At 37.6% G+C, this 195,890-nt stretch carries 211 protein-coding genes, 1 tRNA gene and 3 pseudogenes; 78 read left to right on the top strand and 137 right to left on the bottom strand.

Features of this window, described 5'->3' with window-relative positions:
- The 4 genes from OCV67_RS13720 to OCV67_RS07105 all read right to left on the bottom strand — a co-directional run.
- Positions 1–84 (bottom strand): dockerin type I domain-containing protein (locus OCV67_RS13720; RefSeq protein WP_394802687.1); only part of this gene is annotated, 84 nt, incomplete at its 3' end.
- The gene (locus OCV67_RS07115; RefSeq protein ID WP_262644406.1) at positions 71–691 is read right to left on the bottom strand and encodes a phage tail tape measure protein; all 621 of its coding nucleotides are present in this window, start codon (positions 689–691) and stop codon (positions 71–73) included. The genes OCV67_RS07115 and OCV67_RS13720, both read right to left, overlap by 14 nt.
- Positions 692–791: 100 nt before the next feature.
- On the bottom strand, positions 792–1,403 hold the full coding sequence (locus OCV67_RS07110; protein ID WP_262644405.1) for a phage tail tape measure protein: 612 nt from the start codon (positions 1,401–1,403) through the stop codon (positions 792–794).
- The gene (locus OCV67_RS07105) at positions 1,390–1,587 is read right to left on the bottom strand and encodes a hypothetical protein (RefSeq protein WP_147643289.1); all 198 of its coding nucleotides are present in this window, start codon (positions 1,585–1,587) and stop codon (positions 1,390–1,392) included. The genes OCV67_RS07110 and OCV67_RS07105 overlap by 14 nt, the downstream gene beginning before the upstream one ends.
- Positions 1,588–1,719: 132 nt before the next feature.
- On the opposite strand from OCV67_RS07105, the gene OCV67_RS07100 reads away from it, so the two are divergent.
- The 5 genes from OCV67_RS07100 to OCV67_RS07080 all read left to right on the top strand — a co-directional run bounded on the left by OCV67_RS07100 (position 1,720) and on the right by OCV67_RS07080 (position 5,494).
- Positions 1,720–2,682 (top strand): amidoligase family protein, encoded by a 963-nt coding sequence (locus OCV67_RS07100; RefSeq protein ID WP_147643288.1) that lies wholly within the window; start codon positions 1,720–1,722, stop codon positions 2,680–2,682.
- A complete protein-coding gene (locus OCV67_RS07095; RefSeq protein ID WP_147643287.1) occupies positions 2,628–2,852 on the top strand; it encodes a hypothetical protein in 225 nt (74 codons plus the stop codon). Before OCV67_RS07100 ends, OCV67_RS07095 begins: the two co-directional genes overlap by 55 nt.
- Before the next feature lie 24 nt (positions 2,853–2,876).
- The gene (locus OCV67_RS07090) at positions 2,877–3,401 is read left to right on the top strand and encodes a DUF2935 domain-containing protein (RefSeq protein WP_178085036.1); all 525 of its coding nucleotides are present in this window, start codon (positions 2,877–2,879) and stop codon (positions 3,399–3,401) included.
- A gap of 203 nt (positions 3,402–3,604) precedes the next feature.
- Positions 3,605–4,243 carry a dockerin type I repeat-containing protein gene (locus OCV67_RS07085; protein ID WP_147643285.1) on the top strand — a complete coding sequence of 213 codons (639 nt, stop codon included), beginning with the start codon at positions 3,605–3,607 and terminating at the stop codon, positions 4,241–4,243.
- A 225-nt stretch (positions 4,244–4,468) separates the two neighbouring features.
- A complete protein-coding gene (locus OCV67_RS07080; RefSeq protein ID WP_147643284.1) occupies positions 4,469–5,494 on the top strand; it encodes an NAD(P)H-dependent amine dehydrogenase family protein in 1,026 nt (341 codons plus the stop codon).
- Between the two features lie 100 nt (positions 5,495–5,594).
- On the opposite strand, the gene OCV67_RS07075 is transcribed toward OCV67_RS07080, so the two are convergent.
- From OCV67_RS07075 to OCV67_RS07050, 6 genes are all read right to left on the bottom strand, one after another.
- Positions 5,595–6,230, bottom strand: a complete 636-nt coding sequence (locus OCV67_RS07075) for a nucleotidyltransferase domain-containing protein (RefSeq protein ID WP_262644402.1) — start codon at positions 6,228–6,230, stop codon at positions 5,595–5,597.
- A gap of 103 nt (positions 6,231–6,333) precedes the next feature.
- Positions 6,334–6,407: transfer RNA gene (locus OCV67_RS07070), tRNA-Gly, on the bottom strand.
- A 225-nt stretch (positions 6,408–6,632) separates the two neighbouring features.
- Positions 6,633–9,275 (bottom strand): bifunctional acetaldehyde-CoA/alcohol dehydrogenase, encoded by a 2,643-nt coding sequence (adhE, locus tag OCV67_RS07065; protein ID WP_147643282.1) that lies wholly within the window; start codon positions 9,273–9,275, stop codon positions 6,633–6,635.
- 197 nt (positions 9,276–9,472) lie between these two features.
- Complete coding sequence (locus OCV67_RS07060; RefSeq protein ID WP_147643281.1) at positions 9,473–9,925, bottom strand: C-GCAxxG-C-C family protein; 453 nt, start codon at positions 9,923–9,925, stop codon at positions 9,473–9,475.
- A 32-nt stretch (positions 9,926–9,957) separates the two neighbouring features.
- Entirely contained in the window at positions 9,958–10,581 is a 624-nt protein-coding gene (locus OCV67_RS07055; protein ID WP_147643280.1) for a response regulator, read from the bottom strand.
- On the bottom strand, positions 10,578–11,663 hold the full coding sequence (locus OCV67_RS07050; protein WP_147643279.1) for a sensor histidine kinase: 1,086 nt from the start codon (positions 11,661–11,663) through the stop codon (positions 10,578–10,580). The genes OCV67_RS07055 and OCV67_RS07050 overlap by 4 nt, the downstream gene beginning before the upstream one ends.
- A gap of 167 nt (positions 11,664–11,830) precedes the next feature.
- Between OCV67_RS07050 and OCV67_RS07045 the strand changes: the two genes are divergently transcribed.
- From OCV67_RS07045 to OCV67_RS07030, 4 genes are all read left to right on the top strand, one after another.
- Positions 11,831–12,781 (top strand): ABC transporter ATP-binding protein, encoded by a 951-nt coding sequence (locus OCV67_RS07045; protein ID WP_147643278.1) that lies wholly within the window; start codon positions 11,831–11,833, stop codon positions 12,779–12,781.
- A 1-nt stretch (position 12,782) separates the two neighbouring features.
- Complete coding sequence (locus OCV67_RS07040) at positions 12,783–13,913, top strand: ABC transporter permease (RefSeq protein WP_147643277.1); 1,131 nt, start codon at positions 12,783–12,785, stop codon at positions 13,911–13,913.
- Positions 13,900–15,060 carry an ABC transporter permease gene (locus OCV67_RS07035; protein ID WP_147643276.1) on the top strand — a complete coding sequence of 387 codons (1,161 nt, stop codon included), beginning with the start codon at positions 13,900–13,902 and terminating at the stop codon, positions 15,058–15,060. Before OCV67_RS07040 ends, OCV67_RS07035 begins: the two co-directional genes overlap by 14 nt.
- A 559-nt stretch (positions 15,061–15,619) precedes the next feature.
- Positions 15,620–16,798, top strand: a complete 1,179-nt coding sequence (locus tag OCV67_RS07030) for a dockerin type I repeat-containing protein (RefSeq protein WP_147643275.1) — start codon at positions 15,620–15,622, stop codon at positions 16,796–16,798.
- Between the two features lie 60 nt (positions 16,799–16,858).
- Here the strand turns inward: OCV67_RS07030 and OCV67_RS07025 are convergent, their stop codons facing one another.
- From OCV67_RS07025 to OCV67_RS06980, 10 genes are all read right to left on the bottom strand, one after another.
- Entirely contained in the window at positions 16,859–17,407 is a 549-nt protein-coding gene (locus tag OCV67_RS07025) for an IbrB-like domain-containing protein (protein ID WP_147643274.1), read from the bottom strand.
- A complete protein-coding gene (locus tag OCV67_RS07020) occupies positions 17,408–18,727 on the bottom strand; it encodes a phosphoadenosine phosphosulfate reductase (RefSeq protein ID WP_147643273.1) in 1,320 nt (439 codons plus the stop codon).
- Positions 18,728–18,864: 137 nt separating this feature from the next.
- Positions 18,865–20,379 (bottom strand): 2,3-bisphosphoglycerate-independent phosphoglycerate mutase, encoded by a 1,515-nt coding sequence (gene gpmI / locus OCV67_RS07015; protein WP_147643272.1) that lies wholly within the window; start codon positions 20,377–20,379, stop codon positions 18,865–18,867.
- A gap of 22 nt (positions 20,380–20,401) precedes the next feature.
- Positions 20,402–20,740, bottom strand: coding sequence for a short-chain dehydrogenase (locus OCV67_RS07010; protein ID WP_147643271.1), 339 nt, complete (start codon positions 20,738–20,740; stop codon positions 20,402–20,404).
- Between the two features lie 28 nt (positions 20,741–20,768).
- Positions 20,769–21,041 (bottom strand): hypothetical protein, encoded by a 273-nt coding sequence (locus OCV67_RS07005; protein ID WP_147643270.1) that lies wholly within the window; start codon positions 21,039–21,041, stop codon positions 20,769–20,771.
- Complete coding sequence (gene tpiA, locus OCV67_RS07000; protein WP_147643269.1) at positions 21,031–21,807, bottom strand: triose-phosphate isomerase; 777 nt, start codon at positions 21,805–21,807, stop codon at positions 21,031–21,033. Before tpiA ends, OCV67_RS07005 begins: the two co-directional genes overlap by 11 nt.
- Positions 21,808–21,884: 77 nt before the next feature.
- Positions 21,885–23,105 carry a phosphoglycerate kinase gene (locus OCV67_RS06995; protein WP_147643268.1) on the bottom strand — a complete coding sequence of 407 codons (1,221 nt, stop codon included), beginning with the start codon at positions 23,103–23,105 and terminating at the stop codon, positions 21,885–21,887.
- A 121-nt stretch (positions 23,106–23,226) separates the two neighbouring features.
- Entirely contained in the window at positions 23,227–24,099 is an 873-nt protein-coding gene (locus OCV67_RS06990) for a DegV family protein (RefSeq protein ID WP_147643267.1), read from the bottom strand.
- Between the two features lie 3 nt (positions 24,100–24,102).
- On the bottom strand, positions 24,103–24,609 hold the full coding sequence (locus tag OCV67_RS06985; protein ID WP_147643266.1) for a tRNA (cytidine(34)-2'-O)-methyltransferase: 507 nt from the start codon (positions 24,607–24,609) through the stop codon (positions 24,103–24,105).
- A 121-nt stretch (positions 24,610–24,730) separates the two neighbouring features.
- The gene (locus tag OCV67_RS06980; RefSeq protein ID WP_147643265.1) at positions 24,731–25,585 is read right to left on the bottom strand and encodes a dockerin type I repeat-containing protein; all 855 of its coding nucleotides are present in this window, start codon (positions 25,583–25,585) and stop codon (positions 24,731–24,733) included.
- A 174-nt stretch (positions 25,586–25,759) separates the two neighbouring features.
- Between OCV67_RS06980 and OCV67_RS06975 the strand changes: the two genes are divergently transcribed.
- Genes OCV67_RS06975 through OCV67_RS06965 form a run of 3 tightly spaced genes read left to right on the top strand, consistent with a single transcriptional unit; the run spans position 25,760 to position 26,679 of the window.
- Positions 25,760–25,933, top strand: coding sequence for a hypothetical protein (locus tag OCV67_RS06975; RefSeq protein WP_178085035.1), 174 nt, complete (start codon positions 25,760–25,762; stop codon positions 25,931–25,933).
- A 30-nt stretch (positions 25,934–25,963) separates the two neighbouring features.
- Positions 25,964–26,314 carry a sulfite exporter TauE/SafE family protein gene (locus OCV67_RS06970; protein ID WP_147643264.1) on the top strand — a complete coding sequence of 117 codons (351 nt, stop codon included), beginning with the start codon at positions 25,964–25,966 and terminating at the stop codon, positions 26,312–26,314.
- A complete protein-coding gene (locus OCV67_RS06965; RefSeq protein ID WP_147643263.1) occupies positions 26,311–26,679 on the top strand; it encodes a sulfite exporter TauE/SafE family protein in 369 nt (122 codons plus the stop codon). The genes OCV67_RS06970 and OCV67_RS06965 overlap by 4 nt, the downstream gene beginning before the upstream one ends.
- Before the next feature lie 2 nt (positions 26,680–26,681).
- On the opposite strand, the gene ruvX is transcribed toward OCV67_RS06965, so the two are convergent.
- The 15 genes from ruvX to trmB form a co-directional block, all read right to left on the bottom strand.
- The gene (gene ruvX / locus OCV67_RS06960; protein ID WP_147643262.1) at positions 26,682–27,119 is read right to left on the bottom strand and encodes a Holliday junction resolvase RuvX; all 438 of its coding nucleotides are present in this window, start codon (positions 27,117–27,119) and stop codon (positions 26,682–26,684) included.
- 10 nt (positions 27,120–27,129) lie between these two features.
- A complete protein-coding gene (locus OCV67_RS06955) occupies positions 27,130–28,041 on the bottom strand; it encodes a dihydroorotate dehydrogenase (protein ID WP_147643261.1) in 912 nt (303 codons plus the stop codon).
- The gene (locus OCV67_RS06950; protein ID WP_147643260.1) at positions 28,041–28,811 is read right to left on the bottom strand and encodes a dihydroorotate dehydrogenase electron transfer subunit; all 771 of its coding nucleotides are present in this window, start codon (positions 28,809–28,811) and stop codon (positions 28,041–28,043) included. The genes OCV67_RS06955 and OCV67_RS06950 overlap by 1 nt, the downstream gene beginning before the upstream one ends.
- Positions 28,812–28,834: 23 nt before the next feature.
- Positions 28,835–29,431, bottom strand: a complete 597-nt coding sequence (locus tag OCV67_RS06945) for a type 1 glutamine amidotransferase family protein (RefSeq protein ID WP_147643259.1) — start codon at positions 29,429–29,431, stop codon at positions 28,835–28,837.
- Between the two features lie 80 nt (positions 29,432–29,511).
- Entirely contained in the window at positions 29,512–29,886 is a 375-nt protein-coding gene (locus OCV67_RS06940) for a DUF3795 domain-containing protein (RefSeq protein WP_147643258.1), read from the bottom strand.
- A gap of 35 nt (positions 29,887–29,921) precedes the next feature.
- Entirely contained in the window at positions 29,922–30,428 is a 507-nt protein-coding gene (locus OCV67_RS06935; RefSeq protein ID WP_147643257.1) for a GNAT family N-acetyltransferase, read from the bottom strand.
- A 3-nt stretch (positions 30,429–30,431) separates the two neighbouring features.
- Positions 30,432–30,764 (bottom strand): TfoX/Sxy family protein, encoded by a 333-nt coding sequence (locus tag OCV67_RS06930; RefSeq protein WP_147643256.1) that lies wholly within the window; start codon positions 30,762–30,764, stop codon positions 30,432–30,434.
- Positions 30,765–30,786: 22 nt separating this feature from the next.
- Complete coding sequence (locus OCV67_RS06925) at positions 30,787–31,296, bottom strand: GNAT family N-acetyltransferase (protein WP_147643255.1); 510 nt, start codon at positions 31,294–31,296, stop codon at positions 30,787–30,789.
- Positions 31,297–31,384: 88 nt separating this feature from the next.
- Positions 31,385–34,579 (bottom strand): carbamoyl-phosphate synthase large subunit, encoded by a 3,195-nt coding sequence (gene carB, locus OCV67_RS06920; RefSeq protein WP_147643254.1) that lies wholly within the window; start codon positions 34,577–34,579, stop codon positions 31,385–31,387.
- A 1-nt stretch (position 34,580) separates the two neighbouring features.
- Positions 34,581–35,687 (bottom strand): carbamoyl phosphate synthase small subunit, encoded by a 1,107-nt coding sequence (locus OCV67_RS06915; protein ID WP_147643253.1) that lies wholly within the window; start codon positions 35,685–35,687, stop codon positions 34,581–34,583.
- 39 nt (positions 35,688–35,726) lie between these two features.
- Positions 35,727–36,653, bottom strand: a complete 927-nt coding sequence (gene pyrF / locus OCV67_RS06910) for an orotidine-5'-phosphate decarboxylase (RefSeq protein WP_147643252.1) — start codon at positions 36,651–36,653, stop codon at positions 35,727–35,729.
- 20 nt (positions 36,654–36,673) lie between these two features.
- Positions 36,674–37,942, bottom strand: coding sequence for a dihydroorotase (locus tag OCV67_RS06905; RefSeq protein WP_147643251.1), 1,269 nt, complete (start codon positions 37,940–37,942; stop codon positions 36,674–36,676).
- Positions 37,939–38,484 carry a bifunctional pyr operon transcriptional regulator/uracil phosphoribosyltransferase PyrR gene (gene pyrR / locus OCV67_RS06900; protein WP_147643250.1) on the bottom strand — a complete coding sequence of 182 codons (546 nt, stop codon included), beginning with the start codon at positions 38,482–38,484 and terminating at the stop codon, positions 37,939–37,941. The genes OCV67_RS06905 and pyrR overlap by 4 nt, the downstream gene beginning before the upstream one ends.
- 187 nt (positions 38,485–38,671) lie before the next feature.
- A complete protein-coding gene (locus OCV67_RS06895; RefSeq protein ID WP_147643249.1) occupies positions 38,672–41,098 on the bottom strand; it encodes a family 16 glycoside hydrolase in 2,427 nt (808 codons plus the stop codon).
- A gap of 18 nt (positions 41,099–41,116) precedes the next feature.
- Positions 41,117–41,776: a tRNA (guanosine(46)-N7)-methyltransferase TrmB gene (trmB, locus tag OCV67_RS06890; RefSeq protein ID WP_147643248.1), complete on the bottom strand. Its 660-nt coding sequence runs from the start codon at positions 41,774–41,776 to the stop codon at positions 41,117–41,119.
- A gap of 160 nt (positions 41,777–41,936) precedes the next feature.
- On the opposite strand from trmB, the gene OCV67_RS06885 reads away from it, so the two are divergent.
- The 5 genes from OCV67_RS06885 to OCV67_RS06865 all read left to right on the top strand — a co-directional run bounded on the left by OCV67_RS06885 (position 41,937) and on the right by OCV67_RS06865 (position 45,708).
- Entirely contained in the window at positions 41,937–42,770 is an 834-nt protein-coding gene (locus OCV67_RS06885; RefSeq protein WP_394802685.1) for an alpha/beta hydrolase, read from the top strand.
- Between the two features lie 98 nt (positions 42,771–42,868).
- Complete coding sequence (locus tag OCV67_RS06880) at positions 42,869–43,696, top strand: sulfide/dihydroorotate dehydrogenase-like FAD/NAD-binding protein (protein ID WP_147643246.1); 828 nt, start codon at positions 42,869–42,871, stop codon at positions 43,694–43,696.
- A 19-nt stretch (positions 43,697–43,715) separates the two neighbouring features.
- Positions 43,716–45,101 (top strand): NADPH-dependent glutamate synthase, encoded by a 1,386-nt coding sequence (gene gltA, locus OCV67_RS06875; protein WP_147643245.1) that lies wholly within the window; start codon positions 43,716–43,718, stop codon positions 45,099–45,101.
- Between the two features lie 12 nt (positions 45,102–45,113).
- Positions 45,114–45,518 carry a preprotein translocase subunit YajC gene (gene yajC, locus OCV67_RS06870; RefSeq protein ID WP_262644397.1) on the top strand — a complete coding sequence of 135 codons (405 nt, stop codon included), beginning with the start codon at positions 45,114–45,116 and terminating at the stop codon, positions 45,516–45,518.
- A gap of 67 nt (positions 45,519–45,585) precedes the next feature.
- Positions 45,586–45,708: a hypothetical protein gene (locus tag OCV67_RS06865; RefSeq protein WP_262644396.1), complete on the top strand. Its 123-nt coding sequence runs from the start codon at positions 45,586–45,588 to the stop codon at positions 45,706–45,708.
- 37 nt (positions 45,709–45,745) lie between these two features.
- On the opposite strand, the gene OCV67_RS06860 is transcribed toward OCV67_RS06865, so the two are convergent.
- The 21 genes from OCV67_RS06860 to OCV67_RS06760 form a co-directional block, all read right to left on the bottom strand.
- A complete protein-coding gene (locus OCV67_RS06860; protein WP_147643244.1) occupies positions 45,746–46,345 on the bottom strand; it encodes a cytidylate kinase-like family protein in 600 nt (199 codons plus the stop codon).
- A gap of 14 nt (positions 46,346–46,359) precedes the next feature.
- A complete protein-coding gene (locus OCV67_RS06855; RefSeq protein WP_147643243.1) occupies positions 46,360–48,150 on the bottom strand; it encodes an ABC transporter ATP-binding protein in 1,791 nt (596 codons plus the stop codon).
- Positions 48,140–49,909: an ABC transporter ATP-binding protein gene (locus OCV67_RS06850; protein ID WP_147643242.1), complete on the bottom strand. Its 1,770-nt coding sequence runs from the start codon at positions 49,907–49,909 to the stop codon at positions 48,140–48,142. The genes OCV67_RS06855 and OCV67_RS06850 overlap by 11 nt, the downstream gene beginning before the upstream one ends.
- A gap of 91 nt (positions 49,910–50,000) precedes the next feature.
- Positions 50,001–50,435 (bottom strand): MarR family winged helix-turn-helix transcriptional regulator, encoded by a 435-nt coding sequence (locus OCV67_RS06845; protein WP_262644394.1) that lies wholly within the window; start codon positions 50,433–50,435, stop codon positions 50,001–50,003.
- Between the two features lie 192 nt (positions 50,436–50,627).
- Positions 50,628–51,167 carry a stage V sporulation T C-terminal domain-containing protein gene (locus OCV67_RS06840; protein WP_147643241.1) on the bottom strand — a complete coding sequence of 180 codons (540 nt, stop codon included), beginning with the start codon at positions 51,165–51,167 and terminating at the stop codon, positions 50,628–50,630.
- 192 nt (positions 51,168–51,359) lie between these two features.
- Positions 51,360–51,449 (bottom strand): stage V sporulation protein SpoVM, encoded by a 90-nt coding sequence (spoVM, locus tag OCV67_RS06835; protein WP_147643240.1) that lies wholly within the window; start codon positions 51,447–51,449, stop codon positions 51,360–51,362.
- Between the two features lie 45 nt (positions 51,450–51,494).
- Positions 51,495–52,136: a thiamine diphosphokinase gene (locus tag OCV67_RS06830; protein ID WP_147643239.1), complete on the bottom strand. Its 642-nt coding sequence runs from the start codon at positions 52,134–52,136 to the stop codon at positions 51,495–51,497.
- A gap of 3 nt (positions 52,137–52,139) precedes the next feature.
- Complete coding sequence (gene rsgA, locus OCV67_RS06825; RefSeq protein WP_147643238.1) at positions 52,140–53,003, bottom strand: ribosome small subunit-dependent GTPase A; 864 nt, start codon at positions 53,001–53,003, stop codon at positions 52,140–52,142.
- A gap of 1 nt (position 53,004) precedes the next feature.
- Positions 53,005–55,167, bottom strand: a complete 2,163-nt coding sequence (pknB, locus tag OCV67_RS06820; RefSeq protein WP_147643237.1) for a Stk1 family PASTA domain-containing Ser/Thr kinase — start codon at positions 55,165–55,167, stop codon at positions 53,005–53,007.
- Between the two features lie 25 nt (positions 55,168–55,192).
- Positions 55,193–55,918, bottom strand: coding sequence for a Stp1/IreP family PP2C-type Ser/Thr phosphatase (locus OCV67_RS06815; RefSeq protein WP_147643236.1), 726 nt, complete (start codon positions 55,916–55,918; stop codon positions 55,193–55,195).
- Positions 55,919–55,938: 20 nt separating this feature from the next.
- On the bottom strand, positions 55,939–56,973 hold the full coding sequence (gene rlmN / locus OCV67_RS06810; protein WP_147643235.1) for a 23S rRNA (adenine(2503)-C(2))-methyltransferase RlmN: 1,035 nt from the start codon (positions 56,971–56,973) through the stop codon (positions 55,939–55,941).
- 2 nt (positions 56,974–56,975) lie between these two features.
- Positions 56,976–58,280 carry a 16S rRNA (cytosine(967)-C(5))-methyltransferase RsmB gene (gene rsmB / locus OCV67_RS06805; protein WP_147643234.1) on the bottom strand — a complete coding sequence of 435 codons (1,305 nt, stop codon included), beginning with the start codon at positions 58,278–58,280 and terminating at the stop codon, positions 56,976–56,978.
- Positions 58,280–58,978: a zinc metallopeptidase gene (locus OCV67_RS06800; RefSeq protein WP_147643233.1), complete on the bottom strand. Its 699-nt coding sequence runs from the start codon at positions 58,976–58,978 to the stop codon at positions 58,280–58,282. The genes rsmB and OCV67_RS06800 overlap by 1 nt, the downstream gene beginning before the upstream one ends.
- A gap of 14 nt (positions 58,979–58,992) precedes the next feature.
- The gene (gene fmt, locus OCV67_RS06795) at positions 58,993–59,916 is read right to left on the bottom strand and encodes a methionyl-tRNA formyltransferase (protein ID WP_178085034.1); all 924 of its coding nucleotides are present in this window, start codon (positions 59,914–59,916) and stop codon (positions 58,993–58,995) included.
- Positions 59,917–60,381: a peptide deformylase gene (gene def, locus OCV67_RS06790; RefSeq protein WP_147643232.1), complete on the bottom strand. Its 465-nt coding sequence runs from the start codon at positions 60,379–60,381 to the stop codon at positions 59,917–59,919.
- An 18-nt stretch (positions 60,382–60,399) separates the two neighbouring features.
- Positions 60,400–62,847: a replication restart helicase PriA gene (priA, locus tag OCV67_RS06785; RefSeq protein WP_147643231.1), complete on the bottom strand. Its 2,448-nt coding sequence runs from the start codon at positions 62,845–62,847 to the stop codon at positions 60,400–60,402.
- Between the two features lie 22 nt (positions 62,848–62,869).
- On the bottom strand, positions 62,870–63,085 hold the full coding sequence (rpoZ, locus tag OCV67_RS06780; protein WP_147643230.1) for a DNA-directed RNA polymerase subunit omega: 216 nt from the start codon (positions 63,083–63,085) through the stop codon (positions 62,870–62,872).
- Complete coding sequence (gene gmk / locus OCV67_RS06775) at positions 63,078–63,683, bottom strand: guanylate kinase (protein WP_147643229.1); 606 nt, start codon at positions 63,681–63,683, stop codon at positions 63,078–63,080. Before gmk ends, rpoZ begins: the two co-directional genes overlap by 8 nt.
- Entirely contained in the window at positions 63,676–63,930 is a 255-nt protein-coding gene (gene remA / locus OCV67_RS06770; protein ID WP_147643228.1) for an extracellular matrix/biofilm regulator RemA, read from the bottom strand. Before remA ends, gmk begins: the two co-directional genes overlap by 8 nt.
- A 10-nt stretch (positions 63,931–63,940) precedes the next feature.
- On the bottom strand, positions 63,941–64,819 hold the full coding sequence (locus OCV67_RS06765) for a YicC/YloC family endoribonuclease (protein ID WP_147643227.1): 879 nt from the start codon (positions 64,817–64,819) through the stop codon (positions 63,941–63,943).
- Between the two features lie 165 nt (positions 64,820–64,984).
- Positions 64,985–67,852: a glycoside hydrolase family 48 protein gene (locus OCV67_RS06760; protein WP_178085033.1), complete on the bottom strand. Its 2,868-nt coding sequence runs from the start codon at positions 67,850–67,852 to the stop codon at positions 64,985–64,987.
- 569 nt (positions 67,853–68,421) lie between these two features.
- Here OCV67_RS06760 and OCV67_RS06755 point away from each other — a divergent pair.
- From OCV67_RS06755 to OCV67_RS06740, 4 genes are read left to right on the top strand one after another with little or no spacing between them, the layout of a single operon-like run.
- Positions 68,422–69,444: an ABC transporter ATP-binding protein gene (locus tag OCV67_RS06755; protein ID WP_147643226.1), complete on the top strand. Its 1,023-nt coding sequence runs from the start codon at positions 68,422–68,424 to the stop codon at positions 69,442–69,444.
- A gap of 1 nt (position 69,445) precedes the next feature.
- A complete protein-coding gene (locus OCV67_RS06750; protein WP_147643225.1) occupies positions 69,446–70,177 on the top strand; it encodes an ABC transporter permease in 732 nt (243 codons plus the stop codon).
- Between the two features lie 5 nt (positions 70,178–70,182).
- Positions 70,183–71,667 (top strand): GldG family protein, encoded by a 1,485-nt coding sequence (locus OCV67_RS06745; RefSeq protein ID WP_147643224.1) that lies wholly within the window; start codon positions 70,183–70,185, stop codon positions 71,665–71,667.
- Entirely contained in the window at positions 71,667–73,046 is a 1,380-nt protein-coding gene (locus OCV67_RS06740; protein WP_147643223.1) for a DUF4340 domain-containing protein, read from the top strand. Before OCV67_RS06745 ends, OCV67_RS06740 begins: the two co-directional genes overlap by 1 nt.
- A gap of 43 nt (positions 73,047–73,089) precedes the next feature.
- Here the strand turns inward: OCV67_RS06740 and OCV67_RS06735 are convergent, their stop codons facing one another.
- On the bottom strand, positions 73,090–73,809 hold the full coding sequence (locus OCV67_RS06735; protein WP_147643222.1) for a M23 family metallopeptidase: 720 nt from the start codon (positions 73,807–73,809) through the stop codon (positions 73,090–73,092).
- A gap of 149 nt (positions 73,810–73,958) precedes the next feature.
- On the opposite strand from OCV67_RS06735, the gene OCV67_RS06730 reads away from it, so the two are divergent.
- Positions 73,959–75,668: an ABC transporter ATP-binding protein gene (locus tag OCV67_RS06730; RefSeq protein WP_147643221.1), complete on the top strand. Its 1,710-nt coding sequence runs from the start codon at positions 73,959–73,961 to the stop codon at positions 75,666–75,668.
- Positions 75,669–75,684: 16 nt separating this feature from the next.
- The gene (locus tag OCV67_RS06725; RefSeq protein ID WP_147643220.1) at positions 75,685–77,430 is read left to right on the top strand and encodes an ABC transporter ATP-binding protein; all 1,746 of its coding nucleotides are present in this window, start codon (positions 75,685–75,687) and stop codon (positions 77,428–77,430) included.
- Positions 77,431–77,516: 86 nt separating this feature from the next.
- Here the strand turns inward: OCV67_RS06725 and OCV67_RS06720 are convergent, their stop codons facing one another.
- Positions 77,517–77,762 carry a hypothetical protein gene (locus tag OCV67_RS06720; protein WP_147643219.1) on the bottom strand — a complete coding sequence of 82 codons (246 nt, stop codon included), beginning with the start codon at positions 77,760–77,762 and terminating at the stop codon, positions 77,517–77,519.
- 111 nt (positions 77,763–77,873) lie between these two features.
- Here OCV67_RS06720 and OCV67_RS06715 point away from each other — a divergent pair, with 111 nt between their 5' ends.
- The 3 genes from OCV67_RS06715 to OCV67_RS06705 all read left to right on the top strand — a co-directional run bounded on the left by OCV67_RS06715 (position 77,874) and on the right by OCV67_RS06705 (position 81,647).
- Positions 77,874–78,116 (top strand): helix-turn-helix transcriptional regulator, encoded by a 243-nt coding sequence (locus OCV67_RS06715; protein ID WP_147643218.1) that lies wholly within the window; start codon positions 77,874–77,876, stop codon positions 78,114–78,116.
- Between the two features lie 105 nt (positions 78,117–78,221).
- On the top strand, positions 78,222–79,262 hold the full coding sequence (locus OCV67_RS06710) for a tetratricopeptide repeat protein (protein WP_147643217.1): 1,041 nt from the start codon (positions 78,222–78,224) through the stop codon (positions 79,260–79,262).
- 135 nt (positions 79,263–79,397) lie between these two features.
- A complete protein-coding gene (locus OCV67_RS06705) occupies positions 79,398–81,647 on the top strand; it encodes a glycosyl hydrolase (RefSeq protein ID WP_147643216.1) in 2,250 nt (749 codons plus the stop codon).
- 98 nt (positions 81,648–81,745) lie between these two features.
- On the opposite strand, the gene rplQ is transcribed toward OCV67_RS06705, so the two are convergent.
- From rplQ to OCV67_RS06520, 37 genes are all read right to left on the bottom strand, one after another.
- Positions 81,746–82,087: a 50S ribosomal protein L17 gene (gene rplQ, locus OCV67_RS06700; protein WP_147643215.1), complete on the bottom strand. Its 342-nt coding sequence runs from the start codon at positions 82,085–82,087 to the stop codon at positions 81,746–81,748.
- A 59-nt stretch (positions 82,088–82,146) separates the two neighbouring features.
- The gene (locus tag OCV67_RS06695; protein WP_147643214.1) at positions 82,147–83,103 is read right to left on the bottom strand and encodes a DNA-directed RNA polymerase subunit alpha; all 957 of its coding nucleotides are present in this window, start codon (positions 83,101–83,103) and stop codon (positions 82,147–82,149) included.
- A gap of 66 nt (positions 83,104–83,169) precedes the next feature.
- Positions 83,170–83,766, bottom strand: coding sequence for a 30S ribosomal protein S4 (rpsD, locus tag OCV67_RS06690; RefSeq protein ID WP_147643213.1), 597 nt, complete (start codon positions 83,764–83,766; stop codon positions 83,170–83,172).
- A 21-nt stretch (positions 83,767–83,787) separates the two neighbouring features.
- On the bottom strand, positions 83,788–84,189 hold the full coding sequence (rpsK, locus tag OCV67_RS06685; RefSeq protein WP_147643212.1) for a 30S ribosomal protein S11: 402 nt from the start codon (positions 84,187–84,189) through the stop codon (positions 83,788–83,790).
- Between the two features lie 14 nt (positions 84,190–84,203).
- The gene (rpsM, locus tag OCV67_RS06680; protein WP_147643211.1) at positions 84,204–84,572 is read right to left on the bottom strand and encodes a 30S ribosomal protein S13; all 369 of its coding nucleotides are present in this window, start codon (positions 84,570–84,572) and stop codon (positions 84,204–84,206) included.
- Positions 84,573–84,611: 39 nt separating this feature from the next.
- The gene (gene rpmJ / locus OCV67_RS06675; protein ID WP_000868342.1) at positions 84,612–84,725 is read right to left on the bottom strand and encodes a 50S ribosomal protein L36; all 114 of its coding nucleotides are present in this window, start codon (positions 84,723–84,725) and stop codon (positions 84,612–84,614) included.
- 66 nt (positions 84,726–84,791) lie between these two features.
- Positions 84,792–85,010, bottom strand: a complete 219-nt coding sequence (gene infA, locus OCV67_RS06670; protein WP_147643210.1) for a translation initiation factor IF-1 — start codon at positions 85,008–85,010, stop codon at positions 84,792–84,794.
- A gap of 2 nt (positions 85,011–85,012) precedes the next feature.
- Positions 85,013–85,279, bottom strand: a complete 267-nt coding sequence (locus OCV67_RS06665) for a KOW domain-containing RNA-binding protein (protein ID WP_147643209.1) — start codon at positions 85,277–85,279, stop codon at positions 85,013–85,015.
- 11 nt (positions 85,280–85,290) lie between these two features.
- Positions 85,291–86,040: a type I methionyl aminopeptidase gene (gene map, locus OCV67_RS06660; RefSeq protein ID WP_147643208.1), complete on the bottom strand. Its 750-nt coding sequence runs from the start codon at positions 86,038–86,040 to the stop codon at positions 85,291–85,293.
- Between the two features lies 1 nt (position 86,041).
- Positions 86,042–86,674: an adenylate kinase gene (locus OCV67_RS06655; RefSeq protein ID WP_147643207.1), complete on the bottom strand. Its 633-nt coding sequence runs from the start codon at positions 86,672–86,674 to the stop codon at positions 86,042–86,044.
- A gap of 11 nt (positions 86,675–86,685) precedes the next feature.
- Positions 86,686–88,005, bottom strand: coding sequence for a preprotein translocase subunit SecY (secY, locus tag OCV67_RS06650; protein WP_147643206.1), 1,320 nt, complete (start codon positions 88,003–88,005; stop codon positions 86,686–86,688).
- Position 88,006: 1 nt separating this feature from the next.
- A complete protein-coding gene (rplO, locus tag OCV67_RS06645; protein ID WP_147643205.1) occupies positions 88,007–88,447 on the bottom strand; it encodes a 50S ribosomal protein L15 in 441 nt (146 codons plus the stop codon).
- A 19-nt stretch (positions 88,448–88,466) separates the two neighbouring features.
- Positions 88,467–88,643, bottom strand: a complete 177-nt coding sequence (gene rpmD, locus OCV67_RS06640) for a 50S ribosomal protein L30 (protein ID WP_147643204.1) — start codon at positions 88,641–88,643, stop codon at positions 88,467–88,469.
- Between the two features lie 13 nt (positions 88,644–88,656).
- Positions 88,657–89,157 carry a 30S ribosomal protein S5 gene (gene rpsE / locus OCV67_RS06635; RefSeq protein ID WP_147643203.1) on the bottom strand — a complete coding sequence of 167 codons (501 nt, stop codon included), beginning with the start codon at positions 89,155–89,157 and terminating at the stop codon, positions 88,657–88,659.
- 16 nt (positions 89,158–89,173) lie between these two features.
- Complete coding sequence (gene rplR, locus OCV67_RS06630; RefSeq protein ID WP_147643202.1) at positions 89,174–89,533, bottom strand: 50S ribosomal protein L18; 360 nt, start codon at positions 89,531–89,533, stop codon at positions 89,174–89,176.
- Between the two features lie 18 nt (positions 89,534–89,551).
- Complete coding sequence (gene rplF, locus OCV67_RS06625) at positions 89,552–90,097, bottom strand: 50S ribosomal protein L6 (RefSeq protein WP_147643201.1); 546 nt, start codon at positions 90,095–90,097, stop codon at positions 89,552–89,554.
- Positions 90,098–90,110: 13 nt separating this feature from the next.
- Complete coding sequence (rpsH, locus tag OCV67_RS06620) at positions 90,111–90,509, bottom strand: 30S ribosomal protein S8 (protein ID WP_147643200.1); 399 nt, start codon at positions 90,507–90,509, stop codon at positions 90,111–90,113.
- Positions 90,510–90,531: 22 nt separating this feature from the next.
- Entirely contained in the window at positions 90,532–90,717 is a 186-nt protein-coding gene (locus OCV67_RS06615; RefSeq protein WP_147643199.1) for a type Z 30S ribosomal protein S14, read from the bottom strand.
- 19 nt (positions 90,718–90,736) lie between these two features.
- Complete coding sequence (gene rplE, locus OCV67_RS06610; RefSeq protein WP_147643198.1) at positions 90,737–91,276, bottom strand: 50S ribosomal protein L5; 540 nt, start codon at positions 91,274–91,276, stop codon at positions 90,737–90,739.
- Positions 91,277–91,292: 16 nt separating this feature from the next.
- Complete coding sequence (gene rplX / locus OCV67_RS06605; RefSeq protein ID WP_147643197.1) at positions 91,293–91,658, bottom strand: 50S ribosomal protein L24; 366 nt, start codon at positions 91,656–91,658, stop codon at positions 91,293–91,295.
- A 13-nt stretch (positions 91,659–91,671) separates the two neighbouring features.
- Positions 91,672–92,040 (bottom strand): 50S ribosomal protein L14, encoded by a 369-nt coding sequence (gene rplN / locus OCV67_RS06600; RefSeq protein ID WP_147643196.1) that lies wholly within the window; start codon positions 92,038–92,040, stop codon positions 91,672–91,674.
- Between the two features lie 60 nt (positions 92,041–92,100).
- On the bottom strand, positions 92,101–92,358 hold the full coding sequence (gene rpsQ / locus OCV67_RS06595; RefSeq protein WP_147643195.1) for a 30S ribosomal protein S17: 258 nt from the start codon (positions 92,356–92,358) through the stop codon (positions 92,101–92,103).
- An 18-nt stretch (positions 92,359–92,376) separates the two neighbouring features.
- Positions 92,377–92,583, bottom strand: a complete 207-nt coding sequence (rpmC, locus tag OCV67_RS06590) for a 50S ribosomal protein L29 (RefSeq protein WP_147643194.1) — start codon at positions 92,581–92,583, stop codon at positions 92,377–92,379.
- Positions 92,583–93,008, bottom strand: coding sequence for a 50S ribosomal protein L16 (gene rplP / locus OCV67_RS06585; protein ID WP_147643193.1), 426 nt, complete (start codon positions 93,006–93,008; stop codon positions 92,583–92,585). Before rplP ends, rpmC begins: the two co-directional genes overlap by 1 nt.
- Positions 93,008–93,757 (bottom strand): 30S ribosomal protein S3, encoded by a 750-nt coding sequence (gene rpsC / locus OCV67_RS06580; RefSeq protein ID WP_147643192.1) that lies wholly within the window; start codon positions 93,755–93,757, stop codon positions 93,008–93,010. Before rpsC ends, rplP begins: the two co-directional genes overlap by 1 nt.
- A gap of 18 nt (positions 93,758–93,775) precedes the next feature.
- Positions 93,776–94,111, bottom strand: a complete 336-nt coding sequence (gene rplV / locus OCV67_RS06575) for a 50S ribosomal protein L22 (protein ID WP_147643191.1) — start codon at positions 94,109–94,111, stop codon at positions 93,776–93,778.
- A 17-nt stretch (positions 94,112–94,128) separates the two neighbouring features.
- Positions 94,129–94,413, bottom strand: a complete 285-nt coding sequence (gene rpsS, locus OCV67_RS06570) for a 30S ribosomal protein S19 (protein ID WP_147643190.1) — start codon at positions 94,411–94,413, stop codon at positions 94,129–94,131.
- A gap of 21 nt (positions 94,414–94,434) precedes the next feature.
- Complete coding sequence (gene rplB / locus OCV67_RS06565; RefSeq protein WP_147643189.1) at positions 94,435–95,268, bottom strand: 50S ribosomal protein L2; 834 nt, start codon at positions 95,266–95,268, stop codon at positions 94,435–94,437.
- A 69-nt stretch (positions 95,269–95,337) separates the two neighbouring features.
- The gene (gene rplW, locus OCV67_RS06560; protein ID WP_147643188.1) at positions 95,338–95,649 is read right to left on the bottom strand and encodes a 50S ribosomal protein L23; all 312 of its coding nucleotides are present in this window, start codon (positions 95,647–95,649) and stop codon (positions 95,338–95,340) included.
- Complete coding sequence (rplD, locus tag OCV67_RS06555; RefSeq protein ID WP_147643187.1) at positions 95,649–96,272, bottom strand: 50S ribosomal protein L4; 624 nt, start codon at positions 96,270–96,272, stop codon at positions 95,649–95,651. Before rplD ends, rplW begins: the two co-directional genes overlap by 1 nt.
- 17 nt (positions 96,273–96,289) lie before the next feature.
- Positions 96,290–96,922, bottom strand: a complete 633-nt coding sequence (gene rplC / locus OCV67_RS06550; RefSeq protein ID WP_147643186.1) for a 50S ribosomal protein L3 — start codon at positions 96,920–96,922, stop codon at positions 96,290–96,292.
- A gap of 117 nt (positions 96,923–97,039) precedes the next feature.
- Entirely contained in the window at positions 97,040–97,354 is a 315-nt protein-coding gene (rpsJ, locus tag OCV67_RS06545; protein ID WP_147643185.1) for a 30S ribosomal protein S10, read from the bottom strand.
- Positions 97,355–97,729: 375 nt separating this feature from the next.
- Positions 97,730–99,031, bottom strand: coding sequence for a M23 family metallopeptidase (locus OCV67_RS06540; protein ID WP_178085032.1), 1,302 nt, complete (start codon positions 99,029–99,031; stop codon positions 97,730–97,732).
- 175 nt (positions 99,032–99,206) lie between these two features.
- Positions 99,207–99,689 (bottom strand): S-ribosylhomocysteine lyase, encoded by a 483-nt coding sequence (locus OCV67_RS06535; RefSeq protein ID WP_147643183.1) that lies wholly within the window; start codon positions 99,687–99,689, stop codon positions 99,207–99,209.
- 2 nt (positions 99,690–99,691) lie between these two features.
- Positions 99,692–100,540 (bottom strand): RluA family pseudouridine synthase, encoded by an 849-nt coding sequence (locus tag OCV67_RS06530; protein WP_178085031.1) that lies wholly within the window; start codon positions 100,538–100,540, stop codon positions 99,692–99,694.
- 1 nt (position 100,541) lies between these two features.
- Positions 100,542–101,306: a hypothetical protein gene (locus OCV67_RS06525; protein WP_147643181.1), complete on the bottom strand. Its 765-nt coding sequence runs from the start codon at positions 101,304–101,306 to the stop codon at positions 100,542–100,544.
- A gap of 60 nt (positions 101,307–101,366) precedes the next feature.
- Positions 101,367–101,993, bottom strand: coding sequence for a histidine phosphatase family protein (locus OCV67_RS06520; RefSeq protein ID WP_147643180.1), 627 nt, complete (start codon positions 101,991–101,993; stop codon positions 101,367–101,369).
- Positions 101,994–102,236: 243 nt separating this feature from the next.
- Here OCV67_RS06520 and OCV67_RS06515 point away from each other — a divergent pair, with 243 nt between their 5' ends.
- The 11 genes from OCV67_RS06515 to OCV67_RS06465 are packed head-to-tail and all read left to right on the top strand — an operon-like array spanning position 102,237 to position 110,361.
- Positions 102,237–102,854, top strand: a complete 618-nt coding sequence (locus tag OCV67_RS06515; RefSeq protein ID WP_147643179.1) for a helix-turn-helix domain-containing protein — start codon at positions 102,237–102,239, stop codon at positions 102,852–102,854.
- A 56-nt stretch (positions 102,855–102,910) separates the two neighbouring features.
- Positions 102,911–103,921, top strand: coding sequence for an FAD:protein FMN transferase (locus tag OCV67_RS06510; protein WP_147643178.1), 1,011 nt, complete (start codon positions 102,911–102,913; stop codon positions 103,919–103,921).
- Positions 103,896–104,267, top strand: coding sequence for a NusG domain II-containing protein (locus tag OCV67_RS06505; RefSeq protein WP_147643177.1), 372 nt, complete (start codon positions 103,896–103,898; stop codon positions 104,265–104,267). The genes OCV67_RS06510 and OCV67_RS06505 overlap by 26 nt, the downstream gene beginning before the upstream one ends.
- 5 nt (positions 104,268–104,272) lie before the next feature.
- The gene (locus OCV67_RS06500) at positions 104,273–104,761 is read left to right on the top strand and encodes a Gx transporter family protein (RefSeq protein WP_178085030.1); all 489 of its coding nucleotides are present in this window, start codon (positions 104,273–104,275) and stop codon (positions 104,759–104,761) included.
- A gap of 10 nt (positions 104,762–104,771) precedes the next feature.
- Positions 104,772–106,049 (top strand): electron transport complex subunit RsxC, encoded by a 1,278-nt coding sequence (gene rsxC, locus OCV67_RS06495; RefSeq protein ID WP_147643175.1) that lies wholly within the window; start codon positions 104,772–104,774, stop codon positions 106,047–106,049.
- Between the two features lie 16 nt (positions 106,050–106,065).
- Positions 106,066–106,998, top strand: coding sequence for an RnfABCDGE type electron transport complex subunit D (locus OCV67_RS06490; RefSeq protein ID WP_147643174.1), 933 nt, complete (start codon positions 106,066–106,068; stop codon positions 106,996–106,998).
- A complete protein-coding gene (locus tag OCV67_RS06485; RefSeq protein WP_147643173.1) occupies positions 106,995–107,516 on the top strand; it encodes an FMN-binding protein in 522 nt (173 codons plus the stop codon). The genes OCV67_RS06490 and OCV67_RS06485 overlap by 4 nt, the downstream gene beginning before the upstream one ends.
- Complete coding sequence (locus OCV67_RS06480; RefSeq protein WP_147643172.1) at positions 107,509–108,162, top strand: RnfABCDGE type electron transport complex subunit E; 654 nt, start codon at positions 107,509–107,511, stop codon at positions 108,160–108,162. Before OCV67_RS06485 ends, OCV67_RS06480 begins: the two co-directional genes overlap by 8 nt.
- Positions 108,162–108,740 carry an electron transport complex protein RnfA gene (locus OCV67_RS06475; RefSeq protein WP_147643171.1) on the top strand — a complete coding sequence of 193 codons (579 nt, stop codon included), beginning with the start codon at positions 108,162–108,164 and terminating at the stop codon, positions 108,738–108,740. Before OCV67_RS06480 ends, OCV67_RS06475 begins: the two co-directional genes overlap by 1 nt.
- Positions 108,741–108,758: 18 nt before the next feature.
- Complete coding sequence (locus OCV67_RS06470) at positions 108,759–109,553, top strand: RnfABCDGE type electron transport complex subunit B (protein ID WP_147643170.1); 795 nt, start codon at positions 108,759–108,761, stop codon at positions 109,551–109,553.
- Between the two features lie 4 nt (positions 109,554–109,557).
- Positions 109,558–110,361 (top strand): hypothetical protein, encoded by an 804-nt coding sequence (locus OCV67_RS06465; RefSeq protein ID WP_147643169.1) that lies wholly within the window; start codon positions 109,558–109,560, stop codon positions 110,359–110,361.
- Between the two features lie 54 nt (positions 110,362–110,415).
- On the opposite strand, the gene OCV67_RS06460 is transcribed toward OCV67_RS06465, so the two are convergent.
- The 4 genes from OCV67_RS06460 to OCV67_RS06445 form a co-directional block, all read right to left on the bottom strand.
- The gene (locus OCV67_RS06460) at positions 110,416–112,974 is read right to left on the bottom strand and encodes a hypothetical protein (protein WP_147643168.1); all 2,559 of its coding nucleotides are present in this window, start codon (positions 112,972–112,974) and stop codon (positions 110,416–110,418) included.
- Positions 112,940–113,875 carry an ABC transporter ATP-binding protein gene (locus OCV67_RS06455; protein ID WP_147643167.1) on the bottom strand — a complete coding sequence of 312 codons (936 nt, stop codon included), beginning with the start codon at positions 113,873–113,875 and terminating at the stop codon, positions 112,940–112,942. Before OCV67_RS06455 ends, OCV67_RS06460 begins: the two co-directional genes overlap by 35 nt.
- Positions 113,872–114,225, bottom strand: a complete 354-nt coding sequence (locus OCV67_RS06450; RefSeq protein WP_147643166.1) for a GntR family transcriptional regulator — start codon at positions 114,223–114,225, stop codon at positions 113,872–113,874. The genes OCV67_RS06455 and OCV67_RS06450 overlap by 4 nt, the downstream gene beginning before the upstream one ends.
- Positions 114,226–114,330: 105 nt before the next feature.
- On the bottom strand, positions 114,331–115,131 hold the full coding sequence (locus OCV67_RS06445) for a NisI/SpaI family lantibiotic immunity lipoprotein (RefSeq protein ID WP_147643165.1): 801 nt from the start codon (positions 115,129–115,131) through the stop codon (positions 114,331–114,333).
- A gap of 176 nt (positions 115,132–115,307) precedes the next feature.
- On the opposite strand from OCV67_RS06445, the pseudogene OCV67_RS06440 reads away from it, so the two are divergent.
- Both OCV67_RS06440 and OCV67_RS06435 read left to right on the top strand, forming a co-directional pair.
- A pseudogene (locus OCV67_RS06440) lies at positions 115,308–115,700 on the top strand (RNA polymerase sigma factor); the annotation flags it as partial.
- 77 nt (positions 115,701–115,777) lie between these two features.
- Complete coding sequence (locus OCV67_RS06435) at positions 115,778–116,887, top strand: DUF4179 domain-containing protein (protein ID WP_147643164.1); 1,110 nt, start codon at positions 115,778–115,780, stop codon at positions 116,885–116,887.
- Positions 116,888–116,940: 53 nt separating this feature from the next.
- Here OCV67_RS06435 and pdxT read toward each other — a convergent pair whose 3' ends face one another.
- Both pdxT and pdxS read right to left on the bottom strand, forming a co-directional pair.
- The gene (pdxT, locus tag OCV67_RS06430) at positions 116,941–117,510 is read right to left on the bottom strand and encodes a pyridoxal 5'-phosphate synthase glutaminase subunit PdxT (RefSeq protein WP_147643163.1); all 570 of its coding nucleotides are present in this window, start codon (positions 117,508–117,510) and stop codon (positions 116,941–116,943) included.
- Positions 117,510–118,385, bottom strand: a complete 876-nt coding sequence (gene pdxS, locus OCV67_RS06425) for a pyridoxal 5'-phosphate synthase lyase subunit PdxS (RefSeq protein WP_147643162.1) — start codon at positions 118,383–118,385, stop codon at positions 117,510–117,512. Before pdxS ends, pdxT begins: the two co-directional genes overlap by 1 nt.
- 135 nt (positions 118,386–118,520) lie before the next feature.
- On the opposite strand from pdxS, the gene pdxR reads away from it, so the two are divergent.
- Complete coding sequence (pdxR, locus tag OCV67_RS06420; protein ID WP_147643161.1) at positions 118,521–119,915, top strand: MocR-like pyridoxine biosynthesis transcription factor PdxR; 1,395 nt, start codon at positions 118,521–118,523, stop codon at positions 119,913–119,915.
- Between the two features lie 9 nt (positions 119,916–119,924).
- On the opposite strand, the gene OCV67_RS13645 is transcribed toward pdxR, so the two are convergent.
- Positions 119,925–120,281: a helix-turn-helix domain-containing protein gene (locus OCV67_RS13645; protein ID WP_147643160.1), complete on the bottom strand. Its 357-nt coding sequence runs from the start codon at positions 120,279–120,281 to the stop codon at positions 119,925–119,927.
- Between the two features lie 414 nt (positions 120,282–120,695).
- Here OCV67_RS13645 and aroF point away from each other — a divergent pair, with 414 nt between their 5' ends.
- The 3 genes from aroF (at position 120,696) to OCV67_RS06400 (ending at position 122,937) form a co-directional block, all read left to right on the top strand.
- On the top strand, positions 120,696–121,703 hold the full coding sequence (gene aroF, locus OCV67_RS06410) for a 3-deoxy-7-phosphoheptulonate synthase (RefSeq protein WP_147643159.1): 1,008 nt from the start codon (positions 120,696–120,698) through the stop codon (positions 121,701–121,703).
- A gap of 12 nt (positions 121,704–121,715) precedes the next feature.
- Entirely contained in the window at positions 121,716–122,570 is an 855-nt protein-coding gene (locus OCV67_RS06405; RefSeq protein ID WP_147643158.1) for a prephenate dehydrogenase, read from the top strand.
- Positions 122,571–122,631: 61 nt separating this feature from the next.
- Positions 122,632–122,937, top strand: coding sequence for a Dabb family protein (locus OCV67_RS06400; RefSeq protein WP_147643157.1), 306 nt, complete (start codon positions 122,632–122,634; stop codon positions 122,935–122,937).
- A 30-nt stretch (positions 122,938–122,967) separates the two neighbouring features.
- Here OCV67_RS06400 and aspS read toward each other — a convergent pair whose 3' ends face one another.
- From aspS to gatC, 4 genes and pseudogenes are all read right to left on the bottom strand, one after another.
- Positions 122,968–124,281, bottom strand: a complete 1,314-nt coding sequence (gene aspS, locus OCV67_RS06395) for an aspartate--tRNA(Asn) ligase (protein ID WP_147643293.1) — start codon at positions 124,279–124,281, stop codon at positions 122,968–122,970.
- A gap of 132 nt (positions 124,282–124,413) precedes the next feature.
- A pseudogene (gene gatB / locus OCV67_RS06390) lies at positions 124,414–125,838 on the bottom strand (Asp-tRNA(Asn)/Glu-tRNA(Gln) amidotransferase subunit GatB); the annotation flags it as partial.
- 15 nt (positions 125,839–125,853) lie between these two features.
- On the bottom strand, positions 125,854–127,308 hold the full coding sequence (gene gatA, locus OCV67_RS06385) for an Asp-tRNA(Asn)/Glu-tRNA(Gln) amidotransferase subunit GatA (protein WP_147643156.1): 1,455 nt from the start codon (positions 127,306–127,308) through the stop codon (positions 125,854–125,856).
- Between the two features lie 20 nt (positions 127,309–127,328).
- Entirely contained in the window at positions 127,329–127,607 is a 279-nt protein-coding gene (gene gatC / locus OCV67_RS06380) for an Asp-tRNA(Asn)/Glu-tRNA(Gln) amidotransferase subunit GatC (protein WP_147643155.1), read from the bottom strand.
- Positions 127,608–127,827: 220 nt separating this feature from the next.
- Between gatC and dapF the strand changes: the two genes are divergently transcribed.
- The 9 genes from dapF to OCV67_RS06335 all read left to right on the top strand — a co-directional run bounded on the left by dapF (position 127,828) and on the right by OCV67_RS06335 (position 139,747).
- The gene (gene dapF / locus OCV67_RS06375; RefSeq protein WP_147643154.1) at positions 127,828–128,676 is read left to right on the top strand and encodes a diaminopimelate epimerase; all 849 of its coding nucleotides are present in this window, start codon (positions 127,828–127,830) and stop codon (positions 128,674–128,676) included.
- 18 nt (positions 128,677–128,694) lie between these two features.
- Positions 128,695–129,882, top strand: coding sequence for an LL-diaminopimelate aminotransferase (locus tag OCV67_RS06370; RefSeq protein ID WP_147643153.1), 1,188 nt, complete (start codon positions 128,695–128,697; stop codon positions 129,880–129,882).
- Between the two features lie 139 nt (positions 129,883–130,021).
- A complete protein-coding gene (locus tag OCV67_RS06365) occupies positions 130,022–130,216 on the top strand; it encodes a hypothetical protein (protein ID WP_147643152.1) in 195 nt (64 codons plus the stop codon).
- A gap of 124 nt (positions 130,217–130,340) precedes the next feature.
- A complete protein-coding gene (locus OCV67_RS06360; protein WP_147643151.1) occupies positions 130,341–130,847 on the top strand; it encodes an RNA polymerase sigma factor in 507 nt (168 codons plus the stop codon).
- Complete coding sequence (locus OCV67_RS06355) at positions 130,813–131,844, top strand: hypothetical protein (protein WP_147643150.1); 1,032 nt, start codon at positions 130,813–130,815, stop codon at positions 131,842–131,844. The genes OCV67_RS06360 and OCV67_RS06355 overlap by 35 nt, the downstream gene beginning before the upstream one ends.
- Before the next feature lie 165 nt (positions 131,845–132,009).
- Positions 132,010–132,930, top strand: a complete 921-nt coding sequence (locus OCV67_RS06350) for an RICIN domain-containing protein (RefSeq protein ID WP_147643149.1) — start codon at positions 132,010–132,012, stop codon at positions 132,928–132,930.
- Positions 132,931–133,050: 120 nt separating this feature from the next.
- On the top strand, positions 133,051–136,644 hold the full coding sequence (locus tag OCV67_RS06345; RefSeq protein WP_147643148.1) for a S8 family serine peptidase: 3,594 nt from the start codon (positions 133,051–133,053) through the stop codon (positions 136,642–136,644).
- A gap of 269 nt (positions 136,645–136,913) precedes the next feature.
- Positions 136,914–137,300, top strand: a complete 387-nt coding sequence (gene tagD / locus OCV67_RS06340) for a glycerol-3-phosphate cytidylyltransferase (RefSeq protein ID WP_147643147.1) — start codon at positions 136,914–136,916, stop codon at positions 137,298–137,300.
- A gap of 44 nt (positions 137,301–137,344) precedes the next feature.
- The gene (locus OCV67_RS06335) at positions 137,345–139,747 is read left to right on the top strand and encodes a CDP-glycerol glycerophosphotransferase family protein (RefSeq protein WP_147643146.1); all 2,403 of its coding nucleotides are present in this window, start codon (positions 137,345–137,347) and stop codon (positions 139,745–139,747) included.
- A gap of 33 nt (positions 139,748–139,780) precedes the next feature.
- Here OCV67_RS06335 and OCV67_RS06330 read toward each other — a convergent pair whose 3' ends face one another.
- Genes OCV67_RS06330 through OCV67_RS06320 form a run of 3 tightly spaced genes read right to left on the bottom strand, consistent with a single transcriptional unit; the run spans position 139,781 to position 140,700 of the window.
- Positions 139,781–140,287: a M23 family metallopeptidase gene (locus tag OCV67_RS06330; RefSeq protein WP_178085029.1), complete on the bottom strand. Its 507-nt coding sequence runs from the start codon at positions 140,285–140,287 to the stop codon at positions 139,781–139,783.
- 15 nt (positions 140,288–140,302) lie between these two features.
- Entirely contained in the window at positions 140,303–140,485 is a 183-nt protein-coding gene (locus tag OCV67_RS06325) for a hypothetical protein (protein ID WP_147643144.1), read from the bottom strand.
- Positions 140,485–140,700 carry a hypothetical protein gene (locus tag OCV67_RS06320; protein WP_147643143.1) on the bottom strand — a complete coding sequence of 72 codons (216 nt, stop codon included), beginning with the start codon at positions 140,698–140,700 and terminating at the stop codon, positions 140,485–140,487. Before OCV67_RS06320 ends, OCV67_RS06325 begins: the two co-directional genes overlap by 1 nt.
- A 221-nt stretch (positions 140,701–140,921) precedes the next feature.
- Between OCV67_RS06320 and OCV67_RS06315 the strand changes: the two genes are divergently transcribed.
- Positions 140,922–141,572: a LexA family protein gene (locus tag OCV67_RS06315; protein ID WP_147643142.1), complete on the top strand. Its 651-nt coding sequence runs from the start codon at positions 140,922–140,924 to the stop codon at positions 141,570–141,572.
- A gap of 55 nt (positions 141,573–141,627) precedes the next feature.
- Here OCV67_RS06315 and OCV67_RS06310 read toward each other — a convergent pair whose 3' ends face one another.
- Entirely contained in the window at positions 141,628–141,804 is a 177-nt protein-coding gene (locus tag OCV67_RS06310; protein WP_147643141.1) for a YdeI/OmpD-associated family protein, read from the bottom strand.
- A 47-nt stretch (positions 141,805–141,851) separates the two neighbouring features.
- Positions 141,852–143,207: a GH1 family beta-glucosidase gene (locus OCV67_RS06305; protein WP_147643140.1), complete on the bottom strand. Its 1,356-nt coding sequence runs from the start codon at positions 143,205–143,207 to the stop codon at positions 141,852–141,854.
- Positions 143,208–143,468: 261 nt separating this feature from the next.
- On the opposite strand from OCV67_RS06305, the gene OCV67_RS06300 reads away from it, so the two are divergent.
- The 7 genes from OCV67_RS06300 to OCV67_RS06270 all read left to right on the top strand — a co-directional run bounded on the left by OCV67_RS06300 (position 143,469) and on the right by OCV67_RS06270 (position 154,734).
- On the top strand, positions 143,469–146,396 hold the full coding sequence (locus tag OCV67_RS06300; RefSeq protein WP_147643139.1) for an acyl-CoA dehydratase activase-related protein: 2,928 nt from the start codon (positions 143,469–143,471) through the stop codon (positions 146,394–146,396).
- A 16-nt stretch (positions 146,397–146,412) separates the two neighbouring features.
- Positions 146,413–147,633 (top strand): 2-hydroxyacyl-CoA dehydratase, encoded by a 1,221-nt coding sequence (locus tag OCV67_RS06295; protein ID WP_147643138.1) that lies wholly within the window; start codon positions 146,413–146,415, stop codon positions 147,631–147,633.
- Between the two features lie 305 nt (positions 147,634–147,938).
- Positions 147,939–148,199: a hypothetical protein gene (locus OCV67_RS06290; protein ID WP_147643137.1), complete on the top strand. Its 261-nt coding sequence runs from the start codon at positions 147,939–147,941 to the stop codon at positions 148,197–148,199.
- Between the two features lie 140 nt (positions 148,200–148,339).
- Complete coding sequence (gene rlmB / locus OCV67_RS06285) at positions 148,340–149,074, top strand: 23S rRNA (guanosine(2251)-2'-O)-methyltransferase RlmB (RefSeq protein WP_147643136.1); 735 nt, start codon at positions 148,340–148,342, stop codon at positions 149,072–149,074.
- 16 nt (positions 149,075–149,090) lie between these two features.
- Positions 149,091–151,616: an HAD family hydrolase gene (locus OCV67_RS06280; RefSeq protein WP_147643135.1), complete on the top strand. Its 2,526-nt coding sequence runs from the start codon at positions 149,091–149,093 to the stop codon at positions 151,614–151,616.
- A gap of 304 nt (positions 151,617–151,920) precedes the next feature.
- Complete coding sequence (locus tag OCV67_RS06275) at positions 151,921–153,969, top strand: elongation factor G (protein WP_147643134.1); 2,049 nt, start codon at positions 151,921–151,923, stop codon at positions 153,967–153,969.
- A 96-nt stretch (positions 153,970–154,065) separates the two neighbouring features.
- Positions 154,066–154,734, top strand: a complete 669-nt coding sequence (locus OCV67_RS06270) for a YczE/YyaS/YitT family protein (RefSeq protein ID WP_262644381.1) — start codon at positions 154,066–154,068, stop codon at positions 154,732–154,734.
- Positions 154,735–154,771: 37 nt separating this feature from the next.
- Here OCV67_RS06270 and OCV67_RS06265 read toward each other — a convergent pair whose 3' ends face one another.
- The 13 genes from OCV67_RS06265 to OCV67_RS06205 all read right to left on the bottom strand — a co-directional run bounded on the left by OCV67_RS06265 (position 154,772) and on the right by OCV67_RS06205 (position 164,190).
- Entirely contained in the window at positions 154,772–156,070 is a 1,299-nt protein-coding gene (locus OCV67_RS06265) for a CdaR family protein (RefSeq protein ID WP_147643133.1), read from the bottom strand.
- Entirely contained in the window at positions 156,067–156,948 is an 882-nt protein-coding gene (cdaA, locus tag OCV67_RS06260) for a diadenylate cyclase CdaA (protein WP_147643132.1), read from the bottom strand. Before cdaA ends, OCV67_RS06265 begins: the two co-directional genes overlap by 4 nt.
- Before the next feature lie 110 nt (positions 156,949–157,058).
- Positions 157,059–158,186, bottom strand: a complete 1,128-nt coding sequence (locus tag OCV67_RS06255) for an aminotransferase class V-fold PLP-dependent enzyme (protein WP_147643131.1) — start codon at positions 158,184–158,186, stop codon at positions 157,059–157,061.
- Positions 158,183–158,443, bottom strand: coding sequence for a hypothetical protein (locus tag OCV67_RS06250; protein ID WP_147643130.1), 261 nt, complete (start codon positions 158,441–158,443; stop codon positions 158,183–158,185). Before OCV67_RS06250 ends, OCV67_RS06255 begins: the two co-directional genes overlap by 4 nt.
- Before the next feature lie 108 nt (positions 158,444–158,551).
- Entirely contained in the window at positions 158,552–159,037 is a 486-nt protein-coding gene (gene ispF, locus OCV67_RS06245; protein WP_147643129.1) for a 2-C-methyl-D-erythritol 2,4-cyclodiphosphate synthase, read from the bottom strand.
- 5 nt (positions 159,038–159,042) lie between these two features.
- Positions 159,043–159,720: a 2-C-methyl-D-erythritol 4-phosphate cytidylyltransferase gene (gene ispD, locus OCV67_RS06240; protein ID WP_147643128.1), complete on the bottom strand. Its 678-nt coding sequence runs from the start codon at positions 159,718–159,720 to the stop codon at positions 159,043–159,045.
- 75 nt (positions 159,721–159,795) lie between these two features.
- Positions 159,796–160,332 carry a DUF6985 domain-containing protein gene (locus OCV67_RS06235; protein WP_147643127.1) on the bottom strand — a complete coding sequence of 179 codons (537 nt, stop codon included), beginning with the start codon at positions 160,330–160,332 and terminating at the stop codon, positions 159,796–159,798.
- Positions 160,333–160,413: 81 nt separating this feature from the next.
- Complete coding sequence (locus tag OCV67_RS06230) at positions 160,414–160,791, bottom strand: DUF6483 family protein (RefSeq protein WP_147643126.1); 378 nt, start codon at positions 160,789–160,791, stop codon at positions 160,414–160,416.
- Between the two features lie 158 nt (positions 160,792–160,949).
- Positions 160,950–161,480 (bottom strand): 2-oxoacid:acceptor oxidoreductase family protein, encoded by a 531-nt coding sequence (locus tag OCV67_RS06225; RefSeq protein WP_147643125.1) that lies wholly within the window; start codon positions 161,478–161,480, stop codon positions 160,950–160,952.
- Positions 161,477–162,232, bottom strand: coding sequence for a thiamine pyrophosphate-dependent enzyme (locus tag OCV67_RS06220; RefSeq protein ID WP_147643124.1), 756 nt, complete (start codon positions 162,230–162,232; stop codon positions 161,477–161,479). The genes OCV67_RS06225 and OCV67_RS06220 overlap by 4 nt, the downstream gene beginning before the upstream one ends.
- On the bottom strand, positions 162,232–163,272 hold the full coding sequence (locus tag OCV67_RS06215; protein ID WP_147643291.1) for a 3-methyl-2-oxobutanoate dehydrogenase subunit VorB: 1,041 nt from the start codon (positions 163,270–163,272) through the stop codon (positions 162,232–162,234). The genes OCV67_RS06220 and OCV67_RS06215 overlap by 1 nt, the downstream gene beginning before the upstream one ends.
- A 29-nt stretch (positions 163,273–163,301) precedes the next feature.
- On the bottom strand, positions 163,302–163,517 hold the full coding sequence (locus OCV67_RS06210) for a 4Fe-4S dicluster domain-containing protein (RefSeq protein ID WP_147643123.1): 216 nt from the start codon (positions 163,515–163,517) through the stop codon (positions 163,302–163,304).
- A 19-nt stretch (positions 163,518–163,536) separates the two neighbouring features.
- Complete coding sequence (locus tag OCV67_RS06205; protein ID WP_147643122.1) at positions 163,537–164,190, bottom strand: P-loop NTPase; 654 nt, start codon at positions 164,188–164,190, stop codon at positions 163,537–163,539.
- 251 nt (positions 164,191–164,441) lie between these two features.
- On the opposite strand from OCV67_RS06205, the gene OCV67_RS06200 reads away from it, so the two are divergent.
- The 9 genes from OCV67_RS06200 (at position 164,442) to trpS (ending at position 174,303) form a co-directional block, all read left to right on the top strand.
- Complete coding sequence (locus OCV67_RS06200; RefSeq protein WP_147643121.1) at positions 164,442–166,379, top strand: aconitate hydratase; 1,938 nt, start codon at positions 164,442–164,444, stop codon at positions 166,377–166,379.
- A 224-nt stretch (positions 166,380–166,603) separates the two neighbouring features.
- A complete protein-coding gene (locus tag OCV67_RS06195; RefSeq protein ID WP_147643120.1) occupies positions 166,604–167,374 on the top strand; it encodes a TraX family protein in 771 nt (256 codons plus the stop codon).
- 12 nt (positions 167,375–167,386) lie between these two features.
- Positions 167,387–167,875, top strand: a complete 489-nt coding sequence (locus tag OCV67_RS06190) for a DUF6630 family protein (RefSeq protein WP_147643119.1) — start codon at positions 167,387–167,389, stop codon at positions 167,873–167,875.
- A 21-nt stretch (positions 167,876–167,896) separates the two neighbouring features.
- Positions 167,897–169,108 carry an NADP-dependent isocitrate dehydrogenase gene (locus OCV67_RS06185; protein WP_147643118.1) on the top strand — a complete coding sequence of 404 codons (1,212 nt, stop codon included), beginning with the start codon at positions 167,897–167,899 and terminating at the stop codon, positions 169,106–169,108.
- Between the two features lie 142 nt (positions 169,109–169,250).
- The gene (locus OCV67_RS06180) at positions 169,251–169,886 is read left to right on the top strand and encodes a redox-sensing transcriptional repressor Rex (RefSeq protein ID WP_147643117.1); all 636 of its coding nucleotides are present in this window, start codon (positions 169,251–169,253) and stop codon (positions 169,884–169,886) included.
- Positions 169,887–170,125: 239 nt separating this feature from the next.
- A complete protein-coding gene (locus OCV67_RS06175; RefSeq protein ID WP_147643116.1) occupies positions 170,126–170,563 on the top strand; it encodes a helix-turn-helix domain-containing protein in 438 nt (145 codons plus the stop codon).
- 18 nt (positions 170,564–170,581) lie between these two features.
- Entirely contained in the window at positions 170,582–171,637 is a 1,056-nt protein-coding gene (locus OCV67_RS06170) for a zinc ribbon domain-containing protein (RefSeq protein WP_147643115.1), read from the top strand.
- Positions 171,638–171,749: 112 nt separating this feature from the next.
- Entirely contained in the window at positions 171,750–173,132 is a 1,383-nt protein-coding gene (locus OCV67_RS06165) for a Sapep family Mn(2+)-dependent dipeptidase (RefSeq protein WP_262644374.1), read from the top strand.
- Between the two features lie 85 nt (positions 173,133–173,217).
- Positions 173,218–174,303, top strand: a complete 1,086-nt coding sequence (gene trpS / locus OCV67_RS06160; RefSeq protein WP_147643114.1) for a tryptophan--tRNA ligase — start codon at positions 173,218–173,220, stop codon at positions 174,301–174,303.
- Positions 174,304–174,463: 160 nt separating this feature from the next.
- Here the strand turns inward: trpS and OCV67_RS06155 are convergent, their stop codons facing one another.
- Positions 174,464–174,709 (bottom strand): IreB family regulatory phosphoprotein, encoded by a 246-nt coding sequence (locus tag OCV67_RS06155; protein WP_147643113.1) that lies wholly within the window; start codon positions 174,707–174,709, stop codon positions 174,464–174,466.
- A gap of 275 nt (positions 174,710–174,984) precedes the next feature.
- Here OCV67_RS06155 and OCV67_RS06150 point away from each other — a divergent pair, with 275 nt between their 5' ends.
- From OCV67_RS06150 to OCV67_RS06140, 3 genes are read left to right on the top strand one after another with little or no spacing between them, the layout of a single operon-like run.
- Positions 174,985–175,431 carry a MarR family winged helix-turn-helix transcriptional regulator gene (locus OCV67_RS06150; RefSeq protein ID WP_147643112.1) on the top strand — a complete coding sequence of 149 codons (447 nt, stop codon included), beginning with the start codon at positions 174,985–174,987 and terminating at the stop codon, positions 175,429–175,431.
- Positions 175,432–175,479: 48 nt separating this feature from the next.
- Positions 175,480–176,100, top strand: a complete 621-nt coding sequence (locus tag OCV67_RS06145; protein ID WP_147643111.1) for a cytidylate kinase-like family protein — start codon at positions 175,480–175,482, stop codon at positions 176,098–176,100.
- On the top strand, positions 176,097–177,428 hold the full coding sequence (locus tag OCV67_RS06140) for an MATE family efflux transporter (protein WP_147643110.1): 1,332 nt from the start codon (positions 176,097–176,099) through the stop codon (positions 177,426–177,428). The genes OCV67_RS06145 and OCV67_RS06140 overlap by 4 nt, the downstream gene beginning before the upstream one ends.
- A gap of 95 nt (positions 177,429–177,523) precedes the next feature.
- On the opposite strand, the gene OCV67_RS06135 is transcribed toward OCV67_RS06140, so the two are convergent.
- The 3 genes from OCV67_RS06135 to OCV67_RS06125 all read right to left on the bottom strand — a co-directional run bounded on the left by OCV67_RS06135 (position 177,524) and on the right by OCV67_RS06125 (position 179,551).
- A complete protein-coding gene (locus OCV67_RS06135) occupies positions 177,524–177,781 on the bottom strand; it encodes a manganese catalase family protein (RefSeq protein ID WP_262644407.1) in 258 nt (85 codons plus the stop codon).
- Entirely contained in the window at positions 177,769–179,322 is a 1,554-nt protein-coding gene (locus OCV67_RS06130) for a recombinase family protein (RefSeq protein ID WP_147643109.1), read from the bottom strand. The genes OCV67_RS06135 and OCV67_RS06130 overlap by 13 nt, the downstream gene beginning before the upstream one ends.
- Positions 179,323–179,410: 88 nt before the next feature.
- Positions 179,411–179,551 carry a hypothetical protein gene (locus OCV67_RS06125; RefSeq protein WP_178085028.1) on the bottom strand — a complete coding sequence of 47 codons (141 nt, stop codon included), beginning with the start codon at positions 179,549–179,551 and terminating at the stop codon, positions 179,411–179,413.
- A 370-nt stretch (positions 179,552–179,921) separates the two neighbouring features.
- On the opposite strand from OCV67_RS06125, the gene OCV67_RS06120 reads away from it, so the two are divergent.
- The 4 genes from OCV67_RS06120 (at position 179,922) to OCV67_RS06105 (ending at position 183,468) form a co-directional block, all read left to right on the top strand.
- On the top strand, positions 179,922–180,554 hold the full coding sequence (locus OCV67_RS06120) for a replication-relaxation family protein (protein WP_178085027.1): 633 nt from the start codon (positions 179,922–179,924) through the stop codon (positions 180,552–180,554).
- Positions 180,555–180,629: 75 nt separating this feature from the next.
- Positions 180,630–181,037 carry a hypothetical protein gene (locus OCV67_RS06115; RefSeq protein ID WP_147643107.1) on the top strand — a complete coding sequence of 136 codons (408 nt, stop codon included), beginning with the start codon at positions 180,630–180,632 and terminating at the stop codon, positions 181,035–181,037.
- Positions 181,038–181,324: 287 nt separating this feature from the next.
- Entirely contained in the window at positions 181,325–182,566 is a 1,242-nt protein-coding gene (locus OCV67_RS06110) for a type IV secretory system conjugative DNA transfer family protein (RefSeq protein WP_178085026.1), read from the top strand.
- An 11-nt stretch (positions 182,567–182,577) separates the two neighbouring features.
- Positions 182,578–183,468 (top strand): M48 family metalloprotease, encoded by an 891-nt coding sequence (locus OCV67_RS06105; RefSeq protein ID WP_147643105.1) that lies wholly within the window; start codon positions 182,578–182,580, stop codon positions 183,466–183,468.
- Between the two features lie 117 nt (positions 183,469–183,585).
- Here OCV67_RS06105 and OCV67_RS06100 read toward each other — a convergent pair whose 3' ends face one another.
- From OCV67_RS06100 to OCV67_RS06085, 4 genes and pseudogenes are all read right to left on the bottom strand, one after another.
- Positions 183,586–184,068 (bottom strand): hypothetical protein, encoded by a 483-nt coding sequence (locus OCV67_RS06100; RefSeq protein WP_147643104.1) that lies wholly within the window; start codon positions 184,066–184,068, stop codon positions 183,586–183,588.
- A 24-nt stretch (positions 184,069–184,092) separates the two neighbouring features.
- On the bottom strand, positions 184,093–187,227 hold the full coding sequence (locus OCV67_RS06095; RefSeq protein WP_147643103.1) for an RCC1 domain-containing protein: 3,135 nt from the start codon (positions 187,225–187,227) through the stop codon (positions 184,093–184,095).
- Positions 187,228–187,387: 160 nt separating this feature from the next.
- Entirely contained in the window at positions 187,388–188,479 is a 1,092-nt protein-coding gene (locus OCV67_RS06090; protein ID WP_147643102.1) for a tyrosine-type recombinase/integrase, read from the bottom strand.
- A gap of 599 nt (positions 188,480–189,078) precedes the next feature.
- Positions 189,079–189,294: pseudogene (locus tag OCV67_RS06085) on the bottom strand (manganese catalase family protein); the annotation flags it as partial.
- Between the two features lie 265 nt (positions 189,295–189,559).
- On the opposite strand from OCV67_RS06085, the gene OCV67_RS06080 reads away from it, so the two are divergent.
- The gene (locus OCV67_RS06080) at positions 189,560–191,149 is read left to right on the top strand and encodes a DUF3472 domain-containing protein (RefSeq protein ID WP_147643100.1); all 1,590 of its coding nucleotides are present in this window, start codon (positions 189,560–189,562) and stop codon (positions 191,147–191,149) included.
- A gap of 344 nt (positions 191,150–191,493) precedes the next feature.
- Positions 191,494–193,020, top strand: coding sequence for a leucine-rich repeat domain-containing protein (locus OCV67_RS06075; RefSeq protein ID WP_178085025.1), 1,527 nt, complete (start codon positions 191,494–191,496; stop codon positions 193,018–193,020).
- Positions 193,021–193,301: 281 nt separating this feature from the next.
- Here the strand turns inward: OCV67_RS06075 and OCV67_RS06070 are convergent, their stop codons facing one another.
- From OCV67_RS06070 to OCV67_RS06050, 5 genes are all read right to left on the bottom strand, one after another.
- Entirely contained in the window at positions 193,302–193,445 is a 144-nt protein-coding gene (locus OCV67_RS06070) for a hypothetical protein (RefSeq protein ID WP_178085024.1), read from the bottom strand.
- A gap of 17 nt (positions 193,446–193,462) precedes the next feature.
- Complete coding sequence (locus OCV67_RS06065; protein WP_147643098.1) at positions 193,463–193,840, bottom strand: N-acetylmuramoyl-L-alanine amidase; 378 nt, start codon at positions 193,838–193,840, stop codon at positions 193,463–193,465.
- 441 nt (positions 193,841–194,281) lie between these two features.
- Entirely contained in the window at positions 194,282–194,563 is a 282-nt protein-coding gene (locus OCV67_RS06060; RefSeq protein WP_147643097.1) for a hypothetical protein, read from the bottom strand.
- Positions 194,564–194,734 carry a hypothetical protein gene (locus OCV67_RS06055; protein WP_178085023.1) on the bottom strand — a complete coding sequence of 57 codons (171 nt, stop codon included), beginning with the start codon at positions 194,732–194,734 and terminating at the stop codon, positions 194,564–194,566.
- A 10-nt stretch (positions 194,735–194,744) separates the two neighbouring features.
- Positions 194,745–195,821, bottom strand: a complete 1,077-nt coding sequence (locus tag OCV67_RS06050) for a hypothetical protein (RefSeq protein WP_147643096.1) — start codon at positions 195,819–195,821, stop codon at positions 194,745–194,747.
- Between the last annotated feature and the right edge of the window lie 69 nt (positions 195,822–195,890).

Here is a 195,890-nt window from a genome sequence, read left to right as displayed (position 1 = left end):
CCCGTCACTGGAAACATATCGGTTTAAAAGTGCCAAATCTTCCTTCGTTACCATACCGTCAAGATTCATATCAGCACGTGCTATTAGGTCTTGGGTTATGGCACTTCCGTCTATCAGCCATTTTAAGATATTCTTCAGATACTTGACTTGTCTCTTTATGAATCAAATTCAATGGGTCAATAAAATCAAGAACATCTTGAAGTAGTGTCGGAAGATATTCCACAATTAAGTCTATTGTATCTACCACTATTTTAAAGACAGGCTCAGCAAATTTCCAAATATTTTTTATAACAGGTACTAGCTGCTCAATAATAGCTTTTGCTGATTTAAGAACGTCCTTAATTATCGGTAGAACAGATTTACCTATGCTGCTTAATATCGGTGTAAGCTCTTGTGCAAGATATTTTCCAATATCCATAACAACATCAATAGCAGATAAAAGCTTATCCTGCACTGTTGGCAGCCAATCTGTAGCCTTCTCCACAAGATTACGCAGAACCGGAGTAAGCTTATCTGAAATGGCTATTTGTGCGCCTTCCAATGCAGATTTAAAAAGCGTAACATCACCCTCAAGATTGTCTAGTCTGATTTCTGCCATTTTCTCAGACGCGCCCGTACAATTCTTTATAGAATCTGTAAGCTTATCGAAATCTTCATCGCTTGAATTAATCAACGCTAACAGTCCCGACATTCCTTCTTTTCCGGCGATTGCAGAAGCGTACTGGGTTTTCTAGACTTCGTCAAGGTCTGCAAAGCTTATTCGCAAATCAGACAGCGTTTCTCCGAATGATTTAGTTTTTCCGTCTGAATCTGTTAATGAACGGAGCAACATACTTAAATGTTTCTCCCATCATGCCTACATTGATATTTGAATTTGTAGCTGCTTTGGCGAGTACATCAGCAAAATGAGTACTTTCTTCTGCACTCATTCCGAAAGCAGTCATAGCGTCCGTTACAATATCAGAGGTTGCAGCCAAATCTTCACCGGAAGCTGCCGCTAAATTCATTACTCCGGCAAGTCCGTTTGTTATATCAGTGGTTTTCCAACCAGCCATTGCCATATATTCCATAGCTTGTGCTGATTCAGTTGCGGAAAATGCAGTTGTAGCACCCATTTCTTGTGCTTTGGCTCTCAGAATTTCAAATTCCTCGCCTGTTGCTCCTGATATCGCCGCAACAGTCGACATCTGTGAATCAAAGTCCATTCCTGCGCTTATACACGCCTTGCCAAAATCCTTTATTTTATCGACAGCAAATGCGACAACAACCGCTGCTCCTATTTTCTTTAGGACTTTGGACATTCTTGGTTCAGCGTTTCCTACGTTCCCCACAGTTTCATTAATCGCCCTGTTAGCTTCGGAATTATCAACAGCTATTTTACCAAATAGTTTAAATATTTCCATGTTCCGCCTCCTCATAAGGATTGAAATTTGCTAAAGTGCGGCTTGATTCTGCAAGCATTTCAGAAATATCCGGCGTTTCAATTTCCGGCGGTATTACTAAGTCTCTGAATTCTCCCCATGTTTTGCCTGTAGCCTTGTTAAGCCATATCTCCCATACCTTAATCCCTTCAAAATTTCCTGACAAATTACTGCCTCCCAACTAAAAACAACCTGCAAAATCTAATTTGCAAGCTGCAGCAAAAACATGGTGTGGAGGTAGAATGCACAGGCTCGATCATAGCTCCCGCCGAAATGCCTCGGCGAACCGCCCAAAACTTTGCTTATTGCCTTTGCAGCTGCCTCTCTGGTCCGATACGATGTTTATGATAATCAGGACAGGCTATGGAAAATCATGTCTGACGCAAGCATTCATTGTACAACTAAGGACGGTTATCCGGCTTCAAAAAAATATTCTGTGGAACTTGTTACTCCAATTTTGGAGTATGAGGTCATGGCTCTTTTGCAGGAGGTTGTGCGTTCCATTCGGCGAAGCGGAGGTATCTGCAATGAGTCGACAGGAATCCATATTCACATCGATTTTGAACCATATGATGCTCGGACATTGAGGAACTTGGTAAATATTTTTGCCAGTAAAGAGGATATGTTGTATCAGGCTTTACAGGTTGATTCAAATCGTGAAAATACCTATTGCAAAAAGGTTGACAAGCATTTTCTTGAAAAACTTAACAAGATAAAGCCACGGGAAATTCAGACGATAAAACATCTTTGGTATAATGATGACGCTGATTATCACTCACATTACGATCAGTCAAGATATCGTTGCCTCAATTTACACCCAGTCTTTACTGACAATAATATCGAAGTAAGAGCCTTCAACAGCAGATTGAATGCTGGTGTGCTGAGAGCATATATTTCGCTGGTGTTGGCGGTTAGCAATCAGGCGTTGACCCAGAAATCTGCAAGTCCCCGTGTGACTCAGAGCGAGAATACTCGCTATACATTTCGCTGCTGGCTGATTCGCATTGGATTAAACGGACCGGAGTGTAAAAATTGCAGAAAACATCTGCTTTCACATCTTGAAGGCAATATTGCTTGGCTTCACCCCGAATATGTGATTAAGCAGCGAGAACGTCTTAAAGCTGCGCGACAAGCCGCCCGTGAGAAGCGTGTCGAGCCTATGAGGGCGGTTCAGCAGCAATCCGATAACGTACCCGATGAGGTTATTTGCCGAGAGAAAATGAGGACGGTGAGATCGTTGCCTGCGAGGGGTTCAGGATAGAGGTATTTTCTGACGAATCCGAAAATGTAGAGATTGATATTTTCTCCGCTGCGGTTGATTTTGAACTGATGAAAAACAGTATTGATGAAGTTGAGCAGTTCACTAAGGATTATATTGACTGTGAAGAAAAGGAGTATCAGAGAATGATGGACGAATTTAACAGGGATTGATTTTTGAGAATCGGCGGTAATTTAGTGCCGCTGTATTTTTACTTCATTAACCGCAATATTACTGAAAGAGAATTGAATTTAAGCAGTTGCAACTGCCATGAAATTACAAACAGATTTGGTCAGGTAAAGGCTTTGAATCGAATGGCTATCAGGCTGCTTAACGGCTTGATTGCGCTGAAAGAAGAGATTCTTAATAAAGTACTCAGCTATCAGATGTTTACAATGAATTATCTGCTGCTGATTGAGCATATATTACGAGAAGCAAAGCTTTATCATAAGTATGTACAAATGCTTGAAACAGACGGAAAAATCGATATGCAGTCTATGAAAGAGGTTGAATGCTTCTGGAATCAAAGTATGATGGAGCATGCTCTTTTTATACGAGGTCTGCTGGATTCGTCAGAAACTGAGTTAATAAACTCTGCTGATACGTTTGCGGCAGATTATTCAGCTTTGTTAAATAGCTGTCATAATGCACAGATTATTGCAGAAAAAGCAGATTCCTCAACAGTTATATTACTCTCGACGCATCCTGTTGAGTCAATTTGAAGTGAAACATTAAAAGGATTTTCTTCATTATGTTTATAATAATTGTTCACAGATGCCTAAAAAACAAGTAAAAATATACAATATATATTTAAATTTTTGTTAAAAAAATCAATAGAAAAAAATAAAATTATATGGTATTATTTGGTTATAAGTATAAATACAATTTTTTATATTTATAATATTAAAGTATTGGAGTAATTAAAATGAAATCAAAAATGAAAAAAACAATTGCATCACTTTTAACAGCCGCAATAGCAACTATGTCGTTTGGCAGTATGATGACAGCTAATGCAGCATCATATAATAAGACTTTCAGAATTTATTATAGCTTAAAGACTAATAATTCTGGAGTGTCAAAAATGACATCACATCTGGAATATAATTACAATATAGTAGAGGTTAAAAAAGTTATCAAGGGAAATTTAGGGGGATCTCATGGGTTTTCTCAGGATACATATGGAGTAATGGATGTCAGCTACAATAATACGTCTAATATTAATACGCAAGGAACGTTGATGTATGTTTCATTTGATGCGCCAACAAGCGTAAGCAATCTAACTGATTATCTTGAATCATATAAAGTAACCAGTGTGAAAAATACAGCTGGAGCAAGCCTTCCTATATCAACAGTATCTAGAGATATAGTTTTGGTTGGAGATATTAATCAAGATGGAGAAGTAAAAAGTAATGATTTACTTAAATTAAAAGAGCATTTAAGTTCAAATACATTATCAGGAAACGCTTTGAGAGCAGCAGATGCAAACGGAGATTTGAATGTAGATGAAGATGACTATGAACTGTTGAGAAAATATATTCTGAATTTAGAAGATTTTGATAAGTAGTCAAGAATAATTTAATAAATGTATACAAACGACCTTTTGTAAAAAGGTCGTTTTATATTTGTCATGGGCAGTGTAAAAAGCACACTGAACAAGTACAAGGTTTACCATATTGTAAGCGAATGATACGCAGTATTTGGTATATAATAATAGCAAGGTACAGATTTTTCAGTAAAACACTTAGCCGTTGGCTGTGTGGAATTGTTTAAGGAAAGAGGATTATTAATTATGGAAAAAATTAAAGCTATTCAGTATGGATGCGGAAAAATGAGTAAATATACATTGCGATATATGTATGAACATGGAGTTCAGATTGTAGGTGCAATTGATATAGATCCTGAAGTGGTTGGTATGGATATTGGTGATTTTGCAGAGCTTGGTGTAAAAACTGGTGTGATTATCAACAGCAATGCCGACGAAGTTTTGGACAATACTGATGCTGATATCGCAGTTGTTACACTTTTCAGTCTGGTTAGTGACTGCTACGAACATTATGTTAAATGTCTAAGCCGTGGAATCAATGTCATTTCAACCTGCGAGGAAGCTACCTATTGTTGGACAACAGATCCTGTACGTGCTAACACTCTTGACGTAATTGCCAAAGAACATGGCTGTACATTTGTCGGAAGCGGCATGGAAGATACTTTCTGGATAAACATGGTTGGTATGATTGCCGGGAGTTGTAATAGCATCAAAAAAATCGAAGGCGCAGTAAGCTATAATGTTGAGGATTACGGACTGGCTTTAGCAAAGGCTCATGGAGTAGGATTAAACGCAGAAGAATTTGAAAATCAAATTGCACATCCTGAAACTATAGAACCGTGCTATGTATGGAATTCAAACGAAAGCCTTGCTGCAAAGCTTGGACTTACAATTAAAAGTCAGACGCAAAAATGTGTTCCTTATTTTAAGGAAGAAGATGTTTACTCCTCTACAATGCAGCGAATAATTCCTAAGGGAGAGTGTATTGGAATGGCAGCTGTTGTAAAAACTGAAACATTTCAAGGTCCAATAATTGAAACCAGATGTATAGGCAAGGTATACGGTCCTGATGATGGTGATATGTGCGATTGGAAAATAATAGGAGAACCGGATACAGAATTTCATGTAGTCAAACCTGCTACAGTTGAGCATACATGCGCAACTATTGTGAATCGTATTCCAAGCGTTTTAAATGCGCCGTCAGGTTTGGTAACTGTTGATGAATTAAATGAAATTTCGTATTTAGCCTATCCAATAGAATTTTACTGTTGATAAAAGTAATTAGACCCATTCGATAATCAGATAAACTGCGTAAATTTAAACGGCTGTAAGCAATTGGTAGCTTACAGCCGTTTTAATGGATTTTATAAATTTATAAATCTTTAGCTATTAAATTTGCCGACCAGGCAATTAATTTTTGCGATACAAAATCAAGATCATCTGTGGGATTCAACAATAATATTTCTTTATCCTGTAAATTGATATTTTCAAGCAATATTTTTCTTTTATTTATATATTCTTCACATTCAAGATAATACTTTGCTTGAATTACAAAGAAAGCCGATTTAAGCAAAGATTTTAAAATATCGTCGCTTTTTTCATGAATTGCATTATGAACGCACATATGATAAATATTACAAGCGCCTAGCCTGACCGCACGGGAAATATCTTTGTTGGTTATCAGATTTTTTATAAAATTCAAACTGCCATACAGCGCTATGGTATCATGATAAAATTGAAAAAGATCAGATCTGTCCCAATTTTCAAGTTCTTTTTTACCTGAAATAAAACCGCATATCTTTTCACGCATAGGCATTTTGCTTATGATTTCATCGTAACGCTTTATATCGGAATAAATTAATTTATCGAAAATCACAACAACGTCAATATCACTGTTTTCAGTTGCTTCACCTCTTGCGTAACTGCCTTGAATGCCAATGAAAATTATACGTTTCGGGAAACTTTCGTTTATTTTTTTCGTAAAGTCTTGAAGCCAATTTTCCAACATAACTTTTCCTTTCATATAAGTTTATTATTTTAGTATAGGTGTCTCACTGCTTAATTTTATATAAAAACAACGCCGTTTGCAATTTCTTGCAAACGGCGTATTTTGGAGCAGGTGATGGGAATCGAACCCACGTAGCCAGCTTGGAAGGCTGGAATTCTACCATTGAACTACACCTGCATAATATTATTTTTTATAATAAATTATTCCTCAATCAACAATATTAATTATATCACAGTTTTTGATATATGTCAACAGTTTTTTTATCTTTTTTTAATTTTGTTAATATTGTATATTACTTTTAATATAATTAAAATAATTTGTACAGAATCACTGTAAATGAAATTATAATATAATAAAAAGTACGCTTTGAAACTCAAAGCGTACTTAATTATATATAGTAAATTATTTACCGTAGTAAGCGAGCATATAAAGCTTCTTAAGTTCATCGATTCTTGGAAGACGAGGGTTAGCAGTTGTGCACTGGTCATCAAATGCCTTGTATGCCAAGTCATCAAGAGCGTCCTCAAATACCTTAGGTTCAATATATGATCTCTTGTCAATTTCACCGGCTTCTTTAATTGAAAGTGGAATACCAACGTCTGTCATAAGCTTTCTTACAGCGTCTGCCAAAGCCTTAACACCTTCCTGAGCTGTTGCATTCTGCGGAACAAATCCCATCATTTTTGCAATTTCAGCATAACGTTCAGGAGCAATATAGTGATCATATTTTGGCCATGCTGCGAACTTTGTAGGAGTCGGTTCACCATTATACTCAATAACGTGCGGCAGCAGATAAGCATTTGCAAGACCATGAGGAATATGGAATTCACCGCCAAGCTTATGAGCCAATGAGTGGTTAACACCGAGGAATGCGTTTGTAAATGCCATACCTGCGATACAGGAAGCATTATGCATTTTCTCTCTTGCTTCAGGATCAGCCGTAGCATATGATGTAGGCAGATACTTAAACACAAGCTTGATTGCATGAAGTGCAAGAGCGTCTGTATAATCATTTGCAAGAACTGAAACATATGCTTCAATAGCATGTGTTAAAACGTCAAGACCTGTAAATGCTGTAGATGCCTTAGGAACTGTATAAACAAATTCCGGATCAATGATAGCAACATCAGGAGTCAACTCATAGTCAGCAAGAGGATACTTCATATTCTTGCTCTTATCTGAAATAACGGCAAATGAAGTAACTTCTGAACCTGTACCGGAAGTTGTAGGAATTGAAACCATCTTTGCCTTTTTACCCATCTTAGGGAACTTGTAAACTCTCTTACGGATATCCATAAACTTCTGAGCCATACCGATAAAGTCAGCATCCGGATTCTCGTAGAACAGCCACATAGCCTTAGCTGCGTCCATTGCAGAACCGCCGCCGAGAGCAACGATAACGTCAGGCTGGAATGAATTCATCACTTCAACACCCTTACGTACTGTTGTGAGATCAGGATCCGGTTCAACTTCGCTGAAGATTTCAACTGTAGGCTTGTTAGCGTTCTTGTTGAGCTGATATGTTACTCTTTCAACATAACCAAACTGAACCATACCAGGGTCAGCAACGATCATGACTCTGTGCATGTCAGGCATCTTTGCAAGATACTGAACTGAACCCGGTTCAAAATAAATCTTTTCAGGAACCTTAAACCACTGCATATTCAATCTCCTCTTAGCAACTTTCTTTCTGTTAATAAGGTTCTTAACTGTAACGTTTTCTGATACAGAGTTTTTACCGTAAGAACCGCAGCCAAGTGTCAGTGACGGAGCCATTGAATTGTAAACATCACCGATAGCACCAAATGAAGCCGGTGAGTTAACAACGATACGGCTTGCCTTCATTGTTTCTCCGTACTTTTCAATAAGCTCTTCATTTGAAGAATGAATAACAGCTGTATGACCGGCACCGTGCTTTAACATTTCTTCACACATTTCAAATGCATGATCAGTTGTATCAGCCTTAACAACTGCCAGAACAGGTGAAAGCTTTTCAAGTGCCAAAGGATACTTTTCAGCGTTTGTACCGCCTATTTCTACACAGAGAACTTTAGTTTCCTTAGGAATTGTGATACCAGCCTTTTCAGCAATCTGCCATGGATACTGTCCAACAACCCAAGGCTGAACTGCCATCTTTTCAACATTGATAACGACATCCTGAATCTTCTGGATCTCATCAGGCTTTGCAAAGTAGCAGCCATGTTCTTTCATAAAAGCAACTGCTTCATCATAAACTTCTGTATCAATAATAGCAGCCTGTTCTGAAGCACAGATCATACCATTGTCAAATGACTTAGAAAGAATAAGGTCATTAACAGCCTGCTTGATTTTTGCTGATTTTTCAATATAGCATGGTGTATTACCAGGACCAACGCCCAATGCCGGTTTACCTGCTGAATAAGCAGCCTTAACCATTCCCGGACCGCCTGTAGCAAGAATTGTAGAAACGTCAGCGTGATTCATCAGGAAACCTGTAGCTTCAATTGAAGGTGTTTCAATCCACTGTACGCAATTTTCAGGAGCGCCTGCTGCAATAGCAGCATCTCTGATAATCTCAGCAGCTCTTACTGAACATTTCTGAGCATTTGGGTGGAAACCGAAGATGATCGGATTTCTTGTCTTAAGACAGCTGATCGCCTTGAACATTGTTGTAGATGTTGGGTTTGTAACCGGTGTAACACCTGCAACGATACCTACAGGTTCGCCGATTTCAAGGTAGCTTTCGTCTACATTGTCTTCAATAACGCCTACTGTCTTCTCGTACTTGATTGAGTGCCAGATATATTCTGTAGAGAAAATATTCTTTGTTACCTTATCTTCAAAAATACCTCTGCCTGTTTCTTCAACAGCCATCTTAGCCAGTTCCATCTGTGCTGAAAGACCTGCAAGAGCAGCAGCCTTTGTAATATTGTCGATTTGTTCCTGATCAAGCTTCATGTACTCATCCAGAGCAACCTTTGCCTTCTGAACCAGACCGTCAATCATTACCTTAGGATCAACCTGCGGCTGTTCAGCAGTAATCTTTGGTTCTTCTTTCTTAGCCATAATGCATCCTCCTGAAAATATAAAAATTTTATTTGTACTTTCTTATTTGCATTGTTAATTTCTTAACAATGTTATTATATCATATTGTTATTTTTTTGTCAACCTTTTAAAGATATTTTTTATGCCGAAAACTAAGGCATATTTTGACAGCCTTTATTGCAATATGCCAAATTGTTTTATAAAAAAACCAATTTAGTTTATATTGGATTTTCCTGAAAATATTCTTCAAGAATTTCCGCTGCATCCCCTACCAGTTCAACGCACGGACGCTTTTTATAGTATTCTCCCGTTCTTTCCGAAGGAACATAACTGCTGTCATTACCCTCAAGTCCCAGAAGCTGACGGCATACAATATACTTATTTTTTTCCTTGAATTTTTCTGCAAGCTCCTGAATTCTTTTGTAATGCTCTGTTTTACCGGTTCTGTCATCAGGAAGAAAATATCCATATTTAAGTCCTGCTGCCATAAACATTCCGCTTACCGTACCACACACCTCACGCATTCTTCCCATACCTCCGCCGAACGACGAAGATAATTTCATAGCAGTTTCAAAATCCATTCCAAGGTCTTCAGCAAATGCCCCCAGTACCGCCTGTGAACAATTATAGCCTTTTGTAAATAATTCTTTAGCTTTTTCTGATTTACTCATTATTAGTATTCCTCCGTTTATGTCAATATTATTCATTTATTATTGTTATAATAAAAAATCGCAAGCTGAGTACGGTCTCTGAGTTCAAGTTTTTCAAGGATACTGCTTAAATAATTTCTGACTGTCCCTTCACTCAAAAACAATTCAGTTGCAATTTCCTTATTGCTTAATCCTTGAGCAACAAGACTGATTATATCTTTTTCCTTATCATTGATCCCGTATTTTTCATAATCAAAATATGATGTTTTTTTCATAAGAACAGGCAGTTTGTTTATTACCTCGTCTCCGAAAACGGTTTGTCCTTTCATAACAGTTTTCAGTGCTGGGACAATACATTCAAAATTCTGCTTTAAAATATATCCTTTAGTACCGATTTTTAATGCTTTAACAATATATTCGTCATCTGAAAATGTAGTCAGATACAGTATTTTTGCATCACTATGCTTTTCAAGTATTTTTTCTCCTGCTTCAATTCCCGTCATTCCAGACATACGTATATCCATAAGAAGGACATCGGGATCAAACTCGTCATACAGTTTAATTGCCTCCTCACCGCTGCTGCCAATTGCAGCAACCTTTAAGTCTTCAGAAGCCTCCAAAATAGTTTTAAGTGAAAGTGCAACCAAGTTATCATCATCTACAACTACTATATTCATAACATTCTTCCTTGCTTTTGTATTGAAATAAATATTTTAAATTTATTTTTTTCAGAATAGTACTTAAATATACCGCCCAGGCTTTCCGTACGGATTTTCATGTTTTCAAGACCAATTCCATCACTGTAAATAATACCATTGTTATTTGTACCGTTATCCTCGATCACAAGCTGATAAAAAGCCGGTTGTTCACGTATAGTAATAATAACTGAATCACCGTTGCTATATTTAATTATATTTGATATTCCCTCTTTTATAACTCCTATAAAGCAGAACTTTATATTTTTGGGAATATCCTCAGAAAAATCCATATCAAGCTTAACTTTAAAACTATCTTTCAAAGGCTTTGTCAACTCAATAACAGTATTTTTCAAGTCTACAGAATCATCATGAAGATTATGAACACTTTCTCTTATACTTGTCATTGCTTCATTAAGAGTATCCTTAACTTTTTCAAGTTCCGGTCTGAGTTTATCATCCTTATTTGTCACAAGAAGTGCACCCATCTGAAGAAGCGTTCTAGATAGCATATGTCCTACATTATCATGAATTTCTCTTGCTATTCTGTTTCTTTCAGTTAAGACCGCAATTCTTATTTCATGATCTCTTCTTTCACATAAATACCTATTTTTTTCAGTCAGCAGAATATTTACTTCCTCCGACTGGTCTCTCGTTTCAATCAATTTATTTTGTGCCGTTTCAAGCTCAGAGGTACGCTTTTCCAAAAGAAAGCTAACAGCAATAATAGCAAAAATCAATACTATCTGAACATATCCAAACCTTTTTATATTAAAAAGTAATACTGTTCCGGTAAGAATTTCAAAAAATATTTTTCTTTCAGACATTATATCATAAAACATCAAAGGGAGCATACAGCAAAACACAGGATTATAAAAGCAAAGTACGATATATACAAACTGGACCGCAGCAGAAATTCTGCTTCCGATAAAGCATTGACTCATCGAAGATAATGATACTGATATTAAAAATGCAGCAATAGACAGTATAGCGCTTTCGCCATAATCAGTTATTAAGATAATGCATAATACAAGTACTGCAAGCTTATTCGTAATTTTATTCACACTGTCCTCCCCTCTATAATTTTATTTTAACATAAAATTTTCCATATGTCTATATTTCAAAAAAATTCTATATGACAAATGTCATATAAAAAAGTGACTTTTTTCACTTCACATAATATCAATTTTATTTTATAATGTTAGTATAACTTTATGAGGAGGAAATAAAATTGGCAAAAACAGTAGTCAAAATAGAAAACTTGGTTAAAAGATACAAAGAACTTATAGCCCTTGACCATTTTAATCTGGAAATCAAAGAGGGCGAAATTTTCGGTCTGCTGGGACCAAACGGTTCCGGAAAAACAACAACTATCAATTGTCTGTTATCCCTGCTTTCATTTGATAAGGGTACAATAGAAATTTTCGGAGAAAAAATGACTCCTTCCAATTATAAAATAAAAAAACAAATCGGTATTATAATGCAGAACGTAGCAGTTTTCAATGAACTGAATGTTTACGAAAATATTAATTACTTCTGCGGTCTTTACATAACAGATAAAAGTCTGAGAAAGCAATATGTACAGGAAGCAATCGAATTTGCAGGTTTGCAGGACTTTATAAAATTCCATCCGAAAAAACTATCGGGCGGTCTGCTCAGACGACTGAATATAGCCTGTGGCATTGCCCACAAACCAAAGCTTATCATACTTGACGAACCGACCGTTGCAGTCGATCCGCAAAGCAGAAACAAAATACTTGAAGGTATCGCTGAGCTTAACCGAAACGGTGCTACTATTATATATACTTCTCATTACATGGAAGAAGTAGAACAGCTTTGTACTCGAATTGCAATTATGGACAAAGGAAAAAATCTTGCAATAGGTACAAAAGACGAACTGAAAAAAATGATCAAAAATACTGAAACTGTCACAATTGAAGTCCTAGATCTTGAAGACAGAATTATATCTAAGATAAATGATCTTCCTCATGTTTACGAAGTCAGTTATAACGATAATAAATTGATGGTATATTGCAGCGGCGGAAAGCATAACCTCGTGCGTATCCTTGATGTACTGACTCAAAATAATGTTCCTTTCGGAAGAGTATTTTCAGAACTTCCTACTCTTAATGATGTATTTCTTGAAATAACAGGTAAGGAACTTAGAGACAAGGAGGATTAAAATGTTTTTTCATAATTTTAAGTATTCCTTAAAAAATGCATTCAGGCAAAAGGAGTTTTTATTCTGGATCCTTGCATTCCCTATTATTCTTGGAACATTTTTTTATGTTGCCTTTAACAGTATGTATGAAAAGGAATCTATGTTCAATAAAATACCGGTGGCAATCGTTGAAAATACTGAAAATACTGCCTTTAAAGAAGTAATAAAAGAACTGTCTTCCGGAGAAGATGCTATGTTTGATTCTAAATTTACTGATAGCCAAACCGCACTTGATATGCTGAAAACAAATGATATCATCGGAATAATAAACGTGGACAGCGAGCTTTCCCTTACCGTTTCAAATGACGGCATAAAGCAAACTATTATTAAATCATTTCTTGATCAATATCAAATACGTGAATCAATTATAATGGAAACTGTAAATAACAATCCGCAGAATCTTCAATCCGTAGTCGATGCCATGTCACAGGAAATAAACTGCAACGAAAGTCTTTCCCTATCAAATGGAAATATGGATACATACATTCAATACTTTTACAATCTTATAGCAATGGCTGCATTTTTCGGCTCTATTAGCGGATTATATATTGCTATAAATAATCAGGGAAATCTATCTGCAATTGCTGCTAGAAAATGTATTTCACCAACTAACAAGCTTACCTCCATAACAGCCAGCTTACTTGCAAGTTTTGTCGCTCAGGTTATATGCGTCAGCATAGGAATTTCTTATATATTATTTATACTTAAAGTAGATATGGGCGATAAAATACCTATGGTATATTTATCAGGTGCTGTAGGCAGTCTTACCGGAGTTACAATGGGATTCTTTATAGGTTCATTCGGAAGACTAAATCAAAATGTGAAAATGGCAATTTCAATGTCGGTAACAATGCTGTCATGCTTTTTAAGCGGTCTGATGTTCGGAAATATGAAAGCTGTCATTGAACAGAATGCGCCGATTATCAACAAAATAAATCCGGCAGCTCTCATTTCAGATTTATTCTATTGTTTAAATATTTACGATGATTATAAAAGATATACCGAAAAATTCGTTACGCTTCTGATTTTATCCGTAATATTTACAATCGGAGGATTTTTACTGACAAGGAGGAAGAAATATGCAAGTCTTTAAGGCATTTGCAAAAATTGCCGGAAAAAAGAAATTTTCAGCTCTGTTATATATTGGCATCTTTATGATAATTTCAATTTTAATGGCAAATCAATCTGCCAAAGATAATAATTTCAAAGAAACTAAATTAAGCATATGCATAATAGATATGGATAATACCGCTGCAAGCCAAAAACTTGTTGATTACATAAGCTCCAATCACAATATTCAAGATATTGATACTGACAAAGACACTATTCTGGATTCTCTTTACTATCAGAGTACAGACTACGTTCTTACTATAAAAGAGGGATATTCAGACAAAATTTCTGCCGGAGAAGTTGACGATCTGTTTTCTAATTATAAGGTATCCGGAACATATTCAACTGCACTATTTGAATCTCAGTTGGATCAGTATGTTACAAATCTATCATGTTATATCGCAGGCGGATTCAGTATTGACGACGCTATATCAAAAACAGCACAGACAAGCAACAGTGAAATTAAAGTTAAAACCGAAAATTTTTCTGATTCCGGAAGCTTCAACAGTGAATATATATACTATTATTTTCAGTATTTACCATATATATTTATAGCTATAATGATCTCATGCCTATGCCCTGCTCTTCTGACAATAAATAAAAAGGAAATCAGAAGCAGAACAAACTGTTCACCTGTATCTACTACAAAACAAACCTTTCAGATTACCTTGGGAGCTATCATTTATGCAGTTATCATCTGGCTTATTTTCATGATTGCCGCCTTGATACTCTGCGGTAAAATGCTTTTATGCAGAGAAGGTCTGCTTGCAGTTCTCAACAGCTTAGTATTCATGCTTGTTGTTCTTTCAATGACACTGTTGATATCGGTATTAGCTCCCAGTCCTAAAGCTACTGATATGATTGCAAATACTATTGGTCTTGGAATGAGCTTTCTCTGCGGCGTATTTGTTCCCCAGAAATTCTTGGGAGAAGCGGTCATTAATGTGGCTCATTTCCTCCCCGCATACTGGTTTATCAGAGCAAACAACATGCTTGCCGGTATATCAGATGAATTATTCAGCAGTTCAAAGTATTTCTCATATCTTGGCATAGAATTATTATTTGCAGTTGCAATTTTTTCAGTTGTTCTTCTTGTTGCAAAAACTAAAATCAGATCAAGCAGTAACTAGCGAACAGATGATAAACAGTTCCACTGGCAGAACGATAAAAGTCCGGTTTACACCGGACTTTTTTATATATTAATTTTTATATAGAATATTTAGGGTAAAATAACATTGACAAAAACTGGAATCAATGATATAATTTAATAAATTAATCAGTTTATTAAATAATAAGGGGTATATTGGGATGTATATAATAAAACCATATTTTGATTTTTGTCCAATTCAAAATACAAATTATTTTGTAAATGTCAGGTATAAGTTATGCGACATAAATACATATAAAAAGGATTCAATGGAATGCGTATATCAGGAATTCTACAACCACGTTTGTTCAGAAAGCGATAAATGTCCTATTTTTCAACACGCTGAAGCTTTTGTAAAACATCAGTAATATTGATTTTTTAATTTCATATCTTCCGATAATCAGTTTTTAATTACCAAATAAAAACATTAACAAACTTTATTTATTATATTTGTATAACACTGCATATAGACGTATATGCGCAATGGTGATATAATATTTATAAAAAAATTGTTAATTTTTTATGGTGAAATAGGGGATAGTATGGAATTAAATAAAATAATAAAATCCGCTATATCATCTGCATTAGCTTTTTCAATGCTTGGCAGTATATATAACCTTGACTTGATTTCTGTAAATGCAGCGGTGTCAACGATCAAAGGCGACGCCAACGGAGACGGAGTTTTAAGAGCCAGCGACGCAGCATTTATTGCCAAAACATTGGCTGAAGCATCAATTGCAGGTAAAAAAATAAACCTTGAAGATTACCCCAATGCCGATTTTAATGAGGACGGAAAAATCACCGCAGCAGACGCTGCGTCTATTGCAAAATATCTTGCTAACAAATCTTTAGAAAAATGTGAAATTAAATTTCGTTTCGCTGATAAATCCGAAGGAATTTCTTTAAAAATGGGAAATGAAAATTATCTTAATAACATGTCACAACAGGATTTAAATTACCGAATGCAAAAAAATGATACAACACTTGATGAATACAAGGAATACAGTAAAGCTCAGATATTAGAATTTACAGCTGAACAAAAGAAATTAATTTCAGATGCAATTGCCGAAATACAGAAGCAAATAGACAGCAACAGATATAAACTTCCGCTGAATGAAGAATTAATATTTATTAATACAACTGCTGAAGACGAATTAGGTTCCTACGGATATACGCTGCAAAACCAAATTTATCTTTCAAACACATTAGTATCAAAATCCAATTCAAGTCTTCTAAAAAAGATTATTACTCATGAAATCTTCCATTGCCTTACCCGTTCTAATCCCCAATTTAAAAAGGATATGTATAAAATGATTGGATTTTCAGTTGCAGATGAAGAACCAGATTTTCCTCAAAATATAAAAGAAAATATAATTTCAAATCCTGACGTTAAATATGATTCCTACGCAACGTTTACCATAAACGGTAAAAAACGTAATTGTTATATGGTATGGTATTTAACAAAACCCTTTGAAAAAGAAGGCGATGATTTATTAAGCTGGAGTTCAACAGTTCTTATACCAACAGACAACCTTTCAGAAACTTACTCTATAGATGATGCTTCGGATTTCTGGGAAGTTATCGGTAAAAATACGGAATATGTAACTGCCGCTGAAGAATGCATTGCCGATAATTTTGCATTTGCAATTTTATTTGGCAAAAATGGAATAAAATATAATTCCCCTGAAATAATTGCTAATATTATTGAATATATGAAATAATTTGGATTTTAACTTATATAGGCGCACTGTTGTAATAACAGCGTCTAAATTTTTAACCAATTAAAGTAACTCCTTCTCTTTTTCAGACTCCGTATTTTCTTCCGGTACCCAAGCTTGACCGAAATTTATATCCTTAAATAAAGCTGCCAGTCCTGTTATCTGCTTCAGACGCAAAATTTCGTCTTTATCCATTCCAAGATGCTTGGAAATCCATGCGTCAGACCGACCTAAATCATGAAGCTCCCTTACAATATTTCCCATAAGATCAACATCATGAGTTCCTCTTGCCCTGTTATGACGTACAGTACTTGCCATTCTTTGTGCCAAAGGTTTATTAATTACAGAAACCGGAAGCAATCCTTTTTCCCGATCATAAATATCTTTGTGATCCAACATGACCCGATAACGATGAAAACCGTCCACAATAACATACAAATCATCTTTAGAAGAGTAATAACAAACTACCGGCATAGTATAGCCGTCCTCTTTAATACTGTCATACAGAAGTTCTAGTTCAGGGGGTGCAACAGCATTCGGATTATATGTATTCGGTACGATTTTTTCAATGGGTACAGGTTTTACATCATAAACAGGACTAATAAATTCCAATTATAACGCCTCCAAGCTTTTATATTTTCTTTTGATTCTATCAATACGTTCTCTCTGTTTTTTAGTTTCTGCAAATCCCATAGATTTACAGGCATGATCGTTTTTAAGAATGCATACACACATTCGTTTCCAACTGGGAATTTCCTTTGTTGAAAGAATATCATCAGTATGATCAGGAATTTTTCCAATAAATACTATTCTAGATTTTTTGTCATGCGTATAATTTGATACTCCGTTTCTTTTAATTTTATACCCTTTTTCTGTCAGCTCACGAATAGTTTCTTCAGATAATCCGCCGCCGGTTTCGTGCCAGAACTTTATAGATGTTTTAAATTTTTCAACATAATTCTTTCTAAGACGCTTCGGAAGAGTATTTAAAAGAAATTCGGCATATGATCTCCATGTGTGTCCTTCCGGAAGCTTAATGTTTCTATATGCCATAGCGGTAGTTCTGCCATAAATTGAAGTAAAATTTACTCCCTGAACTCGTCCCAAAAGCTTAACCCAAGTATCCGGTTCCAAAGTACGGTATAAATGCAGACTGTCCTTTGCATAATCATTAAACGGTGATGCAACACGCATCTGTTCAGGTTTAAGACCTGCCTTGTAATACAAATCATAAAGAGGATTATATGAATACCCGAATTTATAATTAGCTGTCCAGATATCATTTACGCTCCAATCGTACAATGGCGAAGCGTTCCAGACGTCCTTAAACATTTTAGAGATCCAACAGGTACCGTTATAACCATATTTTTTATTTAAAAATGCACTGTATCGCCGAATTGATTCAGAAGCTCTGATTCCTAAAAGACAAATTGTCTTTCCCCCTCCATGAATTTCTTTGTACCATCTGCCAAATTGCTTAGCCAGACTTTCCTGATGCATTCTATATTTGTAATAATAAAAAGGGTTATTATTTAAATGAATCACATACGGTTTGTCAGGCATAGGTCTGATCCAAATATTTTCTTTGGTATCGTCCCATGGATACCAGTACATTTCATAGCTGCTAAGCGCAGTTCTTGTCGCCATAGGCAAACAGACCCAATATGGTTCAATAAAATCAAGATTTTTTTCAAATGTTTCCTGAACATAACTTGTTGTAACTGCATACTGTGCTTCAAAATCCTGATGAAATACACCGAGCTTTTTTTTAATATTATGAGATTTCATATAATCAAGAACAAGATTTAAGAGGAGTCCGCTGTCTTTTCCGCCGCTAAAAGATACATATATATTTTCAAATTCCTGAAATATATACTCCATTCTGTTTTGAAATGCTTCATATACATTAATATTCAGATAATTTCTTACCATTTCTATCACCTGCCTTGTATACATTATATCAGATAATACGACAAATTTCAAATTTTTTCCATTTTTTCTCCTAAAAATATAAAAAAATTCCATACGAATTAAAAGAATCCGTATGGAAGTTTACTATTATAAAAATATTATTTAATTATAGAAGTTCCGGTCATTTCAGCAGGCTGTTCCAATCCCATGACTTTAAGCATTGTAGGTGCAATATCTGCCAATACTCCGCCTTCACGGAGTTCACAGTCGTAACCCACAACAATAAACGGAACAGGATTTGTTGTATGAGCGGTAAACGGTGAACCGTCAGCTTCATACATTTTATCAGCATTGCCGTGGTCAGCTGTAATAAATGCTGCACCGCCCTTAGCAAGAACAGCTTCAACTGTTCTGCCGACACATTCGTCAACTGCTTCAACAGCAGCTTTAGCGGCGTCAAATACACCGGTATGACCAACCATGTCGCAATTTGCATAATTTAAAATAATAGCGTCATATTTATCGCTGTTAATGGCTTCAACTACGGAATCAGTAACCTCGTAAGCACTCATTTCCGGCTTCATATCAAATGTTTCTACATCTGGAGACTTAATAAGAATTCTGTCCTCGCCGTCAAATGTTTTTTCTTCGCCGCCGTTAAAGAAAAATGTTACATGAGCATATTTCTGAGTTTCAGCAATTCTAAGCTGCGTCTTGCCCATTTTGCTTACATATTCGCCGAATGTCATTTCAAGCGCTTCCGGAGGGAATGCAACTGAAACATTAGGCATTGTAGCGTCATACTGAGCCATACATACAAAGTTTAACGGGAAAAATCCCTTTTTACGTTCAAATCCGCTGAAACCTTCTTCAACAAAAGCTCTTGTGATTTGTCTTGCACGATCAGGACGGAAATTAAAGAAAATAACGCTGTCGTTCTCCCCTACCATACCGTTTTTATCGCATACAGTCGGCAGCATAAATTCATCAGTAACACCATTTGTATATGAATCTTTTATTGCCTGTACTGGACAACAGCCTTCAACACCTTCGCCCAATACCATTGCATTATAAGCCTTTTCAACTCTGTCCCAAGCATTGTCTCTGTCCATAGCATAGAAACGACCCATAACAGTAGCAACCGAGCCAACTCCGATTTCCTTCATCTTATCGCAAGCCTGCTGCATATATTCAGCAGCAGATGACGGCGGAACGTCACGTCCGTCAAGAAACGCATGAACATAAACTTTTTCAATACCGTTTTTCTTTGCCATTTCAAGCAGACCGTAAAGATGCTCCATATGACTATGAACACCACCCGGTGAAAGAAGTCCCATAAGATGGAGAGAAGAATTTTTTTCCTTACAGTTTTCCATAGCTGACTTCAATGCAGGATTTTCAAAGAAATCCCCGTCTTGAATTGATTTAGAAATCTTAACCAACATCTGATAAACTATTCTTCCGGCACCGATGTTTGTATGACCTACTTCAGAGTTGCCCATCTGACCGTCCGGCAGACCAACATCTAGTCCACTGGCGCCGATAAGAGTATGGGGTCCTTGCATATACTTGTCAAGATTCGGTGTATTTGCAGCAGTAATGGCATTGCCGTAATCACTGGCATTGTAACCAAAACCGTCCATAATAATTAATGCAACAGGCTTTTTAGTCATGTAAAATCAATTCCTTTCAAATTTATACACCATAGTGTATAATATTTTTCTGTTCAGCGATTGCTCTGTCAATAAGCGAAATCATCTGATTATATACATGATTATTCTCTTCAATAAATACAGTTCTGAACTGGCTAAGTGATTCAACTGGTATAATTGTCACTCCGTAATAACAAAGAGTTTTACACTTTTCATTCAAACACGGATTAATCATTTTTATACCATAAAGTTTTTCTCCAAGAGGCAAAATATAATCATCATCAATTGAAATACAATTATATTTTTCAGGTTGGTATTTTGAATATTTTTTAATCCGACTGGAAAAATGTTCAATTATTCCAAATTCATGAGTACAGGGCATACTTCTCTCCTTATATATTAGAAAGTATTCACATAAACCATGGACGTATGTTCCAAATGAAAACCTGATTGCCATTATTAAAGTATTCATCATGATCTACAACTTTTTCAATAACATATCCAAGTCCTGTATAAATAACCGAACCTCCATCGTCAACACCAGTTTCCATACAGAAAATCGGTTCATTTTCATGCTTCATGAGAGAAAAATCAATAATGAAAAATGAAATCCAGACAATCAGACCAATTAGTCCAATTGTCTTTAGGATTCCGATTTTTGTGTTTTTATTATCAGCCTTCAACAGCAGCCTGAACAATAGTATTGAAATCAGCTGCCTTAAGTGAAGCTCCTCCGATAAGACCGCCGTCAACGTTAGGCTTAGAAAGAAGTTCAGCGGCATTGCCTGCGTTCATTGAACCGCCGTACTGAATTGTAACTGCATCAGCAGTTGCCTTATCATAAATCTTTGCAAGAGTCGCACGGATAAATCCGCAAACCTCTTCTGCCTGATCAGCTGTAGCAGTCTTGCCTGTACCGATAGCCCATACTGGTTCGTAAGCGATAACAGTTTTCTTAACGTCCTCAGCAGTAACATCATAAAGATCAAGCTTGATCTGACGTGCAATAACTTCTTCTGTAATATTGCATTCACGTTCCCAGAGAAGCTCGCCTACGCAAACGATCGGCTTAAGACCTGCTGCAAGAGCTGCCTTTGTTCTCTTGTTTACTGTTTCATCTGTTTCGCCGAAATACTGTCTTCTTTCAGAGTGACCTATTACAACATATTCAACACCAAGTTCAACCAGCATATCAGCTGAAATTTCGCCAGTAAATGCACCGCTTTTTTCAAAGTGGACATTTTCTGCGCCGATTTTAACATTTGAACCTGCTGTTGTATTGATAGCTGTTTCAAGGTTTGTGAAAGGTACGCATGCGATTACTTCAACCTTACCGTCAGCATTTGCAACCAGTGGCTTAATAGCTTCAAGAAGCTCCTTAGCTTCCGGTCTTGTTTTATTCATTTTCCAGTTACCGGCAATAATTGCCTTTCTTAGTGACTTGTTCATTACTTAACTCCTTATTATTTAAAAGTTTATTTTTACAGTAAAGAGAACAAGGAAAGCCTTGTTCTCCAATTTAAATCTTATTTATCAGCAATAACGTCAACGCCTGGAAGTACCTTACCTTCGAGGTATTCAAGTGAAGCGCCGCCGCCTGTTGAAATATGGCTCATCTTGTCTGCAAAACCAAGCTGCATAACTGCCGCTGCGGAGTCACCACCGCCGATAATTGTTGTAGCGTCTGTTTCAGCAAGAGCCTTAGCTACAGCGATTGTACCCTTAGCAAGTACAGGGTTTTCAAATACGCCCATAGGACCGTTCCATACAACTGTTTTAGCTGTCTTTGCAGCTTCAGCGAACAGTTCCTGAGTTTTAGGACCAATATCAAGTCCCATTTTGTCAGCAGGAATCTTGTCAGAATCTACATATTCTACTGAAATTTCAGCGTCAATCGGATCAGGGAATGAAGCTGTAACAGCTGTATCAACAGGAAGAAGAAGCTTCTTGCCTAAACTATCAGCCTTTGCCATCATTTCCTTACAGTAGTCAACCTTTTCCATATCAACCAGTGAGCTGCCTACTTCATAGCCCTTAGCCTTTAAAAATGTGTAAGCCATACCGCCGCCGATAATAAGTGTATCGCACTTTTCAAGCAGATTTGAAATTACATTGAGCTTATCAGCAACCTTAGCGCCGCCGAGAATTGCAACGAAAGGTCTTTCAGGAACTTCAACCGCATTGCCTAGGTATTTGATTTCCTTCTGCATAAGGTAACCAACAGCTGTTTCCTTAACAAACTTTGTAACGCCTGCTGTTGAAGCGTGAGCTCTGTGAGCTGAACCAAAAGCGTCCATTACAAATACTTCGCCGTCAACTAAGTCAGCAAGTTCCTTAGCAAGGTTTTCGCCGTTCTTAGTTTCGTCTGCACCTCTGAATCTTGTATTTTCAAGAACAACGATCTCGCCGTCCTTCATTTCAGCAACAGCCTTCTTAGCATTATCGCCTACAACTGTATCGTCCTTAGCGAAAATTACATTTGTATCAACAAGTTCTGCAAGACGCTTTGCAGCCGGAGCCAATGAGAATTTATCTTCCGGACCGTTCTTAGGCTTGCCCAGATGTGAACAAAGAACAACCTTTCCGCCGTCGGCAATAAGCTTTTTAATTGTAGGCAGAGCTGCCTGAATTCTGTTATCGTTTGTGATAACACCGTCCTTGAGAGGAACGTTAAAATCAACTCTTACGAGAACCTTTTTACCTTTTACGTTAATGTCGTCAACTGAAACCTTGTTTAAACCTGCCATGTTAAATAAACATCCTTTCATTTAATACAAAATAATGCTGTTATTATTTTAACAACCATTATTTTTATTTTACACTATTTTCCGGTAATTTGCAATAGTTTTTTTGAAAACATATATTTTTTTACTTGTGACCGCCCTTGATTACAAATCCTACCACATTATGTCCTGCATTACATGCTATAGCAGCGCCGATTTCAACCATATATTCCGGAGGATAGCCGAACTTTTCCGTCATTGCCTGTTCCAGAATCTTAGGAAGAGTTTTATCGCTTCCGCTCACTATAAGATAAGGCGTTTGAGGGGTCATATACTGTTCTGCGTCTGCCAGAAGCTTCGGTATGATATTTTTTTCACCTCTGATTTTTTCAACAACAGTTGATACTCCCCCAACAATTTTTATAAGAGGACGCAGTCCCAGAAGTTCTCCTGCAAAAGCCGCCGCTGTTACACGTCCGGATCTTTTTACATATTTCAGCGTCATAGGAACAAAGTGAACCTCTGCCCTATCCAGCCACTCATGAAGATAATCAATAATCTCATCCGACGTAGCGCCTTTCTGCGCTTTAAGCGCTGCCTGCATTACAGGATAACCGTACACGCCCGTATAATTCTTAGAGTCTACAACATGTATCCTCATTTTCGGACCATCTTTGCTCAGTACCTCTTCCTTGAATGTCTGAGCTGCAGAAAGTGCATTATTATATGTTGCAGAACCGGTTGATGAAATTGTAACATGTATTACATCGGTCCAACCCTCGCTGTAAAGCTCCTTATACACTTCAAGGATCTCATACGCCGTAAGCTGTGAGGTTGTAGGCATTTCCTTTGCATTATCCATCATTTTATAAAATTCCGCATTGGAAAAATCTTGTCTCTCCCTATAAGATACGCCATCCACTGTGACCGGAAAACACATAATTTTTATCCCCAGTCTTTTTTCTTCTTCCTTTGGAATATCGCAGGTAGAATCAGTCAAAATTTTAATTTTCTGCATTATTCAGCCTTCTTTCTGCCATCTATATTTTGTCAGCTGACCTTCTCTTGACAAATCGGGAAAATCCCATTGCCTTAAAACTTCATAAACTGCAATTGCAGCCGAATTTGAAAGGTTCAGACTCCTTAAATCACTGCGCATTGGTATTCTTACACATCTTTCCGGATTTTCATAAAGCAGGTCTTCGTTCAGTCCTTTATCTTCACGTCCAAAAATCAGATACGCATCGTCAGGATAATCAACATCACTGTATACATGCTTTCCTTTTGTGGTAAAGTAATAATACTCTCCTTCATTTTGTTCAAAAAAGTCCTTTAAATTTTCATAGTAATATATATCCAGTTTATCCCAGTAGTCCAGACCGGCTCTTTTAAGATGTTTATCAGTAATTTCAAATCCAAAAGGTTTTATAAGATGAAGCTTTGCGCCTGTTACGGCACAGGTTCTCGAAATGTTACCGGTATTCTGAGGAATCTGCGGTTCCACAAGTACAATATTTAGATTTTTCATTTTATGCTCCGTTCATTTATAAATAGCCTATAAATTTTATTATACCAAAAAAGCACATTAATTTCAATATTTATAAATATATTTTTTATGAAAAAACGGACGCTTTTAACGTCCGCTATTTTTATTTTTTAATGCTTTGTTCTGCAAGATATTTTGCAATTGCTGCTGCATCAGCAGCCGTTATTTTCCCGTCCTCATTAAAATCGGCATTGGGGTAATCTTCAAGGTTTATTTTTTTACCTGCAATTGATGCTTCAGCCAATGTTTTGGCAATAAATGCCGCATCGCTTGCACGCAGTTTACCGTCTCCGTTGGCGTCCCCTTTTACCGGTTTTATAGGAACTACAGGCAGTTCGTTTACTGACGTAACAGTAGTTGTTGTTTTTGTTTCTGTATATGTTGTAACTGTCGGAGTCGTTTCCGCAAAATTACCTGTTACTGTAAAACCTCCTCCGAACACTTCATAAATCTCGCTATAATAATTCCCAATTATATTATATTTTATATTATATTCTCCGTCAGTAAGATTTTTATCAACTGAATAAGTTATAAAAGCTTTTGTATCAGTCATGGTAAATTCTGAGGTTGAATTATTGTTTACTGTTTTAAGCGGATTTCCCAAATTATCAACAACCTTTTCACAAGTAACCCCCTCTGGTAACGACACGACTACCGTTGCGCTGTTGTTAATTGAATCCAGTTCCAGCGGAACGACAACTTTTTCTCCGCACTTTACAGTAACATTACCTACCTTCGCTTCTTTATAAATAGCTTTAGATCCCAACAGTATATAAGTATTCGAAACGCTTTTCGAAATTGATGTAATCAATTCCGGCAAAACAGCTTCAGTCAGATTGCTTTCCTTAGCATTTGATTTTTCTTCTGCCGACACGCTTATCAGCTGAACCGAAAACAAGCTGTACAGAATCAGTACAACAGACAATAAGACATTTAAAAATCTTTTTCCAATATTCACCAAAATCCTCCATATTTTTTATTACAGTAATATTATACTATATTATTTATTTTATGTCAATCCATATATTGTTTCGTAAAGTATTTGGAAAAAATTGGTTAAATATATATTGAATTTTACTGTAATACAAGCAAATAATAATTTTGCAAATTAATCTAAGGAGTGAAAATAAAAATGGAAATCAAACCAATGATAAAGGGCGCTGCTGTTGGAATGATGGCAGGTACGGCATTTTATATGGTTGCTAAGTCGCCTGACAGAAAAAAGAAAATGCTAAAAAAAAGTACAGGTAAAGCTATAAAAGCTTTTGGTAGTGCAGTAGACTGCTTTTCGTCAATGATCGGATAAAAATCAGTTTATAAATTTCAGGAGGACGGCGTGGGTAAATTTTATTTTTACATTCTAGGTATCATTACCGGTCTGGCTAACGGTCTGTTCGGATCAGGAGGAGGAATTATTGCAGTTCCTATGCTGAAAAAATCCGGACTCAGTACAAAGGAAGCCCACGCCACTTCTATTGCGCTTACCCTTCCGCTAAGTATTGTCAGCAGTATCTTTTATTACAATATCATCAAGGATATTTTTACAGATACTCTGATAGTTATTGCTGTCGGTCTTGCAGGATCGTTGCTCGGCGGATTTTTTATGAAAAAAATACCGTCTAAATATCTAAAAAAGGCTTTCGGCGTAATATTAATAATTTCGGGAGTAAGATTACTTTGCAAATGAATATATTATTTTATATTTCGGCTTTTTTAACAGGAATTCTTGCGTCTATGGGACTAGGCGGCGGAATGATACTTATCCTTTACATGACGCTCATTGCGGGTATGGAACAACTGACTGCTCAGGGAGTAAATTTGCTTTTTTTCATTCCCATAGCGGCAGCGGCACTTATTATTCATACTAAAAATAAGCTGGTAAAATGGAAAAAAATAGTTCCGGCAATTATCTGCGGCGTTTTGAGCGCAGTTGCCGGAACCTACATTGCCAAAAGCATCGGCAATGATTATCTAACTAAAATATTTGCAGTTTTTGTGCTGATAACAGGCGTTAAAGAATTATTCTCTAAAACTGAAAAGTCAGAAAAATAAAACTAAAGTTCATTAATACTTTTACCGCTGTTTTTACGGTATCCCATATAGCTTTCAAGAATAATTGTCGCCGCAACAGCGTCAACCACAGCCTTGCGTTTTTTCCCTCTTGTATTTGTTACGTTCAGGTAATTGTGTGCCGAAACGGTAGTATTTCTTTCATCCCAAAGTTCAACGGGTTTTCCGGTTAGCTCCTTAAGCTTTTCAGCAAAAAGCTGACATTTTTCGGCACGGTCGCCAAGCGTATTATTCATATTTTTAGGATATCCCACTACTATAATATCAGCTTTATTTTCAACCGCCGTCCGAGCGGTTTTTTTTATGCACTCTTCAAAGTCTCTTTCATTTATAACACAAACAGGAGATGCAAGCATTTCTGATTTGTCACAGCATGCAATACCTGTTCGGGAATCTCCAAAATCAACAGCCATAATTTTCATCTTATATCTCCTACCACGGCTGAACTGAACCGATTATTTCATTAACAGACTTAATATTATTACTGTCAAGGTAATCGTTTATACCGTCTATAATCTTAATAGGAGCATAAGGATCAGTGAAAATAGCAGCTCCTACCTGTACTGCGCTGGCACCTGCCATCATCATTTCAACAGCGTCATTGCCGCTTGAAATACCGCCCATGCCAATAATCGGAATATTAACAGCATTAGCTGTCTGCCAAACCATTCTTACAGCAATTGGCAGTATTGCCGGACCGGACATTCCTCCCATATTGTTTTTTAGTATCGGTCTTTTTGTATTAATATCAATCCTCATTCCCAGAACTGTATTTATCAGTGAAAGAGCGTCTGCTCCCTCGGCTTCAACAGATTTTGCAATTTCTGCAATACTTGTAACATTTGGTGACAGCTTGACAACAAGAGGTTTTTTAGTTGCCTGTCTTACTCGCTTAGTAATACCGGCAGCTCCATCGCATGTCGCTCCAAAAGCCATTCCTCCCTGCTTAACGTTAGGACAAGAAATATTAAGCTCTATCATGTGAACGTCTGTTTCATCAAGTTTTCTTGCAATTTCTACGCACTCATCCGCTGTAGAACCCGCAATATTTGCAAGTATAACTGTATCTTTTGTCATAAGATTAGGAAGTTCTTCCGAAATAAATTTATCAATGCCGGGATTCTGCAAACCCACAGAATTGAGCATACCCGATGGAGTTTCAGCAATTCTCGGAGAAAGATTACCGTTACGCTTTGTTATAGTAGTGCCCTTTGTTGCAATGCCGCCCAGTTTTGAGAGCGGAAAAAGCTCCTCATATTCACGACCGTAACCAAAAACTCCCGATGCAGGAATTACCGGATTTTTAAATTCCACTCCGGCTATTTTAACAGATAAATCAGCCATTACCAGATTACCTCCTTTGCATTAAATACAGGACCGTTTTTACATACATGTGCAAAATGCTCCTCACCGTCTTTTTTGGTTTTACATGCACATACCAGACATGCACCGATTCCGCAGCCCATTCTTTCTTCAAGTGAAACTTCACAGTAAACATTTGTTTGGTCTGCAAGTGAGGCAATATTTTTCAGCATAGGCATAGGACCGCATGCATAAACTGCGTCAATACTTCCCTGTTCAAGAAGTTCTTTAAGAGGTTCTGTAACAAAACCCTTTCTGCCTGTAGTTCCGTCATCAGTGCATAAAATAGTTTCAGCACCTGTCTTTTTGAAATCTTCCTGCAAAATTACAGCTTCCGCACTTCTGAAACCTGAAATTACTGTAGCTTTTTCTCCGTAAATTTTCGCCAAAGGCAGCATAGGAGGAGTACCGATTCCTCCGCCAACAAGCACAACCTTTTTGAAAGACTCGTCTACTGTAAAACCGTGACCAAGAGGTGCAAGCATATCAATAAGACTGCCCTCATTTATTTCAGCAATCTGCTTAGTACCGTCCCCTTTTACAATAAATACTATTCTCAGTGTTCCTTTTTCTTTATCAATATCACAAATCGAAATGGGACGTCTTAAAGTACAGCCCTCCGGCAGAATGTGAACAAACTGTCCGGGAACAGCGACCTGTGCGATTTCAGGGCAAAGGATAACAATACTGAAAATATCCTTTGCCAACGCTTTTTTTTCTAAAACCTGATATTTTCCCTGTGTGTACTTCATATATCTTTCCTTTCATAATAAATTTACATCTTCGGCATAGGCGCATTATAACAACCCAGCTTATGAAAATTATACCATTCAATAATTTTATTTTCTTCTGCGATTTTTAAAGTCAGCATTACTTCTCTTGCAAATTCCAGCGCTGCCGTACCGTTTGCAGTAACAATATTCTTATCGCTTACCGCCTGTTTTTTAATGTACTTTTCTTCTCCTGTATATGCACTGCCTGCCCATTGTTTCAAATCATTCAAGTCATTACTGGTATGATTGACATTGTTTAACACTCCAACAGTTCCTAAAAATGCAGAAGCGTCACAAATACCTGCTAAAATTTTTCCGTTTTCAACGCATTTTTCTACTAACATTTTAACTTGCTGTGCATTTTCATTTCTCCATGTCATTCCGCCAATCAGAATTAAAGCCTCATAGTCTTCGGTAACAGAATGAATATCATAATCAGGTACTGTATGAAAACCGCCTATAGACGTAACAATATCCTTTGTCAATGACACTGTTTTGACTACAAATTTACCTTGTCCTAGCATATATATCGCCGATGACAGATAAGCAGCTTCCCAATCGGCATATTGCTCCAGTATAACAAACATAATTTTTTTCATGAAACTTTGCTCCTTTAACAAATTTAATCAATATGTATTTTGTATATCTTTTTTGGTGTTTATTTTCTGCAAAATTAAATTCAACGCTTTCCTGTTTTGATAAATTCTATTAGTTCTTCCAAATCTGTAAAATTATCATAATCTCCTGTAATCCCTTCACGATGATACACTATCCCCATTTTCTCATTAGATTCAAGGCAATCCAACAAATATTCTTCACCATATCTTTTAATGAACAGTGTAAATGCGTATGGTTTAATTTTTTTCAACAATCCTCTTTTACAGTCCTCATTGCATTCATAACAATGACTTATTTCCTTTTCAATTGAACATTTCCTGTTTTCACACCATTCTTTGTCAGGACATTCTCCCGAATTACAGCCTGTACAATGAGTATTCTCTGCACACAAACAACAAGCAAGTCCGCATCTTGCTATACCAAGTTCTCTTTTCAAAACAATTCACCTCATTGAATCAGATATAAAGAAAATTATCCTTTTACTTTTGAATACATTTTCATATCAATAACTTTTCCGTTTTTAACTGCATTCTTTCTTAAAATACCTTCGCATATAAAACCATTTTTTTCAAGAACCTTACATGAACCAATATTGTATGAAAAAGGTTCAGCATAAATTCTGATAATATCAGTATTTTCAAAAATATAATTACATATCTGAGCAACTGCTTCGGTCATAATTCCTTTTCCCCAGTACGATTCTGCAATATAGTAACCAAGCTCAGCCGTCCTGAAATGAATATTACTTCCCCTAAAAGCACCTACAGTACCTATCACTTTATTATCTGCACAAACAGCAAAAACATAAGTACTGTTTTTATCCGAATCAAGTATAAAACTGATATAATCCTCGGCATCTTTTACAGTATAGGGATAAGAAATACCGTCTCTGAGATTATCAAGTATTTTCTTGTTATTCAAAGCCTTTGACAGCTCTGCTGCATATTCCATGCAAAACGGTTTTATTTCAATTTTCATTTATTACTCCTTAGTTTGTATTTTCTTTTTAACTTTTTTCTCCGGCAGTTCATCATACATAGCTTCAAATAATTTCTTTAAAAATTCCTTGTCATCCAGATTGTCAACCAACAGCATTTCCTTTGCACCCTTATACGGTATTTCATAGGTTACTGTAGGCATAACTGATTTTGCAGATTCCGTAGGCTTGATCAATAATCTGTTATCATAAATTCCGCCTGCAATTTTTCCACGATAATAGATTATATATTCACCCATCATGGCACGATGTGAAATTTCTTCTAATTCGGATAACTGTTCCAATACAAAATTTAAGTATTCCTTGCTTGTAGACATATAAACCTCCTTAAACAATTTATTACTTCTTCACCGAAAAAACATAATGCAGCATGTCCATACCATTATAATGCTTGACAAATTCATCTTTAATTGTCATACCATTTTTCTTAGCTACATTTTGAGAAGTAATATTATTATCACGTATAATCGAATAAACTTCGTCAATATTCAAAACATTAAATGCATATTCCTTACATGCGACTGCTGTTTCCGCTGCATACCCTTGATGCCAAAAAGCCTTTTGAAAAAGATAACCTATTTCAGGAACTTTTTTATTTTTATATTCCTGCATTGTAATTCCACACTGACCAATAATTTCATCAGTATCCTTTAAAATCACAGCCCAAAGTCCAAATCCGTCTTCATTATACCTTTTGAGCTGTTTATCAAGCCATTCCTGCACTTCTTCACAACTAAACGCATGTTCATATGCATACATAACTTCTTTATCCTGTAGAATTTTACAAAGTGCATTGAAATCGGATTGCTCAATTTTCCTCAAATAAGTTCTTTCAGTTTCCAATATCATTATACAACTCCCATAATTTGCACCTTTTAAGTATACTTTTACATGTTCTAATTAAACTTTCAGGCGGAATAAAATTCCGCCCTAAAGTTTATATTTTTGTAATATCAATCATTTCAACATCGTCGATAGATCTGTTTGTCATAAGTACGTTTGCAAGAGCCTTGGCAGTATCAATAGCAGTCAGACTGCAAATCGAACGCTCTACAGATTTACGGCGCATTTTAACACTATCTCTAGCCGGAAGTCTTCCCTTTTCAGATGTAGAAATTACATAGTGAATCTTTCCGCTTTCAAGAAGTGAAAGTACGTTAGGTTCTGTATCTTCAGATATCTTATTTACAAGATTTGTAGCGATCATATTCTTATTAAGTGTGCTTGCCGTACCGCTTGTACCGTAAAGTTCAAAGCCCATCTGAGCAAACTTGTCCGCAACGGCAATAATTTCCTGCTTGTCCGTATCTCTTACTGAAATCAGCACACCGCCCTCTTTCTTGAGGTCATATCCGGCAGCAACAAGACCTTTCAGCAATGCGTCCTCAAATGTTTCCGCAATGCCCAAACATTCGCCTGTAGATTTCATCTCAGGACCAAGCATAGTATCAACGTCCTGTAGCTTTTCAAATGAGAATACCGGAACCTTAACAGCAACATACTTGCTCTTTTTATAAAGTCCGCTTTCGTAACCTTGTTCCTTAAGACTTGATCCCAGCATAATTTTAGTTGCGATATCCACCATAGGAATACCTGTAACCTTACTGATATACGGTACTGTTCTTGAGGAACGCGGATTAACTTCAATTACATATACTTCATTATTATAAACAACATACTGAATATTTACAAGACCGATTACTTTCAGTTCAAAAGCAAGCTTCTTTGTATAGTCAATTATGGTATCTACAATTTCCGGAGATAATGTCTGGGCAGGGTATACTGAAATTGAGTCACCCGAATGAACTCCGGCACGCTCAATATGCTCCATAATTCCCGGAATCAAGAAATCAGTGCCATCACAAATAGCGTCAACTTCAACTTCCTTGCCCATCATATATTTATCAATAAGAACAGGATTTTCAATCATGGTTCTTGTGATAATTCCCATATACTCAACTACATCTTTTTCAGAATGAGCAATGATCATATTCTGTCCGCCGAGAACGTATGAAGGACGGAGCAGTACAGGATATCCAAGCTTTTCTGCAACTTCGACAGCTTCCTCTGTCGTCATGACAGTATATCCTGCCGGACGAGGAATTTCGCACTTTTCAAGTAATTCGTCAAATCTTTCTCTGTCTTCTGCTGCGTCAATACTATCAGCTGAAGTACCGAGTATATTTACACCCATATCCGCAAGATGACGGGTAAGCTTGATAGCCGTCTGACCGCCGAACTGTACAACAACGCCGTAAGGCTGTTCAGTTTCAATAATGGATTCAACGTCCTCTTTTGTAAGCGGATCAAAATACAGTCTGTCTCCGGTATCGAAGTCAGTGGAAACTGTTTCCGGATTGTTGTTGCAGATTACCGCTTCATACCCCTCTTCTTTCAAGGACCATACGCAATGAACGGAACAGTAGTCAAATTCGATACCCTGACCGATTCTGATAGGACCTGAACCGAAAACAATAACCTTTTTCTTTCCAGTATCAGTTCTTTCAATAAACTGCTTTGCTTCATTTTCTTCATCAAAGGTTGAATAGAAGTAAGGTGTTTCAGCCTTAAATTCGCCTGCGCATGTGTCAACCATTTTATAAACGGCTCTCTTTCTTAGAGGACATTTCTGCCCTGACATGCGTTCAATTGTACTGTCAAGATATCCGAACTTCTTAGCAAAAAGATACTTTTCTTCAGTAAGCTCACCATCTGCAAGCCATCTTTCCAGTTCCACCAGATTTTTAAGCTTGTCCAGGAACCATTCGTCAATAAGAGTGATTTCATGCAGCTTTTCAATAGAAACGTCACGCTTTAACAGCTCGTAAACCTGAAATGCTCTTTCATCATCAGCATGAGGGATTTTCTCAAGAAGCTCTTCAGTTGAATAGTCGGCAAACTTCTTCATATTCATTGAATCAACACCAAGCTCAGTTGAACGTACTGCTTTCATCATTGCCTGTTCAAAGCTTGTACCGATTGCCATAACCTCGCCTGTTGCTTTCATCTGAGTACCCAAAGTACGCTTTGCATAAACAAACTTGTCAAATGCCCATTTAGGGAATTTTACTACAACATAGTCAAGCGCTGGTTCAAAGCATGCGTATGTTTTTCCGGTAACCTGATTGATTATTTCATCAAGAGTATAGCCGATAGCAATTCTTGTAGCAACCTTTGCGATCGGATAGCCTGTAGCCTTTGAAGCAAGTGCAGAAGAACGTGAAACTCTCGGATTTACTTCTATAACCGCATATTCCATTGATTCAGGATGCAGTGCAAACTGGCAGTTACAACCGCCCTCAACTTTAAGTTCTGAAATAATATTCAGAGACGCTGTTCTAAGCATCTGATATTCTCTGTCGGAAAGAGTAACGGCAGGCGCAATAACGATACTGTCACCCGTATGCACGCCTACAGGGTCAAAGTTTTCCATAGAGCATACTGTAATAACATTTCCCTTACTGTCTCTGATTACCTCAAACTCAATTTCTTTCCAGCCGCTGATACATTTTTCAATAAGTACCTGAGTGATAGGTGAAAGTCTCAGACCGTTTTTGGAAATATCTCTCAGCTGTTCTTCATTTTCGGCAATACCGCCGCCTGTACCGCCAAGTGTAAACGCAGGACGGACTATTACAGGATAACCGATAACTTTTGCAAAGTCAACGGCATCTTCAATAGTTTCAACAACCTTTGAAGGAATACATGGTTCGCCGATTTTTTCCATTGTATCCTTAAAAGCCTGTCTATCCTCAGCCTTGTGAATTGTCAGAGGATCAGCACCCAAAAGCTTAACATTGTGAGCATCAAGAAATCCTTCTTCTGCAAGCTGCATGGAAAGAGTAAGACCGGTCTGTCCGCCCAATGTAGATAAAACGCTGTCAGGTTTTTCAATTTCAATAATTCTTTTTACTACGTCAAGAGTCAGCGGTTCAATATATATCTTATCCGCCATAGCCTTGTCTGTCATAATTGTAGCAGGATTTGAGTTTATAAGTACAACCTCAAGTCCTTCCTGTTTCAATGCACGGCATGCCTGAGTGCCTGCATAGTCAAATTCGGCAGCCTGTCCGATAACAATCGGGCCGGAACCTATTACAAGTACTTTTTTAATATCCTGTCTTAAAGGCATATCAGTGCATCTCCTTTTTAATCATTTCAATAAATTCATCAAATAAGTAAGCCGTGTCCTGCGGACCGCCGTGAGCTTCCGGATGGAACTGAACTGTAAAAGCATTGATGTTTTTATACCTCATGCCCTCGCATGTCCCGTCGTTTGCATTAATATGTGAAACTTCTCCGATTTCAGGATCCATACTTTCGCCTACTACAGCATAACCATGGTTTTGACTGGTTACAAAAGTTTTTCCCAGAGCCTTGTCGATAACCGGCTGATTTGCACCTCTGTGACCGTATTTCAGCTTTTGTGTTGTTGCTCCATGAGCCAAAGCCATAAGCTGATGTCCCAGACAAATTCCAAAAATCGGAATACCAAGCTGAGCGATTTCTCTGATGTTTTTTATTACCTCAGTGTTTTCAGACGGATCTCCGGGACCATTTGAAAACATTATACCATCCGGAGCAATTTCCTTGATTTGCTCTGCGGTAGTATTAGCCGGTACAACAATAACCTCGCAGCCACGATTTACAAGTTCATTTCTTATGTTTCTCTTGTAACCGAAATCAAAAAGTGCCACTTTGTATTTATGATCTTCACTTCCGTAAGTTCTTGTTTCAGGATTTGTAACGCTTTTTACAGCATCAGTAATTTTATATTCATTTATCTGTTTTAAAAGCTCGTCTTTTTTCTCATATACATTTTCAGTTGTAATAACACCGTTCATAACACCTGCTTCACGAATAATTCTTGTAAGACAGCGTGTATCAATAGAATGAATACCAATAATATTCTGTTCCTTAAGAAATGTATCTATATTACCCTGACAGCGGAAGTTAGACGGAGTATTACACCATTCCCTTACAATATAGCCGCTGACATAAGATCTTGCCGACTCATAATCTCCGTCGTTAACACCGTAATTTCCTATAAGCGGAAATGTCTGCGTAACGATCTGACCGTAATAGCTGGGATCGGTAAGCGTTTCCTGATATCCGGTAAGACTAGTCGTAAAAACGACCTCACCGATAACAGTACCCTCTGCACCGAAGCTGCGGCCTTCAAAAACAGTACCGTCCGCTAAAAGCAGATAAGCCTTTTGACTTTGATTAAATATGGACATCTAATCATTCCTTTCACCGATAAAATTTATTTATATCCATTATTTCAGATTTATATAAGAAGTAATATCCTCTCTCATTCTGATCGCTTCTCTTCTCGCAGCCTTTGCAAAATCCTGTTCCGAACAGTTTTCTTCATTTTTATATGCACACATAACTGCTCTTGAAGAATTTACAATTGCTCCCAGACCGTTTTCATCAAATGCACCTGCTATTCCCTGAGCACCGCCGCCCTGAGCGCCGTAACCAGGTACCAGAAACATTGTATGAGGAAGCCTTTTTCGCAGTTCGGAAAGCTGTTCCGGATAAGTAGCACCCACAACTGCACCGACTGAGGAATAGCCGTATTCACCTATTTGTTCGCTTCCCCACTTCTCGCACATATCGCCCATAACAGCATAAACTGGAATACCGTCAATAAGCTTGTCCTGAAGCTCACCGCTGGACTTATTAGAAGTCTTTACAAGAACAAATATGCCCCTGTCTTTTTCTTTGCAAACCTCCAACAAAGGATTAATACCGTCCGAACCAAGATATCCGTTAACTGTCAGTGCATCCGCACCGAAAGGTTCACATTCTGTGTCACTTATTTTCACACTGCCCAGATGAGCGGCAGTATAAGCCTCCATAGTAGCACCGATATCATTTCGCTTGCCGTCTGTTATAACAAACATACCCTTCAGCTTTGCATAACGGATTGTTTTTTCAAGTGTTTTTATTCCATAGTGACCGTACATTTCATAGTAAGCCGCCTGCGGCTTAATTGCCGGAACAATATCACATATCTCATCAATGATTTTCTGATTAAATTTAAATATAGCCTTGGCCGCAGCTTTAAGGGTAAACCCGTCCTCTTCAAAATACTTATTTTTAATATATTCAGGAACATAGTCAAGCTTAGGATCAAGTCCTACAACAGTAGGATTTTTTGTCTCAATTATTTTTGCTATCAGTCTGTCAAATGACATTTGCAGTACTCCTTTATATTTTATTTTTCAAAATATTTAATTTCTCCGTTTGAAATAGTACCAACCGGCTTACCTTTTAGCGTCATACCTTTAAATGCAGTATTTCTTCCCTTTGATTTAAATTTTTCGGGATCAACAGTCCATTCCTTGTCCAGATCAGCAAGGACAATATTTGCCTTTGCTCCGACTGTTATTGTTTCAATGGGCAGTCCAAGAATTTTACGAGGTTTTACCGACATTAAACCGATCAGCTTTTCAAGATTGATTTTTCCCGTATGATAAAGACCCGTAAGTGTTGCCGCAAGAGAAGTTTCAAGTCCCACAATACCATTTGGAGCTTTAAGAAAATCAGATTTTTCTTCCGGAGAATGAGGAGCGTGGTCCGTTACAATACAGTCGATCGTACCGTCACATATACCCTCTATAATCGCCAGTCTGTCCTCTTCCTCACGAAGCGGAGGATTCATTCTGTAATCAGCGTCCCTTGAAAGAAGTTTTTCATCGGTCAGCATAACATAATGAGGACAGGTTTCACATGTAACCTTAATTCCCTGTTTCTTAGCATTTCTGATAATATCAACACTGCCTTTGGTACTTACATGAGCAATGTGAATTCTGCACCCTGTACTTGCTGCCGTCATGATTTCCCTTGCGGTAATTGAATCTTCAGAACTTCTATCCATTCCTTCGACTCCCAGTGCCTCGGAAATTTTACCTTTATTGATAATTCCCTTACCTATAATCTTCAGATCTTCACAATGGGATATTGTAAGCAATCCGGCGTCTTCTGCGGCTATCATGCCGTTTCGAAGCATTGTCTGACTTTCAACCGGACGACCGTCATCAGAAACTGCAACTGCTCCCGCCGCTTTCAGCATTTTATAATCGCAAAGCTCTTCGCCTTTAAGTCCGGCAGTGATACATCCCACCGGATAAACGCTCACTCCGGAATTTTTCGATTTATTAATAATATAGTCTACCGTCTGCGCACTGTCAACAACAGGCTTTGTATTAGGCATACAAGCCACTCCTGTAAAACCTCCGGCAAGAGCAGCATTACAGCCTGTTACAATATCCTCTTTATAAGTCAGTCCCGGATCTCTGAAGTGAACATGCATATCAAAAAGCGCCGGCATTGCTGTCAGACCGCTGCAATCAATTTCCTTATCACAATCACAGAAAATACTTTCACCAATTTTACGTATGATTCCATCTGAGATAAAAATATCGCAGACTTTATCTGTTCCTATATCAACAGCATGTACATTTTTAAGAAGCAGCGAACTCATTTTATATCTCCTTCCTGTACGGAAAATATCACGACACAGTCAGAACCGTCGATTTCATTTACCGATACCTTTACGCTTTCTTCCCGTGAGGTAGGCAGATTTTTTCCTACATAATCCGGTCTGATCGGAAGCTCTCTGTGTCCTCTGTCCACGAGAACGGCAAGCTGAATTGATTTAGGTCTGCCCCTTTCTATCAGTGCATCTATTGCGGCACGGGTGCTCCTTCCGGTATAAAAAACGTCATCTACTATTACAACATTTTTGTTTTTTACATCAAAGTCAATTTTGGTTCTGTCAAAAGTATCAGCCGGTTTTCTGTCGTCTCTATACGCTGTAATATCCAAAGCGCCGCATGGTATCTTTTCATGTTCCAATTCATATATTTTAGACGCAATCCGCTGAGCAAGTGCAACTCCTCTTGAAAATATACCCACAACGCACAAATCGTCCGTACCCTTATTACGTTCCAAAATTTCATAAGTAATTCTCGCTACAGCACGCTTCATATTGTTTTCATCCATAATAACGGTTTTTCTTTTCAAACGACCACCTCACATATAAAAAACGCTTATCCGTCCCATGACAGATAAGCGTGACAATATACTTATACAAATATACTTTACCTAATTACGCACACCTTGTCAACCTCACGGGATCAACTTAAAGGATTACCGGATATTATTATAACATATATCGAGTCGTTTGTCCAGTTTTTTAAAGAAATATGTCTTATTTTTTGTTTTTTCCTTTTTTCAGCGCTTTTCTTAACAGAATCAGACCCGTTCCTGCCGCAGCCAGACCGGCCCCCATCAAAAGAGTGCTCTTTTTTAATGTTTTTCCGTTCTCAGCTTTTTTTATGCTTGAACCGTTAATTAAAGTTTTAGGCAATATATGATGACCGGATATAAAGGTCTGCGCATTGTTAAATTCTAGCCTGCCGGAAAGCACGATAAGCTTTAGTTTATGACTGGTATTTTCCATATTGCTCCTACTGTAAAAAATCTCCTTTTCTCCGCAGTTACCTATAAAGATACCCGCCGCCATAATTTTATCGTCTATTTCTATTTTAAGTCTAAGATTTTCTGCTTTGCCTGCGAACGCTACACTTTCACCAATAAAATCAAATTCAAAATATGAATTCGGCGTTTCGGTACTGACGCTGGTTCTGTTGTTAAATTCACAACTGTCCATACTGTTCTTCACCCAGCTGCCGGAATACACGAATTCACCGTTTAAGCAATCATGCATAATACTGTATTCAAACGCTCCCAAAACAGGATTTATAACAAGGTTTCTGAACATATTACGGCTGTATCCGCTGCATATACTTACTTTTCCGGAAAGTACAAAAGGAGCTGAAACAACATGCTCGCAGACAAGTACTTTGTTAATACAACACTTTATTCTTCTTCCGCAGGCAGATATCTTTATACTGTTCCACTCATTTGGGATAATATTATCCGCCATACCTTCTTCAAGGATATTATCCATGTATCTGAGCTGCCAGCGGCTGTCGGAATAAATTCTGAGCTGATATCCGCATTCCGCAGTATCGCCTGACATTTGATACCTCAAGCCTGCTCCCGCATAGTTTAAAATATCTTCGTCTGAGAGCTTAACCTCAATTTTTACCGAATAATCAGACCATGAATCATCACCAAGTACCGTAACAGGAAATATTTTATCTCTGTTATCATCAGGCTCAGCGATCTGAATAAGAGTATTTTCTTCCCCGTCAGACAATATTTCAAACCTACCGCATAAATCCAAAGTATAAAGAGGTATATTTTTCCTTGATTTCAGCAATTCATCTCCATAATTAAAACTGTCGAAATAAGGCAGATTCAAAACTGTATTTTCACATTCAGGCTTTCTGACTGTATAAATTCCGTTTACATGCTCCACTGAAAGCGTTGTACAAGTCATAATTGAAAAAGGCTTTACTTCAAGAGTGTAGACAAAGCCGTAATTCTTTTTCACCGGAATAATCTTATCCACTAATCTGAACCAATTTACAGAATAATTGTCACAGCTTTCCGGTCCTTTTGTCTCAACACAGTGAATAAAAGCGTCCGCTTTTTCAATGTTTCTGACGCAAATACTGTATTTCTTCGGTTTATCCGAATTATTTGCAAATACTGCGGAATAATCTCCCTTTTCTGAAACAAAGACCGAATAATCTCCTGCTTCTTCTCCGTTTCCGGAAGATATAACCTTCCAGTTTTTCTCTGCAAAATGAGTAAAGTGTGCCGCACCCCACAAGCCGCAGCCGATACTGAAATATCCCGACCACGGTTTGTCAGCGCTGATAATCCTTCCCCACGGATTTTCACCTTCACACACAGATAAAACAGATTTATATTCATATATTGTACTGCCTGCATTAAAAATTCCGTTAATTCTGCCCGTTACTTCAATCAATGAATTTTCACCGCTAATACCGCTGCCGTCAGCATTAACCGCATATTTCGAAATGCAACATGGAGCAGCTCCTTCTGAGTTCCAAATTTCTTTCTGAAATTTTTTATTAAGCATGATTGTACTGTCGCTCAACACATTTCCGCCGAATATTATATCAGCAGATTTTCTAAGATTTTCGTTTACAGCCATTTCGTCCGAAAAGCTGTCGGATACGGCAATTTTTATACTGCTGAAATCATATTTTGATGTTTTGTCATTTTTTAATCTGCCGCTGAGATATTCTATCCATCCGGAATCTGAACCATTGCCGACGCTGACATAGTCCGCTTTTATACTATAGTTTTGATATACCGTATTAAGAATATTTTTATAAATACTGTATTTTTCTGTATAATCAATTATACCGTTATCAGTAAAAAACAGTTCTATTGAAATATCTGAATTTATATTCAGAGCGTCAGAAGCAATTTCAAAACCAAAGTGTCGGTAACAGTTACTATCTGATGAAATATCACTTAAATCACATTCAATTTTTATATGTGACAGCGCCGCACCGTATTTTTTTCTGAAAAGAAGTTCTATTATTTCCTGATACGACTTTTGATTTTTAAACTTGTAATCTTCCAGAATACGAGAAGATTTACCGTCCAAAACAGCACCCAGACCCCGAAAGCGTCCAAACGAATGACTTATCATGCCGCCGTCTATAACTATTTCTTTATATAAATTATTCATATTTTTCTCCAATTTAATTTATATTTTCTTCGGATTAGCTATAAGAAATTTTATTTTTTTACCCTCATCTGTAAACATTTTTTCATGTTCTGTTATGTAATTCCTATCAGCATATTCACTGTTATGCAGGTCGCAGGTTTTAAATTTTATTTCAAATCCAGCTTGTTCAAAATAGTCAAACGATTCATTAAAAAGCCCGTCGTCATCAGTTTTAAACCAGATTTCACCGTTTAAAAATGTCTTGTATTTCTCAAGCTGTCTGAAATGAGTTAGACGTCTTTTTTTATGCTTAGTCTTAGGCCAAGGATTGCAGAAATTTATATATATCCTGTCAACACAATCCGCTTCGTCAAACACATTATCAATTTGTTCTATATTCTTTATAAAAATCCTTACATTATCCATTTGTATATTTTTTTCTTTATAAGCGTCTTCAAGCTTTCTCTTTGCAAGGACGAGCATTTCATTTTTTATATCGACCGCTATATAATTTATATCCAGATTTGACGGCGCCGCCTGTGAAATAAATCCGCCTTTGCCGCAGCCAAGCTCCAGATATAAGGGAGCGTCATTTTTAAATTCACAGCGCCATTTACCCTTTAATGTTTCCGGTTCATTTATACAAAATCCGCAGGCTTCCAGTTCGGGCTTTGCCCATGGTTTACATCTTATTCTCATTTTTATCTCCATTCTATTAATATTCTTTCATTTTACAATAAATTCTTTTTTATTATAACATAAATTTTTAAAAATATCACTCTGTTTTTTCACTAAATTTATATTGACATATCAAAAAGCAATGTTATAATATAAATAAAAACACAAAGGAATGAATAGCTTGGAAAAAATTTCTTTAAAAATACCTTATGAAAAAGTCGGTTTGAATCCGAAAAATTTTCATCCTGAACTGGAAACAGTAACATTAAAATTTTCGCCGGAAATCGGAATAAGAAAACGTCCGGCTGTTATTATCTGTCCGGGCGGCGGTTATGAATATCTTTCGGACAGAGAAACACTGCCTGTTGCCATGAGATTTGCTTCCCACGGTATTAATGCCTTTATTCTCAGATACAGTATAAACAGTCCGTTTCCTGCAGCTCTGCTTGAACTTGCTTACGCCGTAAAATATGTAAGAGAAAATGCCGAAAAATATGATATTGATCCTGACAAAATACTGTTATGCGGCTTCTCTGCCGGAGGACATCTTACAGCCAGTCTCGGAACTTTATGGAACAGCGAATATCTTCATAGTATAATCGGCAGTACTGAAATGTTCAAACCAAACGGTATGATATTATGCTATCCCGTCATTACAAGCGGTAAATACCGTCATAAAGGTTCAATTGAAAGTATTCTGGGGAAAAATCCCTCGGAAAAAATGCTGGAACTGGTTTCGTTGGAAAAACAGGTCAGCGGCAAAACTCCTAAAACATTTATATGGCACTGTTCTGACGATCAAACCGTACCGGTTGAAAATACTATAAACTTTACTAAAGCGCTCAGTCAATATAAAGTACCATTTGAGTGTCACATCTTCCCATACGGAGGTCACGGACTGGCTCTGGCAGACGAATCAACTGCCAAGCACGAAGGACATATAAATACAGAATGCGCACAATGGACTAAACTTGCTGTAGAATGGATAAAACGGGAATTTATGACTGAAAAATAAAATTCAATTATATTTTTTATAATTTATACTGATACTTGAAAATCTTTTTTAATTATGTTATAATGAAATTTACAAAATTATTTATGGGAGAGATAATAATGTTTAAAATAGTTAACAAGCGTGTGCTTAATCCCTCTGTTGTTTTAATGGACATTCAGGCTCCTTTTATAGCAAAGAAGGCTAAAGCCGGACAGTTTATTATATTCAGAATCGACGAACAAGGAGAAAGAGTCCCTCTTACAATTGCTGATTATGACCGTGAAAACGGCACAATTACGATAATTTTTCAGATTGTCGGAAAATCTACCGAACGTCTTGCAGCACTAAACAAGGGTGATGCACTCCTTGACGTTGCAGGTCCTCTGGGAATACCTACTCATATTGATGAAAATGCAAAGAAAGTCTGCGTAATCGGCGGAGGCGTAGGCTGTGCCATTGCTTATCCTCAGGCAAAGGAGCTTTTTGAAAAAGGCGTTGAAGTTGACGTTATTGCCGGATTCAGAAGCCGTGACATTGTAATTCTTGAAGAAGAATTCAGTAAAAAGTGCAAGGAACTCATAATATGTACAGACGACGGCAGCTATGGAAAAAAAGGCTTCGTAACAGACGCTTTGAAAGAACAGATTGAAGCAGGAAAAAAATATGACGCTGTTATCGCAATAGGTCCTGTACCGATGATGAAATTTGTTTGCGCCGTTACAAAACCTTATGATATCAAAACTATAGTTTCTTTAAATCCTATCATGATAGACGGTACGGGAATGTGCGGCGGCTGCCGTGTAACTGTCGGCGGACAGATCAAATATGCATGCGTTGACGGTCCTGACTTTGACGGTCACCAAGTCGACTTCGATGAACTTATGAAAAGAAATTCTACATACAGAGAGCAGGAACATGACTGCCGCATGATGAACAACATAAAATAAACAGGAGGAAAAAGTTACAATGGCAAATATGGCATTAGAAAAAGTTACTATGCCTGAACAGGATCCGAAAGTCAGAGCAAGAAACTTTGAAGAAGTAACACTTGGATATACTAAAGAAATGGCAATGGAAGAGGCTTCACGCTGCTTAAACTGCAAGCATAAGCCATGCGTTTCAGGATGCCCCGTTGGAGTTAGAATTCCTGAATTTATAGCTGAAGTTGCAAAAGGAGATTTTGAAAAAGCATACGAAGTTATCACATCTACAAATTCCCTTCCTGCCGTATGCGGACGAGTATGCCCTCAGGAAAATCAATGCGAAGGCAAATGCGTAAGAGGCATCAAGGGCGAACCGGTTGCCATCGGACGTCTGGAAAGATTTGTTGCCGATTATATGATGAAAAAAGGAAACAGTACTTCAGCAAAACCTGAATCAAACGGTCATAAGGTAGCTGTCGTAGGCGCAGGTCCTGCCGGACTGACATGTGCAGGCGATCTTGCAAAGCTTGGTTATCAGGTGACTATTTTTGAAGCGTTCCATACTGCCGGCGGCGTTCTTATGTACGGTATTCCGGAATTCAGACTTCCTAAAAATATCGTCCAGAAGGAAATCCAGAAGCTTAAAGAATTAGGCGTTGAAATAATGCAGGATATGGTCATCGGCAAGGTACTGTCCGTAGACGAAATAATGGACATGGGCTATGAAGCAGTATTCATCGGCTCAGGTGCAGGACTTCCCAGATTTATGGGTATTGAAGGCGAATCTCTCATCGGCGTATGCTCGGCAAATGAGTACCTTACAAGAATAAACCTTATGAAAGGTTATCTTGACGAATATGACACTCCAGTTATAAAATCAAAAGCTGTAGCAGTAGTAGGCGGCGGAAACGTTGCTATGGACGCTGCAAGAAGTGCTTTGAGAATGGGTGCGGAACACGTTTATATTGTCTACAGACGTTCCGAAGAGGAAATGCCTGCAAGAAAGGAAGAAGTACACCACGCTAAAGAAGAAGGCGTTGAATTCTTAAACCTCAACAATCCTGTAAAGATTTTCGGCGATGAAAACGGAAGAGTATGCGCAATGGAATGCATTAAAATGGAACTGGGCGAGCCTGACGAAAGCGGCAGAAGAAGTCCTGTTCCTGTTGAAGGTTCAAATTATAACCTTGAGGTGGATACTGTTATTATGTCGATCGGTACTTCCCCTAACCCTCTTATCCGTACAACTACAAACGGTCTTGAAGCAAACAAAAGAGGCTGTCTCGTTGTAAATGAAGACATGCTTACTACTAAAGAAGGCGTTTACGCCGGCGGTGATGCTGTTACTGGTGCTGCAACTGTTATTCTGGCAATGGGTGCCGGAAAAACTGCTGCAAAATCCATTGACGAATATATTAAATCTAAATAACGGAGGTAACAAATGCAGGAAATTCTTAGTGCGGTTCAGCTAATGTCAAATAACCAGTCAACCGGTGGTCAGTTTACTACAATGATCATTTCTATGGTTCTGATTATCGTTGTCTTTTATTTTATTCTTATCAGGCCCCAAAAGAAAAAGGATAAGGAAGCCAAAGCGATGCGTGAAAACATCCAGATAGGCGATGAAATCATGACAATCGGAGGAATTGTCGGTCTTGTAGTGAGAAAAAGCGAAGATACGGTCGTAATCGAAACCGGCGGCGATAAGAGCAAGCTTCGTATAAAAAATTGGGCTGTTCAGGAAAACATTACCCTTACTGAAAAAGCCAATGCAGCAAAAGCGGCAAAAGCCAATGAAATCATGGAAGCACGTCAAAAGAAAAAAGAAAAAAAATCGGATAAATAAAATAAAAATAACCTGTTAAATTACCAAAATTTAACAGGTTATTTTTTATTAAAAGACATTAAAGATTATGACAGAAAAGAAAAAATATGAAACTCCGGAAATGGAAATTATCCTGTTTGAATCGGAAGATATAATTACAACTTCCTCTCTGGATCTACCGGAAATAGATATAGATCAGTATACTGATTAAATGAACAAAAAAGCGGACTTAAAAGTCCGCTTTTGTTTTATTTGCAGCATTCAGCTATTATTTCCGCCGCTTTTTCAATGCCTAAAACACTGCTGTCCAGAATCAGATCATAATTTCTTATTTCATTCCAGTCTTTTCCGCAATTCATTTTAAAATAATTACTTCTTCTCTTATCATATTTTTTCAAAATGCTTTTTACTGAACCTTCTTCCAGTCCGTAAACTTCACAAGCTCTTTTAATTCTAAAATCATGATTTGCATGCACAAATACTTTTAAAACATCATTTCTATCATTTAAAGCATAGGCTGCGCTTCTTCCAACAAATACTGTAGGACCGCATAATGCAAGCTCTCTGATAATATTTATCTCATCTGAATTAAGTTTTTCCGCAGCTGTTGCTCCTCCCATTGTACCGTCTGCCATACTGGATATTTTATAAAGCGAGTACAAAAAACTGCCCGTAGAGCCTTCTTCTAATTCTTCTACATATTCAACTGATAAATTTTCCCTTTCAGCAGCCTTTTCAAGGATTTCACGTCCATAACAGGGAATATTAAGCTTATTCGCAACAAGTTTTCCTATATCTCTTCCGCCGCTGGCAAATTCCCGTTCAATAACAATATAATTAAACCTCATGTCTGCATTCCTCCTTACGAAGCCTTTTCAAACTGACTGTTATAAAGCTCTGCATAAAAACCGCCCTTTTCAAGAAGCTCATTGTGATTGCCGCTCTCAATTATATCGCCGTCTTTCATTACAAGAATAAGATCGGCATTTTTAATCGTGGAAAGTCTGTGCGCAATTACAAATGATGTTTTGCCTTCTGTAAGCTTATCCATAGCTTCCTGAATTTGTATTTCCGTTCTTGTATCAACCGAGCTTGTTGCTTCGTCAAGTATCAGCAGAGGAGCATTTTCAATCATTGCTCTGGCAATGGTTATAAGCTGTTTTTGTCCTGCAGAAAGATTTGCCTTATCATTTAATATTGTATCATATCCCTGAGGCAATGTTCTTATAAAATGATCTATTCCTACCGCTTCGCATGCGCGTACTATTTCCTCGTCGGTTACTCCTTCTTTACTGTATACAATATTTTCTTTTATAGTACCCTCAAACAGCCATGTATCCTGTAAAACCATGCAGAACAAATCATGAACATTCTGACGTGTCATCTTATTTATCGGTACTCCGTCAATTAAAATCTCACCTGAATTCAGTTCATAGAATCTCATAAGCAGATTTACCATTGTTGTTTTGCCTGCGCCTGTAGGACCGACAATTGCAATTTTTTGTCCTGCCTTTGCATGAGCAGAAAAATTATGAATAATTATTTTATTAGGATCATAACCAAATTTAACATTTCTAAATTCAACATCACCCTTAGCTGTTTCTAGTTTTGCAGACTTATGACTTTCATCTTCCATTTCTTCTTCATTAAGAAATTCAAACACTCTTTCTGCGGCTGCGGCAGTTGACTGTAAAGAAGTTGCAGCCTGAGCGATCTGTGAAAGAGGATTAGTGAAAAGTCTGATATAAATCATAAATGCAACTATTACGCCGAAAGTAATATGATCGTGCATAAAAAGCGCCGCACCTACAATACATACGCAAACATAACCAAAATTACCTATAAAGTTCATCAAAGGCATCATCAGTCCAGACATAAACTGAGATTTCCAAGCGCTGTCATAAAGACGGTCATTTATACTTTCAAATTTTTCTTCTGCCTTTTCAACTCCGTTATATACTTTTACAACATTGTGACCGGAATAAATTTCTTCAATATGACCGTTAATCTTACCCAGTTCCGACTGCTGTCTAATAAAATACTTCTGAGATCTTGACATTATCAACATCATTAAAACAAAGCCTATAGCAGTTGCAAGAACAGCAGTAATCGCCATAATCCAGTTTGTTACCAGCATCATAATAAGAGAGCCGATAAACATAGTAACAGCAGAAACAAGAGTCCCCACGCTTTGGTTCATTGTCTGACCTATCATATCAACATCGTTGGTAACACGGCTAAGTACATCGCCTATACTTGTTTTATTGTAATAGTTAAGCGGAACGCTGTTAATTTTATTAGATATTCCTGTTCTCAGACTTTTGCTTACTTTCTGAGTTACCGTCGCCATGATAAATCCCTGGATATAATTAAATATAAAACCGAGAGCATAAAGTACTACTAAGAAAAACGCTATATCTTCAACTGCCTTAATATCAATTCCGGTAACTAATCCGTCTTTTATAAGATCTGTTATATCCTGAAGTTTATTAGGTCCTATAAGTGAAAAAACAGACGCTGTAATTGCAAGCAAAACTGCAACTATAATTGCCGGAAAATATGACTTACAGTAAGATGCAAGCTGTCCCAGCGACTTTTTTAAATCTTTCGGCATTTCACCTGCGCCGGCAGGTCCCCTGCTTTTATTCATCATTTCCCAGTTCCTCCTTTGAAAGCTGTGATAAGGCAATCTGCTGATATACTTCACAGTTTTTCATAAGCTCACTGTGCGTACCTTTGCCGACCATGTTTCCTTTATCCAGTACGATTATACAATCTGCGTCCTTAATCGTACCGATTCTCTGAGCAACTATAAGCGTTGTTGTACCGGCAGTTTCTTTCTTCAGTTCAGATCTTAGAACACGGTCTGTTTTGTAATCAAGAGCAGAAAAAGAGTCGTCAAAAATATATATCTCCGGCTTTCTGCATACTGCACGGGCAATAGCAAGTCTTTGTTTCTGTCCGCCTGAAATATTGCTGCCTCCCTGAGCAATTGCTCCTTCATACTGATTTTCCATCTTTTCAACAAATTCTGTACCCTGCGCTATCTTTATCGCCTGTTTTATATCGTCTGCGCTGTAATTATCTCTTCCGTTATTACCGTAAGCTACATTGCTGCTGACCGTTCCGCTGAACATTACAGCCTTCTGAGGCACATATCCCAGCTTGTTGTTAAGTGATTCAATATCATATTCTTTAACATTTACTCCGTCAACCAACACATTGCCGTCTGTTGCGTCATAAAAACGTGGTATCAGATTAATAAGAGTACTTTTACCGCTGCCTGTAGCACCTATAAATGCAATTGTTTTACCTTTTTCAGCCTTGAAACTTATATCTCTGAGTACGTAATCGGAAGCGTCCGGATATTTAAAGCTGACATTTTTAAATTCAATTGTTCCCTTATCAGATTCAGCTGTTTCTGTTACTGTTCCGTTTAAGATTTTTGGATTTGTACTAAGTACTTCATTGATTCTTCTTGCCGACACAATAGCTCTTGGCAGTATAATAAATATCATAACAAGCATCATAAAAGCCGATACAACCTGCATTGCGTAAGAAGTAAATACTGTCATATCAGCAAACAGTCCAACCTTATCCTCCGGATTCATAGCATCGTTTATAAGATAAGCTCCAACCCAGTAAATCGCCAGAGAAAGTCCGCTCATAATCATATTTATTCCAGGCATCATAATAGCCATAATTCTTGATGTAAAAAGATGTGTTGAAGTCAGCTTGTTATTTTCCTTTTCAAACTTTGCCGACTGATATTCTTCAGCATTATACGCTCTTACAACTCTTATACCTGTAAGATTTTCACGTGTCACACGGTTCAAATCATCAGTAAGCGACTGAATTATCTTAAATTTCGGCAATGCAAAGATAACAGCCACCAAAACTATACACATTAAAACAACAACAGCTCCGCCTGTGACAACAGTCCATTGCCAGCTTTTTCCTAATATTTTTAATATCGCCCATACTGCCAGAATCGGAGCCTTAATAATAACCTGCAATCCCATGGCTATTGCCATCTGAACCTGCGTTATATCATTTGTTGATCTTGTAATGAGACTTGATGTTGAAAAGCTGTTTATTTCCTCCATTGAAAACGACGCTACCTTTGAAAACATCATTGAGCGCAGTCTTTTTGAAACTCCGGCAGCAATTTTAGCTGCAAAAAATCCTACGGCAAATGAAAGAGCTACACTTCCCAGTGCACATGCAAGCATTTTAGCTCCCGATTTCAGTATATCGGACATTTTGCTGCCGTCTGTAATTACAAAAGTTGTAATATCTGACATATAATCCGGAAGTCTGAGATCTAGCCAAACCTGACCGATTACAAAAATAAGACTGCCCAAAATCATAAGCCATTCTTTCTTTTGCAAATACTTGAATACTTTAAGCATTATATCATTCTCCTTTTCTTTTTTAGAATTTGTTCATATAAGTTTTAAATTACAATGCATACTTAACTGAATTTTAGTGAACAATTTCTTATTAATCAAAGTTATGTTTGATTTTCAATATAACCCCTAAAAAACTTTCAATTTCCTCATCTGTGAGATTAGCAAACGCTTTATCGCACATATTTTTAAAATCCTCGTCTATCATTTTTTGAATTTCCAGACTTTTTGACGTCAAAACAAGTTTTTTTAATCTTGCGTCATATTCAACGCTTTCTCTCTTTATAAATTTCTTTCCTTCCATCAGCTTCAGAACCTTTGAAGCTGTCGAGCGTCTGATTGAAAATTCCTTCTCAATATCACGCTGAAATACGTCATGATCTCTATTACGCCAGATATACCCGATAACCCATCCGTTTGTTCCGGTTAGATTGTCAAAATATTTCTTACTGGTAGAAGAATCCATATGACGTTTCAGTAAATTATTAAGTGATATCAATTCCATAAACATTTCTTGATTTCTACTCAAAACATCATCGCCGCCGACCTCCTGTATTTTTGTTAGCTTGCTAATAGTAAGCTTACTAACTATTATAGCAATTTATATTTTGATTGTCAAGTCCCACAATAAAATCTTATATTTTTTATTAATAATCAACAAAAACAGCCTCGGATAAAATTTAACCCAAGGCTATTTTTAATAATATAACACGTAAAATTATTATTCAATTTGCTTTCCAAGAAATTGTGATGCAGCACTGATCAGGCCTTTCTGTAATTCAGAAACTACAGTCGACTTTTCAGATTCCATAAAAGCTACCGCACCAGTCACATCGCCGGAGCTCAAAATAGGCATACATGCCATAGCATACTTGTCAACGCCTTCAGCAGGTGCAAATTTTGAGCTTCCAGTACTGTCAGCAAAATGACTTCTGCGATACTCCATAAGATCCTCCAGTTCCGCCGAAACACGTCGCTCATTAAATTCCTTCTTGGATACGCCCGAAACGGCTACAACATGATCCCTGTCAAAAATTACAACCGGACATGCTGCCAGCTTACACATAATATCTGCAACCTGAGCTGCATTTTCACTCATTTCACTAATAGCAGAATATTTTTTAAATATAACTTCACCGTCATTGCTTGTGTATATTTCCAGAGGATCGCCCTCGCGTATTCTCATAGTACGTCTGATTTCTTTAGGAATAACTACTCTTCCAAGATCGTCAATGCGTCTTACAATACCTGTTGCTTTCATATTTAAAATCTCCTTAATTTTTAATTTGGTAAAACTAGTATTTGTATTTATATGGAGATTATGCAATTATTTTTGTTTTATTTATTCAAATTTCGTATATGTATTTGAGAAACCAGAAGCTTTCAAACTTGGTTTAAACGCAGACTAAAGGACTTTTTCAAAATTGAAAAAGCCCTTTAAATTTTTTTTAAACTACTCTGTTGGTTCTTCTTTTTTAATTTTAAAAATAACTCTAAGTATACCTGATAAAATTTTCGGACTTTTAATAACTACTATTTTCATTGCGTTCCCTCCAAATCAAGTTTATATTCCATTATATTCTTAATTTCAGTTTTGGTTCATATCTTTTGAAAAAATTATCAGTAAAACTCCTTTTTCCAGTGAAACAATACCGGATTTACCCGTAACCTTATTGCTTATACCAAGTGGAAAACTGCTTTTGAGTACCGCATTTTTCAAAGGGTATTTAAATCCTGTAGCTGTTATTCCAGTGCACTCTTCAGTGTATGAAAACATAGAAAAATAATATCCGCTCATACGACTGTATACTTTTACACCCGGTCCCTGCATTGTAACATAACTGCCATCTCCGGCAAGCTCGCCGTATGCGCCGTGTTTTAAAATATATCGGAGGGTCTGAATATTTGCCATGGTATGGTCAAGTCTGCCTCCTATTGCACCGCAGATCACAATATGCTTAAATCCTCTGTTCAACGCAAGCTTTACCGCAAGCATTGTATCGGTATCGTCTTTTTCCTCCGGATGCCTTATGATTTCACAATTTTCAGGAAGTCTGGATTTATAGGTGTCAAAATCACCGATTATTACGTCCGGTTCAATCCCCATTTTCTTAGCCAGTATATATCCTCCGTCAGCACAAATCACATATCTGCTGCTGTCAAATTCAACTCCGGAACATTTTGCTTCAGGCGAACCTGCAAAAATATAGCATTTCTTATATTGTCCCAATTACTACAGCTCCCATTCCTTAATTTGTTTAGCTTCTTCAAACATACGGCAATAACTTTCATGGCGGCTCTCGGGTATCTCTCCCCTACTTACTGCTTCGATTATACGACAACCATTTTCTTTTGTATGAGAACAGTCTCGAAATTTACACTTTCCGTCATATTCTGCAAATTCTCTGAAGCATCCGGCAAGTTCTTCCTTTTTAATAATGTTATACTTATTTGTTTCAAAGGTTGAAAATCCCGGAGTGTCTGCAATATATCCGCCCCATGGCAGCTTATAAAGCTCCGCATGACGGGTAGTATGTTTTCCTCTTCCTAGTTTCTGACTTATTTCTCCCGTAGGAATATTAAAATCTCCGCACACTTCATTGAGCAGCGTTGATTTTCCTGCGCCGCTGTTTCCTGTAAAGGCGCTGATTTTGTCCCTTAAAAGCTGTCTTATCTGTTCTGCCGGATCATCGTTTTCATAATCGATTACATAAACCTGTATTCCCGCTCTTTGATATATATCGAATATATTATCACAGCTTTCAAGATCAATCTTTGTCAGTACTATAACAGGTTCAATATTCTGATACTCAGCAACTGCAATAAATTTATCCAGTATCAGCAGATTCGGCGCTGGCTGCGTTACAGAAGTAACAAAAATAAGCTGATCAAGATTAGCAAGAGGCGGTCTTATAATATGATTTTTTCTGGGAAGTATTCGAGTTATTACTCCGTTTTCAAATTCAGCAATGTCCCCCACACATGGAATGATTCCCTTATTTCTGAAAACTCCCCTTGCCTTACATTCATATACGGTGTCGGAGGACTCTGTAAAATAGAGCCCTCCGATTGATTTTACTATAATACCCTGCTGCATATTATTCCTCAGTCTCTTCCGACGACGAATCGTCCGGCTCATCGGTTGCCGGCTGTACAGCCGGAGGATCTGTAGGTTCAACAGGAGGATCTGTAGGTTCTACGTACAATCCGTCAACCGTCTGGAATGCTCTGTCGATATCTTCATCAATTACCGAGAATGTTCCCTCTTCAAAATTCATACTGTAGCGTCCCAGTTCGCAGGTCAGGTTATTACTCAGGTTTGTAAGAACCATAGTAATCGTCTCATCAGTACCTTTTCCTCTTACAGTTACAAGATTTTCCTTTGAGTAGTCAGCCGAGAGGGTAAAACTTTCATAAATTGCAACTCCATTCTGATAAGCGGTAATAGTAAATCTTCCTGTTGCGTTGCTGGGGAAGTAAAACTTCATTTCAACATCGCCTTCCGGTTCTTTGCCGGTACTTACAGTAAACGTAATTGTAGAATCCGAAGGAACCTTCTCACCCTCCTTGATGCTCTGCTTAAGAATTGTTCCTTCTTCTTCGCCGGAATCCTGTTTTTTAGTCTTTACAGTAAGACCCCATACTCCGCACTGTACCTTTGCGTCCTGAATATTTTGTCCAACAAAGTCCAGCATTTCAATGTCTTCAACTTCTGAACCCTTGCTTACATAAACAAGTATTGTTGAACCCGGCTGTACTTCCTCCATTGCGGAGGGCTCTGTATCGAAAACCAGTTCTTCCTCAACCTCATCGTTAGGCTGATACTGATATTCTACTTCAAGTCCCTGTGCTCTCAGAAGGTCACCGGCAGTAGTGTAATGATAATTTTTAACATTAGGAACCTTAACGGTTTTAGAACCCAAGCTTACCTTGACTTTAACAATTTCGCCTTTTTTAACGCCGTCTCCCTCAGGTATGCTCTGAGAAAAGATCTTATCCTTTTCCAAATCAGACCATTCTGTAGCTTCCACTTGTATATCCAGATTAGGATATGCCTCATGAGCCTGGTTAAAATCCATTCCCACAAGATTAGGCATAGCAAATTCCGAAGAACTTTTCTGACCGTCTCCTGAAAATACTCCCTTTACAAGTGTTGCTATAAAGAATACCGCCACCATTATTACAACAACTGTAACGGCTGAAAGTATCGGAACAAAAAGAGATTTCTTAGCAGGCTTCTCATCTTCTTCAAAATCGGTATAATCCTCATCATAAGTATCTTCATAAATATCATTCTGATCATAAGTATCATCAGGCGGCTGCATGTAATCATTATCGTTATACGTTTCTTCAGGAGCGTCGTTTACAGCTGCAAAATATCTGGTCTGTGCGTCAGTATCCTGACTGCGTGTAATATAACCGAATTTTACATCAGGATCCGCCTTGAAACGGTCAATATCCCTCATCATTTCAACAGCCGTCTGATATCTGTCATCGGGATTTTTTTCCATAGCATGAACGATAATTTCCTCCAACGGAGTAGGAATATCCGGATTAATACGTCTTGGCAGCTCTGCAATATTATGCATATGCATAACTGCAATCGAAACAGGATTATCAGTATCAAAAGGTTTCTGACCTGTCAACATCTCATAAAGCATAACTCCTACGGAGTAAAGATCGCTTTTAGCGTCAGTAACATCTCCCCTTGCCTGTTCCGGACTTATATAGTGAACAGTCCCTATAGCCTGGTCGGTCGCAGTTTTTCCCTCTTCACGGGCAAATTTTGCAATACCGAAATCCATGACCTTAATAGTACCGTCTGTAAACATCATTATATTCTGAGGCTTGATATCCCTGTGTACAATACCTCGTTCATGAGCATGCTGAAGCGCCCTGAGAATCTGTGTTACAAAATGCACAGCGTCCTTCCAGCTTAATACACGCTCATTTTCCATATATTCTTTAAGAGTAATACCGTCAATATACTCCATAACAATAAACTGTATTTTTTCTGAGAATCCCACATCATAAATTTTTACAATATTAGGGTGAGACAAAACTGCTATAGCCTTGGATTCATTACGGAATCTTCTTAAAAATTCTTCATTTTCAGCAAATTCCTTTTTCAAAATCTTAACCGCTATAGTTTTGTTATCTACAATATCAACTGCCTTATAAACGTCCGCCATTCCGCCTTCGCCGATAAGCTCAATAATCTCATAGCGTCCGTCAAGTTTCTTTCCAATGTTCTTATCCATTAAATTCTTCACACTCCTGTTTATATCAGTCTGTTATTACTGCAAGGGTTATGTTATCACGTCCGCCCTTGCTGAGTGCAAGGTCAATAAGCGCACTATTGACTTCCTCTAAAGGAGTCGATTTTATTATTTCAAAAATCTCACTGTCGCTGCAATAGCCTGACAATCCGTCAGAACATAAAAGCAGCGTAAATTTATCCTCACGTTTCATTCGGAAAAAATCCGGTTTTATTATCTTTTCAACGCCGACAGCTTTAGTCAGCATATTTCTTTTAGGATGAGTATGCACCTCGTCAGGCTCTATTTTTCCCTGCATAAGAAGCATATTTACCAATGTATGATCCGAGGTTATCTGATGCAAACCGCTTTCGTCCATATAATACGCTCGGCTGTCGCCCACATTCAATATATAAATATATTTACTGTCTATATAAGCCGCTACGCAAGTAGTACCCATTCCGAAGCTTCTGTAATTCATTCTTGCTGTTGTATATATTACTGAGTTGGCAGCAGATACTGAGGCTGTCATAAGCTGTCTTACTCCTATAGTTTCAAGATAGGGCGAATATCCCGCATCAAAACGGTCAAAAAATTCCTTTATGGCAATACGGCTGGCGTCCTGTCCGGAGCGTTCTCCGCCCATTCCGTCACAGACAACGGCAAGCAAATTACCGTAAAACTCCTCTACCTTTACCATATCCTGATTTTCTTCCCTGACAAGTCCTATATCAGTAGCGCTGACATACTTCAATATTTTTCACCTCTTATTCTTTATTCTGTTCCTGCTGCTTCACGTCTTAACTGACCGCATGCCGCATCAATATCACTGCCCAAAGTTCTGCGAACAGTTGCATTAATGCCCAGATCAGTCAGATATTTCTGAAACTTCAATGCCGATTCACGGCTTGACCTGTAATCTCTTTCCTTTACGGAATTAACCGGTATCAGATTAACATGACAGTTTATTCCCTTTATAAGGTGAGCAAGCTTTTCAGCGTCCTTTTTAAAAGAATTCACATTGTCAATAACCGCATATTCATAGGTTACACGTCGTCCGGTCTTTCGGACATATTCCTTTGCAGCCTCTATAAGTTCTGTTAAATTATAGGCTTTATTTACAGGCATTATTTCACTTCTGCCGTCATTATCGGGACAGTGAAGCGAAACAGACAAGGTAAGTCCAAGCTTTAAATCCGCAAGCTCCCTAATTTTCGGAACTATTCCGCATGTTGAAAGAGTAACGTGTCTCAGACTCAGTCCGAATCCCTCAGGAGCAGAAACAAGCTCCAGAAACTTAATAACGTTTTTATAGTTATCAAGCGGCTCACCTATACCCATAAGAACAATTCCTGATATACGTTTCCCACTATCTCTCTGAGTTTCATAAATCTGCAAAAGTATCTCCGACGGTTCAAGGTTTCTTTCAAATCCTGCTATTGTTGATGCGCAGAACTTACAACCCATTCTGCAACCCACTTGAGTGGACACGCAAATACTTAGTCCATGGTTATATTCCATAAGAACTGTTTCAACAAATGTACCATCTGAAAGCCCATATAGATATTTTACAGTATTATCTATACAAGATTCAAGCCTTCTTACCATATTTAGTGATTTTAAATAAAAATGCCCACTGATTTTTGTGCGTAATTCCAATGAAATATTACTCATTTCACTAAAATCCCTTATCTGCTTAACATGCAGCCACTGAAAAATCTGTTTTGCCCTGAATTTTTTCTCTCCCAACTTGATCATTTCCAATTCAAGCTCCGGAAGAGTCAGGGATAAAATATCTGTTTTTTCCAAATTTATTCCGTCCTTTTTATTTTAGAAATAAAAAATCCATCACTGTTAAGGTTTTCCGGAAAAAGTGTTACTTTATAATCACCAAATGGTATGCCCAGCTCCTCAAGAAATTTTACTCCCTTAAAATTTTTATATTCCTTTAAAAATCTATCAATAACCCGAACATTTTCAACAGGATTAACAGTACATGTTGAATAAACAAGTTCTCCGCCCGGTTTTAAATATTTTACTGCATTTTCCAATATTTTATACTGAATTTCCGGAAGTCTTTCAAATTCCTCAAAGTTTTTATATTTAATTTCCGGCTTGCGTCTTATAACTCCAAGACCGGAACATGGTACGTCGCACAAAATTTTGTCTGCCATTGGAATTCTCTCATCAAAAACCGAAGCATTACCTGTTTTAGCTTCAATACAGCTTATTCCAAGTCTTTCAGCACCATTTTTAATAAGCTTTACTCTGTTATCATGAATATCAAAAGCTAATATTCTGCCTTTATCATTCATAAGCTCTGCAAGAGTAAACGCCTTCCCACCGGGAGCAGAACACAGATCCAGTACAGTTTCTCCCTCTTTAGGATTCAAAGCCATACAGCAAAGCTGAGAAGCAATATCCTGTACATGGAAAAGACCATCCTTAAAAGCCTGTATTTTAGTAACATCACCGTAGCTGATTTTATAACACCCATCAATTACCGTACTTTCAGGAGAAAAGTCCGAAAGCCTTTCAAGTATTTGTGATGTTTCACCTTTCAGATTATTGAGCCTGACGGTTACAGGCGGTTTTTCAACTGAACTTTTAAGAAGTGAAACTGCCTGATTTTCAGAGTAATTTTGCAAAAGCAAATTGACCAGCCATTCAGGAGACGAATATTCCACCGATAGTTTTTCCGTCTTATTCTCCGGATACTTAATCTGTTTGCCGTCCCTTAAAAAATTTCTCAAAACCGCATTAACAAATCCCGAAAGACTGCCCAGCTTTAACTTTCTAGCAATATTTACGCTCTCATTCACCGCCGCACTGTCAGGAATATTATCCATAAACTTAAGCTGATAAATTCCGGTTCTGAGAATGTTAAGTATTTCCGGACGAAGCTTTGAAAGCTTCATACGGCTATATCCCGTAATAATATGATCAAGAGTAATTCTTCGTTCTAAAACTCCATAGTATAAAGCGGCACAAAAGTTTTTATCCTTTTCACCCATTAAAGTTTCAGACAAAGTTTTATCAAGGAGAATATTTGAATATCCTCCCTTAGAAAATGTTTTTCCCAGCAGTTTTACTGCCTGTAATCTTGCATTATCCATTAATTCCGCCTGTTTCTATTTGACGCCATCATTAAAAGTCTAATAAGATTCATGATCGCTGTAAACAATGCCGCAACATAAGTAAGGGCAGCGGCAGTCAGAACCTTTCTTGACATAGAAAGCTCATCTCCTTCAAGTATATGATCGGTTTCAAGAGTTTTCATAGCTCTTGAGCTTGCATTAAATTCCACAAACAAAGTCGCAAACTGGAAAACAACAACTGTAAGAAAAAGTATTATTCCGGCATTTACAAAAAAGTCGGACATATATGAATTTCCCATAATCAGTCCAATAAAAACCAGAGGATAAGAAAGAGAAGAACCTATATTTGTAAGTGGAATTATGGCGCTTCTCAACTTCATGGGAGCATATCCCTTTGCATACTGAATTGCATGTCCCACTTCATGAGCCGCAACTCCTACTGCCGCAACGGAAGTACTGTTATAAGTTGAATCAGAAAGTCTAACAACATTTGATCGTGGGTCAAAATGATCGGAAAGCTGACCTGCCACGTACTCGATCCTAATATTATAAAGACCGTTTGCGTCAAGGATCTGCCTTGCCGCCATAGCTCCTGTCAGACCTCTTCCGTTTTTGATTTTTTCGTATTTAGAGTAGGTTGATTTTACATTCGCCGATGCTATCATTGCAATAACAAGCGGTATCAGTGCAAGCCAGTAATAATTATAAAAAAACATAATAATTCCTTTCCTTACCCCAGCTTTTGTCCCTTTACAAGTTTTCTTCCTCTCAGGAAGTTTTCTGTACTCATTCGTTTGCCGCCCTCATATTGAACTTCGGTAAACTCAACACATTTTCCGTCCCCGCATACCACGGTAAAGTTATCGGGATCTTCAACAGTTCCGGACTCGTTTACGCTTTCTCCCATAACTCGGCTTCTGTAAACCTTAAGACGTTTTCCGTCCAAAATGGTAAACCCTGTAATTCCTCTGATTATGTTATGGATCTCTTCAGCAGGCTTTGAAAAATCAAGAGCGCTCATATCCTTTGTTATCATTTTAGCATAGGTAGAAAGTGAATCGTCCTGTTTTACAGGTGAAAGACTTCCGTTTTCCACTGCTTTTACAGTTTCCAGAAGCACCTCTGCACCCATTTCTGACAATCTGTCATGAAGCTCAGACGCCGTTTCGTTCTTTCCTATCTCAAGTTCTTTCTTTATGAGCATATCGCCTGTATCCAGACCTTCCTCCATCATCATTGAAGTAACTCCCGTTCTGGTTTTACCGTCAAGAATACATCTCTGAATAGGAGCCGCTCCTCTGTATTCAGGAAGAAGTGAGGCATGAATATTTATACAGCCGTATTTCGGAAGCTCAAGTACTTCCTTGGGAAGAATCTGACCGTATGCAACAACTATAATAAGTTCAGGAGAAATCTCTCTTAGAGCTGTCATTGACTTTTCAGCGTCCTCGCCTTTACGTAATGAAAGAGGCTGAAATACCGGTATACTATATTCCTCCGCACACTTTTTTACCGGCGGTGGTATCATTTTATATCCCCTGCCTTTAGGTCTGTCCGGCTGAGTGAAAACTGCCGGTATTTCATGACCGTTTTCCACAAGCGCTTTCAGACACGGTACTGCAAAATCCGGAGTTCCCATAAAAACAATTTTCATCTACTTGTCCTCCTCCGGTTGTACCCTTTCTTCTATTATATCAACAAACAACTTGCCGTCAAGATGATCGTTTTCATGACATGCACACTGCGCACCAAGTTCTTTAAGATTCATTTCAAAATATTCACCGTATCTGTTTTGTGCCCTAAGCTTACACTTATTAGGTCTGGTAACATATCCCCAATCGTTCGGACAAGAAAGACAACCCTCCACTACTCTCTGCTTTCCTCCTGTTTTAATAATTTCTGGATTAACGCATTCAATCATTTCGTCTCCAAGATCCATAATAAAAATTCTTTTGAGAAATCCAACCTGTGGTGCAGCTAAACCCACTCCCTGCGCTTTTTTTAAAGTCTGCATCATATCGTCAATAAGCCGAGCCAGCTTTTCGTCAAAAACATCAACAGGCTTGCAGACTTTTCTTAAAATCGGATCTTCTTTTGTTACAATTTTTCTAAGTGCCATAATTTCCTCCGCTATATACTATATGCCGATATCACCGTTAATATCAGCGAAAACATTAACATTATTAAATTCCTTTGCATGTCCTGTTTCAGACAATATATCCCTAATAAAATTTCTGAAATCATATGTATTTTTACATTTTAAAATCAGTCTGTACCGAAACTTACCGTTTATTTTTCCGTAGGAGCATTTTACAGGTCCTAAAACTCTCAAAGGGAAATTAACGCCGTTTTTCACCAACTTTTTTATAATTTCAAGAATTTCTTCAGACGCTTTTTTTGCCTTTTCATCGTCTTCACTGTTTATCCCCAGTACGCAGATATCGCATACTGGCGGAAAAAGCAATGCTTTTCTTATTAAAATTTCCTCTTTGTAAAATGCCTCATAATCCTGCTTTGCCGCAAGATTCAGTACATAATGGTCTGGCATAAATGTCTGGAGATACGCTCTGCCGGACTTTTCTCCTCTTCCGCATCTGCCCACAACCTGAGCCGCCAGGGAAAAGGTTCTTTCGTAGCTTCGGAAATCTCCGGCATAAAGAGCTTTATCCACAGATAAAATACCAACAAGAGTAACATTTGGAAAATCCAGTCCCTTGCCTATCATTTGCGTACCTATCATTATATCATATTTTCCCTGCCCGAAATCCTTAAAATTCCTTTCATAAGAATATTTTGACATAGTGGTATCAGCGTCCATTCGCAGTATACGAGCCTGAGGAAAAAGTTTACTTAACTGCTCCTCAAGCTTCTGAGTACCAAATCCCATCTGTTTCAACCTTGTACTTCCGCACTCCGGACAGCTTTCAACCGGCGGCTGACTATGACCGCAGTAATGACACATAAGCGTATTGTTTATCTTATGATATGTCATAGGAATACTGCAATTCGGACAGTAAACAGGCTTATGACAGTCACTGCAGCTTATAATTGTATGATATCCTCTTCTGTTAAGAAGAAGTATTGTCTGCTCGTGATTATTTAAATTTTCATTTATTTCATCTATCAGGATATTGCTAAATTCCGAAGCGTTACCGTCATATCTTTCCTCGTTCATATCAACGATACCGACATGAGGAAGAACAGTCCCCGAATAGCGCTTTTTCATTTCAAGAAGCTCATAAATACCTTTCTGCGCATAATAATAACTTTCAATAGAAGGCGTAGCCGATGCCAGCAGCAAAACCGCATTATGAGTACGGCATCTTTTTTTTGCCACATCTATAGCATTATACCTTGGCGCACTGTCAGATTTATAGGAGCGTTCCCCTTCTTCATCGACAATAATCAGGCCTATATTTTCAAAGGGAGCAAAAACTGCGCTGCGTGTTCCGACTGCAATTTTTGCCAGACCACGTTTTATTCTTTTATACTCGTCCATACGCTGTCCCAAAGACAAACTGCTGTGAATAACTGCAACCGTTTCTCCGAACAGCTCCCGAAACCTGCGTACAGTCTGAGGAGTAAGAGAAATTTCAGGAATAAGCAAAACAGCTTGTTTCCCCAAAGAAATACACTCTCCGATAAGCTTTTCAAACACTGAAGTTTTTCCGCTGCCTGTAACTCCGTGAAGCAGAAAACAATGAGGATTACTTGTATGCATCTGTTGGCTGACTCTTTCAAACACTTTTTGCTGTTCATCGGTCAGTACGATCGCATTGATAGAACGACTGTCATTCATTCCGATATTTACAGTACGGAATACTTCATAATCATATTCTCTTGCAGCGCCTTTTTCAACCAGTTTTTTTTCAACAGACGTCCCCACACCGCATAGGTAACAAGCCTCTTTTACGGAAATTTCATCATGATCCGTTAAAATATCCGCAAGCATTTTCTGCTTTACAGTAAGTTTAAAGCTTTCCGGAGATTTTTTATAGCTTTCAGTAAGCTCCAACATTTTTATACTGCTGTCTCCCACATTCTGCTTTCCGGTCAGTTCATATTGCAAAATACCTTTCGATATCAATGATTCCAGAATCAAACCGTTTCCCTGAGCTTTTACTTCCTCTGCCGCATTATTGGTATCAATATTTTCACGAAGAAAATCAAGAACTTTATTTTCCTTATCCGTAAGACTAATGTCAATACAATTTTGATTCAAAGTATAATTCTCTCTGATATTAATATTCATTCCGGAAGGAAGTATAGTCCTGACTGCGTCAAAATAGGTACAGAAAGTATTTTCCCGAAGCCAATCTACCATATCAAGCATTTCATCATTGAGAACAGGAAAGTTATCCGCAGCGGAAATAATCGGTTTAAGCTTTTTTTCATGCTCTTCAAGTTTTTCAACTCTAAGAATTAATCCGACTCTTTTTCTGTTTCCCTTACCAAAAGGTATAAAAACTCTTACTCCCGGAACTGCTTTTTCAGCAAGAGATTCCGGAATAAGATACGAAAAAGCTTTATCAAAGGAAATTGACGCTGCACTTACGGCAACAAGTGCTTTCAGTTTAGTATACAAACCTCAAGCGCCTCCATTAAAATCAATTTTCATCGTTATCTGACGGCTTATATTCCAGAATTTTATACTTTCCTGCTGCGAATTCTTCAACAGCTGTCTTGACCGGTTTTTCTTCAAGAGTTTTCTTTTCCTCTGCAAGTTCGTCTGCAATTTCTCTTGCTCTTTTGGCTACTCCTATTACCAAGGAATAGTAACTGTCATTTTTAGAAATTAACTGTGTAATAGCTGGTCTAAGCATTTTCAAGCACCTCATTAATTAAATTTTCAGAATAAGCAGTTTTTAATTTTTCTGCTTTAACAATTGTTTTAAAATCTTCAACAGCGTCTTCAAGCGCTGCATTTACAACAACATAATCATAATTTACAGCCTGCCTGATCTCTCCGGCAGCTTCCGAAACTCTTTTTGCAATAATCTCATCTGATTCTGTACCTCGTTTTTTCAAACGACGTTCAAGCTCGGCGATCGACGGCGGAGCTATAAAAATAAATACTGCTTCAGGACAAAGTCTCTTGACCTGCATTGCCCCCTGCACTTCTATTTCAAGTATAACGTCTATACCTTCATTCATTTTTTTCTCAAGTATTTCCTTTGGTGTACCGTAATAATTATCACAGTATTTTGCATATTCGAGCATGCCGTTTTCAGCAATTAGCTTTTCAAATTCAGCTTTGGTGATAAAATGATAATTCACTCCGTCCGCTTCGCCTTCCCTTGGCGCTCTTGTCGTTGCAGAAACTGAATAATAAAAATTTTTATCCTTTAAAATTTCATTTAAAACAGTTCCCTTTCCGCAACCGGAAGGAGCTGATACCACAATCATTAATCCCTTATTCATCTTCAGGCTGTTCCTCCTCGTCAAGTCTTGCTGCGACCGTTTCCGGCTGAATTGCAGATAAAATTATATGGTCGCTGTCCATAATAATTACAGCTCTTGTTCTTCGTCCGTAAGTAGCGTCAACCAGATGTCCGGTATCCCTTGCCTCCTGGACAATACGCTTTATCGGAGCTGATTCCGGACTTACAATTGCCACCAGCTTTGAAGAAGATATCATATTTCCAAACCCTATATTTATCAGCTGCATGATAACCTCTCTATTCTATATTCTGAATCTGTTCCCTTATTTTTTCCGACTCAGATTTCATATTTACAACACACTTTGTAATTTCGAGATTCTGTGCCTTAGAACCGATAGTATTAATTTCTCTGTTAATTTCCTGAACAAGAAAATCAAGTTTTCTTCCAACAGGTTCATCTGTTTCAAGAAGTTCTCTGAATTGTTTCATATGACTTTTCAGTCTTACAATTTCTTCATCTATAGCAATTTTTTCGGCAAAAACCGCAGCTTCAGTCAAGATTCGCTGCTCGTCAATATTTGTATCGTCCAACACTTCTTTTAGTTTTGCATATAATTTACTCCGGTAATTTTCCGCTGTAAGAGGAGCCGTTTGTTCAATTATTTCAAGTATTTCTTCATTATTTCTAATTTTTTCTATCAGATCTTCCTTCAGATGTTCTCCTTCTTTCTGACGCATTTCAATAAATTTTGCCAATGCGTCTTTTGCAACACTGCAAACATCCCCCCAAATCTTTTCTTCATCTTCAGCAACTTTCTGTACATTGAAAATATCCGAAAACTTTATTAATGTAGAAAGTGTTATGTCGTCGGTCAAATTAAGTTCACTATTAGCGGTTTTTAATGCATTTATATACCCAGCCGCCATTAATTTGTCCACATTAATATTTGCTTCCTTTCCATTTAAATTATTTATAGTTACATTTACTTCAACCTTACCTCTTGAAATACTATCTTTTATATACGATTTAAGTTTTTCCTCAATAAAGCCGTATATTCTTGGTACACGGGCAGTAAATTCATAATATCTATGATTTACCGATTTTATTTCAACTGTTATTTCACGCTGATCAATAATTCTCTGTTCGCGTCCATAACCTGTCATACTTCGAATCACAAAATTATCCTCCCATACATTTGTTCACAATATACTATTATTTTATTATAGCATTCCTGAATAAAGAAATCAAGTAAAAAAAGAAAAAAACCGGTCTTTTATTAAAGACCGGTTTTCAGGGATTAAATAGGAATTATAAAAAAGGAATTAAAATGAAAAACCTTATTATCTTGCAGGACCTAAATCATCCATATCAATAAGTCCAAGAACATAATTAATAATAGCTACTGCATCCTTTGTGTCAATTTCATCATCATAAACAGTCTGTGCCTGTTCATAAGCCTTTGCATTTTTAAGCGGGAATTGTGCTTCACTAAGGAGATACTTGTTAAGAACAACTATATCTGCTGAGTCAACAGTCCCGTCAACATTGGCATCTCCATACATAAGATCATCTGGATTAAAGCTTTCTGTAGGAATTGTAGATCCATCAGTTACAATAACCTTAACTTCAACTGTTTCATCACCCAATGTTACAGTAATAGTAGTTTCACCTTTAGCAACACCTGTTACAACACCGTTTTCATCTACAGTTGCGATTGAAGGATCTGCTGATTCAAAAGTACAGCCATCCTTGTTAGGCTTAATAGTATCAGTTTCACCAACTTCAACTTCAATAACATCCTTTTCAACTGAAAGTTCATCATCATTAGACTTATCTGGAACAACATCCGGATAAAGATCAGCCATTGTACCAAGAGCAATAAGAATATCGCCTGCATGCCAGAATCTATGATAATTAAGTTCAACAGTCTTCATAGCTTCTTCTTTATCTGCTGCTGATGCATTTGCACCTCCGACAGAATCATAAGCTTCCTTGAATTTAGCAACATAGCCTCTGTTGTCAGTGTAGTATTTACCGTCAATTTCTGTACTTGTACCATACTTAACATTTGCGCTGTTGTTTGTACCATCCTTATTATCGCCGAGGTACTGTGAACGGATACTTAAGAAAGTAGCACCATTAGCAATTGTATCACCATTAGGCATTGTACCATTATAATTTGTAGGTACCCATACATCCTGTTCAAACAGTCTTACCATGCTTCCATTTGTTTCTGCAATAGACAGACCGATATCATCACGTCCAAGATTCCATTCACGATCAAGAAGTTCATGAGCAAGATAAAGAGCCTTTTCTGCAACCTTGTCGCTGTCCTTATAAGCTGCTTCAGAGTCAACATCATTGCTCTTAGCATAGTAAATAAGTGTATTAGCAAGTGAGGATACACAGCCGAGGTCAGAAGTTCCACGTGCTGTTACTTCACATGTCAAATCACTGTTAGCCTCCGGATCATATGTTCCGGTCCATGTCTTAGGCTGACCGTACCAGTCTAATGTAGCAGGAATTGTATATGAACCGTCATCATAAAGTTCAACTTCGTTAACGAACCATTCAACCCATCTGTCAAGAATAGCATCAAGAGCTTCTTCTATTGTCATTTCTGTAGGAGTACCATTTTTCACTTGCTGGAGCTTAACTGCTTCAACATAAGAATTTGTATTACCTGTTTTAATTACATAACGAAGCTCTGCAAGACGCTGAATTGCCCATACCTGGTTACCAATCCAGTGGTTTGAACCTGGGTCAGCATATACAGGGTGTTCCTGATAAGCCATATTATAGAAAGTTGTAGGAATATTTGTACCATACTTTTCAATATATTCTTTATCTACATCTGCAAGATATTCATATTTCAGATATCTGCCGTGCCATGAACTTGTAGCACCGCCGGCAATAGGTCCATTAGCTGACTGCAGCCAGAGATAGAATTCAAGCTGTCTCTGAAGTGATGTTGTGTAATCCTTAATTGCCTGGTTACCCGTCTTCATACCGTTTCTCAAATCATCATCTTCAAGAAGAGCATAAGCAGCAAGCGGGTTCTGATAGAATTCGTGACAGTGGCTGGCACCGATCTGCCATGCCCAAGCGCCCTGATCACTTCTAGTTGTACCGCCCCATGAAGTATACCATGACATCAAGTAGTGAGCGCCTTCATAGCTGTTAGCCGTGTTCCACTCATCCTGACAACCTATCTTCTTATAATACTTATCAAACATGTTATTTCTCAGCTGGTCACCCATTTTACCGGCAAGAGCTGAAATTGAACTGTCGCCTACGCCCCATCTGTTAGCAGCGTAAACAGCCTGAATAGCACGGTCTTCAGCGTCAGGCGCATTTGTATATGCATACTGTTCTGAAACCTTTTCATCTGTATTAAAGATACCTTTAAGACCTCTTGTACCCTTCATACCGTACTGAAGATCTTCTACGCAAGGGTGCGGAACTGTTTCCCAACAGGATTCCTGCGCGCCACGCTGGAATGTATTGATAAATGTAAATTTACCATTGCCGCCGCCGTATCCGTACCAGTCGTCAACGTCAGCCAGCCAGTGCATCAGATAAAGACCCTTATCGCTTCTGTAAATACTTGCATACTGAGAATGAATTGGGTTTATACCGTTGTTACCCGTATGCATAGCTGTCGGATAAGTCTCAGGAGTATCCCATTCTTCTGAATATGTCGCACTAAGCTCTGTCTTATCCATAATACTGATTCCGTCTGAAGTAGACTGAGTGCCGTAACCGCCGATGGCCGGAATCATGATTTCCATTGTTTTCCAAGCTTTAGCAAGATCGTTTGTCTGGTCAACAGCGCTGCCGTCTTCTTTAGTAACGCCGTCCTTACGAGAAATGTAGTCTCTCATAGCTGCCATCCAAACGATGTATGACATAGCTTCTGAAGTTGTTTCATGACCGTAGTCAGGAGCTTCAATAATAAGTTCTTCAACTGCATGGTAAGGAACGCCGAAACCGCCTGAAGCCTTATTTTTAGAACTCAGATAGCCGTTTTCTTCACCGTTTGTAATAACGTCATCATACAACGACAGGAATCTCTGAGCGTAAGTTGAATCGCCGTACGCTTCTTCTTTGGTTCTAGTGCCGGCTGAAACTGTCGGCATAACAGCACTAGCTGTAAGTGCTGCTGAAAGAATCGCTGCAATAACAGCTTTCTTCTTTTTAAGAATCATCACTATTTCCCCTCTCATTTTGAAATGGTTTTACAATATAAAAATATCGTTTCGTAATTTTAAGCCGATTCGCCACATTTTATCAGCTTAAATTTTACAGCTTTGTCACAAAACGTCACGAATTGCGCTATAAAATTTCATAATCATATTATAAATCAACAGTTTTCAAATGTCAACACTTTAACTAAAATCTCAAAAGACAAAAAAGAAAAATTGTATACTTGCACAGACTGAAAGATTTTCTTTTGTTAATTTTGCCAACACCGCCGATATTCGCTTTATTTTTTTGTTAATATAATATAATTTTTAATATTGTTTTTATACTCTTCATTCCATTTACAATAATTCTTCACAGGCATTTCACAATTTTATTTTAGAATATTCTTATCAGACTTGAAATTTTTGGGGAAAATACACAAACGTTAATAATATAGTTACAATTTGTTAATACTTTATTAACATTTTTCTGGGATAATGTTTAGGTGTATAACCACATTTAATAAAGGGTTTTAATTTCTAAAAAATCCAACGGAGCTTATCCGATAAATTATGAAAGGCATGGTATATAAATGATCGAAATAAAAAATCTTACGAAGTTTTACGGTCGCAATGCCGCTGTCAAAAACCTTAGTTTTACGGTCAACGACAACGAAATTCTGGGATTCCTCGGACCTAACGGCGCCGGAAAATCAACTACAATGAACATTATTACGGGGTTTTTGCCGTCTACAAGCGGTACAGTGACTATAAACGGTCTGGATATTTCCGAAAATCCCTCGGAAGCAAAAAAAATGATAGGTTATCTTCCAGAGATTCCGCCTGTATACCTTGATATGAAAGTAAAGGAATACCTGAAATTCGTCGCAGGCATTAAAGGAGTTAAAAGAAACGAACGAAACCAGCAGGTAGAATCCGCTATGGAAAAACTGAAAATTAAGGATGTCGAAAAAAGGCTTATCCGCAACCTTTCTAAAGGCTACAGGCAGCGTGTCGGCTTTGCTCAGGCTCTTCTGGGAGATCCGAAATATCTTATTCTCGACGAACCTACGGTAGGTCTGGACCCCAATCAGGTAATTGAAGTCAGAAATCTTATCAAGTCCCTGAAAAAAGACCATACTATTATATTAAGTTCTCATATCCTTGCCGAAATTCAGGCTGTATGTGAAAGAGTAGTTATTATCAGTCACGGTGAAATCAGAGCAGTGGACAGTATTAAAAACCTTGAAAACAGTCTGGGAACTTCTACCGTACTTATTATGAAAATCGAAGGCGGCAAGGACGCTGTTTCAGAATGTATAAAAAAAGTACCTGGAGTATCCGATATCAACGATATTACTTTTGAAGAACCGGAAATTTATACATATAAAATAGAAATTGAAAAAGACGAAGTCAGAAAAAATATTATGACGGCTCTGATAAAAAAAGACTTTGTCATTGACGAAGTAAAGAGCGAAAAACCGGATCTTGAGGAAGTTTTTGTAAAATTAACCGCACAGGCTCCGAAGAAGAAAGGTCTTAAGGATCTTCTTAATGAAATGGATTCGGACAATCCTTATTACAGCGAGGATTTTTCCGAAAAGGAGGATGAATAATATGTTTTCACTATATAAAAAGGAGCTTCGTTCCTATTACTGTTCGCCGTTTGCGTACATTATTGCCGCACTTTTCCTGCTGGTATTTTCACTCAGCTTTATAAACGGTATTTCAAATCTTTCCGGACATCAGTTTAAATTTTCTTTTCCCAACGTTTTCTACAATAATTTCTTTTACTTTATCCTGCTGATTCCTATGCTGACAATGAGAACCTTTGCCGACGAAAGAAAAAGCGGAACAGAAGTTCTGCTGATGACCAGTCCTTTAAATGTTTTCCAGATTGTAATTGCCAAATTTTTAGCTGTTTCAACCGTATTTCTTATGATGCTTGTGCTTACACTGTTCTATCCCCTCATTACTGTTCTTACAGGCGAAGTAATCTGGTCTAGTCTGATCTGCGGTTATCTGGGATTTTTCCTTTGGGGACTTGTCTGCATTGCAGTAGGAATGCTTATGTCGTCGTTTACTGAAAGTCCTATTATTGCCGGTATTCTTGGAGAAGGCGCTATGATTATACTTATATTTATTGATAATTTCAAAGACAGCGGATTATTTACAAATCTTCCTAAGGCTGCACAAATTATCGGAAGCTTTTCAACTCAGGAAAGATTTGTTTCTTTCTCTCAGGGACTTTTCAGCATAGCTGATCTGATATTCTTTATAACATCAACAGTGCTTTTTGTCGGATTCACCATTATTTCCGTTGAAAAAAGACGCTGGAGCAGGGGGTAATATAAATGAGTACAAAAAAATCAAAAAAGAATGCAAAATTTACCACTATAGCGTGGATATTTGCTGTAATGCTCCTGATAGCAGTTATATTAATAAATGTAGCAGCTTCTTTTCTTGACGTTAAAATGGATATGACGCCTAATAAACTTTACAGTCTGAGCAGTACAACAAAAAATTATCTTGAAAAGCTGGATAAAAAGGTTGACTTATATCTGCTTATGGAAATGGATAAGGTAAGAGAAGACGATGAAATGATCGCATTTACCACTATGATGGATCAGTATGCCGAATATGAAAATATCAACTTTATAGATATTGATCCCGATACAAATCCGGATATTGTAAACGAGCTTAACCCCAGCGGCTATCTCAATATAAAATCGGGTGATATCGTCGTAAAATGCGGAGATATAATAAAGCGTATTCCCGGCACTTCCATGTACGTATATGAGGGCGACTATGATTCGTCAGGAAACTTTATTGCTGAAAACGCTTATTTTCAAGGTGAAAATTATATAACTGGCGCTATTAAGTCCGTAGTTGAAGGCGAAGTCCCTTCTGTCTATTTCCTTACCGGACACGGAGAAAAATCCATCGACGACAACTATACAAGTTTTAGAAAAAATCTTAAAAATTATAACTACGAAGCAAAAGAATTAAATCTTACAACTGAAGAAGCAGTACCGGACGATGCGGCTATAATTATTGTGCCGGCTCCGAAAAAAGATATAACTGACGATGAAAAACAGAAAATTGACGATTACATGGACAAAGGCGGAAATTTATCGCTGCTTCTCTCCCCTAACGGAGACGATACCGAATATAAAAACATTCTGGAGCTTATGCATGAATACTGTCTCGGTATGGATTATAATCGTGTTTATGAAACAGATTCTTCAAAACATGTTTCAGGAGACAAGTATGAAATAATGGTAAATCTGGTAGATATTACAGACATGAAGAAAGAAAATGAAAATCTGACGGATCTTACTTCCGCACTTATTGAAGAAAACTCGCTTATTCCTTATATGCCGGAATCACGTTCATTTTTTGAGTATCAGGGCGACAATTACAGCAATCTGAATATCTGTCCTCTTATTGAAACATATGATTCGGCATACGGCGAATCATACGGAGGTCCTGAAGTAGATCCTGAGGATATAAGCGGTATTCTTTACCTTGCCGCATATTCTGAAGACCCAACAAGAAACAATTCAAAAATGGTCGTTATGGGTAATGCGGAATTTATTGACGATGAACATCTTCAGGAAGATTACGCTATTGTTCCCGTTTACCTTTACCTCAGTACAATTACATGGATGTACAACAGCGACGTAAACATGGGCATTCCCGCAAGAGAAAAAACTTACGACTATATGACTCTTGAAAGCGAATCTGATACAAACGTAATTCTGGTTATATTGTGTGCATCGCCTATTGTTGTTGCAGCGGCAGGCGTAATCATCTGGATTAAAAGGAGAAATTCGTAATGAAACGCATAAAAATAGCCATAGCAATAATGGCTGTAGTATTAATTGCATCACTGGGCATTTATTTTCTGGCTGATCATCTTAATTCAAATAAAACAAAAAAAGAAACTGAAGAGGCCAATAAGCTCATACTTTTTAATATTGATGAAAATTCCATTGATAAGGTAGATATTCATAACGAATCCGGAAATTACACAGCAGAATATATTGATTCCAACTGGCAGCTGACAAATACTGATGAATTTGATTTAAATTCAACCGCAATAACAGCAATATGCTCAAACTTCTGTAATCTTACCGCAATCAAAATTCTTGACGACACCGATTCTTCTAAATATGGCTTTGACGATCCTATCACATTGACAGTATACGCAGACGATACGCCGTATAAGCTTTTTATAGGAGATGCCACGCCTACATACGAAAACTTCTATGTAATGAAGGAAAACGACGACAATATATATCTTATAGATTATACAACCGGCGCCGTTCTCTGTGCTACCAAAAATAATCTTAAACAAACATATATTTTCAATTACTTCACTGCTGAAATAGATTCCTTCTGTTTGTGGGAAGGCTCCGAAAAAGATGAAAACATACGCTTCTCTATGAAAAAAGATGAAAACGGCACCTGGAGCATGATCAAACCCTACCAAGATACGTCCGTATACAATACACAGATCACCAACTTCCTGACAGACGCTACCAGAGATGAAATTTTCAGCTTCGTAGCAGAAAACTGTACAGAATCTGATTATGCAAAGTACGGATTTGACAATCCAAAATATGTTCTTGAAGTAACGGCAGGAAGCAAACATACTAAAGTAATCTTCGGAGATTATACAAATAATGAAAATGAAATGTACGGTCTATTTACAGACAGCGGTCAGGTCGTAACGTTTATATCAAATGAAATCTCCGCTTTAGGATATGACACAATGGATATGATGAACACTACCGTTTACTCTGCCGACATAAACGACGTTACGGAGGTAAAGGTTGAAATGCCCGGAGTTACGGCAGAAATGGAAATAAATAATTACGAAGAAGAATACATTCTTAACGATACTCAACTTACAGATGACGATACAAAATCACTTTTCATTTCATTTTTCAATTCCTTTAACAACGCATACTTTGAATCCATTGAAAACGATCAGAATCCTGACGGCGAGCCTGAAATAACAATAACCTATACTCTTTCAAACAATACCGTTAACAGAATTGAATATATTCCTGTTCCCGGAGAAGATTCCAATACTTACTGGGCAGTCAAGAACGGCGAGTATACAGGCTTTGTAGTACGCAAAAAGATAATAGCCAATATTTCATCAACCTATGAAGAGCTTGTTCAGGCAGTCGAATCTTCAGAAAAATAAAATTTTACCCTGTATTATTTAATACAGGGTATTTTTTATTTTACTACATCATTGAAAGAGGATCAACATAAGAACCGTTTTTCAGTACTTCAAAATGAAGATGCGATTCGTCAGACGTTTCAATATCTGCCGTCTCGCCTACTGCTCCTATTTCCTCACCGCTGCTTATCTGCTGTCCCGCCTGAACGGTAACGCCTGAATTTAAATTGCAGTATCTGGTAATAATACCATTGCCATGATCAATTGTAACAGTAACGCCCCACAGAGGATCTTCCTCAATTGCGGAAACCGTTCCTGAATCTGACGCAATTACCGGATCTCCAAGAGTAGCTTGAATATCCACACCGTTATGAGTCTGCCATGCTCCGGTTGTATTAGACTTAACAAGCTCTCCGTTGCTGAACTCGTTCATAACTTCTCCTTCAATGGGCATAACAAGCTTTCTGACTTCGGGCTTTGCAGTTTCTTCCGCTTCTTCGTCCTCCTCCGGCTGAGTTTCCTTTACAGCAGTTACCGCTGTTTCAGTATGTTTAACAATAGCTTCCGCTATGGTTTCCGCCGTAGTAAGCTTTGGCACGTCTGTTTTAACTTCCGCCGCCTCTCTGCTGTCGCTTTTGGAAAGAGTTGAATCAAGCTGACCTGCTATATCGTTTGCCGTCTGAGTATATGCAAAATAACATGCTGCACCAACCATAGCAACGCTTAATGCCAGAGCAATATAAAAACCTTTGCCGTTTAAAATAGATTTGGAATTTTTTTTCACGTTTAACACCTCCGATTTTATTTTGGACCATAAACAGCCGTTTATTCGCACATATTCCTTTTTTTCCAAATTATTTTAAAGCGACGTTGCATTAAATCAGAATATAGTGTAAAATAGTAAAGATGATATTTATAAAAGGAGTTATATCTATGTTTAAACTCAGGCGCTTTTTAAAACATTATAAAAAGGAACTTATTCTTGGTCCGTTTTTCAAACTTCTTGAGGCAATTTTTGAACTTGCCGTACCATTAGTCATGGCTCAGATTATTGATAAGGGCATAGGAAATAATGATTCGGATTATGTCTGGAAAATGAGCGGACTCATTGTTGTTCTTGGTATATGCGGACTTGGATTTGCACTTACATGCCAGTTTTTTGCCGCTAAGTGCGCATACGGTTTCGGCACAGAGCTGAGAGATGCTCTTTACAAGCACATAAATAAATTTTCCCACGCTGAAATCGACAGATTTGGTACTTCATCTCTTATTACACGAATTACAAACGATACCGTGCTCGCCCAGAACGGTGTAAATATGTTTATTCGTCTTGCAGTACGCGCTCCGTTTCTGATAGTCGGCGCTGCGGTCATGTCAATGACTCTTGACTTAAAGCTATCAATTATTTTTCTGATTGCCGCACCGATAATTACGCTTATTATAGTATGGGTAATGAAAAAAACCGTGCCTATGTATAAAAAAATACAAAAAGGTCTTGATAAAATTTCTCTGCTGACAAGAGAAAATCTTGATGGTGTACGAGTAATACGCGCTTTTTCAAAACAAGAGGAAGAAAAAAAAGAACTTATTAACGAAAGCGGCAGGCTTTCAGATAATGCGGTGATCGCAGGAAAAATTTCGGCAATTTTAAATCCGGTTACTTTTATGATAATGAACCTCGGTATAGTTGCCATACTTTGGTTCGGCGGTATACGAGTTGATACAGGGTATCTTACGCAGGGAGAAATTACAGCTTTTGTAAATTACATGACTCAGATTCTTTTAGCCCTTGTGGTGCTTGCAAATCTGGTAATAATATTTACTAAAGCTGCGTCCTCTGCTTCAAGAATAAACGAGGTTTTTGATACACAGCCGTCTATGACAGACGGATCTGATACAAAATTTGATTTCAGCAGTCCGGCTGTTGAATTTGAAAATGTAAGTTTTTCCTATCCGGACGCCGGAGACTTATCCCTGAATAATATTTCATTTACTCTGAAAAAAGGTGAAATACTGGGTATAATAGGAGGTACCGGTTCAGGCAAATCGACTCTTGCAAATCTAGTCCCCAGATTTTATGATATAACTTCAGGAAACATTAAAATTTTCGGCAATGATATAAAAAAATACTCAATGGAAGAACTGAGAAAACTCATAGGAATAGTCCCTCAGCGTGCTGCATTATTTTCAGGTACAATAGCTGACAACATGCGCTGGGGAAAACCTGACGCCACAGATCAAGAAATTATTTCGGCACTGAAAATTGCTCAGGCATGGGAATTTGTTTCAAAGTTAACCGACGGAATAAAAACAAATATTTCTCAGGGCGGTAAAAACCTTTCAGGAGGTCAGCGGCAGCGTCTTACTATTGCAAGAGCATTAGTAGGCAATCCGCCTGTTGTTATTTTAGATGACAGTATGAGCGCCCTTGACTACGCTACAGACCTTGCTCTTAGAAAAGCAATTGAATCAGAACTTAAGGATACGGCTGTAATAATGATTTCTCAAAGAGCCACTACACTGCAAAACGCCAATCATATATTGGTTCTTGACAACGGAGAAGCAGCAGGATACGGAATTCATGAAACACTTCTGAAAAACTGTGAAGAGTATGCAGAAATCTACAAATCACAAATGAGCTGACGGAGGTACTTTTAAAATGATAAAAACACTTAAACGAATACTTAAATATACCAAACCCTATAAAATACACCTTTTCTCTGCAATATTCTGCGCATTTATAGGAGTTGTACTATCACTTTTTGTACCGATTCTGATCGGTAAGGGTGTTGATGTTATTATCAGTAAAGGAAATGTTGATTTTGAGGCGCTCCTGAAAATATGTATTGTTATTGCAGTCACAGTTCTGATAAGCGCACTATTCCAATGGATAACCTCTCTTTCTACAAATAAACTATCGTACAATACTATTCGTGACATAAGAGCAGATTATTTTGAAAAACTCAATTCCGTACCTCTGAAATTTATAGACAACAGTTCAAAGGGCGAGCTTATCGGCAGAGCAGTAAACGACATTGAAACAATTTCAGACGGTTTACTGCAAGGCTTTACTCAGCTTTTCAGCGGCGTTGTAACTATTCTCGGAACGCTGATTTTTATGCTTTCTATCAACGTTAAAATAGCTTTGCTGGTTGTTATTTTGACTCCGATATCCCTCTTTACCGCCGCAATCATTACTAAACTCAGTCATGATTCATTTACAGAGCAGTCTAATCTCAGAGGAAAAATGAGCAGTTTCACTGAAGAAATGGTGGGAAATCAAAAAATAGTAAAGGGATTTTCATATGAAAAAAGAGCTGAAAAAACCTTCTCTGAAATAAATGCACAAATGGGAAAAAGCGGAGTTAAAGCCGTATTTTTCTCCTCAATGACTAATCCTACAACACGTTTTGTAAACGGTCTGATTTATGCGGCTGTGGGTACTGCCGGAGCGTTAAGCGCTATTGGAGCATTGAATTTTCTTGGAGTTATTACAGTCGGACAGCTTTCATCGTTTCTTTCATACTCCAATCAGTATACAAAACCTTTTAATGAAATATCCGGTGTTATTACAGAGCTTCAGAATGCCGTTGCATCTGCTGAAAGAGTTTTTGCAGTAATCGACGAACCCTCCGAACTGCCTGACAACAATAAAGAAGTACTTGCATCATGTGATGGTACACTTACAATGGAAAATGTAAATTTTTCATATGTTCCTGAAAAAAAGCTTATTCAGAATTTCAATCTTCATGTTCAGTCCGGACAAAAAATAGCAATAGTCGGACCTACAGGCTGCGGAAAAACTACTATTATAAATCTTCTTCTGAGATTTTATGACATAAATTCAGGCAAAATAAAAATATCCGGAAAAGATACAAAGGATATTACACGTTCCAGTCTGCGCTCACAGTTTGGAATGGTATTGCAGGATACATGGCTGTTTACCGGTACTGTAGCGGAAAACATATCCTATGGAAAACCAAATGCGTCCAGAGAAGAAATTATTGAAGCCGCAAAAGCAGTACATGCCCACAGCTTTATCAAACGCCTGCCTGACGGATATGATACGGTAATCAACGAAGAGGGCAGCGGACTTTCCCAAGGACAAAAACAGCTTATTTCAATTGCAAGAATTATGCTTAAGGATCCTCCGATGCTCATACTGGACGAAGCTACGTCAAGTATTGACATAAGAACTGAACAGAGAATACAGCGTGCGTTTGAAAAAATAATGAAAGGCAAAACAAGCTTTATTATCGCCCACCGTCTTTCAACTATAAAAAACGCCGACGTTATTCTTGTTATGAAAGACGGAAATGTTATAGAACAGGGTAGTCATGAACAGCTTCTTGAGCAAAACGGTTTTTATGCAAATCTTTACAGCAGTCAGTTTGCGCCTGTTTAATGTGTAATCAAATAAACATACTAAAAAATGCCGAAGATTTATATCTTCGGCATTTTTAATAGTCGTCACTGATGCAACCATAATATTTACATTAATTCATTAAGCGCTAAATACACGCCGTATGCTGAATTACCAAGAGTAAGTACCAGTCCTATAATAGATAAAACCAATCCCACAATTGCAATGTTTTTCTTTTCGCTTTTTTTACCTAAAGCTCCCATAATGATTCCAACAATAGAAACAGGATATCCCAATAGCGGAAGAAGCCATGCAAGTAAACTTGTTATCCCAAGAACTAATCCTGCAATCGCTTTGTTATTCTGTTTATTCATTTTTTTCACCCCTAATTTAACAATTTATGACTATATTGTATCATATATAGCCTATTTTGTCAAGAATAATAGACTATAATTAGCTCATAATTTTTTTAAGGGAGCAAAAAAATGGATACTTATACAGCTGTTAAAAACAGAATTTTATTTTTGTGTGATCAGAAACATATGACAATTAATAAATTAGCTACAGCTTCCGCTGTCGCACCATCTACTATAAAAAATATTTTGTACGGAAAAAGTCATAACCCAGGTATTGTAACGCTAAAAATGCTTTGCGACGGTTTTGGAATAACACTCAGCGACTTTTTCGATACTTCAACATTCAGAAATTTAGAACAAGAGATAAAATAAAAAGTGTTAAAGATGCACAAATTTAATATTTATCTAACTTGACAAATTATGCAGATTCATTTATAATAAAATCTATACTGAATATGAAACGGAGAATCTTATAATATGAATACAAGTGAAATAATTGCAGAAATTGAAAAGTCGCTTACTGGCGATCCCAGAAAAGACGGTCCTTTTTTGAAAGACCAGGCTGAAAAATACAAGAATAGTGAAAACAGTACGGAAATAAACCGGGAACTCGCAAGACTGCTCTATGAAATTTCCAAAAAAGACTATGAAAGCAGTCTTTACAATTATCTGGACAGCGAAAATCAAAAAGTAAACGAACAAATAGAAAACGCAAGGAAAAGATTTGATAACAGAAACTACAGCGGCGGAATTAAAATTCTTGAGGAGATAATCAGAAACAACCTGCCGGCATGGAATGATACATCAGAATTTACATACAAAAGCTTTGGTACTCCTCTGGAATATCTTCTTTATACAAAACTTTATGAACCTGAAAAGGAAGTCAAGTCCGTTAACTGCAACCTTGCCGGAGTATACTGGATGTATTGTCATGGGCTTATGAAAAAAGGACGCTATGATGAAGCTTTAGCGGCAATAGAACGTGCAGCTGAACTTAATCCTGTAGACCCTGACGTTTATCTCCAATATGCTGAACTTATGAAACTGCGAAAAAATCCTGAAGGTATTAAATTTGCCTGTGACAAACTGCTGCAATGTGCCGTAACTAAAGAACAGATCGGCAGAGCTTACTTTAACTACAGTTACTATTTTTCAGAAATCAACGACCCTATAAAAGCAGCTGCATTACTGGAAATGTGCGGAATTTTCTATAAACCTGATCTCTATGAAAGTGAATTACAGTATATATCTAATTGTCTGGGAATGGGTTCTCTTCCGCCTAAACATACAAGTTCTGAATTAATGTCCTTGATGACCGAAGAAAAAATACAGCCCGGCCCCTCCGTAAATGTTATTCAAGCAGCATATTTTCTTGCAAAACGTTCGGAAGAACAGCTTGAATTTAAAAATGCAAAATATTATTACGAAATTGTCTGGGAACTTACTGAAGACGATAATATAAATGATCATATTCAGGAACTCACTAGTACTATAAAAGATTTAAAAGAGTTTAAATAGTAAAACTATACAAATTTATTTATACTTTTTTGTTCATTAATTTGCACAAAATTTATTGAACTTTTTTTAAAAATACGGTATAATGATTATAAATGTTATGGCATTTATAATCATTATTTTTTAGGAGGGACTATTTTGAAAAACAAATTTCTAAGAAAAATTATGGCGGCTGCCGTTGCCGCTGCATGTACCGCAAATGTTTCACTTATTTCAAATCTGGTTACAGCAGATACAAGTACCAAATACGAATTTGAGGACGGAGTAATTAACGGTACTTCAATGGAAATTACAGAGGACAGTTCTGCCAGCGGCGGACAATACGTTTATATGAAAGACGCAGGCGAAACTGTTACAGTTACTGTCGATGTCGAAGAAACCGGAATGTATGACCTTGCTATATGTTATCATCTTCCTCAAACCATGGGTTCAGATAAGGTTCAGAAATTAAACGTTAACGGCGTTAATCAGGGTCAAATAGGATTCGTTATGAACGATGGATTTGAAGAGCTTGATATCGGTATGTATAAGCTTAATGCCGGTCAGAACGAAATACAGCTTGAAAGCTTTTGGGGCTGGACTTATTTTGATTATCTAACTGTTAAAAGTGCTGATATGCCTGATCTTAATGTAGCGAAAACTTTGTCCGATAAAAAAGCAACTGATCAGACAAAACGTTTGATGAGCTATCTCGTTGATAATTATGGTGAACACATAATTTCAGGTCAGCAGGAAATATATAAGTACGGTCCTCATGATTTTGAATATGAATTTGAATATATTAAAAATTTAACAGGCGTTTATCCTGCAATCCGTGGATTTGACTATTTAAACGAATGCAATATTCTATATGGAAGCGAAGACGGTACCACAGACAGAATGATTGATTGGGCAAAAAACAAAAACGGCATCATTACAGCTTCATGGCACGTTACTGTACCGAAAAATTTCGCCAGCTACAATGTAGGAGACAAGGTTGATTATTCACAGGCTACATATTCCGTTAAAGATGACAACGGTAATTATGTTTCGGATTTTGACACTTCAAAAGCTATAATTGAAGGAGAAAAAGAATATGAGTACTATATGGCGTGTCTGGAAACCCTTGCAGCATCAATAAAAAGATTACAGGATGAAAATATTCCTATTATTCTAAGACCGCTCCATGAAGCCGAAGGCGGCGGCGGTGAAGAAGGATCATGGTTCTGGTGGGGCAAGTCGGGTTCTGCTGTTTATAAGGAACTGTGGAAGCTTACATATAAAACCTTAACTGAAGATTACGGTCTTCACAATATTATCTGGGAATGGAACAGTTACGCTTATTCAACATCTGCAAACTGGTATCCGGGCGACGAATATGTGGACATCGTGGCATATGATAAATATAACTGCACTGATTGGTCTACAGGTCAAGCGGTAATAAAACATAACGACAGCGCTATAAGCGGTACGTTCTACAATCTCGTAAATATGTATAACGGCAAAAAAATGGTTGCCATGGCTGAAAATGACAGCATACCAACACTTGAAAACTTAACTTCTGAAAAAGCCGGCTGGCTGTATTTCTGTCCTTGGTATGACGGAGGCTCAGATAATAATAACTTCCTGTCAAATCCGCAGTTTAATAAGGCAGAAGATCTGATAGAAATGTACCAGAGCGACTACTGTATAAGCCTTGACGAAATTCCGGCAGATTTATACAATACCTATTCTTTAGAAGGATTTGATGAAGAAACCACACAGCCTACAACAGAAGCAACTACGACTCCTGTTGAAACAACCCCAATTGAAACTACACCCGCTGAAACAACTCCAGTTGAAACTACACCAGTGACTGTTACGACATCTGTAACAACACCCGGACCTGTTTGGAGTGTTATTGAAGACAATTATACTTTAAATATAGGAGATACCCAACAAATTAAATATTATTCTGGCATTGGCTATGCAACATTCACTTCAGAAGATACTGATATCGTAGTAGTTGACGAAAATGGTATTATGACTGCTATAAGTGAGGGCTCAACACGAATAAAGCTTGAATGCCATGACTTCAATAATGGATCAATAATCTTATCTCCTCTTTACGTTGAAGTAACTGTAAAAGCTGCTGAAGGCGGAGATATAACCGTTCCTACAGACGTAGACGCTACGTTGTACGGAGACGTTAGCTTTGACGGTATAGTTGATTCGACTGATATAGTTGTTATTAATAAATTATTATTAAGTTCAGTACAGTATCCTCTTGAAAATGCAACATGTTATGTAAATGCAGACTGTGATAACGATCAGATCATAACAACAAAGGATTCTATATTTATAATTAATTATACACTTAATAAAATAAGCTTAGATCAACTTGGTTTAAACAGTGAAATTCTAAAATAAAAATATATAAGCAGATACTTTTAAAGTATCTGCTTATTTTAGTTTATAATTAATACACAAAAGCCGACTCTAATGAGTCGGCTTTTTTATTTCCGGAATTAAACTAACTGAATAATTGCCATTTCTGCTGCGTCGCCTCTGCGAGGACCGATCTTGATAATTCTTGTATATCCGCCGTTTCTCTCAGCATATTTTGGTGAAATTTCATCAAATAACTTCTTAGCAACGTCTTCCTTAGTAACGTAAGCAAATACTTGACGTTTGGAGTGCAGATCATTGTTCTTTCCGATTGTGATCATCTTTTCAGCAACTGCTCTGACTTCCTTAGCTCTTGTTACAGTTGTTTCAATCTGTCCGTTCTCCAACAGATAAGTAACCATTGCTCTGAGCATGGCCTTTCTATGGTCAGTTGTTCTTCCAAGCTTTCTTGTACCTGGCATCGTTATTCACTCCTTTACAAATTACAGAAAACATTTCTTTAATAATATTTTCCGCAGTTTTATTCCTCTTCTGAACTCAGATCAAAACCAAGTGATTGAAGCTTTTCTTTGACCTCATCAAAGGATTTCTTACCAAGGTTTCTAACCTTCATCATTTCTTCTTCAGACTTATTAATCAAGTCGTCAACGGTATTAATTCCAGCACGCTTCAGACAATTGAATGAACGTACTGATAAGTCAAGTTCCTCAATGGTCATCTCAAGGATCTTTTCCTTACCTTTATCTGTCTGTTCGACTAATACTTCTGCTATTACTGATTCTTCTGACAAATCAATAAACAGCTTCAGATGCTCGTTGAGGAGATTGGCTGCCTGTGACAAAGCTTCCTTTGCAGAGATTGTACCATCTGTCCATACCTCTATTGTAAGCTTATCAAAATCAGTTACCTGACCGAGACGAGTGTCTTCGACCTTATAATTAACCTTCAAAACAGGAGTATAAATACTGTCAACTGCAATAACATCTATAGGCATATTTCCCATCTGCTGCTTATTACGTTCAGCAGAAACATAACCTCTTCCGCGGTCAATTGTTATCTCCATATAAAGCTTAGCGTCCTTGCCGAGAGTTGCAATATGCATTCCCGGATCAAGTATATTGACCTCAGAATCTGTTTTGATGTCACCGGCAGTAACTTCACATTCACCTTCGGCTTCAATATAAACGGTTTTAGGGCCTTCGCCGTAAAGCTTTGCTGTAAGACCTTTAATTGCAAGGATAATCTCAGTAACATCCTCTTTTACACCCGGAATTGTTGACAACTCATGATGAACACCGTCTATTTTCACCGAATTGACTGCTACACCGGGCAGCGAGGAGAGCAATACTCGTCTTAGACTGTTACCTAATGTGATACCATAACCACGTTCCAGTGGGGCTAAAACGAATTTACCGTATTTTCCGTCACTTCTGAGTTCAACAGTATCAATTTCCGGCTTTACGATTTTTTCAAGCATAAGAACCCTCCTATTTCGCAATCACTTTTTATCTCTATATAAATCAACAGGCCAATAATATAATTATTATTTTGAGTACAACTCGACGATGAATGTTTCTTCAACCTCATAGTCAAGGTCATCCTTAACAGGCATACGAACAATTTTAGCTGTTGCCGCATCTCTGTTAGCCTCAAGCCAAAGCGGAACTACTCTGCCCTTAGTTGCTTCTGCAACATCCTTGAATTTGTCGCTCTTCTTGCTTTTTTCGCAAAGCTCAATAACATCGCCGACTTTTACTCTGTAAGAAGGAATATCGACCTTCTGACCATTTACCATAAAATGACCGTGAGAAACAAGCTGTCTTGATTCTCTTCTTGTAAGAGCCATACCCATTCTGAATACAACATTATCAAGACGTGATTCAAGAATAGTGATCAGGTTTTCACCGGCCTTGCCTTCCATTTTTTCAGCGATTTCAAAATAGTGATAGAAAGGCTTTTCCAGAACGCCGTAGATGAATTTAAGCTTCTGCTTTTCCTTCAGCTGCATGCCGTATTCTGAAACTTTCTTTCTCTTATTTGCATTAGGATTACGGTTGCTCTCCTTGGAAATGCCCATTACTGCCGGGCTGATTCCCAGGTATCTGCATCTTTTGAGAATAGGTTCTCTATTAATAGCCAACTTTTTTGCACCTCCTGTAAATTAGACACGTCTTCTCTTTGGAGGACGGCATCCATTGTGTGGGATTGGGGTTACGTCTTTGATCATCTTAACTTCAAGACCAACTGTCTGCAATGCTCTGATTGCTGCTTCACGTCCTGAACCAGGTCCCTTAACGTAAACCTCTACGCTCTTAAGGCCATGTTCCATAGCTGCCTTAGCTGCTGTTTCAGCTGCTGTCTGCGCTGCAAACGGTGTAGACTTTCTTGAACCTCTGAAACCAAGTCCGCCTGCACTTGCCCATGAAATAGCATTACCCTGTGTATCTGTAATTGTTACGATCGTATTATTAAAAGTGGACTGGATATGAACAGCGCCGCTTTCAATATTTTTACGCTCTCTGCGTCTTCTGATAGCAACTTTTTTAGCTTTCTGCTGTGCCAATGCTCATGCCCTCCTTACTTCTTCTTGTTAGCAATCGTCTTTACAGGTCCCTTACGGGTTCTTGCGTTTGTCTTAGTTCTCTGTCCTCTAACAGGAAGACCCTTACGGTGACGAACGCCTCTGTAGCAGCCGATTTCCACAAGTCTCTTAATGTTTAATGCGATTTCTCTTCTCAGATCGCCTTCAACATTGCAGTTTTTGTCAATATAATCACGCAGTTTTGCTACGTCTTCTTCTGTAAGATCCTTTACCCTTGTATCCGGATTAACGCCGGTTTCCTTAAGGATCGTTGTAGCAGTCTGACGACCGATGCCGTAAATATAAGTTAAGCCGATTTCAACTCTCTTATCCTTTGGCAGGTCAATACCAGCAATTCTTGCCATTAATTAATAGCACCTCCGTTAATTAAGATGTCAGGCGTATCAGCCCTGACGTTGTTTATGCTTTGGATTTTCGCAAATTACCATTACTTTGCCCTTGCGTTTTATAACCTTGCATTTTTCGCAAATAGGTTTAACTGAAGGTCTGACTTTCATTGAAAATACCTCCTTGATATATTACAGAAGCATTATTTTCACAACGCCTCAGGTTTCTTAGAACTATTATTTAGCTCTCCAAGTGATTCTGCCCTTAGTCAGGTCGTAAGGCGACATTTCAACCGTTACCTTATCGCCGGGAACTATACGAATATAGTTCATTCTCAGCTTACCTGATACATGTGCAAGAATTATGTGGTCGTTGGGCAGCTTTACTCTGAACATTGCGTTCGGCAAAGCTTCTTCAACAACGCCCTCTAATTCAATTACATCTTCCTTAGACAAAATTAATACCTCCCCATATCGGTTACGGTGTGCGCAGCAGCATATCTGCTAAGCACATTTCTAAGCTTCTTATCAGTCATATCATTCAATTCGATAACATTATCGGTGAATCTAAGATGTTTCAGATTCTTTCGTTTGGGTAATGAAAGTTTACGTCTCTTGCCGTCCGCAATAAAAACATAATTTTCTTTCATTTCTGTTATTACAAAATAACTACCCTTGTCTCGTCCGGCAGCTGCTTTAACAACTCTGCCCTTTTCAATTTTCACTGCTATCTCCGTTACGGCTTAGTAAGTATTACCGGTCCGTCGGGAGTAATTGCAATTGCATGCTCAAAATGAGCAGACAATGATCCGTTTGCCGTTACTACAGTCCAGCCATCCCTAAGAACCCTTACATCATCGCCCTTAGCATTAATCATAGGTTCAATACAAAATGTCATTCCTGAAACTAATCTTGGACCGTGTCCGGGCTTTCCGTAATTCGGAACCTCCGGAGATTCATGAAGTTCACGGCCTATTCCGTGACCGCAGTAGTTTCTGACAATACCGTATCCTCTGGAAGCGCAGTATTCTTCAACCGCATGGCATACATCGCCTAGTCTTGCGCCGACCTGAGCAGCTGCAATGCCTTCATAAAGGCTTTGTTCTGTGACCTCAAGAAGAGCCTTGGCTTCGTCGGAAACTTTCCCTACCGGAAACGTTGCACATGTATCGCCGTGGAAACCGTTATAATAAGCGCCTACGTCAACGCTTACTATATCACCCTCAGCAATTCTTCTTTTGTGAACCGGAATACCATGAATTACTTCATTGTTAATTGAAATGCAGGCGCTTGCCGGAAATCCGCCGTAATTCAAAAACGACGGCTTAGCTCCGCAGCCTATAATATAATCATGAATTATTTTATCAAGAGCCTTTGTAGTCATACCAGGCTTGATAGATTCACCAGCAAGCTTCAATGCTCTGCCGGCAATAAGACCGGCTTCACGCATTTTAGCCAAATCCGTAGAAGATTTTATGCTTACCATTTTACGCCCCTACTGCTTTCAAAGTCAGCTTTGATGTTTCAGCAACATCCTCTTGACCGACTACTGTTTCAAGTTTTCCCTGCTTTGCATAAAAATCCTTGAGAGGAGCAGTCTGTTCATGATAAACCTTTAAACGCTCAATTACTGTATCCGGGTGATCGTCCTTACGCTGAACAGTATTTCCGCCGCACTTATCACATTTTCCTTCAGCTTTTGACGGCTTGAATTCTGTATGATATGAAGCGCCGCAGCTTTCGCATACTCTTCTGCCAGACAGTCTCTGCTGAATAGTTTCATCCGGAACATAAATTTCGATTACTTTATCGATGTTAACGCCCATGCTGTCCAGGGCTTCTGCCTGAGGAACTGTTCTCGGGAATCCGTCAAGAATAAAACCGTTTTTACAATCATCCTCAGCAATTCTGTCTTTTAATATTCCGATTACAACGTCATCGGATACCAAAGAACCGCTGTCCATTGCAGCCTTTGCCTTAAGACCGTATTCCGTACCGTTTTTAACAGCTTCACGCAGTATATTTCCTGTAGAAATCTGCGGGATTTTCAATGCGTCAGAAATAACCTCCGCCTGAGTACCCTTACCGGCACCAGGAGCACCTAATAAAATTAAATTCATACCGGACCTCCTTATTCAAGGAATCCCTTATGATGACGCATCATCATCTGTGATTCCAGTGTACGAACTGTTTCCAAAGCAACGCTTACAACGATAAGCACTGTAGTACCGCCCATTGACAGACTTCTAAGATTATTGTCAAACATACCCAGTACGATCGGGAAGATTGCAATAATACCCAGGAAGAAAGCGCCGACCAATGTGATTTTTGAAAGAACTCTTTGAATATAATCAGATGTAGGCTTACCAGGTCTGATACCAGGTATGCCGCCGTTGTTTTGTCTCAGCTGATTTGCAATTTCTATTGGATTATACTGCATTGAAACATAGAAGTAATTAAATGCGATAATCAAAACAAAATAAATTAATGCATACCAGCCTGAAGTAGTACTGAAGAAATTCAGGAATCCGTTATAGAAACGCTGCCAGAAACCATCAGGATCTGCATACGGTCCCTTGAACATTCCAATAGTACTCGGCAATGACATAAATGACATTGCAAAGATGATTGGCATAACGCCGCTCATACAAACTTTAACAGGAATATGTGTGCTTTGTCCGCCGTATTGTTTTCTTCCCACTACACGCTTAGCATACTGAATAGGAATTCTTCTTTCGGATTCGTTCATGAATACAACAAATCCTATCATAACAACATATATTACGGCAATTGCAATTGAAACAAATAAATATTTGGACGGATTATCCTTAGTAAGTGTAATAAGCGTACCTACATCAGTCGGGAATCTCGCAACGATACCGGCAAAAAGTATCATAGAAATACCGTTTCCGATACCCTTATCATTAATTCTGTTACCCATCCATACTACCAGCATTGCTCCGGCAACAAAGCAGCTTGATATTACAACAGCTGCAAATACACCTTCAAATCCTGTTGTATACTTAACAGCGCCCATATTTTTTAACGTGAAATAATATGCTACTGACATAAATATTGACAGACCTAACGCTACAAATGCAGTAATCTGATTCAATTTTTTTCTTCCGGTCTCACCCTCGCTCTGAAGCCGTTCTAAAGGAGGAAGAGCATATGTCAGAAGTTGTATAATGATGGACGCATTAATATACGGTGTGATTGACAGGGAAAAAATTGTCGCTTTCGACAACGCACCGCCCGTCAAAATATTCAAGTATTCAAGAAAGTTACCGTCTGTAGCATTGGTACTCATCCATTCCTGAACCTTTGATAATGTCAAAAACGGAACCGTCAATGCACTTCCGAATCTGAATACTATAATGATGAATAATGTGTACAAAAGCTTTTTACGAATTTCCGCAACTTTCCATGCGTTTCTTATTGTTTCGAACACATTAAATCACCTCTGCTTTCCCGCCAGCCTTTTCAATTTTTTCGATTGCGCTCTGAGAGAATTTAGCAGCCTTAACTGTTATTTTTGCTGTAAGCTCACCGTTTCCGAGAACCTTAACACCGTCGTTTTCCTTCTTGATAAGACCGGAAGCGATCAGCATTTCTGTATCAACAACTGTTCCGTCAACAAATTTACTAAGGTCAGAAACATTTACAATTGAATATTTCTTAGCAAAAATATTGTTGAATCCTCTCTTAGGGATTCTTCTTGTCAGCGGCATCTGTCCGCCTTCAAATCCGATTCTTACGCCGCCGCCGGAACGTGCATTCTGTCCCTTATGACCCTTGCCGGCTGTTTTGCCGTTACCTGAACCGTGACCTCTGCCGATACGCTTACGTTCAGCAACAGAGCCTGGTGCCGGTGATAATTCGTGTAACTTCATTACATTGCACCTCCTTAGCTTATGCTTCTGAAACCTCTACAAGATGAGAAATTTTCTTTATTTTACCGTTTGTCTGCTCATTATCAGGCTGAACTACAACCTGACCGATTTTCTTAAGACCAAGAGAATGAGCAGTAGCAATCTGGTCGCTTTTTCTTCCTATAAGACTTTTAACAAGCTTAATCTGCTTTGCCATTTCAGCCCACTCCTTAACCTAAAATTTCTTTTATAGACTTGCCTCTCTTTGCAGCAACTTCCTTTGCTGTTGAGCATGACATAAGTCCGTTGATAGTAGCTCTTACAACATTGCATGGATTGTTTGATCTAAGAGACTTTGTTCTGATGTCCTTGATACCAGCCATTTCAATAACCGCACGAACCGGACCGCCGGCGATAACACCGGTACCGGGAGCAGCAGGCTTCATAAGAACTCTGCCGGCGCCGAATGCACCGATAATTTCGTGAGGAATTGTTGTGCCGTACATTGGAATCTTAACAAGATTCTTCTTAGCGTCTTCAATACCCTTGCGGATTGCGTCAGGAACTTCGCCTGATTTACCCAGACCAAAGCCTACTGTGCCGTTTCCGTCGCCAACAACAACAAGAGCTGCAAACTTCAGGATACGTCCGCCCTTAACTGTCTTGGAAACTCTGTTTATAGAAACAACCTTTTCGGAAAGCTCCAATGCTTTTGCATCTATATTAGCCAAAAGTATAACCTCCTTCTTAGAACTTCAGTCCGTTTTCACGAGCTCCTTCAGCAAGCTCTTTTACTCTTCCGTGATAAAGGTAGCCGCCTCTGTCAAATACAACTTCAGCTATTCCCTTTTCAACAGCGCGCTTAGCAACCATTGCTCCGACCTTACGTGCGCCTTCAACGTTTCCGCCGTTTCCTTCAAATTCCTTATCCATACTTGAAGCGGAACAGAGTGTTACTCCGTTTACGTCGTCTATAACCTGTGCATATATATGCTTTGCTGAACGGAATACATTCAGGCGAGGACGTTCAGGAGTACCGGAAATCTTAGCGCGAACTCTGGCATGTCTTTTTGCTCTGGCTTTTTTTGTATCAGCCTTTTTAATCATTGCAAATTCACTCCTTTATTACTTCTTGCCCTTACCGGCCTTACCTTCCTTACGGATGATTCTCTCGCCGGCATATCTGATTCCCTTGCCCTTATACGGCTCAGGCGGACGCTTTTCACGAACTTCAGCAGCAAACTGACCTACAGCCTGCTTATCAATTCCGTTAATTACGATTTTGTTAGGCTGCGGAACATCAATTGTAATTCCGTCGATCTCAGGCATAATAACCTGGTGTGAATAACCAAGATTCATTACAAGGTTCTTGCCCTGCTTTGCAGCACGGTATCCAACGCCTTCGATTTCAAGAGTTTTCGCATAGCCGTTTGTAACCCCTTCAACCATGTTGAAGATAAGCGTTCTTGTAAGACCGTGAAGACTCTTGTTTACCTTTAAATCATTAGGACGGGAAACTGTTATAACTCCGTCCCCTTTCTCAATAATCATTGAGTTTGAAAATTCTCTTGTGAGTGTGCCCTTAGGACCCTTAACAGTAACAACGTTATCATTGATAGTAACATCAACTCCGGCAGGGATACTAATCGGCATTTTTCCTATACGTGACATTTCCCTGTCCTCCTTACCAAACGAATGCTAATAACTCGCCGCCTACATTAAGCTCACGAGCTTTCTTATCTGTCATGATTCCCTTTGATGTAGAAACGATCGCAATTCCCAGACCCTTTCTAACCTTAGGCATATCTTCACAACTTGAATAAATACGTAAACCCGGTTTTGAAACCCTGCGAAGACCTGTTATTACAGGTGACTTTGAGTCACTGTATTTCAGAGTGATTCTTATAACACCCTGCTTGCCGTCCTCAATGAGCTGAAAGCTCTTTACATATCCTTCGTCAACAAGAATCTGTGCAATAGCCTTCTTAACATTTGAAGCAGGAACGTCAACCGTGGCGTGCTTTGCAGAATTCGCATTACGAATTCTTGTCAGTAAATCTGCTATAGTATCAGTAATCTGCATGCCAATGACCTCCTTTGTATTTTTACCAGCTTGACTTCTTTACACCAGGAATCTGACCCTTATGAGCCAATTCTCTGAAGCAGATACGGCATATTCCGAACTTTCTTAAATAAGCGTGCGGTCTGCCGCAGATCTTGCATCTGTTGTAAGCTCTGGTGGAATACTTGGGAGTTCTCTGCTGCTTATTAATCATCGCTTTTTTTGCCATTTGAAAAAATCCTCCCTAATTACTTAGCAAACGGAGCGCCCAGTAATGAGAGCAGCTCTTTTGCTTCTTCATCAGTCTTAGCTGTTGTGATGAAATTTATATCCATACCTCTGACTTTGTCAATCTTATCATACTCGATCTCAGGGAAAATAAGCTGTTCCTTGATACCTGTTGAGTAATTTCCTCTGCCGTCAAAAGAATTAGGATTAATTCCTCTGAAGTCTCTTACACGAGGAAATGCTACGTTGAAAAGCTTATCAACGAATTCATACATATTTTCTCTTCTCAGTGTAACCTTAACGCCGATCGGCATTCCTTCACGAAGCTTAAAGTTAGCAACTGATTTCTTAGCTCTGCATATTACAGGCTTCTGACCGGTAATCTGAGTAATGTCATTGACAATAGCGTCGATAACCTTTGAGTTTGAAATAGCCTCGCCGGCGCCTACGTTGACAATAACTTTATCGAGCTTCGGAATTTCCATAACGCTCTTGTAATTGAATTTCTTCATCAAAGCAGGAGCTACGGTATCAACATAATAATCTTTTAATCTTGCCATGTCGTTTCTCCTTCTATTAGAAATTGTGTCCGCACTTCTTGCAGATCCTTACAGGAATGTTCTTCTCCTTGCCTGCTGCGTTTGTCTTAGTTTCAAAACCGTGACCAACTCTTGTAGGCTTTCCGCATTTAGGGCAAACAAGCTGTACCTTTGAAGCGTAAATAGGAGATTCAGCCTTGATGATTCCGCCGGACTGTCCCATTCTTGTAGGCTTCATATGCTTTGTTATCATGTTGATTCCTTCAACGATAACTTTGCCTTCCTTCGGGCTTACTTCCAGAACCTTACCGGTCTTTCTCTTTCCGCCCTCTTCATATTTGTCCTTGTAGTCACCTGTCAGTAAAACGACTGTGTCACCTGTTTTAACATGTAATTTGCTCATTATGACACCTCCATTATAATACTTCCGGAGCAAGGCTTAAAATCTTCATGTATTCCTTATCACGAAGCTCTCTTGCTACAGGTCCAAATATACGTGTACCCTTTGGGTTCTTATCTTCCTTGATTATAACGGCTGCGTTTTCGTCAAAACGAATATATGTGCCGTCTTCTCTTCTAAGGCCCTTTGCTGAACGAACGATAACCGCCTTAACAACATCGCCCTTCTTAACAACGCCGCCGGGTGTTGCTTTCTTAACGGATGCCACTACCACATCACCGATATTAGCATATCTTCTGCGTGTGCCGCCCAGAACTCTGATACACATAAGCTCTTTGGCTCCGGTGTTGTCAGCGACCTTCATATAAGATTGCATTTGTATCACAGCGAGTTCCTCCTTTCAGAAGCGTTCCGCTTAAAACTGCTTCCTCGTCTATATATTAAATTACTTAGCTCTTTCAATGATGTTTGTAACACGCCATCTCTTATCCTTTGACAAAGGACGTGTTTCCATAACTTCAACACGATCGCCTATACGGCATTCGTTATTCTCATCGTGCGCCTTAAGCTTTACTGTACGCTTGATGATCTTCTTATAAAGCGGGTGTTTAACATTGTCAGCGATAGCAACAACGATAGTTTTGTCCATCTTGTCGCTTACAACTTTACCAACCCTTGTTTTTCTAAGGTTTCTCTCAGACATAGCTAAATCCTCCCTTTCTTACTGTCTAACGCCCGACTTGATTTCGTTTTCACGAAGAACAGTCTTGATTCTTGCGATGTCCTTCTTAACAGCCTTTAAGCGTGCTGTATTATCAAGCTGGTTTACAGCAAGCTGAAAGCGGAGCGCAAAAAGCTCTTCCTTTAAACCGGCCAGCTTTTCGTTCATTTCTTCAACCGACATATCTCTGATTTCAGATGCCTTCATTACTGCTCCCCTCCTTGCTCTTCTTTCGCAACAAACTTACACTTGATAGGGAGCTTGTGCATAGCCAGACGCATAGCTTCTCTTGCTGTTTCTTCAGGAACGCCTGCAATTTCAAACATTACTCTGCCTGGTTTTACAACTGCTACCCAATATTCCGGAGCACCTTTACCGGAACCCATTCTTGTGCCGGCAGGTTTCTTTGTAACCGGCTTGTCAGGGAATATCTTGATCCAAACCTGACCGCCACGCTTGATATAACGTGTCATTGCGATACGGGCTGATTCGATCTGATTTGATGTGATCCATGCAGGCTCAAGTGCCTGAAGACCAAAATCGCCGTAGCTTACCTTATTGCCTCTTGTGGCTTTACCTGTCATGCGGCCTCTGTGCACACGACGGTATTTTACTCTCTTTGGAAGTAGCATTACTGGTTACCTCCTTCATTTTTTGCTTCTCTTACTTTATTATCACGTCTCTGATTATTGCGTCTTCTGTTGTCTCTGCCGCCTCTGTTTCTGGAGTCTTCAGTTTTTGAAACTTCACCCTTTAAAACTTCACCCTTGTAGATCCAAACCTTGATGCCAAGACGTCCGTAAGTTGTGTGCGCTTCTGCTGTGCCGTAATCAATGTCAGCTCTGATTGTCTGAAGCGGAATTGTACCTTCATGGTATGTTTCGCTTCTTGCAATTTCAGCACCGCCCAGACGTCCGGAAACCATAACCTTGATACCCTTAGCACCCAAACGCATTGCTCTGCCGATTGCCTGCTTCATTGTACGTCTGAATGAAATTCTGTTTTCCAGATCAAGCGCAATCTTTTCAGCAACAAGCTGTGAATTAATGTCAGGATTCTTAACTTCAACGATGTTAACAGCAACCTGTTTACCCATCATCTTTTCAAGCTTCTGACGGAGCTTTTCGATCTCTGTGCCGCCTCTACCGATTACGATACCGGGCTTTGCACAGTGAATGTGGATTCTTACCTTATCTTCAGCGAATCTTTCGATTTCCACTCTTGGAACACCTGCTGCATACAGGTTCTTCTTAATGTAGTTACGAACGTTGTAATCTTCAACAAGAGTATCGCCGAATGTTGCCTTGTTAGCAAACCAGCGGGAATCCCAATCTTTTATAACGCCGACACGCAGACCGTGCGGATTAACTTTCTGGCCCATTATTAAACCTCCCTGGGATTATTCTTTTTCTTTAAGAACGATTGTAACGTGTGATGTTCTCTTTAAAATTCTGTATGCTCTGCCCTGTGCTCTTGGCATGATTCTCTTCATTATAGGACCCGGGCAAACAAAACACTCAGCAACGTAAAGGTCATCCTTATTCATGTTGTGATTGTTTTCAGCGTTTGCAATAGCGGATTTCAAAAGCTTTTCCAGTATTTCACATGCAGCCTTTGGTGTATAATTGAGAGTAGCAAGTGCAACGTCGACAGGCTTGTTTCTGATAAGATCAAGAACAACCTGAACCTTTCTAGGTGCAATACGAGCGTTTCTCAGATATGCTCTAGCTTCCATTTGAACTCCTCCTTCCGCTATTTCTTGCCGTTATTTGTAGTCTTGGAACCAGCGTGTCCCTTATATGTTCTTGTAGGAGCAAACTCACCCAGCTTGTGACCTACCATATCTTCTGTAACATAAACCGGAACGTGCTTGCGTCCGTCATGAACTGCAAATGTGTGACCGACAAAATCAGGGAAAATTGTTGAAGTTCTGCTCCATGTCTTGAGAACCTTCTTTTCACCTGCTTCATTCATTGCCACAACTCTTTTGTAAAGAGCCTCCTGAACGTAAGGGCCCTTTTTAATGCTTCTGCTCATTAATCAGTTCCTCCTTTCAGCTTACTTGCCGTTTCTGCGTTTTACGATGAACTTATCAGAACGGTTATGCTTCTTACGGGTTTTATAGCCAAGTGCAGGCTTGCCCCAAGGAGTTACAGGTCCCGGACGTCCGATTGGTGATTTACCTTCACCACCGCCGTGAGGGTGATCGCATGGATTCATTACAGAACCTCTTACTGTAGGTCTTATACCCATATGACGTGTTCTTCCGGCTTTACCCAGATTAACATTTTCGTGATCTATATTGCTTACCTGACCGATAGTAGCCTTGCAGTTGATCGGTACGTTTCTAAGCTCGCCTGAGGGAAGTCTTACAAGAGCATACTTGCCTTCCTTAGCCATAAGCTGAGCCATGTTTCCTGCTGAACGAACCATCTGAGCACCCTTACCTGGATAAAGCTCGATAGCGTGGATAAATGTACCAACAGGGATGTTAGCCATTTCAAGTGCGTTACCAGCCTTGATATCAGCTTCAGGACCGGAGCAAACTGTATCTCCTACCTTAAGACCGTTTGGTGCAAGAATATATCTCTTTTCGCCGTCCTCATACTGAACGAGAGCGATAAAAGCTGAACGGTTTGGATCATATTCCAGTGTCATAACAGTAGCGTTCATGTTATCCTTGTCACGCTTGAAATCGATTACACGATACTTTCTTCTTGAGCCGCCGCCTCTGTGGCGAACAGTAATTCTTCCGTAGCTGTTTCTGCCGGACTTCTTCTTAAGAGGTTCAAGCAGACTTTTCTCCGGAGCAACCTTTGACAATTCCGAATAGTCTGTACAGGTCATCTGACGACGTGAAGGAGTTGTCGGTTTATAGGTTTTTATAGCCATTGTTTTCACTCCTTAAATGCGTTGTTTGCGGGAGCATCACTCCCATACCGTGCGATTCTGTATCAGCTATTAATACAGACCGTCAAAGAACTCGATTGATGACTTTGTCTTCTTGTCATCCGGTTCCTGATTTATAGTAACGATAGCCTTTTTCCAGTCAGCCTTCTTGCCTTCAAATCTGCCGACACGTCTTGTACGTCCCTTGCAGTTCATTGTGTTAACTTTAGTTACCTCAACGCTGAAAAGCTGCTCAACTGCCTTTGCTATCTCAACCTTGTTAGCATCCTTAGCAACCTTGAAAGTATACTTTCCTGAAGGAAGCAGGTCGATACTTCTTTCACTAATTACCGGCTTGAGGATGATATCCTGTGGTGCTTTCATTATGCGTACACCTCCTCGATTTTTCCGACAGCATTCTTAACAACGATGAACTTGTCATGGTTGAGAATGTCATATACATTCAATGTATTAACTGCTGCTGTCTTAACTCCCGGGATGTTTGCAGCGCTCTTTACTACCTTCTGATCTGCTTCAGCAGTAACGATAAGAGCCTTACCGTCAACATTAAGAGCCTTAAGCATATTTACAATAGTCTTTGTTTTGAAACCATCCATATTGAGAGCGTCTATAACGATCAGATTTTCATTCTGAACCTTTGAAGATAAAGCTGACTTCATAGCAAGTCTTCTTACCTTCTTGTTAAGTGTATAACTGTAATCTCTTGGCTTAGGACCTAAAGCAACACCGCCGTGTGTCCACTGAGGAGCACGGATTGAACCCTGTCTTGCATGACCTGTTCCCTTCTGTCTCCATGGCTTTCTGCCGCCGCCGCGAACTTCTGTACGTGTCAGTGTGGACTGTGTGCCCTGACGCTGATTTGCAAGATAATTCACAACCATTGCATGCATTACAGCTTCGTTTGGTTCTATACCGAATACAGCATCGGAAATTTCTGTTTCTGAAACCTGATTTCCTGCCATATCATAAACTGAAACCTTTGACATATATGCTTCCTCCTTCCTTAAGCCTTAACACTGTCTACGATGGATACGATTCCGCCCTTAGGACCCGGAATTGCACCCTTGAGTGCGATAAGATTATTTTCAGCGTCGATTTTAACTACTTCCAGATTCTGTACAGTAACCTTTTCGTTACCCATCTGACCAGGCATTCCCTTGCCCTTGAAGATTCTTGAAGGTGATGAGCATGCGCCCATTGAACCTGCGTGTCTGTGTACAGGACCTGAACCGTGAGTTTCCTTGAGTCTTGAATTGTTGTGACGCTTGATAGTACCCTGGAAACCTTTACCCTTGCTTGTACCGCTGACATCTACCATGTCGCCTACAGCAAATGTGTCAGCCTTAAGAATGTCGCCTACGTTAACTGAAGCACAATCTTCAAGTCTGAATTCCTTGAGTTCCTTCTTGCAGGCAACGTCTGCCTTATCGAAGTGACCCTTCATCGGCTTGTTAACTCTTGTAACCTTAACGTCGCCGTAACCCAGCTGAACAGCCTCATAGCCGTCGTTTTCAGCAGTTTTCTTCTGAACAACAACGCATGGACCGGCTTCAATTACTGTTACAGGAATAACTTTTCCTGATTCGTCGAAAATCTGTGTCATACCGATTTTCTTGCCGATTATACCTTTTTTCATGTATATTTCCTCCTGTTAGGTTATTGGTTGGCCTTTAGCCAACATGACCGACGGATTTAACTTCCGTCAATATTCCGCAGCGGATTTTCTGCGGAATCAGGGGCTTTAAAGCTTTAATTACTTAAGCTCCATTACGATGTCCACGCCTGCCGGAACTTCCAGCTTCTGAAGAGCGTCCGTAGTCTTAGCAGTTGGTCTGATTACATCGATGAGTCTCTTGTGAGTTCTCATTTCAAACTGCTCACGGCTGTCCTTATACTTATGAACGGCTCTGAGGATAGTTATAACCTCTTTGTTTGTAGGCAGCGGAATCGGTCCGGAAACTCTGGCACCGCTTCTCTTTGCAGCTTCAACAATCTTTGCAGCCGCTGCGTCTACTGTTGCGTGTTCATAACCCTTGATCTTGATTCTGATCTTTTCGTTGACTGCCACTTTTTTCGCCTCCTTAAGGTATTATTTTTGGGGGCCGGATTTGAAATACTACACGTTCCCGTGTGTTTCCTGTTCTATAACAATAAAAAATCCCGAATTTCTCTGCTCAAGAATTCGGGTTACTGTCATCAGGACACAATTACAGACTTCAAGCTTATATTAAGCTCAAAATGTCACTAACTGTGCTCGGTATTTCAGTCGCCCGGTTTAAAATCGGACATACTCCACGGAAATTACCCGACATACCGCCGGCAACCTTCCGCTTCATCGCATATCTGTTGCAATCACGCTTGATAATTATAGCACAGATACAAGTTTTTAGCAACATTTTGAGCAAAAATATTTTGTAAATTTTTTATTAATTAGTTATATTTTTTATATAAAATCATCAGGATTTAAAAATCCTCCGTCAAACCTCACTTCAAAATGACAGTGGTTTCCGGTAGAATCTCCGGTAGTTCCTACAGCGGCAATCAAATCTCCCTTAGCAACCGTATCTCCCGGATTTACAAAAACCTCGCTTGCATGACCGTAAAGTGTTATATAACCGTTTCCATGGTCTATCATAACAAAGTTTCCGTACCCGCCGTCATTCCAGCCGGCTTCAATAACCGTTCCTCCATCGGCTGCATAAATCTCGGTTCCTGCCGGAGCGGCAATATCCATTCCCTTGTGGTTTCTATCACTCATAAACGGATCGCTTACATACCCGCCGTTTACAGGCCAGATAAAATCCCCTGAGAAAATATTCTCAGTTTCCGGTACGCTTTCAGAATAAAGTTCCCCTTCTGAGGCATTTGTATCTTCACTGTCATAATCCTCCGCAACAGGAAGCTCCACTGTTTCAGATTCTTTCAGTTTTCTTGAAACTTCAGTACCGTCAACATAAGTCACCTCATAGGTGCTGAGCCTTTTGCCCTTTATACCTTCAGATACCAACTCTGAATTTTCATTGTACTCATAGGTATCAAGCTCAATTATTTCCTCTTCCTGTTCCTCGCATATATACTTTACAGGAAGCACCGGAACAGTTTCTTTTATTTTAATGGATTCGCCGTCTTCAATTTTTTCAATTTCCGGATTAAGTTCCTTAACTTCGTCAATACTCATATCAAAGTCTTGAGCAATTTTTTCGGCTGTATCCTCTTCTTCGGCAGTATATTCAGAAACTACTTTCTTTTCACCTGTCAGAAAATCCTTCATATCCGATTCATCAACAAGAGCTTCTGAACGGTAAACACCCTGTTTAAGATCAGGCTCAACTGCATAATCTGCCTTAATAACAGTTTCATCTTCCAGATACTCGTTAAGAATAGTTTCCAACTGAGTTTCAATACTGTCCTTATCAGCCACAGCCCCGATAAATTCATCGTCAATATAAATTCCGCACGCTTCAACCAGTTCAGCTCCGGAATTAACGGTACCTAACGGAGCATCTTCCAAAACCGGAAGATTGATTTCCGCATAACCGTTTATACCGTTTATCAGTCCCTTAGAAGAAAAAACCATTACTGCTTCGGGATCTTTATCATACACAACCGGTTTGCCGTACTGAAGCTCTGCCGCCCAGCAAACCGAACCCGCAAGAAAAATCATTGTGAGAACCGGCGCCGCACAGTTCATAATCAGTGAATATATACGCTTTCTTCTGTCAATGCAAAGATGTTTCTGACTCATTGTAAAAACTCCTTTCATTCCTGCCCCTGAGCTTTCAGGGGACATTGTAACAAATGATTACAATTGTTACAAATCAGTTACATCATGGAGTTTATTATAACAAGTTCACAAAAAAACGCAAGTCGTTTTGTATACATCTTCCAAATAGCGACAATTATTTGTAAGACTGCACAAATTACAGTTCGCTTTTTTGTTGCATATGCCAAGAATAACTCAGCATTTCGACAGTATAATTTTCCAGAACTTTCAACAAAGGAAGTACGTCCTTTCTAGCCTTTTGAAGATTATGCTCTTTATAGTTTCCGCATTCTTCCTCCGAGCAGCCAGGAATTCTGTCGTCAAACTCCGATATAAACTTATAAGCGTCACGAACCAGCTTAATAGCGGCTTCATGACTCATTCCCCTTGTCAGCAGATAAAAACCTGTCCGACAGCCCATAGGTCCGACATAGACTATACCCTTACCAAATTCGGAATTTCTTGCGAAAGTGGCAAAAAGGTGTTCAATGGTATGCATTGACGGCGTTTCAAGATACACTCCGCCGTTAGGTTTTACCATTCTAATGTCGTATGTAACAATATCCCCGTCAACCCGTGAAATATACATACCCACGTCAATTTTTCTGTGATCAACCTGAAAGCTTGCTATTCTCTCCATATTTAACCTTCCTTTTCTATTAATTTTTGAATATCATCTCTAAGCGGAGAAGTTACGGTTATTTCCTTTCCGGTCAGCGGTTCTCTGAAACAAAGGAGTCCGCAATGCAGAGCCTGACAGCATATATCTTCGGTACTGCCTCCATATAGGTCATCTCCTGCAAGGGGGTGGCCTATATAAGCAAAATGTACTCTTATCTGATGAGTCCTGCCGGTTTCAAGTTTAATCTCAATAAGAGAATATTTTGTACCCGATTTTATTGCTTTATAATGAGTAACTGCTCTTTGACCGTCCTGCCTTACTGTTCTTTTTATTATGGAATCTTTTTCTCTTGCAATGGGAACATCAATAATTCCCTCACCGTCAATATAGCCGGTAACAACGGCATAATAAACTTTTTTCACGCTGTTTTGCAGTGCTGCTGCTGCAAAAGCATTTTTGGCTGTAATACAAAGTCCGGAGGTATCCCTGTCAAGACGGTTTACAGGACGAAATGTAATATCAGGATATTTTGCCGCAAAAAAATTTCCCAGAGTATCTCCCTGATGTTTTATTGACGGATGCACCGGCATTCCTATCGGTTTATCAAATACTACCAAATTTTCATTTTCAAACGCTATAGGCACATCAAGCTCAAAATTCGGTTCAAGTATTTTAGTATCCTCAAACTGAAGTATAATAGTGTCTCCCGTATTTACAGTATCTATGGTACGGATAAGACTGCCGTTTCTTGTGATGCCGTTTTCAGTACGTTTAAGGCGGGAAATAAGCCTTTTTGATACTCCTGCGTCTTTTATAAGAAAATCCTCAAGCTTTGCCTGTTTTGAAACTTGAAGTACTATCCTTCCCAATCTATTCCTCCTTAAGACGTTCTTCTGCAAAAACCGATGCCGCCATAACGGCTTTCGGAAGTATAAACGGAATTGTTATAAGCGGCAGCATTGCCGGTATATACGCAATTATCATTTTAAGAAAATCAAGCTTTACACCATACATTTTTTTACGGGACATGTTCATGACCTTAAAAGCTCCGGTATCAGGACGCTTTATAAAAATAAAGGGCGAAAGAATAAATGTCAGCAGACATTTCAGATAAAGTCCCAGAAGAAAAACGCCTGCCATAAACAATTGTAAAACTGCAAACAATATAACTGCCTGATTGCTGAAATCCGGAACAGCATGAAAAAGCTTATATGCAAACAGCCAGCAGAAGCCTGACGGCAAAAGAGATATCATGCTCAGTATCCACATAATTCCGTATAAAAATGCGGCTCTCATGTTCAGCTTAAACCCTGTGTAAAGCTTAAGAATACTTCTGTTGTCGCCGCCTGAAACGGTCTGATAAAACCACCATAATCCTCCGGTAATCAGCGGAGACATTACAATAAAGCATATAATATATCTGATTATTTTTAATAATATTTCAGCAATGCTTCCGCTTCGGAAAAGTCCGGAAACATCTGCATTATTATTGTATAAAATAATACCCGCACCTGCAATATCAAAAACTTTGAAAATAAGGTACGCAACTATGCATACCGAAACCACAAAAAAGCCTTCGCCGTATCTGCCCTTTAAAATTTCTTTTGCCTTATGCCTATAAGATGATGTGTTCATAATTCAGCTCCCTGTCTATATTTAAAAGAATATGTAAAAGCAAAGGCATTTTTATGTATTTTATTCTCTGTAATAAGGAATGCGTCCCAATATTTCAAACGTCTGAGACTGCTGCCACATTTTAGCGGTCATAAGGATTTCAAAACCCTCTCCCGGAGCGCATGTAAGCTCCTTAGGGTCGATTTTAGGCAGTCCGAACGCCGAAAGAATATTCGTTACCAATCCGGAATGAGTAACCAATGCGCAGTGAGTAAGTTCCTCGTCCATCATATCGGTTATAATTTCATGAAGTCCTTTAAAAAGTCTCAGCAGAAGCTCCTCCATACTTTCTCCTCCGGGCGCACGCTTGTCCGGAGTTCCGCCCTTAAGCCATTCTTTATAGTCATCTCTGTCTATAAGCTCCTGAACGCTTTTTCCGTCGAATTCACCGAAATCAAGCTCCGTCATATTTTCAACTATCTGAAGCTCACGGTAAGGATAAATAATTTCGGCAGTTTCAATGCACCTTTTCATAGGACTTGAATAAACCCTCTGCACTTTGGGATATTCATACTCGTCCATTTTATTGACGATCTGACTTATTCCTTTTTTAGAAAGCGAATAATCGGTACGGCTTCCAAGATAAATTGCCTTGTCATTGGCATCTGTAAGACCGTGCCTTATAATACTTAGTCTGTATCCTTTCATTAAAATACTCCTTTAAATACAAAATGTATAAATTTATTTTAACAATTCCAAACCAATTTCATGGTTATTATGCACTAAAATCACACTGTAAATTCGCCATATACATATATTTGACAAAATACAGTATATTTACTCACAAAAATTTCTGTAAATATGCTCTTTACTTTTTTATACGGATTGTTATATAATTTTAATACAGTATTAATCAGATCCTGTCAATCCAAAAAGAAAAGAGGTGTCAGAATGAATACTGAATTTCCGAGAATCATGACTCTCCGAAGAAAAGAGCGCAAGATAAGTCAGAAACAGGCGGCAGCCGATCTGGGTATCTCACAGGCTCTGCTGTCCCATTATGAAAAAGGGATAAGAGAATGCGGTCTGGACTTTCTTGTTAAAGCCGCTGATTATTACAATGTATCCTGCGACTATCTTCTTGGGCGCACTGCATCGCCGGACGAGAAGTTTTCACAGTCAGACAGCGATGAAAATATCTGTGACGACATAAAAATGATCTCCGATTCCGCAAACGTACTGCTGTCCATCTGCGGCTCAGCCGAGGACAAGTCTCTGGAAAAGGACGCTGTTTCTTATATAATACTGAATTTATATAAGCTTTTCCGCATGCTTTATCATTCAAATGAAGAAAATAACTCTCTGTTTTTTAAAATACCGGAAATACCCGCCGAGGATCTCACTGATTCAGTAATAATGAAGATGTGTGCATCCATAAAATTAAAAAGCAAAGAAAATTTAAACAAAAGCATAACGACCGACAGCCTTTCAGAAGAATATTCCCAAACGCCGTCGCTTATGAAACTTATCAAAACAAGCGAAGATAAAATATCCGAACTTTATGGATAAAAACCACAATATTTTTATTATAGCATTTTTTTATTTAAATTTAAAGAGGGTTTTTTATGATTTCTGAAAAAAGCCGTAAAAAGGTTCGTAAAATTTGTATTTTCTTGCCGCTTATAGTTGTATTTTCGATTATTCTGATATTAATATCAATTTTTTTTAAGCATGATTATGCTAATTTTAATTTTTTCGGTATGGATACTTTTATTGTGGTATCGTCTGATAAAAATATAGAAAAAGAAATTAAACAAATATTTACCGATACAGAAAATATATTTAATTTCCATGACAGTATGAGCGAAATTTCAAGGCTTAATTCTTCCAAGACAATAAATTCCTCAGACGAACTGACAGCCGCACTGCGGCATATTCTGGAACTTAACAATAAGTACGGAAACGGCGCTGACGTAACTGCCGGAAGTCTCACAAAGCTTTGGGATATAACCGGTAAAAATCCTGAAATTCCTGCTCAGAGTGAAATTGACAAGGCTCTTGCCGCTACAGGATTTAAAAATATTACAATAAACGGAAATAACATCACCCTAGAAAACAATGCCATACTGGACTTCGGCTGCGTCGCAAAGGGTATCGCCCTTGATAAAGTAAAAGAACTTCTTGACAAAGAAGATTCACATTATTCTCTTATCACTACAGGTTCTTCAATATTAGTTTACGGTAACCAATACGGTGAACAGAATATTGATATAGCATCTCCGGATAAACAAGGTTCTATAGGGTCGGTAACTCTCAGGGGCGGCTGTTTTATTTCCACATCGGGGGGATATGAACGCTATGCGGAAATCGACGGTAAAAAATACTGTCATATTATAGACACCAAAACCGGATATCCTACCGAAACCGATCTTACAACGGTAACAGTATTCTGTGACAGTGGTCTTGAATCGGATTTTCTTTCAACACTGATCTTCACAGGAGGTACAAAGGAAATTGAAAAGCACCTCCATTCAGACAGCTATAAAATAGTTGCGGCAGACAAGGATAAAAATTTGTATGTAAGCGATGGTCTTGATTTTAAATTAAAGGATGGTTCATATAAATACAAACAGTAAAAAAATAATCAGCAAAAAAGATATTTTTATAATACTTGCCATTCTTCTGACAGGTATTATTGTAATTTCCGTCACTTTTATCAATAAGAAAATAAATCCCGGCAAAACAGCGGTAATTTCAGTAGATTCTGAAATTATAGAAAAAATTTACCTTGAAACTCACAAAAACAATACGTTTTCACTTAAAAATGTAAAAGGCGTTGTCTTTGAGGTAAATAACGGAAAAATAAGAATAATAGAATCAGATTGTCCTGATAAAATTTGTGTAAAAACAGATTTTATTGATTCAAAAAGTGAAAAAATCGTATGTCTGCCCAAAAAACTTATAGTAGAAATCGAGGACTGACAAACATGAAAAAATCATATAAAACAGCCCTTTCAGGTATGCTTCTTGCTCTTTCTGCCGGACTGTCGGCAGCTGAAAGTCTTATTCCGCTGCCGTTGGGAGTAAAGCCGGGATTTTCAAACATACCGGTTATGTTTGCTATGTATGAAATAAATACAGGCTGTGCATTGGCAATCTGCATACTTAAATCATTTTTTGTTTTTCTCACACGGGGAACAACAGCTTTTATAATGTCCATTTCAGGCGGACTCGCCGCCTTTTTTACAATGCTTTTGCTAAGTAAAAAAACCAAAGCTTCAATAGTTTTAACAAGCGTTGCAGGAAGTCTGATGCACAACGTCGGTCAGCTTTCAGCCGCATGTTTTATACTGGGCAGCTCTGCTGTCCTTGCATATATGCCGGTACTGATAATTTCAGGATGCATCGCCGGAACTGTAACAGGTCTGTGTCTGGGATTATTAATGCCGGTTCTTACAAAAATCAAACAAAAATGAGGAGGAAATGATGAAAAAACTAAACGGAGTCCGTTTAAAACACCATAAGGGCACAGCGCAATGTCAAACTGCCGCTCTTCCTGTGCCTGACTTAGTAACTATCCCTATGCTTATGAATATGGGCGCTCCATGCACACCCCTTGTAAAGGTCGGAGACGCTGTAAAAGTCGGACAGAAAATCGGAGATACCGACGCATTTATGTCCGTTCCCGTTCATTCAAGCGTATCGGGAACTGTCAAAGCGGTAACCGAAATTAAACTTGCCAACGGAAATACCTGCAAAGCTGTAACCATAGAAACCGACGGTGAACAGACTGTTTCCGAAGAAGTTCAGTCCCCTGTGATCAACAGCAAGGAAGAATTTATAAAGGCAATCCGTGAAAGCGGCATTACAGGCTTGGGCGGCGCAGGCTTCCCTACTCACATCAAGCTTAACCCCAAAGGGGAAATTGATACTCTGATAATAAACGCCGCAGAATGCGAACCATACATAACCTCTGACCATCGTCAGATGCTTGAAGATCCTGACGCTGTTATCGGCGGAATAAAAACTGTCATGAAATTTCTTTCAATACCCAATGCCGTGATCGGTATTGAAAGCAATAAGCCTGACGCTATTTCCCTTCTTTCTGAAAAAACAGCTTCAGACTCATCAATTACAGTAAAAACTCTTCCCGCTTCATATCCTCAGGGCGCAGAAAAGGTTCTTATTTACAATACTGTCGGCAGAATCGTTAAGGAAGGTCAGCTGCCCTCAGACCAAAAAGTTATTGTTCTCAACGTTTCCACAGCCGCACAGATTTATAACTACTGTCAGACAGGCATGCCTCTTGTTGAAAGACGTTTAACCGTCGATGGCGATATAGTAAAAAATCCAAGTAATCTAACAGTCAAAATCGGAACTCCCGTGTCAAAGATTCTGGAATATGCACAGTGCGATACCGAAAAAATGAACAAGCTTATCCTGGGCGGTCCTATGATGGGAATGAGCGCATTTGACCTTGATACTCCTGTGGGTAAGGGTAACAATGCAGTGTTAGCATTTGAAAAATATTCAGAGCCTGTAGTTACAAACTGCATCAGATGCGGACGCTGTATAAAGGCTTGTCCTTTTGATCTTATGCCTACCGAAATGGAAAAGGCATATAAACGCAGAGACGTTGAAGCACTGAAAAAGCTGAAAGTAAATTTATGCATGAACTGCGGCTGCTGTACTTATGCCTGTCCGGCAGGAAGAAAGCTTGCAGAAACAAATCAGCTTGCCAAAGCTCTGATACCAAGGAAATAAGAAAGGCGGTAAAAATTTGAATATATTAACTGTTTCACCTTCACCTCATGTTAAAGATAACATGAGTACACAGCGCATAATGCTGTGCGTAATAGCTTCACTTCTTCCGGCTGTAATAGCTTCAGGAATTATTTTCGGACTCAGAGCTTTAATGCTCATTGCAGTCTGTATACTTTCATGTATTATATTTGAAGCCGTTACAAGAATTATAATGAAAAAAGAACAAACAATCGGCGACCTCAGCGCTGTTCTTACAGGACTTCTTCTCGCACTTAATCTTCCTGTAACACTTCCGTTCTGGCAGGCTGTGATAGGCTGTTTCGTGGCAATTGTCATAGTAAAGCAGCTTTTCGGTGGCTTGGGACAGAATTTTGCCAATCCGGCAATTGTGGGAAGAATCGTACTTATGCTTTCATTCACTTCAAATATGACCACATGGGCTGTTCCTCAATACTGGAAAGAAAACGGTAAAGAAATTGTAACAAGCGCAACTCCCCTTGTGACTGAAACTGCGTCATACAAGGATCTGTTCTTAGGCTACACAGGCGGCTGTTTAGGCGAAACCTGTGCGCTGGCACTTTTAATAGGCGGTATTTACTTAATTGTCAGAAAAATCATTTCTCCTGTAACACCAATTGCATTTATCGGTACTGTTGCTTTGCTGAATCTTATCGCAGGAAACGACGTACTGTATCAGGTACTTGCAGGCGGTCTTATTCTGGGTGCGTTCTTCATGGCGACCGACTACGTTACAACTCCTGTTACTCCAACAGGAAAGCTTATTTTTGGAATTGGCTGCGGTATAATAACATTCCTTATAAGACAATTCGGCAGCTATCCGGAAGGCGTTTCATTCTCAATACTTCTTATGAATATAGTAACGCCTTATATTGACAGATTTACAATGACAAAACCTATAGGAGCAGTAAAGGAGGCTAAAGAAAAATGAAAGAAAAAATAATGCCCCCTCTTGTACTGATGCTTATTTCAGCAATAGTCTGCGGACTGCTGGTACTTGCAAATTCAGCTACCAAAGACAAAATTGTAAAGGCTCAGGAGGAAAAATTCAGTAATTCACTTACAGAAACATTCGGAGAAGCAGATTATAAAATTACTGACCTCTCCTACGATGGTATAACATCAGTCACAACTGATGAAAAAGGCAGAGTAATTTTTGAAATAGTAGCAGACGGTTATTCAAAAGGCGGTCTTGATTTATTGATCGGTATTGACGAAAACGGCGGCGTATGCGGTATTAGCTTCCTTGCTATAGGAGAAACTCCGGGATTGGGTACAAAAGTACAGGAAGATCAAAGCTTCCTTGACCAATTTATGGGTGCAAGCAATGAAAACTACGAATTTGACGTGATAACAGGCGCTACATACTCCTCAAAGGGAATGAAATCAGCCGTAGACCTTGCCTTAAAAACCTACAATGAACACAAGGAGGAAATTTTAAATGGGTAATATAAAAGAACTTACCAAAGGAATAATAAAAGAAAATCCGACTCTTGTGGGACTTCTGGGTATGTGTCCGACGCTTGCAGTCACCACTCAGGCGGTAAACGGGATCGGTATGGGACTTGCAACTACATTTGTTCTGCTGGGTTCAAATATAGTAATTTCACTGCTTAAAAAAGTAATTCCAAAGGCTGTAAAGCTTCCCTGCTATATCGTCATAATCGCAGGCTTTGTAACGCTTATAAGCTTTCTGCTTCACGGCTTTATACCAAGCCTTTATGACGCTCTGGGTACATTTCTTAATCTTATCACCGTTAACTGTATCATTTTAGGACGCGCGGAAATGTACGCATGTAAAAACAAGGTCATTCCTTCCGCCCTTGACGGTCTGGGAATGGGTCTTGGCTTTACGCTTGCCCTGTTTCTTATGGGATCGGTAAGAGAAATCATGGGTTCAGGCTCATGGATGGGACTAAAGATTCCGGGATTTGAACCTATGTCCGTATTTGTAATGTCCGCCGGAGGATTTTTCGTTCTGGGCTGCATTATAGCATTGGTAAACAAAATTGCCGGCAAAAAGCCTCCGCAGAAAATCGGCTGTGCAGGATGCCCTAATGCCGCAAGCTGTGCAGGCAGAAAAGGAGGAGAATAATGAAAAGTATTTTTATCATAATGCTGTCGGCAATACTTGTTGACAACTTCGTACTCTCCAAATTCATGGGTATTTGTCCGTTCTTAGGCGTTTCAAAAAAGCTTTCCTCAAGTCTGGGAATGGGTGCAGCTGTAATATTTGTTATGACCTGCGCTACTGCCGTTACATATCCTGTATACTCGTTAATTTTAGAACCGAACGGTCTTGAATATCTCAATACAGTAGCATTCATTCTGATCATTGCGCTGTTTGTACAGCTTGTTGAAATAATTCTCAAAAAGGTGATGCCGCCTCTTTACAACTCTCTTGGCGTTTATCTTCCGCTGATAACAACTAACTGTGCAGTACTGGGCGTTACACTCCTTAATATTGACAACGGCTACACATTCCTTGAATCAATTGTAAACGCAGTATGTGCCGGAATCGGTTTCTCACTTGCGCTTATTCTGTTCTCAGGAGTACGCTCAAAACTCGAAGACGCCGACATTCCGAAAACATTCAAGGGAATCCCCGCAACTCTTATTGCCGCATCAATCGTATCTTTAAGCTTTATGGCATTTTCAGGATTTATAAGTTAAAAAGGAGGAAGATAATAAATGTTTGAAACATACTTTGTTCCCATACTCATTTTTGCGGTACTGGGACTTCTTGCAGGAGTTTTGCTTACTGCCGCTTCAAAAATATTTTATGTAAAAACCGATGAAAGAATCGAACAGATTTCAGACGCTCTTCCTCAGGCAAACTGCGGAGCATGCGGCTTTGCAGGCTGCTCGGACTATGCAAATGCAATCGTTGAAAAAGGCGCCGCAACAAATCTGTGCAAACCGGGCGGCACTGAAGTAAGCGCTAAAATAAGCGAAATACTCGGTACAGAGGCTATGTCGGTAACACCTGAAACGGCTGTAGTTCACTGTCAGGGAAACTGCGATGCAGTCAAAACAAGATTTACTTTTGACGGGGTTGCAAGCTGTTCTGCCGCAAAAAGACTTTACGGCGGCTCTAAAAGCTGTACATACGGTTGTCTTGGCTACGGCGACTGCGTTAATGTCTGTGATGAAAGCGCCATTGAAATAGTAAACGGCGTGGCAGAAGTAACAGGCGCATGCATTGCATGCGGAAAATGTGTAAAGGTATGCCCTAACAGTCTGATTTCAATTAAACCGATAATCAATCACATCGACGTTAAATGCTCCTCAAAGGACAACGGAAAAATTACAAAGCAATCCTGTTCAAACGGCTGTATAGGCTGTAAGATATGCGAGAAAAAATGCCTTTCAGACGCCATCAAGGTTGTTGACTTCCATGCCGTTATTGATTATAATAAATGTACCGGCTGCGGAACATGCTATGAAGCCTGTCCCACAGGCGCAATAACTAACTGCGAGGACTGATAAAATGAGAAAAATTTTTTCAGTGATATTATGCACTGTATTTTGCGTTTCTCTTTGTTCCTGTTCTGATAAAAGAGAAGAAAATAAAAATGAAGTTTATGAAAATTTCAGGGAATATATTGCCGAAAACACTCTTGAAGAAAACTATTATATTCAGATTTCCAAAACAGCATCAGAATCCCACATTTTAACAGAGGCGTCAAAACTGAATGATGACTGCGCTTTTATGCATTACGACGTTAACGGTAATCTGAAATTTTACCGTGACGGAAAATACACTGCTCTTTCAATTTCAAACCTATATATCCCCGAGGAAAAGGACGCTAAATGGGAAGATTTTGAATATGAAAGCATGGCTGCCAGCTACCGAGAAATTATTGCACAGCTTTGCAGTAATACGGACGACAGCAGCAAAAATACCGTAAAAGACATAAACGTTTCCGATTCGGACAATAAAGAGTTTCCAGACAAATATTCCGTTCAATATGATTTGGAAACTGTTGATACAAGATCTCTTTTTCAAAACGGAGGAAACTTCGGCAGTCTCAGCATAAAATTTCTGTCTGATGAAAACGGTAAAAATTATAAGGATATTTCACTAAATTGTCAGTACGATTACAATGATGAAATCTATGTAATATCCGTAAAATACGGTACTCCGGATTCACCTGACGAAAAAGGAGAAAACGGACAGCGTCCTGAGGATATAGAAGAAATATTCCAGAATTACGTTGACAAGCTTACCTCTGCATATACAAGCTCTGATTTTAATTATGAGGATTATCTGGATCAGTATATGAACCAGTAAATGCTTATGCTGACACAAAAAACGCTTTACCAATATTGGTAAAGCGTTTTTATATTACTGTTGTTTATCCAAGCTCGTAAAAAGCTTTGCATTAAGATTGGGAAAAGCTGAGGTATATTCTGTCCATTCTAATGAAACTTCATCTTTTTCATCAATGGAATTAAACTCTATATAATCCTCAAGTGTTGCATAACCATAAAATTTATTAAAGCTTTTCCAGTAATTCCAGTGAAGCTTTTCATAATTATATTCATCTTTGCCGTTTTCGCCTATTGTTCCGAACATACTTTCAAAATATTCATCAAAACTTGAATATTCATCATAATATTTGTACGAAAGCTCCTGCAATAAGGAAAATTCATCGTAAAGCTCGACATCATCATCAATCCCATATCTTTTGATAATATAAGATATATCCTCGTCACTATTCCGAAGATCTTCAATAAGAATTTCTTTAGTAACTACTACACCCGTTTCACTAAGACGGTTATACAGAATCTCCGCATTGTCAGAAAATTGCGATGGGATAATATAAATACTACCGTTGTAATTTACACACCAGCAATCCGCTTCTTCATAATAAGGAGCTCTTATCATTCCAAGCTCCAGCATACTTTCAAACTGTTCAAAGTTTAGAATACGTCCTTCAGATTGATTCAAATACATCGAACCGAATGAAGCTGAAGATTCGTCCGAACCCCAGCATTTTAAAGCCTCCGGAGGATACAATACAGCAGACAGATAATCAAATACTGTTATTTCGGGTACTTCAAGCATGTATTTTTCCAATAACGCAATAGTATTTTTGAATGATTCCCTTACAGGATAATCACTGTTTATATAACAGTATATGCTGTCAGTCAGCATCTGTTTTTCAGACATATTAACATAATCCTTGCCGTATGCTTCACAAATTTCCTTTGCCTGTGCTTTACTGATTTTATACTCATCAGAGTTTTCATTTAACATATCAGCAAGATAAATTCTATATGTTTCTGTTACTTTATTATTTATATGTTCAACATATTTCATATTATTAAAAATACATTTCTCTAGAAATTCGCCCATTTGCGGGGTTGAATCAAGAATAAACAACTGACTTATCTGCTCGTAAGTAAGAGTATAACGCCTTGTTATTGAAGAACCGGTTTTAAGCTTATATGTAAAATTCACTTTATAACGAGGATAATCCGCTTTCGGAGTACCGTCATAATAAGTTTCAGAATCATAGCTATCTGAATAATAATAATCGTCACTGAAAAATGATTCTTCAAACTCTCCGCTGTTATATAAATCCAGAGCATCCTTATGAACTTCTATCACTTTTTCAATAATTTGTTTCTGAGTATAAACTCGGTCAAATTTTTTATCCAGATAATCTACATGATATCCCGAAATAACATTCTGGTCGAATCCCTGATAACTTACTCTAACATTTTTTACGGAATTTACCGACGGAATTTTGCTTTCTACACCAAATCCTTTAGTACCAACGGCAATAATACATACTATCAAAATTGAAACCATAGTAACTGCATATCTTATGAACGATTTGTAAATTTTCTTAAAGCCTCTGTTAGTAATAACCTCAAATATAAGATAAACAATAAGCGAGAATATAATAACAGGAATAATCGTTGTTATATCATATCTTGCAATAAGAGAAATCGCCATAAGTACAGATGTTATAACAAGATAGTAAAGCAGCTTGTAAACATAAGGTTTTGAAACGTCCTCCGCTTTTCTTTTCAAATACAAAAACATGGAAAGCGCAAAAACCGCAGCTGTGAACAATAAAAAGAACACAACCCATTTACCATAAGCTCCTGCAGAAATACAGCCTATAAAGTCAGAATAAGTATATTCATTTGAAGCCAAAAGATATATAAGATAAATTCCGGCGCCTATAGGACTTGTATAACCTAAAACAGGCAAAATTGTATCAAATATTGATACACCGTATAATTGTGCAAAAAACATTGTTGCAATAACTGCAATCAGTCCCGGTATCAGGATATTGATAATAAGAATATTTATTATACTTTCAAATAATGTACCGCAGCAGTTTAATACTAATACGGTAAGAGTATACAATAAGGCCATGATAAGCAGTCCGGCAAATTCGCCCTGTATTATCAGAGATACAAAGGAACCGTTCTCAAGAACACCAGATATATTTTTTACACATACTCCCGACGCTAATAATATTGCCCATGAAAGAATACATGCCGCAATATACGGAATTAAGTAAACTGCAAGACCTGAAAAAAAGTCGCTGATAAATTTATATTTTCTTTTTATAGGCAGAGAATAGATCATATCAACCTGTGATTTCTTATGAAGATAGCTGAAATTATTTACAGCTATAATTATACCGCAAAATATGGAGACAGCTATGCAGAATAATGAGATCATTGCAAAAAATCCTATACTTATTTCACTCATACTTTCTTCATCTATTGCGACAGCCGTCAGAAGTACAGACAGCATAGGCAGTCCCAGCATCTGTAAAATACTTATTACAATCAGCATTTTTTTATTCTGTTTAAGACTCAGCTTAAAATTTATCCAAAACATGTTATTTGTTCTCTGTTTCAATGGCATTATAGTCATAGCCCAGCACCTCCATTTCATAAATAAATATTTCTTCCAAAGACAGCGGTATTATATCAAGAACAATAGGTTTTTTAGGTTCAAGCTTTTTCTTGATTTCATCTACCTCTCCCCTTGCAATTAAATGATAAACACTCTGATTTTTTTCATAATGCAGTATTTCAACTCCCGTTCCGGCAAGCTCTTCCTTTGAATAGTACTGAGGCATCTCCGGATCGGCAGATTTAAATACTGCCTGAATTTTATGTATATTTCCCTTGACGCTGTCCAGATCCCTGGAAAAAATAATTTTACCCTGATGCAGCAGCGCAACGCTTTCGCAGACTTCATTAATTTCTTTTAAATTGTGCGAAGAAATAATAGTTGTCAGATTTCTGTCGATCATTGCGTCCACAAGCATTCTTTTAACAATAATTCTCATTGTAGGGTCAAGACCGTCAAATGCTTCGTCAAGAAGCAAGTAGTCCGTCTGACACGCCAGAGCTGTAATTACAACCGCCTGACGCTTCATTCCCTTTGAAAAAGCGTTAAGCTTTTTCTTTAGCGGCAGGTTTATAGTACTTCTGAGCTTTTCAAAAAGTTCCTCTGAAAATTTCGGATAAAAGCTTTTGTAATAATTTTTCAGTTCCTCCAGAGTAAAAGATGTAAACTGGATTGTTTCGTCATTTATAAAAAATATTCTTTTCTTAACTTTCGGATTGTCAAACACTGCTTCTCCGTCAATATAGATTTCCCCTTTTTCCTGCTTGTAAATACCTGAAAGCAGTCTCAGTATCGTAGACTTACCGGCTCCGTTAGAGCCCAGCAATCCAAATGCCGTTCCCTGCGGTATGGTAAGGTCAATACTGTCAAGAACCTGAAAATCATCAAATTTCTTGACAACTCCTTTTAATTCTATCATAATTCCACCCCGTCTATTCTTTCTTTAAGTTCATCCTTTGTAATACCGATTTTAACCGCTTCATACACTGAATGATCAAAATCCTCTAAAATATAATCCTTAACAGAAGAATCACAGATTTTTGCAATAAAACTGCCTCTTCCTGAAACAGAATATATAATCTTATTTCTTTCCAGTTCCTGATAAGCTTTGGCGACAGTATTCGGATTAACTCCGATTTCCTTAGCCAGACTCCTTACACTTGGAAGCTGTTCATTTTCTTTTAACACTCCTTTAATGATTAATTCAATTGTCTTTTTATAAAGCTGTTCATAAATCGGAGTTCTGCTTTGCAGGTCAAGATCAAACATATATATGACCATTCCTTTCACTACGCTCACCGTTCCAGTAACGTTTTGTATTATTTAATATAAAAAAGATAACAGGTATTCTTAGATTATACCCTATTCCAATTTTTACTTTACTTCTGCTTTATAATATTGATTGTTTATCTTTACCGCTACAGCTTCTGTCACGGCAATGCCGGATATTTCGTAAATATCACTATAAACCCAAAAATCTCGTTTCTTACTATCTTTGCCAAACCAATCAATACTATTTAATTCGTCCTTAGACAATGGCTTTTTCGTATCTGAATCAAAAGTGATTTGTTCTGCAACAGCAGTAATATAATTTCCCAGTTCACTATCCGATACAGTTTCCGAAGTAACTTGATAAACGGTATCATTACAGATTAATTGAGTTGCATTTTCAGGATTGATTTTAAATTGATTACTTAATGATTCGTGCTTTAATGATGTAAAATCAAATATTGTATCTTGAGTTGTAATTTTTTCAGTAAGAATTGCTTTGTGATGACCTTCATTAACATCTACTATCAGGTAATCAGTATCATCCGAATCTGTATACACATTTAAAAAACTAATAACGATGGCGCTTTCGTCTAAATCTGACCTGAAATTAAATATTGATTTATCCATAGAGTTTTGCTCCAGTATTTTTCCATCGTCATTTACTGCCACAACTTTACGGATATAACCAACCCAATCTCCTAAACTTTCATTAGAATAAGTGTTTTCTAAGATCGTATAGCTGTTGGATTTATAAATAAATTGCGTAACATTATCCGTGTTTAAAACACATTCCTCTTTATCACTCAAGTTCTCTTCAACTTTTGCCTGAATTATTCCACAACCTGTTAATATAATACCGACCAATATTACAGTAAACATTGTAAAAATTTTTTTAAAGTTCATAATAATTCTCCCCCTATTTCAGCACAGTGTACCGTTCAAACTAATACAGTTAGTATACAACAATTTTTAAGATTTGTCAAGTATATTTAATATTAAAAAATTAATGTAACATTTTAAAGCCTTCAATCGTATTATTGGTGAAGTACTTCAAAAGAACTGCAAAGGAGTGATCCAGAATGGAGCAAAACGACATGGAATTAATATACGATAAATTCAGTAATACAGTTTACCGAACCGCTTTTTCATACTGTAAAAACCATGCCGACGCAGAGGACATAACCTCGGACGTATTCATAAAGTGTTTTACCGGAAAATACGCCTATGACAGCGACGAGCATTTAAAAGCATGGCTGATCCGCTGTACCATTAACCGATGCAAGGACATATTCAAGTCATTCAGATTCAAACATGTCGTAGCTCTCGATGACGCAGAAATTGTCTATGAATCTCCGGAAGAAAGTACAGTATTTCATGAAGTTATGAACCTGCCCGAAAAATACAGAATAGTTATACACCTTTTTTATTACGAAGGATATTCAACAAAAGAAATTGCTGAAATATTAAAAAAATCTGATTCAGCAGTACGTACTCAATTATGCAGAGGACGGGAAATGCTTAAAAAATCACTTGGAAAGGAGTTTCATATATGAAAATTGAAGATTATAAAAATGTAACGGACAGAATAGAAATCAGAGAAGAATGCCGTAAGGAGATAATTAATATGAGTATTGAAAAGAATAAATCAAAACACAAATGGTCAAAAAAGACTTTTATTCCTGTAATCGCTGCCGCCATAGTAGGCTGCACTGCTATTACCGCCGCTTTCGCAGATGATGTAATATCTGTATTTTCGAAGGAAAAAGCAAAGCAGGAAATTACCGCCGAAGTCGCTGACGGAACAGAGTATAAGGTTAACAAAGGCAACCAACTTAATTATGATATACTGGAAGATCATGCAGAATCATTAAGTGAAGAATGCGATACTAACGGACTGAAAGTAAAAGCTGAAAGTATTTTTTGTGACGGTGAAAATTTAACTGTTATTTTTACAGCCGAAAACAATAATCCAGATATAGAAAACAACTATCATATCTTTGCAAAAGGAGTAAGAGTTGACATCGGCGGAAAATCCTTCAGCGACATAGATAATATGTGTCTGCCGTGGATCGACCTTATCAGAGACTACGAGGGAGCGTCTGCTTATACAGGTACGTTCCAGATGCATATTCCTGAAAATTTACGCTTTACAGACACAACCGACATTAAAATTCATATTGGCGTATATGAATCTGCCGATGTCTGGGAAAACGGCAATATATTAGATTATTACGAATACTGTAGGGAAAACAATATAGATTATAGACAAGATCCACAAGGTGCTGAAAAGTATTACAGTCAGTTTAACGCAGGCGGAGATTTTCTTTTAAAGGTCACTCCGGATATGTCCGCAAACAAAATAAACGACACCATTTATAAAGATGAAGAAATCGGTATTGAAATCTGTCAGGTAAAATCAACTCCCTATTGTCTGTCAATAAAATATAAAAATTCTTCGGAAATGTCGCTGGCAATGCTTGTTTATGATGAAAACGGAAATCAGCTTGAACTTAATCTGGCAAATCAAGGAGAATACGATGGAAATTACCAGACACACAATTTCAGTTCAACAGATTCTAAAGCTATAACCGTTCAGTTTGTAGATAAAAATTCTGAAAATCTTGACGTTGTATGTTCTTTTGAAATTCCTCTGGATTAATATCAAAAAATAAAGCAGACACTTCATTCGTGTCTGCTTTATTTTACGTCTTTTTATTGTTTAACCATATTATCAATAAAAAATTTATGAACCGCGGTACTGCCTGTAAGCTCCGGATGGAAAGCAGTAACTAATTGTCTGTCTTGTTTAGCAGCAATTATTTTATCGTTAACCGTTGACAGTACTTCAGCCTTTTCGCCAACGAATTCAATATAGGGAGCTCTTATAAAAGTCATCGGTATTTCGCCTATGCCGCTGAATTCAGCGTTAGTCTCAAAACTGCCAAGCTGTCTGCCGTATGCGTTTCTTCTGGCAATGATATTCATTGTTCCTATGTGAACAATATCGTCATTATAAATTTTTTCAGCAAGAAGAATCAGTCCGGCGCATGTTCCGAATGCCGGAAGTCCGTTTTTGATCATATCACGAATAGGATCCATAAGCTCAAGGTCATTTAAAAGCTTGCCCATGACAGTGCTTTCACCACCCGGAAGGACGATTGCGTCCATATGAGCTTCAATGTCCTTTTTCTGTCTTATTTCAAATGTTTCAGCACCAAGACTTTCCAGCATTCTTTCATGCTCGATAAATGCTCCTTGAAGAGCAAGAACACCAATTTTCATTACTTGCCTCTTTCAGCCATAAGCAGCTGAATCTCCTGCTCGTTAATTCCTACCATAGCTTCGCCCAAATCCTCGGAAAGTTCAGCCAGCATTTTATAATCATTGTAATTTGTAACTGCTTTTACAATTGATGAGGCACGTTTTTCAGGATTTCCGGATTTAAAAATACCTGAACCGACAAATACACCCTCTGCACCAAGCTGCATCATAAGCGCAGCGTCAGCAGGAGTTGCAACACCGCCTGCGGCAAAGTTTACAACTGGAAGCTTACCGTTTTCGGCAACATATTCTACTAAAGTGTAGTCAACCTGTAAATCTTTGGCAGCCTGATAAAGCTCGTCTTTTGACATTGAAGTGAGTCTGCGTATCTCACCCTGCATCATTCTCATATGTCTTACTGCCTGAACAACGTCTCCGGTGCCAGGTTCGCCCTTAGTTCTTATCATTGATGCACCTTCGCTGATTCTTCTTAGAGCTTCTCCTAAATCCTTAGCGCCGCATACAAACGGTACGTCAAATTTTGTTTTATCAATATGATACTTGTCATCAGCCGGAGACAATACTTCGCTCTCATCAATATAATCAATTTCAATAGCCTGAAGAATCTGCGCTTCTGCAAAGTGACCTATCCTGCATTTTGCCATAACGGGAATTGATACAGCCTCCTGAATACCCTTGATCATTTTAGGATCGCTCATTCTTGAAACGCCGCCTGCCGCACGGATATCAGCCGGTATTCTTTCAAGCGCCATTACTGCGCATGCTCCTGCTGCTTCAGCGATTTTTGCCTGTTCCGGAGTCGTAACGTCCATAATAACTCCGCCTTTGAGCATCTGAGCCAATTCTTTATTAAGTTTATAACGTTCGTTTGCCATAAATTTCATACCTTTCTGTCAGCCAATTTTAAAATTAAACATCTTGACTGTTTTTTTATAATACGATATAATAATACTACTAAATTGACATTGCTTCAATAGTCGGTTTTAGAATATTTAATAAGGTCGGTTGGAATGTTAACATTTAATCTTGATTCAAATAGTAAAACCCCTCTTTACGAACAGCTTTATTATCGCATAAGAAACGAACTTGAAACAGGCGGCATAAAATCCGGAGAAAAACTGCCCTCAAAACGTGAACTGGCGTCACACCTGAAAGTAAGTGTGGTAACTGTAGAAACAGCCTATTCACAGCTTGCGGCAGAGGGATACATAACTTCGAGACCCGGAAGCGGATTCTACGCAGAAGCGGTTCAATACCGTACGCAGCCGGAAAACAGCAGCATATATATTCCGGAAAAATCCTGCTGCAAAAATTATAAATATAATTTTAAAACAAATATGGTTGATACCGGTTTGTTTCCATTTTCCACATGGGCAAAGCTTTCAAGAGAAACTTTAAGTGAGCAAAGTCCGGAACTATTAAGCGCATGCGATTCCAGAGGTATTTATGAGCTGCGTCTTGAAATTTCAGATTATCTCAAAAGCTTCAGAGGCATTGAGGTGCATCCGGATCAGGTTATAATCGGCGCAGGTTCGGAATATTTGACAGGACTGATAATACAGCTTCTGGGAAGAAATCTGGTTTACGGAATTGAAAACCCGGGATATACCAAAATTTTTAAAATTTTTAATTCACATTGTTTAAAAATTCTGCCTATACCTATGGACGAATTGGGTGCGGAATGTGGATTCATAAAAAATTCCCAAGCAGACGCCGTACACATTACGCCCTCTCATCATTTTCCTTTGGGAACCGCTATGCCCGTCAGCAGAAGAACGGAAATTTTAAACTGGGCATATTCTTCTCCAAACAGATATATTATAGAAGATGATTATGACAGTGAATTCAGATTCTCCGGAAAACCGGTACCTGCAATGAAAAGTCTTGACAGCAGAGACAGAGTTATATATATTAATACTTTTACCAAAAGTCTTGCTCCCTCGATGAGAATCAGTTACATGATACTTCCTCCAAAGCTTCTTGAAAAATTTATGAAAGAACTTGGATTTTATGCGTGTACAGTCCCCGTATTCGAACAGCTGACCCTTTCTAAGTTTATGGGAAGAGGACACTTTGAAAGGCATATACGCCGTATGAAAAAGCTTTACCGTCAGAGACGGGATACACTGACAGAATCTATAGAATCATGCAAACTGAAAAATTATGTTAGTCTTAAAGGGCTTGATTCCGGGCTTCACGTACTTATGAAGCTCAACAATGGCATGAATGAAAAACAACTGGTAGAATCAGCTGCTAAGGAAAATGTAAAGGTCTACGGACTATCGGAATATTATTCCTTCGGAAAAGAAAAAGTACCGAAAAGCTGTATTGTTGCAGGTTATTCGGGACTTGACGAAAAAGAAATCACCCAAGGTATAAAGTGCCTTGAACAGGCATGGACATAAAAATTTTAATTACATGGATTTTTTCTGTTCCTTTTCACTGCGCAGCTGCTTTTTAAGCAGCTGTTCAAAAAAGTATTCAGCTTTCCCTTTATTCTTTTCAGTAAGACAATTCCAGCGTTCAAGCAAGTTCTTTTCTTCAGTGTTCATATTGTTTTTACCGTATTTTATATTCGTTATGCCTGTTATATAGTCTATGGAAACATTATAAAAATTTGAAAGCGTTATAGCATGATGAAGCGGTAATTCTCTTTTTCCGCTTTCATATTTCTGATATTGTGACTGATTGGTATTTAATAATTCTGCAATTTCCTTTTGTGTTTTATCCGCATCTTCACGTAAATCACGTAATCTTTGATAATAATACATAAAAATTCCTCTTCTGTTTTGTGCCTAATAGAGATATTATAATATATCCGTTTGAATATATTGACAAAATAGACTCAATGGAGGTATAATATGTAATATGATGTCCGAATGAATATAATTTATCCGAACATCTTTCTCCTTTTTTATAATCATACAATCAGTAGATCTGCAAATCGTCCCTAGCAGTTAAATAATATACATCTCACCTTCCCCAAAAGTGAATATAATATTTATGCAGGGGCGATTTGCAGATTTATTAAAAACGATTCCGCAAACAAACCGAAGCTTCGGTACTGTATAACGGCAAAACAAGTTATTTTTTCATAATTTTTATTATATTATTTTTTTAGCTATTGACTTTTGGACTTTAAAGTGGTATACTATTAAATACAAAATATTAAAGGAGAAATTCAAATGATTATAGTATGCAAAAATTCAACGGAAACAGAAATAAAAAATTTGACAGATAAATTTGAAGATTTAGGATTCAGAACACATCTCAGCACAGGTACTGAAACAACTATTATCGGACTCATTGGCGACACCTCAAAGATTGATGTTGAAGACGTTGCCGCACTTGATATTGTTGAAAAAGTTCAGAGAGTATCAGAGCCATACAAACTGGTCAACAGAAAATTTCACAATGAAGATACTGTGATAGACGTAAACGGAGTTAAAATCGGCGGAGGACATTTTGCAGTAATGGCAGGACCTTGCTCCATTGAAAGCGAAGAACAAATCGTAAACTGTGCAAAAGCAGTAAAAGCTTCCGGCGCAAACTTTTTAAGAGGCGGAGCTTTTAAACCCCGTACTTCACCTTACGCATTCAGAGGTCTTAAAGCAAAAGGACTGGAGCTTCTTCTGACTGCAAAAAAAGAAACCGGACTTCCTATTGTAACAGAACTAATGAGCCTTGAACATCTGGATCTGTTCAACGATGTTGATATTATTCAAATCGGCGCAAGAAACATGCAGAATTTTGAAATGCTTGCAGAAATCGGAAAATGCCGCAAACCTATTCTTTTAAAAAGAGGTCTTGCAAATACTATTGAAGAATGGCTGATGAGTGCTGAATACATTATGTCAGGCGGAAATGAAAATGTAATTCTCTGCGAAAGAGGAATCCGTACATTTGAAACTGCTACAAGAAATACTTTTGATGTTTCAGCAATTCCGGTACTTCATAATCTAACTCATTTGCCTGTTATTGCGGATCCAAGTCATGCTTCAGGCAAATCTTCTCTTATAAGACCACTTGCAAAATCAGCAGTTGCAGCCGGTGCAGACGGACTTATGATCGAAGTTCATCCGGAACCGTCAAAGGCATTGTGCGACGGTGCACAGTCACTCACTCCTGACGCATTTGACGATGTTATGACAGATGTAAAAAAACTGTGTGAATTTGAAAATAAAACTTTATAAGGAATGGTAAAAATGAAAATACTTATTGTAGGTCTGGGTCTTATCGGAGGTTCTTACTGCAAAGCGATTACCAGCTATACAAATCATGAAGTATATGGTCTTAACAGAAATCAAAAAGTAATAGAAGACGCAGTAAAATGCGGCTGTATTATAAGAGGTGCGGATACATCTGAGCTTGATTTATTCGATATGGTAATAATATGCCTGCATCCGCAGCCTACCGAACAGTTCATGAGAGACAATATGAGTAAGTTCAAAAAGGGCTGTATACTTACTGATGTATGCGGAATAAAAGGTCAGATGACGATCAATATGACAAAACTTGCCGCTGAACATGGCGTAAATTATGTCGGCACTCACCCTATGGCAGGCAAAGAGCGTTTCGGTTTTGATTTTTCAGACGGCTCACTGTTTATCGGCGCTAATTTTATTGTAACACCTCTGCCGGAAACTGACAAAAACTCTGTCCTGACTGTTGAAACTCTGGCAAGAGACATGGGATTCGGTAAAATCGTAGAGACGTCTCCGTTTGACCACGACAGCATAATCGCTTATACCTCCCAGCTTGCCCATGTAGTTTCCAGTGCATACGTTAAAAGTCCCACAATGCAGAAAGAACTTGGTTTCAGCGCCGGAAGCTTTAAGGATATGACAAGAGTGGCAACACTGAACGAAACAATGTGGACTACACTTTTTATGTCGAACCGTGACTGCCTTGTGTTTGAAATTGACGAGCTTATAAAGCATCTGACAGAATATCGGGACGCTATTGCCGATAACGACAGCGATACTCTTGAACAGCTTCTTAAAGACGGTCGTATCCTCAAAGAAGAAAATTTAAAGCAACGCACAAAAGAAAGCGAATAAACTTGTTAAATAATAAAGTCAGTGGTATAATAAGGTTATAAAAATCAAAGGAGAATTAATTATGATAAAACATATCGTAATGTTCAAGCTGTCAGAAAATGCAGACGGTAAGACTAAAAAAGAAAATCTTGATACCGCACTGGAAATGCTTAAAAATTTCAAAGCGCTGATTCCCGTAATGAAAGACTTCAAGGCTGTTACAAATTCACCCGACGCTCCCGACAGCAACTATGACCTTGCTTTAATATGTGATTTTGCAAGTATTGACGATTTAAATGCATATCAGAACCATCCGGAGCATTTGAAATTCGGAAAATTCATAACTCAAGTCAGAGAATCAAGAGCATGTATTGATTATGAATATTAAAAAATCCCTGCTGACGCAGGGATTTTTATTTTACGGTAAAAGTCTGTTAATATCTCTCGGGAACATACTGCATGTTCTGATATTCTGAGCATTAATAATTTTCATTACAAGTCTTTCAAGACCGATTCCAAGACCGCCGTGAGGTGGCAGACCGTATTTATGGGCTTCAAGATAATATTTGAAATCGTCAGGATTAAGTCCCTGAGCTTTCATCTTAGTTACCTGCTCGTCATAATCATGAATTCTCTGTCCGCCGCTTGTTATTTCAAGACCTCTGAAAAGAAGGTCAAACTTATACGCAAGTCTTGGGTCTTCTTTAGAATCCATAGCATAAAACGGTGGTTTAGATGATGGAAAATGAGTTACGAAAATAAAATCGCTGTCAAATTCTTCCTTAGCATACTCACAAATTGAAACTTCGTCCTCAGGTTCAAGGTCAAGCTTATTTCCCGAACCCTTGTTTCCAAGAATTTCTTTAGCTTCAAGAAGCGTAACACATGGGATTTCATTGATCACAGGTACTTCTGCCTCCAAAATTTCAATTTCATTTGCATAATTTTCCCTGATGTAATCCATAACGTATTTCAGCATAGCTGTTTCCATTGCCATAACGTCATACATACTGTCAATGTAACCCATTTCAAAGTCAAGACCGATATACTCATTAATATGTCTTGAAGTTGCATGTTTTTCCGCACGGTAAACAGGTCCGATTTCAAAAACTCTGTCAAAGAACGCAACGGCAGTTTGTTTATAGAACTGCGGCGACTGATTCAAGAATGCCGGTTTGTCAAAATATTCCAGATGGAAAATATTTGAACCGCCCTCAGCACCCTGTGCAACAATTTTCGGAGTATGGATTTCAGTGAAGTTTTCTTTCAGCATAAATTCTCTGAATCCGTTGCATACACCCTCCTGTAGTTTAAAGATAGCTCTTTCATAAGCATTTCTCAAAGCTACTGAACGATTATTGAGATTAATATCAAGTGTACAGCCCAAACGCTTATTAGGAACATGCAGAGGATATTCCTCAGCAGGACTTGAAATAAGACTGATATTTTTCAGAACAAGCTCAATTCCGTTGTAACCCTTTTCATTTTCTGTTACAGTACCTGTAATATTAACAAAATATCCCTCTTTAAGACCATCAATACTGTCCTTACAATTTTCAGGAGAATAAATAGTCTGAATCAGATATCTTCCCGTACGTACAACGATAAATGAAAACTCACTCATATTTCTGATTTTATAAACACAGCAGCTAAGTGTAATATCCTTGCCGATATTGTCAACAGCGTCAGACAATACAAATTCTTTTTTAAGTGTATCAGTACCTATCTGCATTATATTTTTCTTAGTACCGGGCTTGTATTTGTTTACATCGTTATAAGCCGTCATATTAAGCTGAGTTTCAGCAGAAACAATTTCTTCGGATTTACTGTCCTCGCTTATGTCAGACGCAGCGGTACTCTCTGAAAGATTCTTTTCAAGTTCTTCTTTAATTATCTTTGGAGTACAAGCGCCTTTAAGCTGTTTTGAACACTGTCCCATAAGGAAACCGAAAACCTTTGTTTCGCCGTTTCGGTACTGCTGAGCTGCTGTCTCATTTGCCTTTAATACAGAATCAATTACTTCTGCAACCTTTGCCATATCATTAACGATAAGCATTCCTTTTTCCTTGGCAATTTCCTCTGGAGACTTGCCGCTTGAGATCATTTCACGAAGGATTTTCTTAGCATCGTTTTTAGAAACCTTATCTGTATCAGCCATTTCAACCAGCTTTGCAAATGCGTCTGCTTCAAAAGGCAGACTATCCATTGAGACCTCTCCTAAATTCACACGACGGAGCAGTTCTACAATAATAAAGTTAGCAACGCTCTTAGGATTGTTATATACTTTAAGCGATTCGTCAAAGAAGTCTGAAACACGCTTCTGATTAACAAGAATTTTAGCGTCAACCTCTGAAAGACCATACTCACCCGTATATCTTGCCAGACGCTTATGAGGCATTTCCGGAAGCTTTGCTTTTATTTCATCAAGCATTTCATCAGTAAAATTAACCTGTAAAATATCAGGTTCAGGGAAGTAACGATAATCATGAGCGTCTTCTTTGGTTCTCATGGAAGTGGTTTCGCCTCTGTTATCGTTAAAACGTCTTGTTTCCTGAATGACCTTTTTACCCATGTCAAGAAGTCTGGACTGGCGCTTGATTTCAAAATCTATAGCACGTCCGATCGATTTCAAGGAGTTTAAGTTTTTGCACTCTGTTCTCGTACCGAATTCCTTATCTTCCGGTTTCATAATGGAAACGTTTACATCTGCTCTGAGAGAACCCTGCTCCATTTTACAGTCGCAAACTCCTGCGTACTGTAAAAGCAGACTTACTTTTTCCACAAAAGCCTTTGCTTCTTCTGCGGAAGAAATATCAGGTTCAGTAACGATTTCTATAAGCGGTACTCCGCATCTGTTGTAGTCGGCAAGAGAAACAGCGTTGAAGTCGTCATGAACAAGCTTACCTGCGTCCTCTTCAAGATGGATACGGTTTACACGGATATCCTTTTTCTTTCCGTCAACTTCAATCGTAACAACACCGTTTATACAAAGGGGAAGATTCAGCTGCGAGATCTGATAAGCCTTTGGAAGATCGGGATAGAAATAATTTTTACGGTCAAATACTGAAAATTTATTGATATCACAGCCAAGAGCAAAGCCTGCTTTTACCGCATATTCAACAGCAGTCTGGTTAATTACCGGCAAAGTTCCGGGCATACCTGTGCAAACAGGGCAGCAGCGTGAATTAGGGTCTCCGCCGAATTCTGCATTACAGGTACAAAAAACCTTTGATTTAGTTAAAAGCTCGGCATGAACTTCAAGACCGATAACCGGAATATATGATGACATTATTCTTCTCCTCCTTTAAACCATTTCCGGCGCTTTATAAGCGAAAGTTTTTTCAAAAGCGTCCGCAGCGCCGATGATAGAAGCCTCGTCGAACTTCTTTCCGATAATTGACATACCAACAGGCATACCGTCCTTGTTATATCCGCATGTTGTAGATATAGCCGGAAGAGAGGCAATGTTTACTGTTACGGTACAGATATCAGCCTTGTACATTTTTACAGGATCTGATACATTTTCGTCTGCATTATAAGCAACGGAAGGCGTAGTAGGAGTCAATATCATATCGCACTTTTCAAAAATACTGTCATATTCCGCTGATATTTTCTGTCTCAGTGCAAGAGCCTTACCGTAATATGCGTCATAGTAGCCGCTGGAGAGAGCATAGTTTCCGAGAAGTATTCTTCTCTTAACTTCACTGCCAAATCCCTCCGCCCTTGAATTACAGATAAGCTCGTTAAAGTTTTCACCGATCTCACTGCGGTGACCGTACTTGATACCGTCATATCTTGAGAGATTTGAGGATGCCTCGGCAGAAGAAATCAGGTAGTATGCAGGAACGGCATATTTAAGACTCGGCATACTGCATTCTATAAGTTCCGCACCCATTTGCTTGTATGTTTCAGCAGCTTTCAGTACTTCGTCTGCAACTTCTTTATCAATGCCTTCTCCGTAAAATTCTTTTGGAATGGCAATTTTAACGCCCTTCATATCCATTCCGATTTTAGCGGTAAAATCCTCAGTAGGATTTTTTGAAGAAGTACCGTCATGTCTGTCATAACCGGCAATAGCGTTTAAAATCACTGCACAGTCGTGAGCGTCCTTTGCAAGAGGACCGATCTGGTCAAGAGATGAAGCGAAAGCTACAAGACCGTAACGTGAAACTCTGCCGTAAGTCGGTTTCAGACCGGTAACACCGCAGAATGCCGCAGGCTGTCTGATCGAACCGCCCGTATCGGAGCCTAATGCTCCCGCACAAAGGGAGGCGGAAACACTTGCCGCCGAACCGCCCGAAGAACCTCCGGGAACTCTGTTCAGATCGTAAGGATTTTTTGTCTTTGCAAAAGCGGAAGTCTGAGTTGAACCGCCCATAGCAAATTCGTCCATACTAACTTTTCCCAGCATAACAATATTCTGCGCATCAAGCTTTTCCATAACTGTAGCGTTATAAGGCGGAATAAAATTTTCAAGCATTTTTGAAGCACAGGTCGTTTTAACACCGTCCGTACAGATATTGTCCTTTATAGCCATAGGAATACCGCAAAGAGGCGCAGCATTTCCGGCTTTGATTTTTTCCTGAGCCGCTTTAGCGCTTTCAAGCGCATTTTCTTCCGTAACAGTAATATAGCTTTTTACATTACCGTCATATTTTTTTATTCTCTCAATATAACCCTGAGTAAGCTCGGAAGCAGAAATTTCACCGCTGTCCAGCATCTTTCTCATGTCTCTTATTTTAAGTTTTGTAATATCCATATCCTAACCTCTTATCCGAATTATTCAACAACCTTAGGAACAACAAAGCAGTTTTGACTGTTAACTGCATTCTGGAGTATTTTTTCCGTAGGCATACTGGCTTCCGATTCGTCCTCACGCAGATTGTTCAGATATACATTCTTATTATCTGCAAGCGCATTGTATTCAACGTCAATTTCCTTGATTGTATCCATAATTTCGATGATACTGGTCATTTCTTCAGCTGTTTTTTTCAGTTCTTCATCAGTAAATGAAAGCTTTCCAAGTTTGGAAAGATACGACACCATTTCAAGATCCAAATCAAATCCCTCGTTTCTGCATTATTTCATTAGAATAAACTTATTAAATTATACTACATTTTAGCAATCATTGCAAGATTTTTTTTATTATTACTTGCAAAACTAATAATTTTATATCGTTTTATTTCTATAATATTGCATTTTTTCTAAAAGCTTGTTGATTTTTTACAGAAAATAATATATACTTATATTGTTAATTTAAATCAAAGGGGCGATAAAAATGAAATTTACAAAAATGCACGGTATCGGCAACGATTACATATATGTAAACTGCTTTGAAGAAAAAGTTGACAACCCCGAAAAAGTTTCCATATATGTAAGCGACCGCCGTAAGGGCATAGGCTCTGACGGACTGGTTCTGATTATGCCTTCCGATAAGGCTGATTTCAGAATGAGAATTTTCAATGCGGACGGTTCTGAGGCAATGATGTGCGGAAACGCTACACGCTGCATCGGAAAATATGTTTATGATAAAGGTCTGACGGATAAAACTGAAATTACTCTTGAAACCAATTCAGGCATAAAGTACCTCACACTGTTTCCGGAAAACGGCAAAGTAGAATTTGTTGAGGTAGATATGGGCAAAGCTATACTTACACCGAAAGATATTCCGGTAAATTCCGATAAGGAAAGATTTATTTCCGAACCTGTAGAGGTTGATGGAAAGGAATATAAAATCACCTGCGTATCAATGGGCAATCCTCACGCTATTGTATATATGGACGATATTAAAGATCTTGAACTGGAGAAAATCGGTCCGTCTTTTGAAAATCACAAGCTCTTCCCCGACAGAATCAATACTGAATTCATAGAAGTTATTGATTCCCATACTCTTAATATGAGAGTTTGGGAAAGAGGAAGCGGTGAAACTTTCGCCTGCGGAACAGGCGCATGCGCCTCGGTTGTAGCGTCAGTACTCAACGGCTACTGTAATCATGACGAGGAAGTCACCGTTCATCTCAGAGGAGGCGACCTGAAAATAACATGGAACTCTGACGGTACTGTTATTATGAAAGGTCCTGCCGCACTTATCTGTGACGGAGACGTTGATGTAAGTCATATAAAATAAATTTTAAGGAGTAATACAATGACAAAAGTAAACAAGAATTTTGAAAACCTTGTTCCAAACTATCTTTTTGCAGACATCGCAAAAAAGACTAACGAATTTATAAAAGCAAATCCTGATAAAAAACTTATCCGACTGGGTATCGGCGACGTTACTCTTCCTCTGGCACCCGTAGTTGTTGAAGCGATGAAAAAGGGATGTGACGAATTAGGTGTAAAGGAAACTTTCAAAGGCTACCCTGATTACGAAGGATACGAATTTTTAAGAACTGCCATTTCAGATTACTACAAAAGCTTCGGAGTTAACGTATCAGCCGATGAAATTCTTGTAAATGACGGAGCTAAAAGCGACGCTGGTAATATCGGCGACATTTTTGCAGAAGACAACGTAATTCTGGTAACAGACCCTGTTTATCCGGTGTATGTTGATTCAAACATTATGGCAGGCAGAAAAATCCTCTATGCGGACGGTACAGAAGAAAATAATTTCTGTGCAATGCCCGATCCTGACGTAAAGGCAGATATCATATATCTCTGCTCCCCTAACAATCCTACAGGCGCATGCTTAAACAAGGAACAGCTTAAGGCTTGGGTCGACTATGCAAATGCAAATAATTCTCTTATCATATATGACGCTGCATATGAAGCATTCATTACCGAAGATGATATACCAAGAAGTATTATGGAAATTGAAGGTGCAAGAACATGCGCAATTGAAATGTGCTCGCTTTCAAAAACTGCCGGATTTACCGGTACAAGATGCGGTTATACTGTAATTCCTAAAGAGCTTGAGCTTGACGGTACAAACATCTACAAACTCTGGTACAGAAGACTTTCCACAAAATTTAACGGCGTATCTTATCCTGTACAGTGTGCGGCTGCGGCTGTATTTTCTGAAGAAGGACAGAAACAGACTCGTGAAAATATCGCTTATTACAAGGAAAATGCAAAAATCATTGCCGATACAATGGACGAACTGGGTATCAAGTACACAGGCGGCGTAAATTCTCCTTATATCTGGCTGAAATGCCCGAATAATATGGGAAGCTGGGAATTTTTTGATTATCTTTTGAACAATATTTATGTAGTAGGAACTCCGGGCGAGGGCTTCGGTAAAAACGGCGCAGGCTGGTTCAGACTCACTTCTTTCGGAGACAGAGAAAACACTATTGAAGCAATGAACAGACTTAAAAGTCTTATGAAAAAATAATGATTAAAACAATAAATACTGCGGCACTGTTGTATTGCCGCAATAATATCTGACTTCATCTATACAATATTTTTTTAAAAAATAATTTATGAATATTACAAGCTTTTTCTCTCACACTATAAAAAAGGAGGAAAAGCAAATGAAAAAATCAAAAAAAGATTATCCTGTGACCCCTGCCTACGAGGATATAATGTTTAATGAAGCAGGCTCTTCAAACGAGTGTACCGGCTTGATACCCTCCGCCGTGTTGACGGAATCTGAATATGATTCGTATGAAGCTTTATACGATTTCTGCCTGCCTTCAAGTGTAAAAGAAGATATTGAAAAAAAATAAAGTTATCTTATAAGGGACGAATTTTAAGCGTCCCTTAATTTTTTTACTAAAAACTGAGATTTTATGTATTCCCAAATCGTTTTATTAATGAAGCTTCAAAAAATGAACGAAAGGAGCTGATGCAATGGATAACATTATATTCTGCCAAAAACTCGAAAAGTATAAAAACACTGTTTTCCGTGCTGCTTATTCATACTGCGGAAACAAATCGGACGCTGAAGACATATCTCAGGAAGTATTTTTGAAATTCTACACCTTAGATCGTGTATTTCAAAGTGAAAACGAAGAAAAAGCATGGCTTATAAGAGTAACTGTTAATAAGTGCAAAGATATTTTTAAATCATCATGGTACAAAACCAAAACTTCACTGGAAGAATGCAGAGAAGTATATTCTATGAACGAATCACAGTCTGAGCTTATAGATGTTCTAATGTCAATTCCGGAAAAATACAGAATAGTCATTCACCTTTATTACTACGAACAGTATTCCGTTAAAGAAATTTCAGAAATAACAAGCAGAAAAGAATCCACCGTTCAAACACATTTACAAAGAGGCAGAAAGCTCATTGAAAAAAAGCTTAAGGAGGAAGAAGAATATGAACAAAAACTTATATATGGAAACTATGAATAAAATTTCTATGAATGAAAATTGTACGGAAAGAATAATAAAAGAGGCTGAAAGCAGCGTAAACACATCACAATACAAGCCTAAAAGAAAAATCCGCTTTATTCCGGTGATGGCGGCAGCAGCAGCAGCCCTTACATGCGGTACATGGGCGGCAGCTGAAAGCGGCGGATTTGAATGGATTAGAACTTTCTTTTCAGAAACGTCAACAGATATGGAAATAACAGATGTTGAAACTAGTCTTATAGGCGAAATGGAAAATTTCAGCTATGAATCCAGCAGCAGCGATATAAGTTTTACTCCCGTTGGAATGATTGCTGATAAACTGAACATTTACTGTATTGTAAAACCGGAAGGCATAGACGCCGAACAAATACAGTTCATTGCTCTGAATTCAGATGGTATAGATTATGAATCAGGATATTCAGGCAATCTTGATGCCTATGAAGATGAAAATACAGGAAATCTAATAATAAAATACAATTTATGCGAACAATATTTTTCCGAAAACAACAATGTAGATATTTATCTTTCAAATTATAATTCAAATAATATAAGCGAAGATGAAAAAGCCAGACAAACTTTCATTGACATTAACAGCGGAAAAAAATATATAGATCTTCAAAGTCATGAATGGGAAAATGATTTTGACATTTTCAGAATCAGCTTTACATTAAATTTCGGCAACATAAATACTTTGCATGTAGGCTATAATAATTATCCTAAAGAAGTTAATTATCAAATAACTGACCTTATAATTACACCTTTATCTGCGATAATAGAAAGCAGCGGAGAAACAGTTATTAATGATAACGAATTAAAACTAATTATGACTGATGAAAGTATCATATATGTAAATCCGCTGTTTAACGGCGGATATTCCACATATGAAGATGGTAAATCACCGTATCATCATGCTCAATGGATATTCGATGAACCTATAGACCCGGACAACATTTCACAAGTTTATATTAATGACAATCTCATATACGAAAAAGAATAATTTAAAAAGTCCGGAAATTCCGGACTTTTTATTTATTTATGAACAAATTATTAAATAAAAGCAAATATTATATTAATTATAAAAAAATATATTGAAAAAAATGTCAAAATATGTATAATGAAAATATAATCTGGATTATATATTATAAAAAAAGAGGTTTAAATTATGAAAAAGATTTTTAAAAGCGTATTTTCTTATTTATTAATATGCATGCTGTTTTGCTGTCCTATAACTAATGTTTATGCAGACGAAATCAATGCAAGAATTGTATCGGCAGAAGCTATGACGATTTCTGCAAATAATACATATTATATAAGAAATTACAAAAGCAATTTATATCTTGACGTTGCAGCTCCAAGTTACAAAGAATTAATACAACATTCTTTTATGGGCGGTAATAATCAACGTTTTGTTTATCAAAACAATACTCTGAAATCCGTTCACACAGGAAGCTATGTAACAACTGGTGCAAATTACGCAGCTGATTTTCCAAGAGCCGTAGTTGGATCATCACTAAAGATTTCTTTATCAGTAAATACAGATGGAACTTACTGCATTTTAAAACAGGACGGTAATACCTGGAGAGCTCTTGATGTATATAACTCCACATCTGTTGTGGGTTGGGCTGAATATACAGCCTCAAGCAGTCAGAAATGGGTACTGGAAGACGGAAATCAGGCAGAAATCGCTAGAGGTACTTATTATATTATTAATGCGAACAGCGGAAAATATCTTCAGTTAAATGAAACTACCGGCGGCTTGGTACAAAATACATTAAACAGCGGCAATAATCAGAAGTGGGAAATTATTAAAACTTCAAGCGGTAATTATCAAATTAAAACAAAATCCACAACATATCCGGGATATATAAATGTAAACTATTCCACCGATAATTACGGCGTAGTCAAAAATTCAAGTATGAACATAGATATTTATGAAAATGATAACGGTACATACAAACTGCACATGCCTAACTTATCATATTGTCTGGTTGTTCAATACGGTTCTACATCAAATCTGGCAAAAACAATCTGGCACCCTTATCACAATACATATAACGAGCAGTGGATGTTTGTGAAGGCATAATTAATAAAAAATCTTCCTATAAATTATAGGAAGATTTTTTTATATTTACATTTAATTGACTAATAAGGAAAAATAAGATATAATGTAATTATAAAAATAATTATAAAGAAAGGAAACCACATGAAAAAAATAATCTCATTTCTGACCTCCGCAGTAATGACCGTATCACTGTTTATGTCTGCAAGCTCTCATGTTATTGCGTCTATTTATGAAAAAGACTATAATGACACTTTATTTAATTGCATTATAAAGCTTCCCGGAGAGCCGCTGGCAAAGTATCCCGAGGCACAATCTCTTGGAGTGGACAAATTTATTTTTACTGACGAAGGACAATCTGCCTACGAAACAATTGAACAAGAACATGAATTTGCCAAAGAATATCTTGCTAAACTGCTGGGGAAAAAATCGCTTTCGCCAAAATATGAATACACAGCGGCGTATAACGGATTTTCTGTTGACATTTCCCATAATGAATACAAAATCATAAAAAATGATCTAAATTCTATGGTAATATCCGATATTTATGAGATTTCCCCCAGAGGAGATGAATCGGAAGAAATCGATACGCTTAATGCCCAGACTGAAAGCAAAGATTCAATATTTTCCTATTCCGAACTGACAGATAAAGTACTGGAAACCGTAGGTGCTTCCGAAACGGACTATAAAGGAGAAGGAATTGTAATTGCCGTAATAGACAATTCCTTTGACCGATACCATGAATTCTTGTCTCTTCCGGACGGTGCTGAAGGAAGGCTGACAAAAAAAGACATTATAAACATCTCCCCTTACCTATCAGCTACCCAGAAAAAAGGAGCTAGCTATTATGTAAATAATAAAATTCCATATGCATTTAATTACTGTTCGCAAACAACCGATACTCTGAAATACTTTCACACTCACGGTACTCATGTTGCAGGAATTGCAGCAGGCAACGGAGAAGCTGAAACCAGCAGCAAGTACGATCCGCAGGGCGTCGCTCCTGACGCACAGCTCGTTCTTATGTCAGACATCAGTCTTAGCGATGAAAATCTTTTTGCAGCTTATGACGACTGCCTTTATCTTGGTGCAGACGTTATAAATACCAGCTACGGCGCAAGCGGTATAACGCTTGAAGAAAAATTGTTTGAACCATCATATGAAGCTATTAACAATATTACCGGCACCGGCGTCATGTTCTGTTCATCTGCCGGCAACGACGGAAAACTTGAAGTAATTGAAAATAACTTCCTGGACTACAGCACCGGAGGGTTTTCAAATAACCTGAAAAGCGTATTGTCTGTTGGTTCCGCACAAAACTATTTTGAGGAAACTTATGCAATAACTGTTAATGAAAACAATTTTGAAATAGTTGACTCAGAGAAAAGCATTTTGGCAGCGTTTAATGAAAAAACATTGGCATACGTTCCAATACCCGGAAACGGAGAAGCCGACGATTATAAAGGACTCAACGTTAAAGGCAAAATAGCGCTTGTTTCCAGAGGAAAAATTTCTTTTTCAGAAAAAGCTTACAATGCCGCTGAAGCGGGAGCAGTAGGTCTTATCGTATATGACAATGACGAAAACGGAAAACTTCTCACAATGGATTGTCAAGGACTGCCCAGCGGATTTATTTCCTTCAACGCAGGAATGAAGATGATAGAACAGGAAAATAAAACTGTAAGCTTCAGTCTGACTCCTCAGCTTGTTCTTAAATATGATAAAGAAGTCATGAGCAGCTTTTCATCATGGGATTTTACTGAAACTCTGCTTATAAAACCTGATATAACAGGATTCGGCGGAAATATTATTTCTTCTGTTCCTGACTCAAATAAAAAACTGCATAACCTTTATTCAACAATGAGCGGAACCTCAATGTCGTCTCCGCAGATTGCCGGCTTAAACGCACTGCTTAAACAATATTTAAAGGAAAATGCTTCAAAATACGGAATTGTTAAAAATTCTGATTATACTGAACTTATGGCAAAGCTCCTGATGTCAACTGCAACGCCTATAAGCACCAGCGACGGTCTTGAGGTAGCGTCTCCAAGGGTTCAGGGAAACGGACTGGCAAATGTTTCTGATGCGATAAATACTCCGTGTTATATATCCTCCAACAGTGAAGCTGATAATTACCGTCCTAAAATTTCACTGGGAGAAAACGCTTCCGGAGAATACTTGCTTCAGTTTAATATACATAATATAAGCGATACTGCCCAGACATATCAGCTAAGCGCCGATGTTTTCAATGACGCAGTAAACGAAAATGATGAATTAAGCTGGAATACTCAGAGACTTGTAAAAGACGCTGATTATTATCTTGTCTTTGAAGATACCGATACAGGAGCCGAATTACAGGAAATAACGGTAGAACCATCAAGTGTAAAGCATGTAACGGCTAAAATAATACTTACTAAAGAAGCTTACAATAATATTTTTGAGGTTTTTGAAAACGGTACATTCATAGACGGTTTTATTAACCTGAAAAACGAAACTTCCCCTGCACTTACTCTTTCATTTATGACATTCTGCGGAAACTGGAGCGAAAACAACACAGCAGAGCTGATTGAACAGTTCGCCTATAAGGATCCCGATAATGAATATGCTTCCTTTTTGTCAGACGGTGTAAATACAGCGGGATTGAATCTTATTGAACTTTACAGTCTTTTCACAGATGAATTTGACAATGAACCGTCTGACACAGACGATTTGGACATAACGCTGTCACACCCTTACTTTTCTCCGCTGCTGAATCCAAACGATGATGACAATGCATTTAATAATCTGTTTTTAAATACCTGCTTTAAACGGAGATGCTATGATGTTAAGGTATCAATATATAATTCCGATAAGGAAGAGGTTTACAGCGAGATTCTGGGAAGCGGAAATATATATATCGATCATGCAACTAACGAAAGAACGTCTAATTCATTTGAAATAAACTGGGATTTCCGAGACACTGACGGAAAAATTCATAACAATGCCGCTTATACGATATGGGTAACGGCCAAAACTCCTCTGTCAGATAAATACAGCAGTAAAGTTGTAACTCAAAGCTTTACTATTGACACTGAAAAGCCTGTTATAAACAATTGCTCCAAACTAATTATCGGAGATACGGAATATCTTATGATTGAAGCCGCAGATAACGGCTCATTACAGGGAGCCGTAAGCTATGAGGTAAACGATGAATCATATCCTGTGTACTTTGCTCCGGCAAATACATCGTATAAAAATAACATTTTAATAAAGCTGCCGGAATATTCAACCGAAAGCTTTGTGGAAGTTTATGATATGGCAGGAAACTATGAAACAATTGATCCGAATAATATTACAAAACAAATTTATTATTATTCAGAAGATGTAATTGCATGTGCGTCCGACGAAGAATCATTTGCTGATAAAATTAGTTTCTTTGATGAGACCGGACGTAAAATCAGCATTCCATGCAGCTTTTCTTACTCCCCTGCTGAAGTCTATGAAAACGGATATGATGAATCTATCCTTATAATAAACGGATTCAAAATTGCCTACATCCCAGTTCAGGCGGGTCTGAGAGGCGATGCAAACGGCGATAACAATCTAACTGCCGGCGATGCTGCATATATTGCCAAAATGCTGGCTCATCAGAAAAAGGAAGAACTTCCGGCATGGGCAGATTATAACCAAGACGGTAAGATAACTGCCGGCGACGCCGCTGCAATTGCACATTATCTTGCAAATAAACATTTTAATTAATATAAAGAGACTCATAATATGAGTCTCTTATTTTTTTCACATTTAATACCAAAAAATTTGTCGTTTAATATAAAACAAAAAGTAAAACATATTAATAAAGAAAAAACATTTCTTTTACATTATTCTTAAAATTATGTTTCAAAAAGTAATACACTCTTGATTTTTCTTGACAAAAACATAATTTTAATATATACTAAAAATTATAGTGGAAAATTGTTAATTAGGTAAATTTTTAAAATAAAATAAATAATATCAGGAGTATTAAAACAATGAAAAAAGTTATTACTTACGGTACTTATGATCTTCTTCATTACGGTCATATTAATCTGCTGCAAAGAGCCAAGGCTTTGGGAGATTATCTTATAGTAGCTTTATCTACCGATGAATTTAACTGGAATTCCAAACAGAAAAAATGCTACTTTACCTATGAACAAAGAAAACGTCTTCTTGAATCCGTAAGATATGTAGACCTTGTTATACCTGAAGAAAACTGGGAACAGAAAATCAGCGATGTAAAGGAATTTAAAATCGATACTTTCGTAATGGGAGACGACTGGACCGGAAAATTTGATTTTCTGAAAGATTACTGCGAGGTAGTATATCTTTCCAGAACGCCGGAAATTTCTACTACTCAAATAAAAAATGATTTAAAATAAACTATATTAAATACTTTCAATTTCTATTTCGGAGGAATTATTAAATGGCAAAAAACAGTACGGTAAAAAGAATAGTCAACAAATTAAAATCCCGATTGTGGTTTAGTATTTATTATAATATATATCAGAAATCCAAATTAAATAAAAATATGGTATTTCTTGAATCCAGAAACGGGTCGGATATGGCTGGAAATATATTATATATTGCTAGGGAACTTTCAACTAATCCAGACTATAAACATTTTAAATTATATGTACCTGCCAAGCCTTATATGGCTGAAAATGTGAAAAATTTACTTCAAAAATACGGAATCAAAAAAGTTAAATTTATAAGAGAAGAATCCTTAAAATATTATAAATTTCTTTCAAAATCAAAATATCTTGTTAATGATACTTCATTTCCCAGACGTTTTATAAAAAAAGACGGACAGATAATTTTAAATACATGGCATGGAACACCGCTGAAAAATATGGGACGAGATGTTAAAAACGAAGTTTATAATATGGGCAATGTTATGAGAAATCTCATTTTCAGTGATTATCTGGTATTTCCTAATGAATATATGAAAGAAAAAATGGTCAGTGCGTACATGTTGAAAAATCTATGCAAAGCAACTATTTTAAATGAAGGATACCCCAGAAATTCCGTATTTTTTAACACTGAAAGACGCGCTGAACTGAGAAAACAATTTGAGGTTGACAATAAGGAAATAATTGTTTATATGCCTACATGGAGAGGTCAAGTAAATAAATACGATCAGGAAGGCGTGATAGACGATACTACACATTTTCTTGAAGAAATGGACAGCCGTCTTAAAGACAATCAGCTGATGTATGTAAAATATCACCCTCTTATGAAGCTGGAATTTGAAGATAACGCATATAAGCATATCAAGGCTTTTCCGGCAGGATATGAATATTATGAGATATTGAATATGGCTGATACCCTTATTACAGACTATTCCAGCGTATTTTATGATTTTGCAAATTCCCGAAAAAAAATAATTCTCTATACCTACGATAAGGAAGAATACTTCCAAAACAGAGGCATTTACGTATCTTTAGATGAATTTCCATTTCCTCAGGCAGCTACCGTCGATGAACTCATTGAAGCAATAAACACTCCTAAGGATTACGACGACTCGGAATTTATAAAAAAATACTGTACTTACGACAGTCCGGACGCAGTTAAGAGAATCTGTCAAAGAGTATTTCTCGGAAAGTCGGTCACAAACGAAGAAAAACTTATACCTAACGGTAAAGAAAACGTTCTGATATTTGCCGGAAATCTTGCTAAAAATGGTATTACAACTGCTCTTCTTTCCGTACTTGATAATATTGATTTATCCAAAAACAATTATTACCTTTCATTCCGTGAACGGCTTCTTAAAGAAGATCCTTCAAGAACAGAAGTAATTCCTGATGAAGTCGGAGTAATCCCCATAAGCAGTGAAATAACTTTTGACTTTAAAACTGATTATGCACATAAAAATTACTTGAAAAAAGGAAAAGAAAAAAATAAATATAAAAAAATAATGGCTGAAGCATACTCAAGAGAAATAAAAAAACATTTTTATAATATTAAATTTAAACATGTTATACATTACGGCGGTTATGAAAACACCATTCTTGGAATGCTGACTCAATTTGACTCTATTAAAACCGTGTTCGTTCATAATGATATGCTTCAGGAAATAGAAACAAGAAATAATCAAAATATACATTTGCTAAAATGGGCTTATAATGTTTGTGACCATGTTCTTCCGGTATCCATTGATATAGCAGAACCTACCTATCAGATTAGTGGCAGAAAGGATAATATTATGGTTATGAATAATTTCCATAATCATGACGCTGTGGTTCTAAAGGGCGATATGCCAATCGAATTTCAAAAGGATACTGAAATTTTCTGTCCGCACCCGAACGGAGTAAACCATATTTTAAATTCTCCGGGAATGAAATTCATTACTATCGGAAGATTCTCGCCAGAAAAAGGTCACTTCAGACTTATTGACGCTTTTGAAGAATTTCATAAATCTTATCCAGATTCAAGCCTAATAATAATCGGAGGACTCGGCGTTCTTTATAATAAAACTATTGAACATGCCCGACAAACAAATTGCTGGGACAGCATTGTTTTAATTAAATCTATGCAAAATCCTATGCCAATTTTAAAAAGATGCGATTTATTTATAATTTCATCATTTTATGAAGGACTTCCAATGGTTCTTCATGAAGCTGATTCTTTGGGTATACCGTCATTTTCTACAGACATACACGGTCCAGGTGGTTATTTTCGTGAATTTGGAGGCTATCTTGTAGAAGACAGTACAGAGGGAATTTTACAGGGTATGTATGATTTTGCAGACGGTAAAATCAAACCTATGAACATCGATTATATAAAAAGAAATGCGGGAATAAGAAAAAAACTGGAAGAAATTTTATAATAAAAAGCACAGCATAAGCTGTGCTTTTTTTGATTATTTTTTAGTTAGAGTTCCTGAATAAGTAACCCCGTCAATAATCAGAGTTACTGATTTGTTTTCACTTTTGTTCCCTGAACCTGATACATATCCGTCATTGTATGTACCAAGCTTATTAGGAATACCGGAGATCTCTGATACGTCAATATGCGTCCCCTTACCGTTTTTGCGAATACAATAATGACAATGACTGCCTGTACTGTTACCTGTACTGCCTTCAATTCCTATAATATCAGTAATTTTGACCCTATCGCCGACCTTAACCTTAATACTTGACATATGACCAAAATAATAACCATATCCGCTGACATCATCAATAATTTTTACATACTGTCCAAATCCCTGACTTTGATCTGAACTGTTTTCCCATCCGGCAAATTCCACTATACCATTTACTGTGCTATGTATTTCTTTTGATGCAATTCCAACCAAATCAAGACCGTCATGATCATTCCCATTATATTCCTGAGTTACCTTAAAATCTCCCATATACGGACTATTCATATACATCATTTCCTTTCATTCTTCTGTATTATTTTTTTCGTGCTGAGTACCAAAATAAAACGCTATAACCGTTGTGAAGATCATAATAAACTGCTCTGAATTTATTTTCCCCATTACGGTTAAAACAGCAAAATTAAATGTGAGTATTATAGTCACAATACTTTTCACACTCAAAAGCTTTGCAAAATAATTTTTCACTACACTCCCCTTTCCAAATCGTCAATTCTGTGATTTATAACCTTAATCTGCTCCTCTATGACCGGCATTCTTCTGGCAAAATTATTATGCTCGGCAACTTTGTTTTCCAACTGTAAAAGCCGATAATTTGTCATTTTTGACGATACCAATACGCCTCCAAGAGAACCGCAGAGAGTACCGATCAATGCAATCAAGGCTACTATTATATCTGTCATTTTACCCTCCTTTCTGCATTTTCAAGTTGCTTATATGCGATAAGCAAACTAATCCTCCTTTCTTTACCATAAGTTAAATTTGCACATATGCGACTTTTGTGATTATATGATAACACAATTTTTTTCGGTTGTCAATAGTTTTTTCGCAGATATGCAAAAAAATTGCATTTAAGCAAATTATATGTTAAAATAATAAAAACCACAAAAAGGAACGTGATTATATGACTGTTGGTGAAAGAATAAAACAAAGGCGAAAAGAACTGGGTTTAAGTGCAGATGAACTGGCAGAAAAACTCAATAAAAACCGTGCCACTGTATACCGCTATGAAAGCAGCGACATTGAAAGAATTCCGGCAGAAGTTTTAAAACCCCTTTCAGAAATACTTCAGGTTTCTCCGGAATATCTCATGGGTTGGAGTGAAGAGGAAGAAAAAAACGGTCTTGACAGACTTGTCAGAGATATTGAAAAAGATAAAAATATAAAAATAGAAGATGTTTTACAGTGCAGCGACACGATACCGATACTTAATTATACAGAAAACGGCAAGATGATCTTTAATGAACATTTATGCCTTTCTGATTTGCATGGAGACTTTTGTTTTAAGGCTGCTGACAACAGTATGAGCAATTCTCAAATATACGCCGGAGCTATTGTCTTTATAAAAAAAACAGACACCATTAAAAATAAAGATATAGTCATGATTTCACTCAACGGAAAAATATTCATAAGAAAATATTACTATTATACGGAAAATCAAAAACTGATTTTATATGCTGATAATCCGGACTTTGAACCGATGATTTTTATCGGAGACGAAATAAATAATATAAAAATTATTGGAAAAGCAATAGGCTGTTTCAATAATCTATAAAAGACAGGACTATAATTATAAATCCCGATTCATTTTGAATCGGGATTTTTTGTTTTTATTCCGCTAAAATATTTCTCACATACTGCTGCATTTCACTTTTGGAATTTACATTATGAGTACCGTCGATAATAGCCTTCTGCCTTGCTTCTGGCAAATCCGAAAATTTTTTCATAGCTTCCGGATTCATAGCGAGAGCCATACCAAATCCAATAGGGATTTCGCCTTTTTCCACTTTTATCACCTCATAATTATATTCTACGCAAAAGTGTTAAATATACATTAAAGATCCGCACCGTTTGTTCTTATAATCTCACTGTATCTGTATGCGGAATCCTTTAAGATTCTTTTCTGAGTTTTATAGTCCACATAAGTCAATCCAAAACGTTCGGTATAGCCGTACGCCCATTCAAAGTTGTCCATAAGCGACCAATGAAAGTATCCTGCAACGTCAGTACCCTCAAGAACAGATTTTTTAAGTCCTTTGAGATAACCGTTAATATAATTGATTCTTTCAGTATCATGAACATGACCGTCGGCTGAGGTTTCATCATGACATGACTTTCCGTTTTCTGTAATATATATAGGTTTTTTATATCTGTCATAAAGGAACTTAGTCCCCCAGTAAAGACAATCGGGTGTTACAGGCCACCTGTAGGGCGCATTTTTAAATCCGCCCGGATCGCTGACTATTTTATGAGTACCGTCACCGGCAGAAACTTTGTGTCCCCAGTAAACATTATGTCCGACAAAATCCAGCGGCTGGCTTATCAATTTCATATCTGAATCGGTAATTTCAGGCATATATTTTTCACATATCTTAAATTCACGTTCAGGGTATTTACCAAAGAAAATTGCATCATTATACCATACAAGACTTCCTATCGCCATATCAGGAGTGTCAAAGCTGAACATTGAATCACGAGCCGCTTCAATATCTTCCTTAGCGTCTGAAGCAGGCATATTCATATTCCCGCAAGGAGCATATCCGATTTTAAGCGGCTGCTTCGCATAGGTTCTCAAGGTCACAACTGCTGCGCCATGTGCTTTAAGCAGATTGTGTGCAGCCTCAAGCAGCTCAGGTACTGTAAGCTTTAAACCCGGAGCAATTCTTCCCTGCTGATATCCGAGACCAAATATTACCTGAGGTTCATTTATGGTCATGAAATATTTTACTCTGTCAGAAAAGTTTTCAGCAACCACTTTTGCATATTCGCTGAACCATCTTACAATTTCAGGATTTCTCCAGCCGCCCAGCTTATCCAGTGCAAGAGGAAGATCCCAGTGATAAAGAGTAATGTACGGTTCTATTCCGTTTTTCAGCAGTTCGTCTATTATATTATTATAAAATTCAATTCCTTTTGGATTGACTTTTCCGATACCCTCCGGAAGAATTCTTGCCCAGTTTAAAGAAAATCTGTAAGCCTTCAGTCCTATTTCCTTCATTACTGCAATATCGTCTTTCCATCGGTGATAATGATCGCAGGCTATATTCCCGTTATCGTTATTATCAATTCTTCCCGGTATCTGACAGAACGTATCAAAAATATTAAGTCCTTTGCCGTCCTCGTAAGCTCCGCCTTCGATCTGATAGGAAGCCGTTGCTGCTCCCCAAACAAAATTCTTTCCGAAATCCATAAATTTCTCCTTTTATAAAAAATTAGTATCTGTTTTATATTTTTTATGATTATCTGACAAATATAGTATAGCAGTCCGTATTTTCTTTTTCAAGAGCAGATTTTGACAACTGTATTATACAATATTGACTTTTTTACGGTATTCAACAGCGGTAAACATTGCATATTAAATTACTGTAAAAAATCTTTGCTTTTTTAATAAAAAGGTGTTATAATAATATACAAATGTAATTTCTATTGGATTTCAGAAAGGAATTCAGATATGGCTATTTATTCTCTCGGCATTGACGTCGGATCAACGACAGTAAAAACTGTTATTATTGATGAAAAGAAAAATATAATTTATTCGGAATATCAGCGTCACTTTTCAAAGGTACGCGAAACTGTAAAAACACAGCTTGAAGCTGTACAGGAAAAATACCCAAACGATACTTTTAAAATCTGCATGACCGGTTCTGCGGGACTGGGACTTGCCACAGGTGCGGAAATACCTTTTGTACAGGAAGTCAACTCTGCTTTTATAGCAGTAAAGGAAAGAATTCCTGACGCTGACGCTGTTATAGAGCTTGGAGGAGAAGACGCTAAAATTATCTTCTTAACCGGCGGAGTTGAACAGCGTATGAACGGTTCATGCGCAGGAGGAACAGGCGCATTTATAGATCAGATGGCTACTCTCCTTGGAGTTACTGTTACAGAAATGGACAATATGTCGCTTTGTGCTCAAAAAGTTTATCCAATCGCTTCAAGATGCGGTGTATTTGCAAAATCCGATATTCAGCCCCTCTTAAATCAAGGCGCTAAAAGAGAAGACATATGTGCAAGTATTTTTCAGGCTGTTGTCGATCAAACAGTATCGGGTCTGGCACAGGGAAGAATTATTGAAGGTAAAGTTCTTTTCCTTGGCGGTCCGCTTTCATTCCTTAAGGGGCTGAGAAAAGCATTTGTTGATACCTTAGGACTTAAAGAAGGCGAAACGGCGGTATTTCCGAAAGAAGCGCCGGTATTTGTCGCCTTAGGCTGTGCTTTGTTTGCATTTAACAGTCATGACGACTTTACAATTGAATCAGTTATAAAAAAGATCGAAAACGCTAAAACAGGAAACGGTATTGTAACCGGACAGCCGCTTTTCAATTCTAAGGCAGAATATGAAGAATTTATTTTAAGACATAAAAAATGCGACCTCGAATATGCCGATCTGCATACATATAAAGGCAACGCTTACCTTGGTATTGACGCAGGTTCGACCACTACTAAGCTTATTCTTATCACTGAGGACTGCCGTATTTTGTATCAGCACTATTCCTCAAATAAGGGTCAGCCTCTTGACAGAATTGCAGATAAACTGAAAAAGATTTACAGTGAAATGAATCCGGAAATTAAAATTGCCGGAAGTGCAGTCACAGGCTACGGCGAGGATCTTATAAAAGCTGGACTTTCAATAGATTTCGGTATTGTTGAAACGGTTGCTCATTTTAAAGCGGCGTCGTATTTCTGTCCGGAGGTAGACTTTATTATAGATATCGGCGGACAGGATATTAAATGCTTTAAAATCAAAAATCATAGCATAGACAGTATTATGCTAAATGAAGCATGTTCTTCAGGCTGCGGTTCGTTTATCCAGACATTTGCACTTGCTCTGGGATATGATATAGCCGACTTTGCGTCTCTTGGTTTATTTGCGGAAAATCCTGTTGATTTAGGCTCACGCTGTACTGTATTTATGAACAGCAGCGTCAAGCAGGCACAGAAGGACGGTGCGACTGTCGAGGACATCTCCGCCGGACTCTCCTCCTCAATCATTAAAAATGCCGTTTATAAAGTTATCAGAGCAAAATCGCCTGAAGAACTCGGTAAAAATATCGTAGTTCAGGGCGGTACGTTCTTAAATGATGCCGTACTACGAGCTTTTGAAATGGAAATGGGAAGAAATGTGATCCGTCCGGCAATTTCAGGACTTATGGGCGCATTTGGCGCCGCTCTTTACGCTAAAGAAAAAACAAACGGCAGTTCTTCCACAATTTCCAAAGAACTCCTTGAAAACTTTTCATATACTTCAAAATCTGCACAGTGCGGCGGCTGCACAGCAAAATGCGGTCTTAATATTATTACGTTTGCCGACGGCAGAAAATTTATTTCCGGAAACAGATGTGAAAGGGGCGCCGGAAAAGCAGTCAGCAGCGAAAACGAAAGTCTTTACGACTTTAAATATAATCTGCTGCTTTCCATGTTTGAACAGCATGTGGAAAATCCAAAAGCTAAGGTCGGACTTCCTCTTGCGCTTAATTTCTATGAACTGATCCCATTCTGGAAAACATTGTTTAACGAATTGGGATTTGAAACAATTATTTCCGATGAAAGCTCAAGGGATATTTATTATCTGGGACAGCATACCATTCCGTCGGACACCGTCTGTTATCCGGCAAAGCTTACCCACGGTCATATTGAAAGCCTGCTGAACAAAAATGTTGATTTTATTTTCTATCCTTGCATGAGTTACAATATTGACGAGGGTGAAAGCGATAATCACTTTAACTGTCCTGTTGTTGCATACTATCCGGAGCTTCTGATTGCTAATAACCCCAGACTTAACAGCAATAACTTTATTTATCCGTATATGGATCTTAACAGAGAAAAGAACGTGACTTCCGTAATGTATGAGATACTGAAAAAATACGGCATCAAAAAGCCTCAGGTCAAGCAGGCGGTAAAAAAATCATATGAAAAGCTTGCAGACTACAGAAATGAAATTTTTAACAGAGGAAATCAGATTATCAGTAAGGCACGTGAAAACGGTCAGAAGATAATCGTACTTTCCGGACGCCCTTACCATATTGATAAGGAAATAAATCACGGAATCCAAAAGCTGATTACCAGTCTGGGTATGGCTGTAGTTTCAGAAGATGCTGTTTTCCAGTACGGTCATTATCCAAATCCAGGAGTTTTAAACCAGTGGAGCTATCATGCACGTCTTTACCGTGCGGCACAGTACGTAACCACACAGCCTGATATGCAGCTTGTACAGCTTGTTTCATTCGGCTGCGGAATCGACGCTATTACCACAGACGAGGTAAGAGAAATCCTTGAATCAAAAGGCAAGCTCTACACTCAGCTTAAAATTGATGAGATCAACAATCTTGGTGCGGCTAAAATAAGACTCAGAAGTCTTGTAGCGGCAATAGAAGAGAAATAGGATTGGAGAAATACTTATGCAATACCCTGTATTCAAGCCGGAAATGAAAGACAGCTATACTATTCTTGTTCCCGATATGCTGCCTGTACATTTCAAGCTTATAATAAACATTTTAAAAAAATACGGATATAATGTAGAACTGCTTCAGACCTCTACAAGAGAGGTCGTGGACGAGGGACTGAAAAATGTCCACAACGATACATGCTATCCGGCGCTGCTTGTAATCGGACAGTTTATTAATGCTCTCAAAAGCGGTAAGTATGACGTTAACAAAACCGCCTTAATGCTCACCCAGACCGGAGGCGGCTGCCGTGCGTCAAACTATATTCATCTGCTCAGAAAGGCACTTAAAAAGGAATTTCCTCAAGTGCCTGTTATTTCCCTGAATTTAAGCGGATTGGAAAAAGGCAACGGACTTGATCTTACCTTACCGCTACTTATAAAAGTTGTTTATGCTGTATTTTACGGTGATTTACTCATGTCCTTATATAATCAGTGCAAGCCTTACGAAATAAACAAGGGTGATACCGATAAAATGAGAGATCTATGGCAGCAAAAGCTCATACCGATTTTTGATAAAAGAGAGTTTCTTAAATGTAAAAAATACTGCCGTATGATGTGTGAAGATTTCGATACAATAAAGCGTACCAAAGAAAAGAAAATCCGTGTGGGAATAGTTGGAGAAATTTACGTAAAATATTCTCCTCTTGCAAACAATCATCTGGAAGAATTTCTGTTGTCTGAAGGCTGCGAGCCTATAGTACCGGCGCTTATGGAATTTGTAATGTATTGCCTTGCCGGTTCCGTTGCAGACGGTAAACTGTATCAGTTTAAATCTCAGAAAACTCTTTTCAGTAAAATTGGCTATAGCTTTATTCACAAGGTACAGAAAACAGTTATAAAAACTATAAACGAACACGGCGTTTTCGAAGCTCCTCATGACTTTGATCACATAAGAAAGCTTGCCGACAAGTATATCAGTCAGGGAGTAAATATGGGCGAAGGCTGGCTTATTCCTGCCGAAATGGCGGCTCTCGCAGAAACCGGTACGGAAAATATTATCTGTACTCAGCCTTTCGGCTGTCTGCCTAATCATATTGTAGCTAAGGGTATGTCAAGAGTTATAAAACAGGCGTATCCAAACGCCAATATAGTAGCTATCGATTACGATCCCGGCGCTACCAAAGTTAATCAGGAAAACAGAATCAAGCTTATGCTTGCAAATGCAAAAAAATAAAAAAAGGACGGATATGCCGTCCTTTTTCATATTAAATATTATTTAATTGTTAAAATGTTACATAAAGGTTAAAAACGAGTTACATTTTGGTATTACAGACAGTAATATTTGTTTTCAACAGACTTGAAATTGTGGATTTGCGAAATTTTCCACCTTTTCCACACAGTTTTCCACAGCTTTTACAGTAGTTTTCCACCCTTTCCACACAGTTTTCCACAGTGGTTTAAACAGTTTGCTATTACAGAATGTATATTTATCCGAATCCTGGGAATAATTATTCCTGAAATCAGCTTTCGGAGGTTACAATGATTAAAGGAGTTAACAAAAAAGTTTTGGAGATCAATAATCCTCAAAGTATATATTTTGAAAAAGCGGTACTGTATTTAAAGCCTAATATGAGCAACGCACCGGAAAAACTTATAAGCCGTGAGGCAAACGAGCTTATACGGAGTATGAGTCCTAAACCGCCTAAATACGTATTCTGGCTTAAATTACTGCTTATAATAACAGCCGGATTTCTGGCGTTGGGTTCTGGTATTTATTTACTTTCTGCAATATTATTTTGATTTCGTCTTTATGTAACAAAATATTCTGTAAAATTCTCTTGTAATTTTTCTGTAATAATGTTATAATTAATCTTGTAAACGATTTGTAAAAAAATAAAGATAATTTTGTTGTAAATTTAAATATTGGAAGTAAATTATATATGAATGAAAAAAATATAATCTGCGGAAGGAATCCTGTTCTGGAAGCATTAAAATCAGAAGCTAATATAGATACTGTATATATAAACGGCGAAGGCGGAATTTTAGGCAGAATCCGTTCAATGGCAAAGAAAAACGGAGCTGTAGTAAAGGACGTAAATTTCCAGAAGCTGGAACAGCTGACGCAGGGAGCAGCTCATCAGGGCGTAGCTGCCGTAACAGCATGTGCGGAATATGTATCTGTTGAAGACATACTTGAGATTTCTGCCAAAAAGGGTACCGAGCCATTTATAATTATTTGCGATGAAATCGAAGACCCGCATAATCTGGGCGCTATTATCAGAACAGCCGAAGCTGCCGGTGCAGACGGAATTATTATCCCTAAAAGACGAAGCGCTTCACTTAACGCTACCGTTCATAAAACCTCTGCCGGAGCTGCAAGCTGGGTTCCAGTGGCAAGGGTTTCTAATCTTGCCGGAGCAATTGATAAGCTTAAGGAAAACGGCGTGTGGATCTATGGTACTGACGCTTCCGGTGAAGATTATGACGGTGTTGACCTGAAGGGCAGTATTGCTCTTGTAATAGGCTCGGAAGGGTTTGGCATGGGAAGGCTTATTAAAGAAAAGTGCGATTTTTTACTTAAGCTGCCCATGAACGGAAAAATTACATCTTTAAATGCCTCAGTAGCCGCAGGTATCTTTATGTATGAAGCTGTAAGACAAAGAACAAAGAAATAATTGGAGATTGATATAAATGCCTAAAGATTATAATCTTGACGATATATTAAATGAATATTCCGGAGGATCATCTAAAGCCTCCGTTAAACATAAATCAGCAGAAGTTCAGACGCAAACGAAAATTAACGCTGACAAACCTTATCAGAATACCGGATATATTAAAATACCGGAATACGCAAAAAATGCAGATATAACCGCTGCATTTAATATTAACGAACTGCAAAGCGCAGAAAAAGACATTGTCAAAAAACCGTCACCAAGTCATAAATCAGGAAAATTTGCGGTTTCGGATATTAACAGACCAAACGTCTCTTACATAAATTCTGTAAAGGATATTCAAATAAATAAAGCCGATCTTCCTCCGAGAGCTACCGATTCCATTGAAGGTTACGACGGAGCTGTGGTCACTCAAAATACCTCTGATGAAGTATATGTTCCTAAAGTACGAAAAATGAGTAATTCTACACGTGCCAAGGAAATGCGTGCAAAACGGCGGAAAAAGAAAAAAAAGCAGCCGGAATTTACCTATTCCGTTGAATCTCCGGACGGTATATATACTAACCCCGAAAAGAAAAAAAGAAAATTCATAGTAAAACGTGAAGAAGAAAATAAAAAAGAACCAGAACCTCAAAACGGGATGGTAGAACTGATTGAATCGGCAGCTCCTGAAGCACTGGACGTTCAGATCCCCGAAATTAATCAGCCTTTCAGCGAAGGAATTTTTGAAGAAGATAATATCAAAGGAAAAAAGAAAAAAAATAAAGGCAAATCCTACAGCAAAAAACAGTCGATAAAAGATTACGACAGCTTTGAGGACGCCCGTAAAATAAAAAACGATATTGCAGATATCAGGGGAAATATTTCATTCAGAATTATGGTACTGCTGATAATGACTGTTTTCAGCGTCTACATAGCTGTAGGAGAAACCTTAAAACTTCCGGTACCTGAAATGCTAAGTATCAGCCGTTCACCCGAAATATACTCTTGGGTTCAGATACTGCTGCTTCTGCTTTCAATGATAGTTTCATTCGGAACAATAAAAAACGGACTGATAAGCTTGATTAAATTCCGTGCAGACAGCGACAGCCTCACAGCGCTTACCTGCATAGCTTCTGCCGTTTCGGCGATTCCTGCAATACTCGACCCGCAAATGCTCCATAACGAAAAGTTTTTTATTTACACTCCTGTCGCAGTATTAAGTCTCCTGATCAATGCCTTCGGAAAACGTCTCATACTCAGCAGAGCGTCTTTGAATTTTGATTTTATTTCCAAGGATTTCAACCGTCATGCAATAGTGTGCGTTGAGGACGTAGACAGAGCGGAAAGCCTTACAAGAGGTACTATCGGAGATTTTCCTATTCTTGCGACAATGAAGCGCACCAATTTTATAAAGGATTTTGCCAAGTATACATATTCTTCCGATACCGGAGATAAATACAGCCGTATAATCGCTCCCATTGTTATGATTTTTTCTCTGCTGTTTTCCGCTGGTCTGACATTCTGGAAAATAGGAACTTTCAATAAAGAAGCCGTATGCTTTGCATTGTTCGTTTTTTCAGCATGCGTCAGCGCATGTGCATGTATGGCAATACCGCTTATTGCTAATATTCCTCTTGAAAAAGCGGCAAAAAAATATGTCAGAAACCATGGCGTTATGCTTGGATATCAAAGCGTTGAAGATTATTATGATATCAATTCAGTTATGATTGACGCCAGCACATTATTCCCCGAAGGTACTATAAATTTATGCTCCATAAAGCTTTTTTCAGGTACTAAAATTGATGAAGCCTTGATAGAAGCAGCCAGTCTGGCGTCTCACGGAAACAGTATTTTAAAAGATCTTTTTAATGATGTTATTTCGGGAAAGCAAAAAATGCTCAGTCATGTTGAAAATTTTGTTTATGAGGACTCAATGGGTCTGTGCGGCTGGATCAATAACAGAAGAATTCTTCTTGGAAACCGTGAGCTTATGAACAGTCATAATATTGAAGGAATCCCTACTAAAACAAAGGAAAATGAATTTACCGAGGGAAATCGGGACGCACTTTATCTTTCCGTTTCGGGCAATCTGGCGGCAATGTTTATAATTGAAGTAACGGCAAGCCCTGCTGTAAAAAAGTGTATGAAACAATTGGAAAAAAATGATATTGCCGTTATTATAAAAAGTGTGGATCCGTTTATTACGATCAGACGTATTTCCTCCCTTTTTAATTATTCAGACGAACTGCTCAAGATCATTCCTCAAAGAATGGTAAAGGATTTTGACGAAGAAACTAAAAAGGTTAAAAAAATAAGCGCTTCTATGGCTTGTTCAGGAAAATTTACTTCCTTTATACAGCTTATTATGGGCGCTAAATCCATAAGAAAAACTGTAGCCGCAGGCGTTGCAATACAGTCTGCATCAGCATTGTTAGGACTGGGCGTCGTGGCTGTCAACTGCGTTTTGAATGCGTTTTCGGATCTATCACCTGCAATGCTTCTCGCTTACCATCTGATATGTACTGTTATAACCGTTTTTGCTATTAAAATAAGAAAACTTTAATGATATGCCGGATCGTTTAACGATTCGGCATTTTACAAAAGGAATATAAAATGGAAAATAAAGAAAAATATAGTTTTTACAAGCAAAAGTTAAAAAAGCAAACACAATCTTTATTGATAATTTCAATTTTTATTCCTTATGGATTTTCACAAACCAAATAAAAATTATATGCAAAATAGACAAAATACAAGCTCAATTTTAATAAAATATGTAGAATATTTTGCAAATAGTTGAAATAATAAATAAAATCCAGTATAATATTAAGTGTGTTATTGTACAATTTGATAAAAGGAGCGAAACCACAATGAAACGTATAAAAAATATAACTCTGGCAGGACATAACGGTTCAGGAAAGACTTCACTTGCAGAAGCGCTGCTTTATAAAGTCGGAGTTTCCGACAGACTTGGCAAAACAACCGACGGAACAACAATAATGGATTTTGATCCGGAAGAAGTAAAAAGAAAAATTTCAATAGGCAGCTCTGCGGCGGCATTTGAATATGAAGATATAAAAGTAAATCTCCTTGACACTCCGGGACTTTTTGATTTTGCAGGAGAAATGATTCAGGGAATATCCGCCGCCGATACGGTTATGATAACTGTTTCAGCAAAATCAGGCGTTAAGGTCGGTACAAAAAAAGCGTATAAAGAAGCTGTAAAACAGAATAAATCTAAAATGTTTGTAGTAACAAAGATCGACGATGAAAACGCTAATTTCTATAACGTGCTTACAGAACTTAAAACCGTATTCGGTCCTACAGTTTGCCCTGTTGTAGTACCTGTTATTGAAAATGAAAAAATTGCTTCTTACGTAAATCTTATAGAAATGAAAGCGTATAAATACGATGATAAGGGCAATACAATTGAAACTGAAATGCCTGAAATTGAAAAAATGACTTATCGTATCGATGGCCTGTTGGAGGCTGTAAGCGAGGCTGTTGCCGAAACTGACGAAGCATTAATGGAGAAATTCTTTGAAGGTGAACCGTTTACTCAAAAAGAACTGATCGACGGTATACACAACGGTATGAACAATGGCATAATTACTCCTGTCGTATGCACATCAGCCGTTAATTTATCCGGTATTGATATGCTTTTAAAAGAAATTGCACTTCTTATTCCGTCCGCAGATGAGTCTGAATCGGTTGAAGCAGCATTAGGAGATGATTTGATACAAATTAAATGCACTACAGAAGAACCTCTGTCTGCATTCGTATTTAAAACCGTAGCTGACCCGTTTATCGGAAAAGTGTCGTATATTAAAGTCATGTCGGGCATACTGAAAGCAGATTCAACAGTTTTCAATTCTTCAACAGGAGAAAATGAAAAAATCGGTAAGCTTTATTTTATGAAAGGCAAACAACAAACTGAAACATCAGAAGCAACCGCCGGCGATATTGTAACCGCAGTTAAAATTAATGCGTCTACTTTTGATACTCTTTGCTCTCCGGAACGTAAGGTTTTATTTAAAAAATTATCTCTTCCTGTTCCATGCTATTCAATGGCAGTATGCAGCGCACAGGGTGATGAAAGCAAAATTTCAACCGGCATTCAAAGAATACTTGACGAAGACAAAACCTTAAAATACGAACAGAATGAAAGTACTAAAGAACAGATTTTAAGCGGTCTGGGCGAACAGCACCTTGAGGTTACCGTATCCAAGCTGAAAAACAAGTTCGGTGTTGATATTGAACTGAAAGAACCTAAAATCGCATACAAAGAAACTATCCGTCGCAAGGTCAAAGCTGAAGGAAAGTACAAGAAACAAACAGGCGGACACGGTCAATACGGTCATGTATGGATCGAATTTGAACCTTGTGTAAGCGATTCGCTTATATTCGAAGAAAAAGTATTCGGCGGAGCAGTGCCAAAAAACTACTTCCCTGCGGTTGAAAAAGGATTGCAGGAATCCGTAAAAAAAGGCGTACTTGCCGGCTGCCCCGTTGTAGGACTCAAAGCAATACTTGTAGACGGCTCATATCACCCTGTCGATTCATCGGAAATGGCATTTAAAACAGCCGCTTCCCTTGCGTATAAGGAAGGTCTGAAACAGGCCGAACCGGTAATGCTTGAACCGATCGGAAATCTTAAAGCAGTCGTACCGGACGAAAATACCGGAGATGTTATGGGTGAACTTAACAAACGCAGAGGAAGAGTTCTGGGAATGGAACCATACGAAGAAGGTATGACTGAAATTTCTGCTGAAGTTCCCATGAGAGAAATGCATAGCTTTACTATGTACCTAAAACAAGTCACAAGAGGTATGGGAAGTTTCACATTCGATTTTCTGAGATATGAACAACTGCCTGCAAATCTTGTAGCAGAAGTTATTACAGAAAGTATTCAAGAATAAATGAAATATAAAAACTGCAAAAATCTTACTGGTTTTTGCAGTTTTATTGTTGCCATTAAAAAAATAAAGTGATATAATATTATATGGTGATGAAATATGTCAATAAAAATGTCGAACACAGAGCTGTTTAAAAGATATTTGCTTTTTATTATCAGTTTGTTTTGTACGGCTATGGGAGTAAGTCTGGCTGTAAAAGGAGGTCTTGGCACATCTCCTATATCGTCTGTTGCCTATGCTCTCAGTTTAAATACTCCCATATCCCTTGGATATCTGCTGTTTATCTGGAATATGACGCTTCTTTTACTTCAAATAATTATTCTGCGAAAGGATTTCCAAAAAATACAGCTTATGCAAATTCCCTTATCACTTATTTTCGGTTGGTTTACAGATTTTTCAAAATACATAATATCAGCTGATTCAGTTCCGAACCACTACACTGTAAGATTAATATTAACTGTAGTCGGAATGATAACAGTGGCATTGGGCGTTACTCTTTCAGTCATTGCAAATGTGGTACTTAATTCAGGTGAAGGCTTTGTCAAAGCAATATCTGATAAACTACATTTAAAATTTGGTAATGTGAAAATTGCTTTCGATATATCATGCGTAATCATGGCAGCGGTCATCTCATTAATACTATCACATAAAATTCAAGGAGTTCGTGAAGGAACATTTATAGCTGCATGTTTTACAGGAATAATTGTAAAATTCCTAATGAAAACTCTAAATAAACCCGTATGCCGTTTATTGAATATTAAAAATTAATAAAAATGCGCTCTTCAATTGAAAAGCGCATTTATTTTTAATCATTATTGTTTTCTGTAGTAATTGGTTCAGCTTCAATGGACACCTTTTGAAGTCCCACTGCCCACACCTTATCATAATTGGGGAAACTGATAGTTGCATCCGCTGTAAAATTACTGCTCTGAACCGTATATTTCAGCAGATCAACAGAAACCAAAATATCCTTTTCCGTTATTTCAGCGATATCCTCCTCAGGTCCGATAATGTCAAAGACAAGTCCGTAGGAATTTACCGTACAATTATAATTGGTTGGGGCATTTAAAATAGATATATCGTTTACTGTTACTGTCTTTTTGGCAAGTCCGTCAGTATTAAGCTTGACCGTTACCGTCGAAATATTTGAAAGATTCTTATAATTTTCAGGAATCTCCAGTTCAAACGACTTATTGAAATCCCAGTCAATATCATACAGAGGAATAGAACCAATATTCCATGTATTGATTTTTTCAAGCTCAGTATTCGGAGACGCAACGTTTATTGTATTAACATTCATTTCCAGACTTAATGAGTCAGCGTCAAAATTTGCGGGAGCATATCTCAGATCATAACTCAGATCCAATTTTTTTTGCATATAAACCGGTATATCAATAGTAAAATCATTTGTATTAAATGTAATATTTTTAGTATCTATCTTTGATTCATTTTTGTCATACAAAACAACTTCCGAGCTGTGAAATGTGTATGCAGTGTCAAGCTCCTGTTCATTGTTTACAATTACCGCAGCCTTATCAATTTTATCCAATTGAGTTGAAGGACCTGAAACTTCTATTACATTAGGAGTACATTTAAAATCACCGTTATCCATATAAAGACCTTCAACGGCTTTTATGTTAGGAGCTTCAACAGAAAGTTCAAATTCTCTTGTGTCAATTTTATCGAACATTACCGCCATAGTAGATGGACTAACGCTGGTAACGTCAAATTTTACATCTGACTTTTTACTTATAACATTAATCTTCAAATACTTTTCTCCGGCGGAAGTTACATTTTCCACAACAGCCGAAGCGACAAGATCGTCAGCCGAAAGACTTCCAATGCTTGAACGGTTACCCTGAATTGTTACAGTAACTTTTTTAGTTTCATAGCTTATAACGCTCAATCCGTTTTCCTCGGCAGACGTCCCTGTAATATCCACTTCAACCGGTATGTTGCTTAATGTTTTAGGCGTTGTAGGATACACCGTTATTGAAATAATAAACCAAGCGATAATAGCAATAAGAACTGAGTATATAATCATTGCTGGATTAGTGGTAAGTGCGCTCCGGAGATTATTCATAATATTTTTAACATACTTCACTTTTTACCATCTCCTTTTGAACGAAAACCTTTCCTTACCGGAAGTTTTTTCTTAGAGTCCACAGGCTTTGGAATAACTGCCTCATGAAGATATTCATTTAATCTGAACCGTGTAAAGTCACGGACGAGCACACCATTTTCCGCAACAGAAATTTGTCCGGTTTCCTCAGAAACCACAACAATAACCGCATCGGAATTTTCACTCATTCCAATTGCCGCTCTGTGCCTTGAGCCAAGCTTTTTATTTATAAGTTCTTCCTTTTGAGGCTTAGGCAAAAAACATGCCGCTGCAAGAATAATTCCGTCTCTGATAATTACTGCTCCGTCATGAAGGGGCGTATTAGGATAAAATATATTTCCAAAAAGCTCCTTACTGGGTTTGGCGTTTATTATTGTTCCGTTTGCTATCTGCTCTCCCAGTTTAGTTTGTCTCTCAATTACAATCAATGCACCTGTTTTGGTAGAGGATAAGTCCATACACGAATCACATATGGCTTCTATGGCATTATTCCACTGAGACGTTAATTCATCTGAAGAACCTGAAAAATTAAATAAATTTACTCCCAGCTTTGTACGCCCCGCTTTTTCAAGTGCTCGCCTGATCTCAGGCTGAAACATAATAAGTATGGCAAGAATGCCTACGTTCAAAATACTTTTTACTATATATGAAATTGATTTCAATCCGATAAAAGTGCTTACAAGATATGCGGCGGCAATAAGTAAAATTCCTTTAACCAGTTGTCCTGCACGAGTTTCTTTTATAAATTTTATAAGTATGTATATCAAATACGACATAAGAAGCATGTCAATTATGTCCATAAAAGTTATCGACTGCAAAACATTCCATACCATATTTATTCCATTTTTTATTGCGTACATAACTCACTCCCCTTCCTTTTCTACCATTTACTATGTACAGAGGGGCTTTGCCCCTCCGTATTATCCTAATATAATTTTACCATAAATACAGATAATTTCAATAGTTTTTATTATATTTTCTGTATTTTTTTTATAGTTTTCACAAGACTTTCAACTTGCTGTTCGTTATTAAAAACAGACGGAGCAAATCTTACAGTCCCGTCCGGCGTACCAAGAGAATAATGAGCAAGCGGAGAACAATGAAGACCTGCTCTCAGGCAAAAACCGTACTGATTCAGCTTATCTGCTGCATCCTCCGGTTTCATATCCGGAATATTAAATGAAACAATAGGAACATATTCAACTCCCGGATTACGGTAAATCACGGTTTTTGTATCTGCAAGACCCTTTATAAATTTTCGGCATAGTTTATCTTCATGCTGAAAAATTTTATTCGGTCTCATGTCCCTTACAAATTCTATTCCATACTTCAAGGCAATTATTCCTACAGTATTAACTGTACCGCTTTCAAATCCATCGGGAAGCATATCCGGATGCTCAAGATTCAGCGCCGAGCTTCCGGTACCGCCCTGAATCAACGGAGTTAAATTATATTTTCCATCGCTTATAAGAAGTCCTGTTCCCGTAGGACCGTAAAGACCCTTATGACCGGCAGTACACAAAAAATTTATTCCATCGGACATTTTTATATCAAGAGTTCCGCACGCCTGTGCTCCGTCCGCAATAAAGCAGATATTTTTTTCCTGACATAATTTCCCGATTTCCTTATACGGCATTATCTGTCCGGTAACATTACCGGCAATTGTACACACAATTGCTTTGGTATTATGATTTATAAGCGAACGGAAATTATTGACCGTCTCAGCAGGATCGTCTGAAACTTCGGCTATACTGAAGGTACATTTTCTTTTTTTAGCCAATGCATAAACCGGTCTTGCGGAAGAATTGTGTTCTATTCCGCTTATTATTATATGACCGCCTGACGACATTATTCCCTGAATCGCAAAGTTCAGCGCATGAGTACAGTTAGCTGTAAAAATTACATTTTCTGTCTGAGCGCCGAAAAAGTCAGCGGCAGTCTGCCTTGTATCAAAAACCTTTTCGGAAGTTAATAAGGTAAGCGTATGACCTCCCCTGCCTGCGTTTCCACCATATTGCTTTACCGCTTTAAAAATCGCATTTGCAACAGAAACGGGCTTTGGAAAAGTCGTTGCTGCATTGTCAAAATTAATTGTCATTGCGGCATCGCGCCTCCCAATAGCTTTCCGTATGCGATATTATATTTATCTAAAAATGCAATCACTATTTCAGGAGCTCCGTTAACAACGATCATATGAGTGCAACCGTTTTCTGAAACGTTTGCGGCTCTTTTGACCGTGCATGTAAAGCCCTGCTCATTGAACATACGCTTTGCTTTAATGGCAAGTGTAACAGAGGGCATAGAGACTGCTGTCGTATTCATAGTATCACCCCTTCTTTGAGAATTTGTGTTCACAGGCATTTACTCCTGCAAGCACAAATTCTGAACGCAATCTTCTAAGGCAGCCATTTACAGTATTGCCTTAATGCTATTCTTCCTGATGATACTATTATATGCCGGAAATTATATACTGTTCTTATTTTCGACAAGAAGCAGTACACAGTGAGCCGCCATACCTGAACCGTCTCCTGTAAAACCCATTTTTTCTTCTGTAGTAGCTTTAACGCTGACTTGTGAGATTTCGCACCCGCAGGCTTTAGCTATATTTTCTCTCATTTGTTCTATGTAAGGAGAAAGCTTCGGCGCCTGCGCTAAAACCACGGCGTCCAAATTGCCGAGCTTATATCCTCTATTAATAATGAGTCTGTATACATGCTCTAAGAGTTTTATACTGTCTGCGCCCTTATACTCCGGATCGTTATCGGGAAAATGTTTTCCAATATCTCCCAATGCAAGTGCTCCTAAAAAAGCGTCCATTACAGCATGTGTAAGAACGTCAGCGTCTGAATGTCCTAAAAGTCCTTTTTCGTAAGGAATCTCTACTCCTCCTAAAATAAGCTTTCTGTTTTCTGTCAGCCTATGTACATCATATCCGTGTCCTATTCTCATTATATTTAATCCTCCTGTAAAAGAAGTTGGGCTATTTTTATATCTTCGGGAGTTGTGATTTTAATATTTTTGTAATCTCCTGTGGTCATGCAGACCTTAACTCCTATTGCCTCCATAAGCTGACAGTCATCGGTAAAATCCAGCTCATGCTCAAGGGCAAAATCTACGCCTTCAAAGTAAAGCCTACGCTTAAACACTTGAGGAGTTTGTGTTATGTAAAGAGAAGGACGGTGCGGAGTATCTTCAATAAGACCGTCATGAACGATCTTTATAGTATCCTTAACAGGAACTCCCAATACCGCTCCGCCGAAAACGGAAGCGTCCTTTATTGTTTTTTCAATATGTGCAGGATTTACAAGGGGTCTTGCGCCGTCATGAACGGCGATCATTTCAGTATCGGGACTGATTTTTCTAAGTCCGTTTATAACGCTCTGCTGACGGGTACTGCCGCCCTGTGCAAAGCCGTGAAGTTTTGTAATACCAAGACTATCAGCCGTTTTGCGTATTTCTTCTTCGTCCTGACAGCGGCAGACTACAACTATATCGGTAATACTTTCGCATTTTTGAAAAGCAGTAAGAGTACAGCCTATAACGTTGGTTTTTCCAAGGGGAAGCAGTATTTTATTTACGCCCTGCATACGGCTTGAATTGCCGGCGCATACGATTATTGCAGATGTATTCATTATTTTCTCCGTTTCCATAGATTTTGATGATTCTGTGATTAATCAATTCAACTCGGACTTTAAATTTAATCGTTATTATTCTGTATCTTCATCGTGCCAAATACAATAATAGTCATCTTCGTCTCCCCATGCGTCCAACCCATCAGATTGACCAACATACAATAATTCATCATTACGAATGATGATTAAGCATTGATGTTCAGGTTCCCAGGGACAATCACATTCTATTCCATATCCTATTCCGTCACCTTTCGGCGGATAAACATACAGTGTTGGTTCGGAAAGATATTCAATAAGATTCCTGCCTGATTTATAGCCTTCCATAACAGGTTCAATCTCATTAACGATTTCATCGTATATCCCCATTTCTTTCCACTCGGAATACATATACAGAAAAAATCTTACGAGATATTCTTGCAATTTAAGGAGCATATCAATATTATTATTTAAGCTATTGTAGTGTGCGATACATTTTTCAGCATACTCAACTGTTGCACCGTCATCAATAAATATTGAAACAGCCATTTCTCCCTTAAATAGCGAGGTTGAATTGAATTTTCCATCAGCAAACCAACCATTTTCATCAGTTTGCAAATCTTTGATAACTGACATCTTTCTTCTCCTAATCATTTTATATTATGTAATTCCACATTCAACAAAATTATAATAAATCAGAATTTGCGGTTAAGTTAGTCAAACAATAATCAGGTCGACAACTGATGATAAACCAAATTCAGAAAAATATTCCTTTGCACTTTCTTTTATTTCAGAAAAACTGATTGAATTTGAATCCAGAAAATCATCATCTTTTTCGCAAAGATGAGAATAAACAATCAGACCTATAAGAAGATCATCTTTAGTTTTGTCAAGTGTATTTAAATACATATTTGAAATAGCATTTTTTATATTGCCGTTGTCTATTTCCATGATAAGTTCATCAGATAAAGCTTGTTTTTCTTTGTTCTGAAATTCCATAGAAGCAGGTGTTTCGGTATCCAGTCCGAATATCAGCTTCATTGCCGCAGCAACACATTCTTTAATCTGTCTGATTATATAATCCTGTTCAAACATATTGTGTCATTCTCCCTTTATCAATTCCGATTTATCTTACTATCCATACTCAGCAAAATTGAAATATATCAATTATAATTATAACATTTTACCGGCCTTGTGTAAAGAAAAAAGAACAAAATTTACAAAAAAGCCTGCGGCAAACGCAGGCTTGATATTCAAACACTCATACCGATTTCTATTGCTCTGAGATTAATGCCCAAAAGATTACTTCTCTTAGGAGGTACGCATTTTTCCAGTGCCTTTTTTATGGTCTCAAAGGAAAACAGACCGCTTTCCTTAATCATCTTTCCAATTAAAATAATGTTTGCAGTCCCGTTGATATTATTGTCCGTTGCAAGCTGTGTAGCCGGAATATAATGACACTCCACATCTTTTCTTTCACTTTTGAGAGAAACAAGAGTACTGTCAATAAACGCCTTACCGCCGGCTTTTACTTTATTAATAAATTTTTCAAATGACGGCTGATTCATCGCCATCATCAAATCCGGTTCAGTTACAAGCGGAGAAGCAATAGGTTCATCTGAAATGCATACGGAACAGTTTGCCGTTCCTCCCCTCATTTCAGGACCGTATGACGGCAGCCATGAAAGTTCCTTTTTATCCATAAGACCACAGTAAGCAAGAACCTTTCCGGCAAACAAAATACCCTGACCGCCGAATCCTGCCAGTAAAATTTCCTTATTCATTTTTTATCCTCCGTTTCCGTTATATCCTTATATACTCCAAGAGGAAAATAGGGAATACATTCAGTTCTGAGCCTTTCCATTGATTCAATAGGCGTAAGTCCCCAGTTAGTAGGGCAGGTCGAAAGAATTTCAACTATAGAAAAACCTCTGTTATTTTTCTGATTATCAAATGCCTTTCTGATAGCATTTTTTGTTTCTCTTATATGGGGTACGCTGTCAACGGAAGTTCTCTGCGCCAGCGCAACGCCGTCCAGAGCGGAAAGCATCTCACATATTTTCACAGGAAATCCGGCAGTTTTAGTGTCACGTCCGTAAGGAGTAGTCTGCGTCACCTGACCCGGAATAGTAGTAGGCGCCATCTGACCGCCTGTCATTCCGTAAATAGTATTGTTTACAAAGATGACCACAATGTTTTCGCCTCGTGTAGCGCTGTGTACAGTTTCGGCAGTACCGATAGCCGCAAGGTCACCGTCTCCCTGATAGGTAAAAACATATTTATCAGGCAAAGCTCTTTTTACTCCTGTTGCAACAGCCGGAGCACGTCCGTGAGGAGCTTCTATCATATCGCAGGCGAAGTAATCATAAGCCATTACCGAACAGCCTACCGGACACACGCCAATAGTATCCCCCTCAATGCCCATTTCGTCAATTACCTCGCAGATAAGTCTGTGAATTATTCCGTGAGTGCAGCCGGGACAGTAATGCATTGTTGTGTCAAGGAGAGACTTCGGTTTTTCAAATACCACTGCCATTACTGAACACCTCCCAGTTTTTTAATTTCATTAAGTACTTCGTCAGGAGTCGGAACAACACCGCCGGTTCTTCCGTAAAAATGTACAGGGATTCTGCATTCAACGGCAAGCTTAATATCGTCTACCATTTGTCCCATACTCATTTCGGTGACAAGAATTTTTTTTGCGTTTTCGGCAGACTTTTTTATAATATCGGATGGGAACGGCCAAAGCGTAATCGGACGTACAAGTCCTGCCTTTATTCCAAGCTCTCTTGCACTATGAACGGCAGATTTTGCAATTCTTGCTACAGCGCCATATGCGGCAACTATAATATCAGCGTCCTCTGTCATATATGTTTCCGCCTCCGGGCATTCTCTTTTTACAATTTCATATCGCTTGTATCTTTCAAAATTCAGCTTTTCCAGTTCATCTGCCTGTAAAAACAGTGAATTTATAATATTATGAGGACGTTTATTTCCGTGACCGTTTGTCGCCCACGGCTTGTCAGGCTGATTGTTTCTGATTTCCGGAAAGGAAACAGGTTCCATCATCTGACCTAAAAGACCGTCCGCAAGAATCATTGCCGGCATACGGTATTTATCAGCATTATCAAACGCTTTAATAACCATGTCGACCATTTCCTGAACAGATGACGGTGCATATACAAGCAGCTGGAAATCTCCGTGTCCTAAAGCCTTTGTAGCCTGCCAGTAGTCCGACTGTGAAGGCTGAATTCCTCCAAGACCCGGACCGCCTCTCTGAACATTTATAATAACGCACGGCAAATCGCTTCCCGCAATATACGAAACTCCCTCCGACTTAAGGCTTATACCCGGTGAAGATGATGAGGTCATAGCTCTTACTCCGGCTGATGCCGCTCCCAAAACCATATTTATTGCGGCGATTTCAGATTCTGCCTGAAGAAAAACTCTTCCCTCTTTTGGCATTCTCTTTGCCATATATGCGGCAATTTCCGTTTGAGGTGTTATAGGATAGCCGAAGTAACAGCGGCAGCCCGCTCTGATTGCAGCTTCGGCAAGGGCTTCATTGCCCTTCATTAAATTTCTTTCCAATCAAAAAACTTCCTTTATTCTTTATATTTGCTGACTTTAATAGCGCAGTCCGGACATATCAAAGCGCACATAGCACAGCTTACGCATGCTTCCTGATCTATACATGCGGCAGTAAAATATCCTTTATTATTTCTTGCATCCTTCTGAATAACCACAATTTTTTTAGGACAGGCCGTCGTACACAGTCCGCATCCTTTACATTTATCGGAAAGTACTTCCATTTTTATCATAGATAAAAAATCTCCTTTCTTATTTATCCCACAAAGGCTTTACAAACAGTTCCACTTCTGTTTTAGGAGAAATATTTATATCAATACCTTTTCTATAAGCGGTAAATACAAGAGGAAGTCCGGTTTCCTCTGAAATTTTCACTGCAAACTCATGGGATTTTTCTATTTCTTCGGCAGAAGTTTCATAACCAAGTGAGGAATTATTAATAATTCCCGTATGTTTTATCCTTGCCGCCTGTTCAATTTCATACATAAGCTGAACTGCCTCTGCCGGAGTTTTGGTAAGATACCGATAGCAGTTTATGACATACAGCATGTCCGTCTGCTCTTTCATTGAATCGATCAAGGGAGCATATCTGCCAAGGGCGTAAGCTCCGGCGTCATCACCGCCTACGTCTATAACAACATGACTGCTTTCGGAAATTATTCTTTCCATATCAAAGTTTACCGCAGGGATATCAAGATTGCTTCCGGCATACATAGGCGCAATCATTTCTATACTGTTTTTTTTCAACAGCTCCGGAAAATCTGAAGTTCTGAAATACGGATTTACGATGTCAAGATCCACAATGGATACTTTTTTATTGTTCTGTGCCAGTCTAAGAGCGGTATTAAGTGCAATTGTGGTTTTTCCGCTGCCGTAATGACCGGTTATAATATTAATCTTTTTCATATTTTTATTATAGCTCTCCTATGAACAGTTATTCTGTCGAAACAGCAACTGTTCTTAATTTTCATTATAGCACAAAAATTATTTAATTCAATAGAAAAAATTAATTTTCACTGTTTTTTCACTATGTATGTTAATTTTTAACGGTTAAAATTTAAATATTATTATGCAAAACACATAAATTGTGATTTTCTTGACAAACACCATGTATTTGATGTAAAATATAATAGATAAACTTGAAAGGACTGATTGCAATGGGTTTAACATTAACTGAAAAAATATTAAAAGCTCACCTTGTCGACGGTGAAATGGTAAAAGGAAAAGAAATAGGAATAAAAATCGACCAGACTCTTACTCAGGATGCTACAGGTACAATGGCATATCTTGAATTTGAAGCTATGGGAGTCCCAAGAGTAAAAACCGAAAGAAGCGTTGCGTACATAGACCACAATACTCTGCAGAACGGCTTTGAAAATGCCGATGACCACAGATTTATCGGCAGTGTTGCAAAGAAACACGGTATTTATTTTTCACGTCCGGGCAACGGTATCTGCCATCAGGTTCAACTGGAACGTTTTGGTATTCCGGGCAAAACTCTTATCGGTTCTGACAGCCATACTCCAACCGGCGGCGGTATCGGTATGATTGCAATCGGCGCAGGCGGTCTTGATGTTGCGGTTGCAATGGGCGGCGGCGCTTATTACATTACATGTCCTAAGGTAGTAAAGGTAGAGCTTACAGGCAAGCTTTCTCCTTGGGTTGCTGCTAAGGACGTTATTCTCGAAGTTTTAAGACGTCTTTCTGTTAAAGGCGGCGTAGGCAAAGTAATTGAGTACTGCGGTGAAGGCGTTAAAACACTTTCAGTACCTGAAAGAGCTACTATTACAAATATGGGCGCAGAGCTTGGCGCTACAACTTCAATTTTCCCGTCTGATGAAATTACAAGGGAATTCTTAAAGGCTCAGCAAAGGGAAGACGTATGGACAGAGCTTTCAGCTGACGCTGACGCAGTATATGACGAAGAACTTACAATCAATTTAAGCGAACTTGAACCGCTTGCTGCATGTCCGCATTCTCCTGACAATGTAAAATCAGTAAAGGAAATCGGCAAGATCAAAATCGATCAGGTTTGTATCGGTTCATGTACAAATTCATCTCTTATGGACATGCTCAAGGTGGCACACATCTTAAAGGGAAGAACTGTTCACCCTGATGTTTCTCTTTCAATTGCTCCGGGTTCAAAGCAGGTTCTTAATATGCTTGCCGAAAACGGCGCTCTTTCCGTTATGATCGACGCAGGCGCAAGAATTCTTGAAAGTGCATGCGGACCTTGCATCGGTATGGGACAGTCTCCTAATTCAAAGGGTATTTCTTTAAGAACATTCAACAGAAACTTTGAAGGACGCTCCGGTACAAAGGACGGTCAGATTTATCTGGTATCTCCTGAAGTTGCTGCCGCTTCCGCAATTGCAGGTGTTTTCACAGATCCAAGAGAACTGGGAGATATGCCTGAATTCAAGCTCCCGGAAGTATTTAAAATTAATGACAACATGGTCGTTCCTCCAATTGCCGAAGCAGAAATGGACAGCGTTGAAATATTAAGAGGACCTAACATCAAGCCTTTCCCTGAAACATCTCCTCTTGACGCTTCAATTGACGCAGGAGTTTCACTGAAAGTCGGCGACAACATTACAACCGACCACATTATGCCTGCCGGAGCTAAGATTCTTCCTCTGCGTTCAAATATTCCTGCTATTTCACAGCACTGCTTTACAATCTGTGACGAACAGTTCCCGTCAAGAGCCAAGGAAATGGGCAAAAGCATTATCGTAGGCGGATCAAACTACGGTCAGGGTTCTTCAAGAGAACATGCCGCTTTAGCTCCTCTTTACCTGGGCATCAAGGCTGTACTTGTTAAATCATTTGCAAGAATCCACAGAGCCAATCTTATAAATGCCGGTATTTTACCGCTTACATTCGTAAACGAAGCAGACTATGACGCAATTTCACAAGGTGACGAGTTGGTACTTGATAATGTAAGAGCAGAAATTGAAGCAGGAAAATCCGAGCTTACTGTTGTAAACAAAACAACAGGTAAGGAAATCCCCGTACTTTGCGAACTCAGCGGACGTACTAAAGACATTATTCTTGCAGGCGGTCTTCTTGACTATACAAGGGAGTCCATGAAATAATGGAATGGCTAAATATTTATCCTGCACGAGTGAGAGTACGCAGTTTCCATATAGAATCAAAAAGCGAACTTGTTGCACTTGTAGTTTGTATAGTATTATACTTTGCCCTGAATCTGCTTTTGCAGAAATTCTGTCCAAATATGAGTCAGAAAAAAATTAATATCATTTCCTTAATACCTGCTGCAATAGCTGCATTTATAATTATTTTCACAATGGGGTAAAATATGGCTATTGATATATCAAACAGACGAGACGGTCCTATACGGCGTATAGCCATCCCTTCGCAAAGAAAAAAAGGCTTGACTTCAGACATTCTAAAACTTATTGCCGTAATTGCAATGGTTATCGACCATATTGCATGGGCGTTCATACCTTTTAACAGCATTGCAGGACAGATCATGCATGTTATCGGACGGCTCACCGCTCCGATAATGTGTTTTATGATTGCGGAGGGCTATTATAAAACCCATAATGTAAAAAAATACGCTCAGAGACTTGGGATATTCGCTCTGATATCTCACATCCCATACACTTATTTTCATACAGGAAAATTTGAAATTATCAGTACTACAAGCGTGATCTTTCCTCTTTTTATGGGACTAATCGCATTAATTGTTCGGGACAATCCTAAATACGAAACTTCTGTAAAAAACATGATAATTCTTCTTATCTGTCTAGTCTCTATGTTCGGCGACTGGGGCGGGATTGCCGTTGTATGGATTTTGATCTTCGGAAGCAGACACTATTCCAGAAAAACTCAAATGCAGTATTTTTGTGTTTCTACAGCAATTATGATCGTTTTGAATATAATATTCAACGCAGTTTACGGCTGCTGGTACAATAATCTGTTTCAACTTGGAATATTTCTTGCAGTCCCGCTACTAATAAACTATAACGGTATAAGACGAAGCGGAAAATCCTATAAGTGGTTTTTCTATATTTTCTATCCGGCACACCTTCTACTGCTTGCCGTAATCAGATACGTTACATTATAAAAGGAGAATTTTATGGGGCTTTTTGAAAGATTGTTTAAAACTGACAAAAATGAAAATGAAAAAAAGGATCTTTCGTACATTTACAAAATTACGGAGCTAATAACTAATAATAATTCCGGCATAATAAATGCATTAAAAGAAAATATTATGAAAAGTGATTCCGACGATGATTGTTGGCTGGGCATGGTTGATTTACTGGACGAAGAAGGTTATGCGTTTGGTATTGATTATAAATGTGAGCTTGAAGATTTTTTATGGGCATTGAAACAGTTAAAAACTTACAGTCTTATCGACATAAACCTTTCTTCGCTAAATCTTAACGAAAATGAAAATGTTGAATCATGGGGTGAAGAAATTAATACCGCTTTAGGCGGCAGAGCATATATTTGTATGATTGATATTGACAGTGACAGCTATGAACTGATTATAGTTAACGCTGATGTATATGAAAAAATTTCACATATTGCGGAAAGCAATGGGCATACAATCGACGATTTATAATTTATCAGGGAGGAAAAAACAATGGCAAAAATTCAAATGAAAACACCGCTGGTCGAAATGGACGGCGACGAAATGACAAGAATCCTTTGGAAATGGATCAAAGAAATTCTTCTCGAACCTTATATCGACCTGAACACAGAGTACTATGATCTTGGTCTTGAGTACAGGGAAAAAACAAAGGATAAGGTTACTTTCGACAGTGCCGAAGCAACTAAAAAATACGGAGTTGCCGTTAAATGTGCAACAATTACTCCGAATGCCGCAAGAATGCCTGAATATAACCTGACAGAAATGTGGAAGTCCCCTAACGGTACGATCAGAGCGATTCTGGACGGTACTGTTTTCAGAACTCCTATTCTTGTAAAGGGCATTACACCGTATATCCCTACATGGACTAATCCTATTACTATTGCTCGTCATGCATACGGCGATGTATATAAAAATACAGAAATGCAGGTTAAAGGCGGCGGTAAGGCTGAACTTGTATTCACAGATAAGAACGGAAATGAAACAAGACAGACTATCCATGAATTTGACGGCGACGGTATCATTCAGGGTCTTCACAATATTGATAAAAGTATTGAAGGTTTTGCAAAGTCATGCTTTAACTATGCTCTTGATACAAAGCAGGACGTATGGTTTGCTACAAAGGATACTATTTCCAAAAAGTACGACCACAGATTTAAAGATATCTTCCAGGAAATCTTTGATGCAGAATATAAGGAAAAATTTGAAGCGGCAGGTATTGAATATTTCTATACCCTCATTGACGACGCAGTTGCAAGAGTTATCCGTTCAAACGGCGGCTACATCTGGGCATGCAAAAATTATGACGGCGACGTTATGTCAGATATGGTATCAACCGCATTCGGAAGTCTTGCAATGATGACCTCTGTTCTGGTTTCTCCTGACGGTGTATATGAATATGAAGCTGCTCACGGAACAGTTCAGAGACATTATTACAAATACTTAAAGGGTGAAGAAACATCTACAAACTCAGTTGCAACAATCTTTGCATGGAGCGGTGCTCTAAGAAAAAGAGGCGAGCTTGACGGTAACAACGAGCTTATGGCTTTTGCCGACAAGCTTGAAAAGGCTACGATTCAGACAATTGAAGACGGAGTTATGACAGGCGATCTGTATCTGCTTTCAAGTCTTGAAAACAAAAAGAAAGTTGATTCAAAAACATTCCTTGAAGAAATCAACAACAGACTTTCTGTACTTATGAAATAAATAAAAAATAAAGATATAATTAACAAATTTCGGCGTCCGCAGCCGTAAAAAGCGGAAACCGCAGCGTATTCCGAATAAAAATGAAATATGCATTCGTCATGAAGAAATATTCGGAATACTGTATGCGGCGGTGGAGATAAATATGTCAAAGTCCTTGGTTTCATCACCGGTAATAAAGCGTTTACCCAGATATTACAGATTTTTAGGGGAACTTGATAGGCAGGGAATTATACGTATTTCCAGCAGGGAGCTTTCAGAACGAATGGGGGTTACAGCGTCTCAGATACGTCAGGATCTAAACTGCTTCGGCGGTTTCGGTCAGCAGGGCTACGGTTATAATGTTAAAGAACTTCATGCCGCAATTGCAGAAATACTAGGTATTAATGCAGGCAACAAAACTATTTTGATAGGCGCCGGAAATTTGGGAAGCGCCATAGCTTCTCATATTGATTTCAACAAAAAAGGATTCCGGCTGATAGGTATTTTTGACAGCAATCCAGAAAAAAACGGACAGATTATTGCTAAAAATACAGTTATGAATATTGTTGAACTGGAAAAATTCTGTAAGAAAAACAATCCGGTCTGCGCCGTTTTGTGTATTCCTAAAAGCGCCGCTGAAGAAATTGTAACCAGACTTATCAACGCCGGCATAAAAGGTTTTTGGAATTTCAGTCATTACGACCTGACCGTCCACAAAGGCATAATAGTAGAAAATGTACATCTTACAGATAGTCTTATGACATTGGCTTACGGACTTAATCATGCAGATGATGAATAATAAGTTTACAGGAGGTATTTCCTCCTGTTTTTTTATGCAATATAGAATAATTTTTGAATAAATGAACTTTATAATAATGGAATTATGCAACTGAAGGTTGCGTAAATGCAAGCTGCAATTGGTTGCTTTGTTAAATGCTTTCATATATAATTTATGATATGGGGTTAAAATCCTATGTTGTTATGGCATGTTGTACTTTATATGACATGTTTTTATATAACTATGAAAGGAGTTGAATTATGAAATTTTCAGAAAAAGTACGTAAACTGCGTATCAGAAAAGGACTTTCTCAGGAAGAACTTGCCGAAAAGCTTGATGTGAGCCGTCAGACTGTATCAAAATGGGAAGCAGGCAGTTCTTTGCCGGAAATTGAAAAGCTTATATTCCTGAGTGATTTTTTTCAGGTTTCAATCGACTATCTGCTGAGAGATAAGCAGATCAATACAAACTTTTCAGAGGATCTGGACAGAATGGTCATTAAGTTTTTAGGATCATCTTATGAAATGGCTGATATTTCCCGTCAGCTTGTAGATATAATGGAAGATGGAATTATTGATGATGCTGAGAGAGTTCAGATGGAAGACATTATCTGTACAATGGATAAGATTTCAGATAATATCGAAAAGATCAGAAAAGCTATAGATCTGACATATAGTTTTAATTCTGAAGATTTTTAAAAATTAGGGGGAAATATTATGAAAGCATTTGACATTTTTAAAAAGACCATGATTTTTGTGTGGATGAGACTCGGTATAAATCTTGCAGTTTCAGCAGTAGTTATTTTATGGACCATTATGTGGATCGCTATTGCGTCAGCTTCTGAAAACGGTTTCATGATTATTCTTGCAGTAATAGCTATTGCACTTTCAGGAAAAATAGTAAGTATTATTATGCAGTATATCGGCTATATGATTAAGTCTGCTCAGATTGCAGTTATAGCTGAAATATTTCAGACCGGCAGAATCCCTAATAATATGGTTGAATTTGGTAAGGAACGTGTCAAAAGCAAATTTGCCCAAGCAAATGTTTACATACTTCTTGACAAGCTGGTAAGCGGCTCCGTAAGGCAAATAAACAAGGTTGTTAATTCAACGGTTGGATGGATTGAAAAGCTTGTACCACAGGCATCGTTTATAACGAACATAGTACAGAAATTTACTACGCTTACTCTCACTTATGTAGATGAATGCTGTTTATGCTATACTTTTATGAAAGACGAACAGTCGGCATTTAAGTCTGCTGCTGACGGTGTTGTAATATATTTTCAGAACTGGAAATCGCTGCTTAAATCTTCAGCAAAAGGTACCGGAATCACTATTGTTGCCGAATTAGCTGTTGGAATAATTGTGTATCTTATTATAATGGCAATAGTAGGACTTTTTGACGCAAGTTTAGGCTGGCTTATTGCTCTTGTGACTGCAATTTGTATTATTTTCAGCCTGCGTGACGCTTTTATCAGTTCTTTTATGATGATCTATACCATGGAGAATTTTAATAAGGAAGCTCAGACAGGTAAAATTTCTGTTGATCTTTATGGAAAGCTTTGCGGTATCTCAAAGAAATTCAAAGAACTTTTTGATAAAGGCGGTGGAACGGTTAATAATCAGCCTGCATTTAGCGCAGCCGGAAATGGTTCTTTACCGGCGGAATCAGTTTCTGTGTCACAGAATAACAGTAGATTCTGCAGCGGCTGCGGTGCAGAGTTTAATGGTTCAGAAAAATTCTGTTCAAGCTGCGGAAAAGAAAAATAATTTTAGAAATGTGAGATTTTCATTTTTGTATTGTACAATCATAAAGAATGTGTTAAAATAATATTATATTTATAAATTCATTATTTTACTGTACGTCAGAATGGAGATTGTTATGAAATTAAATAAAAATATAATGGAAATTTTACATAGAAAATGTACGGACTATTATTTCGATATGGAACAGTTTCTCAAAGAACTTATAGCCATTCCCAGCGTTATGGGAAAATCGAAAATAAATATGCCTTACGGAGAAAATTCTGCAAAAGTACTTGACGTTTTTTTAAAAAAGGCAGCAGAACTTGGCTTTAAAACCAAAAACATTGATAATTATGCCGGAACAATAGATATTGGAGAGGGTAAACCTGAGCTTGGTATATTATGTCATTTAGACGTAGTGGACGCCGGTATCGGCTGGAACCACCCTCCTTTCGAGCTTACAAAATCAGACGGCAAACTTTACGGCAGAGGAACTACCGATGATAAAGGGCCGGCAGTATCAGTACTTTACGGCTTAAAGGCGGCGAAAGAAACAGGACTGATTAAAAAACCGGTAAGATTTATTGTGGGTTGCAACGAGGAAAACGGTTCTGATGATTTAGAATATTACTGTAAAAAGGAAGCTTTACCAGAAAAGCTTTATACTCCTGACGGTCAGTATCCTGTAATAAATATTGAAAAAGGTATGATAAGAGGTAAGTTCAGCAAAAAGCTTGCTGAAAATAGTCCCAAAAAACATATTTTAAAAATTCACGGCGGAGATACAGTAAACGCAGTACCGTCAGAGGCTTTTGCCGAAATATGCGGTTTTTCTGAGGACGAAATAAATATCGGAAACGATTTTTTATATGAAGATTTAAAAGACTCCATAAAAATAATTTCCAAAGGCGTTTCGGCACACGCTTCTACTCCTGAAAACGGAAAAAATGCACTTACCAAACTTATTAAATTCTTAAGCCATTTGGATTTTGACAATCAAATTTCAGATACTTTAAAGTCGCTTTTCGAAATATTTCCATACGGTGAAACAAATGGAGAACACGCAGGAGTTAAATGCAGTGATGACAAATCCGGAGCGCTGACGCTGGTTTTAAGCGTACTTGAATTCGACGGAACTAATTTTGAAGGAATATTTGATATTCGTTTTCCGGTAAGCTTCAAATCAGATGAAATAAACAGTAAAATTCAGAAAACACTCCAAAGTCATGGATTTGACTACGAATGCATTCTAGCCTCTGAACCTCACTATGTTGATGAGAACAGCGATTTTGTACAGACCTTGCTAAAAGTTTACGAAAACCTCACAGGCGAAAAAGGAAAATGCATTGCCATAGGCGGCGGTACTTATGTTCACAATACTATCGGAGGAGTTGCATTTGGTGCGGAAATGCCCGGAAAGGAATATAATATCCACTGCGCTGATGAATATACGGTTCCTGAAGAAATGATCCTGAATGCTGAAATGACTGCAAATGCAGTTATAGAAATATGCGGATAAATGTATGCAAATCGTTGACAAATTTTATAAATTGAGTTATACTTTAATAGATGTTGTATAGTTTATTATGTCGGAGGATTAAAAAGTGAAAAAAATAATTTTAACAGGTGACAGACCAACCGGAAAACTTCATTTAGGACATTATGTCGGTTCTCTTAAAAGAAGAGTAGAGCTTCAGAATTCCGGCGAATATGATGAGATTTATATAATGATTGCCGACGCTCAGGCGCTTACAGATAATGCCGATAATCCGGAAAAGGTTCGTCAGAATATTATTGAAGTAGCTCTTGATTATATGTCCTGCGGACTTGATCCGGAAAAATCAACGCTGTTTATTCAGTCCCAGATACCGGAGCTGTGCGAGCTTACCTGTTATTACATGAATCTTGTAACGGTTTCAAGACTTCAAAGAAATCCTACAGTTAAAACAGAAATTAAAATGCGTAATTTTGAAACCAGTATCCCTGTGGGATTTTTTACATATCCTATTAGTCAGGCTTCAGATATTACCGCTTTTAAGGCTACAACTGTTCCTGCCGGTGAAGACCAGATGCCTATGGTTGAACAGACAAAAGAAATCGTACATAAATTCAATAATGTTTACGGTGAAACTCTTGTAGATCCTGATATTCTTCTGCCGTCCAATCAGGCATGTATGAGACTGCCCGGCACTGACGGCAAGGCAAAAATGAGCAAATCTCTGGGAAATTGTATTTATCTTTCAGATGAACCGGACGTTGTTAAAAAGAAGATTATGAGCATGTATACCGATCCTGATCATGTTAAGGTCAGCGATCCGGGCAAGATTGAAGGAAATACCGTTTTTACATATCTGGACGCTTTTTGCCGACAGGAACATTTTCAAAAGTATCTACCCGAATATACCGATCTTGACGAATTGAAAGCTCATTATCAGCGAGGCGGTCTGGGAGATGTAAAAGTAAAGAAGTTTTTAAACTGCGTTCTGGAAGAAGAACTTGAACCTATCAGAGCAAAAAGAAAAGAATTGGAAAAAAATATTCCGTATATCTATGAAATTCTCAGAAAAGGCTGTGTAAAAGCAAGAGAAAAAGCTGCTGAAACCTTAAATGATGTAAAAAATGCCATGAAAATCAATTATTTCGATGATAAGGAACTGATCGAAGCTCAGTCAGAAAAATATAAGGGATAAAAATTATTTCCATAACAATTAAATCCCCGAATGCAAAATAAATGCATTCGGGGATTTTTTACGCTGTATAAAGTCCGACCATGTAAACGTATGTGCACGGATACATATCAGATTATAAAGATTTAAAGACAAAAACACTATAAAGAAAATTTATGAAATTTTATTCATCAAGGTAAGACTTAACCAACACCTGCAAAAGCTCGTCTCTGTCAATATGGCGTATCAGACTTCTTGCATTATTGTATGTGGTTATGTACGTCGGATCTTCCGAAAGAATATAACCAACAATTTGATTGATGGGGTTGTAGCCTTTTTGAATCAGCGCATCATAAATAATAGTAAGATTTTTCTTTAATTCCAGTTCCTTTTCATCATTTACAGAAAAGGTCATAGTTTTATCACACATGGAAACTTCAGCCCCCTTTTTTTCTTATACAAATATTATAACCGATATTCAGATAATAAACAAGAGATTTGAAAAAAAATTTCTGTTTTGTAACTCTTTAACATCATAATTTTATTAATAATGCACAAATAAATAATAAAATTTTTTTGAATATAGTTTCCATACGTTTATTTTTCGTAAATCAATACAAGAATTGAATAAAATTTCCCCTTGACAAAAGTCCGTACTAGTACTATAATAGTCTTTACACGGACAAAATTACTTGGAGTGATATTATGAACAATTGGGATAAATCCATTAAGGCTATTACTTCCGCTGTTGACAGAACCGATTATTTATACGAAAAATGGGCTAAAAAACAGGGAGTAAACAATTATGTTTCCAGAATTATGTATATGTTATATTTATCCGGAGTCAACAGACAAAAGGAAATGGTAGAAAATTACGGTATGCCGAAGCAAACCGTCAATACCGTTATTACTGAGCTTCAGAAAAAAGGATATATTATACTTATACCCGATGAAAACGACAAACGCAGTAAAATAATAAAGCTGACTCAAGAGGGAATAAATTATGCAAACAAAATCGTCACCCCGCTTTTAGACTGTGAAATAAGAGTTCTTAAAAAAATGGGTACACAACGGGTTGAAATGCTGATTGATACTATGAATCAGTATGCCGATTTACTTGAAACAGAAATGAAAACTTTTTACAGCAAATAAAAAAATTGCCTTATCTGTAAAGACAAAAATTCATAATGGAGGTTACTTATGAAAATTATTACAATAAGCCGTGAATTCGGAAGCGGCGGACGGGAAATCGGAAAAAGAATATCAGATATTTTAAATATGAACTATTACGACCGTGAAATACTAACTGCCATTGCAAAAAACACCGAAATGGACGAACGGTATATTGAATCAATCATAAATAACGGAAGTATACACAGCTTTCCGCTGACATTCGGACGTACCTTTTCCTATTCCTCAGATATAAACAATAAAGCCGTACTTCTTGCGCAGCAGCATAAAATTATTAAAGAAATTGCAGCCAGAAACAAAGATTTTGTTATTGTCGGCAGAAGCTCAAATGAAATATTAAAGGAATATAAACCGTTTAATATTTTTGTTTATGCAAATATGAAAGAAAAAATCAAGCGCTGCCGTGAACGTGACAACAATTCCTCAGACGTTTCCGACTGCGAACTTGAAAAACAAATTCGGCGCATAGACCGCGGAAGAGCGGAAAGTCATGCGCTTGTATCTGATATTGACTGGGGAGACAAATCCGGCTATCATCTGTGCGTAAATACGTCAGGTATGAATATCAAGGATTTAACGCCCCTTATTGCAGAATATGCAAAGTATTATCTACGGAGGAATTTTGAATGAATATACAAATTTCAGAACATTTCACTTATAAAAAGCTGCTTCGTTTTACATTACCGTCAATCATAATGATGGTTTTTACATCTATTTACGGTGTTATTGACGGCTTTTTCGTATCAAACTTTGTAGGAAAAACACCGTTTGCAGCAGTAAATTTTATTATGCCGTTTCTTATGATCCTGGGCGCCGTCGGATTTATGTTCGGTACAGGCGGCAGTGCGCTGATTTCCAAAACTATGGGAGAAGGCAACCGTGATAAAGCCAAACGGCTGTTTTCACTGTTCGTTTATGTAACTGCAATCAGCGGTATTGCAATAGCTGTTATAGGAATGATTTTCATTCGTCCAATCGCATCGTTCCTGGGCGCAGAAGGTAAAATGCTTGAAGACTGCATTATATACGGCAGAATTATTCTTATTGCACTCCCATTTTATATGCTTCAGTATGAATTCCAAAGCTTTTTTGCTACTGCTGAAAAACCTCAGCTTGGTCTTGGAGTAACGGTTGCGGCAGGCTTAACTAACATTATACTGGACGCTCTTTTTATTGCAGTATTTAAATGGGGATTAGCCGGCGCCGCTGCTGCAACTGCAATAAGTCAGACTGTCGGCGGTATTATTCCTCTGATTTACTTCAGCCGTCCGAATAAAAGTCTTCTTCGTCTGACAAAGACTAAATTTGATAAAAAAGCGCTTATTAAAGCGTGTACAAACGGTTCATCCGAATTAATGACTAATATTTCAATGTCAATTGTAAACATGCTCTATAACGCACAGCTGATGAAATATGCCGGAGAAAACGGTGTTGCAGCATATGGTGTTCTGATGTATGTCAATATGATTTTTCTTGCAGCATTTATTGGATATTCCGTGGGTACAGCGCCTATTACAGGATATCATTTCGGCGCCGATAATTATGACGAGCTTAAAGGTCTCTTAAAGAAAAGTTTTTCTATTATCGGTATTTTCTCATTATGCATGCTTGTTCTTGCAGAAATTCTGGCTTATCCGCTGGCAAATTTGTTTGTAGGTTATGATGCCGAATTAATAAATTTAACAATTCGAGGATTTCGTATTTTTTCTTTCTCTTTCTTATTTGCGGGAACTTCTATCTATGGATCCTCTTTCTTTACTGCGCTTAACAACGGACTTATCTCAGCTCTTATTTCATTTTTGCGTACTTTGGTATTTCAGATAGCAGCAGTGTTGATACTACCTGCTTTTCTTGGAATTGACGGTATATGGATATCTATTGTTGCAGCGGAAATAATGTCAATGATTATAACAATAATATTTATTATAAAAATGAGAAAACGATATCATTATATTTAAAACATCTGCCTTGAACAAGCAGACAGTTATTTATAGTAATTAATAAAAATAAGGCAGATACCTCCGTATCTGCCTTATTTAAATAAAAACATAATTTATCGTCTGCAATTTTTTCCGCATTGTTTATCAAACGCCGGATTACATGCATAAAAATTCTTTGAATTAAGATTATCCTGTGTAATACGCAAACCTTCGCCGAATCTCTGAAAATGAACAATTTCTCTTTCACGTAAAAATTTAATAGGATCACGTACGTCCGGATCATCTGCAAGACGAAGTATATTATCATAGGTGGAACGTGCTTTTTGCTCTGCGACAATCCGCCATAAGCATTTAAAAATTAAAATTTCCAGTTGATTTCAATAGGTATTTCCTTTGTTTCTGGGTCACGTTTTCCAACACTGATAAAATCAATTAATTGATTTACAATATCGTGTGTCAGATGCTCCAAAGACAGATATTCTTTGAGCTGTTCTTTGTTGCTTGCCGTATTTGTTTGTTTTTTTTCAATTTCTGCAATCTGTGAGGATAATTCACTTATTAAATTTTCATATGTGCTTTTATCCTTGTGCAAATCAGCGGATAATTGAATAAAATCATCTTCGGTTAAGATACCTTTAACTTTATCAAGATAAAGCGTTTTGATACCTGTCGAGCAATTAACCATTTTCGCTTGATATTCTATTAACTGGTTTTCAAGAATTTGTTTCTTTTCGTCCAGTTTTTGATTAAAAACAACATTCTTTTCAAGTTCGTCCATATCAAGATATTTTGCAGACAGATTTTTTAATTCTGACAGCACATATTCTTCAAGAACAGAAACGGAGATAAAAGAACCGATACAAGCGTCTTTGCAGGCATTCTTGGTTGCACATTTCAGATAACGTCTTTCATGAGATTTTGTAGAACGCATAACGTAACCACAGTACATACATCTTGCTTTTTTTGCAAAAATTCCTATTTCACCATTAGAAAAAGGTTTTGCTTTTTGTTTAATCATTTCTTGAACCGTATTCCATAAATCCATATCAATAATCGGTTCATGAGTTCCCTCTACCCTAATCCATTGTTCCTTTGGAATAGGCTTGTTTTTCTTACTTTTATAGGAAACGCTCCCATACTTACCTTGAACCATGTTGCCGATATAGATTTCGTTAATGAGCATATCTGCAACAGCAAAATATCTCCATAGCGTACTTTGTTTAGTTACAGGTGGTTTATATCGCAGACCATGTAAACGCTTGTACTCTGTAGGATTTGGAATACCTTTTTCATTTAAGTATCTTGCAATTGAACTCTTTCCCATACCTTGCGAAAACAAAGTAAAGACTTCACGAACCACCTGCGCTGCTTCTTCATCAATTATCAGATGCCCTTTTTGATTAGGGTCTTTTTGGTATCCATACAGTGCAAATGCTCCGATATGTGAGCCGTTGCGCCTTTTATTAGTCAGAACGCTTTTAATGTTGTCGGACATATCTTCCAAGTACCATTCGTTAATAAGTCCGTTTATCTGACGGGCTTTTTTGTTGCCTTTGTTTTCCGTGTCGGCATTGTCTACAATACTTATGAAACGGATATTCCATATCGGAAATAATCCATGTATGTACTTTTCAACGATTTCCAGTTCTCTTGTAAATCTTGATTGTGTTTTGCATAACACAATGTCAAACTTGTGTTGTTCTGCATCTTTTAGCAATTGATTAAACGCAGGTCGGTTTCTGTCTGCACCCGTGTAATCGTCATCGCTATAAATGTTGTAAATTTCCCACTCCTTTTGCACCGCATATTCAATAAGCATAGATTTTTGATTTTGAATACTTTCGCTGTCGTCTTCTTTTGAAAGCTTATTTTTATCTTCCTCAGAAAGACGGCAATAAATTGCTACCTTCATTGCTTCATCTTCTCCTTTCGGATTTGATAAAAACAAATCGGTTCGTATGTATCTATAATACAATATTTGAGCCGATTTGTAAAGGGAACTATTTGAACTTTTTGTTAACTTTATCAGCTTCATTTTTGTTAATAATACTTATCCATTTATTTGTGTAATTTTGTGAACGTTCCTTTTCGCTTTTACTTTGAAATGTATTTTTCACATTTATAATTTGTTTTCTTGACAATACAACTCCCTCCATTCTCTGTTGTATTGTTATGTAATACTGCTTGTCTTTTATTCAAAATATTTACAAAATTACTGATTATATTAATTTCCCCTGTTCCACCAACAGGTAACAAAAGTGTACTAATCACAAAAGACAGAGCATAAAAATAAAGATATAACGAGAAAACCCACAGCTTCGGCGAATTACAATTGCCGATGTTATAGTGGGGTCTCCTATTTCATACGAGACCCCACTATAACATCGTGCAATACATATAATAAATTATATTTGCAATTCACCGAAGCTGTGAGCAAGTTATAATATTTATTTTTATTTATATTCTTATTTTTTATTATTATTTAATTATATATAAGAGGTGGTGGAACAGGTGAGATTAACAGAAAGAGACGAGTTGATTTTAAGAGAGGTTGACAGGTGGAGAGCGTGCGGAAGTAAACACATTCGATGGTTAGCCAATTTTTCGGGACAGAGAGCGACAGACAGAAGATTGAAGATTTTAATTGAAGCAGGATATTTGAAACGCAAAAAATTTTTGTATGGTGTGCCAAGTATTTATTTTTTGACAGCCAAAGGCAAATCGCTTATACAGGTCGGAACAGGTACGGAAAAAGTCAAGATTGAACAAATCGTACATGACAGAACAGTTTTAGATACGGCAATTTATTTCATGCACAAAGAAAACTTGTCTTTAAACGACATAACAACGGAAAAGCAATTGCACCAGTCAGACGGTTTTGGAATACGCAGACACAGAGCCGATTTTATTTTTACAAAAGATGAACAGACAAATTGCGTGGAAGTCGAGCTGACGAGGAAAGCAAATAACCGCTTGTTAAATATTATTAAGGATAATTTCATGGAATATGATACGCAAATATGGGTCGTTCCCGATTATCAGACGGCAATTTTAAACGTTTTGAATAACAGCCAGAGATATTATACCAACATAGAAATACTTTCTTTACAGAAAATCACTGACTATATGCAAAGTCTGAAATAGCGATTATATGTTGAGATTTCAAACTATATATGATATACTTTAGGAAAATTTAACGTTGAAAGAGAGGGAAAGTAAATGAATACAGATGAATTAGTAAAACAATATTGTAATTTGATTCAAAAGGACAAAGAATATTTTCAAACATATCAAAAAGCCGACCAAAATACATTTGAAGGACAATTGAAAAATGCTCTTTCTATGCTATATTTATGGAGAAGCATTCCAGAGAATAATCAACTGGAAGAACTCAAACAATGTTTTGAAAACGCTAAATCTATGAAAGCACTGTTAGATATCAGAGAATACTACTTTGATGAATTGATAGAATTAGAAGAATCTGAAAATAAAAACTATCATGAACTATCCGCAAAAAGTTTACAAAAGGTTATGCTTCAGCAAGATTGTAAAAAACAATTAAAAGATTGTATTGAACTATATTTAATGAGTGATACAGTGTGCGAACAAATATGTAATCTATCATAAAAATATAAATTTAATAGAAGTGATGTTAAACATTACTTCTATTTTTTATACCTTGTCCCACATCATACAAGCCTATTTTTCGGCATATAATGTAACAAATCAATTTACTATGAGGTGACAAGCTATGATTTTTAATCTATTTGAACGGACTTAAAAAATATGAAATAATTATAAAAATTCTGATTTTTATAATTCCAATCTGTATTATTATCCACGGTTGCAGACAAACTGTTTTTATGCGAAAGCTGTTTAATTTTCGCCGTGATTTTAAGAGGGTGAAACAAAGAATGAAACAGAAAAACTTAAATGAAACCAATTCCGCATTATTGGGATATAACGGCAGAAAGCCGATTTTTTCCCCTGATAATGCAAAGCATATTTTTATTTGCGGAACTACCGGTAGTGGAAAAACCGTTGCACTCAGCAATTATATGCAGAACTGCATGAAAAAAGACTTTCCCATGCTGATTGTAGACGGCAAAGGAGATACAGGAAAAGGCAGTATTTTAGATGTTCTGACGCAGTTAAACAAGCGTTACCGCAAGAAAATTTACTGCATTAATTTAACAAATCCGTCTTTATCAGATACATATAATCCTTTTTGCAATACTTCTCCAACTGTTGCAAAAGATATGCTTATCAATATGACAGACTGGTCGGAGGAGCATTACAAGGTCAATGCGGAACGCTATTTACAGCGATTGATTTTGTTGATGAACAAAGCAGAAATTCCGCTTTCATTCCAAACGATTGTAAAACATATGGAACTGGATAAATTTTCGGCACTGTCAATGCAGTTGGTGAAAGAAAAGAGAATTTCCAAAGAAAAACATTTAGAAAATCTTGAAATCGCCAAGACTTCGGGAAAAATTGCAGAAAATTCAATTGCAAGATTTTCAACCATTTCCGAAAGTGAATTGGGAGAACTTTTCTCTGATACTGGAATTGATATTGCAACAGCATTGCAGGAAAAGGCAATTATTTTATTTATCTTGAATCCGCTCATTTATCCCGAAATATCACCCGCCTTTGGTCGATTAGTCTTGATTGACAGCAAAAAAGCGATAAGTCAGCGTTTTCAGAGTAATAACAGAACATTTTTCTTGTTCGATGAAATTAATGTATACGCTTCCAAAACACTCATTGACCTTGTGAACAAATCAAGAAGTGCAAATGTCACTTGTGTTCTTGCAACGCAAAGTCTTTCCGACCTTGCAAGTGCAGAAAACGAAGATTTTACACAGCAGATTATTGAAAACTGCAACAACTATCTTGTGTTACGACAAAATAGTGCTATAAATTCCGAAAATTGGGCGAACATTTTGGGCACAAGACAGACCATGGAAGTGACGTATCAGCTACAGCAGAAAGGACTTGACACCACACAAACGGGCTTTGGTTCTGCAAGACGAGTGCGAGAATTTTTATATCACCCTGACGAGATAAAGCAGTTACAAACGGGATATGGCATTTTTCTTTCAAGAGACGAATATTTTCACAGTAAATTACACGTTTTTAAGCCGTTTTAGGGGGAGTTCCTATGATTGACAGATTAATTGACGATATTGAAAGAAGTATACTTTTTCTTTTTCGGTTTTGGAAAAATAACCCGGTTTATCTTGTTTGTTCTATATTTTACTATGTAATTTCATCGATTCTTTTAGGCGGTACGGAAAAAAGTTTTTTAATTGTGTTTGTGGTTTATGCAGTATCACTTATCATTGGATTTAGTCCGTTAGGCGAGAAGCTTTTGAGGTTATTAAACAGAGTTCGCCCGCTTGAAACGAAACGGGAAACAGAATATTTACAGCCGTTATTTGGGGAAGTTTATGAACGTGCCAAAGAGAAATACAAAAAACTCAGAAAGATTGAAATTTGCGTAATAGACAATATGACAGTCAACGCTATGGCGTTAGGAAGAAATACGATTGCAGTCACCAAGGGAGCAATGCATACATTCACCGAAGATGAACTAAAAGCAGTTATCGGGCATGAAATTGCACATCTTGTACATGGTGATACAATGGCAACTATATATGCGATTGTTGGAAATGGTATTCTCTCCGTGTTTGTACTTATTGCAAGATTATTCTTGTTATTATTGGATTGGATTCAGAGTGCATTTACTGGAAAACGCAGTATTTTTTCCGCATTAATGCTTTTAATAAGGCTTTATTTTGAGTTTTCTATTTGGTTTTTGAATTTCGGATTACAGGTGATTTTGTCGGTAAACAGCCGTAAAAATGAGTTTAAAGCGGATTTGTTTTCTTACTCTATCGGCTATGATACGGACATGATTGAAGCACTTTATTTGCTTGAAAAAATATCTTTGGGCGATAACAGTTCCATTATTCAAAAAATGATTGCCAGTCACCCAAGAATTACACTAAGAATTAAACATCTTGAAGAATTTGACGAGCTTGCGAAGTAAAGTTTTCCTTAACCCCTTAACGACCTATAGTTAAAAAAGTCCCCGATATGTTTTAAAAGAACATATCGGGGAGTTTTTTAATATTTTGGACTTTGGGGTGGGAAATAAGGAAATATATTATCTTAAATAAACTTTATTTCCGTTGATTTCTATAAACTTATAACCGTCACTATTAGTCCATACCCTGTGCCATTTTCCGCTTTCATCTTTAATATTTTCGTTATTCATTACTTCGTACATATTTCCATTTTCATCATAAATAAATCGTTCTCCATTATTCAAATTTGAGGACGCATCACATGAAGCAATATTGATACTCCATTTTAACATAGTAGGTATTAGAATTAATGTACAGCACATAGCAATTTTAAAAGCTATTTTGAAACCAAGCCACCATGCACGAAACCATGTTCCAACACGTTCGCCTTTTGGCGTTCTGCTGTTTATGTACAATGTCAATAAAATGGTTAGAATTATGCTTATAATACCTGCTAAAATAAACTCACTGCTTTGTATTACCAAACCGGCTGGAAGTAATAAAATAAGCGCTGAAAAGTCCATTAGCAAATATGCCACCAATTTGTTATACCGTTTTTTCATTTTAAATTCTCCTTTAATTTAATTTTATGATAACATAACATTATCCATAACTTTAATAGGTTCTTCACTATCTTCTGTTGTTCCGTTACCAAGCTGACCGCATTCATTTGACCCCCATGTATACATACAACCATCGTTAGTAATTGCAACATTAGAACTTATGCAATTTACATTTTCCATTATTTTTACCGGTGAATTATGTTTTACCATTTCATATAAGCAATCATCTTCTCCTATAAAATAAATCGTATTACCACAACAACTTATTTCTTTTGCTTGTTGTGATATTTCGAGTTTAGTCGGAACTGAAGCTGTACCAATAACGCCTTTATTTGTTACTATTCGACCACAAATATATATATCACCTGAATTAGATAAAATTGCACAATAATAATCTCCAAATGATATATCTTTAACTTTGTCCATTACTTGTACTGGAGATTTCATATTATCTGTCGTTTCACCATTTCCAAGTTGTCCCCAAATATTACTCCCCCAAATATATAGTACATCATCATTAGTAATTACTGCTCCATTATCCCCTCCAAGTTTAACTTTTTTTACATTATCCATTATTTTGACTGGTGATTTGAATGGACCACTATCACCATTTCCCAATCCATAAAGATTGTAGCCCCATACAAATAAACTGCTATCATTCGTAATTACTGCACCAGCTTCAAAACCTAAGCTAACCGAAACTGCATTATCCATTATTTTTATTGGTTCTATACTATTATCATCATCGCCATTGCCCAATCTTCCATATCTTCCACACCCCCATGTATAAAGACTACCATCATTTGTAATTACTGCACTTGTGTCATATCCTAAACTTGCACAAGCTACATTTTCCATTACTTTTATAGGTGTTGAACTGATTCCATTTTTATCCCAATATACTTTAATAAATTCATCTGTAACTGTTCCAAGTTGTCCGTCGCTGTTATTTCCCCAGAGATATAAATCTCCATTATTTGTTATTGCTCCACGATGTTCACCATAACATGAAATTTTTCCAGATGGAACTAGCTCGATAAGATTTTCTTTTGCTTCTGTTTGCATAGTAGTAACTGTTTCTACTTTTCTAATAACAACATTCCGCAAGTTAGGATTATAAGATTTCATTTCTTCTGATGAAACAGAACTAATTTTACCCAAGATTAAATCTTTATAAATTTCCTCTGGTATATTAAAATTCAATATTACTTTTGCGTTTTTATCATTATAATAATACGATAAAGAACTTACGTCACCACCTAAATAGCCACCAGTACCACCGATACAATTAAAATCACCTAATACTTTACTGCATGATTTATAATCCATATCGGCTTGAATAGTTTCGCTAACTTTTCCTGATTTATTGACTTGTATTCCGTCTAAGGTTAGTTCTCCTGATTCTAATTTTGCTTTTAATGTATCGCTATGAATTTCTTCGCCATTGTTGGCTGATATAATATCGTCACCCGAAACTTGAACATAAAATTCCATTCCAGATAATACAGATTGATTTTGAATGTAAATATATCCGTCATTTTCTGTTTTGATAATCTGATATTCTCCATTCATAAGCGAAATTATTTCGGGTATGTTTTTTTCTATTAAATCTACTGCTGTGTAGTTTAAGGTGGGTTCAATGTGGTCAGTTGGCTCAATCACTTTTTTCAAAGTGATATTAAATATATTTTCCTCACCATAGACTACATTTACAAAATCATCTGTTTCAAAAACTTCATATCCGTCAGCCTTAACAACTATTTTATAGCTATCTTGCGGACATTCTAAAGTATATTCACCATTTTCATTTGTAGTTGCAGTAATTCCATGTGACATACCCCGTACATTGTTTATTATAATTTCAGCGTCTTTTATTGGATTATTGCTTTCGTCTGTAACTGTACCCGAAAGCATTTCATTAGTATTTATGCTTACTAATTCTACTAAAGTTTCATCTCCGCCATTATAGTTTTTACATTCAGCAGGGGTATTATCTTTTTTATTATATTTTCTAAGATACCATTCTGCATCATCTTTACCATAAACAGATTTTGCTTCTTTCAACGACTCATTTACAGTATATCCAAATAACAGTTTGTGAATAAAAAAATCTCTCATTCGATTATCATAATCTGCGATTACTGTATCTGTTAATCCAATTACTGCTTTTGCATTACAATCATTAGCAAGAGTTCCAACCAATATATCATTAGTGTATCCTTTGCAACAACTTAACCATATTATTTCATCAGTTAATGCATTGTAATAATAATATTCAAAAAAATTATATTTTAAATAATATTCCCCACCCAAAAAGCCAAATATTGTGCCTATTCTTTTGGCATCCCTATCATCTGAATAATTATTTTCAAATGGATTCATCTCTTCCTGTAAAAATACAGTAGGATTACCATTATAATCTATAAAACCATGTGCATCTATATTTATAAAATCATAACCACTATGACCATCAGATCCATTTAGAATTGTTTTAAATTCTTCTACAGTAACGTTTGATCTTACATCAGTTTTTAAATCATTTGTAGTCCACGTTTGAGAAAGAACATTATTTAAATTCCGTTCGTAATCATTATCCATACAATCAATAATTAAAGCTGATTTTGGATAATAAGTTAAGTTATACGTTGATAAATTTTCCTTAATATATCCATTTGCATTGTTATTGCCACTCTCTATATAAGTTTTGTTAAAATAATTACTTGAAATACTTTTTTCAAAATTGCCTTTTTCAATATCAAATATGCTATCATTTTTACTATTATCTTCATTAATATTATTATTTGTTTCAAGCGAAGAAAAACAATCATCTAATATAATAGAGCCCTCTGCACCATTACTATATAAGAAAAAATAGCAATTATATTCATCATTAAATTTGATTGAATCTTTTTTAATTTTGTTTTCACTTTCAAGCGTATTAAGAACATTTAATGCGATCTCTTTTCTTTCTTCTAAACTTGCGTTTTTAAATGCATCATTAACAATTTTTTCATATATTTCTTTATCAACTGCTGTATAAACATCTGAATTATTCTCAGACGATAACTTATTTCTATAGACAAGCAACGAACCTGCAAATCCTAACAACACAACAATAACCACAATCAAAATCCCAATAGTTCTTTTTTTACTTCTCATAAAACCATCTCCAAATTTGCATACTTCCCACAAAATAGGTTATCATAATAATGACCCAAATCGTGAAATCAGTTCGCTTAGTTGGATACTAAGCGACTTTTCATTAGGAAACAACGCAAAATAGAGAGAAATCCACTTTCCTTGACCATAATTTTGACCCTTAATAGAAAACGGCAAGCTTTTCCAGGTTCATTTTTTTATGCTCATTTGATGGGTGTACATAGCGTTCCATAGTGAATTTTACGCTTGAGTGTCCTAACATTTCACTAAGACTTTTAATGTCGCAACCTTGCTCAATTGCCCTTGTTGCAAATGTATGTCTTAATGCATGAAAATTTGTATCGGGTATTCTTGCATTTTCAAGACAACTTTTAAATTTTTTCTGATAAGAACGTGGCTCAATATAATCAGTCGTGCTGGTTAAAATATACGATTTATCGCCTGATTTATACTCTTTAAGTAATTCAAGCAGAAATGACGGTATCGGAATATCACGAATCGACTTTTGACTTTTAGGAGTGTCAATCACAATTTTAGTTTTTGTCTTAGCATTTTTATCTAAGTTTTTCAGTCTTTGCATTGTCTTTCCGATATGAATTGTTTCATCATAAAAATTCACGTCTTCCCATTGCAAAGCGCAAATTTCTCCTAATCTGATACCCATAAATAATGACAGCAAAATTCCTGTTTTCTGTATTTCAAAGTTTGTCTGTACATAATTTACAAGCTTTATAAATTCGGAATTTTTCAAAACAGGCAGTTCATCTTTCAGCGATTTTGGATATATAATCGAATCAAAATCAAAGTAATTTATATATTTCTTTGACTGCCCATACTTTATTATTTGAATTAAAAGTGAAATCATGTCGCACACAGTTTTGGGCGATAATTGGTTATTTTTTGATATAAAATCTTGTACAAGCTCACTTGTGAGGTACATTGCTTTTACATTTTTGAAATGCGGAATAAAATGTTTGTCTATAAGATAACGATATGTTACTTCTGAGGATATTTTAATTGATTTTTCCTTGATATAAAGCCATTCTTTGAATAATTCTTCCATGTTGATTTTATTGCTTATATTTTGACTGCAAAGTTTTTTATTCAACGATAATTTTTCTTTCACTTCTGTATATGTTCTTCCGTAAACAGAACGGTAAACGGCTTTTCCATCGCTTGAATATGCTTCGATATATCGTCCTTCCCATCTTCCATCTGCTCGTTTTCTGATGTTTTCTCCACGTTTTGCCATGTATATAACCTCCTGTCCGCTGACCCATATTTTGACCCCTAATAAAAATAAATCTCATATTTTATTGTTTACTATACTTAAAAACCAACATTTATATTTATAAAAATTGTAGATTTTTCAGACTTGACTTATGTTTTTTCTTGACTTTTTTACTAATTCCGTGTAAAATAAAGATAGAATTTAGTTGAAAATAGTCAGTCGCTTAGTATCCAACTAAGCGACTTTTTATGGGTCAATTTCAATAATATGCACTACTATTAATACATCTTATTATATACTATTCACATATTCTGCGGATATGACAATTAATCCTTAAATCTGCACTTCCATTTTAATTCATAAAAAAATACTGTCAAGGGTAAATGCACACTTCGTGCCCTTGACAGTATTTTTTTATGAATTTCTTTGCAATTAGCAAATTTAAGGATTATACTTTAAAATCAACAAAAATAAGTATACGAATCCGTTTGTTTTTATCATATTTTACGTACGTTACCCATGTGAGATTGTAGCAATGGTAAGGCATGTCCTACTTTTTAAACTCTAAAACCACGTAAAATAGGCACTTTTGAGACTTGTAGCCTTTGTATGATAGTACCATCTGCCGCCATATCCTCCACAAGATCAGTTATAGGGTCACCTTTAGATTGAAAATACGCTGCTGTAAACGGTGTTCCGGAAGCGGCAACAGGATATATGCCTGTGGTATGATCAACAAAATAAGTGTCAAAGCCGCTTGCTTTAATTTCTTCAGGTGTTAGATTTCTTGTTAATTGATATAATATTGCTGAAACAATTTCCATATGTGCTAATTCATATGAACATTATAGATAGATATATTAAATATATTATTTTAAAAGTATTTTTTAGCAATTTTTCCAAAAATATTTTTGTTATTTTATGGCAAAATGTAGAAAATTTTAAAAAGTAGGCATAATATATATGGTAAATATTGTAAAATTATTGGTTATATTGTATAATTAAAAAAGAATATTTATAAGAGACATTGTAAATAGTTAACCGGAAGTCAAAAATGTTGTGGTTATATGAAATTAATATTTTTAATTAGGAGGAATCGTTATGGCAGATACTACTTTAACACCAAAAAATCAAGCGCCGAATATGTATGTTGATTGGACGGACGGAGGAAGTTATGATTTCGTAATTGTAGATTGGTACTGTGAAACAGTAGCCAACAATACTTACTGGGCTGTTCATAACTGGTCCGGAGGCTATGCAGGTTTTCAGTATTCTGGAGGTCAATATAAAATATTGCTGTCTATATGGAATGATGGCAGTATGCTTCCGGAAATCGAATATTTATCCGCTGACAGCGATCCGAATTATCTTGATTTCGGCGGCGAGGGAGAAGGAAAACACATTTTTACCAACTATACCTGGACAGTAGGAAAATGGTATACAATGTGCATAGGAACCAAAACTATAAATGGAAAAACTTATTATGCGCAATGGGTTCGTGAAGAAGGAGCAAGTGACTGGTTTCTTGCAGCAATTATCAGTTTCCCTCAGGCTAACCGTACACTAAACAAAAGCTCTATGTTTCAGGAGGACTTTACATTTAACGGCAATTTAAAACGCAGATGCAGGTTAAGACGTGCTTATGGTCGTAATTCCAGTACAAAAAACTGGGAGTCATGGAAAAATAACAAAATTACAAATTCATATTTCCCATATAAGGAAACTACATGGGCTGATGTTGAATGGAATGTAACCCAAAACTGCGATTGGGGTACGGACAGCAGCAATAGCTATGTGTGGGTTCAGTCAGGTGGGAATACTCCTGATAACGGTAAATCAGCTCCGCCGGCTATATATAGCTTAAATCAGCCTTCTGCTCCAAGTAACTGGCCTCAATGGTCGGATATCCTGCCAAAGTATATAAACAGCAAATTCAGCAATTTGTATGTTGCTTTTTCAGGATCAAAAGTTATTCAGAGTAATAACAAATATTATTGGAACTTTGTAGATTCAGGTGATGGATATTTTTATATATTAACATCAGATAATTCTAAGGCTATAACAATAAGTGGTACAGACAACGGTTCTGACTTGATACTTACTGCATTCAATGGCGGTGCAGACAACCAGAAATGGAATAAATTCAATGCCGGAACTGGTCTGCTTCATTATTTCAAACCAAAATCAGCTCCGACAAAAACGATGGATATTGAAGGTCCATCCACAGCTTCAAACGCAGTAATTCAGATATGGGAATTTGGCACAGATCCTGATCAGTTTAAATGGAATACTATGAGTACAGTTGAAAAGCATTCTATTAAAAGTAATTATAGTAATTTATTTGTTTCACCTTCACAAGCAAATGTTGTTCAAAGCAATACGCAATATGAATGGAATTTTGTACAGTGCAGCGACGAATATTTCTATATACTGACTCCGGATAATGCCAAAGCTGTGTCAATAAGCGGAACAGGAGATGGTTCGAACCTGATTCTCAAAACGTTTAATGCCGCTGATGATACACAGAAATGGAAAAAAAGCAGCGCTGGCAGCAATCTTTATTATATTCGACCGAAAGCTGCTTCAACAATGACAATGGATATTGAAGGACCGTCTACTGGGTCAGGTGCACCAATTCAGATATGGACGCATAATACTTCGGCTGCTCAGTTTAAGTGGTATGTTCTTTAAATGCTTTCATCTCAGTTGGATTCACTTTGGTTACTAGCCGAAAAACTCAAAAATAGAATTTTTAGAAGTCACCTTTAAATGTTTTTTACTTTCTATCGGATATGCAACCAAAAGTAAAAAATTAAAATCCCCACTTGAACTTAATAAAGCAAGTGGGGACTTTTAATGAAAAGATGGTAAACAGTCACAAACTGTATTTATATTCTACACTTTATATTTATACAAAATATAGACATAATGTAAATATTTGATTAATTTTATATTTATATGTTGATTTCTGTAAATTTTTGGTATATAATGTGTTTATAAGCATGCTTAAAAAAATTAATTTAAGGAGAATCATTATGAAAAAAACAAATAAAATTATTTCTGCTTTACTTTCCATTGTTTTTATTGCTGCATTTTCAATTACATCAAATGATAGTATTCTTGTATTTAAGAATCTATCAATATCAGCTAGTGCTGAAGCAACATCTAATGGTTTTGTTTATAATATTAGCAATAATCAAATTACAATTACAGGTTACAACGGAACATCTTCACAAATCTCAATACCCAGTACAATAAATGGGTATTCTGTAACAACAATTGGATCAAGAGCTTTTGAAGATAATACAAATATTTCTAACGTTACAATACCTGGTTCAGTAAAAGTAATTGGTGCATTTGCATTTGAAGATTGTACTAATTTACAATATGTTAATATTAATTCCGGTGTTCAACAAATCAAGGAGTGCGCTTTTAGACGATGCAAAAAAATCACATCCATTACTCTTCCATCTACAATACAAAACTTAGAACAACTTATTTTCTACGGCTGTGAGTCATTAACTTCTGTAAAAATAAATTCTACATATTTAAAAACAATCCCAAGGTCAATGTTTCAGACATGCTATGGGTTAACTTCAATTTCTATTCCGTATACAATTGAAAGTATAGAACCAACAGCTTTTTCATGGTGTACAAGTTTAAAAACCGTTAATATTCCAAGTAATTCACGTTTAACTACAATTGGCTGGGAAGCGTTTGCACATTGTGGCAAATTAAACAATATTTTTATTCCGGATTCTGTAAATTATATGGGAAATGATGTGTTTTTTCAATGTACATCCTTAAGTAATATTAACATTAATCCTACTAACAGATACATGCAAAGTTCTTCTTTTAAATATACTCCATATTATACTAATAATTATACTGTAACAAAACATCCAAATTATAATTTAGGTCCGGCAAAATTATGTACAGGAAAACAGTTAGTATTTACAATTTTCTTAGAGGATAATCAAACAAAATTTTCTTCCGCCGATAAAACTGCCAAAAGAGAATTAGTATCTGACGCTACAAATAAAATTTCAATAGAAGCCGGTAAATATGGTAAAAGTGTTAATTTTGTTACAAGTAATTCAAATTCTTTGCTTGAAGTTACTAAAACAGTCCAGAATTCCGAATTAACAAATATTTTAAACGGAACATCAAGTACATATATATTTTCATTACTTGACGATGTTCCTGAATTAACATACGATGGCAGACGTACTCTTTTAAGTCATTATGGAGCTGACGGAATATCTTACGTCATTTTTGTTAATCGTAACGGAAGATCATATTCTGTTATTGGAAACTGGGAAGAATTTAACGAAAAATCACTAATTTATAATGATAGCAGAGGGTCAGCAGTTGTAATGCATGAAATGTTACATTTATTCGGTGCACCTGATTTATATACTAATACATACATGTCTCAACATTACAATGAAGATATTATGGTGAAAGGCGCTCATCCATGCATGATCGGTCCTGTTACAGCATACGCTATAGGCTGGGTAGATTGTATTTTAAAAACTGAATATGATATGCTGTATTCTTAAATCAGATAATACTAAACCAAATTTTCATAAAACTAACAAGCGGCAAGGAGAGATCCTGCCGCTTAAATTTATATAAAAAATAGAGCGAAATATTTCTACCCCGCTCCGCAAAAATGTATAACATTTTTTCCCTGTGCATAATAGTATATCATATTTTAAAGAAATTGTCAAAAGTATAAAAAAGCCCGTCAGGAAATTCCCGACGGGTTTAGCTTTGTATTGTTTCTGCGGTATATTTTTTCAACAAATTAATTATACCACACTTTTATAAATTTTGCAAATTATTTCACTTTATTCTCAATTTCAGTATGCAGACGTTTAATAAAATTTTCCCCTGCAATACCATTCTGCTGATATCCCCACTTATCAAGAAGATAATTTACTGCTTTCAGCGTACCGTCACCGAAAGACTTATTTTTATCCATGCCGTATTTGTTAATACCTAACCGCCATTGCCAAGCTTAGTCTTAACACCTCGGTTCGACATGATTTTCTGTACTTCTGTATTAATATTGTTTGCCAACGTCTTTGACGTACCTCCCACGCGGCTGTAATATACCTCAAAGCCCTGTCCGCCGCCTGCATTGAAATGAATATCCACAACCAGATCAGGAGCATATTTATTACACATTGCGACTTTACTGTCCATATCGGTATCAATATCCTGAGTACGTGACAGCTTAAAATCAACTCCGTATTTACTTAAAATTTCAGACAGTGCAAAGGCTGTTTTCAGTGTATACTCTTTTTCGACTATGTACTTAACCGCTCCGCTGTCTGTTCCACCGTGCCCTACTCCTATAAATACTTTTTTACTCATTATTATTTACCTCATTTCTTAAATTTAGATATAAAAAATACACCCTGTAAAAACAGAGTGCATATTGACATATTATGCCGATTATAGTATAATAATGTTTATGGGCATACCTGAAACGGTAGGCTTGCCATCTTTAGGGCAAGTCTGCCGAACGCTTTTCCTATTGCGTTCGGTAGGCGGTTGTTCCCTCCTTACGCCATAAACTTACTTATCGTCCCCACTAGGGCAGGCGAAATAAGCAGGCAAGGAGGTGATAGATAATGGAATCAATCATTGTCTTCTTAATCCTTGTGACTCTTAATGAAGTTATCAAGAATATAAAGAAATAAACCGCCCAAGCTCCCAACTTTGCGGTTTATTAATAACCAATATGAGGGAGCGACCGTCTATCGGTATGCCCCTTTTTTATTATTATACATCAATTATGGAAATATGTCAACTTTATTTTATAATTTCATACGTCTTTTCAAAAATATCTGGTTTACATGGATAAAACTCACCGTTAACACCCTTAATAATATAATCACCCTTAGTTATGACCATATCTCCCTCTAATGTTTTTATTTTCATATCAACACTCGGAATACCCTTTCCACACTGCCAAGCTGCATCTTGAATATCATAAATTAAACTTTCGCCTACAAATTCTTTGACTTCTTCCAAATTAATTCCAGTCCATCGTATAGCCTTTATAATTACAGGCTTTTTTCTGTATTTATTCATTTAGTTCTCCTTCAAGTTCATAACCGCCGCAAGACCTGCCGAGACAGCTGATACAGCTAATCCCAAAACAGCGGATTTTACAGTTAAATCCGTTGCAGCGATATTTACCGCTATGTAACCTACAGCCGTTTGTAAAAATGTTCTAAGTGAACGCTTTGCCCATGTTTTCATAATTAACCTCCTAAATAACATACAATTTTAATCTCAACGTTCCTGCTGTACCTGTGGAGTTAGTTTGCGTTAATGTGAATACTCCTGCGCTTGTACAGGTGACTGTATAAGTATAAATCCTTGTACCCGTATAAATCTGCTTTGTAAATACCGCTCCTGCCACAATAGCGGAAATCGGAATCACATCACAAAAGTTTACCGTCTCTCTTTCCGTCAAGCTTGCAGCCATATACAGCAGTGAATATTTTGCTATCTCAGCATTGGTTACCGTCAGACTGTTTTCATTTGTTGAGTTTTCAGCAAGAAGTGTTCCCGATTGGGACTGCTTTATGTGCGGCGCAATTAAATCACCGGTCAGCGTTCCTCCGGTCAATGGAAGATAGCTTTGCAAATTGGTATTGTCCTGTAAGATTCTCGGAGTTACCGTTGTCCAGCCGCCCGGAGCGTCCGCAGTATCGCCGAAATCAGACAGCGTTACATTTGTACCCCTCAAAACCGTTACTGCAAAAACAGAACGGTATGTTCCGGTATATGCGCCAAAATAAAAATAACCGTTTTCACTGTCCTCATAATATCCAAAATTTACTGTACCCCTTTTATGCGGCAGCAGCGTTGTAACCGACATAGTCGGCTTGCTTTCACGGTTGCTTAATTGTATCAGCCATGCGCCTGTCTGGGGAGAACCAAAATTGCCTGCGTCTGTCACAAGCAAGGTTGCTCCGCAGTTTTCAAGCGTATTAATATTGCTTGTTCTGGCAAACATAGAATATCTGGAAATGCTGTCATACGGTCCCAATTCATAGCGGCGGGTCTTGCCGGTCACATCTATCGTTATATCCTGTGTTCCGTCAAATGATACTCCGTTGATCTTACGGGCTGTTTCAAGTTTTTTGGCGCTGTCAGATAACTCTGACACACTTTTTATGCCCTCTTCCATATGATTAAAATTTTCAGCTGACATAGGAGTTCCCTGCTGTACGACCTTTCCCGCAGGAGTGATTGAAACCGTTCCGTCGCTGTTTTGATTGATACGGTAACGATTATCGGAAAGAATATGATCTTTCCAATTTGTCGGAATATATCCCATTATGATTCGCCCTCCTCATATACACGGAATTTTAATTTCATAATCAGTATTTGTCCGGATTTTTTTACT

This window comes from Porcipelethomonas ammoniilytica (assembly GCF_025567485.1).
In the GTDB taxonomy this organism is placed as follows: Bacteria; Bacillota; Clostridia; order Oscillospirales; family Ruminococcaceae; genus Porcipelethomonas; species Porcipelethomonas ammoniilytica.
The sequence above is the reverse complement of the archived record's forward strand: the minus strand, read 5'-3'. Positions and strand labels throughout refer to the sequence as shown.

Coding starts and splice junctions, on each gene's coding strand:
- OCV67_RS07020 (WP_147643273.1), bottom strand. CDS start 18,727: ATGGTAAGAAATTATCTGAATATTAATGTATATGAAGCATTTCAAAAC.
- OCV67_RS06855 (WP_147643243.1), bottom strand. CDS start 48,150: ATGATGAATAAAAGCAGGGGACCTGCCGGCGCAGGTGAAATGCCGAAA.
- OCV67_RS06210 (WP_147643123.1), bottom strand. CDS start 163,517: ATGATAAAAATGGAAGTACTTTCCGATAAATGTAAAGGATGCGGACTG.
- OCV67_RS06935 (WP_147643257.1), bottom strand. CDS start 30,428: ATGAAAATTGAAATAAAACCGTTTTGCATGGAATATGCAGCAGAGCTG.
- OCV67_RS06130 (WP_147643109.1), bottom strand. CDS start 179,322: ATGAAGGTAGCAATTTATTGCCGTCTTTCTGAGGAAGATAAAAATAAG.
- OCV67_RS06360 (WP_147643151.1), top strand. CDS start 130,341: ATGGATAACATTATATTCTGCCAAAAACTCGAAAAGTATAAAAACACT.
- def (WP_147643232.1), bottom strand. CDS start 60,381: ATGGCACTTAGAAAAATTGTAACAAAAGAAGATCCGATTTTAAGAAAA.
- OCV67_RS06730 (WP_147643221.1), top strand. CDS start 73,959: ATGTTTAAACTCAGGCGCTTTTTAAAACATTATAAAAAGGAACTTATT.
- OCV67_RS06305 (WP_147643140.1), bottom strand. CDS start 143,207: ATGGATTTCGGAAAGAATTTTGTTTGGGGAGCAGCAACGGCTTCCTAT.
- OCV67_RS06715 (WP_147643218.1), top strand. CDS start 77,874: ATGGATACTTATACAGCTGTTAAAAACAGAATTTTATTTTTGTGTGAT.
- OCV67_RS06300 (WP_147643139.1), top strand. CDS start 143,469: ATGGCTATTTATTCTCTCGGCATTGACGTCGGATCAACGACAGTAAAA.
- rplQ (WP_147643215.1), bottom strand. CDS start 82,087: ATGCCAGGTACAAGAAAGCTTGGAAGAACAACTGACCATAGAAAGGCC.
- OCV67_RS06975 (WP_178085035.1), top strand. CDS start 25,760: ATGGAAATCAAACCAATGATAAAGGGCGCTGCTGTTGGAATGATGGCA.
- dapF (WP_147643154.1), top strand. CDS start 127,828: ATGAAATTTACAAAAATGCACGGTATCGGCAACGATTACATATATGTA.
- rplF (WP_147643201.1), bottom strand. CDS start 90,097: ATGTCACGTATAGGAAAAATGCCGATTAGTATCCCTGCCGGAGTTGAT.
- OCV67_RS06990 (WP_147643267.1), bottom strand. CDS start 24,099: ATGCAGAAAATTAAAATTTTGACTGATTCTACCTGCGATATTCCAAAG.
- spoVM (WP_147643240.1), bottom strand. CDS start 51,449: ATGAAAATAGTAGTTATTAAAAGTCCGAAAATTTTATCAGGTATACTT.
- OCV67_RS06865 (WP_262644396.1), top strand. CDS start 45,586: ATGACAGAAAAGAAAAAATATGAAACTCCGGAAATGGAAATTATCCTG.
- rplV (WP_147643191.1), bottom strand. CDS start 94,111: ATGGAAGCTAGAGCATATCTGAGAAACGCTCGTATTGCACCTAGAAAG.
- OCV67_RS06140 (WP_147643110.1), top strand. CDS start 176,097: ATGAATATACAAATTTCAGAACATTTCACTTATAAAAAGCTGCTTCGT.
- OCV67_RS06925 (WP_147643255.1), bottom strand. CDS start 31,296: ATGATATTGGAAACTGAAAGAACTTATTTGAGGAAAATTGAGCAATCC.
- OCV67_RS06270 (WP_262644381.1), top strand. CDS start 154,066: ATGTCAATAAAAATGTCGAACACAGAGCTGTTTAAAAGATATTTGCTT.
- OCV67_RS06050 (WP_147643096.1), bottom strand. CDS start 195,821: ATGGGATATATTCCGACAAATTGGAAAGATCATATTCTTTCCGATAAT.
- OCV67_RS06450 (WP_147643166.1), bottom strand. CDS start 114,225: ATGTTTGATCTTGACCTGCAAAGCAGAACTCCGATTTATGAACAGCTT.
- OCV67_RS06090 (WP_147643102.1), bottom strand. CDS start 188,479: ATGGCAAAACGTGGAGAAAACATCAGAAAACGAGCAGATGGAAGATGG.
- pdxR (WP_147643161.1), top strand. CDS start 118,521: ATGTTAACATTTAATCTTGATTCAAATAGTAAAACCCCTCTTTACGAA.
- rsmB (WP_147643234.1), bottom strand. CDS start 58,280: ATGGATAATGCAAGATTACAGGCAGTAAAACTGCTGGGAAAAACATTT.
- rplD (WP_147643187.1), bottom strand. CDS start 96,272: ATGTCAAAGGTTTCAGTTTATGATATGGCAGGAAATCAGGTTTCAGAA.
- OCV67_RS06215 (WP_147643291.1), bottom strand. CDS start 163,272: ATGAAGGGCAATGAAGCCCTTGCCGAAGCTGCAATCAGAGCGGGCTGC.
- OCV67_RS07085 (WP_147643285.1), top strand. CDS start 3,605: ATGAAATCAAAAATGAAAAAAACAATTGCATCACTTTTAACAGCCGCA.
- OCV67_RS06145 (WP_147643111.1), top strand. CDS start 175,480: ATGAAAATTATTACAATAAGCCGTGAATTCGGAAGCGGCGGACGGGAA.
- OCV67_RS06860 (WP_147643244.1), bottom strand. CDS start 46,345: ATGAGGTTTAATTATATTGTTATTGAACGGGAATTTGCCAGCGGCGGA.
- ispF (WP_147643129.1), bottom strand. CDS start 159,037: ATGAGAATAGGACACGGATATGATGTACATAGGCTGACAGAAAACAGA.
- OCV67_RS06370 (WP_147643153.1), top strand. CDS start 128,695: ATGACAAAAGTAAACAAGAATTTTGAAAACCTTGTTCCAAACTATCTT.
- OCV67_RS06945 (WP_147643259.1), bottom strand. CDS start 29,431: ATGAAAAAAATTATGTTTGTTATACTGGAGCAATATGCCGATTGGGAA.
- OCV67_RS07075 (WP_262644402.1), bottom strand. CDS start 6,230: ATGTTGGAAAATTGGCTTCAAGACTTTACGAAAAAAATAAACGAAAGT.
- OCV67_RS06110 (WP_178085026.1), top strand. CDS start 181,325: ATGAAACAGAAAAACTTAAATGAAACCAATTCCGCATTATTGGGATAT.
- OCV67_RS06965 (WP_147643263.1), top strand. CDS start 26,311: ATGAATATATTATTTTATATTTCGGCTTTTTTAACAGGAATTCTTGCG.
- OCV67_RS06175 (WP_147643116.1), top strand. CDS start 170,126: ATGAAATTTTCAGAAAAAGTACGTAAACTGCGTATCAGAAAAGGACTT.
- rpmC (WP_147643194.1), bottom strand. CDS start 92,583: ATGAAGGCATCTGAAATCAGAGATATGTCGGTTGAAGAAATGAACGAA.
- OCV67_RS06060 (WP_147643097.1), bottom strand. CDS start 194,563: ATGAATAAATACAGAAAAAAGCCTGTAATTATAAAGGCTATACGATGG.
- aroF (WP_147643159.1), top strand. CDS start 120,696: ATGATTATAGTATGCAAAAATTCAACGGAAACAGAAATAAAAAATTTG.
- OCV67_RS06235 (WP_147643127.1), bottom strand. CDS start 160,332: ATGTCAGTTATCAAAGATTTGCAAACTGATGAAAATGGTTGGTTTGCT.
- OCV67_RS06895 (WP_147643249.1), bottom strand. CDS start 41,098: ATGAATAATTTATATAAAGAAATAGTTATAGACGGCGGCATGATAAGT.
- OCV67_RS06180 (WP_147643117.1), top strand. CDS start 169,251: ATGTCAAAGTCCTTGGTTTCATCACCGGTAATAAAGCGTTTACCCAGA.
- OCV67_RS06695 (WP_147643214.1), bottom strand. CDS start 83,103: ATGCTTGAAAAAATCGTAAAGCCGGAAATTGATACTGTTGAACTCAGA.
- OCV67_RS07035 (WP_147643276.1), top strand. CDS start 13,900: ATGCAAGTCTTTAAGGCATTTGCAAAAATTGCCGGAAAAAAGAAATTT.
- OCV67_RS06100 (WP_147643104.1), bottom strand. CDS start 184,068: ATGAAAAAACGGTATAACAAATTGGTGGCATATTTGCTAATGGACTTT.
- OCV67_RS07040 (WP_147643277.1), top strand. CDS start 12,783: ATGTTTTTTCATAATTTTAAGTATTCCTTAAAAAATGCATTCAGGCAA.
- OCV67_RS06365 (WP_147643152.1), top strand. CDS start 130,022: ATGAAAAAATCAAAAAAAGATTATCCTGTGACCCCTGCCTACGAGGAT.
- rpmJ (WP_000868342.1), bottom strand. CDS start 84,725: ATGAAAGTCAGACCTTCAGTTAAACCTATTTGCGAAAAATGCAAGGTT.
- OCV67_RS06720 (WP_147643219.1), bottom strand. CDS start 77,762: ATGAATAAACAGAATAACAAAGCGATTGCAGGATTAGTTCTTGGGATA.
- OCV67_RS06725 (WP_147643220.1), top strand. CDS start 75,685: ATGATAAAAACACTTAAACGAATACTTAAATATACCAAACCCTATAAA.
- OCV67_RS06535 (WP_147643183.1), bottom strand. CDS start 99,689: ATGGAGAGAATAGCAAGCTTTCAGGTTGATCACAGAAAAATTGACGTG.
- OCV67_RS06080 (WP_147643100.1), top strand. CDS start 189,560: ATGGCAGATACTACTTTAACACCAAAAAATCAAGCGCCGAATATGTAT.
- OCV67_RS06985 (WP_147643266.1), bottom strand. CDS start 24,609: ATGAAAAATCTAAATATTGTACTTGTGGAACCGCAGATTCCTCAGAAT.
- OCV67_RS06055 (WP_178085023.1), bottom strand. CDS start 194,734: ATGAAAACATGGGCAAAGCGTTCACTTAGAACATTTTTACAAACGGCT.
- OCV67_RS06165 (WP_262644374.1), top strand. CDS start 171,750: ATGAAATTAAATAAAAATATAATGGAAATTTTACATAGAAAATGTACG.
- OCV67_RS06500 (WP_178085030.1), top strand. CDS start 104,273: ATGAAAAAATCATATAAAACAGCCCTTTCAGGTATGCTTCTTGCTCTT.
- rlmB (WP_147643136.1), top strand. CDS start 148,340: ATGAATGAAAAAAATATAATCTGCGGAAGGAATCCTGTTCTGGAAGCA.
- OCV67_RS06905 (WP_147643251.1), bottom strand. CDS start 37,942: ATGAGTTCGCTGCTTCTTAAAAATGTACATGCTGTTGATATAGGAACA.
- OCV67_RS06485 (WP_147643173.1), top strand. CDS start 106,995: ATGAAAGAAAAAATAATGCCCCCTCTTGTACTGATGCTTATTTCAGCA.
- OCV67_RS07110 (WP_262644405.1), bottom strand. CDS start 1,403: ATGGAAATATTTAAACTATTTGGTAAAATAGCTGTTGATAATTCCGAA.
- OCV67_RS06075 (WP_178085025.1), top strand. CDS start 191,494: ATGAAAAAAACAAATAAAATTATTTCTGCTTTACTTTCCATTGTTTTT.
- OCV67_RS07010 (WP_147643271.1), bottom strand. CDS start 20,740: ATGCCCTGTACTCATGAATTTGGAATAATTGAACATTTTTCCAGTCGG.
- OCV67_RS06505 (WP_147643177.1), top strand. CDS start 103,896: ATGGTTCATATAAATACAAACAGTAAAAAAATAATCAGCAAAAAAGAT.
- rpmD (WP_147643204.1), bottom strand. CDS start 88,643: ATGGCAAAGCAGATTAAGCTTGTTAAAAGTCTTATAGGAAGAAAAAGC.
- OCV67_RS07055 (WP_147643280.1), bottom strand. CDS start 10,581: ATGAATATAGTAGTTGTAGATGATGATAACTTGGTTGCACTTTCACTT.
- carB (WP_147643254.1), bottom strand. CDS start 34,579: ATGCCTTTAAGACAGGATATTAAAAAAGTACTTGTAATAGGTTCCGGC.
- OCV67_RS06755 (WP_147643226.1), top strand. CDS start 68,422: ATGATCGAAATAAAAAATCTTACGAAGTTTTACGGTCGCAATGCCGCT.
- gpmI (WP_147643272.1), bottom strand. CDS start 20,379: ATGACTAAAAAGCCTGTTGCATTAATTATTATGGACGGTTTTGGTTAC.
- pdxT (WP_147643163.1), bottom strand. CDS start 117,510: ATGAAAATTGGTGTTCTTGCTCTTCAAGGAGCATTTATCGAGCATGAA.
- tpiA (WP_147643269.1), bottom strand. CDS start 21,807: ATGAACAAGTCACTAAGAAAGGCAATTATTGCCGGTAACTGGAAAATG.
- OCV67_RS06800 (WP_147643233.1), bottom strand. CDS start 58,978: ATGTTTTTTTATAATTATTACTGGCTTGCACTGATACCGCTTGTTATT.
- OCV67_RS06105 (WP_147643105.1), top strand. CDS start 182,578: ATGATTGACAGATTAATTGACGATATTGAAAGAAGTATACTTTTTCTT.
- OCV67_RS06470 (WP_147643170.1), top strand. CDS start 108,759: ATGTTTGAAACATACTTTGTTCCCATACTCATTTTTGCGGTACTGGGA.
- rpsM (WP_147643211.1), bottom strand. CDS start 84,572: ATGGCAAGAATTGCTGGTATTGACCTGCCAAAGGATAAGAGAGTTGAA.
- fmt (WP_178085034.1), bottom strand. CDS start 59,916: ATGAAAATTGTTTTTATGGGAACTCCGGATTTTGCAGTACCGTGTCTG.
- OCV67_RS06350 (WP_147643149.1), top strand. CDS start 132,010: ATGAAAAAGATTTTTAAAAGCGTATTTTCTTATTTATTAATATGCATG.
- rplO (WP_147643205.1), bottom strand. CDS start 88,447: ATGAAGTTACACGAATTATCACCGGCACCAGGCTCTGTTGCTGAACGT.
- rplR (WP_147643202.1), bottom strand. CDS start 89,533: ATGATTAAAAAGGCTGATACAAAAAAAGCCAGAGCAAAAAGACATGCC.
- OCV67_RS06915 (WP_147643253.1), bottom strand. CDS start 35,687: ATGTCCATATTTAATCAAAGTCAAAAGGCTTATCTGCTTTTAGCGGAC.
- pdxS (WP_147643162.1), bottom strand. CDS start 118,385: ATGGCAAACGAACGTTATAAACTTAATAAAGAATTGGCTCAGATGCTC.
- OCV67_RS06520 (WP_147643180.1), bottom strand. CDS start 101,993: ATGAAAGGATACAGACTAAGTATTATAAGGCACGGTCTTACAGATGCC.
- OCV67_RS06195 (WP_147643120.1), top strand. CDS start 166,604: ATGGCTATTGATATATCAAACAGACGAGACGGTCCTATACGGCGTATA.
- rsgA (WP_147643238.1), bottom strand. CDS start 53,003: ATGCAGCAGGGTATTATAGTAAAATCAATCGGAGGGCTCTATTTTACA.
- OCV67_RS06840 (WP_147643241.1), bottom strand. CDS start 51,167: ATGAAAGCAACAGGTATTGTAAGACGCATTGACGATCTTGGAAGAGTA.
- OCV67_RS06850 (WP_147643242.1), bottom strand. CDS start 49,909: ATGCTTAAAGTATTCAAGTATTTGCAAAAGAAAGAATGGCTTATGATT.
- OCV67_RS06955 (WP_147643261.1), bottom strand. CDS start 28,041: ATGGCTGATTTATCTGTTAAAATAGCCGGAGTGGAATTTAAAAATCCG.
- aspS (WP_147643293.1), bottom strand. CDS start 124,281: ATGCAGATAGGTACTGATACACTTAAAAAAGAATTTGTATTGTCTGAC.
- rplP (WP_147643193.1), bottom strand. CDS start 93,008: ATGCTACTTCCAAAGAGAGTAAAATACCGTCGTGTGCACAGAGGCCGC.
- pyrF (WP_147643252.1), bottom strand. CDS start 36,653: ATGTCATTTGACAGACTGATAGCAAAAATAATTGAGACAAAAAATCCT.
- OCV67_RS06400 (WP_147643157.1), top strand. CDS start 122,632: ATGATAAAACATATCGTAATGTTCAAGCTGTCAGAAAATGCAGACGGT.
- rpsQ (WP_147643195.1), bottom strand. CDS start 92,358: ATGTCTGAGAGAAACCTTAGAAAAACAAGGGTTGGTAAAGTTGTAAGC.
- rpoZ (WP_147643230.1), bottom strand. CDS start 63,085: ATGCTTAGACCAGCTATTACACAGTTAATTTCTAAAAATGACAGTTAC.
- OCV67_RS06615 (WP_147643199.1), bottom strand. CDS start 90,717: ATGGCAAAAAAAGCGATGATTAATAAGCAGCAGAGAACTCCCAAGTAT.
- OCV67_RS07030 (WP_147643275.1), top strand. CDS start 15,620: ATGGAATTAAATAAAATAATAAAATCCGCTATATCATCTGCATTAGCT.
- OCV67_RS06435 (WP_147643164.1), top strand. CDS start 115,778: ATGAAAATTGAAGATTATAAAAATGTAACGGACAGAATAGAAATCAGA.
- OCV67_RS06290 (WP_147643137.1), top strand. CDS start 147,939: ATGATTAAAGGAGTTAACAAAAAAGTTTTGGAGATCAATAATCCTCAA.
- rplC (WP_147643186.1), bottom strand. CDS start 96,922: ATGAAAAAAGGTATAATCGGCAAGAAAATCGGTATGACACAGATTTTC.
- pknB (WP_147643237.1), bottom strand. CDS start 55,167: ATGGATAAGAACATTGGAAAGAAACTTGACGGACGCTATGAGATTATT.
- ruvX (WP_147643262.1), bottom strand. CDS start 27,119: ATGAAAATTATGGCTGTTGATTTTGGAGATTCCCGAACAGGTATTGCA.
- OCV67_RS06150 (WP_147643112.1), top strand. CDS start 174,985: ATGAACAATTGGGATAAATCCATTAAGGCTATTACTTCCGCTGTTGAC.
- OCV67_RS06220 (WP_147643124.1), bottom strand. CDS start 162,232: ATGGCAGTGGTATTTGAAAAACCGAAGTCTCTCCTTGACACAACAATG.
- OCV67_RS06525 (WP_147643181.1), bottom strand. CDS start 101,306: ATGAACACATCATCTTATAGGCATAAGGCAAAAGAAATTTTAAAGGGC.
- OCV67_RS06475 (WP_147643171.1), top strand. CDS start 108,162: ATGAAAAGTATTTTTATCATAATGCTGTCGGCAATACTTGTTGACAAC.
- OCV67_RS06280 (WP_147643135.1), top strand. CDS start 149,091: ATGCCTAAAGATTATAATCTTGACGATATATTAAATGAATATTCCGGA.
- rpsC (WP_147643192.1), bottom strand. CDS start 93,757: ATGGGCCAGAAAGTTAATCCGCACGGTCTGCGTGTCGGCGTTATAAAA.
- OCV67_RS06185 (WP_147643118.1), top strand. CDS start 167,897: ATGGCAAAAATTCAAATGAAAACACCGCTGGTCGAAATGGACGGCGAC.
- gatA (WP_147643156.1), bottom strand. CDS start 127,308: ATGGATATTACAAAACTTAAAATAAGAGACATGAGAAAGATGCTGGAC.
- OCV67_RS06315 (WP_147643142.1), top strand. CDS start 140,922: ATGACTGTTGGTGAAAGAATAAAACAAAGGCGAAAAGAACTGGGTTTA.
- OCV67_RS06710 (WP_147643217.1), top strand. CDS start 78,222: ATGAATACAAGTGAAATAATTGCAGAAATTGAAAAGTCGCTTACTGGC.
- OCV67_RS06190 (WP_147643119.1), top strand. CDS start 167,387: ATGGGGCTTTTTGAAAGATTGTTTAAAACTGACAAAAATGAAAATGAA.
- trmB (WP_147643248.1), bottom strand. CDS start 41,776: ATGAGAATAAGATGTAAACCATGGGCAAAGCCCGAACTGGAAGCCTGC.
- OCV67_RS06880 (WP_147643246.1), top strand. CDS start 42,869: ATGTTTAAAATAGTTAACAAGCGTGTGCTTAATCCCTCTGTTGTTTTA.
- yajC (WP_262644397.1), top strand. CDS start 45,114: ATGCAGGAAATTCTTAGTGCGGTTCAGCTAATGTCAAATAACCAGTCA.
- OCV67_RS06455 (WP_147643167.1), bottom strand. CDS start 113,875: ATGATAGAATTAAAAGGAGTTGTCAAGAAATTTGATGATTTTCAGGTT.
- rplX (WP_147643197.1), bottom strand. CDS start 91,658: ATGAGCAAATTACATGTTAAAACAGGTGACACAGTCGTTTTACTGACA.
- rpsS (WP_147643190.1), bottom strand. CDS start 94,413: ATGAGCAGAAGCATTAAAAAGGGCCCTTACGTTCAGGAGGCTCTTTAC.
- map (WP_147643208.1), bottom strand. CDS start 86,040: ATGGTAAGCATAAAATCTTCTACGGATTTGGCTAAAATGCGTGAAGCC.
- OCV67_RS06995 (WP_147643268.1), bottom strand. CDS start 23,105: ATGGCAGGTTTAAACAAGGTTTCAGTTGACGACATTAACGTAAAAGGT.
- OCV67_RS06510 (WP_147643178.1), top strand. CDS start 102,911: ATGATTTCTGAAAAAAGCCGTAAAAAGGTTCGTAAAATTTGTATTTTC.
- OCV67_RS06355 (WP_147643150.1), top strand. CDS start 130,813: ATGAACAAAAACTTATATATGGAAACTATGAATAAAATTTCTATGAAT.
- OCV67_RS06170 (WP_147643115.1), top strand. CDS start 170,582: ATGAAAGCATTTGACATTTTTAAAAAGACCATGATTTTTGTGTGGATG.
- OCV67_RS06225 (WP_147643125.1), bottom strand. CDS start 161,480: ATGAATAAGGAAATTTTACTGGCAGGATTCGGCGGTCAGGGTATTTTG.
- adhE (WP_147643282.1), bottom strand. CDS start 9,275: ATGGCTAAGAAAGAAGAACCAAAGATTACTGCTGAACAGCCGCAGGTT.
- OCV67_RS06760 (WP_178085033.1), bottom strand. CDS start 67,852: ATGATTCTTAAAAAGAAGAAAGCTGTTATTGCAGCGATTCTTTCAGCA.
- OCV67_RS06330 (WP_178085029.1), bottom strand. CDS start 140,287: ATGAATAGTCCGTATATGGGAGATTTTAAGGTAACTCAGGAATATAAT.
- gltA (WP_147643245.1), top strand. CDS start 43,716: ATGGCAAATATGGCATTAGAAAAAGTTACTATGCCTGAACAGGATCCG.
- OCV67_RS06115 (WP_147643107.1), top strand. CDS start 180,630: ATGAATACAGATGAATTAGTAAAACAATATTGTAATTTGATTCAAAAG.
- OCV67_RS06275 (WP_147643134.1), top strand. CDS start 151,921: ATGAAACGTATAAAAAATATAACTCTGGCAGGACATAACGGTTCAGGA.
- OCV67_RS06155 (WP_147643113.1), bottom strand. CDS start 174,709: ATGTGTGATAAAACTATGACCTTTTCTGTAAATGATGAAAAGGAACTG.
- OCV67_RS13645 (WP_147643160.1), bottom strand. CDS start 120,281: ATGTATTATTATCAAAGATTACGTGATTTACGTGAAGATGCGGATAAA.
- OCV67_RS06345 (WP_147643148.1), top strand. CDS start 133,051: ATGAAAAAAATAATCTCATTTCTGACCTCCGCAGTAATGACCGTATCA.
- OCV67_RS06740 (WP_147643223.1), top strand. CDS start 71,667: ATGAAACGCATAAAAATAGCCATAGCAATAATGGCTGTAGTATTAATT.
- OCV67_RS06930 (WP_147643256.1), bottom strand. CDS start 30,764: ATGTCTACAAGCAAGGAATACTTAAATTTTGTATTGGAACAGTTATCC.
- tagD (WP_147643147.1), top strand. CDS start 136,914: ATGAAAAAAGTTATTACTTACGGTACTTATGATCTTCTTCATTACGGT.
- OCV67_RS07060 (WP_147643281.1), bottom strand. CDS start 9,925: ATGAGTAAATCAGAAAAAGCTAAAGAATTATTTACAAAAGGCTATAAT.
- OCV67_RS07080 (WP_147643284.1), top strand. CDS start 4,469: ATGGAAAAAATTAAAGCTATTCAGTATGGATGCGGAAAAATGAGTAAA.
- OCV67_RS06200 (WP_147643121.1), top strand. CDS start 164,442: ATGGGTTTAACATTAACTGAAAAAATATTAAAAGCTCACCTTGTCGAC.
- OCV67_RS06405 (WP_147643158.1), top strand. CDS start 121,716: ATGAAAATACTTATTGTAGGTCTGGGTCTTATCGGAGGTTCTTACTGC.
- OCV67_RS06515 (WP_147643179.1), top strand. CDS start 102,237: ATGAATACTGAATTTCCGAGAATCATGACTCTCCGAAGAAAAGAGCGC.
- OCV67_RS06065 (WP_147643098.1), bottom strand. CDS start 193,840: ATGAGTAAAAAAGTATTTATAGGAGTAGGGCACGGTGGAACAGACAGC.
- rplB (WP_147643189.1), bottom strand. CDS start 95,268: ATGGCTATAAAAACCTATAAACCGACAACTCCTTCACGTCGTCAGATG.
- OCV67_RS06070 (WP_178085024.1), bottom strand. CDS start 193,445: ATGGATAAAAATAAGTCTTTCGGTGACGGTACGCTGAAAGCAGTAAAT.
- OCV67_RS06460 (WP_147643168.1), bottom strand. CDS start 112,974: ATGACTATAATGCCATTGAAACAGAGAACAAATAACATGTTTTGGATA.
- gmk (WP_147643229.1), bottom strand. CDS start 63,683: ATGAATAAGGGATTAATGATTGTGGTATCAGCTCCTTCCGGTTGCGGA.
- remA (WP_147643228.1), bottom strand. CDS start 63,930: ATGCAGCTGATAAATATAGGGTTTGGAAATATGATATCTTCTTCAAAG.
- OCV67_RS06445 (WP_147643165.1), bottom strand. CDS start 115,131: ATGAACTTTAAAAAAATTTTTACAATGTTTACTGTAATATTGGTCGGT.
- OCV67_RS06205 (WP_147643122.1), bottom strand. CDS start 164,190: ATGAAAAAGATTAATATTATAACCGGTCATTACGGCAGCGGAAAAACC.
- OCV67_RS06295 (WP_147643138.1), top strand. CDS start 146,413: ATGCAATACCCTGTATTCAAGCCGGAAATGAAAGACAGCTATACTATT.
- rplW (WP_147643188.1), bottom strand. CDS start 95,649: ATGAAAGCACCACAGGATATCATCCTCAAGCCGGTAATTAGTGAAAGA.
- OCV67_RS06095 (WP_147643103.1), bottom strand. CDS start 187,227: ATGAGAAGTAAAAAAAGAACTATTGGGATTTTGATTGTGGTTATTGTT.
- rplE (WP_147643198.1), bottom strand. CDS start 91,276: ATGGCAAGATTAAAAGATTATTATGTTGATACCGTAGCTCCTGCTTTG.
- OCV67_RS06465 (WP_147643169.1), top strand. CDS start 109,558: ATGAGAAAAATTTTTTCAGTGATATTATGCACTGTATTTTGCGTTTCT.
- OCV67_RS06320 (WP_147643143.1), bottom strand. CDS start 140,700: ATGACAGATATAATAGTAGCCTTGATTGCATTGATCGGTACTCTCTGC.
- OCV67_RS06255 (WP_147643131.1), bottom strand. CDS start 158,186: ATGACAATTAATTTTGACAATGCAGCAACGACTTTTCCAAAGCCCGTT.
- OCV67_RS06655 (WP_147643207.1), bottom strand. CDS start 86,674: ATGAATTTAATTTTATTAGGTGCTCCTGGTGCCGGTAAGGGTACTCAG.
- OCV67_RS06750 (WP_147643225.1), top strand. CDS start 69,446: ATGTTTTCACTATATAAAAAGGAGCTTCGTTCCTATTACTGTTCGCCG.
- OCV67_RS06230 (WP_147643126.1), bottom strand. CDS start 160,791: ATGTTTGAACAGGATTATATAATCAGACAGATTAAAGAATGTGTTGCT.
- OCV67_RS06335 (WP_147643146.1), top strand. CDS start 137,345: ATGGCAAAAAACAGTACGGTAAAAAGAATAGTCAACAAATTAAAATCC.
- OCV67_RS06540 (WP_178085032.1), bottom strand. CDS start 99,031: ATGAGTCAGAAACATCTTTGCATTGACAGAAGAAAGCGTATATATTCA.
- OCV67_RS06950 (WP_147643260.1), bottom strand. CDS start 28,811: ATGAAGTACACACAGGGAAAATATCAGGTTTTAGAAAAAAAAGCGTTG.
- rpsH (WP_147643200.1), bottom strand. CDS start 90,509: ATGCAGATTACTGATACTATAGCAGATTTACTGACAAGAATTCGTAAT.
- OCV67_RS06745 (WP_147643224.1), top strand. CDS start 70,183: ATGAGTACAAAAAAATCAAAAAAGAATGCAAAATTTACCACTATAGCG.
- rsxC (WP_147643175.1), top strand. CDS start 104,772: ATGAAAAAACTAAACGGAGTCCGTTTAAAACACCATAAGGGCACAGCG.
- ispD (WP_147643128.1), bottom strand. CDS start 159,720: ATGAATACATCTGCAATAATCGTATGCGCCGGCAATTCAAGCCGTATG.
- OCV67_RS07115 (WP_262644406.1), bottom strand. CDS start 691: ATGTCGGGACTGTTAGCGTTGATTAATTCAAGCGATGAAGATTTCGAT.
- cdaA (WP_147643132.1), bottom strand. CDS start 156,948: ATGTACGCAATAAAAAATGGAATAAATATGGTATGGAATGTTTTGCAG.
- OCV67_RS06480 (WP_147643172.1), top strand. CDS start 107,509: ATGGGTAATATAAAAGAACTTACCAAAGGAATAATAAAAGAAAATCCG.